The sequence below is a fragment of the Roseateles sp. T103 genome, assembly GCF_057219915.1.
Genome location: NZ_JBXVVS010000001.1, coordinates 397,094 through 621,100 on the forward strand (window position 1 = coordinate 397,094; position 224,007 = coordinate 621,100).

The window sequence follows — 224,007 nt, forward strand, 5'->3', positions numbered from 1 at the left end:
TCTGGGGCGAGGCGTCACTGGTGAAGCCCCTGCGCGAGCTGATCGGCGGCGAGGCCGCCCGGCTGCCGCGCTTCATGCGCCAGATGAGCGAGAACGCGCTGCGCAGCCGGCCGCCGCTGAACTGGCTGGGCGCGGTCGAAGGCGAGCGCGTCGACGGCGAGGAGGGCGTCGACCTGAAGCTGCACGGCACGGCGATCTTCGTCGACTCGGCACGCATACTCGCGCTGGCCAAGGGCGTCGCGACGACCAACACGCGCGAGCGTTTCGAGCAGGTCGGCCGTGCGCTCGAGCTTGCTCCCGCCGAAAGCGAAGGCTGGATCGGTGCCTTCGAGTTCCTGCAGATGCTGCGCCTGCGCGTGCAGATGGAAGAGGATGCAGGAGGCAGTGCCGCCGCGCGCAGCGAGCGACCCAACTGGATCGCGCTGGCGCGGCTCAACGACATCGACCGCCGCGTGCTCAAGGAGAGCTTCCGCGTCGCACGCCGCCTGCAGCAGCGCCTTGAACTGGACTGGTTGAGATGAGTTGGCTTGACTCGCTCAAGCGTGTCTTCGGCGGCGCGGCGTCCGAGGAGCCGCGCCGCTGGGTGGTGCTGGACGTGGAGACCAGCGGCCTGGACCTGGAGCGCGACCGGCTGCTGGCCATCGCCGCGCTGGCGGTGGACATGGCTGCGACACCGCCGCGCATCCTGCTCGGCGACAGCTTCGAGATCCTGCTGCGTCAGGACGAGCAGGGGCTGGAGCTCAACGAGGACACCCGCTTCAACATCCTGCTGCACGGCATCGGCCTCGGGGCGCAGCGCGGCGGCGTGGAGCCGGTGCTGGCGCTGCAGGCCTTCGAGCAATGGGTGGGCGACGCGCCGCTGATCGCCTTTCACGCCGCCTTCGACGAGGGGATGATCCAGCGCGAGATGGCCCGGCTGCTCGGCCGGCGGCTGAAGAACCCGTGGCTGGATCTGGAGCCGGTGGCTGCGCTGACGCATCCGCAGGCCGGCTGCCGCTCGCTGGACGACTGGATGGCGCACTTCGACATCCGCTGCGCGCAGCGCCACCAGGCTGCTGCCGACACCATGGCCACCGCCGAGCTGCTGCTGCGCCTGTGGCCGGCGCTGCAGGCCCGGCGCGAGACGCGCTTTGCCGAGCTGCGCCGCATGGCCGCGCAGCGCAAGTGGCTGCAGGCCTGAAGCCCGGGGCCTCAGGCGAGGAAGTCCTCCAGCGCAGCGGCCAGTGCCTCGGGCTGGTCGTGGTGCAGCATATGGCCGGCGTTCTCCAGCGTCACGCGCTGCAGGCGGGGCACCACGGCCAGGCGCGACTCGAAGTCCTCGCGCGTGTAGCTGCCCTTCCACCAGGCCTGCATATCGGTCTGCCGGCCTTCCACCCACAGCGTGGGCGCCTGGATCGCTGCCCAGCAGGCCACGACCTCGGCGCGGCGGTACAGCACCGGGTTGACGCGCTTGTGCGCCGGGTCGCCCAGGATCTGCCACTGGCGGCTGCCGTCGGCGCCCTCGACCTCGCGCGACCACATCGGCGCCAGCCAGGCCGCCTTGTCGGCGCTGAGCCGCGGATTGGTCTTCATCAGTCGCTGGGCCACCGCGTCCAGGCTGGCATAGGGCTTGAGCTGCTGCGGCGTCTTCAGCTCGTCCAGCCACTCGCGCAAGCGCTTGGGCGCCTTCTCCGGATGGCTGTCGGGCAGGCCGAAGCCCTCCAGATTGATCAGGCGGCGGATGCGCTCGGGCCGTGCGCTGGCGTAGTTCATCACCACATTGCCGCCCATGCTGTGGCCCAGCAGGTCCACCGGCGCGCCCGGGCTCACCGCGTCGAGCAGCGCGTCGAGGTCGCCCAGGTAATCGTGGAACCAGTAGGCATCGGCGCCGCTGCTGTCGCTCAGGCCGAAGCCGCGCCAGTCCATCGCCAGTACCGCGCGCTCCTCGCGCAGCGCATCGACGACGAACTGGAACGAGGCGCCCACGTCCATCCAGCCGTGCAGCATCACCAGCAGCGGGCGCTCGGGCGTGACGTGCGCGGCATCGCCCCAGCTCAGCACATGGTGGCGCAGCCCGCGCAGAGTCAGGAAGCGGCTGCGATGCGGCTTGCGCGGGATGTAGCTGGGCGCGATTTCATGGGTGCTCATGCCCGTCACTGTAGTGCTGACGCCGCAGTCCCGCTGTTGCCCCGGTGACAGGTCTTGCCACATGGCGGGCAGAATGCATGCATGAGGACTGCCAACTATTCCCTGCGCCCGGCCGAGCCGCGCGATGTGCCGGCGATCGCCGGCCTGATCGCCGAGCTGGCCGAATTCGAGAACCTCAGCCACATGCTGGACGTCACGCCGGAGAAGCTGCATCCGCATCTCTTCGGCCCCAAGCCGGTCGTCGAGGCCCTGGTCGGCGAGTGCGCCGGTCCCGAAGGCCCCGAGCTCGTCGCCTTCGCGCTGTTCTTCACCAACTTCTCCACCTTCCTGTGCAAGCCCGGCCTGTACCTGGAAGACCTCTATGTGCGGCCTGCGCACCGGCGCAGCGGCCTGGGCAAGCAACTGCTCAGCCGCCTGGCAGAGATGGCGGTCGAGCGCGGCTGCGGCCGCTTCGAATGGACCGTGCTCGACTGGAACGAGGACGCGATCCGCTTCTACGAGAACATGGGCGCCAGCGTGCTGCCCGAATGGCGCATCTGCCGGCTCACCGGCGATGCGCTGGCACGCTACAAGGCCTGAGCCTTCAGAGCAGCTGCAGCAGCAACTCTGGCGGTCGCGCGATCAGCGCGCGACCCTTGTGCACGACGACGGGCCGCTGCAGCAGCACCGGATGGTCGGCGATGGCCTGCAGCAGCTCTTGGTCGCTCAGGGCCGGGTCGGCCAGGCCCAGCTCGCGGTAGGCATCCTCGCCGCTGCGCAGCATCTCGCGCACCGGCAGGCCCAGCAGGCCTTGCAGCTGCTGCAGCTGCGCCAGGCTGGGCGGGGTCTTCAGGTACTCGATCACCTCGGGCTGCAGGCCTTGCGCTTGCTGCAGCAGGGCCAGGGCCTCGCGCGACTTGGAGCAGCGCGGGTTGTGGAAGATCAGAAGGTCAGCGTCGTAAGCCTGTGTCATCCGCGCAGTGTAGGCTGGGGTAAGCCATAGCTCCGGAGGGGGAAGCGCTGGCTACCCTGTCGGGCTTCGGCTTCCCGCCGTCGCAACCCAGGGCCACAACAACGAGGCAAGCCGAGGAGCTTGGGACAGATCGATGGACAAGACCAGGAACAGGACCGGCCGAGCACCGTCGGTCGGTGCGCAGCCTGACCGTTATGCGCAGATCCATGCGGCCTTCCGCTGGCAGGTGCCGGCGGACTTCAATATCGCCGAGGCCTGCTGCGGCCGCTGGGCGCGCGAGACGCCCGACGCGATCGCGATCCACTTCGAGAACGATGGCGGCTGCCGTGCCCACTACAGCTACGGCCAGCTGCAGCGTGCCGCCAACCGGCTGGCCAATGTGCTGCAACGCCAGGGCGTGCGGCGCGGCGACCGCGTAGCCATCGTCGTGCCGCAACGTTTCGAGACCGCGGTGGCCCATGTGGCGATCCACCAGCTCGGCGCGGTGGCAATGCCGCTGTCGATGCTCTTCGGCCCGGAGGCGCTGGAGTACCGACTGCAGGACAGTGCCGCGGTGCTGGCCATCGTCGAGGCCGGGGGCCTGGATGCGATGCGCAGCGTGCGCGCCAGCTGTCCGGCGCTGCGCACGCTGATCGTCGTCGGCGGCCAGGCGCAGCAGCAGGATGGCGAACTGGAGTGGATGGCTGCGCTGCAGGCCGAGGACGCGCGTTTCACGCCGGTGGGCACGCGCGCCGACGACCCGGCGGTGCTGATCTACACCAGCGGCACCACCGGTGCGCCCAAAGGGGCGCTGATTCCGCAGCGCGCGCTGATCGGCAATCTCAGCGGCTTCGTTGCCAGCCAGAACTGGTTCGGCTTCGACCCCTTCGACGCCAGCCGCAAGAGCGAGGCCGTGCTGTGGAGCCCGGCCGACTGGGCCTGGACCGGCGGGCTGATGGACGCACTGCTGCCCACGCTGTACTTCGGCCGGCCCATCGTCGCCTACCAGGGACGCTTCGGTCCCGAGAAGGCCTTCGAGCTGATGCAGAGCTATGGCGTCACGCACACCTTCCTCTTCCCGACCGCGCTGAAGGCGATGATGAAGGCGGTGCCGCATCCCCGCCAGCGCTATCCGCAGCTGAAGCTGCAGGCCATCATGAGCGCCGGCGAGTCGGTGGGCGACGCGGTGTTCGCCTACTGCGAGAAGGAGCTGGGCATCGTCGTCAACGAGATGTTCGGCCAGACCGAGATCAACTACGTGGTCGGCAACTGCAGCCGGCTGTGGCCGGCACGGCCGGGCAGCATGGGCCGCGGTTATCCGGGCCACCGCGTGGCGGTGATCGACGACGAGGGCAGGCTCTGCCCGCCCGGCGTGGCCGGCGATGTGGCGGTGCACCGGCGCGACGTGCACGGCGAGCTCGACCCGGTGTTCTTCCTTGGCTACTGGGGCCGCGAGGACGCGACGCGCGCCAAGTTCACCGGCGACCCGCTGGACAGCTGGTGCCGCACCGGGGACATGGCGATCCAGGACGCCGATGGCTACCTCTGGTACCAGGGCCGCAGCGACGATGTCTTCAAGGCCGCCGGCTACCGCATCGGCCCCGGCGAGATCGAGAACTGCCTGGTCAAGCACGAGGCGGTGGCCAATGCGGCGGCGGTACCCAAGCCCGACGCCGAGCGCGGCGCGGTGGTCAAGGCCTATGTGGTGCTGGCGCCGGGATTCAGCGGCTCGAACGCGCTGATCGAGCAGTTGCAGGCCCATGTCAAGGGCCAGCTCGCGCCCTACGAGTACCCCAAGGAGATCGAGTTCATCGATGCCCTGCCGATGACCACTACTGGCAAGGTGCAGCGCCGCGTGCTGCGCCTGCAGGAAGAGGAGCGGGCGCGGCAGCGCGCCTGACGGCAGTCCGGCCGATCAGGCCGGCCGCGCCACCCGCACGCTGAGCCGTGCATCCGCCGGCGCTAGCAGCCGCGCTGCGTCGGGCCAGGGCTCCTGGCCGGTGAGCGTGGTGCACTGGCCGCCGGGCATGCCGGGTGCCGCATCGGGGTCGCGGTCCAGCGGGTCGGGCTGCAGCCCCAGGCCCACCAGGCGCTGGCTCGACGGTTCGCGCCATTCCAGTTCCCACTGTGGCTGCGCGCTGCAGATCCGCACGCCTTCCACCTGCGGGAACAGCCAGCGCAGGTACCAGGGCAGCAGCTCGGCGCGCAGCGTGCGCGACACATTGACGATGCGGCGCACCGTCGCCATGTCGAGCTGCTCGGGCTGCGTCGTCAGCTGCAGGTGGCCGCGCAGTTCGGCGCTGCCTTTGGGCAGGTTGCTGGCCAGGTCGGCGCCCTTGGCTTCAGCCTCGGGCAGCACCGGCAGCTCGAAACGTCCCTTGGCGTTGCGCGGCACGTTCAGCGTGCGCTCCTCGCTGAGCACCGCCAGCCGCGGTTCGTGTGCCGAGGTCTTGCCAGTCTCCTTGCCGCGCAGCTCGAAATCGATGCGCACCAGCCCCTGGCCATGCTGCTGCAGGCCGGCCAGCAGCTTGTTGATGCGCGCATAGGGCAGGATGGCCGGGTCCTTCACCAGCGCAACGCTCACCTCGCCCAACTGGGCCACGCTGGCCGCGGCGGCAGGTGCTTGCGGCGCGGTGGCAAAGGCGGCGCCGGCCATCAGTAGCGTGGCGCAGGCGGCCAGGGTTCTGTTGCCAGTCATCGTGAGTCCTCCTTCCGGGTCGCCAGGGTTGGCGTAGTGGTTTCTTTCGCATCAGCGCCGGCATTTGCCGCGTGCTTCTGCCGCCAGCCAGAAGGGCAGGCTCAGCAGGCCCATGCCGCTGCCGGCGAATTCGCCCTTCAGACAGTCGCCGTCGGCTGCCTGCGCCATCTGCTGACTCAGTCGCTGTTGTGCATTGAGCCGGCCGGGATCGTCGCTGGCCATGGCGGCGCGCTCGGACAGCAGCGGCTCGCGCGTGGCCATGCGCACCGCCCGCCGCGTGGCTTCGCTGTCGAGCAGGGAGGGCTGCGTCGGCGGTGCCGGGTCCGGCGTGCTGGCCGCCTGGGCTGCGGAAAGCGCGGACCTCGCAGGGGCGGCCGGCTCGCTCGTCGTGATCGCTGCGGCCGCTGCCGTCGCCGGCGCGGCCTGTTCGGCTGGCGCGACGGCCGAGCGGGGCGCCAAGGCCGGCCTGCTGGTCTGCAAGGGCGGGCCTGCCGTGTGGCTGGCCCGCGGCGGCAGCAGGATCAGCACGCCCGCCTGAGCCTGTGCAGTCTGCGCGGGCGGGTGCTGGCGCAGTCCGGCCAGCAGGCCCAGCAGCGCCAGGCCATGGAGCAGGGTGGCCAGCAGCAGGCTGCCCGCTTGAATCGGTCGACGCTGCAGGTCCATGCGCACGGCCTCAGGTGTCCCGCTCGTCCTCGGGGCCTGGCTGGTAGGCCAGCAGCTCGCCGGGTTGGCAGTCCAGCGCCGCGCAGATCGCCGCCAGCGTCTCGAAGCGCACGCCGCGCACCTTGCCGGACTTCAGCAGCGACAGATTGGCCTCGGTGATGCCGATCCTCTCAGCCAGCTCGCGCGACCGCATCTTGCGTCGCGCCAGCATCAGGTCCAAGGTGACGACGATGGGCATCAGACAAATTCCGCGTTTTCTTCGGCCATGCGCACTGCCTCGGCCATCACCGTGGCCACGGCCAGCAGCATCAGGCCCAGCAGCAGGGCCAGCAGGTCCTGCAAGCCCAGACCGAAGTGCAGCATGCGCTGGCCCGGCGGGTTGCCCAGCGTGAGCGCCAGCACCGCCAGCGTCTTGGACAGCGGCAGTGCCGGTGCCAGCGCGGTCAGGGCCAGCGCGGCGCGGCGCAGATGGGTGATGCTCTGCGCGCACCAGATGTCGCCCCGCGCATAGCGGCCGAACAGGGCCCAGACCTGATGCAATGCCAGGCCGAGCAGCAGCGCGGGCGCCAGGCTGGCCAGCAGCCCGAGCAGCCGGGCCTGAGCGTCCAGTCGCAGCGGCGACGTCTCGGCAATGCCCCAGTGGCGGTGCACCACGTCGGCCACCAGCTCGGGCTGGCCCCACATCAGCAGCGGGGCAGTGATGCACAGCGCCATGCCGAGCAGGCACAAGGCGCGCACCCAGCGTGCGAGTGTGCGCACGCGCTGCAGGCTGGTCCGAGGAAGCGGTGTGGGGCTCATGGCGGTTTTTTTGTCTTATCAACAAAGATTATCGTAAAACAATAAGTCAATTGAGGCAACCCGCGTCGCGCTGCGATGCCGCGTCACAGCAAGGCCCTGCGGCGTCCGAGCCCGGGCTGAAGTGCCGATACAGTCGGGGCCGGGGACAGGACCAGGGTGAGCTGCCGCAGGACAGCGCGGCGCGACCGGCGAGGACGACAGACACGATGCACAGTGACCTGCAAGCGGAGAACCTGGCGCTGCGACGCCAGCTCGATACCCTGCTGCGCGAGGCGCGCGCCAACGAGGAGAAGATGCTGCGCTTCGAGCAGCTCGAGCACCGCCTGATCGGCGCGCGCTCGGTGGCCGAGCTGCTGCGTCTGCTGCTGGGCGAGTACAAGCTGGCTTTCGGCATCGAGGCGGTCACGCTGACCCTGCTGGACCCCGAGCATGAGGTGCGCCGCATCCTCGAGGCCGAGCTGCGCGACAGCTCGCCGCAGCTGCTGGAGGGCCTGCACCTCAGCCAGACCTCTTATGCGCTGCAGCTGCTGTACGGCGACACGCCCCAGCCTTGGCTGGGTGCCTACGCCGAGGGCCCGCATGCGGCGCTGTTCGGCGGCCAAGGCCGCGGCCTGGCCTCGGTGGCCCTGCTGCCGCTGACGCGTCATGGCGAGCTGATCGGCAGCCTGCACTTCGGCAGCATGCGCCGCGATCGCTACGACAGCGATGCCGGCACACGCTTCCTCGAGCGCCTGGCCGGTATCGTCGCCGTCTGCCTGGAAAGCGCGCTGAACCAGGAGCGCCTCAAGCTCGCGGGCCTGACCGACGTGCTCACAGGCGTGCACAACCGGCGTTATTTCGAGCATCGCTGCGCGGTGGAGATCAGCCAGGCGCGGCGCTACCGCCATCCGCTGGCCTGCATGTTCCTGGACATCGATCGCTTCAAGCAGATCAACGACCGCTTCGGCCACCAGACCGGCGACGAGGTGCTGCGTACCGTGGGCGAGGCGATCAGCAGCCAGCTGCGTGCCGGCGACACCATCGCGCGCTACGGTGGCGAGGAGTTCGTCGTGCTGCTGCCGCGGGCGCCAGGCTTCTTCGCGCGCGAGGTGGCTGAGCGCATCCGCGCCAGCATCGCCGAGCGACGCCTGCTGGCTGGTGGCGAGGATGCCGGCGTCACGATCTCCATCGGCCTGGCCATGCTGGGCGACGCGCCGGCAGGGCGGGCGGCGCCGGAGCTGGCCGAGCAGCTGGTCGCCGCGGCCGACAAGGCGCTCTATGCGGCCAAGCACGGCGGCCGCAACCAGGTGGTTTGCGACGCACCCGATGCGCCGGCTTGGGCGCAGCGCGAAACCGAGACGCGCTTCTGAGCTGCACGACAGGCCGCTGGCGGCGAGAATCGTGGTCGCCGTCATCGCAGCAGGAGCCGTCCTCGTGAACGCCAGACAACAGCCCGATCCGCGCAAGAGCCACTGGGAACAGGTCTACCAGACCAAGGCGGCCGATTCGGTCAGCTGGTTCCAGGCCCATGCCGAGCAGTCGCTGGCGCTGATCCGCGGCATCGCCGCGGGCCGTCAGGGCCTGCAGCTGATCGACGTCGGCGCCGGCGCGTCCACGCTGGTGGACGATCTGCTCGCTGCGCCTGAAGGCTTCGGCCTGTCAGTGCTGGACATCTCGCGCACCGCGCTGGAGCTGGCGGCCGCACGCTTGGACAAGGCCGCCGGCCGCGTCGAATGGATCGAGGGCGACATCACGCAAGTGGCGCTGCCCGAGCGCCGCTGGGACATCTGGCACGACCGCGCGGTGTTCCATTTCCTCACCGAGGCGGCGCAGCGCGCGGCCTATGTCGAACGCGTGCGCCGCGCGGTGCGGCCGGGCGGCCATGTGATCGTCGCCGCCTTCGCGCCGGACGGTCCGGAGCAGTGCAGCGGACTGCCGGTGATGCGCTATGCGCCGGGCGAGCTGCATGCGCAGTTCGGCGGCCGGTTCGAACTGATCGAGCACCTGAGCGAATCGCACCGCACGCCGTCAGGGGCGATCCAGCACTTCGTCTACTGCCACTGCCTGCTGCACTGAGTCAGGACCGAGCCGAGCCGGGACCGGGACGGTCACGGCCTTCGCCAGGCACGAACAGTCCTCAGGACTGTCCGTGTCCGGGCTCAGTCCTCAGGACTGTCTGTGCCCGGGCTCAGCCCTGCCAGCTGCGCACCGCGCCGGTGTCCACGTGGACGAAGCCGTCCCTGGGGTAGTAGCCCACGCCGCCGGCGCGCAGCGACAGCGCGGCCAGGCGCAGCGCCGCCAGCGGCACGCCGGGCAGGCGGATGTCCATGGCGCGGCCCTGCATGTGCAGGCTGTTCTTCGCCACGCCGCCCGAACGGCTGCTGCGGAGATTGGCATTCGTGACCGGGCTGCGGTAGGCCGAGATCACCTCGAAGGCGCCGCGGCCGGTCAGCTGCGCACCGACGCGTGCGCGCAGCGCGTGCAGCAGATCGAAGAGCTGCGGGTCCATGCGGCCGACCTCGCCGCTGTAGTGATCGCGCAGGAAATGGTTGAGCCGCTCCATCGCGACCGTGTCGAACTCGTTGCCCGCGGCATAGACGAGCTCGATGCGCTCGCCGGTATGCGTGTGCACGAAGGCCAGCGAACGCTCGACGTTTCCCGAGGCCGCCGTGGCGTCAGGTTTGATCGAGGCCTGCGCCGGCCGCACCCCAGTGGCGCCGACCACGCCGGCTACCGCCGTCAGCTCCAGGCTGCGGCGCAGAAAACCGCGGCGGCAGTGGCTGCCAGTGTGCCTGGTCAGGGCGCCGGGATCGTCGTGCTTGCGGTCGTTCATGCGGGTACTGCTGGCAGGAAGACGTCGGGGGAGAAGCTCAGCGTGCGCGCTGTTGCTGCAGCAGCGCCTCGTCAAGCCGGCGGTCATGACCGTAGAGGTCCGGGTAGAAGTGTAGCCGGCCCTGCTTGACCAGTGCGGTGCCATAGGCGATCAGCACCGGGATGGGCTCGGCCAGCTTCAAGACCTGCATGCGGCCGCTGTCCATTGCCGCCTGCACGCGCGCCTCGGTCCATTCGGGCATGTTCTTCAGCACGAACATCGCCAGGCGCAGCGGCTGCTCCACGCGTATGCAGCCATGGCTGAAATCGCGCCGGCTGCGCGAGAACAGCGTCACCGCCGGCGTGTGGTGCAGATAGATGTTGTCGCGGTTGGGAAAGACGAACTTGATGCCGCCCAGCGCATTCTTCGCGCCAGGGCGCTGGCGGATGCGCGCGCGGCCGGCCAGCACCTCGGCCAGCGCTTCGGCCGAAACCTCGGTGGAGATGCGGCCGTCGGCGCGGACGAACTCCATCTCCTCGCGCGTCAGGTAGCCCGGGTCGCGGCGCAGCGTCGGCACGGTCTCCTTGCGCGCGATCGACGGCGGCACGTTCCAGAACGGACTGAACTCGATGAAGCGCATCGCCTCGTCGAACACCGGCGTCTGCGTGTCCATGGCCTTGCCGACGATGACCTTCATCGTCTCGCGCACGACGATGCTGCCGTTCCTGTCCTGTTCGTAGGCGCGCAACGTGAACTCGGGGATGTTGATCGTCACCATGCGAGGCGCCTGCATCAGCGGCGTCCAGCGCAGCCGCTCCAGGTTCAGCTCCACCTGGCGGGCGCGCTGGGCTGGTGTGACCTCCAGCGCTGCGACGGTGGCGCGACCGATCACGCCATCAGCCTCCAGGCCATGGCGCTGCTGAAAGCGCGTCAGCGCGGCGACGAGCTCGCCGTCATAGCGTGTGGGCGGCGCTGCCTGCGCGGCCAGGTCGCCCATCGCCTGCAGGCGCTGCGCCAGCTGCTGAACGCCGGCCCAGTCCTGCCCTGGCTCCAGCTTGGCTGGCGCGCGCGACTTGGGCGAACGGGGCAGCGGCGGCAGCGGCTGCTCCCAGCCGGGCGCATGCTCGCCGAGCGCGCGCAACTGGGCCAGCGCGCTGCGCAGCTGCTCATAGAGCGGCAGCTGCGGCGCAGCCGCGCGCACCGCGTCGGGCAGGCGCTGCGCCGCCAGCGCCTCGCGCAGCCGTGCAGCGGCGTCGAAGGCTGGCTCGCCGCGATGCGCGGGTGGTTCGAAGTCCTGGCCCAGGCGGCGCGGGTCCACGCGGCCCTGGTGCAGCTCGCGCAGATAGCGCTGCAGCGCACCGTCCAGCGCGGCGGCCAGCGCCGGGCCATGGGTGGGCTGCTGCTCGGCCAGGTGCAGCGCCTGCTGCAGCGTGGCCAGGCCGTAGTCCTGCGGCTCCAGGCCATGGCTGGCCGCTTCCGCCAGCAGGCTCAGGGCTTGCCGGGCCTGGGCGCTGGGGCGGCCATCGGCGTTCAGCCAGGCGCTGCTGGCGGGTGGCGCCGCGCTGCGGGCCTTGGAGGCGAGCAAGAGCTGAAGCGGCAGTCCGAGCGCGGCGCGTCGTGTCCAGGGTGCGAAAGGCATGCTGCATTGTCGGCGCCACGCAGGCAGGGCTGCAGCGCTTGCTGCACACTTGCGCCCGAAATGCGCCCTGGGCGCTGCTGCACATTGGAATAAGGAGTCCACTCGAATGATTGAAGAGAAGACCAAGCTGGGCCGCTCGGCGCTGAGCGTGAGCCGCATCTGCCTGGGCACGATGACCTTCGGCGAGCAGGTGGACGAGGCGACCAGCCATGCCATCCTCGACCACGCGGTGGCGCGCGGCGTCGACTTCATCGACACCGCCGAGATGTACCCGGTGCCGGCACGCGCCGAGACCTATTCGCTGACCGAGCAGATCATCGGTCGCTGGCTGGCCGCGCGGCCCGGCATGCGCGAGAAGATCGTGCTGGCCACCAAGGTGGCCGGCCCGGCGCGTGGCTACAACTGGATCCGCGACGGCAGCGCCGATCTGCGCGCGGCCGACATCGTCAAGGCCTGCGAGGACAGCCTGGCGCGCCTGCAGACCGAGGTGATCGACCTCTACCAGATCCACTGGCCCAACCGCGCGGTGCCGATGTTCGGCGGCGTCTACTTCGACCCGACCAAGGAGGCCGCCGGCATCGCGACGATCCATGAACAGCTCGAGGCGATGCAGCAGCTGGTGAAGGCCGGCAAGGTGCGTCATATCGGCGTGTCCAACGAGACACCCTATGGCGTCGGTGAGTTCGTGCGCCTGGCCGAGCAGCATGGCCTGCCGCGCATCGTCTCGGTGCAGAACCCGTATTCGCTGGTCAACCGCGTGGTGGACAACGGCCTGGACGAATCGCTGCACCGCCATGGCGTCAGCCTGCTGGCCTATTCGCCGCTGGGCTTCGGCACGCTGACCGGCAAGTACGACGAGCGCGGCCTGGACGATCCCGCCAAGCCCGGCCGCATGGCGATCTTCGACAGCATGAAGAAGCAGCGCTGGGGTCGCCCGGCCACGCTGCAAGCGGCCCGGCGCTACAACGCGCTGGCACTCGAGCATGGCCTGACGCCGACGCGCATGGCCCTGGCCTGGTGCTACACGCGCTGGGTGACCGCCTCCACCATCATCGGCGTGACCAGCCTCGCGCAGCTCGACGAGAACATCGACGCCTGGGGCACGACGTTCGCGCCCGAGCTGCTCGCCGAGATCGACAAGATCCGCTGGGAGATCCGCGACCCGGGGCAGTGAAGCGCGGCGCAGGTGGGACGACGGCGCTGTCACGCCACCGTCATCGGCCGATAACGAAAGAGTGAACTAATTCACGGCGGCAGTCATCGCGTTGGGTCGGGATTTACCCGGCCGGCGCGGCCTGGTCTTGCCGCTCGCCCACTTCACTTGCACTTACGTTCGGAGCCCGCCGTGAATTTCGTCAAGCTCTGCGCCCGCCTTGCCGCGGTCGCTGCCATCGTCGCCCCCAGCCTTGCTGTCGCCGGTCCGCTGGTCGACAAGCCTATCGTCATCGCCCATCGTGGAGCGAGTGGCTACCTGCCCGAGTCCACGATGGCCTCGTACAAGCTGGCAGTGGGCATGGGCGCTGACTTCATCGAGCCGGACCTGTTCATGACTGCCGATGGCAAGCTGGTTGCGCGTCATGACCGCAACCTGAAGAACACCACCAGCGCTACGGTCGACACCAATATCGATGGCTTGAGCCTGGCGCAGGTTCTTGCCCTGAAAGCCACGTCGCGCGGTGACGAGGTCGGCACGGCCGGCTACTCCAGGGTCGGCAATGGCTACTACGGCAGCAGCGACAGCTTCGCCATCGCCACCTTCGGCGATGTGCTGGACTACGCCTACAGCCTTTACCTGGCTGATGGCACCATCGTTGGCGTCTATCCGGAAATCAAGACGATTACCGGCAACAGTGCCTACAACCTGGCCATGGCCGCGGCCATGCTCTCGCAGCTGCGCGACCCCAAGTACCAGGGCTTCTTCAATGGTGACCACAACAACGTCTTTCTGCAGTCCTTCGACGAGACGGTGGTGCGCTACCTGAGCGACAGCGCCAACAATGTGGACGACCTTCCGGTGGCCTACCTGATCACCAACTGCCAGACCGCCGGCGCCAATGCGGCCGCGATCAAGCAGATCGCCGACGGCGTGGGCACCAGCATCGCCAACATGACGCAGCAGTGCGTGGATCAACTGCATGCCGCCGGCCTGCTGGTGCATGCCTACACGCTGACCACCGATACGCTGATGGCCTCTTCAGGCAAGAGCTACGAAACCATCCTCGGCTGGGGCGTCGACGGCATCTTCAGCAACTACCCGGACCTGGCCCGTGCCGCCGTCGATGCGATGTACCCGGTGCCGGAGCCGGCCAGCCTCGCGCTGGTCGCGCTGGGGCTGGCTGGGGTCGGCGTCTCGACCCGCCGCCGCGGACGCTGAGCGACCAGGGGCCGGGCGCGCTGAGCGAAAATCCCGGCCATGTCCAAGAAGAGCAAAGAGGGCGCCGGCGCGCATGTCAGCGAGACGCCGGCCACGCAGTTCCTGCGCCGCCACAAGATCGGCTTCACCGAGCATGTCTACGACTACGTGGACCATGGCGGCACTGCCGAGAGCTCGCGCCAGCTGGGCGTGCCCGAGCATGAGGTGGTCAAGACCCTGGTGATGCAGGACGAGAAGGCCCAGCCACTGATCGTGCTGATGCATGGCGACTGCCAGGTGAGCACCAAGGAGCTGGCGCGGCAGATCCCCTGCAAGAAGGTCGAGCCCTGCAAGCCCGAGGTGGCGCAGCGGCACAGCGGCTATCTGGTCGGCGGCACCAGCCCCTTCGGCACGCGCAAGGCCATGCCGGTGTATGTGGAGGCGAGCATCCTCGATCTGCAGCGCATCTGCATCAACGGCGGCCGGCGCGGCTATCTGGTCGGCATCGCGCCGTCGGTGCTGACCGAGCTGCTGCAGGCCAGGCCGGTGCATTGCGCGCTGGGCAGTAGTGGCGGCGGCAGCGCCGGCGGGGCGGCGGCCGAGGCCGGTGCAGAATAGTGCCCCATGCAAAACACCCCGCTTTTCCCAATGCTGGCTGCCGTGGCCGGCTATCTGATCGGCTCGCTGTCCTTCGCGGTCATCATCAGCAAGATGATGGGTCTGTCCGACCCGCGCAGTTATGGCTCGGGCAATCCCGGCGCCACCAATGTGCTGCGCTCGGGCAACAAGAAGGCCGCCATCCTCACGCTGGTGTTCGATGCGCTGAAGGGCTATCTGCCGGTGCTGGCCGTCGTGCTGTGGGGCGCGCCGCTGGGCCTGGGCGAGGGCACGGCGTCGCTGGTGGGTCTGGGCGCCTTCCTCGGCCATCTGTGGCCGGTGTTCTTCAAGTTCGAAGGCGGCAAGGGCGTGGCCACCGCGGCTGGCGTGCTGCTGGCGCTGAACCCGCTGCTCGGCGCCGCGACGCTGGCCACCTGGCTGATCGTCGCCTACTTCACGCGTTACTCTTCGCTGGCGGCCATCGTCGCGGCGGTGTTCGCACCCTTCTACCAGATGCTGATCTGGGGCGGCGGGCCGATCACGCTGGCGGCCGGCCTGATGGGCCTGCTGCTGATCTGGCGCCACGAGGCCAATATCCGCAAGCTGCTCGCCGGCACCGAGAGCAAGATCGGCCAGAAGTCCGGCGCCGCCGCCGGAGCGACGCCGCCCGCGGGCAGCAGCAAGAAGCATCCGCATGGCGTGGGCCCCAAGCAGCCCGGCCACTCGCACCACCATTCCAAACCCAAAGGCAAGAACAGCAAATGACGACCACCAGTTCCATCCAGCGCTTCGACGTCGGCGCACGCATGTCCGAGATGGCCGTGCACAACGGCACGGTCTATCTGGCTGGACAGATCGCCGAGGACGGCAGCCAGGACATCAAGGGCCAGACCCGCCAGGTGCTCGCCGCCATCGACACGCTGCTGGCCCGCGCCGGCAGTGACAAGAGCAAGATCCTGCGCGCGCAGATCTTCATCAAGGACCTGGCCGACTTCGCCGCGATGAACGAAGTCTGGGAAGCCTGGGTCGTGCCCGGCCACACGCCGCCGCGCGCCACCGTCAAGGCCGACCTGGCCAAGCCGGAGTGGAAGATCGAGATCGTCGTCACGGCGGCGGTCTGATCCTCTGAGCCCGCACACAGCAGCTGAAAGGCTGCTGTGGCTGGCTGGCCGAGCCGTCGAGGCTTGACTGGGCTCAAGCCCGCGTCAGCGCCGGCCTCCTAGACTGCCCGCTCACTCACAGGGAGCGGGAGTTGCCCATGTCGATCGAGCTGTTCCGTCAGGGACACCATCTGTGCCTGATGTTCAGCGACCTGCACGACGCCGAGGGCGGCGAGGCGGTGCAGAGCAACCAGTTCCTCATCGTGCACGGCGGCTCGGGGGCCATCCTCGATCCGGGCGGCAACCTGGCCTACAACGAGCTATACCTGGGCCTGAGCCAGCATCTGGCGCCGCACAAGCTCGCGGCCATCCTGGCCTCGCATGCGGACCCGGACATCATCGCCTCGCTGGACCGCTGGATGACCACCACCAGCGACGCCAAGGTCTACATCTCCAGAGTCTGGGAACGCTTCGTTCCGCACTTCTGCAAGCCCGGCAAGACCGTGGGCCGCATCGTCGGCTTGCCCGATGCCGGCGCGCGCCTGCGCCTGGGCGAGGGCGGCGACGCCTTCGAGCTCTGGGCGCTGCCGGCGCACTTCATGCACGCCGAAGGCAATTTCCAGTTCTACGACCCGGTGTCGAAGATCCTCTTCTCTGGCGACCTCGGCGCCTCGCTGGGCGTGGGCCTGGACCCGGCCAGGCCGGTGACGTGGCTGCGCGAGCACCTGCCGCGCATGGAAGCCTTCCATCGCCGCTACATGGTCAGCAACAAGGTGCTGCGCCTGTGGGCGGCGATGGTGCGCGAGCTGGACATCGCGATGATCGTGCCGCAGCACGGCGCGCCGATGGCCGGCGAGGCGGTGAAGGAATTCATAGCCTGGGTCGAGGGCCTGGCCTGCGGCATCGACCTGATGGGGCCGACGGACTATCGCGTACCTGCCTGAGCCGCCCGGCGCGGCTGGCTAAGATGGCGCCGCCATGAAGCCATCGCTGCTCGCTCGCAAGGATCTCTGGGTGCTGCTCGCCCTGGTGGCGGGCTTCTATGCGCTGACGAAATGGGCCGGCGGTCGCCAGGCCGAGGATCAGGCCGAGCAGCTGCGCGCGCTGGCGCGGCCCGGCGACATCCTGATGATCTCGTCGGAGACCTGCGTGTTCTGCAAGCGCGCCCATGCCTGGCTGACCGAGCAGCAGGTGCCCTTCCGCGAATGCCTGGTCGAGCGCGACGGGGCCTGCATGGCCGAGTACCAGGCGCGCGGCGCCGGCGGCACGCCGACCTTCGTCGTGCGCAACCACACCGTGCTGGGCTTCGACCGCCCGCGCATCGTCGAGATCCTGCGCGGGCGCTGAAGCGATTGCTTAGCGAAGGCGGCTCACTCGAGCTCGATCTTCGCGCGGCGGATCACCTCGCCCCAGCGCTTGATCTCGCTGGCCAGCAGCGCCTGCGCTTCGGCCGGCGTGCTGGCCTGGTAGCGCATGCCGGCCTTCTCCAGCTTGGCCTGCACGGCCCGCGAGGCCAGCGCCTCGCGGATCGCGCGGTTCAGCCGCTCGACGACCGGGCCGGGCGTGCCGGCCGGCACCGCGATGGCGTTCCATGACGCGACCTTGTAGTTGGCCACGCCGGCCTGCTGCGCGGTGGGCACATCGGGCAGCGCGGCATTGCGGCGCTCGGCGCTGACCGCCAGCGCGCGCACCGTGCCGGCGCTGGTCTGGCCCAGCATCGGGCCGACGATCTCGGTGGCCATGTCGACTTCGCCGGCGATCAGCGCGGTCAGCAGCGCGGGCGAGTTCTTGTAGGGCACGACCAGCAGGTCCACGCCGGCCTCGGTCTCGAAGAGCTTGGCGGCCAGATGCTGCGTGCTGCCCACTGCGATCGTGCCTATGGTCAGCTTGCCCGGATTGGCCTTGGCCGCATCGAGCAACTGCTTCAGGTTCGCGTAGCGCGACTTGGCCGAGGTGAACACGCCGAGGTCGAAGAAGCCCAGCGTCGATACCGGCTGCAGGTCCTTGAGCGTGTCGTAGGGCAGCTTCTTGAACAGGTTCACGCTGACCGCATTGCCGTTGCTGAGCAGCAGCAGCGTGTGGCCGTCGGGCTTGGCGCTGGCCACCGCCTGCGTGGCGACGATGCTGCCGGCGCTGGGCTTGTTCTCCACCACCACCGGCTGGCCCAGGGTCTTGGCCATAGACTCGGCCACCGCGCGCGCGGTGACGTCGGCGATGCCGCCAGGTCCGAAGGGCACGACCAGCGAGATCGCGCGCTCGGGATAGGTGGGCTGCGCCTGCAGTCCAGTGGTGCCGAGGGACAGCAGGGCGAGGGTGGCCAGGGTGCGGCACAGGTGGCGCATCAGCATCAATGAAGCTCCTTGTCGGGGTGCACTCAGTCCGGCCGGACCTTGCCGGCTCGCACGACTTCGGCCCAGCGCGGGATCTCGCGCGCGATCAGTTCGCCGAAGGCCTTGGGCGTGGTCGGCATCGGGATCGCGCCTTCGGCGGCCAGCTGCTGCGCCACGCTGGGGTCCTGCAGCGCCGCATTGATCGCGGCATTCAGCCGCGCGACCACCGCCGGCGGCGTGCCGGCCGGCGCGACGAAGCCGTACCACTGGTCGGCCTCGAAGCCGGGGTAGCCGCTCTCCGCCACGGTGGGCACCTGCGGCAGCGCCGGGATGCGCTGCGCACTGGAGACCGCCAGCGCGCGCAGCCGTCCCGAGCGGATATGCGGCAGCACCGCCGGCGCGCCGGTGAAGGTGGCGTCCACCTGCCCGCCGAGCAGGTCGTTCACCGAGGGGGCGGTGCCGCGGTAGGGGATGTGCAGCATGAAGCTTTGCGTGCGCAGCTTCAGGTACTCGAAGCTGATGTGCGCGGCGCTGCCATTGCCGCCCGACGAATAGCTCAAGGTGCCGGGCTTGGCGCGCGCCTGCGCGATGAAGTCCTTCAGCGTCCGGTAGGGCGCGTTGGCATGGACCACCAGCACGTTGGGGACGCGGGCCACGCAGGCCACCGGCACGAAGCTCTTCAACGGGTCGTAGCCCAGTCGAGGGTAGAGCGCCGGGTTCACCGCCAGCGTGCCGATGTGGCCCATCAGCAGCGTGCTGCCGTCAGGCTCGGCCTTGGCTGCCTCGGCCGCGCCCAGCGAGCCGCCGGCGCCGGGCTTGTTGTCGACGAGCAGGCTCAGGCCCAGGCCTTGTGCGAGCCGGTTGCCGACGGCACGCGCCAGGATGTCGGTGGAGCCGCCGGGCGTGAAGGGCACGATCACGCGCAGCGTCTTGCCGGCCGGCTGCGCCAGCGCGTTCGCGCCAGCGGCGGCGCCCAGCGCGGCCACCAGCAGCGCGGGGATAGGCAAGGCGACCAAGCGCCGTCGGCCGAGGCACAGCGGGGTCAAGCGTGTCTCCTTGCGCCGCAGGCGGTGCTTGTGAGCAAGGCCACCGGGCCGGTCCAGGTGGAAGGGCGCGTCGCGGCCATGCCGCGGCGCCACGGAGTGGGCCGCCGTCGCTTCACAGTCCCAGCTGCGCAGGATCGCCGCGGCCCAACCGCACGATCTCGGGCTCGTCACCCGTCATGTCGACCACGGTGGTCGGCTGCATGGGGCAGGCGCCGGCATCGATGATCAGCTGCAGCAGCTTGTCGAAGCGCGCCTCGATCTCATGGGCGTCGTTGAGCGGTTCGCTCTCGCCGGGTGGGATCAGCGTGGTGGCCAGCAGCGGCTGGCCGAAGATGGCGAGCAGCTCCTGCGTGACCTTGTGGTCGGGCACGCGCAGGCCTATGGTACGGCGCGACGGGTGCGACAAGCGACGCGGCACTTCCTTGGTCGCCTCGAGGATGAAGGTGAAGGGTCCCGGCGTGGCGTGCTTGAGCAGGCGGTACTGGCGGTTGTCCACGCGCGCGTAACTGGCGAGTTCGCTGAGGTCGCGGCACAGCAGCGTGAGGTGGTGCTTGTCGTCGACGCCGCGGATGCGGCGCAGGCTCTCCGCCGCGGCCTTGTCGTCCAGGTGGCAGACCAGCGCGTAGCTGGAATCGGTCGGGATCGCGCCGATGCCACCCTGGTGCAGGATCTGCGCCGCCTGGCGCAGGAAGCGGGCCTGCGGGTTGTCGGGGTGGACTTCAAAAGTCTGGGCCATGGCGGCATTGTGCCGCCGGCCGCTACGCCGCAGGTCCCGACTTCAGGTGTCGGCGCGGACGACGCGGTCGCGGCCGCTCTTCTTGGCTTCGTATAGCGCGAGATCGGCATCGGCGATCAGCCGCTTGGCCACCGCCGCAGTGCCCTGGGCCGCCGACACGCCCACGCTGATGGTCACCGGCTGCAGCCCGGTGTCCGGCGTGAAGGCCTCGCGCACCGCCAGGCGCGCCTTCTCGGCCACGGTGGCCATCTGCGCGAGCTCGGTGTCGGGGGCGATGATGACGAACTCCTCGCCGCCCCAGCGGCAGACCATGTCGCTGGCGCGCCCGGCGCTGGCCAGCGCCGCGGCGACGCGGCACAGCACATGGTCGCCGACATCGTGGCCGTGCAGGTCGTTGACTGCCTTGAAGTGGTCCACGTCAATCATCGCCAGCCCGACCGACTGACCCTGGCGCTGCGCGCGTGCCAGCTCGGCCTCCAGATAGGCCATGCCGTGGCGCCGGTTCGGCAGGCCGGTCAGCGGGTCCCTGGAGGCGAGGCTGCGCAGTCTTTCCTCGAGCTGCTTGCGCTCGGTGATGTCCTGCACCATGCCCACCGCCCGCGTGGGCCGGCCGTCGGCGTCGCGGTCGCAGACGCGTCCGATGTCGTGCACCCAGCGATACACGCCGTTGCGGTTGCGCAGCCGGTACTCGGCCTCGAAGCGCACCAGACGGTCGTCTAGGTGCTCCTGCAGCAGCGCGACGACGCGCGGCGAATCGTCGGGATGGATGTTGTCGCGCCAGGTTGCTAGCACCGGTGCCATCTCGTCGGGGCCGTAGCCCAGCATGCGCTTGAGCTGCGGGCTGAAGAAGAGCTCGCCGCTGGCGATGTTCCAGTCCCACAGGCCGTCGGCCGCCTCGTTCAGCGCGAACCACAGCTGCTGCTCGCGCGAGCGCAGCTCGCCTTCCAGCGCCAGGCGCCGGCTGATGTCGCGGGCGACGGAGAGGAAGTACTCGCGGCCGTCCGCATGCAGCACCGAGGTGTTGACCTCGACGGCCACCTCATGGCCCGCTGCGTGGCGGTGTCGGCCGACGAAGGTGAAGCAGGGCGTGGCAGCGCGTATCGCCTCGGCGATGTCCGACCACTGCGGCAGGCCGGTGACGTCCTTCTGCAGGCTCAGCACGCTGTGGTTCAGCACATCGTCAGGCGCCAGTCCCAGCATTTCCCAAGCTGGCCGGTTGCCCCAGAGGATGCTGGAGTCGGCCGGGTCGATCAGGTACACCGCATCGGCCATGGCCTCGAACAGGGCGGTGGTGGAGGGCAGCGCAGTCGTCAGGCTCATTCGATCATCTTAGCCAGGGCGATCTGCCGGGTGCGTCCCGCCGGTGACCCACCGCGCCCGGCAGGGCGCGGGCCGCCGGTTTCAGTCGGCCATGGTGTCCAGCGCCACCGGCGAGGCCGCTCGCTGCGGCTGCGCGCGGCGCACGTTCAGCCACGCAGCGGTGGCGCCGCAGGCCGAGACCACCGCCATGCCCACCCAGGCCCAGCCGTCGGGCAGATGGTCGAAGGCCAGCCAGCCTATCGCCGCTGCCACGCCGATCTGCGCGTACATGAAGGGCATCAATGTGCCGGTGGGGGCCAGGCCCAGGGCCAGGATCAGCAGCAGGTGGCCTACGGTGCCCAGCGCGCCTATGGCCAGCATCAGGCCCAGCTGGCCGGCGGGGGCACTGCCCAGCGTGGCGGCCAGGTCGATCGGCGCGAAAGCCAGGATGACGCTCAACGCCACTGCGCCGGTCAGGCCGGTGTAGAAGTGCGTCGTGTAAGGGCTCTCAAGCGCGGACAGTTTGGCGGTGAGGATCTGGAAGCTGGCGTAGGTCAGCGCGCCGGCGAGCGGGAACACCACTGCCCAGCCGAACAGCCCGCTGCCGGGGCGGATCACAATCAGCGCGCCGGCAAAGCCGCCGATCACCAGCGCCCAGCGCAGGCGCGAGACCGGCTCGTGCAGCAACAGCGCAGCGAGCAGTGTCACCAGCACCGGCGTGAGCATATTGATCGCGGTGAACTCGGCCACCGGCATGTACTGCACGCCATAGAAGCTCATCGCGCTGGTGGCCAGCAGCAGCAGGCCGCGTACCGCCTGGAAGCGCGGATGTGCGGCGGCGAAGGGGCTGGCGTTGCCGCGCTTGAGCGCCGCCACACCCAGCCAGACCGCCATCACGACGGCCTGAAAACCGTAGCGCACCCAGAGGATCAGCAGCACCGGCAACAGGCCGCCGAGGTGGCGGGTGATGCTGTCCATGCTGGCGAAGCAGCTGGCAGCCAGCACGATCAGCGCGATGCCCAGCGCGGCGTGCTGCTGGCGTGCGCCTGCCGCGCTCATGCCGAGGCCAGCGCGGCGGGGCGATGGATGCGCGCCGTCAGCGCTTCCCACACCGGCGTCAGCTTGCCGGGCAGCTGCGGCAGCGTGCCCAGGTCGGTGTGGCTTTCCTCGGGGCTGTGGAAGTCGGAGCCGCGCGAGGCCAGCAGGCCGAACTCCAGTGCGGTGTCGGCGTATTTCACCGCCTCGGCGGCGCTGTGGCTGCCGGTCACCACCTCGATGCCACGGCCGCCATGGCCGATGAACTCGGTGATCAGCGCGTATTCCTCGGTGGGCGTGAAGCCGTAGCGGGCCGGATGGGCGATCACCGCCAAGCCGCCGGCCTCGCGTATCCAGCGCAGCGCATCGCCAAGCGCCGCCCAGCGGTGCGGCACATAGCCCGGCTTGCCCTCGGCCAGATAGCGGCGGAACACCTCGGAGACATCGCTGCAGTGGCCGGCCTCGACAAGAAAGCGCGCGAAATGCGTGCGTGAGATCAGCTCGGGGTTGCCCACATAGCGCAGCGCGCCTTCGAAGGCGCCCTTGATGCCGACCTTGGCCAGCTCGGCGGCCATGTCGCGGGCGCGCTCCTCGCGGCCGCCGCGCGTGGCGCGCAGGCCGGCGATCAGCGTCTCGTTGCGATGGTCGAAGCCCAGGCCGACGATGTGCACCACGCGGCCGGCGAAGGTGACCGAGATCTCCACGCCGGTCAGGTAGCTCAGCCCCTGGGCCAGCGCGGCGTCCAGCGCCTGCTGCTGGCCGGCGACCTCGTCATGGTCGGTCAGCGCCCAGAGCTCGACACCCTGGGCCCTGGCCCGCGCCGCCAGCGCCGCTGGCGTCAGCGTGCCGTCGGACACGGTGGAGTGGCAATGCAGGTCGGCGTTGGTGCAGATGCTCAGCGGATTCACACGGCCATTCTAGGAGCCTGGCCAAGACCCCATCGGGCCATGCACTCAGAGATGGAAGGCCTGCACCGTCGTGTCCATATCGGCGGCCTGACTGCGCAGTGAGGCTGCCGACGCAGCCGCCTGCTCGACCAGCGCCGCGTTCTGCTGCGTGGCGGCGTCGATGTCGCGCACCGCTCGGCCCAGCTCCTGGGTCTGTGCTGCCTGGGTCTGCGCCTGCGCGTTGATGCTGCGGATCACTTCGCCGACTGTCTGCACCGTGCTCACGATGCGCTGCATCGAGGCGCCTGCCTGCTCGGCAAGGGTGGTGCCGGATTCGACGCGCTCCACCGATTGCTGGATCAGCCCCTTGATCTCGCGAGCCGCGCCGGCGCTGCGCTGTGCCAGCGCGCGCACTTCCGAAGCCACCACCGCGAAGCCGCGTCCGGCGTCGCCAGCCCGCGCCGCCTCGACGGCCGCGTTTAGCGCCAGGATGTTGGTCTGGAAGGCGATGCCGTCGATCAGCGAGCTGATCTCGCTGATTCGCTGCGAAGAGGCATGGATGTCGCCCATGGTGCCGACGACGCGGGCGACCACATCGCCGCCCTCGCTGGCCACGCTGCTGGCCTGCCCGGCCAGCTTGGCGGCCTGCTCTACCGCCTGTGTGCCCGCGTGCACGGCCTGCTCAAGCAAGGCCACGCTGGAGGCCGTCTGCTGCAGCTGCGCGGCAGCCTGCTCGGTACGGCCGGCCAGGTCGTCGTTGCCGCTGGCGATCTCCTGGGCCGCGGCGCGGATACTGCCGGCGCCGTGGTGAATGTCGGTGACCAGCGCCCGCAGGCGCTGCTGCATATGGCTCATTGCCACGAGCACACGGCCGAGTTCGTCGTTGGTGCCAGCTGGCACCGCCGTGCTGAGGTCGCCGTCGGCAATGCGCTCGGCGGCTTCGACCAGCTGCTGCACCGGCAAGAGCAGCTGACGCATCGCTCGATGCATCAGCCAGCCCAGCGCGGCGAGCAACAGCGGGATGCTCACGAGCAGCAGGTTGCGCGTGCCGGCCGCTGCTGCCGCGCGTCGCGCCAGCTCTTCCTGCAGCAACTGCAGCACCTGGGTCGTCAAGTTGGACTGCAGCGTGGCCGCTGCCGCCAGCGTCTTGGACAGCTGCTCCAGCGGGTAGTTCACGTCTATCGCTGCGGCCTGCATCGTGCTGTCCACCATGCGCCGCTGCTCGATGGCCTGCTTGATCATTGGCGCGAGCTGCTCGGCCAGCTCGCCCCCAAGGCGCTCGGCGGCCTGCATGTGCTGCAGCATCGGGGTGGCATGCTCGCGGTAGCGGGTCAGCGAAGCCGACAGCGCGGCGGTGTCGTCCACCGCTGCGGCCCGCACCAGGCTGCCCAGTCCGGACAGCGCATCGGCGACGCGCGGAGCGGCCTGCAGCCCGGCGATGATCGCGAAGTAGCTGCCTGCCTCCGGATCGAGCAGCAGGCCGGTGTCGCTGTTGATCTCATTGATGGCATGGAAGGCCTGCTCGGCGATTTCCTGATGCTGCGCGAGCAGGCGCGGCACATCCAGTCCGTCTTTTGAAAGGCTGTCGACGAGCGCGGCATAGCGCTTGACCACGCTGTCCAGCGCCTCCAGATGACGTCCGTCATGCTTGGCGTCCAGACGGCTTCGCAGGATGTCGACCGCCTCGCGCACTGACTGCTGCTGCTGCGCCAGCTCGGCACGCGCATCTGGACGGGTGGAGAGCGCCTCGGCAGCGGTCTCGCGGTGCTGCTGCAGCCGTCGCAGCAGCTGTTGCCATCCTTCGTTGAGCGGCAGGCCGCGTAGCTCCGCCTGCACGGTTTCGTACTGTTGCATGCTGTGGTGCACCAGCAGGGAGCCTGGCAAAAGGCTCAGCAGCAGGGCAATCAGGGTGACGAGGCGAAGCCTCGCCTTGAGGCTTATGGCCTTGGCGGTAGGCATGGTGGTACTGCTCCTGGATCTCAGTGAGGATTGGCGGCGGTCGGCATTGCCCCGACCATGGCCGGCGCTACCGCGTTCTGGCGCCTGTCGATAAAGAAGCGGCTTGCGCCGCCCAGGCCCTTGGCGACGCGCTTGGGTTCGGCCAGCGCGGCCGAGATCTGGTGCGCGCCACTGAACTGCCCGGCGCGCACGCAGAGTACGCCGGCGCTGATCGTCGGCAGCGGCGTGAACAGCGCCTGGTTCTGCCGGTTCAGCGTGACATAGCCGCCGGCCTGCACATGCTCCGGGCTGAAGAAGCTGCGCACGCCGGCATCGAAGGCCTCGCAGACCGACTGCAGGCGCTGCTGCCAGTCGGACGAGCCGAGCACCATGATGAAGTCGTCGCCGCCGATATGGCCGACGAAGTCCAGCTCGGCATCGGCGGCCTGGCTGAGGATCTGTGCGGTCAGGCTGATGACCTGGTCGCCGCGGTGGTAGCCGTAGAGGTCGTTGAAGGGCTTGAAGTTATCGATGTCCCAGGTGGCGACGACGAAGTCGCGCTCCTCGCCGACCAGTGCGTCCAGGTGGCTGTCGATCGGCACATTGCCGGGCAGCTGGGTCAGCGGGTTGGCATAGCGCGCGCAGCAGACCTGCAGGTCGGAGACCGCCTTCAGCAGGTCCGAGGTGCGGCCCGAGCCGTAGTAGCGGCCGTCGCGGGTGACGATGAAGCCGTCCACCATCAGGCGGTCGTCGAGGTTGGAGATGGCCTCGCTCATCTCGCGCAGGCTGGTGGCGACGTCGAAGACCAGCGGGTTCGCATCCATCAGCTCCACGCAGCTGCGTTTGGCCTGGATCTCGCGGAAGAAGCGCTCGCTGCTGCGCTTGAGTACCTGCAGTGAGCGCAGGATGCCCACCGGGCGCTGCTCCTCGTCGAGCACCGGCATCGAGAACAGCAGCTCATCGGAGGTGAACATCTCCACCACTTTCTGGCACCGTACCGCGGCGGTGACGGTCGGCCCGCGGCGCGCCAGCTGCTCGGCCGTAGTGATGGCCTGCGGCGGCATGAAGGGCAGCATCGAGCGGCGTTGCTGGCGCTCGGCGCCGAGCAGGGCCAGCGTCTCGGCGCGCAGCTGCGGCCGCGGCGTGGCGCTGGGGCGGGCGATCAGATAGCCCTGGCAGAAGGGCACGCCCAGGCGGCGCAGCACGGCCAGGTCGGCGGGCTGCTCCAGCCCTTCGGCCACCACCTTGCAGCCGCTGCTCGCGGCCATCTCGAGGATGGAGCGCACGAACTGCTGCTTCAGCGGCTCCTGCGCGACGCCGTCGATGAAGTGGCGGTCGATCTTGACGAAGTCGGGGCGGATCTCCATCCAGCGCTTCAGGCCGGCGAAGCCTTCGCCGAGGTCGTCCAGCGCGACGACGAAGCCGTGGCTGCGCAGCGCGTCCAGCACGCGACCCAGGCGGGCGTATTCGAGGATGGGCCGCGTCTCGGTGATCTCGAAGACGATGCGCGACGGCGACATGCCGATCTCCGCCAGCTCGGCGACGAAGCCGGGCACGCGCGCCTCGGCGGCGAGCACGGTGTCCACGGTGACGTTGAGGAAGACCTGTCCTGGCAGGCCCAGCTCGCGAAAGCGGCGCAGCGCGCGGCGCAGCACCATGCGCTCCAATTCGATCAAGCGGCCGGCGTGAGCGGCGGTCTCGAACAGCACCAGCGGCGAATGCAGCGGCGAGTCCGCCGGTCCGCGCGTCAGTGCCTCATAGCCCAGCAGCGAGGCACGGTCGATATCGACCAGCGGCTGAAAGTGGATGTCGATCTGATGCTCGGCGATCAGGACATCGAGTTGCGCGAACAGGCGCGCAGCACTGGCAGGCGGGTTAGGCGACATGGCCGGCATTGTTGAAACTGCCGGTGTCAGTACCGTGACAAGGGGACAAGCCGCCGCGTGTGGCGGTACGCTAATCGCGCGCAACGTGAACGATGCCACGAATCGGTGGCGCACCCCGTCGCTATGCCGGCAGTGTGCACGCCGTGCTTGACGGTTTTGTGTCCGGAACGTGACGGACTTTCAGCCTGGTGTGGCCGCGGCCTCCACCACCATCTGCACCCGCTGCTGGCCCTGGTACTCGTCCAAGCTCAGCCGGTAGGCCAGCGTGGCGCTGTCGGGCAGCGGCTCGATGCGACCGAACCAGATCGCGTCGCGCTGCAGGCCGCCGGGCGTCTTCAGGCGCAGCTTCAGGTGGCGCTCGCCGACGATGCGCTGCGACAGCACCTGCACCTGGTCGCAGAACAGCGGCGCCTCGAAGGCCTGGCCCCATACCTGCGCCTCAAGTTCGGCGACGGTGGCGGGGTTGAAGGCCTCGGGCGGCAGCGGGCCATCGGTGCGCAGCGTGCGTGTCAGCGTCGCTTCGTCCAGCCATTCGCGCGCGACCTGCTCGAAGGCCGCGGCGAAGCGGGCAAAGCCCTGCTCCTCCAGCGTCGCGCCCGCGGCCATCGCGTGGCCGCCGAACTTCTTCAGCAGCTCGGGGTGGCGCTTGGAGACCAGATCCAGCGCGTCGCGCAGATGGAAGCCGGTGATCGAGCGGCCCGAGCCCTTGAGCAGGCCGTCGGCGCCGCGCGCAAAGACGAAGGTGGGGCGGTGCAGGCGGTCCTTGATGCGCCCGGCGACGATGCCGACCACGCCCTCGTGGAACTCGGGCTCGAACAGCGCCAGCGCCGGCGGCGCAGCCTCGTCGGGTGGGATCAGCTCATCGAGCCGCAGCTCGGCCTGCTCGCGCATGCCAGCCTCGATCTCGCGGCGCTCGCGGTTGATCGCGTCGAGCTGCCTGGCGAGCTCCAGCGCGCGCGCGCTGTCGTCGGTCGTCAGGCACTCGATGCCCAGCGTCATGTCGGACAGGCGCCCGGCGGCGTTGATGCGCGGGCCGAGCGCGAAGCCGAGGTCGAAGGCGGTGGCGCGCGACGCATCGCGACCCGCCGCCGCGAATAGCGCCGCAATGCCCGGCTGCATGCGGCCGGCACGCATGCGGCGCAAGCCCTGCGCGACCAGGCGGCGGTTGTTGGCGTCGAGCTTGACGACGTCGGCCACGGTGCCCAGCGCGACCAGATCGAGCAAGGCGTCGAGCCGTGGTTGATTGCTCGAGTCGAAGGCGCCGCGCCGGCGCAGCTCGCCACGCAGCGCCAGCAGCACGTAAAAGGCCACGCCGACACCGGCGAGGTTCTTGCTGGCGAACTCGCAGCCCGGCTGGTTGGGATTCACCAGCGCAGCGGCTTCGGGCAGCTCTATGCGCTCATCGATCAGCGCCGGCAGGTGGTGGTCGGTGACCAGCACCGGCAGGCCCAAGGTCTTGGCATGCGCGACGCCGGCCAGGCTGGCGATGCCGTTGTCCACCGTCACCAGCAGGTCCGGCCTTTTGGGCAGCGCGAGATCGACGATCGCGGGCGTGAGGCCATAGCCGTGCACCGCGCGGTCGGGCACCACATAGTCGACGCTGCCAGGTCTTGCCCCCAGCAGGCGCAGGCCGCGCAGCATCACCGCACAAGCGGTGGCGCCGTCGCAGTCGTAGTCGGCGACGATGCAGATGCGCCGGCCCTGCTGCAGCATGTCGGCCAGCAGCGTGGCGGCCTGGTCTATGCCCTTGAGCCCCTCGGGCGGCAACAGCCGTGCCAGGCCGTCGTCCAGCTCTTCCGGTGCGCGCACGCCACGCGCGGCGAACAGGCGCGCCAGCAGCGGCGGGATGCCCGCCTGCTCCAGCGCCCAGACGGCGCGCGGCGGCGCGTCGCGTTGGACGAGCGCGGGGCTGCTCATTTGCCGGCCCTCCTGTCGCGACGGGACATCCTCCCCGAGGGAGGGCGAGCGCACCCTTCGGGCGGCCGTGCGTGCGCGCTCATAGCGCCTCCAGCACTGCAAGAACGTCGGCGCGCGGCGCGGCGAAGCGCTGCCACAGCCGGCTGAAGGTGCTGCCAGGGCCGGCAGGCGCGAAGTGCTGTGCGCGGCGCTCGCCGGCCAACGTCAGGCTGACCGGCTCGCCGGCGCGCTGCCGTTCGAGCAGGGACTTGATGGGGCCGGCGTCCAGTGCCTGCCAGGCTTCGCGCCAGGCCGCCCAGTCGCCGGCGAGCAGGGGCTCGCGCAGGCGCGCGTCGAGCTGAGGCACGACGTCGCGGCGGCGCGGCCGGGCACGGCCGCAGCCGGAGATCCATACCGAGTTCAGCTCGTGCGCGCCACGGGCCTCGCGTGCGGCGTTCAGCGGCTCGCGGTGCAGCAGCATCTGCATCTCGTTCTGCAGCCGGCGCAGCAGGCGCGGCTCGGGCATCCAGGGGTCGACGTTGCGGTTGATGACGCGCTCCAGGCTCGCGCTGGGCAGGCCGGCTAGCGAATCATGCGCGACATACCAGCGGGTCGGCGCTGCCCAGGCAGTGCGCCAGCCTTCGTCGGCGGGGAAGAGCGGCGCCAGCGCGGCGAAAAATGCGCGCGATTCGGCCTCATCCAGCGCCAGCAGCTCCGGGTGCAGCGCAGTGACCTGGTCGCTGGTGACGCTGAGGTGCAGCGGCGTCAGCAGCGCCCAGGCCAGGCCGTCGGTGGCGATGCCATCGTCCTCGGCCTGCGCGGCGGCGAAGGCTTGTTCGCCCTCGTCCCATCCCCAGGCCTGGGCCAGCGCCAGCTCGTGTGGTGTCAGCGCGCTGAACTCGTCGCCGCCCAGGCTCTGCAGCGATTGCAGGCGCCCCAGCAGCTGGGCCAGATGCGGCAGGTTCAGGGTCTGTAGCGCAGGCGCGCAGGCCTCGTCCAGCGCGCTGGCATAGGGGATCAGCAGATGCATGGCGCGATTATCGATGCCGGCCCTGTCACGCGCTGGACGGCACTGTCACGAAAGCTTCACCGCCGCTTCATAGAATGCGCCGATGCACAGGGAGAAACGTGGCCAGGCCACTGCGTCGCAAGCTGACGCGCTGCCGGTGGCGCTGCTCAATCGCGAGCAGGCCATCCTCGAGTTCAACCGCCGCGTGCTGGCCCAGGCCCAGCGCGAGGACGTGCCGCTGCTGGAGCGGCTGCGCTACATCTGCATCGTCTCGTCCAATCTGGACGAGTTCTTCGAGGTGCGCTTCGCCGACATGCTGGACGCCGTGCGCGATGCCGGCGGCACGGTGACGCGCCGCGATATCGACCGCGTCGGCCGCGCCGCGCACGAGCTGATCGACCAGCAGTACGCGATCTTCAACGAGCAGGTGATGCCGGTGCTGCGCGAGCAGGCCATCGTCATCCTCAACCACGCCGACCGCAACGAGGCGCAGCGCCGCTGGGTGCAGCGCTTCTTCGAACGCGAGGTGCGGCCGCTGCTGGTGCCGGTGGGCCTGGACCCGGCGCACCCTTTTCCGCAGGTGGCCAACAAGTCGCTGCACTTCATCGTGCGCCTGGCCGGCAAGGACGCCTTCGGTCGCGACAACCACATCGCCATCGTCAAGGTCCCCCGTGTGCTGCCGCGGGTGATCAAGCTGCCTGCGGCCATCAGCGAGTGCCGCCAGGCCTTCGTGCTGCTGACCAGTGTGGTGCGCGCACATCTGGAAGACCTGTTTCCCGGCCGGCAGGTCGAGGCCTTCTCGCAGTTCCGCGTCACGCGCGACTCCGACCTCGAGGTGGACGAGGAGGAGATCGCCAACCTGCGCCATGCGCTGCGCACCGGCCTGACGACGCGTCACTTCGGCCGCGCGGTGCGGCTGGAGGTGGTCAACACCTGCCCGCAGGAGCTGTCGGACTTCCTGCTCGAGCAGTTCGAGCTGCCCGAGGCGGCGCTGTACCGTGTCAACGGCCCGGTGAACCTGGTGCGCCTGAACGAGCTGATCGACCAGACCGAGGCCGATCAGCTGCGCTTCGCGCCCTACGAGCCGGCCTGGCCGCAGCGCCGCCTGCCGCGCGGCAAGAACATCTTCGAGTGCCTGGCAAAGCGGGATGTGCTGCTGCACCATCCCTTCGAGAGCTTCGAGCCGGTGGTGGAGTTGCTGCGCCAGGCGGTGCACGACCCCGAGGTGCTGGCGATCAAGCAGACCATCTACCGCACCGGCAGCAAGTCCGAGCTGATGGACCTGCTGATCGAGGCGGCGCGCCGCGGCAAGGAGGTGATGGTCGTCGTCGAGCTGAAGGCGCGCTTCGACGAGGAGGCCAACATCAACTGGGCGGAGCGGCTGGAAGCCGTCGGCGCGCAGGTGGTCTACGGCATCGTCGGTCTGAAGACCCATGCCAAGCTGCTGCTGGTGACGCGGCGCGAGGACGGCAAGCTCAAGCGTTATGCGCACCTGTCGACCGGCAACTACAACCCCAAGACCGCGCGGCTCTACACCGATCTGGGCTATCTGACCGCCGACGCCGACATCACCGCCGACGTGGATACGGTGTTCCGCCAGCTTGCTTCGCTGTCCAGGACCAAGCCGCCGCGGCGCCTGCTGCTGGCACCGTTCAATCTGCATGCGCGCATGCTCGAGCTGCTCGCGCTGGTGACCAGGGCCGCCCGCGAGGGTTATGCCGCGCGCGTGGTGGTGAAGATCAATGCGCTGACCGATGTCGAGCTGATCGAAGGCCTGATCGCCGCGGGGCGGGCCGGTGCCAAGATCGACCTCATCGTGCGCGGCGCCTGCATGCTGCCGCCGGGGCTGCCCGAGGCGACCGACAACATCCAGGTGCGCTCGGTGGTCGGGCGCTTCCTCGAGCATTCGCGCGTCAGCTACTTCCGCTGGGGCGATGGCGACGACCAGGAGGCCTTGTACCTGTCCAGCGCCGACTGGATGAGCCGCAATATGTTCCGCCGCATCGAGGTGGCTTGGCCGGTGCTCGACGCCAGGCTGCGCCAGCGCGTCATCGACGAGGCGCTGCAGCCTTATCTGCACGACAGCCGGGACGCCTGGCAGCTGGGGCCGGATGGACGCTCGCAGCGCGTCAGCAGCAGCGGCATCAGCGCGCAGCAGGCGCTGATGCGCCGCTTCTCGCCGGGCGCCTCCGCCGAAGGCTCAGGCGACTGAGAGCTCCAGCGTCAGCACGCCGCTGCGCGCCCAGTCCTGCACTTCCTGCTCCAGCAGGTAGAGCGCGCGCGGCTGCTGTGCGGCCCAGCTGCGTGACACCTGAAGGCGCACGCGCTGGCGGCCGCCGGTGAGCGTGAAGGCCTGCGCGCGCACATCGCTGCGCGCGTGGCAGGCCAGCACCGCCAAGCGCAGGCTGACGAGCTGGGCTAGGAACTCGGCGTCGTCGAAGCGCTGCTCCAGCTTGCGCAGGCCGCCGCGCTGGCCCAGCGCCAGATCGGCCAGTCGGCGTAGCTGGCTCTGCGAGAAGCCGGCCGCGTCCACGTGGCCGAGCAGGTAGGCGCTGTGGCGGTGATGGTCGTGGTGCGAGACCATCATGCCGATCTCGTGCAGCGCGGCAGCCCAGGCCAGCTCGCGCTGCAGCTCGCGCGCGGCCTTGGGCACCAGCTGGCGATGCAGTGCGCCAGCCAGCCGCGTCACGCGCTGTGCCTGCATCAGGTCCACCGCGAAACGCTGCTGCAGGGCACGGACCGAGTGGTCGCGCATGTCGCCGACGCCGGCGTGGCGCTGGGCGTCCAGGCGCTCGGCCAGATCGAAGATCACGCCCTGGCGCAGCGCGCCCTTGGCCGGGAACAGCGCGGCGATGTCGAAGTGGGTGAGCAGCGTGTAAAGAATGCAAAGCCCGCCGGCGACGACGGCGCGGCGCTCAGGCTTGAGTCCGGGCAGGCTCAGCTTGTCCACATGGCCGGCGGCCAGGCATTGCTCGATGCACCAGCGCAGGCCGGCCAGCGTGATGCGGCCGTCGGTGATGTTGTTGGCGGCGAGCAACTGCGAGACCGCGCCGACCGTACCGGACGAGCCCAGCGCCTCCTGCCAGCGCGAGCGCTCGAAGAGCTGCAGCGCCTCCTCCAGCTCGGCGCCGGCGGCGATCTGCGCGGCGCGGAAACCCTCGGCGGTGAGTCGGCCGTCGCCGAAGAAGCGCATCGACAGGCCGACGCTGCCGACCTGGAAGGACTCGGCCTGCTGCGGCTGGCGACCTTGGCCGAGGATCATCTCGGTGGAGCGCCCGCCGATGTCGATCACCAGGCGCGGCTGCTCCGAAGGCTGCAGACGCGCCACGCCGGCGTAGATCAGGCGCGCTTCCTCGCGGCCCGAGATCACCTCGATCGGGAAGCCCAGCACGGCTTCAGCCCGGCGCAGGAAGGCGTCGCGGTTGCGCGCCTCGCGCAGCGTCTGCGTGGCCACGGCGCGCACGCGCTCCGCCCCCATGCCCTTCAGATGGGCAGCGAAGCGGCTCAGGCAGGCCAAACCGCGCTGCGTGGCTTCTTCGGTGAGCATGCCCTGCGCGTCGAGGCCGCCGCCCAGGCGCACGGTCTCCTTGATGTAGTCCAGGCGCTTGTAGTCGCCACGATAGAGGCGGGCGATCTCGAGGCGGAAGCTGTTGGAACCCAGGTCGATGGCAGCAAGCGGCATGGCAGTCGAGGCGGAATGCATGGGCGAATTGTCGACGCAATGAAACCCCGGGCCCTGCCGGTCTGTTGCATGCGTGCCTAGAATCGGCGCGCCGTTGTAGGGGTGTGCGCAGCGTGCCTGCGCACCTCAGCGGATCGACATCATCGAGGAGACACCATGCAGATCGAACAAGAGGTGAACAGCCTGGCGCCCGGCCGCGACCTGAACCGTCGCGACTTCGTGCGCACCGCCGTGGGCAGCGGCTTCGCGGCCGCGGTGCTGCCGGTCACCGCGTCGACGATCAACACCGACGCCAAGGGTCTGGAGGTCGGCGAGGTGACCATCCCGGTGGGCGACTTCAAGATGCCCGCCTATCGCGCCAAGCCGGCGGGCGGCAAGGACCTGCCCATCGTGCTGGTGATCAGCGAGATCTTCGGCGTGCACGAGTACATCGCCGATGTCGCCAAGCGCTTCGCGAAGCAGGGCTATCTGGCGATCGCGCCCGAGCTCTTCGTGCGCCAGGGCGACGCCGGCAGCTATGGCGAGATCACCAAGCTGATGGCCGAGGTGATCTCCAAGGTGCCGGACGAGCAGGTGATGGCCGATCTCGATGCCACGGTGGCCTGGGCGCGCCAGGACGGCGGCGACCATGGGCGGCTGGGCATCACCGGCTTCTGCTGGGGCGGCCGCCAGACCTGGATGTACACCGCGCACAACCCGGCGGTGAAGGCGGGGGTGGCCTGGTATGGCCGCCTGGTCGGCAACGCAACGCCGCTGCAGCCGCGGCATCCGGTGGACATCGCCGGTCGACTCAACGGCCCGGTGCTGGGCCTCTATGGCGGCCAGGACACCGGCATTCCGCTTGACACGGTTGATAAGATGAAAGCGGCTCTCAGCCAGGGATCGCCTGCCGCCAAGCGCAGTCAGTTCCACATCTACCCCGAGGCACCGCATGCCTTCCATGCCGATTACCGCCCGAGCTTCCGCAAGGAGGCCGCGGAGGATGGCTGGAAACGCTGCCTGGCCTGGTTCAAGGCGAACGGGGTGGCCTGACGCGCAGCGGCAGTCTCTGGGTGAGCAGCGAACCGCGCCGTTTTGGCGCGGTTCGTGCTTTTTGGGATTGTCATGACGCTTCTGTACATCGTGCTCGTCACCTTCGCGGGCGGGCTGCTGTCGGTGCTGGCTGCGGCCAGCCTCACCGTCGCGCTGCTGGGCCGGGTGGTCAAGCATCTGGTCAGTCTGTCCACCGGCGTGCTGCTGGGCACGGCGCTGCTGGTGGTGCTGCCGGAGGCCTTCGAAGGTGGTGCGGCCAGTGCCGACAAGCTCTTCATGACCCTGCTGGGCGGGCTGCTGTTCTTCTTCCTGCTGGAGAAGGCCGAGCTCTACCGCCACACGCATCACCACGAGGGTGACGGTCACCACCATCACCACCACTTCGATACCGAGCAGGCCGGACGCGGCGGCCTGTCGGTGCTGGTGGGCGACAGCATCCACAATTTCTGCGACGGCGTCATCATTGCCGCGGCATTCCTGGCCGATACGCAGCTGGGCTTCATGACGGCGGCGGCCATCATCGCCCACGAGATCCCGCAGGAGATCGGCGACTACATCGTGCTGCTCAATGCCGGCTTCTCGCGGGCCCGGGCCCTGTTCTACAACGCGCTGTCGGGTCTGGCCGCGGTGCTGGGCGGGGTGCTCGGCTATTACATCGTCGGGCCCTGGGAGGGGCTGTTCCCCTATCTGCTCGTCGTGGCGGCAAGCAGCTTCGTCTATGTGGCGGTGGCCGATCTGATTCCGCAGCTGCAGCGGCGCCTGCCGCTGCGCGAGACGGCGGCCCAGCTGCTGTGGCTGGCTGTGGGGCTGGGTTTCGTGGTGCTGGTGGTGCTGGGCGGCCACGCGCATTGAATGGGGTCACCCCTAAGCGCTGCGCGCGGGCTCACCCCAAAGGACAAGGGCCAGGTCTTGCCTGGCCCTTGTCGCTTCCGTACCTGTGCTGCTGTCAGCGCACGACGAGCACGGGGATGCTGCTGTGTGTCAGCAGCTTCTGTGTCTCGCTGCCCAGCAGCAGCGCCTGCACGCCGCGGCGGCCGTGCGAGGCCATGATGACCAGGTCGGCCTGCTTGTCCTTGGCGTGATCGATGATCGCTTCCCAGGGATGCAGGGCCTCGACGCTATGCGCTTCGCAAGGCACGCCTGCGGCCTGTGCGGCGCCGGTCACGATCTTCAGCCTGGCGCTGGCGATGCGCTCCTGCGCATCGAAGAACTCCTGCGGCGGCGTCGGCTGCATCTCGGAAACGGCACTGTAGGGGAATGGCTCCTTCACGCTGATCGCGAACAGCTGCGCGCCGTGCAGCTTGGCCATTTCGATGGCCGTCGCGACGGCCTTGCTGGTGATGTCGGAACCATCGGTCGGGATGACGATGCGCTTGAACATGTCGGCTCTCCTCGGTAGTCCGCCCTGTGCAGGGCGGTGGCGCCAATCTTGCCCGGCCTGAGCAGGTCGGTCTTGCGCAATGTCAAGTCTTGGCAAGCGGGCGGCGCGGGTCGCCCGACCACTCGCTCCACGAGCCCGGGTAGAGCGCGCCGAAGCCCAGCCCGGCATGCGCCATGGCGAGCAGGTTGTGGCAGGCGGTGACACCGGAGCCGCACTGATGGACCACCGCGTCGGCCTCGTAGGGCGCGAGCAGCACGCTGAACTCGGCGCGCAATTGTTCGGTCGGCTTGAAGCGGCCGTCGGCGGCCAGATTGCGCTTGAAGTTGCGGTTGCTCGCGCCGGGGATGTGGCCAGCCTGCGCATCCAGCGGCTCGACCTCGCCACGGAAGCGTTCCTCGGCACGCGCATCGATCAGTCGCACGCGGCCCAGTTCGGCGAGCAGCGCGTCGGCATCCACGGTGCGCGTCAGAGGCTCGGCGGGCTGGAACGCGCTGGCCGCCGGTGCCTGCGGCAGGTCAGCGGTGAGCGCGCCACCCGTCGCATGCCAGGCGGGCAGGCCGCCGTCGAGCACCGCGACAGCCGCATGGCCCAGCCAGCGCAGCATCCACCAGGCGCGCGCGGCGAACATGCCGCCCTGGGCGTCGTAGCAGACCACCTGGGTATGCGGCGTCAGGCCCAGCGCCGCCATGCGCGAGGCGAAGGCGCTGCGCTCAGGCAGCGGATGGCGGCCGCGGAATACGCCGTCGGCACCGGTCTTGGCGCCGCAGAGGTCGCGATCCAGATGCAGGTAGTGCGCGCCGGGCAGGTGCGCTTGGGCATAGGCGCGTTCGCCGGCACTGGTATCGGCGAGATCGAAGCCGATGTCGAGCAGCAGCAGCGGTGATTGCTCGTTGAGCAGTGCGCGCAGCTGTTCGGTGCTGATCAGGGTCTGGTAGTTGGTGCTCATGACTCAGTGACGGAGTGTTGGCTGTCCTTGGGAGTGCTGCGGCTGCGCAGCAGCGTGGCGGCAAGGCCGGCGCCGACGATCAGCACGATGCCGGCCAGCGAGATTGCATCGATGCGGTCCGCGAAGATCAGCACACCATACAGCGCCGAGAACGCGATGCCCAGGTATTGCAGGCTGGCGTTCACCAGCGGTGAGCCGCGGCCATAGGCGCGCGTCATCATCAGCTGCGCGACGGTGGCCAGCACGCCGACGGCCAGCAGCAGCGCCGCGCCGTAGAGCGTGTGGACATGCCAGCTGCCGGCGGCGGTGTTCAGCGCCGCACCGGCCAGCGCACCGCCCAGCGAGAAGTAGAAGACGATGCGGTATTCGGGCTCACCGGCACGGCCCAAGGCGGTGACCTGCAGATAGGCCATCGCCGCCAGCATGCCGGAAACCAGACCCGCCAGCCCGTACCAGAGCTGCTGCTGTTCCATCGTCGGTCGCAGCACCAGCGCGACGCCTATGAAGCCCAGCAGCACCGCGGCGACCAGGCGCGAGTCGACGCCGCGACCGCCCAGCAGCACCGCGCCGCCGATGAGGAACATCGCCATCCAGATCGAGGACATATAGTTCAGTGTCATCGCCGTGGCCAGCGGCAGGCCGGCGATGGCATAGAACCACAGCGACAGCGCCATCACCCCGGCGACGCTGCGCCAAAAGTGCATGGCGGGCACTCGGGTCTTCAGCGTCAGGCCTTGCCAGCGTGCCAGCGCCGCCATCATCGCCACGCCGATCAGGCCACGGTACATGACGATCTCGCCGGTGCTGTAGAAGCTCGACGCCAGCTTGATGCACACGCCCATGGTGGCGAACAGGAAGCTGGCGAGGACCATCAGGAGCGGCGCGGACATGGGCGCGATTGTCGCGGCTTCCTGGAAGAACGCTCCGCGGGCCGGAGCCTCGCGGGGCGTTGTGCGCATCTGCTGGACGATGCTGGGCCGCAGCCTTTCGCCGGCCTAAGGGCCAGGCACATGGGATGTGCCCGGCGCCCTGCCTCAGCCCTTGTAGTTCATGACGCGGCGATACCACTCATGGAAGTGCTGCATGCCGTCTTCCATCGGGCTCTGGTAAGGGCCGACCTCGTTGTCGCCGCGCTGCATCAGCGCCTTGCGACCGGCGTCCATGCGCTCGGCGATTTCGTCGTCCTCGATGCAGGTCTCCATGTAGGCGGCCCGCTGCGCCTCGACGAACTCGCGCTCGAAGGCGGCGATCTCCTCCGGGTAGTAGAACTCCACCATATTGAGCGTCTTGTTCACGCTGATCGGGTACAGCGTCGAGACGGTCAGCACATGCGGATACCACTCGACCATGATGTGCGGGTAGTAGGTCAGCCAGATTGCGCCGCGCTCGGGCTTCTTGCCGTCGCGGTACTTCAGCAGCGCGTCATGCCAGCGCTGGTAGACCGAGGAGCCCGGACGGCCGAAGGCCGTGGACACGCCGACCGTCTGGACCGAGTAGTTCTCCTTGAACTCCCACTTCAGGTCGTCGCAGGTGACGAAGTGGCCCAGCCCCGGGTGGAAGGGGCCGACGTGGTAGTCCTCCAGATAGACCTCGATGAAGGTCTTCCAGTTGTAGTTGCACTCGTGCAGCTCGACATGGTCCAGTGTGTAGCCACTGAAGTCGAGCTGCGCGCGCGGCCCCATGCCTGCCAGATCGGCTTCGATGTCGCGGCCGTTGTCCTCGAAGAGCAGGCCGTTCCACTCGCGCAACTTGTAGTTGTTGAGATTCAGGCAGGGATCCTCGGCGAAGTGCGGCGCGCCGATCAGCTTGCCTTCCAGGCCGTAGGTCCAGCGATGCAGCGGGCAGACGATGCTGCTCTTGGTATTGCCGCGACCGCGCAGCATCACCGCCTGGCGATGGCGGCAGACATTGGAAATCAGCTCGACGCCCTTGGGCGTGCGCACCAGGGCTCGGCCTTCGCCTTCCTGTGGCAGGGCGTAGTAGTCGCCGACCTCGGGCACTGCCAGTGCATGCCCGAGGTAGCGAGGCCCAGGTTGGAAGATCAGTTCCTGTTCCTTGCGGAACAGGGCCTCGTCGAAATAGGAAGTGACGGGCAGCTGCGTCGTGCTGCGCTCAAGAGCCGAGAGAGTGATGCTCAGGTCGGACATGATCCAAGAGGTTCTCCAAGAAACCAATGTCAACCCCCCGGCGGCCGTCCCTGTGGATGCGATGCCTCATTGCGGAGCCGGGTTTGTGTCAAAAAGCCCGGTCCGGACCGACGTCCGCGACCAGGCTCCCCTGCGCGCCGCCCAGTGTTGATGCGGACCGACGCGAGGGCGGGATTCTACCTGCGCCACAGTGCCGAGCTGGGTGTCGGCGTAAATCCTTGCAGCCGGCTTGCCTGTGGTGCAGGTCCGACAGCGGCTGCTCCCCCTGAGAGGGGAGGGCTGAAGGGAGCCCACTACAATCCCTTTTTCGATTTCTCGCGATGACCAAGTCCACCACCAGCGCCAAGGCTGCGGCCCACAAAGAGGCCGTTTCAACCAGTTACGAGCATGCGCTCGAGGAACTGGAGCGTCTGGTAGCGTCCATGGAGGCAGGGCAACTGCCGCTTGACCAACTGCTGGCCAGCTACAAGCGCGGCGCCGATCTGCTCGGTTACTGCCGTGAGCGCCTGCAGGCCGTCGAACAACAGGTCAAGCTGCTCGAAGGGGGAGAGCTCAAAGAATGGGGAGACGCTTGAGTCATGGATGCGGGAATTTTTGAACAGTGGGTGCTGCGCTCGCAGCGCAGCGTCGAAGCTGCTCTTGAAGCCTGGGTGCCCGCGTCGGCGCCAGCCGGACTCGGCGACGCCATGCGTTATGCGGTGCTGGACGGTGGCAAACGCCTGCGTCCGCTATTGGTGCTGGCTGCTTGCGAAGCCGTTCACGGTCAGGCCGAGGCGGCGATGCGCGCGGCCTGCGCGGTGGAGCTGATTCACGCCTACTCGCTGGTGCACGACGACATGCCGTGCATGGACGACGACGTGTTGCGCCGTGGCAAGCCCACGGTCCACGTGGCTTTCGGCGAGGCGCAGGCGATGCTCGCCGGCGATGCGATGCAGGCGCTGGCCTTCGAGGTGTTGACGCCTGACAGCGGTGTCGAGCCGGCCTTGCAGGCCCGGCTGTGCGCGCTGCTGGCCCGCGCTGCCGGCCATGCCGGCATGGCGGGGGGGCAGGCCATTGATCTGGCCAGTGTCGGCACGCAGCTTGACGAGCAGTCGCTGCGCGACATGCACAGGCGCAAGACCGGCGTGCTGCTGCAGGCCAGCGTGCTGATGGGCGCGGCCTGTGGCGATACGTCGCCTGCCGCCTGGCAATCGCTGACCGAGTACGGCGCAGCCATCGGCCTTGCCTTTCAGGTGGTGGACGACATCCTCGACGTCACACAGGACTCTGCCGTGCTCGGCAAGACCGCCGGCAAGGACCAGGAAGCGAACAAGCCGACCTATGTCAGCGTGTTGGGTCTCGAAGCGGCCAAGACCTATGCCTGCCGCCTGCGCGACGAGGCCCATCAGGCTTTGCGTGCCTCAGGCCTGGCTAACACCGCGTGGTTGAGCCTGCTGGCCGACAAAGTGGTCGAGCGTGAGAACTGAGCCAGGAGTTGTGCCAGGAACGACGATGAGCTACGCCCTGCTGGAAACGATCAACAGCCCCGCCGACCTTCGCCGCCTGCCGCGCGGCGACCTGCCGCGCCTGGCCGACGAGCTGCGTCGCTATGTGCTGGACAGTGTGGCCAAGGTGGGCAACGGCCACCTGGGTTCCAACCTGGGAACGGTGGAGCTCACCGTGGCCCTGCACTATGTGTTCAACACGCCGGAAGACCGGCTGGTCTGGGATGTGGGGCATCAGACCTACCCCCACAAGGTCCTGACCGGACGGCGTGAGCAGATGGGCACGCTGCGCCAGCTGGGCGGCATCAGCGGTTTCCCGCGCCGCGACGAGAGCGTTTACGACACCTTCGGCACCGGGCATTCGAGCACCTCGATCTCGGCCGCGCACGGCATGGCCATGGCGGCGAAACTCAAGGGCGAGAGCCGCAAGGCAGTCGCCATCATCGGCGACGGCGCGATGACGGCGGGCATGGCCTTCGAGGCGCTGAACAATGCGGGCGTCCCGCATGGCGGCCTGATGGGCGACATGCTGGTGATCCTCAACGACAACGACATGTCGATCAGCCCGCCGGTGGGTGCGCTGAACAAGTACCTGGCGCGGCTGATGAGCGGCAGCTTCTATGCCGCTGCGCGAGAGGGCGCCAAGACGGTGCTGAAGAACACGCCCTTGTACGAGTTCGCACGCCGGTTCGAGGAGCACACCAAGGGCATGGTCGTGCCCGGCACCATCTTCGAGGAATTCGGCTTCAACTACGTGGGCCCGATCGATGGCCACGACCTCGATGCGCTGATCCCGACGCTGGAGAACCTGCGCGACAAGAAGGGGCCGCAGTTCCTGCATGTGGTCACCAAGAAGGGCGCCGGCTACAAGCTTGCCGAAGCCGACCCGGTGAAGTACCACGCCGCGTCGGGCAAGTTCGATCCGGCGGTGGGCTTCGTCAAGCCGGCTGCGCCGCCCAAGACCACCTTCACCCAGGTCTTCGGCGAGTGGCTCTGCGACATGGCCGAGCAGGACCAGCGCCTGGTCGGCATCACGCCGGCGATGCGCGAGGGCTCGGGCATGGTCGAGTTCCACAAGCGCTTCCCGGCGCGCTACTACGACGTGGGCATCGCCGAACAGCATTCGGTGACTTTCGCCGCCGGCCTGGCCTGCGAGGGGCTCAAACCGGTGGTGGCGATCTACTCCACCTTCCTGCAGCGCGCCTACGACCAGCTGGTGCATGACGTTGCCTTGCAGAACCTGCCGGTCGTCTTTGCGCTGGACCGTGCCGGTCTGGTCGGCGCCGACGGGGCCACGCATGCCGGCAACTACGACATTGCCTACACGCGCTGCATCCCCGGCATGGCGGTGCTGACGCCGGCGGACGAGAACGAGTGCCGGCAGGCCCTGTTCACCGCCTTCCAGCACGATGGTCCTGTGACGGTGCGCTACCCGCGCGGGGCCGGCATTGGTGCCGAGGTCAAGAAGGAAATGCAGGCGCTGCCCTGGGGCAAGGGCGAAATCCGCCGCAATGCCTCGCGCACGGCTTCGCGGCCTGGTGACGCGCCGCGCATCGCGATCCTGGCCTTCGGCACGCTGCTGTACCCGGCGCTCAAGGCCGCCGAGGCTGTGGACGCGACGGTGGCCAACATGCGCTTTGCCAAGCCGCTGGACGAGGAACTGGTGCTGGAGCTGGCGCGCAGCCATGACGCGCTGGTGACCGTCGAGGACGGCTGCCTGATGGGTGGTGCGGGCAGTGCCGTGCTCGAGTGCCTGCATGCCGCCGGACTTGCCGTGCCTGTGCTGCAGCTGGGCCTGCCCGACGAGTTCGTCGAGCATGGCGATCCGGTCAAGCTGATGTCGCTGTGCGGTTTGGATGCCGCCGGTATCGAGCAGAGCATCCTCAAGCGTTTCGGCGCGCGCCCCGCGCTGCTGCGCAACGCCGCAAATAGCTGAGGCCGGTCAGGCCAGCGCAGCCCGCAAGCGCTGCTGCACTGCCTGGGCTTCGTCGTGCAGGGCCAGTTGCATCGCCTCGGTCAGCCAGTGCCGGGTCCGCAGTTGCGGCCTGGCGAGCCAGACCTCATAGGGCACTGAGACTGCAAAGCGCCGCAGCATCAGCCCGGGTCCTGCACAGGCCAGCGCGGTCAGTGGATTGACGATGGCCACCCCAAGCCCGGCGCGCACCATCTCGCAGAGCGCCGCTGCGCTGTGCGTCTGGATGCGCAGCAGGCGCAGCACGCCATGTTCGGCGAAGAGTGCGTCCAGTTGCTGCCGATAGGGATCGGTGCTGGCCAGGCTCAGGAAGGACTGGCCCGCGAAGTCGCTGGGTTCCAGAGCGGCCTTGGCCACCAGCGGATGCGTGGCAGGCAGCACGCAGACCTCGTCGGCACTCATCAGGCGCTGCAACTCGAGGCCCGCCGCCGGCAGCCCCTGCTCGGTCAGACCGAGGTCAAAGCGCTGCGACTGCAGCCATTCGTCCAGCAGCGGCGGCTCCTGGGGCGTGATGTTGAGCCGCGCCTCCGGGTGCGTCTGCTGGAGCCGGGCACAGGCCGCGGGCAGCAGCGCATGACTCAGCGCGGGCAGGCAGAGCAGTTCCAGGCTGCCGGCGTCGTCGCGGGCCAGTTCCTGGGCGCGTGCATTGACGCGCTCCAGCCCCTGGTAGGCGCGCTGCACTTCGTCGAACAGGGCCAGTGCACGCTGCGTCGGGCGCAGCCGGCCGCCGAGCCGCTCGAACAAGGCGTAGCCCAGCACTTGCTCAATGCGCGCCAGCTCGCGACTGAGTGTCGGCTGCGAGGTGTGCAAGGCGCTCGCTGCGGCGGTGACGCCGCCGGCTGTCATCAGCGCGCGGAAGATCTCGACCTGACGGTGGTTCAGCATGCCTGAACCATATCAAAAGTGAATCAGTCGGCAAAGACAAAGCATTTGATTGAATGGCCTGCCTCGGCGATGCTCCTTGCCACTGCTCTCAATCCAGGCTGAGCCTGCCCGCACCATGCTTCGTCCTCTCAACGCCTCCCTGCTCTGGTCATTGGCCGAGCGCTTCGGCACGCCGCTGTGGGTCTACGACGCCCAGCTGATCCGCGAGCGCATCGCCGCGCTCAAGGCCTTCGACACCATCCGCTTCGCGCAGAAGGCCTGTTCCAACACGCACATCCTGCGCCTGATGCGCGAGCAGGGTGTCAAGGTCGATGCGGTGTCGCGCGGCGAAGTGCTCCGCGCGCTGGCTGCCGGCTACACGGCAGGCGGCGTCGACTCCGAGATCGTCTTCACCGCCGATCTGCTCGATCGCGACACGCTTGCGACCGTGGTCGAGCATGGCGTGCCGGTCAATGCCGGCTCGATCGACATGCTGCGCCAGCTCGGCGCTGCGTCTCCCGGTCACAAGGTCTGGCTGCGCATCAACCCGGGCTTCGGCCATGGCCACAGCAACAAGACCAATACCGGCGGCGAGCACAGCAAGCACGGCATCTGGCACAGCGAGCTGGAGGCCGCGCTGGCGGTGGTGCGTGAGCAGGGCCTGAAACTGATCGGCCTGCACATGCATATCGGCTCGGGCGTGGACTACGGCCATCTTGCTGAGGTCTGCGGTGCGATGGTCGAGCTGGTGCGCCGCACTCAGGCGGCCGGTCACGATCTGCATGCGATTTCCGCTGGCGGCGGCCTGTCAATTCCCTATCGCGAGGGCGATGCGGTGATCGATACCGCACACTACTTCGGTCTCTGGGATGCGGCGCGAAAGCAGGCCGAAGCCGTGGTCGGCCACGCGCTGGGTCTGGAGATCGAGCCGGGCCGCTATCTGGTCGCGGAGTCCGGTCTGCTGCTCGCCGAGGTGCGCGCCACCAAGGACGCCGGCGCCAACCACTTCGTGCTCGTCGATGCCGGCTTCAATGAGCTGATGCGCCCGGCCATGTATGGCAGTTTCCATGCGATGAGCCTGCTGGCGCGCGACGGCGTGCAGCGCGCGGCGCGGCCGTCCGTGGTTGCCGGGCCGCTGTGCGAGTCAGGCGACGTCTTCACCCAGGAGGATGGCGGCGTGGTGGCCCCGCGCCTGCTGCCGGCGGCACAGGTCGGCGACCTGCTGGTGATCCATGACACCGGTGCTTATGGGGCGTCGATGTCCAGCAACTACAACACCCGCCCGCTGATCGCCGAGGTGCTGATCGACGGCGACGATGCCGCCGCAGCACGCCTGATTCGACGTCGCCAGACGGTCGATGAGTTGCTGGCGTTGGAGGTCTAAGTTATTGCTATCGCACAAATTTTTCGTAATAGCTTGAATTAATAGGGTGGCTCAATGAGGGCGATTTGATTAATCAAACCAATGAGTTCCAGGGCGACCATATGATTCGGTCCATTCCTTAACCCGCAACCACAACGGAACTCACCATGTCCCTGATCAATACCCAAGTCCAACCGTTCAAGGCCCAGGCTTTCCACAACGGCAAGTTCGTTGAAGTCACCGAGAAGAACCTGCACGGCAAGTGGTCCGTGCTGATCTTCATGCCGGCGGCGTTCACCTTCAACTGCCCGACCGAGATCGAAGACGCGGCGGACAACTACGCCGAGTTCCAGAAGGCTGGCGCCGAGGTCTACATCGTCACCACCGACACGCACTTCTCGCACAAGGTGTGGCACGAGACCTCGCCGGCCGTCGGCAAGGCCAAGTTCCCGCTGGTTGGCGACCCCACCCACGCGCTGACCCGCGCTTTCGGCGTGCACATCGAGGAAGAAGGTCTGGCGCTGCGCGGCACCTTCGTGATCAACCCTGAGGGCGTGATCAAGACCGCTGAAGTGCACGACAACGCGATCGCCCGCGACGTCAAGGAAACCGTGCGCAAGCTCAAGGCTGCTCAGTACGTCGCCAACAACCCTGGCCAGGTCTGCCCGGCCAAGTGGAACGAAGGCGCCAAGACGCTGACCCCGTCGCTGGACCTGGTCGGCAAGATCTAAATGCCTCACCCCCGGAGCGCCTGCGGCGCTCCTTCCCCGCACGGGGCGATCCCGAGTGGGCCGGTCCAGCCGGTTCCCCGGGCTCTGCTCGGTCAAGTCCGAGCCACCCTGAAAGCGTCCGCCTGATCCCGCGGGTGCTTTCAGAGTGGCCCGCCCTGCCACGTCTGAAAGGAACCCTGCCATGTTGGACGACACCCTCAAGGCCCAGCTCAAGGCCTACCTGGAGCGCGTGACGCTGCCCTTCGAGATCGAGGCCTCGCTGAGCGACTCCGAGAGCTCCCGCGAGATGCAGCAGCTGCTGCAAGACATCGCCTCGATGTCCGACAAGATCACGCTCAAGCTCGATGGCCAGGATGCGCGCCGGCCGTCCTTCAGCCTGAAGCGCATCGGTTCCGAGCAGAGCCTGCGCTTTGCCGGCCTGCCGCTGGGCCACGAGTTCACCTCGCTGGTGCTGGCGCTGCTGTGGACCGGCGGCCACCCGCCCAAGGTCGAGCAGGAGGTGATCGACCAGATCAAGGCGCTCGATGGCGACTACGCCTTCGAGGTCTACATGTCCCTGTCCTGCCACAACTGCCCGGACGTGGTGCAGGCGCTGTCGCTGATGGCGGTGCTCAACCCCCGCGTGAAGACCGTGGTCATCGAGGGCGGTACCTTCCAGGACGAGGTTAATGCCCGCGAGATCATGGCCGTGCCCAGCGTCTATCTGAACGGCCAGGTCTTCGGTTCCGGTCGCATGTCGGTCGAGGAGATCGTCGCCAAGCTCGACACTGGCTCCGCCGCTCGTGAAGCGGCCAAGCTTTCGGCCAAGGATGCCTACGATGTGCTGATCGTCGGTGGCGGCCCGGCTGGCGCTGCGGCAGCGGTCTACGCGGCTCGCAAGGGCATCCGCACCGGCGTGGCGGCCGAGCGCTTCGGCGGTCAGGTCAACGACACGCTGGCGATCGAGAACTACATCTCGGTGCTGGAGACCGATGGCCCCAAGTTCGCTGCCGCACTGGAGGCGCACACCCGTGCCTATGACGTGGACATCATGAACCTACAGCGCGCCGAGAAGCTGATCCCCGCGGCGACGCCCGGCGGCCTGATCGAGGTGCAGATGGCCAACGGCGGCGTGCTCAAGAGCAAGACGGTGATCCTGGCCACTGGCGCGCGCTGGCGCAATGTCAATGTGCCCGGCGAGCAGGAGTACAAGAACAAGGGCGTGGCCTACTGCCCGCACTGCGACGGTCCGCTCTTCAAGGGCAAGCGCGTGGCGGTGATCGGCGGCGGCAATTCCGGTGTCGAGGCCGCGATCGACCTGGCCGGCATCGTCTCGCATGTGACGCTGCTGGAGTTCGGCGACGCGCTACGCGCCGACGCCGTGCTGGTGAAGAAGCTGGAGAGCCTGCCCAACGTGACCATCATCACGCAGGCGCAGACCACCGAATTCACCGGCGCCGAGGGCAAGCTGAACGGCCTGAACTACACCGATCGCGCCAGCGGCGAGGCCAAGCGCATCGAGCTCGAAGGCGTGTTCGTGCAGATCGGCCTGGTGCCCAACACCGAATGGCTCAAGGGCACGGTCGAGCTGAGCAAGTTCGGCGAGATCATCGTCGACGCCAAGGGCCACACCTCGGTGCCGGGCGTTTTCGCCGCCGGCGATGCGACGACGGTGCCCTACAAGCAGATCGTCATCGCCGCGGGCGAGGGCGCGAAGGCGGCGCTGTCGGCCTTCGACCATCTGATCCGCAGCTGATCGATCGCTGCGCGCTGGAGAGGCGGCCTGGGGGCGCGAGCCCTCAGGCCGATTGTCCTTGTGCGCTGTTGCGCCGTGACTGCCAAAGCCCCTCGGCGCTGTAGAGCAGCAGTGCCAGCCAGATCAGCGCAAAGCCGGCGACGCGCGAGCCACTAAAGGGCTCGTGATACAGCCAGATGCCCAGCATGAACTGCAGCGTCGGCGCGATGTACTGCAGCAGTCCCAATGTCGTCAGCGGAATCCGCCGCGCGCCGGCCGCGAACAGCAGCAGAGGCAAGGCCGTCAGCGGCCCGGCGAACATCAGCAAGGCCATGCCCGCCATGCTGGCTTGGGCGAAAGAGCTGCTGCCTTGCACACCCCACCACATCAGCGCTGCACCGGCCAGCGGCGCGAGCAGCACCGTCTCCAGCGCCAGGCCTTCCAGTGCGCCCAGCGGCGCGATCTTGCGCATCAGCCCGTAGAAGCCGAAGCTCAGTGCAAGCGTCAGTGCTACCCAGGGCAGCTTGCCGCCGAGCACGGTCAGCCACAGCACACCAGCGCCGGCCAGTGCCACGGCCGCCCACTGAACCGGCCGTGGGCGCTCGCGCAGGAAGGCGAAGCCCAGTGCCACGTTGACCAGCGGATTGATGAAGTAGCCCAGGCTGGCATCCAGCACATGGTCGTGCTGCACCGCCCAGACATAGACCAGCCAGTTGCCCGACAGCAGCAGCGAGGAGACGGCGAAGGCGCCCAGCACGCGCGGCTGGCGCAACACCTCGCTCAGCCAGGCCCAGCGGCGCAGCAGCGCGAGCAGTCCGACGACGAAGACCATGGACCACAGCGTGCGATGCGCCACCACCTCCAGCGCAGGCACCTGCGTGACCTGCTTGAAGTAGAGCGGGAAGAGGCCCCAGGCCGCGTAGGCGAGGGCGGCGCTGAGCACGCCTTTGCTTTGTTCTGAGTTCATTGCTGCGGCAGGTGGCGGGCTCGATTGTCGGGCCCGGTGCGGCCCGCCTTTTGGAGAGTTCAGTCCAGGCCGGCGTCCTGCCAAGCCTCTTTGCCCCCATGCTGCCACGCATACATTGCACGGAGCTGGCGCCACTCGGGGTCCGGCGGGCAGGCAATGAGCAGCGGCTCTCCGCTGGCCGGGTGGCTCAGGCGGATGTCCAACGCGTGCAGCCACAGCCGCGTCAAACCCAGATGCGCAGCCACAGCGCGGTTGAGCGGTCCCTTGCCGTAGGTGGCGTCCCCGATGATCGGATGCGCGATGTGCTTCAGATGGCGGCGGATCTGGTGGCGGCGCCCGGTCTCGGGCCGGGCTTCGAGCAAGGCGAAGCGGCTCGTCGCGTAGCGAGGGTCGGTCTGCAGCGGCCACTCCGTCCGGGCCAGGCAGCGCCATGCGGTACGCGCCGGCAGCAGCGTCTGGCCGGCTGAGGCGCGCTCGGGGTCGCGCGCCAGCGCATGGTCGATCAGGCCCTCGGGCTCGGCCGGCCAGCCGCGCACCAAAGCCAGGTAGCGCTTGGCAATCGTGCCGGTCTCGAAGGCCTGGCCCAGTCGCGATGCGGCCTCGGCATGCAGCGCGAAGAGCAGCACACCCGACGTGCCCTTGTCGAGGCGGTGCACCGGCCATACCGGCTGGCCGAGCTGATCGCGCAGCAACTGCAGCGCGAAGCGTTCCTCGTGGGCATCGAGCGCGCTGCGATGCACCAGCAGGCCTGCGGGCTTGGCAATGGCGACAAGGTGCTCGTCGTGATGAAGGATCTTCAGCATCCCGTGAACAAGTGGTGTTTCAGGCGTGGCAGCCCCACAAAGAGGGAATGACGTTGCGCTTTGTCCACCGAAACAATGCTGTCATGCGTTGAGCCCAATATCTCAATCGCTGCTGTACTTGGAGTCGGGGTGCCATATGCCTGAAATCGTGACTGTCGGACGTCGATCGCCGCTGGCTGCGGTGCTGGGTTGGATCATGAGCCTGCTGGGCCGCGAGCCGCGCAACTGGCCGCCGCGCCAGACACGCCTGGGCTGATCCGCTGCCGCAACGAAGCGCTGGCCGCCCGCGCTCTAGCGCAGCTCGCCGTCCACGTAATACCAGACCCCTGCCTCGCGCACGAAACGGCTGGTCTCGTGCAGCCGGTGCGCCCGCCCGCCAAGCTTGCTGCGGGCCACGAATTCCACCGTCGCATGGTCGGCATCTTGTGACAGATGCCGCCGCACTTCCAGCCCCAACCACTTCAGTCCCGGCTCGTTCGGCGGCAGCTCGGCAGGCCGCGTGCTGGCATGCCAGGTGGCCAGCAGATAGCTGAGCTCGTCGCGCACATAGGCGCTGTAGCGCGAGCGCATCAGCGCCTCGGCCGTGGGCGCGGCCAGCGTGCCATCGGCGGTGAAGCGGCGATGCAGTGCGCCGCAGCAGGCGGCATAGGTGCTGCCGCTGCCGCAGGGGCAGGGCGTTTTGTCTTCGTTCATGCCCAGATGATGCCAGTCCCTAAAATGCGGCAATGAGTCCGCATGCTCCCCAAGACGATTTGTTTGCCGCCCCCGCCAGCGGACTGCTGAAGAACCTCAACCCCGAGCAACTCGCCGCCGTCACCGCGCCGGCCGAGCCCGCGCTGATCCTGGCCGGCGCCGGCTCGGGCAAGACCCGCGTGCTGACCACGCGCATCGCCTGGCTGCTGCAGACGGGCCAGGCCTCGCCGGGCGCGATCATGGCGGTGACCTTCACCAACAAGGCGGCCAAGGAGATGCTCACGCGCCTGTCCACGATGCTGCCGGTGAATGTGCGCGGCATGTGGATCGGCACCTTCCACGGACTGTGCAACCGCTTCCTGCGCGCGCACTGGAAGCTGGCTGGCCTGCCGCAGGGCTTCCAGATCCTCGACGCGAGCGACACCGTCTCGGCGATCAAGCGTGTCATCAAGGCGATGAAGCTGGACGAGGAGCGCTTCGTGCCCAAGCAGGTCGGCTGGTTCATCGCCGGCGCCAAGGAAGACGGTCTGCGCCCCAAGGACATCGAGCAGCGCGACGCGCAGACCAAGACCCTGGTGGACATCTACCAGGCCTACGAGGACCAGTGCCAGCGCGAAGGCGTGGTGGACTTCGCCGAGCTGATGCTGCGCTCGTTTGAACTGATGCGCGACAACGCCGCGGTGCGCGAGCATTACCAGCGCCGCTTCCAGCATCTGCTGGTCGACGAGTTCCAGGACACCAACAAGCTGCAGTACGCGTGGCTGAAGATGTTCGCGCCACCGGGGGGCGGGCAGAGCGTCTTCGCTGTGGGCGATGACGACCAGAGCATCTATGCCTTTCGCGGCGCGCGCGTCGGCAATATGGCCGATTTCGAGCGCGAGTACCGTGTGAAGAACGTCGTCAAGCTGGAGCAGAACTACCGCAGCTTCGGCAACATCCTCGACACCGCCAACGAGCTGATCAGCCGCAACAGCCGCCGCCTGGGCAAGAACCTGCGCACCGAGGCCGGCCCCGGCGAGCCGGTGCGCGTGCACGAGGCGGCCAGCGACTTCGCCGAGGCACAGTGGCTGATCGAGGAAGCCCAGGCCCTGCATCGCCAGGGTATGCCGCGCCAGGAGATCGCGGTGCTCTACCGCAGCAATGCGCAGTCGCGGGTGATCGAATCGGCGCTGTTCAACGCCGGCATCCCGTACCGCGTCTACGGCGGCCTGCGCTTCTTCGAGCGTGCCGAGGTGAAGCACGCGCTGGCCTATCTGCGCCTGATCGAGAACGCCAACGACGACACCAGCTTCCTGCGCGTGGTGAACTTCCCCACGCGCGGAATCGGCGCACGCACCATCGAGCAATTGCAGGACGCCGCGCGCGCCAGCGGCCGCAGCCTCTACCAGAGCGTGGGCGCGGTGGCCGGCAAGGGCGGCGCCAACCTGGCTGCCTTCGTCAGCCTGATCGAGTCGATGCGCAACCTGACTGTGGGCCTGACGCTGCGCGAGATCATCGAGCAGATGCTCGAGACATCGGGCCTGGCCGACTTCTATCGCACCGAGAAGGAAGGCGCCGAGCGGCTGGAGAACCTGGACGAACTCGTGAACGCCGCCGAGGCCTTCGTCACGCAGGAGGGCTTCGGCAAGGATGCCGTCGCGCTGCCGGTGGACGAGCTCGCGCCGGGCGCGATCGCCGAAGGCCTGCCCAACGCGGTGGCCGCCGCCGCGGCGGCGACACCCGATGCCGAGACCGGCGAGATCATGTCGCCGCTGGCCGCCTTCCTGACCCACGCCTCGCTGGAGGCCGGCGACAACCAGGCCCAGGCCGGCCAGGATGCGATCCAGCTGATGACGGTGCATTCGGCCAAGGGCCTGGAGTTCGATGCGGTCTTCATCACCGGTCTGGAAGAGGGTCTGTTCCCGCACGAGAACTCGCTGTCCGACGCCGACGGCCTGGAGGAAGAGCGCCGGCTGATGTACGTGGCGATCACGCGCGCGCGCCAGCGGCTTTACCTGAGCTTCTGCCAGACGCGCATGCTGCATGGCCAGACCCGCTACAACGTGAAGAGCCGCTTCTTCGACGAGCTGCCCGAGGCCTGCCTGAAGTGGCTGACGCCGCGCAACCAGGGCTTCGGCTCCGGCTTCGCGAAGGACTATCAGAGTGCGTGGGAGCGCGGCTCGGGCCTGAAGTCCATGGTCGGCGCCGGCCGCGTGGAGCCCCGCCGTGCCGCCTGGGTGGAGCCGCCCGTGCCGGCCTCGATGAAGAAGACCGAGGACCAGGAACACGGTGGCCTCAAGGTCGGCAAGGGCGTGTTCCACAACAAGTTCGGCGAAGGCGTGCTGGTGACGCTGGAAGGCTCCGGCGCCGATGCTCGCGCCCAGGTCAACTTCGGCCGCCACGGCATGAAGTGGCTGGCGCTGAGTGTGGCGAAGCTGACGCCGATTGATTGATCGGGCTGGGGCTGGCGCTTTAGGCGATCGAGCGTGGCACTGCGGCCCGGGCAGCCGCCGGGTTCAGGTGCGGAGGTCGGCCCTGCGGGCCGACTGCCTTGCGCTGCTCGCCGCGCCGGGCTGGCGCCGAACTCCCGCCGCTCGCTCACGCTCGCTCTGGTCAGACAGGCGGCGCCAAGTCAGCTGTTGAAGCGCGCTGCGCGCGCGCCCGGCGCGGCTGCGCTGCTCAGCTCCGCACATTCACCCGGCGGCTGCCCGGGCCGCAGTGCCCGGTACGCTGAGCGATAGCACGAACTCGTGGCGTTCCACCAAAGTGTCCTGGCGGTGGCTCGGCCCGCTGTCGGGCGATTTCTGCGCGGCCGAGAGCGCAGCGTCCCGGGCTGGCGCGCGCAGCGCGCCTCAATATCTGACTGGGCGCGGTTGTCCGAGCGCAGTGAGCGAAGCGAACATAGCGAGTTCTGCGCCCCAGCCCGGGACGCGAGCACCGAGGGGAGCCGGCCCGCAGGGCTGGCCCGCGCAGCATGAGCCCGGCAGCGGGCTGAGCCGCCTCCACGCTCCTAACTCGGCAAGCGCGCGGCAGAGTCCTCGGCTGCGAGATGCAGAGACCGCGCGATCGACTTACTTCAAGCCGCCACTCAAGAACTGCTGCAGCCGCTGACTCTGCGGCCGCACCAGCACCTCGCGCGGATTGCCTTCTTCCTCGACACGGCCCTGGTGCAGGAACATCGTGTGGCTGGAGACCTCGCGGGCGAAGCCCATCTCGTGGGTGACGACGATCATCGTGCGGCCTTCGGCGGCGAGGTCGCGCATCACCTTCAGCACCTCGCCGACCAGCTCGGGGTCCAGCGCTGAGGTCGGTTCGTCGAACAGCATCACCTCGGGCTCAACCGCCAAGGCGCGGGCTATCGCCACGCGCTGCTGCTCGCCGCCGCTGAGCTGGGCGGGATAGACGCTCTTGCGGTGCGAGACGCCCACGCGCGCCAGCAGCGCCTCGGCCTTCTCGATGGCTTCGGCCTTAGGCACGCCCAGCACGTGCACCGGCGCCTCGATGACGTTCTCCAGCACGGTACGGTGGCCCCAGAGGTTGAAGTTCTGGAACACCATCGCCAGCCGCGCACGCCAGTGCTGCAGCTGTTTTGCATCGGCGGCCTTGAGGCTGCCGTCGCGGTCGCGCACCAGCTTCAGCTCCTCGCCGGCCAGCGTGAGCCGGCCTTCCCAGGGCTGCTCCAGCAGGTTCAGGCAGCGCAGGAAGGTGCTCTTGCCGGAACCGGAGGAGCCGATCAGCGTGATCACGTCGCCCTTGTTGGCCGACAGCGAGACGCCCTTGAGCACCTCGCGCTCACCATAGCGCTTGTGCAGGTTCTCGACGGAGAGGCTGGCAGTAGTCATTGTCTTTTCTGTTCAGTCACCCAGCAGCTTGCCGGTGCGCAGGGCCTCGGTGCCGGCGACCTTCGCCACCTTCATGCCGGCATGGGCATAACGGACGAAGTCGCGGGCGAAGAAGAGGCCGTCCACCGGGCTCTTCAGCTCGGTGACGGCATTGCTGATCGGGTCGATCACATGGGCCAGCACTTCACCGGCCGCCACCGTTTCGCCCACCTGACGCAGGAAGGTCAGCACGCCGGGCACCGGCGTGGCCACCGGCATGCAGCCGGCCAGCGGACGCGCATCGCCCACCGCGGCGGGCAGCGGCGGCGGCTCGCCTTCAATGAAGCCACGGAAGTGCAGGAACTCGAGGATGCGGCGCGCGTCGGCCTCGGCCATCGCATGCTCCACATCGGCCTGGCCGCGCAGCTCCACCGTTACCGACAGGCAGGCCTGCGGGATCGGGAAGCGCTCGCCGAAGCGAGCCTTGAGCTTCCACCAGGGCTGCGAGCAGGCCTCGTCGAAGGGCTGGTCGCCGGAGACCTGGGCCAGCAGCGTGACGCGCGCGCCCAGATAGGCGGCCAGCGGCTCGCACTCGGGCCAGCAGGGCGTCTCGGTGTAGAGGTGCATCAGGGCCTGCGCATCGCAGTGCAGGTCCAGCACGATGTCGGCATCGACCGAGAGGCTCAGCAGCGTGCGGCGCAGCGACTGCAGCTCGGTCTCGGCCGGTGCAGCGGCGGCAGCCTCGCGCAGCGCACGGCGGATGAGGCGCACGTTCTCGTCGGCATTGGCGCCCAGCTGCGGCGCGATGACCTCGGCCACCTTGGCGGCCAGGTCGGGATAGTGGCGGTTGAAGTTCTCGCCGCTGCAGCTCTCGAAGCGGCCCAGGTGGTAGTGCAGCAGATGCTGCGACAGGCCCACAGGGTTGGCCATGGGCACGAGCACGATCTCGCCGCGGATGCGGCCCTCGGTCTCCAGCGCGTCCAGGCGCTTGCGCAGATGGTGGGCCACCAGCATGCCGGGCAGCTCATCGGCATGCAGCGAGGCCTGGATGTAGCACTTGGGCCCGCTGCCCGGCGCGCCGTAGTGCAGCGAGACCAGCTCGCGCTGCGTGCCCGGCGCGGGCGAGATCAGCAGGTGTTTGCGTTGTTCAGCCATGGGAGGAATAGGTCGTCGACAGCAGGGCGCTTCAGCGCGGCATCATCGGCTTGAGCCAGCGCTTCTCGGCCTGGTGGAACAGGCCCACCAGCACCAGCGTCAGCAGGAAGTAGAAGACCGCCGCGGTGATGAAGGCCTCGAAGGGCATGTAGTAGGTGGAGTTGACCTGGCGCGCCGCGCCGGTGATGTCCAGCAGCGTCACGATGCTGGCCAGCGCGGTGCCGTGCAGCATGAAGATCGCCTCGTTGCCGTAGGCGGGCAGGGCGCGGCGCAGCGCGCCGGGCAGCACGATGCGGCGCAGCATCACCCAGCGGCTCATGCCCAGCGCCTTGGCGGCCTCGATCTCGCCGGCGGGCAGCGCCTTGATCGCGCCGGCGATGATCTCCACCGTGTAGGCGCAGGTGTTGAGCACGAAGGTCAGGCAGGCGCAGAACCAGGCCGAGCTCAGCCAGGGCCACAAGATGCTCTCGCGTACCCACTCGAACTGCGCGGCGCCGTAGTAGATCAGGAACAGCTGCACCAGCATCGGCGTGCCGCGGAACACATAGGTGTAGAACCAGATCGGAGCGGAGATCCAGCGCGAGGGCAGGCTGCGCAGCACCGCCAGCGGGATGGCCAGCGCCAGACCGCAGCCCAGCGAGATGATCAGCAGCTTCAGCGTGGTCCAGCTGCCCTCGAGGTAGAGCGGCAGGTTCTCGACGATGGTCTCGAAATTCATCTCAGAGCGCTCCCTGGCGCACGCCGACAGCCAGGCGCTTGCCCAGCCAGTCGAAGAACAGCTCCGACAGCGTGGTGAAGACCAGGTAGATCACCGCCACCGCCAGGTAGAAGGAGAAGGGCTCCTTGGTCGTGCCGGCGGCCTGCGAGCCGCGCGTCATCAGGTCGTGCAAGCCAATCACCGAGACGATGGCCGTGCTCTTGATCAACACCAGCCAGTTGTTCGACAGGCCCGGCAGCGCATGGCGGAACATCTGCGGGAAGGTGATGCGCCAGGCCACCTGCCAGGGCGACATGCCGAAGGCCAGGCCCGCCTCGCGCTGCCCCGGCGGCACGGCCAGGAAGGCGCCGCGGAAGGCCTCGGTCAGGTAGGCGCCGAAAATGAAGCCGATGGTCAGCACGCCTGCCAGGTAGGGGTCGATGTCGATGTAGTCCTCATGCCCCAGCGCCAGCGCGATCTCGTTCACCGCCACCTGGCCGCCGTAGAAGATCAAGAGCATCAGCACCAGATCGGGCACGCCGCGGATCAGCGTGGTGTAGACATAAGCGATGCCCTGGGCCCAGCGCCAGCGCGACAGCTTGGCCATGGCCCCGGCAAGGCCCAGCATCATGGCCAGCGCCAGAGACGACAGCGCCACGCTCAGCGTGACCGCCGCGCCCTCCAGCAAGCTGGGTAGAAAACCGTGCAGAAACATGAATGATCCGTCCGCCGCACCTCGCTGCTACAGCGAGCACCGGGCGCAGCCGGTGCGAGCCATCCAGCGGCGTCCGGGGATCCGGCTCCGCCGGGCCCTCGGACGCGCCCCCTCGAGGGGGCCGGCGCAGCCGGTAGGGGGGGAGCCTTACTTAGGCGAAATGTCGTAGGTGAAGTACTTGTCGTTGAGCTTCTTGAAGGTGCCGTTGGCCTTCAGCGCATCGATCGCGTCGTTGAACTTCTTGCCCAGCGCCTTCTCGTCGGCCTTGCGCATGCCCACGCCGGAGCCGACGCCGAAGTACTTGACGTCGTTGTAGCTCGGGCCGACGAAGGCGAAGCCCTTGCCGGCATCGGTCTTGATGAAGCCCATGTCGATCGCGACCATGTCGGCCACGGTGGTGTCGATGCGACCGCTCTTCAGGTCGAGGAAGACCTGGTCCTGCGTCGCATAACGCACGATCTCGGCGCCCTTGAAGACCTCGGCGGCGAACTTCTCATGGATGGTGGCGCGCTGCACGCCGATCTTCTTGCCCTTCAGGCCGGCCGGCGAGATCTCCAGCTTGCTGTCGGCCTTGGCGGCGAAGCGGGCCGGCGTGTTGTAGTAAGGCTTGGAGAAGGCGATGGCCTTCTTGCGCTCGTCGGTGATCGACATCGACGCGATGATGGCGTCGATCTTGCGCGCCTGCAGCGCGGGGATCAGGCCGTCGAAGTCCTGCTGCACCAGCGTGCACTCAGCCTTCATCTCCGCGCACAAGGCCAGTGCATAGTCGATCTCGAAGCCCTTGAGCTTGCCGTCGGCACCGACCTCGGAGAAGGGGGGATAGGCGCCTTCGACGCCGATGCGGATCTTCTTCCACTCGGGGGCCTGGGCGTGGGCGGCGACAGCGGTGAGGCTGCCCAGGGCCACGGCGGCCAGGGCGATCAGGTGACGACGGAGTTGCATGCGTGTGCTCCTTGATGAAGACGGTTGTGGTTGGCGATCTTGCAATGCCGGCATCGCTGCGGCATCAGGGTTTGAGCGATTGCAAAAAGCTGGCCAGCTCCGCCACGGTGGCCTGCGGATCTTCTTCCTGCGGCACATGGCCCAGTTCGTCGAACACCACCAGCCGGCTGCCCGGGATGGCCTGGGCGAACTGCTGGCCGACGGCCGGCGGGATGAGGCGGTCGCGACCGCCCCAGAGGATCAGCGTGGGCTGGCGCAGCGAGGCCAGACGATCCGCATAGTAGCCGGGGCGGCGCTGCTCGAAACGGCGCAGCAGCGCGGCTCGGTTGCCTTCGCGCAAGGTCAGCTCGAAGTAGCGGTCCACCACGCCGGGCTTGATGCGTGCTGGGTTGCCGTAGACATTGGCGACACTGCTTTCGATCACGCGGCGCGGCAAGATGCCCTCGACCAGCAGGCGCAGGCCCGGCAGTTGCGCGATACGGAAACCCAGCGGCACCGATTCGGACTGGAAGGCCAGTCCGCCGGCATCGACCAGCACCAGCGCCGCCACCTTCTCCGGGTGCAGTGCGGCCAGCTCCCAGGCGATCTGCCCGCCCAGCGAGTTGCCGCCCAGCACCACCGGCGGTAGCTTCCAGCGCTCCAGCAGCGCCAGCACGAAGGCGATATAGGCCTCGTCGCTGTAGTCGCCGGTGGCGCTCGGGCCGGTCAGCCCGAAGCCCGGCAGGTCGAAGCTGATCACGCGGCGCTGGCCCTTCAGCGCGTTCACCCAGCCTTCCCAGGTATGCAGGCTGGCCGAGGTGCCGTGGATCAGCACGATGGGCTGGGGATCGTGGCGCGGGCCTTCGTCGCGGTAGTGCACCAGCTGTCCACCGATCTCGGCGAAGTCCGACGGCGGCGGCGCCCAGCGCGCCACCAGGCTTTCCAGCGGACGCTCCGGCGCGCGCATCGCCGCCAGCATCAGCGCCAGCGCGGCGATCAGCAGGCCGGCCAGCCGCAGCAGCCAGCCCAACAGACCGATAGCCTCGTCCGAGGCGGAGGCGCTGGTGCGGCGGCGCGACAGCATCATGGCTTGGCGCGATGGGCCTCGCTGGCCGGGCGCTCGATCTGGCTGGAAGGCGCCATGCCCGCGTCCAGCGCCTCGCGCTGGTCGAAGACGAAGCAGCTGCCGTGGTAGTGCGCGCCACCGGCCTGTTCGAAGTACTTGAGGATGCCGCCCTCAAGCTGGTAGACCGGCCCGTCCAGCCCCTGCTGCTGCAGGTAGATCGCAGCCTTCTCGCAGCGGATGCCGCCCGTGCAGAAGCTCACCACCGTCTTGCCGCGCAGCTCGTCCAGATGCTGCTGCACCGCGGCGGGGAACTCGCTGAACTTGGCGATGCGCCAGTCGATTGCGCCGTCGAAGGTGCCGTAGTCCACCTCGAAGGCATTGCGCGTGTCCAGCGTCACCACCGGCCGGCCCTCGTCGTCATGGCCCTGGTCCAGCCAGCGTGCCAGTGTGGTGGGCAGCACCGCCGGCGCGCGCTCGGCGCGGTCCGGCCGGATCGCCGGGTGGTTCATGCGGATGATCTCCGGCTTCACCTTGACGAGCAGCTTCTTGAATGGCACGGCCGCCGACCAGCTTTCCTTGGGCTCCAGCGCCGCGAAGCGCGGGTCCGCGCGCAGCGTGGCCACCCAGGCACGCACGGCTTCGGGCGGGCCGGCCAGAAAGAGGTTGATGCCTTCCTCGGCGATCAGCACCGTGCCCTTGAGCTGCAGCTCCAGCGCGCGCGCATGCAGGCACTCGCGCAGGCGCTCGCCGTCGGCGATGCCGACGAACAGATAGGCCGAGATATTGAGGATGGGCTGTAGGGCGTCCATGGCGGGAAGGCGCGGATTGTAGGTGCGGCCCGCCCGTCGGCCGCGGGCGCGGGGCGCGGCAGGGCGCTCAGCGAGCCGCGGCCGGCGTCGGTCGGGTCGGCACCGGTGCAGCGCAGAGCTCGACGCGGCCGGGGTTGTAGACGAACCAGCCGCCGCGCTGGCGCCGCGCCTCCTGCAGTGCGGCGAAGGTCGGGCTGTCGCTCTTCAGCAGCTGCAGCGCCGGCCGCTCGGCTTCGGGCATGTCGGCCAGCAGTCGCACCCGCTGGATGCCCAGCCGCTGCTCGGCCTTGTCGTAGAAGCCCATACTGCCGCCGCCGCGCGGCAGGCTGGACAGATGCTCGATGCCCTTGACCACGCGCCCGACGGTGGTGATGTTCAGGTCCAGCGTGCGCGGCGCATGGCCGATCACCGCATACAGCGAGCTGCCGTTGCTGGAATCCGCCTCGTTGCCGCGGCCGGCGCCGACCATGCCGTAGCAATGCGCCAGCCAGGCGCGGCCACTCTTCGGGTCGGCAGCGACGGGGAAACCGTCCAGATAGCCGTTCAGTGGCGCCCAGCCGTCGGTTTCCTTCAGGGGTGTCAGCGGCAGGCCAGCCAGCGGGATGGAAAACTCCGCCGGCAGCTTGGCTTGCGCCGGCTCCGGCAGCGGCCGGCGCTTCTCCGGCGCATCGCCGCCCGGGTCTCCCCATTGCGTGACGAAACCGTCCTGCACGCGCAGCACGGACAGGCCATCGAAATAGCCGCCGCGCACCAGGGCACGGATGTTGGCGACATGCCGGGGCGCGAAGCGCGGCGCCAGCAGGATCAGCACCTGACCCTGCGGCAGGTCCATCTGCAGCGTGTTCTCGGGGTCCAGCGCCTGCCAGTCGCTCGCGGGGGACTGGGCGAGGATCTCGGCGGCGCTGCGTGGTGGCTTTGGCGGGTCGGCGGGCTTGGCAGCATCGCCCTGGGCGTTGGCGCCGCCGGCGGCGATGAGCATCGTCGAGCCCAGCAGCAGCGCTGCCAGGGCGGTCTTGGGTCTTGAGGTCTTGCGCATGGCTGACGAGCATAGTGGGCGCCTCGCTGTCGGTTGGACAGCGCTAACCCGTGGTCGGCCGCTCCCTACAATCGCCCCCATGTCTTTTGTCCACCTGCGCACCCATACCGAGTTCTCTGTCGTCGACGGCACCTTGCGGATCGACGATGCTGCGGCGGCAGCGGCCAAGGACCAGCAGGTGGCGCTGGCGCTGACCGATCTGGCCAACCTGTTCGGCGGCGTCAAGTTCTACAACGCCTGCCGCAAAAAGGGCGTCAAGCCCATCCTCGGCGCCGACTGCTGGATCGAGCCCGAGAGCGCCGACCGCCAGCCCACGCGCGTGCTGCTGCTGGTGCAGAACAGCCAGGGCTATCTGAACATCAGCGAGCTGCTGTCGCGCGCCTGGATACAGAACGTGCATCGCACCCAGGCCTGCCTGAAGCTGGAGTGGATGGAGGAGCTCAGCGAAGGGCTGATCTGCCTGTCGGGCGCGCAGTTCGGCGCCATCGGCCAGGCCTTGATCGCCGGCGACAAGGCGCGTGCCAGGGATTGGGCGCAGCGCCTTGCCGCGATCTACCCGAACCGCTTCTATATCGAGCTGCAGCGCGCCGGACTGCCGGGCCAGGAGGCGCTGGTGCGCGCCAGCGTGCCGCTGGCCGCCGAGCTGCAGCTGCCGGTGGTGGCCACGCATCCGATCCAGTTCCTTGGCGAGGAAGATTTCGACGCCCACGAGGCGCGCGTTTGCATCGCCGAGGGCGAGACGCTGGCCAACCCCAAGCGCGTCAAGCGCTTCCTGCCGGGGCAATACTTCAAGACCCAAGCCGAGATGGAGGCGCTGTTCGCCGACATCCCCAGCGCAATCGCCAACACGGTGGAGATCGCCAGGCGCTGCAGCCTGACGCTGGTGCTGGGCAAGCCGCAGCTGCCGGACTTCCCGACGCCCATCCAGGACGACGGCACGCCGATGCCTATGGAGCAGTACTTCCGCCAGCTGTCCTTCGAGGGCCTGGAGCAGCGGCTGGCACTGCTCTATCCCGACCCGGCCAAGCGCGATGCCGAGCGGCCGCGCTATGTGGAGCGGCTGGAGTTCGAGCTGGGCACCATCATCAAGATGGGCTTCCCGGGCTACTTCCTGATCGTGTCCGACTTCATCCGCTGGGCCAAGGCCAATGGCTGCCCGGTGGGGCCGGGCCGGGGCTCGGGTGCGGGCTCGCTGGTGGCCTATGTGCTGTCGATCACCGACCTGGACCCGCTGCAGTACAACCTGCTGTTCGAGCGCTTCCTGAACCCCGAGCGGGTCTCGATGCCCGACTTCGACGTTGACTTCTGCCAGGGCAACCGCGATCGCGTCATCGAGTACGTGAAGGACAAATACGGTCGTCCGGCGGTGAGCCAGATCGCCACCTTCGGCACGATGGCCGCGAAGGCGGCGCTGCGCGACATCGGCCGGGTGCTGGGCATGGGCTACGGCCATGTGGACTCGATCGCCAAGCTGATCCCCGCGCCGCCGGGCAAGACCGTCACGCTGGCCAAGCTGCCGCCGGACTTCGATCCGGACAAGGCCAAGATGATCTACGCGCGCCACGAGGCGCCCGAGCTGGAGGAACGCGAGAAGCAGGAAGAGGAAGTCGCCGAGCTGCTGAAGCTGGCCGCGCGCGTCGAGGGCATGGTGCGCAATATCGGCATGCATGCCGGCGGCGTGCTGATCGCGCCCGGCAAGATCACCGACTTCTGCCCGATGTACCAGCAGCCGGGCTCGACCAGCGCGGTGAGCCAGTACGACAAGGACGACGTCGAGGCGATCGGCCTGGTGAAGTTCGACTTCCTGGGCCTGGCCACGCTGACCATCCTGGAACTGGCCAAGGACTTCATCGTGCGGCGCTTCCCGCAGCACAAGGATTTCGCCTTCGAGACCATTCCTCTCGACGACAAGAAGGTCTACAAGCTCTTCTCCGACGGCCTGACCGAGGCGGTGTTCCAGTTCGAATCGACCGGGATGCAGAAGATGCTGCGCGAGGCCAAGCCTTCGCGGCTGGAAGACCTGATCGCGCTGAACGCGCTGTACCGCCCGGGCCCGATGGACCTGATCCCGACCTTCGTCGCGCGCAAGCACGGCCGCGAGGAGGTCGAGTACCCGCACCCGCTGACCGAGCCGGTGCTGGCCGAGACCTACGGCATCATGGTCTACCAGGAGCAGGTGATGCAGACCGCCCAGGTGCTGGGTGGCTACAGCCTCGGCGGCGCCGACATGCTGCGCCGGGCCATGGGCAAGAAGAAGCCCGAGGAGATGGCGCAGCACCGCCTGCTGTTCCGCAAGGGCGCGGCCGAGAAGGGCATCGACGAGGCCAAGGCCGACGAAGTCTTCGACCTGATGGAGAAGTTCGCTGGCTACGGCTTCAACAAGTCGCACGCCGCCGCCTACTCGCTGCTGGCCTATCACACCGCCTGGCTGAAGGTGCATTTCACGGCCGAGTTCTTCGCCGCGAACATGACCATCGAAATGGACGACACCGACAAGCTCAAGGTGTTGCTCAATGATGCGAAGGTCTTCGGCATCGAGTTCCAGCCGCCCTGCGTGAACCGGGGCGTCTATCGTTTCGAGCCGCTGGGCGACAAGCTGATCAACTACGGTCTCGGTGCGGTCAAGGGCACCGGGCGCGGCGCGATCGAGGCCATCGTCGCGGCGCGCGAGGAAGGCGGGCCCTTCAAGAGCTTCTTCGACTTCTGCGCCCGCGTGGACCGCAAGGCGGTGAACAAGCGCGTCGTCGAGGCGCTGATCAAGGCCGGCGCCTTCGACAGCCTGCAGCCCGACCGCGCGCGGCTGCTGGCCAGCGTGGCGCTGGGCTACACCTATGCGGAGAACCTGGTGCAGAACGCTGACCAGGGCGGGCTGTTCGACTTCGACGACACGCATGGCTCGTCGATGGCCGAGCCCGAGCTGGAGGAGGCCAGGCCCTGGAGCGTGAAGGAGCAGCTGGGCTTCGAGAAGACCGCGATCGGCTTCTATCTGTCCGGCCACCTGTTCGACCAGAGCGGCGATGAAGTGCGCCGCATGGTCAGGCGCCGCATCGTCGACCTGCAGGACAGCCGCGAGCCGGTGCTGGTGGCGGGCATCGTCGGCGACATGCGCATCATCAACGGCCAGCGCGGCCGCGTCGGCATCTTCAAGCTCGACGACAAGACCGATGCGATCGAGGCGGTGGCCAACGAGGAACTGCTCAACAGTGCCAAGGACATCCTCGCCGAAGACGAGCTGATCATCTGCTCGGGCAAGGTGCAGAACGACCGCTTCTCCGGTGGGCTGCGCATGAATGTGCAGCAGGTCTGGGACCTGGCCGGCGCGCGGGCGCGCTTCGGCAAGTTCCTGCTTCTCAAGGCCAACGGCGTGGCGCCGCCGGTCGCCGAGGTGGTCAAGACCTGGCCCCCGCGCACCGTCGAGATGGAGCAGGGCCGGCTGACCCAGGGGCTGACCTTGCGCCTGGCGATCGAGCGCGAGGGCGCCTCGGCCGAGCTGGACCTGGGCGATGCCGCCAAGTTCTGGCCTTGCGACGAGGCGCTGGCGCGCCTGGCCCCGGCCAAGGGCGAGGCGCCGCAGATCGTCTACGAGTGAGGGCGAGGAACTGGCGCAACACCCGCCTGTTCCGGGGCCCCAATCCGGCTGCCAGGGCTTAAGCTGGCGCCCATGAGTCTGTCGACGCCTTCCACCGGCCTGATCCTCACCGGCGGCGGCGCGCGTGCCGCCTATCAGGTGGGCGTGCTCGCCGCGCTGGCGCAGCTGCGTCGCGACGCCGGCATTGCCGAGGGCAATCCATTTCCGATCATCGCGGGCACCTCGGCCGGCGCGATCAATGCGGCGACGCTGGCCTGCCTGGCCGACGAGTTCGACTCGGCGGTCGATGGCCTGATGCACATCTGGCAGAACATCCATGTCGACCAGGTCTACCGGGCCGACTCGCTGGGCGTGATCCGCACCGGCGCGCGCTGGATGACGATGATGAGCGTGGGCTGGGCGCTCGCGCGCTGGACGCGCACCCGTCCGCGCAGCCTGCTGGACAACGCGCCGTTGGGCGAGCTGCTGCGCCGCTGGGTGCGGCTGGAGCGGCTGGACAAGATGCTCGACCAGGGCCATCTGCATGCGCTGGCGATCAGCGGCTCCAGCTACACCTCGGGACAGCATGTCACCTTCTACCAGACCAACAAGCCGGTCGAGCCCTGGATGCGCTCGCAGCGCGTGGCCTCGCGGGCGCGCATGAGCATCGAGCACCTGCTGGCCTCGTCGGCGATCCCCTTCATCTTCCCGGCCGAGCAGCTGGAGATCGACGGCCAGCTCGAATGGTTCGGCGATGGCTCGATGCGCCAGAGCGCCCCGATCTCGCCGGCCGTGCACCTGGGCGCCGAGCGCGTGCTGGTGATCGGCGCGGGCCGCATGCACGAGCCGCCCGGCCACCGGCATGTGGCGACCAACGGCCACCCGAGCATGGCGCAGATCGCTGGCCATGCGCTGTCGAACATCTTCCTCGACGCGCTGGCGGTGGATGTCGAGCGCCTTCAACGCATCAACCACACGCTGTCGCTGCTGCCCGAGGAAGCCAAGCGCGGCACCGCGCTGCGGCCGGTGGACGTGCTGGTGATCGCACCGAGCCGGCGCCTGGACGACCTCGCCGCCGAACACCAGGGCAGCCTGCCGCCGACCATGCGCGGCCTGCTGCGCAGCGTCGGCGTGCAGGGCGAGGGCAAGGGCGCCAGCGGCTCGGCGCTGACCAGCTATCTGCTCTTCGAACCCTCGTTCACCGGCGAGCTGATCATGCTGGGCATGGCTGACACGCTGGCGCGCCGCAGCGAAGTGCAGCGCTTCTTCGGCTGGCCGGCGCAGGCGCCGAGCATCGATCCGGCAGCGATGCGCCGGCGCAGCGCCGGCTTTGCCAGTGCCGCGGCGGCGCCAGCCCAGCCCTGACTCGTCCGCGGGCCGCGGTGGCGGCGGCTTGACCGCCAGGACCCGTGTGAATACATTACTGACCGGTCAGTCAGTACAGTTCGATGCGCCGCAATCCACCATCCCTGCAAGAGGCCGGCGACGCCATGGCGTCGCCGGTGCGCCGCCGTCGCAAGGAGGCCAGGCCGCAGGAGCTGCTCGCTGCCGCGCTGGAGCTTTTCGTCGAGAAGGGCTTTGCCGCGACGCGCTCCGAGGAGGTGGCAGCACGGGCCGGCGTGTCCAAGGGCACGATGTACCTGTACTACCCCAGCAAGGAAGAACTTTTCAAGGCGGTGGTGCGCGAGAACCTGGCCGCACATATCGCCGAGGGCGTTGAGGCCGCCGCCCAGCACCAGGGCAGCATGCGCGAACTGCTCGAGGCCTTCATGCACGAGTGGTGGGAGCGCATCAGCACCGGCCCGGCCGGCGGTATCAGCAAGATCATGATGGCCGAGGCGCGCAATTTTCCCGACCTCGCGACCTTCTATGTCGACGAGGTCATCACGCCGACCCATCAACTGGTCGGCACGTTGCTGGAGCGCGGCATTGCGACGGGCGAGTTCCGTCCGGTGCCGATCGCGGAGACGGTGCAGATCCTGATCAGCCCGCTGCTCCAGCTGGTGATGTTCCAGCAGGCCTTTGGCGGCTGTCCGCAGCACTGCCCGGCGATGGATCCGCAGGTGCTGCTGAGCGCGCAGCTGGAACTGACGCTGCATGGGCTGCTGGCCGAGCCGGCGCGTCAGGCAGCGCAAATCAAGAAGCGAAATCCGAGGCATTGATCAATGAAGCTCCCGCGCAAGAAATGGTGGATGGCAGCCTTGCTGCTACTTGTCGCGGTGGCAGCCTTGCTGGTGATGCGGCGTGCCAAGGCGCCCACGCCGGCGCCGGTGGTCACGACAGCAGCGGCGCCCGTGCTGGAGCTCGGTCCGCTGGACCTGGTGCAGGCGCAGATGCTGCACTTCGAACAGGTCATCGAGGTGTCCGGCGGCCTGCGTGCGGTGGACAGCGCGGTGCTCAAGGCCAAGGTCGCGGGCGAGCTGAAAAGCCTGACGCCGCGTGAAGGCGACAGCGTGCGCGCCGGCCAGCCGATCGGCGAGATCGACAACACCGAGCTGCTCTGGCGCTTGCGCCAGGCCGAGCAGACTGCGGCCGCTGCCAAGGCGCAGCTGGAGATCGCGCGGCGTGCGCTGGAGAACAACCGCGCCCTGGTCGGCCAGGGCTTCATTTCGGCCACCGCGCTGGAGGCCGCGCAGTCCAACGACGCGGCGGCGCAGGCCAATTGGCAGGCCGCGCAGGCGGCGGTGGAGCTGGCGCGCAAGGCACTGGCCGATGCGAAGCTGATCGCGCCGATCAGCGGGCAGGTCTCGCAGCGCCTGGCGCAGCCGGGCGAGCGCCTGCCGGTGGACGGGCGCGTCGTCGAGATCGTCGACCTGAGCCGGCTGGAGCTGGAGGCGGCGGTGCCCGCCGAGCGTGCGCTGGACCTGAAGCCCGGCGCCAAGGCGCAGCTGCAGGTGGAAGGGCGCGAGGTGACGGCGACGCTGGCGCGCATCAGTCCGGCCGCGCAGAGCGGCTCGCGCGCGCTGCCGCTGTATCTGCGCCTCGATGACACGCGCGGTCTGCGCCACGGCATGTTCGCGCGCGGCACGCTGGCCGTGGCCTCGCGCGACGCGCTGCTGCTGCCCCAGCATGCGCTGCGCATCGACAGGGCCAGGCCCTATGTGCTGGCCGTCAAGGACGGCCAAGTGCGGGCGCTGACCGTGCAGACCGGCGCCAGCGGCGAGGCGCTGATCGACGGCCGCCGCCAGCCCGCGGTGGAGATCCTCGCGGGTCTGGCGGCTGGCGAGCTGGTGCTCAGCGGCGCCGCCGGCGCGGTGGGCGAGGGTGCCAAGGTGCGCATCGCGTCGTCTGTCGCGGCGCCCGCGTCAGCGCCGTCCCCGGCTGCGGCCGCCTCGCGCTGAGACCAGGGCTGCACCATGTGGTTCACCCGCGTCTCGATCCAGAACCCGGTCATGGCCGTGATGGTCATGCTGGCTTTCGTCGTGCTGGGCGCCTTCAGCTACCAGCGCCTGCCGGTCGACCAGTTCCCCAATATCGACTTCCCCACCGTGGTCGTGCAGATGGACTATCCGGGCGCCTCGCCCGAGATTGTCGAGGCCGAGGTGACCAAGAAGGTCGAGCAGGCCGTCAATACGGTGGCCGGCATCAACTCGCTGTACTCGCGCTCCTACGAGGGCAGCTCGGTGGTGATCATCGAGTTCAACCTGGAGATGGACGGGCGCAAGGCCGCCGAGGACGTGCGCGAGAAGGTCGCTGCGATCCGGCCCAATCTGCGCGACGAGGTCAAGGAGCCGCGCATCACGCGCTTCGACCCGGCCAGCATGCCGGTGCTCAACATCGCGCTGCTGTCCACCGACGGCAAGACCAGCACGCAGGAGCTGACCACCTGGGGCACGCAGGTGCTGCAGAAGCGCCTGGAGAACGTGCGCGGCGTCGGCTCGGTGTCGGTGGTGGGCGGCCTGCAGCGCCAGGTGCAGATCCAGCTGCGCCCCGAGGCGATGGAGGCGCTGGGCATCACGATGGACCAGGTTCTCGCCGCGGTGAAGAGCGAGAACCAGGAGCTGCCCATGGGCACGCTGCACTCGGCGCAGCAGGAGCGCGTGGTGCAGATCAACGCGCGGCTCAAGCGCCCCGAGGATTTCCGCGACATCGTCGTTGCGCGCAAGAACAACGCGCCGGTGCGGCTCTGGCAGGTCGCCGACGTGGTCGACGGTCCGCAGGAGGTGGAGAGCCTGGCGCTCTACAACGGCCAGCGCACCGTGCTGCTGTCGATCCAGAAGAGCCAGGGCGAGAACACCATCGCTGTGGTCGACGGCCTGCAGGCGGCGCTGAAGGATGCGCAGGCCCTGCTGCCGCCGGGCGTGAAGACCGAGGTCAACCGCGACGCCTCGCGCGCGATCCGCGTCTCGGTCGCCAATGTGCGCCAGACACTGATCGAGGGCGCGGTGCTGACCGTGCTGATCGTCTTCCTGTTCCTGAACAGCTGGCGCTCCACCGTGATCACCGGGCTGACGCTGCCGATTGCATTGATCGGCACCTTCCTGTTCATGTACGTGTTCGGCTTCACGATCAACATGATCACGCTGATGGCGCTGAGCCTGTGCGTGGGCCTGCTGATCGACGACGCCATCGTCGTGCGCGAGAACATCGTGCGCCATGTGCAGATGGGCGCCAGCCCGCGCCAGGCGGCGCTGGACGGCACCGAGGAGATCGGCCTGGCGGTGCTGGCCACGACCTTCTCGATCGTCGCGGTGTTCCTGCCGATCGGCTTCATGGGCGGCATCGTCGGCAAGTTCTTCCACGAATTCGGCATCACCATCGTCGCGGCGGTGCTGATCTCGATGTTCGTTTCCTTCACGCTGGATCCGATGCTGTCCAGCGTCTGGCACGACCCGCAGGCGCACGGCGTGCATCGCGGACCTCCGGTCACCCTCTACGACAAGACCCTGGGTCGCGTGACGCTGGCCTTCGACCGCCTGACCGAGTGGCTGTCCGATCTTTACCAGCGTGTGCTGCGCTGGTCGCTGGCGCACAAGGGCGCGACGCTGGCGATCGCCGGCTCGACGCTGCTGGCCAGCTGCGGGCTGCTGGGGGCGATCGGCAAGGAGTTCGTGCCCAAGGCCGACCTGTCGGAAACGCAGATCAACTTCTACACGCCGGTGGGCTCCTCGCTGGAGGTGACCGAGGCGCGCGCTCGCCAGATCGACGCGGCGCTGCGCGAGCTGCCCGAGGTGGCCTACACGGTGACGACGATCAACAGCGGCTACGCGGCCGGCAAGATCTACGGCACGATCTATGTGCGCCTGACCGACCGCAAGCTGCGCCAGCGCAGCGTCAATGACCTGGTGATGCCGCTGCGCGAGCGGCTCTCGCGCATCCCTGGCGTCACCGTCACCAACATCGGCCAGACCGATCTGGGCGGCGGCAAGAGCCTGCAGTTTTCCATCCAGGGGCCGGACCTGAAGCAGCTGGAGCGCCTGTCCAAGTCGGTACTGGCCGAGCTGGAGAAGGTCCCGGGCCTGGTGGATCTGGACAGCACGCTCAAGCCCGACAAGCCCACGGTGGCGATCGAGGTCAAGCGCGATGCCGCGGCTGACGCGGGCCTGAACGTCAACGCGCTGGCCGGCACGCTGCGCACGATGCTGGCCGGCACCACGGTGGGCAACTGGCGTGCGCCCGATGGCGAGAACTACGATGTGCTGGTCCGACTGGCGCCCCAGGGCCGCGACAGCATCGAGGACCTGCGCCGCCTGCCGATCAACGTCGCTCCGGCCGCGGACGGCACGCCGCGCGTGGTGCGGCTGTCGCAGGTGGCGGACATCCAGCCTTCCAGCGGCCCCAACCAGATCAACCGCCGCGACCTCAACCGCGAGGTGCAGATCGACGGCAATGCGCTGGGCCGCAGCGCGGGCGAGGTCTCGGCCGACATCAAGGCCGTGCTGGACCGCACGCCTTTCCCGCCGGGCTACCGCTACAGCTTCGGTGGCTCGACCAAGAACATGACCGAGTCCTTCCAGTACGCGGTGGGTGCGCTGGCGCTGGCGGTGATCTTCATCTACATGATCCTGGCCAGCCAGTTCAAGAGCTTCCTGCAGCCGCTGGCGCTGATGAGCTCGCTGCCGCTGACGATGATCGGCGTCGTCTTGGCGCTGCTGGCCTTCCGCTCGACGCTGAACATGTTCTCCATCATCGGCATCGTGATGTTGATGGGCCTGGTGACCAAGAACGCGATCCTGCTGGTGGACTTCGCGATCCGCGCCCGCGAAGGCGAGCATGGTCATGGCGTCGACAACGAGCCGATGGACCGCGAGACCGCGCTGCTGCGCGCCGCCCATGTGCGGCTGCGGCCTATCCTGATGACGACGCTGGCGATGGTCTTCGGCATGGTGCCGCTGGCCTTTGCGGTGAGCGAGGGCTCGGAGCAGCGCGCGCCCATGGGCCAAGCGGTGATCGGCGGCGTGATCACCTCCTCGCTGCTGACGCTGGTGGTGGTGCCGGTGATCTATTGCTATCTGGACGACCTGTCGGCCTGGTTCAAGCGCAAGCTGGGGCCACGGGAGCCGGCGGCGGCGAAATAGAATCTGTCGCGATGATGGCGCCGGCATAGGCCTCGGGCGCCGGGTGAACTGAGGAAGACGTGATGAACATCGAAAAAGCCCGCTTCAACATGATCGAACAGCAGATCCGCCCCTGGGACGTGCTCGATCCCGAGGTGCTGGCCCTGCTGTCCGTGGTCAAGCGCGAGGACTTCGTGCCCGAGGCCTACCGTTCGCTGGCCTTCGTCGACACCGAGATTCCGCTGGGCCAGGGTCGCCACATGCTGCCGCCGCGGGTCGAGGCGCGTCTGGTGCAGGAGCTGAAGGTGCAGCGCAACGAGAAGGTGCTGGAGATCGGTACCGGTGCCGGCTACATCGGCGCGCTGCTGGGCCACCGCGCACAGCGCGTCGTCACGCTGGAGGCCGACCATGAGCAGGCGCGCGTCGCGACCGAGAACCTGCGTCGCGCCGGCGTGAGCAACGTCACCGTGCGCGAGGCTGACGGTTCGCGCGGTCTGCCGGCCGAAGCGCCCTTCGACGTGATCCTGCTGTCCGGCTCGGTGGCCGAGGTGCCGCAGGCCTTGCTGGAGCAGCTCAAGGTCGGCGGCCGGCTGCTGGCCGTTGTCGGCGACGAGCCGGCGATGCAGGCCACGCTGTTCACGCGCGGCGGCGAACGCGAGTTCCGCTCGACCGTGCTGTTCGAGACGGTGCTGCCGCGTCTGGCCGGCTTCGACGCCCCGTCGCGTTTCGTCTTCTGAGCGGACCCAGCCCGCCGATGCCCGTACAGCTGAGCTGTAGCGACCTGCTGGCCTTGTGCCGGGCCGAGGCCTCGGCATCGGCGCAGCCCCTGCTGCTGCTGGACGTGCGCCAGCCCTGGGAGGCCGCGCTGGCAAGCATCCGGCTCGATGGCATCGAGACCCGGCTGATTCCCATGGCCGAGCTGGTGGAGCGGCTCGGCGAGCTGGACCCGGCGCAGCCTGTCGTCGCCTACTGCCATCATGGCGTGCGAAGTCTGCAGGTCGTCGCATTCCTGGAGCGTCAGGGCTTCGAGTCGGTCTATAACCTCGCCGGCGGCATCGATGCCTGGTCGCGCGAGGTCGACGCCTCGGTGCCCAGATACTGAGCCCTTGCCGATGCCCGCAGCATTTGCCGAACCCGACAACCACCAATGAACAGCAGCGAGGAAACCCCCATGTCTGTAGCCCACCACCAGCCCCTGCGCCGCGTGTCGCGCCTGTCCCTGGCCCTGGCCGTCTTCTTCGCTGCGGCCGGTGCTGCGCAGGCACAGAGCCTGCAGGAGCTCTACGAGGCGGCGCGCGCCTACGACGCCAGCTACCTGGCGGCGCGCGCGCAGGCCGATTCGGCGGTCTACAAGGCCGAACAGGCCAATGCGCTGGCCCGTCCGAGCCTGGGTCTGGGCGTGACCGGCACCAAGAACGAGGTCGATACGCCGGCCGCACGCGTCGACGGACGTACCGTGCAGACCGGCCTTACCGCCAAGTACGCGCTCTTCAATCGCAGCAACAGCGTGACGATCGATCAGGCGCAGCGTGGCCTGAATGTCGCGCAGGCCGACCTGGAGAGCGCGGAGCAGGACCTGATCGTGCGCGTGGCCCAGGCCTACTTCGATGTGCTGGCCGCTCAGGATGTGCTGGCCACGACCAAGGCCAACAAGACCGCGATCGCCGAGCAGCTGGCGTCGGCCAAGCGCAACTTCGAGGTTGGTACCGCGACCATCACCGACACCCGTGAAGCGCAGGCGCGCTTCGACCGTGCGGTGGCGCAGGAGATCGCTGCCGACAACGACCTGCGCGTCAAGCGTGTCGCGCTGGATCAGATCGTCGGCCGTGTCGGCGTGTCGCCCAAGCCGCTGGCCATGCCGGTGGCTTTGCCGGCCGTGGCGCCGGCGACCGTGGACCCCTGGGTCAGCATGGCCGATGAGCAGCACCCGCTGGTGCGCAAGGCACGGCTGGGTCTCGACGTCGCGCGACTCGAGATCGAGAAGGCCAAGGCCGGCCATCTGCCCACGGTGGACCTGACCGGCACGCTCGCGTCCATCAATGCTCGTGGCGCGTCTTCGGGCTACCAGCCCGGCACGACCAACAGCGCCAGCGTGGGCGTTGCGCTGACCCTGCCGCTGTACGCAGGGGGTGCAGTGACCAACCGTGTCAAGGAAACCGTCTCGCTGGAAGAAAAGGCGCGCAACGATCTGGAGTTCGCGCGCCGCAGCGTGACCGAGGCCACGCGTCGCGCCTTCTTCGGCGTGCAGTCGGGCCAGGCCCAGGTGAAGGCACTGGAGGCTGCCGAGGCCTCGAGCAAGCTCGCGCTGGAGGCCACCCAGCTGGGCTACAAGGTCGGCGTGCGCGTCAACCTCGACGTGCTCAATGCGCAGACCCAGCTCTACTCGACGCAGAGCGATCTGGCCAAGGCGCGCTACGACGTGCTGCTGACCGGCCTGAAGCTGCGCCAGGCCAGCGGCCAGCTCAAGCCCGAGGACGTGGCTGCGGTCAACCAGCTGCTTGCCAAGTAAGCGCCGGGGGCGCAAGCCCCAGCGCCAGGACGCCGGCCGCGCGCGAGCGCCGCCGGCGTTGTGCTTTGTGGCGGCTGTTCTGGGTCGCCATCCTGCAGGGTCGACGGGTCGGCGGCAGAATCCGTCCCCATGCTCTACCTGCTTTCCCCCGCGAAGTCGCTCGACTACGAGACCCCGCTGTCGCCAGCCGTGCTACCGCTGGCCACCGAGCCACAGTTTGTCGAGCAGTCGGCCGCGCTGATCGAGACGCTGAAGGCCAAGACGGCCGCCGAGATCGCCGAGCTGATGGACTTGTCGCCCGCCCTGGCCGAGCTCAATGTGCAGCGCTACCAGGCCTGGCAACCGCGCTTCACCGAGGCCAACAGCCGGCCGGCGGTGCTGGCCTTCAACGGCGATGTCTACGAGGGCCTGGACGCGAAATCGCTCAGCCCGAAGCAGCTGCAATGGGCGCAGCAGCATGTCGCCATCCTTTCCGGCCTTTACGGCGTGCTGCGGCCGCTGGACCGCATGCAGCCCTACAGGCTGGAGATGGGCACGCGCCTGGCCACGGCGCATGGCGCCAATCTCTACGCTTTCTGGGGCGACCGGCTCGCCGAGCACCTCAACCAGCGGGCCGCGGCGCAGCAGGTGCCGGTGATCGTGAACCTGGCGTCGCAGGAGTACTTCAAGGCTGCCGACCGCAAGGCCTTGCAGCCGCGAGTGATCGAGTGCCAGTTCGAGGACTGGAAGAACGGCAACTACAAGATCATCAGCTTCTTCGCCAAGCGTGCGCGGGGGCTGATGGCACGCTATTGCATCGAGCAGCGCATCGACACGCCGGCCGGGCTGCAGGGCTTCAATGTCGAGGGCTACGCCTATCAGCCGGAGCTGTCCACGCCAGAGCTGCTGCTGTTCCGCCGTCGCCTCGACTGAAGGCAGAATCTTCGGCATGAGCACTGCACAGCGCATCACGCCGGAGCTGCGGCACTGGATTCTCGAGCAGGACAAGGCCGGCATCGCGCCCGAGCAGGTGCTGCAGGCCATGCGTGCCAGCGGCTGGGATGAAGAGGTGGCGCGGCGTGCGCTGGCGCAGACGTTCGAGGGCGTGCTGCTTGACCGCGGGGCAGGCCCGGATGTGCCGCAGGCCGAGCCGGCGCTGCCCGAGCCGGATCTGGCCAGCCAGCCAGCGGCGGTGTGGGCCGGCGATCGCGAGGTGCGCCTGCTGCTGACGATGAAGCAGCCGCGCATCGTGCTCTTCGGTGGCCTGCTGGCCGAGGAAGAATGCGATGCACTGCGCCAATCTGCGGCGAGTCGGCTTGCGCGTTCCGAGACTGTCTCTGCAGCCAGCGACGGCAGCGAGGTCAATGCGGCCCGCACCAGCCAGGGCATGTTCTTCGACCGTGGCGAGAGCGAGCTGTGCGCGCGTATCGAGACGCGCATCGCGCACCTGCTGAACTGGCCCGTGGACCATGGTGAGGGCTTGCAGGTGCTGCGCTATGGCGTGGGCGCCGAGTACCTGCCGCACTATGACTACTTCGATCCAGGGCACGCCAGCACAGCAGCGATCCTGGAGCGCGGCGGGCAGCGCGTCGCGACGCTGGTGATCTACCTGAATACCCCGCAGCGTGGTGGCGGCACCGTCTTTCCGGATGTGGGTCTGGAGGTGGCGCCGATCAAGGGCAACGCAGTCTTCTTCAGCTATGCGCAGCCGCTGCCGAGCAGCCTCACCCTGCATGGCGGCTCGCCGGTGCTGGAGGGCGAGAAGTGGGTGGCGACCAAGTGGCTGCGCCAGGGCGTTTTCGCCTGAGCCGGTACGCCGGCACAGGGAAGGGTGCGTCTTAGAATGCCGCTGGCGCGGGTGACGCGCTCCCACTCCCCTCGAACATGACGACCACGACCAAGACGCTTGCCCTGTTCCTCGGCGCGCTGTTTGCAGGCCACGTTGCCGCGCAGACGCCGGTCACGCCCGCTCCTACGCCGCAGCCGGTGCCGCCGGCGGTGGTCGGCACGCCCCTGCCAGCGCCTGCTCAGGCCGAGACCAAGAAGGCACCCGCGAAGAAGAAGGTGGCCAAGAAGTCGGCCGCCAAGAAGAAGCAGTTGGCCAAGAAGGGCAAGAAGGCGGGCAAGCTCGCCGGCAAGTCCGGCGCAGCCAAGGTCCAGAGCAAGCGCGCCGCACGCACGCTGCACTGAGGGCGCCCGGCTCGCCGCGGCCATTGCCGGCCAGGGCCATTCAGGCAAAAGAAAAGGCACCCGAGGGTGCCTTTCTTGTTGCTGCAGTGCCTGGGTTCAGACGCGCTTGCGGTACTCGTGCGTGCGGGTGTCGATTTCGATCTTGTCGCCGTTCTCGACGAACAGCGGCACGGCGATCTCGAAGCCGGTGCCCTTCAGGCGGGCGGGCTTCATGACCTTGCCCGAGGTGTCGCCCTTGACGGCCGGCTCGGTTTCGATCTCGCGCACCACGCTGGTGGGCATTTCCACCGAGATGGCCTTGCCGTCGTAGAAGGTCACTTCCACCGGCATGCCGTCTTCCAGGTAGGAGATGGCGTCGCCCATGTTCTCGGCCTCGACCTCGTACTGGTTGTACTCGGTGTCCATGAACACATACATCGGGTCGGCGAAGTAGGAGTAGGTGCACTCCTTCTTGTCCAGGATGATCTGGTCCATCTTGTCGTCGGCCTTGAAGACGACTTCGGCACCTGCGCCATTGAGCAGGTTCTTCATCTTCATGCGCACGGTGGCGGCGCCGCGGCCGCCGCGGCTGTATTCGGTCTTCAGCACGACCATGGGGTCCTTGCCCTGCATGATCACGTTGCCGGCGCGGATTTCTTGAGCGATCTTCATAGGTGTTCCGTCTGAGTAGCGGGAGTGCGGTATCGGTTGGCTGAGCCGGGTGCTGCGATGGGCTTGGCTCGCCCTCGTTCGCGGTCTCCCTGCGGCCTGCGCGCCCGAAATCCCTGTTGACTTCGCCTTGGCGCGGCAAAGCCCGAGATTTTAGCGGGATTCGGTGACGAACCCCAGCAGCTGCGTCGCCAGATCGGGCTGCGCGGCCAGCTTGCGGCTCCAGTCTCGAGCCAGGGCTTGCTGCTGCTCAAGGGCCGGCAAGCCTTGACTGCCCCATGGCACCAGCCCGTTCCAGGCGCGCCAGAGCTGCCGCAAGCCCGCGGCGAGCCCCGGGTCTGCGTCGTGCAGCCAGAGGTCGAGAAAGGCTTCCAGCTTGGGGCCGTGGGCGCCGTCGTGCTGCGGATAGAGCTGCCACAGCAGCGGCCTGGCGGCCCACTGCGCACGCACGAATGAGTCTTCGCCGCGCACCAGATTCAGCTCGCAGGACCAGAGCAGGCGGTCGTAGTCCGTCTGGCTGAGATAGGGCAGGGCCTGCCAGCGCAGGCCGGCCGGAACGTCAAGACCCGCCAGTTCGCGCTGGGCTGGGCCGGGGCAGACGAGCAGCAGCGTTGCTGCGTCCGCCGCCAGACGGCGCAGCAACTGCTGCAGTCCGGGATTGGCATAGCAGAACAGGCTCACCAGGCGCTCGCCCGGTCGGCGCACGATGCCCTGGGCGTGCAGCCAGGCCTGGGCATCGAAGGACTCGCGCTCAGCCAGCAGGCCGGGCTCGCGCAGCAGCCCGCCGGTACGCGGCGTGAAACCGGGGTAGAAGAAGCGCTTGTCCAGCCCGCGGCCCGGGCCGCTGAACTGCGGCGAGGCCAGGCCGTGGCTGCGCTCCACATAGGATTCGGCGCTGAGGTATTCGAGGTTGATCCAGCGCGGCGCGGGCTGGCGCTGTGCCATGCGCGCGACAAAGGGCTCGGGCAGCTCGCAGCCGAAGGTCTCGATGACGACGTCGCCGACTTCTTGGGCCGCGAGGCTGGCGTCCCAGGGCAGCACCTCGATGCCTGCCGGTAAGCCACCGGGAGACATCCAGGCCAGTGCCGATGCATCGTCGACGAAGAGGCGCACCCGCTGGCCGCGCGCCGCCAGATCGCGCGCCAGCCGCCAGCTGACGCCGATGTCGCCGTAGTTGTCGATGACCCGGCAGAACAGATCCCAGCGCAGACTCTTCATGGCGCGCGATTATCCCGGCGCGCGGTGCTGGCTCGCGCGGGCTCGCGGCACAATCGCGGCCCATGCAGGAGACTGATCCGACCACGCCCGATCCGCAGCGCGATGCCGCCCAGCTGGGCGAGCAGGTGCAGGCGGAGTGGGCTGCCGAGCGCGCCGCCTCCGAAGCTGCGGAAGCGCTGCGCGTGGCCGCGGTCGAGAAGGCCGCGGCGGAACGCCGCGAGGCGCTGCTGGCCGAGGTGGCGGCGCTGCCCGGCCTGCCGGGCGTGTACCGCTACTTCGATGCGCAGGACCAGGTGCTCTATGTCGGCAAGGCGAAGAGCCTGAAGAAGCGCGTCTCTAGCTATTTCCAGAAGGACCATGGCGGCACGCGCATCGGCATGATGGTGGCGCGCATCGCGCGGCTGGAGACCACGGTGGTGCGCACCGAGGCCGAGGCCCTGCTGCTCGAGAACAACCTGATCAAGGCGCTGAACCCGCGCTTCAACATCCTGTTCAGGGACGACAAGAGCTATCCCTACCTGCGCATCTCCTCGCACGCCTGGCCGCGCATGAGCTACTACCGCGGCGCGGTGGACAAGCGGCACCGCTACTTCGGGCCGTTCCCGAGCGCCTGGGCGGTGAAGGAGTCGATCCAGCTGCTGCAGAAGGTCTTTCGCCTGCGCACCTGCGAAGACACGGTGTTCAACAACCGCAGCCGGCCCTGCCTGCTGTTCCAGATCCGTCGCTGCTCCGGGCCTTGTGTGCCCGAGGGCCAGACCGAGGACTACGCGCGCGACGTGCGCAATGCCGAGCGCTTCCTGCTCGGCGAGACCGACGAGGTGATGGCCGGGCTGCAGGCGCAGATGATGGCCTATGCCGAGGCCTACCAGTACGAGCTGGCCGCCGAGGTGCGAAACCAGATCCAGTCGCTGGCCAAGGTGCTGCAGCAGCAGGCGGTTGACGAGAACAGCGCCACCGGCCGCGACCGCGACGTGGACATCCTCGCCGTCAAGGTGCAGGGCGGCCGTGCCTGCGTGAACCTGGCCATGGTGCGCGGCGGCCGCCACCTGGGCGATCGCGCCTATTTCCCCAAGCATGTCGAGGACGCCACCGCGGTGCAGCTGCTCGACGACGAGGAGGGCGAAGGCGCCGATGCGCAGGCGCCGCGCGCCAGTGCCGAGCGCCAGGTGCTGGAAGCCTTCATGGCCCAGCACTATCTGGATGCGCAGGTACCGGGGCTGATCGTCGTCAGCGATGCGGTCGACGACGGACTGGCCGACGCGCTGTCGGCGCAGGCCGGCTCAAAAGTCACGGTGCAGGCGCAGCCGCGCGGCCAGCGGCGCATCTGGCAGGAGATGTGCGTCAAAGGCGCCGAGCTGGCGCTGGCTCGTTTGCTCTCAGAGGAAGGTTCGCAGCAGGCGCGCACGCGGGCGCTGGTCGAGGCGCTGGACCTCAGCGTGGCCGAGCTGGACAAATTTCGTATCGAGTGTTTCGACATCAGCCATACCGCCGGCGAAGCGACGATGGCATCCTGCGTGGTGTTCGAGAATCACCAGATGCAGAGCAGCCAGTACCGCCGCTACAACATCGACGGCATCACCGGCGGCGACGACTACGCCGCGATGCGCCAGGTGCTGACGCGGCGCTACAGCAAGCTGGCCGAGGCGGCGCAGCAGGGCACGGGGCGTCTGCCCGATCTGGTGCTGGTCGACGGCGGCCGGGGCCAGGTCGCTATGGCGCGCGAGGTTTTCGAGGAGCTGGGCCTGGACCTGGGGCTGATCGTCGGCGTCGAGAAGGGCGAGGGGCGCAAGGTCGGCCTCGAAGAGCTGGTCTTTGCCGACGGACGAGAAAAGGTCTATCTGGGCCGCGATTCGGCGGCGCTGATGCTGGTGGCGCAGATCCGCGACGAGGCGCACCGCTTCGCGATCACCGGCATGCGCGCCAAGCGTGCCTCGGCGCGCACCGGCGGCTCGCGCCTGGAGGACGTGCCGGGCGTGGGGCCGAAGAAGCGTGCGCAGCTGCTGCAGCGCTTCGGCGGCGTGCGCGGCGTGGCAGCGGCCAGCGTGGACGAGCTCTGCAGCGTCAAGGGCATCTCACGCGAGCTGGCCGAGGAGATCTACCGCGTGCTGCGCTGAGCGCAGAGCACGCGAGCTGGCCGAAGAGATCTACCGTGCGCTGCACTGAGGGCAGGGCGAAGGAGTTTGGCGATGAAATCAAGCGTGCAGTGCATCGACGATCAATCTAGCGATGGCCGGCGCGCGCCGGCGTGGCGTTATGCCGCGGCCTGGCTTAGCTTGGGCTTGCTGGCCGGTCTGTCGGGCTGCTCGCTGACGGGCGGGCCGTCGGCGCCCGAGGCGTCTAGCAGCCGGTCGGCGTCATCCGAGCGCGGCAGCACGCCGACGCCGGCGCCCAAGCCGGCCGATGGTGGCAAGCAGGCAGCGGCGGCACCGCTGGCGCCGCCCAAGCCGGCGCGCAGCCTCGATCACCTGCGCCGCCAGGCGGCCGAGCGCCTGGTGGCGGCCAATCCCGACGGCACCTATATGGGCACGCCGCCGGACGTGCTGCTGGCCATCCCGGTGCTGGAGATCGAGCTCAGCGCCAACGGCAGCATCAAGCGCATCGAGGTGCTGCGCAAGCCGCGCCAGGCGCTGGACACGGTGGACATCGCGATCGCCGCGGTGCGCCGTGCGGCGCCCTTTGGCGATGTCTCTGCGCTGCCGCGGCCCTGGAAGTTCACCGAGACTTTCCTGTTCAACGACCAGCGCCAGTTCAAGCCGCGCACACTGGACACGTGAGGCGCGCGGAATTGGGCACAATGCCCGCATGTTCTTCACGCTGCCAACACTGTTCACCTGGGCGCGCATCGTCGCGATCCCGCTGATCGTCGGGGTTTTCCATCTGGGTATCGCCCAAGAACACCGCAACCTTATTGCGACGGTGTTGTTCGTGGCGGTGGCGCTGACCGACTGGCTGGACGGCTACCTGGCGCGCAAGCTCAACCAGACCTCGTCCTTCGGCGCCTTCCTGGACCCGGTGGCGGACAAGTTCCTGGTTTGCGCATCGCTGCTGATCCTGCTCGAACTGGGCCGCGTCAATGCAATGGTGGCATTGGTCATCATCGGCCGCGAGATCGCGATCTCGGCGCTGCGCGAGTGGATGGCGCAGATTGGCGCCTCGCGCAGCGTGGCCGTGCACATGGTCGGCAAGCTGAAGACCACGGTGCAGATGGTGGCCATCCCCTTCCTGCTCTTCGACGGACTGCTGTTTGGCCTGATACCCACGCGCACCTGGGGCACTTGGCTGATCTACGCGGCCGTCGTGTTGACGATCTGGTCGATGGTCTACTACCTGCAGAAGGCCATTCCGGAGATCCGAGCGCGCGCGCGCTGAGGTCCGCGGCCCGTGCCGTTCGGCGGGGCTTGTGTCGCGGCCGCAGCGTGGGCTGTATGCAAGGCTGCGTGATGCATTGCTCAGGCTTCCCATCAGCCAGGGCCGCATTGGGAGAATTCCGGCCCCTGATAGGGTGTGGAATCCATCTAGAATCCGCTTCCCGCAGCGCGTGCGTGTGCAAGAAAGCGCCAGGCTGGTCGAGCGTCGCCGCGGGAGCGCGTTCCGGGGCGAATGTCAGTGCCATTGCCCACGCGGCGTCCCTATCCACATCAGGGGGTTATCTGTGAACAAGTCTGAACTGATCGAGCACATCGCCAAGCAGGCAGATATTTCCAAGGCGGCCGCTGGTCGTGCGCTTGATGCGCTGGTTGGTGGCGTCAAGACGACGCTGAAGAAGAACGGCACCGTGTCCCTGGTGGGCTTTGGCACCTTCAGCGTGACCAAGCGCGCTGCTCGCAGCGGCCGCAATCCACGCACTGGTGCGACGATCAAGATCAAGTCGGCCAAGGTGCCGAAGTTCAAGCCTGGCAAGGCTTTGAAGGATGCAGTCAACTGATCTGACTGCACCCATCCCGGTCATACCGGGTGCTTAGCTCAGTTGGTAGAGCGGCGCCCTTACAAGGCGTAGGTCAGCGGTTCGAGCCCGTTAGCACCCACCATTTCCAGGCCGCGCAGCGAGGACGGGCGTCCGGCGGCCGTTGGCTACAATCAGCCCGATGCAAAGGCGAACCGTGGTTCGCCTTTGTCGTGTCTGCGCTAAACGCCGGCGCCTTGCCCCGCCAGTCGGGGCCGAGTCGCCGGGCCGAGGTCCATAGTCCATGTTTGAATTCGTTCGCACGCACAACCGACTGTTCCAGTTCCTGCTGCTGATCCTCATCCTGCCGGCCTTTGTGCTCGTCGGCGTCGAGGGCTACAGCAGTTTCATGGCCGAGGGCAGATCCAGTGTCGCGGTGGTTGACGGGGTGAAAATCACTCAGTCCGAGTGGGATGCGGTGCAGCGCCAGCAGGTGGAGCGCATGCGTGCGCAGATGCCCAATATCGACGCCAAGCTTTTCGATACGCCGGAGTTCAAGCGCGAATCGCTGGATCAGTTGGTGCGCGAGCGGGTGATGCAGGCGGCAGCGCTGAAGCAGCGTTTGCAAATCAGTGACGAGCGACTGAAGACGGTGTTCAGCACTGACCCGCAGTTCGCTTTCCTGCGCAATCCGGACGGCTCGGTGAACAAGAACCTGCTTGTCGCCCAGGGCATGAGTTCCGAGATGTTCGCCCAGCGCCTGCGGCAAGACCTGACCCTGCGGCAGGTGATGGCGGGCGTGGGCGACAGCGCCCTGGCCGGCAAAGCAGAGGCGGAACTCGCCTTCGATGCCTACCTGCAGCGGCGCGAGGTCCAGTTGCAGCGCTTTGATGCCAGCGACTTCATGGCCAAGGTCAACCCCAGCGAGGCTGAGGTCGAGGCCTTCTACAAGGATCCGGCCAATGCGGCGCGCTTCCAGTTGCCCGAGAGTGCCGAGATCGAGTATCTGGTGCTCGACGCCAGTGTGCTGCAAGGCGAGATCAAGCTCTCCGAGGAAGAGCTGCGCAAGTACTACAGCGAAAACGCCTCGCGCTACACAGTGGCCGAGGAACGTCGTGCCAGCCACATCCTGATCAAGGCTGACAAGGCCGCGCCACAGGCAGAGCGTGACAAGGCCAAGGCACGGGCAGATGAGCTGCTGACTCAGCTGCGCAAGAACCCCGCCGCCTTTGCCGAGCTCGCGCGCAAGAATTCGCAGGACGAAGGCTCGGCTGCGAGCGGCGGTGATCTCGACTATTTCGGCCGCGGTGCAATGGTCAAGCCTTTCGAGGATGCGACCTTCGCCCTGAAGAGCGGCGAGATCAGCAACGTGGTCGAGTCGGACTTCGGTTTCCACATCATCCAGCTGACCGGCTTGCGCGGCGGAGAGACCAAGTCTTTCGAAAGCCTGCGCGCCCAGATCGAGCAGGAAGTCCGCAAGCAGCTTGCCCAGAAGCGCTTCGCCGAACTGGCGGAGCAGTTCGGCAACACGGTCTATGAGCAGTCGGACAGCCTCAAGCCCGCCGCCGATCTGGCCAAGCTGAAGATCCAGACCGCGACTGTGCTGCGCCAGCCTCAGCCGGGAGCCAGCGGCCCGCTGGCATCGGCCAAGCTGCTCGATGCGGTGTTCGGCGACGATGCAGTACGTAACAAGCGCAACACCGAGGCTGTCGAGACCGGCCCCAGCCAGCTGGCCGCGGCACGTGTCGTCAAGCACAGCCCGGCGCGCGTGCCTCCGTTCGCCGATGTTCAGGTGCAGGTGCGTGCGCAGCTGATGCAGAAGCTGGCCAGCGAGCTGGCGGTGAAGGCCGGCAAGGAGCGTCTGGAAGAGCTGCGCCGCAGCGGCGCTGCGGAAGGACTGGCTGCACCGGTGCTGGTGTCGCGTGCTGCGCCAGCCAATCTGCCGCGCCAGGTGCTGAGCGCGGCGCTGTCCGCCGACGCGAGCAAGCTGCCTGCCTATGTGGGCGCCGAAGCAGGGGCGGGCAGCTATGTGCTTGTGCGCATCAACAAAGTGATGCCGCGGGATCCTGCCCTGCTCGATGACAAGCGCGCTACGCAGCAGTACGCTCAGGCATGGTCCGGCGCCGAAGCTCAGGCCTATTACGCAGCGCTGAAGTCCCGCTTCAAGGTCACCGTCAACGCGATCGCTGCAGGCACCGGCACTCCCGCGCCTTGATTGCGAGCATCTTGCGTGATTCCGTGCGGCGACTACTAGTCAGTGCGGCTGAAATCGGTCTATAATTTGCGGCTCTACGGTGGCTATAGCTCAGTTGGTAGAGTCCCAGATTGTGATTCTGGTTGTCGTGGGTTCGAGTCCCATTAGCCACCCCAAGAAATGAAGCACGAAGGCCCGGATGCGCAAGCATCCGGGCCTTCTGCATTGTGGCCTCGCCGCGCCGCCACCGGGCGTGCGGCGAGGCTTGGCGATCAGCCGTAGCGGTAGAAGCCCTGGCCGCTCTTGCGGCCCAGGCGGCCGGCGGCGACCATTTCCTTCAGCAGCGGTGCAGGGCGGTACTTCGGGTCGTTGAAGCCCTCGTAGAAAACGTTCATCACCGCCAGCATCGTGTCCAGGCCGATCATGTCGGCCAGCGCCAAGGGACCGATCGGATGGTTGCAGCCCAGCTTCATGCCGGTGTCGATGTCTTCGGCGGTGGCCAGGCCTTCCTGCAGCACGAAGATCGCCTCGTTGATCATCGGGCAGAGGATGCGGTTGACCACGAAGCCGGGGCTGTTCTTCACCGTGATCGGCGTCTTGCCGACCTTGTGCGCGAACTCGACGGCCAGCGCATGCGTGGCGTCCGAGGTCTGCAGGCCGCGGATCAGCTCCAGCAGCTGCATCAGCGGCACCGGGTTGAAGAAGTGCATGCCGACAAAGCGCTCGGGGCGGTTCACCACCGCGGCCAGCTGCGTGATCGAGATCGATGAGGTGTTGGTGGCGATCACCGTCTCGGGTGCGACCAGCGCGTCGATCTGGCGCAGGATGCGCAGCTTGAGCTCGAGGTTCTCGGTGGCGGCCTCGATGACCAGCTGCGTGCCCTTCAGGTCCTCATAGCTCGTCGAGCCCTTGACGCGCGCCAGCGCGGCGTCGCGGTCGGCGGCGCTGAGCTTTTCCTTCTTGACCAGGCGGTCCAGGCTGCCGCTGAGCGTGGCGATGCCGCGCTGCACGGCGGCATCGTTGATGTCGATCATCGTGACCTGCAGGCCGGCGACGGCGCAGACCTGCGCGATGCCGTTGCCCATGGTGCCGGCGCCGATCACGCCGATGTGCTGGATGTTGTTGCTCGTGCTCATTTGTTTGCTGTCCTCGTTCAGATTCAGACGCGTTCGAAGATCGCGGCGATGCCCTGGCCGCCGCCGATGCACATCGTGACCAGCGCATAGCGGCCCTGGATGCGCTGCAGCTCGCAGATCGCCTTGGTGGTGATGATCGCGCCGGTGGCGCCGACCGGGTGGCCCAGCGAGATGCCCGAGCCGTTGGGGTTGACCTTCTCGGGGTCGAAGCCCAGCAGCTTGCTCACCGCGCAGGCCTGGGCAGCGAAGGCTTCGTTGGACTCGATCACGTCCAGGTCGCCGACCTTCAAGCCGGCGCGCTGCAGCGCGATCTTGCTGGCCGGCACCGGGCCCAGGCCCATCAGCTTGGGGTCCAGGCCGGCATGGCCGTGGCTGACCAGGCGGGCCAGCGGCTTCAGGCCCTGGGCCTTGACGGCCTCGCCGGTGGCCAGCACCACGGCGGCGGCGCCGTCGTTCAGGCCGGAGGCATTGCCGGCGGTGACGCTGCCGCCGTCCTTGAAGGCCGGCTTCATCTTGGCCAGCTGCTCCATCGTGACTTCGCCACGCACATGTTCGTCGGTGTCGAACAGCACCGTGCCCTTGCGGCTGGCGATCTCCACCGGGACGATCTGCTCCTTGAAGCGGCCCTCGGCGATGGCGCGTGCGGCGCGCTGCTGGCTGACGATGGCCAGCGCGTCCTGCATCTCGCGCGTGATGCCTTCTTGCGCAGCGACGTTCTCGGCCGTCACGCCCATGTGGATCTTGTGGAAGGGGTCGTGCAGGATGGTCAGCATGTAGTCCTGCAGCTGCGTGTCGCCCATGCGCGCGCCCCAGCGGGCAGCAGGCATCAGGTAGGCGCCGCGGCTCATGCTCTCGGCGCCGGCGCCGATGGCGATCTCGGCATCGCCGGCCTTCAGCGCCTGCGCGGCCATCAGGATGGCCTGCAGGCCCGAGCCGCAGAGGCGGTTGACGTTGAAGGCCGGCGCTTCCTGCGGCATACCGGCATCCATCGCGGCCACGCGCGAGAGATAGGCATCGCGCGGCTCGGTGGGGATGACGTTGCCCATCACCAGATGGCCGATACGGCCGGCGTCGGCGCCGCTGCGCTTGATCGCTTCGCGCACCGCGACGGTGGCCAGACGGCTCAGCGGCTGGTCCTTCAGCGTGCCGCCGAAACTGCCGATGGCGGTGCGCGCCGCAGCGACGACGAAGATTTCCGGGGTGGACATGGTGAGTGCTCCTGAGGATGACGATGCGTTGAAAGCGAAACAGCCGCGGCCGCGCCGGGTGCCGGCGCGCGATCCGCGGACTGCGTGTGGAGGGCGGCCTGTGTCGGGCCGCGGGGGGCTGGTCGGTGCTGTGGGTGCAGTCCTGCCTACATGCTACGACGGTACTGGCCGCCCACCTCGAACAGCGCGCTGGTGATCTGGCCCAGCGAGCAGACGCGCACCGCGTCCATCAGCACCGCGAACACGTTCTGGTTGGCGATCACCGCTTCCTGCAGGCGCTTGAGCTGCACCGGCGCCTCGGCCGCGTGGCGGGCGTGGAACTCGGCCAGTCGCGTCAGCTGGCTCTGCTTCTCGTCCTCGGTGGAGCGGGCCAGTTCGATGTGTTCCGGCACCGGGTCGCCCTTGGGATTGCGGAAGGTGTTGACGCCAATGATGGGGTACTCGCCGGTGTGCTTGAGCATTTCGTAGTGCATGCTCTCTTCCTGGATCTTGCTGCGCTGGTAGCCGGTCTCCATCGCACCGAGCACGCCGCCGCGCTCGGCGATCTTCTCGAACTCGGCCAGCACCGCTTCCTCGACCAGCTCGGTCAGCTCGTCGATGATGAAGGCGCCCTGGCTGGGGTTCTCGTTCTTCGCCAGGCCCCACTCGCGGTTGATGATCAGCTGGATCGCCATCGCACGGCGCACGCTGTCCTCGGTCGGCGTGGTGATCGCCTCGTCGAAGGCATTGGTGTGCAGGCTGTTGCAGTTGTCGTAGATCGCGATCAGCGCCTGCAGCGTGGTGCGGATGTCGTTGAACTGGATCTCCTGCGCATGCAGCGAGCGGCCCGAGGTCTGGATGTGGTACTTCAGCTTCTGGCTACGTTCATTGGCGCCATAGCGGTCGCGCATCGCCACCGCCCAGATGCGCCGCGCAACGCGGCCCAGCACGGTGTACTCCGGGTCCATGCCGTTGCTGAAGAAGAAGCTCAGGTTGGGCGCGAAGTCGTCGATGTGCATGCCGCGTGCCAGATAGGCTTCCACATAGGTGAAGCCGTTGGACAGCGTCAGCGCCAGCTGCGAGATCGGGTTCGCGCCGGCCTCGGCGATGTGATAGCCGGAGATCGACACCGAGTAGAAGTTGCGCACGTTGTGGTGCACGAAGTACTCGGCGATGTCGCCCATCACCTTCAGCGAGAACTCGGTGGAGAAGATGCAGGTGTTCTGGCCCTGGTCTTCCTTCAGGATGTCGGCCTGCACCGTGCCGCGCACATTGGCCAGCACCCAGTCCTTGATCTTCGCGGCCTCGTCCTGCGTGGGCTCGCGGCCGTTGTCGGCGCGGAACTTGGCGAGGTTCTGGTCGATGGCGGTGTTCATGAACATCGCCAGGATGGACGGCGCCGGGCCGTTGATCGTCATCGACACGCTGGTGCTCGGGTTGCACAGGTCGAAGCCGTCGTACAGCACCTTCATATCGTCCAGCGTCGCGATGCTGACGCCGGAGTTGCCGATCTTGCCGTAGATGTCCGGGCGCGAGGCCGGGTCGGCGCCATAGAGCGTCACCGAGTCGAAGGCGGTCGACAGGCGCTTGGCCGGCATGCCTTCGCTGACCAGCTTGAAGCGGCGGTTGGTGCGGAAGGCATCGCCTTCGCCAGCGAACATGCGCGTCGGGTCCTCGCCCTCGCGCTTGAAGGCGAACACGCCGGCGGTGAAGGGGAAGGAACCCGGCACGTTCTCCAGCATCAGCCACTTCAGCAGCTCGCCATGGTCCTCGTAGCGCGGCAGCACGACCTTGCGGATCTTGTTGCCCGACAGCGTGGTCTGGACGAGGTTGGTGCGGATCTCCTTGTCGCGGATCTTCACCACGTACTCGTCGCCCGCATAGGCCTTGACCATGTCGGGCCACTGCTTGAGCAGCTGGCGCGCGTCGGCATCGAGCTTCGCGTCGCGCACCTGGGCCTGCTCGGCCAGCGCATCGCGGGCGCGGTGCTTGTCGGGGCAGGCCTCGTGCAGCATGCGCGAGGCGGCATTGAGCTGCTGGATCTCGCGCGCCAGCGTGGCCTGGCGCTGCGCGCGGGCCTTGTAGCCGCGCACGGTGTCGGCGATGTCGGCCAGGTAGCGCACGCGCGCCGGCGGCACGATGGGCGTCTGCTGCGTGCTGTGGCGGGTGCTCACCAGGGGCAGGCGGCCCTCGTGCACCTTCAGACCTAGCTCGGCCAGGCGGCCCTTGAGCGCCTGGTACAGCGCGGTGACGCCGTCGTCGTTGAAGCGGCTGGCCATGGTGCCGAACACCGGCATCTCCTCGGGCTTCTTGCCGAAGGCCTCGCGGTTGCGCTGCACCTGCTTGGCCACGTCGCGCAGCGCGTCGGCGGCGCCCTTGCGGTCGAACTTGTTGATCGCGACGAACTCGGCGAAGTCCAGCATGTCGATCTTCTCGAGCTGGCTGGCCGCGCCGAACTCCGGCGTCATCACATACATCGGCACGTCGACCATCGGCACGATGGCCGCGTCGCCCTGGCCTATGCCCGAGGTCTCGACGATCACCAGGTCGAAGCCGGCCACCTTGGCTGCGGCGATCACGTCGGGCAGCGCTGCGCTGACCTCGCTGCCGGTGTCGCGGGTGGCCAGCGAACGGACATAGACGCGCGAGCCCTGGCTCCACGGCCCGGTGGCATTCATGCGGATGCGGTCGCCCAGCAGCGCGCCGCCGCTCTTGCGCCGCGAGGGGTCGATGCTGATCACCGCGATGCGCAGCTGGTCGTCCTGGTCGAGGCGGAAGCGGCGGATCAGCTCGTCGGTGAGGCTGCTCTTGCCGGCACCGCCGGTGCCGGTGATGCCCAGCACCGGAATGGTCTTGCAGGCCGCGGCCTGCTCGCGCAGCTGCGCCACCAGCGCAGCGTCGGCCTTGCCGTTCTCCAGTGCGGTGATCAGCTGGGCCAGCGCACGCCAGGCCTTGTCTTCATGGCCCTGGATGGCGTCCAGCGTGGTCGGCGCATGGACCGAGAGGTCCTTGTCGCAGCGCATCACCATCTCGCCGATCATGCCCTGCAGGCCCATCATCTGGCCGTCCTCGGGGCTGTAGATGCGCGCCACGCCGTAGGCCTGCAGCTCGCGGATCTCGGCCGGCACGATCACGCCGCCGCCGCCGCCGAAGACCTGGATGTGCTCGCCGCCGCGCGCCTTCAGCAGGTCGACCATGTACTTGAAGAACTCGACATGGCCGCCCTGATAGGAGCTGATCGCGATGCCCTGGGCGTCTTCCTGCAGCGCGGCGGTGACGATCTCGTCCACCGAGCGGTTGTGGCCCAGGTGGATCACCTCGGCGCCCATGCTCTGCAGGATGCGCCGCATGATGTTGATCGCCGCGTCGTGGCCGTCGAACAGGCTCGCGGCGGTGACGAAGCGCACCTTCTGGGTCGGGCGGTACTGGGCAAGTGCCTTGTATTCGGCGGACAGGTCGGTCATGGCAGAGGTCTCCTTGCTGTCACTTTAGAAAAGCGCACGGTAGCGCGCCATGACCTCGGCTGCCAGCGCTATGGCGTTTTATGCCAACTTGGACGCGATAATCTGCCGGTGAAAGCGCAGAGATCCACTGCAGAAGGTCCGGTCGAGAAAGACACGGTCTCGGTGTATTTTGCCAATGCCGCGGTGTCGCGGCTGTCGCCGTTGCAGCGGGAGCGGGTGTTGCGTGCGGCCGGCATTCCTCCCGCCTGGCTGGCGGCCTCGCATGCCCGCGTGCCGGCGCCGGCCTTTTCCGCCTTGTGGCTGGCGGTGGCGCGTGAGCTGGACGACGAGTTCTTCGGTCTGGACGTCCGCGCGATGAAGGTCGGCAGCTTCGCGTTGGTCTGTCAGGCGGTGATCTCCTGCGGGACGCTGGACCGCGCGCTGCGGCGCATGCTGCGGGGGTTTGCCCTATTCCTGGACCAGATTCGGGCCGAGCTGCGTGTCGATGGCCAGGTGGCCGAGCTGCGCCTGCACAACCGCATCGCCGACGCACAGGCACGGCTGTTTGCCGATGAGACCCTGTTGATCCTGATCCACGGCCTGATGTGCTGGCTGGCCGGCCGGCGCATCACGCTGGATGAAGTCTCGCTCGCCCATCCGCGGCCGGCGCATGCCGACGAGTACACCCGCATGTTCTCGCGGCATCTGCGCTTCGATGCCGAGCACAGCGGTGTGCGCTTCGATGCGGATGTGCTGGGCTTGCCGGTGGTGCAGGGGGCCGCGACGCTGCAGCAGTTTCTGCGCAGTGCGCCGCAGTCGGTGTTTCTCAAGTTCAAGAACGAGGACAGCTGGACAGTGCGCGTGCGACGCCGTCTGCGCGAGGAGTTGGAGCGCGGTGCGGGCGCGCTGCACTGGCCCGTGTTCGAGGAGTTGGCTGCACAGCTGGGGATCTCGCCGACCACGCTGCGGCGCCGCCTGGAAGCAGAAGGGGCGAGCTACCAGGGCATCAAGGACAGGTTGCGAAGCGACTGGGCGATCGATCGCCTGGGGCAGGGCAAGGTCACGCTGGATGAGCTAGCGGTTCAGCTCGGCTTTCATGACGCCAGCACCTTTCATCGTGCCTTCCGGCGCTGGACCGGCTTGCAGCCCGGCGAGTACCGGCGACGCCTCATCGCTGCCTCCCAGGGCGGACGCTGAGCGCTTGCTGTCGTTCTGACGCAGCGAGAATCGTCTCCCATGAGCCAGAGTCATCAGGCCGGACCGCACCGGGCTTCTTCCGCCGACGGGGGCAGACAGGCCGGGCTCCGCCGCCTGCTCTGGCTGCTGCTGGCGCTGCTTGTGGCTACGGCCCTGTGGCGGTGGCTGCCGTTCGACGACGGCATCAACAAGGCGCTGGCATTGACCGCCTTCATCGGGCTGCTCTGGCTGAGCGAGGCCTTGCCACTCGCAGTTACAGCGTTGCTGGTGCCGGTCGCTGCGCTGCTGCTCGAGCTGCCTGGGCTGACACCCGCACGGCTTACCCAGCCCTTCGTCGATCCGGTCGTGCTGCTGTTCCTGGGTGGCTTCGCATTGGCCGGGGCTCTGCGCGCGCAGCAGTTGGACCGCATGATGGCGCTGAAGCTGGTCAGCATGGCGCGCGGTCGGTTTGGTCTTGCGGTGCTGCTGCTTTTTGCCGCCACGGCCTTGCTGTCGATGGGCATCAGCAATACCGCCACTGCAGCGCTGATGCTGCCGCTGGCCCAGGGCATGCTGGCCGCCGATGCGGGCGAACCGCGCCCTGTCTCCACGCGAGCCTTCGTGCTGCTGGGGGTGGCCTACTCGGCGAGCCTGGGCGGCATGGGCACGCTGGTCGGCTCGCCGCCGAATGCCATCGCCGCGCGGGCGGCGGGTCTGGATTTTGCGGGCTGGCTGGCTGTGGGCCTGCCGCTGACGCTGATCCTGCTTCCCCTGATGGTGCTCACGTTGTGGCTGGTGCTGCGTCCGCGCCTGGACATGTCGTGCGGTCTCGCCGCCGAGCAGCTGCCGTGGACCAGAGAGCGTTGGCTGACGCTGGCGGTGTTCGGGCTCGCTGCCCTGGGCTGGGTGTTCGGTGCAGACCCGCTGCGGCAGCTCGGCGTGCCCTATCCGGACACGGCCGTCGCGCTGGGGGCCGGGGCGTTGCTCCTGCTGCTGCGCCTGCTGTCCTGGCGACAGCTGGTGCAGCACACCGACTGGGGCGTGCTGCTGCTGTTCGGCGGCGGTCTGGCGCTGGGCGAGGTGCTTGGCGCCTCCGGCGCTGCCCTGACGCTGGGCCGGGGCTTGGCTTCATTGATCGAGCAGCGCGACACCTGGATTGTCTTCCTGGCGATTGCGCTGTTCATGGTCTTGCTGAGCGAGTTCGCCAGCAACACCGCGGCAACGGCGCTGTTGGTTCCGGTCTTTGCAGCGCTCGCCCCTGAGCTGGGCCTGCCGCGGGAAACCCTGATCGTGCTGGTGGCCTTGTCTGCGTCCTGCGGCTTTGCCTTGCCGGTGGCGACACCGCCGAATGCGCTGGTCTATGGCTGCCGGCAGTTCCCCTTGCGCACCATGCTCGGCGCCGGCCTTAGCCTGGACCTGGTCTGCGTCCTGGTGCTCACAGGGTGGTGCCTGCTCACGCTCGCTTGAGCCCAGGCGACCCGGTGGCCGCGAGGATTGCCGGCCCGGGGCCGCTGCAGTAGCGACTTGTTGCTTTCCCCTAGCCGCGCCCGAGCGATTTCCCCCAATTGGGGGATAAGATGACGAAAACTGTGTAAAGCTGGCATTTCAGCGCGGGAACCCCCGGTCTGTGTAGTTGCTCGAAGTATTGAAACTGATACATTTGATTCAGGCTCACTCGCCCGACACGACGACCATGTATTCGACCGATGCATCCAGCGCCGCAGCAGACCAGGACACCCTCGTCTTCGCTGACGAGCCGCAGCCGCTGCCTGCATCGTCCGGTGCGCCGCAGCCGGCACTGGAGCCCTGGACGGTGCTGGTGGTCGACGACGATGCCGACGTTCACCAGGCCACCGAGCTGGCGCTGCGCGGGCTGCAGATCGAAGAGCGGCCACTGCATCTGATCCATGCCTACTCGGCAGCGCAGGCGCGCGAGCTGATCGCCGGCAACGATGGCATCGCCGTGATGCTGCTCGATGTAGTCATGGAGGTGGAGGACGCCGGCCTTCGCCTGGTCGACTACGTTCGCAAGGAGCTCAAGCGCAGCGCCGTGCGCATCATCCTGCGTACCGGCCAGCCGGGCTACGCGCCCGAGCTCGACACGGTGCGCAGCTATGACATCAACGACTACAAGACCAAGTCCGAGCTGACGCGGGTGCGGCTCTACACCAGCCTGACGGCGGCGGTTCGCGCCTACCGGCAGATGCGCTCGCACGAAGACATGCGGCTCGGTCTCGAGATGGTGGTGAAGTCGAGCACTGAGCTGAACAAGCTGCGTGGCATCCAGCTGTTCGCCCAGGGTGTCGTCGGTCAGCTGTGCGCCTTGTTGCGCATCGAGCCTCAGGGGCTGATCTGCGCCCAAACCGATCCCGGCATCAACGCTGCCGGCGCACGAGTGATCGCGGCCGCGGGGCGCTTCCAGCATCTGCAGCAGCGCCGCCTTCCCGAACTCGGTCTTCCCGAGGTTCAAGAGGCGCTGCAGCGCTGCCTGAACGAGCGGCGCAGCCAGTTCGGCCGCGGGCTCGCGCTGTACTTTCCGGCCGACAGCGGCCGCGGCCTGGCGGCCTATGTGGACGTGCATCACGAGCTCGACGAGATGGATCGCCATTTGCTCGAGGTGTTCTGTGCTGCCACGGGCGTGGGCTTCGAGAACGTGCTGCTCTACGGCCGCCTGGTGGATCAGGCCTATGTCGACCCGCTGCTGCGCATTCCCAACCTGAACCGGCTGATCGAGCTGCTCGGCGATGAGCAACTCGATCGTCAACACAGCACGCTGGCGCTGGTGGACATCGACGACTTTGCGGCGATCAACGACGCGCTGGGGCATGAGTTCGGTGACGCCGTGCTGCGCGCGGTGGCCGATCGGTTGGCGGTGCATCTGCCCGACAGCAGCCTGGCTCGCATGGGGGCGGATGTCTTCGGCGTGCTCGGCCCCAGCAGCCAGGTCGATGCCGAACGGCTGCGCCGCGTCTTTGCCGAAGTCTTCTCGGTGCAGGGGCAACAGCTGCGCATCAGTGCCAGCATCGGTCTGCTGGATCTCTCCAGCGCTTGCCAGCGTGGTCGGGCCGGACCGGAGTTGCTCAAGGACGCGCATGTCGCCCTCAAGCAGGCCAAGCATCACCAGCGCGGCACCGCCATCCGTTTCTCCGAGGCCATGGGCCAGGAGGCGCGCGAGCGCATGCAGCTGCTCGCCGGGCTGCGTCAGGCCTTCGATGCCGACCATCTGTTCCTCGTCTACCAGCCGAAGATGCGCTTGCAGGACGGCAGTGTCAGCGGCGTGGAGGCGCTGCTGCGCTGGCGTCAGGCGGACGGGAAGTTCGTCCCACCGGACCGCTTCATCCCGCTGGCCGAGCAGGCAGGCCTGATGGTGGCGATGGGCACATTCGTGCTGCGCGCCGCCTGCCAGCAGCTCGCCCGGCTGCGAGCGGCCGGCCATGACGATCTGTGCATGGCGATCAATGTCTCGCAGGCGCAGCTGCGCGAGCCCGGCTTCGTCGCCGTGCTGCGGCAGGCGATACGCGATGCCGATGTGCCGCCGGAGAAGGTCGAGCTGGAGATCACCGAGTCGATGGCGGCCGACGATCTGGAGTTGATCGACCGGCTGCTCGCCGAGATCGTGTCGCTGGGTGTGCGCATCGCGATCGACGACTTTGGGACCGGGTTCTCGTCGCTGAGTGTGCTGCGCCGTTTGCAGGCCCAGCGCCTGAAGATCGACCGCAGCTTCGTCGGGGAAATGGCGCAGGACGACAGCATCGCGCGCACGGTGGTTGGGCTCGGCCATGGCCTGGGCATGCGCATCACCGCCGAGGGTGTGGAGACCGAGGCGCAGGCCGATGCGCTCAAGGCCCTGGGCTGCGAGGAGGCGCAAGGCTGGCTGTTCGCCAAGCCGCTGGATGCCGAGGCCCTGCTGACCTGGTTGAATGCTCGCCGCTAATCCATTCGCGGCAGGCTGAAGTAGAAGCTTGCGCCTTCGCCGGGCCGTCCGGCTGCCCAGACTTTGCCGCCATGGCGCTCGATGATGCGCCGCACGATGGTCAGGCCGATGCCGCTGCCTGCATAGCCGCGCCCGTGCAGCCGCTTGAAAGGCTGGAAGAGCTCGCCGGCGCGCTCGGGCGGGAAGCCCGGCCCGTTGTCACGAACCTCGACGACGATCTGCTCTGGGTCGTCGTCGCGGTGCACAAGCACGCGAGGTTCGCCGCGGGCCCCGGCGAACTTCAGCGCGTTGCCGATCAGGTTGACGAAGACCTGGTGCATCAAGGGGGCGTCCACTTTGGCGCGCGGCAGAGGCTCGGTCTGCACGCAGGCCACCGCGCTCTCGCCTTCGCTGAGGGCGAGGGTCTTCAGTGCCTCGGCAAGCACTTCGTCGAGCGCTGTCTCGGCCAGTGCCAGATCGGCTTGCGTGACGCGAGCCAGCTGCAGCAGTTGTGATACCAAGGTGCCGAGCCGCTGCGCCTCGTCGCGGATCAGGCGCAGGTGTTTCTCGACCTTGGCCTCGTCCCTGGCTTGCAGCGCATGCAGCGTGAGATCGGTCAGCCCGGCCAGACCGCCCAGCGGCCCGCGCAGGTCATGCGAGACCATGCGATTGAAGGACTCCAGTCCGTCAACCAGCTGTTCCAGCTCGGCCGTGCGATGCCGCACGCGCTGCTCCAGTGACTCGTTGAGACGCCGTAGCTCTGTTTCGGCCTCGCGCCGCCGTGCCAGCTCCCCCTCGAGTTCAAGGCGCAGCCTGCCCATGCCGGCCATCAGCAGACCCATGCCCACGCAAGCCATGCCGAGCGCCGACCAGCCGCGCAGGCGAACGAGATCGAGCTCCAGCAGCATCACGCCGACACCCAGAACCAGCACGGGGTTGACGAGCAGGGCCGCCACGGCGATCGGATAGGCGCGCCCGGAAACCGCCTGCAGCCTTCCGGTGCACAGCAGGGCCAGATAGGCGAAGAGCAGGCCCGACGCCAGAGGCGCGGCCATCGGGCCCGCGCCAGCAAGAGCCAGCCCTTCCCGCAAAGCGAACCAGCTGAGCATGCCGAGCGCGAAGTGCAGCAGCGGCCGTCGCGGGGGCCTGCCGACGAAGACTTGCAGACCAACCAGCAGCGCCGCCAAGGTCGCCGCAGCCAGCACTGCGGCAATGAAGGCCCATGCCGCACCACCAATGCCAAGCGCCGAGACCAGCGCGCGCAGTGCAGCCATCGCCATGGCTGCGGTGATCCACAGCAGGCCCCAGCGGGGACGCAGTCGCTGGGCGACGAAGAAACCCAGCGTCAGCAGCACGAGCAGACAGCCGGACGCGAAGCCCATGCCCGCCGATGGTTCGGCGAAGACGTGTTCCATCAACTACTCCTAACGGAAGAAGTCGGGGGCATGTTAGCCCGTGCCTTGTGCAGCAGGCGTGGGGAAACCATGAGAGTGGGTCGCCAAGCGATGGCTCCGCATCCGGGATCCGGGTGCTGCGGCTGTGAAGGGTGCAAGCCGGGCCATACCCCGTGACAATGGCGGCATGACCAGTCCTGCGACGACCGACGAGCCCACCGAGGCCTTGCCTCGTGGTGCCGTGCTCTGCTTGTCGCTGGCTGCCTTCTGCAGCGGTGTGTCGCTGCGCGTCAACGACGCGCTGCTGCCCTTGCTGTCCAGCGAGTTCGGCGTGACGCTGGGCGAGGCGGCGCATGTGGTGGCACTGTTCTCGATCGCCTACGGCCTGGCCCAGCTGGGTTTCGGGCCGGCCGGCGACCGCTACGGCAAGTACCGTGTCATCGCTTGGGCCTGTGTGGGCAGCGCGCTGGCCTCGGCGCTGTGCGCGCTGGCTCCTGGGTTCGACAGCCTGCGTGCGGCGCGGCTGCTCGCCGGCATAGGCGCGGCAGCGGTGATCCCGCTCGCCATGGCCTGGATCGGCGACGTGGTGGCCTACGAGCGGCGCCAGCCGGTGCTGGCGCGCTTCCTGATCGGGCAGATCCTCGGGCTTTCGGCCGGCGTCAGCTTGGGCGGCATCGCGGCCGACCACTTCAGCTGGCGCATGCCCTATGTGCTGCTGGCCGGCCTGTTCCTGGCCATCGCGCTGGCGCTGTTCGCGATGAATACCAGCTTGCCTGCAAGGGCGCGTCTGCAGCGGCGCAGCCAGGGCTCGGCGCTGGCCAGCGTGGTGAACGACTTCGCCCATGTGCTGAGCCTGCCCTGGGCCCGTATCGTGCTGCTGGTCGTGTTCATCGAGGGGGCGCTGCTCTATGGCTCCTTCGTCTTCGTCGCCTCGCATCTGCATGATCGATTCAGCCTGTCGCTGTCCGCGGCAGGTGGCGTGGTCATGCTGTTCGGCGCTGGAGGCTTCGTCTTCGCGCTGGCCTCGCCGCTGTTCGTCAAGGCGCTGGGCGAGGTCGGCCTGGTGCGCTGGGGCGGCGGCGCGATGACGCTGGCCCTGGCTGCGGTGGCGCTGGCGCCGCACTGGGCCTGGGCGCTGCCTGCCAGCCTGCTGCTGGGCCTGGGCTTCTACATGATGCACAACACCTTGCAGCTCAATGCCACGCAGATGGCACCCGAGCGGCGCGGCGCGGCGGTGGCGGCCTTCGCGAGCAGCTTCTTCCTTGGCCAGTCGGCCGGCGTGAGCCTGGCCGGCTGGCTGGTGGGCCAGCTCGGCATCGCTGCGGTGATGAGCGGCAGCGCGCTGGGGCTCTTGATGCTGGCGCTGGCTTTTGCCGGCCTGCGGATGACCGCGCGGCCCCGGGGCTGAGACAGGCGGCTCAGTCAGCGCCGCGGGCGGCGGCTCTCTCGGTGCCCGGCGGCGGATGCAGCAGCAGCGCGGCCAGCGCCAGCGCCGCGAAGCCCGCGCCGGCGATGAAGGTGGCTGGCGCGCCGAAGCGGTCCCAGGCCAGTCCGGCGATCACGCTGGAGGCAAGCATGGCCACGCCGCTGAGCAGGTTGAAGAAGCCGTAGGCGGTGCCGCGCAGGTCCTCCGGCGCGGTGTCGGCCACCATGGCGGCGAACAGGCCTTGCGTGATGCCCATGTGCACGCCCCACAGCGCCACGCCCAGACCGAGCATGACCCAGTCGCCGGCTCGGGCCAGCACCAGGTCTGACGCGATCAGCACCGCCAGGCCCAGGGCCAGCAGCCGCGCGTGGCTGACGCGGTCGGACAGCGCGCCGAAGGGGTAGGCGCTGGCCGAATAGACCAGATTCATCGCCACCATCACCAGCGGCACCCAGGCCGGCGAGACGCCCAGCTCGGCGGCGCGCAGCACCAGAAAGGCCTCGCTGAAACGCGCCAGTGTGAACACCGCGCCTATGCCCACCACCCACCAGTAAGCCGGGCCCAGCCGCTCAAGCGCCTCGCGGCGGATCGGGTTGACGGCGCCGCGCGGCCGCTTGCGCTCGGGTTCGCGCACGCCGAAGACGAGCAGGGCCACCGCCAGCAGCCCCGGCACGACGGCGACCCAGAACACCGCGCGAAAGTCGTTGGCCCACAGCAGCATCAGTCCGGTGGCCAGCAGCGGGCCGAGGAAAGCGCCCACGGTGTCCAGCGACTGGCGCAGGCCGAAGGCCGCGCCGCGAATGGCTGGCGGCGCCAGGTCGGCGAGCAGCGCGTCTCGCGGCGCGCCGCGCAGGCCCTTGCCGACGCGATCGACAAAGCGTGCCGCCACCACCACGCCGGCCGAGCCGGCCAGCGCGAAGAAGGGCTTGCTGACGGCGCCCATCGCGTAGCCCAGCACCGCCAGGCCTTTGCGGCGCCCCAGGTAGTCGCTGAGCGCGCCGGAAAACACCTTGGCGACCAACGCGGTGGACTCCGCAATGCCTTCGATGATGCCCACCGCGAGCACGCTGATGCCCAGCGAGCCGACTAGGAACAGCGGCAGCAGGCTATGGATCATCTCCGACGAGACGTCCATCAGCAGGCTGACGAAGCCCAGCACCCAGACGCCTGCGGGCATGGGTGGTCGGTGACCCGCGGGGCGTCGCGCATCCATGGCGGCATTGTCACTGCGCCGGCGCGGGCGATGCACGCGCTGGCGATGATCTTTGTCAAGCGAAGTGGCTGCGGCTGGGTTAGCCTGCAAGGCCTCCGCAACCCCTACCGGGAGTCCCGATGTTTCCTGAATACCGCGACCTGATCACGCAGCTGAAGACCAGCGATCACCACTTCACGCGCCTGTTCGACAAGCACAACCACCTCGACCAGGAGATCAAGAACATGGAGGCGCATATCTCGCCCGGCACGCACGAGCAGATCGAGACGCTGAAGAAGCAGAAGCTCGCGCTGAAGGACGAGCTCTACCAGATCCTGAAGAAGGCCGACGCCGCACGCGGCTGATCGCCCACGCACAGAGGCCTCAGCCCTCGGGCCGCGTCAGCGACCAGGCGCCATTGCCGTGTTGGCGGGCGTGGCCCAGCTCGTCCAGGCGCAACAGGTGCGCCAGCAGCGACCGCCGCGCCGCGGGGTGGCGTTCGGCCGGCACGTCGTCATAGACCCGCAGCACCAGCCGCTCGAGCGTTGCCGGCTCGGCATCGGCGAGTTCGGCCAAGGCATTGCGCACCTTGGCCTCGCGCTGCAGGCGATGGCGGATCAGCGCATTGAGCAGCCGGGCCGGCTCGGGAATCAGGAACCCATGGCCCGGCGCGATGGTGTCGAAGTCGGCATCCGGCGCGCTGGCTTGCGCGAGCAGCAGTTCCAGCGAGCGCAGATAGGCGCTCATGCTGCCGTCCGGCGGCGAGATCACCACCGTCGAACCTTGCATCACATGGTCGCCGCTGAACAGCAGGCGCTGCTGGCGGTGCACGAAGCACAGATGGTTGGAGGCATGGCCTGGCGTGTGGATCACGCGCAGGCTCAGGGCCGGGCCGAAGTCCAGCAGCTCGCCGCCTTGCAGCACGATGTCGGGCTGAAAGCTCGGATCCTGGCGGGCCAGCGCATCGCCGTCGCCATCGGGCCGGCGGCCATAGAGCCTGGCCCCGGTGCGCGCTGCAAGCGGCGCAGCGGCCGGCGAGTGATCAATGTGCGTGTGCGTGGCGAGAATCGCGACCAGACGGCCGGGCAGCGCATCGAGCAGGGCCTGCAGATGCGCGTGGGCCACCGGCCCGCCGTCGGTCAGGCCCGGCTCGTAGGGGCCGGGGTCGATCAGCACCCAGTCGTCCGTGCCGGGGCCGCCGGCCTCGCCGCAGCGCAGTAGGTAGCTGTTGGTGCCAGGACCGGTCATGTAGTGGCCGTTGTTCGCGGTGACACGCAGCACGCCCGGCGCGAGCTCCACCGGCTGTTCGGCACGGATCACTGAAAACGCGATGCCGCGGCCCAGCGGATCGACGCGGCCGATTTCGGCGTAGGCCGGGTGACGGGGATGCACCGGCGCCAGCTCGCCGCCGGCGTCGCGCGCCAGCCGCGGCTGGATGGGCTCGATGCGGCCCAGCCGCGCTGCCCAGGCGAGCGCCGCTGCGACGCTGTCGTGTGCCGCCAGCTCGGCCATCACCGCGCGGGCCGGCCCGCCGACCTTGAATCCCTTCTCCTTGATCCGCCGCGGCAGCTCGGCGGGCTGGAGCCAGCAATGCTCGACGATCTCCACGCCATCGACATCGACCTGTTGGTCCGCGGGAGCCTGGGCGAGCAGGAAGCGGGTGTCGAAGCGCTTGGGCATGCCAACCGGCGTGATCCAGTGGCCGATGGGCCGCAAGCGGTCGGCAGCCAGGCGCCAGCCCAGCTTATGCATCAGTTCGCCCAGCCGCGCCGCCGCGGCTGTGGGACCGAGCGCGCGCGCCTGCCGGCGCCAGTCGGCCAGCCGCTGCTGGGCCGTGGCGCCCAGCGGCGTGCCCTGGCCGTCGACGCCCAGCAGCAGCCCGGCTTCTTCCAGCGTCTCGCGCAGGGCCGCGACCAGGTAGTCGAGGCCGCCGGCAGCCAGCCCCAGCATGGCACTGGCCGAGCTGTCGTCATGACCCTCGCACAAGGCGTGCAGTTCGCGGTCGCTGGCGTCGAGCAGGCCGCCGGGGAAAACCCAGGTGTCGCTGTTCTGGTCGCCACGCTCGGCACGGCGCACCATCAGCACCTCCGGGCCGGTGGCGCCATCGCGCAGCAGCACCAGCGTGGCGGAGGGGCGGGGCGGTCGTTCGCTGGGGGCTCCGGCGGGGCTGGAAGACATCGGGCTAGGGTCTTGAAGCGGGGAATGGCGCATTGTCCATGGCCGGCAACCTGTGGTTGTGCCTGATCCCGGCGGGCGCTGCGCAGTGCTTTAATGCGCCCGCAGGCGAGCCCATGACGTGGCGCGCCGAGGAGACAGTGCCCATGACTTACCGGATTAGCGTGTGAACGACAACGAGACCACCCTCACCGCTGGCGTCGATGAACCGAATCGGCCGGTCGGCCGCCACCGCGCCCGCGCCGGCGCCGCGGTGCTGCCGCGCATCGAGGCGGCGCGCGGCGCCTCCCTCGTCAACCTGACCGTCGATGCCCTGCGCAAGGCGGTGCTGGCCGCGGCGGGGCCCGGCGTCTTCCTCGGTTCGGAGGAGCAATTGATCGAAGCCCTGGGCGTGAGCCGGCCGACGTTCAGGCAGGCCACCAAGCTGCTGCTTCATGAGAACCTGCTGGTGATCAAGCGCGGCATGGGCGGTGGCTTTTTCACGCAAACGCCTTCGGGCGAAGCGGTGTCGCGCATGGCCGCGATCTATCTGAATGCCCAGGGCACGACGCTGCTGCAGATCCACGATGCGCTCGTGCCGCTGATGGCCGAGGCGGCGGTGCTGGTGTCACGCAATCCGGATGCCGCGGTTCGCGGACATCTCTACGATGAGCTGCTGCGGCTGCAGGCTGCGGCCTGCCCGGACGGCGGCAGCGCGATCCGCGATCTGCTGAAGTTCGTGCGCCTGCTCGGCGAGCAGTGCGGCAACGCGGCAGTGGCGCTGATGATGACGGTGCTGCGCGACCTGCTGCGCGACGCTGGACATGGCGACGTCGCCATCAGCCCCGAGCGCGCGCGCGTGCTCGGCGATTTCCAGCGTGCCCTGGCCGAGGCAGTCCGCGATGCCGACACGCAGCGCGTCTTCGACGTGGCGATTCGCTACGGCGGCGAGATCCGCTCCTGGATTCCGGCCGATCCTGTGGCCGGGTTCTGAAGCGCGCTCAACCGGTGTTGCGCAGTCCGGCGGCGATGCCGTTGATCGACAGGTGGATGCCGCGCTGCACACGCTCCATGCTCGGGTCGGCCTCGCGCTTGGCGGCCGGCACTGCGCGGTAGCGGCGCATCAGCTCGACCTGCAGATGGTTCAGCGGGTCGATGTAGGGGAAGCGGTGCTCGATCGAGCGCGCCAGCGACGGGTTGGCCGCCAGCCTTTGCTTCTCGCCGGTGATCAGCGTCAGCATGGCCTGGGTGCGCTCGTACTCGGCCTTCACCGCGGCGAAGATCTTTCTGCCCAGGCGCTTGTCCTCGACCAGCGCGACATAGCGCTCGGCGATGCCGATGTCTGTCTTGGCCAGCACCATGTCCAGATTGGACAAGAGCGTGCGGAAGAACGGCCACTGCTTGTGCATGCGTTTGAGCAGGGCCAGCCTGGCGGTGCGCTGCGCGGCATCCTTGCCGAGGAAGGCCTCGACGCCTGAGCCGAAGCCGCACCAGCCCGGCAGGGCGATGCGCGATTGGCCCCAACTGAAGCCCCAGGGGATGGCGCGCAGGTCCTCGATGGCACGCGTGGCCTTGCGCGAGGCCGGGCGCGAGCCGATGTTGAGCTCGGCAATCTCGCGGATCGGCGTCGCGGCGAAGAAGTAGTCGGCAAAGCCCGGCGTGCCATAGACCAGGCCGCGGTAGGCGGCGAAGCTCGCATCCGACAGCGCTTGCGCGGCGTCGAGGAAGGCCTTGGGTGCGCTCTTGGTCGGATGCAGCAGCGTGGCTTCCAGTGTTGCGGCGACCAGGGTCTCGAGATTGCGCCGCCCGATCTCCGGATGGGCGTACTTGGAGGCGATCACCTCGCCTTGCTCGGTCAGGCGGATCTGTCCGTTCACCGTGCCCGGCGGCTGCGCCAGGATGGCCTGGTAGCTGGGGCCGCCGCCGCGGCCCACGGTGCCACCGCGGCCATGGAAGAGCCGCAGGCCGATACCGTGGTCGCGTCTGAGTTCGTCGAAGAGCTCGACCAGCGCGATCTCGGCCCGGTAGAGCTCCCATGAACTGGTGAACACGCCGCCGTCCTTGTTGGAGTCGGAGTAGCCCAGCATGATGTCCTGCTCGGCGCCGCTGCGCTGCACCAGCGCGGCGATGCCCGGCAGCGCGTAGAACTCGCGCATGATGGCTGGCGCCTCACGCAGGTCGGCGATGGTTTCGAATAGCGGCACGACGATCAGGTCGCTCGTCGCCTGCGCGTCCAGCGTGCCGCGCACCAGGCCGACTTCCTTGAGAAGCAGCAGCACCTCGAGCAAGTCCGACACCGTCTCGGTGTGCGAGATGATGTAGTGGCGCAGCGCCTCGCGGCCGAAGCGCCGCAGCGCTTCCTGCGCGGCCTCGAAGACGGCCAGTTCGCCCGTCGTCTGCTCGCTGTAGGCGGCGCCATGCACGCGCAGCGGGCGCGCGTCCTGCAGCAGGCGCAGCAGCAGCTCGCGTTTGACGCTCTCGTCCAGCGCTGCATAGTCGGGCTCGACGCGTGCCACGCGCAGCAGCTCGGTCACCACGGCCTCGTGCTGGTCCGAGCTCTGGCGCAGGTCCAGCGTCGCGAGATGGAAGCCGAAGACCTGCAGCGCACGCATCAGCGGCTTGAGTCGCGGCGCAATCAGCGCCTGCGCATGGTGGCTCTTCAGCGAGGCCTCGATGATGCGCAGGTCGGCGAGCAGTTCATCGGGGCTCGCGTACGGGTCCTGCGGCGCCACCGCGTGGCGCAGGGCCTCGGTGCCGGTCAGCTTGTGCAGCGTGGCGGCCAGGCGCGCATAGATGCCGGTGAGCGCGCGTCGATAGGGCTCGTCCATGCGGTGCTCGTTGCGGTCCGGGCTGCGCTCGGCTAGGGCCTGCATCGCCGGCGTCACCTGGGCCAGGCGCGCCGAGATCGACAGCTCGGCGCCGAGTTCGTGGATCTCGGTCAGGTAGTGGCGCAGCGCCACCTCGCTCTGGCGTGCCAGCGCATGCCGCAGCGTGGCGGCGGTGACGTTGGGGTTGCCGTCGCGGTCGCCGCCTATCCAGTGGCCCATGCGCAGGAAGCTGGCGAACTCGTGGCCGGGCAGGGCTTCTTCCAGATCGCCGTAGATGCGCGGGATCTGGCGCAGGAAGGTGGCGTGGTAGTAGGACAGCGCGTTCTCGATCTCGTCGGCCACGCTCAGCTTGCTATAGCGCAGCATGCGCGTCTGCCAGAGCTGGGTGATGCGCGCGCGCAGCAGCGCCTCGTTGTCGCGCAGCTCGCGCTCGGTGTGCAGGCTGTCGCGCTGCTCGACCAGGCCAGCGATGGCACGCTCGGCGTCAAGGATGCTCTTGCGTTGCACCTCGGTGGGATGGGCGGTGAGCACCGGCGAGATGAAGCCGTGCTGCAAGGTCTTGGCGATCTCCACGGGCCTGACACCGGCCTCGTGCAGGCGCTCCAGGCAATAGGCGAGCGAGCCGGCCTGCAGGCTGCCGGCGCGCTCGTGGACCTCGCGGCGGCGCACATGGTGGCGGTCTTCGGCGATATTGGCCAGGTGCGAGAAATAGCTGAAGGCGCGGATCACACTGACGGCCTGCTCGCCCGAGAGGCTCTTGAGCAGCTTGTCGAAACTCTTGCCCGCCTGCGCATCGCGTTTGAGCCGGTAGGCCACCGAGAGCTTGCGCACCCGCTCCACCAGCTCGTAGACCTCGCGGCCTTCCTGCTCGCGGATCACCTCGCCGAGCAGGCGGCCGAGCAGGCGGATGTCGGCGACCAGCGGGGCGTTCTTGTCGGCATTGCGCGCCTTGCCAGCTGGCGTCTTGCTGGCGGAGGTCTGGCGCGGAGCGGAGGCGGCGGGTCTGGACGGCATGGCGGCAAATCGTCAGAGGGTTTGTAACGAAGTTACTTGCTGGAGACTGTATCAGTTTCTTGGTGGCGCGAGCCCTGCGCTAGCATGCGCGCATGAATGAATCGAACGCAAAACGCGCGCTGGTCATCGCCACACGCGAGAGCCCGCTGGCCCTGTGGCAGGCCGAGCATGTGAAGGCCCTGCTGGAGCAGCGGGGCATGGTGGTCGAGCTGCTGGGCATGACGACCAAGGGCGACCAGATCCTCGACCGCAGCCTGTCCAAGGTGGGCGGCAAGGGGCTGTTCGTCAAGGAACTGGAGACCGCGCTGGAAGAGGGCCGCGCCCAGCTGGCGGTGCATTCGCTCAAGGATGTGCCGATGGACCTGCCGCCGGGCTTCGTGCTGACGGCAATCATGGAGCGCGAGGATCCGCGCGATGCCTTCGTGTCCAACAAGTACGCCAGCCTGGCCGAGCTGCCCCAGGGCGCGGTGGTAGGCACCTCGAGCCTTCGCCGCGTCGTGCAGCTCAAGGCCCGGCGGCCGGACCTGCGCATCGAGCCGCTGCGCGGCAATCTGGGTACGCGGCTGCGCAAGCTGGACGAAGGCGGCTACGACGCCGTCGTGCTGGCGGCCGCCGGCCTGAAGCGCCTCGGCCTGGAGCAGCGCATCCGCGCCTGCTTTGCCGTCGACGAGATGATTCCCTGTGCCGGCCAGGGAGCCTTGGGTCTAGAGGTGCGCGGCGATGCCATCGAGTTGCAGGCCGCCTTGCAGACACTGCGCCATCAGCCGACCTGGCTGGCGACACTGGCTGAGCGTGCGGTCTCGCGTGCGCTGGGTGGCAGTTGCAGCGTTCCCTTGGCCGCGCATGCGCGCTGGGTGAGCGAGCAGTTGCAGCTCGAAGTCGCCCTGGGGCATGCCTCGCAGGATGGCGCGCCGCTGCTGCGAGCCGAGCTCTCTGCGCCGGTGCAAGACGATGCCCAGGCCGAGGCGCTGGGCACGCGCGCGGCCGAAGCGCTGCGCGAGCAGGGCGCCTCGGCTTATCTGGCGGCGCATTGAGCGATGGCAGCCCCGATGCGGCTGCTGCTGACCCGGCCGCGGCAGCAGGCCGGCGATTGGGCGGCACGGTTGCAGGCACTCGGTGTGTCGGTCGCAACGCTGCCTTTGCTGGAGATCGCACCGCCCGACGATCCGCTGCAGGCGCAGCAGGCCTGGGCCGAGCTGCCACAGGCGGCTCTGGCCATGTTCGTCAGTCCCAACGCGGTCGAGCAGTTTTTTGCGCAGCGGCCCACCGGGGCGGCTTGGCCCGCGCAGACGCTGGCGGCCACTGTTGGGCCCGGCAGCGCGGCGGCCTTGCTGAAGGCTGGCGTGCCTGCGGCGCAGATCGTGCAGCCTGCTGTCGATGCGCCGAGCCTGGATTCCGAGCATCTCTGGCCGCAGCTGCAGGACCTGGCCTGGCGGGGGCGGCTTGCACTAATCTTGCGCGGCGAGGGCGGGCGCGACTGGCTGGGCCAGAAGCTGCGCGAGGCCGGCGCCGAGTTGCGCTATCGCAGCGTCTATCGCCGCCGCTGCGCGCAGTTGGATCGCCAGGAGGGTGCACTGCTGGCTGCTGCGCTGGCTGCGCCTGCCCTCCATGTCTGGCTGTTCAGCAGCGCTGAGGCGCTGGACTGCCTGCGCGACCGTCTGGCGCAGGGCGCGGACTGGTCCGCCAGCCGCTGCATTGCCACGCATGAACGCATTGCCGAGCGCGCTCGCTCTCTCGGTTTTGGCCATGTGGTTTTGGCGCGACCGCAGCCGGAGGCGGTGGCTGCAGCCCTGCAGGCTCTGGTGGACCGGCCCCTACAATGACCGCGATCGTGAGCGACCCAGTCAACTCCCCCACCGAAGTCCCCGTCGCATCGGCGCCGCAGCCGGCCTCGCCGGCGCAGGGCCAGGCCGATAGCGCAGCCAGCAAGCCGCTGCCCTGGCAGTCCGTGCTGGCGGCTGGGTTGGGTGCCATGAGCCTGGTCGCGCTGGTGCTGGCATGGCAGGGGCAGTCCAAGCTGCGCGAGATCGAGCGCGAACTGGTGCGTCGCCAGGAGAGCAGCCAGGATGACGCGGCCGAAGCGCGGCGTCAGGCCAAGGAGGCTCAGGAGCTCAGCCGTGACAGCGCGGCCAAAATCGCGCTGCTGGAGGCGCGTCTCGCCGAAGTGGCGCTGCAGCGCGCGCAACTGGAGGAGCTGATCCAGTCGATGTCGCGCTCGCGGGACGAGAACGTGATCGGCGACATCGAGGCATCAATCCGCGTGGCCATGCAGCAGACCAGCATCACCGGCAGTGCCGAGCCCCTGGTGGCGACACTGCGTCAGGCCGACGAGCGCCTGCTGCGCTACAAGCAGCCTCGCCTGGACGGCGTGCGCCGCGCAGTCGCCCGCGACCTCGACCGGGTCAAGGCCATCCAGGTCGCCGATGTGTCGACGCTGACGATCAAGATCGACGAAGTCGCGCGTCTTCTGGACGAGCTGCCGCTGCTTGCCGTGGCAGACCAGAGCGATGCGGCGCAGCTCGCCAAACAGCGGCGGAGCGACAAGGCCGCGCCTGCGGCCAGCGTGGCAGCGTCCCGCAGCAGCGGCACGGACTGGTGGTCGCGTGCTGGGCACCAGTGGGAAGAGACGCTGGCGGGTGTCTGGGCCGAGGCCAAGAGTCTGTTGCGGGTGACGCGCATCGATCATCCCGAGGCGATGTTGCTCGCGCCTGATCAGTCCTTCTTCCTGCGCGAGAACATGAAGCTGCGCCTGCTCAACGCCAGACTGGCGTTGCTGAGCCGGCAGTTCGATACTGCGCAGACCGATCTGCGCGAAACCCTGGCCATGCTCGACCGCTACTTCGACAGCCGCTCGCGCAAGGTGGTGCTGGCTAGCGAGCTGCTGCGTCAGGTTGCCGGACAGGCGCGGCAGGTCAATGTGCCACGGCCTGACGACACGCTGGCAGCGCTGGCGGCAGTCGGCGCCGGACGCTGAAGGTTCGGGGCGGCCGCCATGCGCACCATCATCTGGCTCGTGTTGCTCTTCGCCGTCGCGGTCGTGGCGGCGCTGACCCTGGGCAGCAATGACGGGCTGGTCAGCCTCTATTGGAATGGCTGGCGCGTCGATGTTTCGCTCAACCTCTTCCTGCTTGCGCTGGCGGCAAGTTGCTTCGCCTTGGTCACGATCATCCAGACGCTGAACTCGCTGACCAGCCTGCCTCAGCGCGCGCGCGAATGGCGCATCGCTCAGCGAGAGCGTCATGCGCAGGCAGCATTGCGCGAAGCACTGGGCGACTTCTTCGCAGGACGTTTCGGCCGTGCTCAGAAGGCGGCTCAGAAGGCGCTGGTCATTCAGTCTCAGACCCCGGAGCTCGAGGGCGATGCTGGCTTCTGTGCGCTGGCGCATCTGCTCGTGGCTCAGAGTGCGCATCGCCTGCAGGACAAGCGCCGCCGCGACGAGGCGCTTGGGGCGGCGCTGCAGCTCAGCACGGCAAGCGCCTCGGCACGCACCGTGGAGGAGGGCGTGCGGCTGATGGCAGCCGAGTGGGCATTGGATGACCGCGATGCCGACCGTGCGCTGAACCTGCTGGCCGAACTCGGGCCTGGCGTGGGGCGTCGCACGCAGGCACTGCGGCTTCGACTGCAGGCCTCTCGTCTTGCGCGCCAACCGATGGAAGCCCTGCGAACGGCGAGGTTGCTGGCGAAGCATCAGGGTTTTTCCAAGCTCGCCGCGCAGGGGCTCTTGCGTTCATTGGCCATCGAGGCGCTGGAGGCCGCTCGCGACGTTGACCAGCTGCGTTCGGTCTGGCAGCAGTTGGACAGCGCAGACCGGCGCGACGTCTTCGTGGCGGCCCGGGCTGCCCGCTGCGCTGCGTTGATGGGGGCTCCCGAGGATGGCCGGGGCTGGCTGCGGCCATTCTGGGAACAGATTGCAGACATGGCGCCCGACGAGCGGCAGGAGCTTGCCGAGGCGCTGGTGGCAGCGATGCCGGGGCTTGGCCCCGAATGGCTGCAACGGCTCGAGGCTGCGGCACAGCGCCTGCCCCGCGACAAGCACATCGCCTATGTCATGGGTCATGCGCTTGCTGAACGACAGCTCTGGGGCAAGGCCCGCCTGATGCTCGAGCAGTCCTGCAGTGAGCGCGCGCTGGGCGCGGCGGCGCGGCGGCGCTGCTGGCTGGTGCTGGCACAGATGGCCGGACGCGATGGCGACTCGGAGCGTCGCGCGCGCTGCTTCGAGGAGGCTGCCCAGCTTGGCTGATTGGCTGACATTGCGCCGTCGAGACTTGCCGGCGCCCTTAAAACACTGCTATACTGCGAGGCTTACGCGGCTGTAGCTCAGTTGGATAGAGTACTTGGCTACGAACCAAGGGGTCGTGGGTTCGAATCCTGCCAGCCGCGCCAGAATTTCGGTTCTAGACAAACGCCTCGAAGAGTACTTTTCGAGGCGTTTTTCTTTGCCGAAGCCGTTCGGTTATCGGGAATGTAGTTTGGTCGTTAGTGGTGCGAACTGCGCGTGCTGCAGCCTTCTCTTAGGCGGCAGTCTCGCCCTTGTGGCATCCAATTCATGCTAGACTAGCAGTCTCGCGCGGCTGTAGCTCAGTTGGATAGAGTACTTGGCTACGAACCAAGGGGTCGTGGGTTCGAATCCTGCCAGCCGCGCCACCTTTCACAAGAGCCTGTGATTACTCACAGGCTCTTTCTCTTTGCGCCTCAGGATGCGTCCAGCGCTGCGATCTGCTCGGCACTCAGGCCAAGCTCCGCCAGCACTTCTCGTGTCTGCGCGCCGGGTGAAGGGCCCGGCTGGGGCTGCCGTGCCGGCGTGCGCGAGAAGCGTGGCGCCGGTGCCGGTTGGCGCTTGCCATCTACCTCGATGAAATTGCCGCGCGCCTGCTGATGCGGGTGGGCTGCCGCCTCGTCGAAGCTCAGCACCGGTGCAGCGCAGACGTCCGTGCCTTCGAGCAGTGCCGCCCATTCATCGCGGGTCTTGGTCTTCATCGTCGCGGCGACGCGCTCGCGCAGCGCAGGCCAGGCGCTCATGTCGTACTGCTGGCGCGGATCGACGTCGGCAAGCCCCAGACGCTGCAGCATCTCGCGGTAGAAGGCCGGTTCGATCGCACCCAGCGTGAAGTAGCGGCCGTCCGCGCATTCGAAGCTGTCGTAGAAGGGCGAGCTGTGCAGGAAGAAGTTGTAGGCCGGCTTGTCCATCCACTGGCCTTCGCCGCGCAGCGAATGGATCAGGGCGGTGAGCATGCCCACGCCGTCGATCATCGCGGCGTCTATCACCTGGCCCTTGCCCGAGCGTTGCGCCTCCAGCATCGCGCAGACGATGCCGAAGCTGAGGAACATCGCGCCGCCGGCCATATCGCCGATCAGCGTGGCCGGCAGGCTGGGGGCGACGCCCGCGCGCGTGCTGATCGACATCGCGCCGGTGAGCGCCACGTAGTTGATGTCGTGCCCGGCGGCCTGCGACAGCGGTCCGGTCTGGCCCCAGCCGGTGACACGGCCGTAGACCAGGCGTGGGTTGCGCTCGAGCATGGCATCCGGTCCGAGTCCCAGGCGCTCCATCACGCCTGGGCGGTAGCCCTCGATCAGCGCGTCGGCGCCGGCGATCAGGTCCTGCACCGCCTGCAGCGACTGCGGGTTCTTCAGGTCCAGGCAGATGGAGCGCTTGCCGCGGTTCATCGCGCCGCCGGCGCCCAGCGTGCGCAGCGCGGCGGGCCGCTCGACCACGATGACGTCGGCACCCATGTCGGCCAGCAGCATGCCGCAGAACGGCCCCGGGCCGATGCCGGCCATCTCGACCACGCGCAGTCCGGCCAGCGGGCCGGTTGACTGACTCTTCACATGCGTCTCCTTCTCTCGTTCTCGTTGGGTGAGGGGAAATTTGGACAGCGAGACAATACACGCATGAGCAAGGCATTCACCAAGGAAAGCGACACCGACGACGATGACGATGTGGCGCTGCCGGCATTACCGCAGGGCACGCGAAACTACATCACGCCCGAGGGCTATGCCCGCCTGCGTGCCGAGTTCATGGAGTTGCTTGATGTGGAGCGACCGAAGATCGTCGAGACAGTCTCGTGGGCGGCGAAGAATGGCGACCGTTCGGAGAACGGTGACTATCTCTATGGAAAGAAGCGCCTGCGCGAGATCGATCGCCGGCTGCGCTTCCTGACCAAGCGCCTGGACATCGCCGAGGTGGCCGACCCCAGCATGCATCACGGCAACGAGCAGATCTTTTTTGGTGCCACCGTCACCTATGCCAATAGCAAAGGCGAGGAGCGCACCATCACCATCAAGGGCATCGACGAGGCTGACAGCCTCAGAGGCGAGGTGAGCTGGATCTCGCCGATCGCCCGAGCCTTGCTGAAGGCGCGCGAGGGCGATGAGGTGCAGCTGCTGACGCCCGGTGGTATGGAAAAGCTCGAGATTCTCGAGGTGCGCTACCCGGCACCGCGCGTCAGCTGAGCCGCATGGCGACGCCGAGATGCTTCAGGCGCTGCGCTTGAGGCGCCAGACACGCAGCACGGTGGGGCTGCGCTTGAGGGTGCGCAGCACATCGGCGAGGTGCAGGCGGTCGCGCACCGCCAGCAGCAGGCTCAGCTCCGCAGTCTCGCGCTGGCCAGCCTCGTCCGTCATCGCGATATGGGTGATGTCGGCTTCGGCACTGCTCACCGCGGCTGCCACCTGAGCGAGCACGCCCTTGTCATTCTTCAGCAGCACCCCGACGCCAGCCTCGAACGGGCGGGTCAGCTCCTCGGCCCAGGACACGGCGATCCAGTGCTCGCTGTCGCGCTGCTGCAGGCGGCGGCCGACCTGGCATTCGGCGGTGTGCACGATCAGGCCTTCGCCTCGGCCCAGATAGCCCCTGATCTCGTCCCCGGGGATTGGTCTGCAGCAACTGGCCAGGCGCACCGAGGCGCCTTCGCTGCCATCCAATGTGACCTGCCCCTGTGCGGGCGCATCGTCGGCGGCGAAACGACCCATGCTGAGCATGACCGCATCGGGTCGCTGGCCCTGCTCTGCAAGCAGGCGCGCCAGCTTCTTGGCCACGATGGAGGCGATCTTGCGGCCCAGGCCGACCTCGATCAGCAGTTCGTCGACATGGCGGTTGCCTGCCCAGCGCGACAGCTGCTGCCAGAGCTGGGCAGCAGCCTCGTCCTCATCGTCCAGGCTTGGCAGGGCCAAGCCTTCGGCGCGCAAGGCCTGGGCGAGCATCTTCTCGCCAAGCTCCCGCGACTCTTCCTGCTCGAGGTTCTTCAGGAAGTGGCGAATCTTCGAGCGCGCCCTGCCGGTGCGCACGAAGCTGAGCCACGCGGGGTTGGGACGGGCGCCGCTGGTGGTGACCACTTCCACCACATCACCGCTGCGCAGTTCAGTGCGCAGCGGCACTGCCTCGCCGTTGATCTTGGCTGCCACGCAGTGGTCGCCAATATCCGAGTGGATCGCATAGGCGAAGTCCACCGGCGTTGCGCCGCGAGGCAGCGCCATGATCTTGGACTTGGGCGTGAACACGTAGACCGCATCGGGGAAGAGGTCGATCTTGACGTGCTCGAGGAACTCGTTGGCGTCGCGCGTCTCGTCCTGAATGTCGATCAGCGATTGCAGCCAGCGTGCACCGAGCTGCTGGGCCTGCGACGAGTCGGCCGAGCCCTTGTACATCCAGTGCGCAGCCACACCCTTCTCGGCTACCGCGTGCATCAGCTCGGTACGGATCTGGAACTCCACCGGCGTGCCCAGCGGGCTGACTAGCGTGGTGTGCAGCGACTGGTAGCCGTTGGGCTTAGGGATGGCGATGTAGTCCTTGAAGCGGCCTGGCTGCGGTTTGTACAGCTGGTGCAGCACGCCCAGTGCGAGGTAGCAGTCAGACAGCTCCTGCACGACGATGCGAAAGCCGAAGATGTCGCTGACCTGGGCGAAGCTCAGATGCTTGTCGCGCATCTTCTTGTAAATGGAATAGAGCGTTTTCTCGCGTCCCTGGATCTCGACCTTCAGACTGGCCTTGTCGAAAGCCTGGCGCACGTCGCGCTCAATGCGCGACACCAGGTCGCGCCGATTGCCGCGAGCTTTGGTCACCGCCTTGGCGAGCGCCGCGTGGCGCCAAGGACTGATGTGCTGGAAGGACAGCTCCTGCAGCTCGCGGTAGATCTGGTTCAGGCCCAAGCGGTGGGCGATCGGCGCGTAAATGTCCAGCGTCTCACGGGCGATGCGTCGACGCTTCTCCGGCGCCATCGACTGCATCGTGCGCATATTGTGCAGACGGTCGGCCAGCTTGATCAGGATGACGCGCACGTCGCGCGCCATGGCCAGCAGCATCTTGCGGAAGCTCTCGGCCTGCGACTCTTCGCGGGTCGAGAACTGCAGCTTGTCCAGCTTGGTCAGGCCGTCAACCAATTCCGCGGTCGGCGCCTCGAAGCGCTCGATCAGCTCGGTCTTGGTGATGCCGCAGTCCTCCATCGCGTCATGCATCAGCGCAGCCATGATGGCTTGGACGTCCAGGCGCCAATCGGCGCAGATGCCGGCGACCGCGATGGGGTGCGTGATATAGGGCTCGCCGCTGGCGCGGAACTGTCCCAGGTGGGCTTCGTCGGCGAACTTGTAGGCCTCGCGGATGCGCTTGATGTCGGCCTTGGGCAGGTAGGCCAGCTTGTGCAGCAGGGCGTCGAAGGAAGCAGCTTCTGCCAGGGTCGGCTCGGGCGCGGACTTGTGCAGGCCCGGCATCAAGGCGGCGGGCAGCGAGGCGGCGAAGGAGCGGAGACCCATGAGGCGAAGTTATCACAGCGGCGACCAAGAAGTCGCCGGTCACAGCGCTATGACTGCGTTCGAAAAAAACAAAAGGCGCCCTTGGGCGCCTTGGATCAGCTGTGGTGCTTGCCCGTGCCTCAGACCGGCACGCGACGCAGCATTTCCACGCCGACTTCGCCGGCAGCGATCTCACGCAGCGCAGTCACGCCGGGCTTGTTCTTGCTCTCGATCTTGGGCGTGTGGCCCTGGCTCAGCATGCGGGCACGGTAGGTGGCAGCGAGCACCAACTGGAAGCGGTTCGGGATCTTGGTCAGGCAGTCTTCGACGGTGATGCGGGCCATGGCGGTATCCAGTTCTGGGTTCAGGGGAGATCAAGGGCGCGGAACACGGCAGAGCGGTTCCGGCGCTGCGACGCGTATTTTAGCCGCTGTGCGTGGACGATGGCCTTGAGGTCGAAAAGTGCGGTCTCGAACACCGCGTTGACCACCACATAGTCGAACTGCTGGGCCTGCGCCACCTCGACGCGGGCATTGGCCATGCGGCGCGCGATCACCTCCGGCGCGGTGTCGCCGCGACGGCGCAGGCGCTGCTCCAGCTCCTCCCAGGAGGGCGGCAGGATGAAGATCAGCACCGCATAGGGAAAGATCTGCTTGATCTGCAGCGCGCCCTGAAAGTCGATCTCCAGCACTACGTCCTCGCCGGCGGCCATACGCGCTTCGATCGCGGCGCGCGAGGTGCCGTAGAGATTGCCATGTACTTCGGCCCATTCGAAGAACTCGCCGCGCTCGGCCATGGCGCGGAACTCGTCGGCACCGATGAACCAGTACTCGCGGCCGTGTTGCTCCTGGCCGCGCGGCGCGCGCGAGGTGTGCGAGACCGAGACGGCGAGCTTGGAATCCAGCTCGAGCAGCGCCTTCACGAGGCTGGACTTGCCGGCGCCGCTGGGCGCCGAGACGACGAAGAGATTGCCTGGGTATTCCATGGGGTGGCTTATTCGATGTTCTGGACCTGCTCGCGCATCTGCTCAATGGCGACCTTCATCTCCACCGAGACATTGGTCAGCTCCAGCGCAGCAGACTTGGATCCCAGCGTATTGGCCTCGCGGTGCAGTTCCTGGATCAAGAAGTCCAGGCGCTTGCCGAGCTCGCCACCCTTCTTGAGCAGGCGGCCGATCTCGTCGAGGTGGGCGCGCAGCCGCGCCAGCTCCTCGGCGACGTCGATGCGGATGGCGAAGGAGGCCGCCTCGTTGAGCGCACGCTCGCGGATCTGCTCCTCGCTGAGGCTCTGCGTGGCGCCGGCGGCGCTCAGCGCTTCCTGCCAGCGCTCCAGGAAGCGCTGCTGCTGCTTCTGCACGACGGCGGGCACCAGCGGTTCGGCCTGGCTGGCCAGGGCCTGCAGATGCTTCACGCGTTCCTGCAGCACAGCCACCAGCTTGGCGCCTTCGCGCTCGCGCGCCTCGAGCAGGGCGTTGACGCAGCGGCGCGCGGCGTCCAGCGTCACCTCGTCCAGGCGCTCGGCGGCGCCGCCGCTCTTGCACCACTGCATGACCTCATGCACCGAGAGGGCTTTAGCCTCGGGCAGCCAGCCGCGCACGGTGCTTTCCAGCTGCGCGAGCCGGTTCAGCTGCTCAGGCTGCGGTTGCGGCCAGGCACTGTCGGATTCGCGCTGGGTATTGATGCGCAGCTCGACCTTGCCGCGCTTGACTTGGCCCGCGACCAGCTCGCGCAGCGCCGGTTCCAGCCCGCGCAGCTCCTCCGGCATGCGGAAGGACAGATCCAGGAAGCGCCCGTTGACCGAGCGGATTTCCACCGTGACAGCCGTCTTCGTGGCAGGGCCGCTATCGGCCTGGGGCAGGGCTTGCGAGCTCGCGCTTGCATAACCCGTCATGCTGTAGACTGGCATTTCGCATCCGGTAGAGCAATCAAAACGCGATTATGTCAAAGCCCAAACCAGCGCCTTTGCCTGCAGGGACGGTCGTTGGGGGCTACCAGATCATCAAGAAGCTCGCCGCCGGCGGCTTCGGCGTCGTCTATCTGGCCGAGGATCCTGAGCACCACCTGGTCGCGCTGAAGGAATACCTGCCTTCCTCGCTGGCCGAGCGCTCGCCCGGCGAACTGACCCCCCGCGTCAAACCAGAGAAGCAGCCGCTGTACCGCCTCGGCCTGCGCAGCTTCTTCGAGGAAGGCCGCTCGCTGGCGCAGATCTCGCACCCCAGCGTCGTCTCGGTGCTGAACTTCCTGCGCGAGAACGAAACCGTCTACATGGTGATGAACTACCTGCAGGGCGACACGCTGCAGGACTTCATCGTCACCGCGCGTGATCTCAAGCGAGACAAGGTGTTCCGCGAGTCCACCATCCGCAGCCTGTTCGACGAGATCCTCAAGGGCCTGCGCATCGTGCACCAGCACAAGATGCTGCACCTGGACATCAAGCCGGCCAACATCTTCATCACCAACGACAACAAGGCGGTGCTGCTGGACTTCGGCGCGGCGCGCGAGGTGCTGAGCAAGGAAGGCAACTTCATCCGCCCGATGTACACGCCGGGCTTCGCCGCGCCGGAGATGTACCGCCGCGACGGCTCGCTGGGTCCTTGGACCGACATCTACGCGATCGGCGCCTGCATCTACGCCTGCATGCAGGGCTACCCGCCCAACGATGCACCGCAGCGGCTGGAGAAGGATCGGCTGGCGCTGAGCCTGTCCCGGCTGCGCAATGTCTATTCGGACAACCTCATCGAGGTCACCGAGTGGTGCATGTCGCTGGATCCGCTCTCGCGCCCGCAGAGCGTCTTCGCGCTGCAGAAGGAACTCGCGCGTGAGACCGAGCGCCGCTACACGAAGCTGAGCTTCGCCGAGCGCTTGAAACTTCAGCTCGAGAACCTGAAGTCAGGGGCGAAGGCGTGAAATTCGGCGTCTACCAGGTCAGCCGACGCGGCGGCCGGGAGAAGAACGAAGACCGCATGGGCTACTGCTACACCCGGGAGTCCGGGCTGTTCGCGGTGGCCGACGGCATGGGCGGCCATCCCGAGGGCGAGACTGCCGCGCAGATCACCTTGCAGACAATGGCGGCGCTATTCCAGCGCGAGGCGCGGCCGCGGCTGGCCGATCCGGCACAGTTTCTCAACGATGGCGTGCTCATCGCGCACCAGCAATTGCTGCGCTACGGGGCCGAGAAGAGCCTGGGCGACACGCCGCGCACGACGGTGGTGGCCTGTGTCGTGCAGGATGGCCAGGCTTGGTGGATGCATTGCGGCGACTCGCGCCTGTATCTGCTGCGCGGCGGCGCGCTGCTGGCGCGTACGCGTGACCATTCCTACAGCGAACTGCAGGAGGCGCTGGGGCGCTCCGGCGGACTGGGCGAGCGCTTCAACCGCAACGTGCTGTTCACCTGCCTGGGCAGCCCCGGCCGGCCGATGATCGACCAGAGCGGCCCCTTGACGCTGCAGCGCGGCGACCGGCTGATGCTCTGTTCCGACGGGCTGTGGGGCAATGTCAGCGACCCGCGCATCGTCGAGCTGCTCGCCTCGCGAGGCATCAGCGAGGCGGTGCCCGACCTCGTCGAGCTGGCGCTGCGCCACGGCGGCGAGCGCTGCGACAACGTCACCGCGCTGGCCGTCGAGTGGGAAGGCGAGCACGAGCCCGAGCAGGAAGCTGCGCCGCAGGATCTGAATGACAGCGGATTTGCCTCGACAATCCAGGGCGGCGCCGGCGAGCAGGAGCTGCGCCAGGGCCAGGAGCTGGGCGACGAGGAAATCGATCGCTCGGTGCGCGAGATCCAGGAAGCCATCCGCCAGGCGCGCGCAACGCGCAAGTCCTGAGCGAGCAACGAGACCCACACAGGACAAGACATGAGCCAGACCATGCAGCGCGCCGACGGCCGCGCGCCCGATCAGCTGCGCCCGGTGCGCCTGACCCGCCAGTACACCCGCCACGCCGAAGGTTCGGTGCTGGTCGAGTTCGGCGATACCAAGGTGCTGTGCACCGCCTCGGTCGAAGAGCGCGTGCCGCCGCACAAGCGCGGCTCCGGCGAGGGTTGGGTCACGGCCGAGTACGGCATGCTGCCGCGCGCCACTCACACCCGTGGCGACCGCGAGGCCGCCCGCGGCAAGCAGAGCGGACGCACGCAGGAGATCCAGCGCCTGATCGGCCGCTCGCTGCGCTGCGTGTTTGACCTCAAGGCGCTGGGCGAGCGCACCATCACGCTGGACTGCGACGTGCTGCAGGCTGACGGCGGCACGCGCACTGCAGCGATCACCGGCGCCTATGTGGCCGCGCACGACGCGGTGAGCTGGCTGTTGGCCGAGGGCAAGATCGCCTTCAGCCCGATCCGCGAGGCGGTGGCTGCGATCTCGGTGGGCATCCATGACGGCGTGCCGCTGCTGGACCTGGCCTATGTCGAGGACTCGGCCTGCGATACCGACATGAATGTGGTGATGACCGCGTCCGGCGGCTTCGTCGAGCTGCAGGGCACGGCCGAGGGTGCGGCCTTCTCGCGCGCCGAGATGAATGCGCTGCTGGATCTGGCCGACAAGGGCATCCGCGAGCTGCTCGCCGCGCAGGCCAAGGCGCTGGGGCTGTGACGATGTCGCTGCGCCTGGTGCTCGCCTCCAACAACGCCAAGAAGCTCGTCGAGTTGCAGGCGCTGTTCGCGCCGTTGGGCGTCGAGCTGGTGACCCAGGGCAGTCTCGGCATTTCGGAAGCCGAGGAGCCGCATGCGAGCTTCGTCGAGAACGCGCTGGCCAAGGCGCGCCACGCCGCGGCGGCCAGCGGCCTGCCGGCGCTGGCCGACGACTCGGGGCTGGCGGTCGAGGCGCTGGGCGGTGCGCCGGGTGTGCTGTCGGCGCGTTATGCCACGCTGTTTGGCCGGCCCAAGAGCGATGCCGAGAACAACGCCGTGCTGCTCGAGAAGCTGGCCGGCCAGGCCGACCGGCGCGCGCGCTTCGTCTGCGCGCTGGTTGCAGTGCGCTCGGCTGAGGACCCCGAGCCGCTGGTCGCGATGGGGCGCTGGCAGGGCGAAATCATCGATGAGCTCAAAGGCGAGGGTGGCTTCGGCTACGACCCGCTGATGTTCATCCCCGCGCTGGGCCAGACGGTGGCCGAGCTCGCTGCCGAGCAGAAGAACCGCTTGAGCCACCGTGCGCTGGCCTCGGCCGATCTGCTGCGGCAGATGCGCGAGGTCTGGCATCTCGACCCTGGCCATGGCTGAAAGCATCGTCCGGCTGATGCGGCCGGGCGCGCTGCATCTGGCCGCGCTGCCGCCGCTGTCGCTCTATGTGCACCTGCCCTGGTGCCTGCGCAAATGCCCTTACTGCGACTTCAACTCGCACGAGTGGCGTGAGGGCAAGGCGCTGCCCGCCGAGACCGCGCGCCAGTACCTGGCCGCGCTGCGTGCCGATCTGGAGGCGGCGCTGCCGCTGATCTGGGGGCGCTCCATCGTCAGCATCTTCATCGGTGGCGGCACGCCCAGCCTGTTCGCGCCGGAGCAGATCGCGGAGCTGTTGTCCGATCTGCGCGCGCGGCTGCGCCTGGAGCCGGGCTGTGAGATCACGCTGGAAGCGAACCCGGGCACCTTCGAGCGCGAGCGTTTCCGCGGCTTCCGCGACGCGGGCGTGACGCGGCTGTCGGTCGGCGTGCAGAGCTTCGACGATGCCAAGCTCGTTGCGCTGGGCCGCGTGCACAGCAGTGCGCAGGCGCGCGAGGCGCTGGCCGAGGCGGCGGGCTGCTTCGAGACCTTCAATATTGACCTAATGTATGCGCTGCCGGGGCAGACGCTGGCCGAGCTGGCCGTCGAGCTGGATACCGCGCTGTCCTATGCGCCGCCGCATCTGTCGGTCTATCACCTGACGATCGAGCCGAACACGCGCTTCGCGACGCGCCCGCCCGAGCATCTGCCCGATGCCGACCTGGCCAGCGAGATGCTGGACTTGATCACCGCACGCACCGGCGGCGCAGGCATGGAGCGCTATGAGGTTTCGGCCTATGCACGGCCCGGACACCGCTGCGCGCACAACCTCAACTACTGGCAGTTCGGCGATTACCTCGGCATCGGCGCCGGTGCGCACAGCAAGCTTTCCTTCGCACACCGCATCCTGCGGCAGGTGCGCTGGCGCGAACCTGCCGCCTATATGGCCAAGGCGATGGAGGGGCAGGCGGTGTCCAACGAGCACGAGGTGGCCGCCAGCGAACTGCCCTTCGAGTTCATGCTCAATGCGCTGCGTCTGCGCGAAGGTGTGCCGCTGGCCAGCTTTGCCGAGCGCACCGGCTTGAGCATGGCGGCGATCGCCAAAGGGCTGGAGACGGGGCGCGCCAAAGGCCTGCTGGTGGCCGATGCCTCTCGCATCCAGGCCACGCCTCTGGGCTTCGATTTCCTCAGCGACCTGCAGGAACTCTTCCTGGCCGGCTGAGGCTGCGCGATCAGACGCGGTTCAGCGAGGCCCCGGCGGTCTTGCGCAGACGGTCGATCAGGTGCGGCGCGATCTGGTTGAGCGGCAGCACCTCGTCGGCCGCGCCGGCAGCAATCGCCTCGCGCGGCATGCCGAAGACCACGCAACTGGCCTCGTCCTGCACATAGTTGTAGGCGCCGGCGTCCTTCATCGCCTTCATCGCCTTGGCGCCGTCGCCGCCCATGCCGGTGAGCATGATGCCCAGCGCATTGGGGCCGACCACGCGAGCGGCCGAGTTGAACAGCACCTCGACCGAGGGCTTGTGGCGGTTCACCGGCTCGCCGTCCTGCACGCGGGCAATGTAGTTGGCGCCCGAGCGCTCCACGCTGAGGTGGAAGCCGCCCGGCGCGATATAGCCGTGGCCGGGCAGGATACGCTCGCCGTCCTGCGCTTCCTTGACGCGGATCTTGCACAGACCGTCCAGGCGCGCGGCATAGCTGCGCGTGAAGCCGGGCGGCATGTGCTGCGTGATCACCACGGCCGGGCAGTCGGCTGGCAGATTGACCAACACGTCCTTGGTGGCCTCGGTGCCGCCGGTGGAGGCGCCGATGAAGATGATCTTCTCGGTCGAGAGCCGGCCCAGGCTGGCCACCGGTGCTGCCGCCGGCTTGGCCGCCGGCGCCGCGCCAGGGGCGGGCGGATGCGAGGGCCCGGGGGCCAGGCGGCGGATATGCGCCTTGCTGGCGATGCGGATCTTGTCGGTGATGTCCTGGGCCAGCGCGCGGATGCCGTCGGCCACACCGATCTTGGGCTTGGCGACGAAGTCGATCGCGCCGAGCTCCAGCGCCTTGAGCGTGACTTCGGCGCCGCGCTCGGTCAGCGTGGACACCATCACCACCGGCATCGGGCGCAGACGCATCAGGCGCGAGAGGAAGTCCAGCCCGTCCATCTTGGGCATCTCGACGTCCAGCGTGATGACGTCGGGGTTCAGGTTGCGGATCATTTCGCGGGCCATCAGCGGGTCGCTGGCGGCGCCTATGCACTGCATGTCCGTCTGGCGATTGATGATCTCGGTGAGGATGGAGCGCACCAGCGCCGAATCGTCCACCACCACCACCTTGGTCTTGGCCATTTGCTTGTAACTCCTGTGTCGGCGCGACCGTAGGTCCGTGCCTGTCCTAGAACAGGTCGATGGAGCCGCCGCTGGAAACCACCGGCTGCGCCTTCTGTGCCGCTGCGCGGTCTTGTTGAATCAGTGCGTCGGTATTGGTCGGCGCCAGGCGCTTGACCATTGCCTTGCCGCTGTGCGGCAGGAAACAGACCTTGCGCGGATAGACGTCCATCACGTCCTTGGACACGACGGGAATACGCTCGGTCTTCAAGTAGTCCAGAACGAAATTGGTGTTGCGTTCCCCGACATTGATCGTATTCATGCCCGAGATCACTGCGCCGCCGCCGAAGATCTTGGCTTCCATGCGGCTCTTGGAGGCGCCGCGCTTCATCATCTCGTTGATCAGCAACTCCATCGCATAGGACCCGTAGCGACCGGAGTCGCCGGTGCCCTCGGGCAGCATGAAATGGTTCATGCCGCCGATCTGCGCGGAGCGATCCCACAGGCAGGCGGCAATGCAGGAGCCCAGCGTCGTCATGACGAGGATGTCCTCGGTGTCGACAAAGTACTCGCCGGGCAGGATCTTGACGGCCGCGTTCTTGAAGTGCGCGTCGTAGAAGAAGAAGGAGGCCTCACCGGGCTTGCGCGCCTGCGCCTTCAACTGGGCGACGCGCGCCGCGCCGGCGCTGCTGGAGAGCGCTGCGCCTGCGGTGCCGGTGTTGGGGGCTGTGCTCATGGATGGTGCTGCTCGCTCGATGTCGAAGGGCTCTGGCTGGGTCTGCGTCAGACGCGTTCGTAGATGGTCTTGCCGCGAAGGCGGAAGAGATCGCGCGACTCGGTGAAGTTCTCGGAATGCCCCACGAACAACAGGCCGTGCGGCCGCATGACTCGGTGGATGCGTTCCAGCACCTTGCGCTGCGTCGGCGCATCGAAGTAGATCATCACGTTGCGGCAGAACACCATGTGGAAGGGCTCGCCCAGCGACCATTGCTGGTCCATCAGGTTCAGCGTGCGGAACTCGATCCAGCGCTGCAACTCGGGCTTGACGCGGATGCGGCCGGAGTTGGCGCCGGTGCCACGCATGAAGAACTGCTTCAGGCGCTGCGGCGAGAGCCCGCGGGCATCGGCGTTGTACACGCCGCGTCGCGCGGTGTTAAGCACATTGGTGTCGATGTCGCTGGCCACGATCTGGACCGAAGCCGAGGCGCCCAAGGCCTCGGACACCGTCATCGCGATGGAGTAGGGCTCCTCGCCGGTGGACGCAGCACAGCACCAGATGCGAACAGGCTTGCCGACGAAGGGCTTCAGATCTTCGGCAAGCGAATGGAAGTGATGCTCCTCGCGGAAGAACGAGGTCAGATTGGTGGTCAGGCAGTTGACGAACTCCTGCCACTCCTGCTCAGCCTGGCTGCCGGTAGTCGAGTCCAGCCAGTTCAGATAGTCGGCGAAGCTGCGATGCCCAGTCTCCCGCAGGCGCCGCGACAGGCGGCTGTAGACCATGGCGTGCTTGCCGTCGTGGAGACTGATGCCAGCATGGCGATAGATCAGTTGGCGCACCCTGTCGAAGTCCGCGCGGCTGAAGCTGAACTCGTGGTCGATGGCCTCGGTCGGTGTGGAGGGCGTGAGCGCAGCGGGCATGGTACTTCGGGTGAGTCTGAGGGCGGGTGTCCCCGAGCCTAGGGCAGAGCCATGGCTGATTCTTGCATCGCTTTGCAGTTTCGGTGGCGGCTAAGCGTCATGTTTGTGTGAAATGGGAGGCGAAGCTCATGCAAATTTGCGGAATTTCCCGACTTGCCCCCCTGCTAGACTGCCGGCCAATTGCCCCACCCACCTTGAACGACCACAGCACATCCTCTGCGCTGATCGACGCCCGTGCGCTTCAGCTTGACCAGGCCCTGCAACTGCTGCAACAGGCCGGGGCACTGCTGCCTGGCGCACAGCCTTACAGCCAGGAGTGGCTGCAGGGCATGATCGATGCGCTGTGCGATCTGTCCAGCAAGGATGCGCTGACCGGCTTGCTGAACCGCCGCAGCTTCGAGATGGCGTTGGCGCGCGAGGTAGACCGCGTGGCGCGTTCGGGCGAGCCTGCCTTGTTGCTGGTGCTGGACATCGATCACTTCAAGTCGGTCAACGACACCCATGGCCATGCGGCCGGTGATGTGGTCATCCAGGCTGTCGGCAGGGCCATCGCGCAGACCGTCCGTCCAATGGACACGGCGGCCCGTGTCGGTGGCGAGGAGTTCGCCATCATCATGCCGAATTGCCCGAGCAGCTTCGGTCTGACCGTGGCAGAGCGTGTGCGCGAGACGGTGGCTGCGTTGATCATCGAGGTTCCGAACGGCAATGCCTTGAAGGTCACGGTCAGCCTGGGCGGTGCATTCGCTCCGCAGTGGGTGCGCTCATCGCCGCTGCTGTGGATGGAGCGTGCTGATAGGCAGCTCTATCGTGCCAAGGCTGAGGGTCGTAATCGGACCTGCCTGGAACCGCATGTGGACTCGCTGGTGAGCGCCGAGGAAAAAGGCATGTTGTTTGCTGTAACGCAACAGGACATCGAATGAGTAGCACCCCGTCTACCGCTGCAGGCGCCGGCGCCAAGTCTCGCAGCGGCGCCCGCACGCTCGCCGTTACCAGCGGCAAGGGCGGCGTGGGCAAGACCTTCGTTACCGCCAATTTGGCCGCAGCGCTGGCGGCACAAGGTCAACGCGTGCTGGTGCTCGATGCCGACCTGGGCTTGGCCAATCTTGACGTGGTGCTGAACCTGCACCCCAAGCTGACACTGCACGATGTGTTCACCGAGAAGGCCACGTTGGACCAGGCCATCCTGCCGGCGCCCGGCGGCTTCTCGGTACTGCTGGCTGGCTCCGGCATGGTCGAGTATTCGCGCCTGACGCCGGAAGTGCGCGACAAGCTGCTCAATATCGTCGAGGCGATCAAGCCGCGCTTCGACTGGGTCCTGCTCGATACCGGCGCGGGCATTTCCGATGTGGTGCTGTTCGCCATCTCGCTGGCGATCGACGTGCTGGTGGTGGCTACGCCCGAGCCGACCTCGCTGACCGACGCCTACGCGACGATCAAGGTGCTGGCCACGCAGCAGGAGCGTCGCCATGTTGGGCTGCTGATCAATCAGGCCAACCGGCCCGGCGAGGGCAAGTTGATCTGTGGGCAGTTGCAGCAGGTGCTGCAGCGCTTCGTCGGCGCCAGCCCGGGCCAGAGTTTCAAGCTCGAGCTGCTCGGCGAGGTGCGCAATGACAACACCGTGCGCCAGGCTGTGCTCAAGCGCCAGCTGCTCATCGAGCAGTACCCGGGTTGCGAGGCCGCGCAGGGCGTCAAGGCTCTGGCCGCGCGGCTGCTGGCCGGCGGCGGTGTATGAGCGAGCAGTCCCGTAGCGCCTTCGAGTGGATCGGGGGCGAGGACGCGGTGCGCGCGCTGGTCGATCGTTTCTACGATCTGATGGATCTGGAACCGAGCTATGCGCGGTTGCGCGCGATCCACCCGACCGACCTGAGCGCTTCGCGCGACAAGCTGTTCTGGTTCCTGTGTGGCTGGCTGGGCGGGCCGGACTATTTCCAGCAACGCTTCGGCCATCCGCGCCTGCGTGCCAGGCACCTGCCCTTCGCGATCGGCATCGCCGAGCGCGACCAGTGGATGAACTGCATGCGCCAGGCGATGCAGGAGTGCGAGCTCGACCCGGCGCTGCGCGAGCGGCTCGATGCTGCCTTCATGAACACCGCAGACTGGATGCGCAACACGCCGGCTTGAACGGCGTCTGTCCCGGCGCGCCGGCTTGAACGGCCAGTGCCCTACAGCAGCACCATCAGTGCGCCACTGCCGCCATCGCAGGCGCGCGCCTGCACGAAGGCCAGTACCTCGTTCTTCTGCACCAGCCAACGCCGTACCCGCGACTTCAGCACCGGCTCTCGCCCCGGCGAGCCATTGCCCTTGCCGTGAACGACGCGTACGCAGCGCATGCCGCGCTTGGCGCTGTCCTGGATGAAGTGGCTCAGCGCCTCGCGGGCCTGGTCGCGGCGCATGCCGTGCAGGTCGATCTGCGCCTGCAGCGCCCAATGACCACGACGCAGCTTTCTTACCGCCTCAGGGCTGATCTCTGGGCGGCGGTAGCTCAGCGTCTCGTCTGTTTCCAGCAGCGACTCGACATCGAAATCGTCGGATAGCGCCTGCAGCAGCACCTCGCGCTCGTCGGCTTCGCGCTGGCGCGGCTCCGGCTCGGGGCGCTGCGGCTCCAGCAGCACGCGCTGCGTCTCCTTTAGCGGCGTGACCGGACCGATACTGAGCTCGAACAGGCGCCGTTCGCGCTCGAGCAGCCGGGCCTGGGCGGCGGCGCGTTCGGCGCGCTCCTGCTCGAGACGCCGCCGCAGTTCCAGCTCGCGCTGCAGCGTCTTCAGCTCCTGCAGACTGTGCAGCACAGGCGGCTTGGCGGGCGGTGCACTCACATCAGCCCCCGCTCGGCCATCGAGGCCACCTCGCAGGAGCCGACGATGAAATGGTCGAGCACGCGCATGTCCACCAGGGCCAGCGCGTTCTTCAGCGCTTGGGTCAGCAATTCGTCCGCGCGCGAGGGCTCTGCTACGCCGGAGGGGTGGTTGTGTGCCAGGATCACCGCCGCCGCGCCCAGGTCCAGGCCGCGCTTGACGACCTCGCGCGGGTAGACGCTGGTCTGCGTCAGCGTGCCGCGAAACAGCTCCTCCATCGCGATCAGCCGGTGCTGCGCGTCGAGAAAGAGCACCGCAAAGACTTCATGGTCCAGCCCGCCGAGCTTCAGGCGCAGGAACTGGCGCACCGCCTCCGGCGACTCGAACACCGGGGCTGCGGCGAGCTGCTGCAACAGCGAGCGCCGCGCGATCTCCAGCACCGCGGCAATCTCGGCACGCTTGGCCGGGCCAATGCCCCTGACGCGCCCGAGCGTGCCGATGTCGGCCTGTAGCAGACCGCTCCAGCCGCCGAACTCGTCCAGCAGCGACTGCGCCAGTTGCAGCACCGGCTTGTCGCGCGTGCCGGTGCGCAGCAGCAGCGCGAGCAGCTCGGCATCGACCAGGGCCTGCGGCCCCAGCGCGAGCAGCTTCTCGCGCGGGCGTGCCTGAGGCGGGAGTTGGGCGAGCGGCATCGGGCAGGAATCAGGGGAAATCCGGGGGCTCAGGGTGGCCGGCCCTAGAATCCCGCCAGTCTATCGAACCTGGAAAAGCCGTGAATCTGATCCAACCAGGCTCCTTCCTTACCCTGCACTACCGCCTGTCGGCGGCGGACGGGAGCGAGCTGATCAATACCTTCGACGACAAGCCGGCGACTCTGTCGCTGGGTACCGGTGAGCTGGCACCGGCGATCGAGTCGCGGCTGCTCGGCCTGGCTGAGGGTGCGCACACACGCTTCGAGCTGGCGCCCGGCGAGGCTTTCGGCGAGCGCAACCCCGAGCTGCTGCAGCGCGTCAAGCTGGCGCTGTTGCATGAACTGGGCGATCCGGACGAGCAGTACAGCGTCGGCGATGTGGTGCAGTTCCCCACGCCGGACGGGCAGGGCAGCTATGCAGGCCTGGTTCGCGAGGTCGGCGAGGACTGGTTGCTGTTCGACTTCAACCATCCGCTGGCCGGTCAGCCGGTGAGCTTCGAAGTGCAAGTGATCGGGGTGCTTTGATGGGCGCAGTGCCAGGGCATGCAGTGGACGAGATCTTGCTGGCGGAGCCGCGCGGCTTCTGCGCTGGCGTGGACCGGGCAATTGAGATCGTCGAGCGCGCGCTGAAGAAGTTCGGCGCGCCGATCTATGTGCGTCACGAGATCGTGCACAACACCTATGTGGTCAACGACCTGAAGTCGCGCGGTGCGATCTTCATCGAGGATCTGGCTGAGGTGCCTGCCGGCGCGACGCTGGTGTTCAGCGCCCACGGCGTGAGCCAGGCGGTGCGGCGCGAGGCGGCCCAGCGAGGCTTCAATGTCTTCGACGCCACCTGCCCGCTGGTGACCAAGGTGCATGTGGAGGTGGCCAAGCTGCACAAGGAAGGTTACGAATTCATCATGATCGGCCACAAGGGGCACCCCGAGGTCGAGGGCACGATGGGCCAGCTCTCCGACGGCATCTATCTCGTCGAGGACGCGGCCGACGTGGCGCATGTGCGGCTCAAGGACGAGAGCCGCGTCGCGGTGGTGACGCAGACCACGCTCAGCGTCGACGATGCGGCCGAGATCCTTGCCGCGGTGAAGCAGCGCTTCCCGCAGGTGCGCGAGCCCAAGAAGCAGGACATCTGCTATGCCACGCAGAACCGCCAGGACGCGGTAAAGGTGCTGGCGCCGCAGGTGGACGTGGTGATCGTCGTCGGCAGCCCGACCAGCTCGAACAGCAACCGGCTGCGCGAACTGGCCGAGCGCCTGGGGACTGCGGCTTACATGGTCGACGCGGCTGACGATCTCAGGGCGGAGTGGCTGGATGGTCGCTCGCGCGTGGGCCTGACTGCGGGTGCCTCGGCCCCCGACGTGCTGGTACAGGCGGTGATCGCTCGGCTGCGCGAGTTCGGCGCGACCTCGGTGCGCAGCCTTCCCGGCGTGGAGGAGCATGTGCACTTCCCGCTGCCGCTGGGCCTGGGCGACAAGTCCATGGCCGAGGTTGCCGCGTCCCGATCCTGAGACGGCGCATGCTTTCTCTGCCATGAGAGCGGCGCCCGACAGCGGCGCCGCTTCGCTTTCATAGAATCTGCGATCCCACAAGGACAAGCACAAATGCTAGACATCACCCTGCTGCGCAAAGACCTGGATGGCGTCGTCGCCCGGCTGAGCACGCGCAAGAATCCGCAACCCTTCCTGGACGTCGAGCGCTTCAAGACGCTGGAGAGCGAGCGCAAGCAGCTGCAGGTTCGCACCGAGGAGCTGCAGGCCAAGCGCAACAGCCTGTCCAAGCAGATCGGCATGCTCAAGGGTCGCGCCGCCAAGGGCGAGGACACCGCCACCGAAGTGAACAGCCTGATGGCCGAGGTGGCCGCCATCGCCGACGAGATGAGCTCGGGCGGGACCCGGCTCGACGCGCTGCAGGGCGAGATGTCGGACATGCTGCTGGGCGTGCCCAATCTACCGCAGGCCGAGGTGCCGGTGGGCGTGGACGAGACCGGCAATGTGGAAGTGCGCCGCTGGGGCACGCCCAGGAGCTTCGACTTCCCCGTCAAGGACCATGTCGATCTGGGCACGCCGCTGGGCCTGGACTTCGAGACGGGGGCCAAGCTCAGTGGCTCGCGTTTCAGCCTGATGCGCGGCCCCATCGCGCGCCTGCATCGCGCGCTTGCCCAGTTCATGCTGGACATGCACACCACGCGCCACGGCTATACAGAGTGCTACACGCCCTACATCGTGCAGGGAAAGGCCATGCAGGGTACCGGCCAGCTGCCCAAGTTCGAGCAGGACCTGTTCCATGTCAGCTCGGGCGCGGCGGAAGCGGCCAGCAGCAAGTGGTACATGATTCCGACCTCCGAGGTCACGCTGACCAATACGGTGGCCGACACCATGCTGGCGGCCGACGAGCTGCCGATCAAGCTGACCGCGCACAGCCCCTGTTTTCGCTCGGAAGCGGGGTCGGCCGGCCGCGACACGCGCGGCCTGATCCGCCAGCATCAGTTCGACAAGGTCGAGATGGTGCAGATCGTCGCGCCCGAGCAAAGCAATGCGGCGCTGGAAGAAATGACCGCGCATGCCGAGGCGGTGCTGCAGGCCCTGGGCCTGCCTTACCGCACGGTGCTGCTGTGTAGCGGCGACATGGGCTTCGGCTCGACCAAGACCTATGACCTCGAGGTCTGGGTGCCGGCGCAGAACACCTACCGCGAGATCAGCTCCTGCTCGAATATGGGCGACTTCCAGGCGCGTCGCATGCAGGCGCGCTTCAAGAACGCCCAGGGCAAGACGGAACTGGTGCACACACTGAACGGCTCGGGCCTGGCGGTTGGTCGCACCTTGGTGGCGGTGCTGGAGAACTGCCAGAACGCCGACGGCAGCATCACCGTGCCGGAAGTGTTGCGTCCTTACATGGGTGGCGTGGAAGTTCTGCGCGCCTGAGTGTCGGAGGAGGAGAAAACTCCGCTATACTTGCGGGCTCACTCGCAACGCAACCACGCGAGCACCAATTCAGGAGAGGTGGCAGAGTGGTTGAATGTACCTGACTCGAAATCAGGCGTACGTGAATAACGTACCGAGGGTTCGAATCCCTCCCTCTCCGCCAAGTAGTACGACAAAAAGCCGCTTCCAGCGGCTTTTTTCTTTTCTACTCGCCACAGGACGCTTGGCGGCCGGGGCTGGCGCTGAGACCGCCCGCTTGATTCGCTCGCCTTGTTTGGCCAGCGCCGCAAGGCCTGGGTCAAGCATGCGCCACAGCATTGCCTGCGCTGCGGCTCTGCAGTACAAAATGCACACATACGGGTTAACCCGTTGCCGACTGTTTGCATCACGGCTGAATATTCGGGCATAGTAATATACGGATCTGCGCATTGCGTGAGCCTGGTGGCGGCGCAGTTTCGGACGGTGGCAGAGCGCTCCGCGATTGCGGGTCGGATCTGTCTCTGTGGTCGGCGCAACGCGGCACGGCGAGACGTGGAAGGAGACTCTGTGAGTTCAGACATCAAACCCTCGGGCAGGCTGATCAAGGCGCCCGAATCGTTCCTGGATCAGGCGGGCATCCGTCAGGTATTTGCCGAAGCCAAGGATGGCCGGCGCAACTTCATACGCAGCGCCTTTGCGGCCGCTGGCGCAGCTGTCGCCGCGCCGGCCGTTCTGGCGAGTGCCAATCCGGTGCCGCCCGAGGGCGGGGATCCCAACATCCTCGAGCTGCCCGAGCACACCAAGGGGTTGGGCATGCCTGTGGTCACGGATGGCTACGGCAAGCCTTCGAAGTTCGAGGCCAATGTGCAGCGGCGCCAGAGCCCGGGTCTGACGCAGACCACCCAGGCTTCGGTTTCGTTTGCGCCGCTGCAGTCGCTGTTCGGCATCGTCACGCCCAGCGGCCTGCATTTCGAGCGCCATCACCAGGGATGGTGGGACATCGATCCCTCCAAGCACCGCCTGATGATCAATGGGTCTGACGCCACGATGCTGAAGAAGCAGCTGGTGCTGACCATGGATGAGCTGATGCGACTGCCCTCGGTGTCGCGCTTCCACTTCATCGAGTGCGGCGCCAACACCGGCATGGAGTGGGGCAACGTGGCCGTGCCCACCGTGCAGTACACGCACGGCATGATCAGCTGCAGCGAGTTCACCGGCGTGCCCTTGCGCATCCTGCTGGACATGGCTGGGGTTGACTACAAGCGCGCCCGCTTCGTGCTGGCCGAGGGTGCCGACGGGTCGTCTATGACCCGCACCATCCCGATGGAGATGGTCGAGAACGGCGAGGTGCTGGTGGCCTATGGCCAGAACGGCGAAATGCTGCGCCCGGAGCAGGGCTACCCGCTGCGTCTCGTCGTGCCAGGTGTTCAAGGTGTGTCCTGGGTCAAGTACCTGCGCCGCATCGAGGTCGGTGACAAGCCTTATGCCACCAAGGACGAGGCGATTCACTACATCGACCTGATGCCCAGCGGACTGCATCGCCAGTACACCAGCATTCAGGAATGCAAGAGCGTGGTGACCACGCCGTCGGGCGGTCAGGTGCTGCTCGACAAGGGCTTCTACAACATCAGCGGCCTGGCATGGTCTGGTCGTGGCGCGATCAAGCGCGTGGATGTCTCGGTGGACGGCGGACGTAACTGGCGCACGGCTCGCCTCGAGGGCAAGCCGATGAGCAAGTGCCTGACGCGCTTCAACATCGACTGGGTGTGGGACGGCAAGCCCGCCATCATCCAGAGCCGCGCGATGGACGACACCGGCTATGTCCAGCCGACCTATGCGCAGTTGCGCAAGGTGCGCGGCACGCGCTCGATCTACCACAACAACGCGATCCAGTCCTGGCTGGTGCAAGAAGACGGTGAGGTGAAGAATGTCCAGCTCTCCTAAGCAAGCTCTCCTGCGCCTTGGCCTGGCCGTGGCGCTCGTGGCCTCGGCTGGCGCGGCGCTGGCACAGTCCAAGCAGTACCCTGGCATCGGCCGCGAGGCGACCAAGAAGGAAGTTGCCGCCTGGGACATCGATGTACGTCCGGACTTCAAGGGACTGCCCAAGGGTGCCGGCTCGGTGGCGCTGGGTCAGGATGTCTGGGAAGGCAAGTGCGCGCACTGCCATGGCATCTTCGGCGAAAGCGGCGAGGTGTTTTCGCCGCTCGTGGGCGGCACCACGGCGGAGGACATCAAGACCGGTCGCGTGGCTCGCCTCACTGACAGCTCCTATCCTGGCCGCACTACCTTGATGAAGGTGCCAACAGTCTCCACGCTGTTCGACTACATCAACCGGGCCATGCCCTGGAATGCGCCCAAGTCCCTGAAAGTTGACGAGGTCTATGGCGTGACGGCCTTCCTGCTGAATCTGGGTGGCATCGTGCCGGAGAACTTCGTGCTCTCCGACAAGAACATCGCCGAGGTGCAGCAGCGCATGCCCAATCGCAATGGCATGACACTGGATCACACGATGTGGCCCGGCAAAGGCTTGACGACTGCCAAGGCGGCTGACACACGCAACGTGGCCTGCATGAGCAATTGCGCGACGGGCGGCGAGATCAGTTCGTTCCTGCCGGAGCATGCGCGCAACGCACACGGCAATCTGGCCGAGCAAGTGCGCCCGGTCGGTGCGGGCCAAGGTGTGGACACGACCAAGCCCTCGGGCACGCCGGTCAACCGTGGTGCCGTGCAGTCCAAGCCTGCTGAGGCTGCCAAGCCGAATGCTGGGGCTTTGCTCAACAAGTACAGTTGCACGGCCTGTCACGCTGCGGATGCCAAGATGGTCGGTCCCTCCTTCAAGGAAATCGCCAAGAAGTACGCCGACCGTGCCGACGCGCTGGCCTATCTCAGTGGCAAGATCCGCGCCGGCGGCGTGGGTGTCTGGGGGCAGATCCCGATGCCGCCTCAGTCGCTGAGCGAGGCGGATGCGGAGGTGATTGCGCAATGGTTGAAGAACGGGGCGCAGCGCTGATATCACAGACTGCGGGCTCTTTCATCTACGGGGTGTCACGTATGGTATGCGAGCATCCTTTTATTAGCATGGAGTGAACAAGGAGACTTTCCATGATCGCAAATCGTCGACAAGTAATGAAGCAGAGCGCCACTGTGGCCTCGCTGCTGGTCGCTTCGGGTGTGCTGGGGCCCTTGGCTCACGCCGCTGGTGCTGCTGCAGGCAAGGGCGCGTTCGAAGCCAAGACCATGGCTGACCTGGTCAAGGCGCTGGGCTATGGCGCTCCCACCGAAAGCAAGGACGTCACGATCACCGCGCCCGACATCGCCGAGAACGGCGCTGTGGTTCCGCTGGGTGCCGCCACCTCGCTGGCTGGCGTGAAGCAGGTGATGCTGCTGGTCGAGAAGAACCCGGCCGTGCTGGCTGCGCTGTTCAACGTCACACCTGAAGTCGAAGCGAATTTCTCGACTCGTGTGAAGATGGGCCAGTCGTCGAATGTCTTCGCCGTGGCGGTGACCAACGACAACAAGGTTCTGTTCGCGCAGAAGGAAGTCAAGGTCACGCTGGGTGGCTGCGGCGGCTGATCAGGCGCCAGCCTCATTCAAACCTTAGCAACACAGATTTAGGCAGCGTCGCAGTCGACGCGCCAAAAGGAGATCACCATGGCAGATCCGATGCGCATCCGCGCACAAGCTTCCGGCGACAAGGCCACCGTGCGCGTGTTGATGGCTCACGAAATGGAAAGCGGTCAGCGCAAGGACTCGGCAGGCAAGACCATTCCTGCCTGGTTCATCAGCGAAGTGAGCGCCTCTCTGAACGGCAAGGTCGTGATGACTGCCGAGTGGGGCCCGTCCGTCTCGAAGAACCCGTTCCTGCAGTTCGCGATCAAGGGCGCCAAGGCTGGCGACAAGGTTCAGGTCACCTGGACGGACAACAAGGGCGACAAGCGTACCGACGAAGCCACGGTTTCCTGAGGAACCGTGCACAATCAGCCGGCCCGCATGCGGGCCGGTCTTCGTTTGGGGCCGCCGGCCGACAGAATAAACCTACTCAACGAGCTGACGAAGAAGGAGACAGGGCATGAGACTTACCAAGGTGTTGATGCTGCTCGGTGCAGCGCTGCCGCTTGCGGCAGCGCAGGCGCAGAAGAGCGCCGCTGATGGCATTGCCGAGTACCGTGCTCTGCTGGCTGACGGCAACCCTGCCGAGCTCTTTGAGGCCAAGGGCGAAGATCTCTGGAAGAAAAAGCGTGGACCCAAGAACGCTTCGCTGGAGGCCTGCGACCTGGGCAAAGGGCCGGGTGTCGTCAAAGGCGCCTGGGTTGAACTGCCGCGCTTCTTCAAGGATACGCAGCGCGTGCAGGACCTGGAGTCCCGCCTGCTGACCTGCATGAGCACCTTGCAGGGCCTGGATGCGGATGCCATTGCCAAGACCCCCTTCGGTCGCGGCGAGCAGGCCAATATGGAAGCGCTGGCTGCCTGGATCTCGGCCGAGTCGCGTGGCAGCAAGATGAATCTGCCGCAGGCGCATGCCGAGGAGCGTCGCTTCTATGAACTGGGCAAGCGCGCCTTCTTCTTCCGCGGCGGCCCGATGGACTTCTCCTGTGCCTCTTGCCACGCCGAGGACGGCAAGCGCATCCGCCTGCAGGATCTGCCCAACCTGACCAAGAACCCGGGTGACGGCATCGGCTTTGCGGCCTGGCCGGCCTACCGAGTCTCCAGCGGCGAGATGTGGAGCATGCAGCGCCGTCTCAACGACTGCTTCCGCCAGCAGCGCTTTCCGTATCCGGGCTTTGCGTCGGACGTGACGATCGCGCTGGGTGTCTATATGGGCGTCAATGCGAAGGGCGCGGAGTCGATCGCGCCGGCCATCAAGCGCTGAACGAGGGGACCTGCACATGAAGACCAAGACCAAGTTTGTTCTGGCCGCCGTAGCAGCCTCCACGTTGGGCCTGGCAGGCTGTGCGATCGCGCCCAGTGCTGCCGAGCTCGATGCCCAGGCCATGGCGATGATCAAGGCCTCCTTCCGCGAGCAAGGCATCGCGAAGATGGACCGCATCGAGCAGGACCTGGGTCAGCAGGCCTGCTCGAGCGACAAGCAACCGAGCGACGCCGTTGCCAAGAAGATCGAGGCAGAGTCCTTGGCCTCCATCAAGTGGCCCAGCGATGGCAAGTACATCGGCGACTGGCGTGAAGGCGAGAAGCTGGCGCAGAACGGTCGTGGCATGACCTGGACCGACCGCTCCACGGCGCCCAGCGCCAATGGCGGCAACTGCTACAACTGCCACCAGATCAGCAAGGAGGAGATCTCCTTCGGCACCATCGGCCCGAGCCTGTACAACTACGGCAAGATGCGCGGAGTCAGCAAGGTCGATGACCCGGCGAGCATGCCGATCATCCAGTACACCTGGGGCAAGCTGTGGAACTCGAAGGCCTACAGCGCCTGCTCCAACATGCCCCGTTTCGGCCATGCCGGACTGCTGGACGAGAACCAGATCCGCCACATCATGGCGCTGTTGCTGGACCCCAAGTCGCCCGTCAACCAGTAAGGCAGCGAACCTCAGGGATCGCGTGAAAGCCCGCTTCGGCGGGCTTTGTTTGAAGTTAAACATAAGCGAGCACTTATCATGAATCTGAGCAAGCGTGAGTTTCTGCAGGTGATGTCCGCGGCTTCGGTGGCCGGCATGGGTTTGGGGCGCTACGCCGATGCCGATGCGGCTACGGCCGAGCAGGGGCTGTATGACGTGCCGCGCTTCGGCCAGGTGTCTTTCCTGCACATGACCGACTGCCATGCGCAGCTCAAGCCGATCTATTTCCGCGAGCCCAATGTCAATCTCGGCATTGCCGGCATGAGCGGCAACACGCCGCACGTGGTCGGCGAGAAGCTGCTCAAGTCCATCGGCGTGCGCCCAGGCACCGCGCAGGCGCATGCCTTCACCTACCTGGACTTCGAGCGCGCTGCACGCCGCTATGGCCGTGTCGGTGGCTTTGCGCACCTGTCCACCTTGGTCAAGCGCATGAAGGCCAGCCGTCCCGGCGCGCTGCTGCTTGATGGCGGCGACACCTGGCAGGGCTCGGCCACCTCGCTGTGGACCAATGCGCAGGACATGGTCGACGCCTGCAAGCTGCTCGGCGTGGATGTGATGACCGGCCACTGGGAATTCACCTACGGCATGGAGCGCGTCAAGGAGATCCTCGAGAAGGACTTCAAGGGCAAGCTGGACTTCGTCGCGCAGAACGTCAAGACCAACGACTTCGGCGATCAGGTCTTCAACCCCTATGTGATTCGCGAGATCAACGGCGTGAAGTGCGCCATCATCGGTCAGGCCTTCCCCTACACGCCGATTGCGAATCCGCGCTACATGGTTGCCGACTGGGCTTTCGGCATCCAGGACGAGAACATGCAGGCCATGGTCGACGAGGCGCGCGGCAAGGGCGCCAAGGTCGTCGTGGTGATCTCGCACAACGGCATGGACGTGGACCTGAAGATGGCCTCGCGTGTGCGCGGTATCGACGCCATCATGGGCGGCCACACCCACGACGGCGTGCCGGTGCCAGTGATCGTCAAGAACGCCGGTGGCCAGACCATCGTCACCAACGCCGGCAGCAACGGCAAGTTCCTCGGCGTGCTCGATTTCGAGGTCAAGGACGGCCGCGTCAGCGACTTCCGCTACAAGCTGCTGCCGGTGTTCTCCAACATGCTCAAGGCGGACCCGGAGATGGACGCGTTGATCAACAAGATCCGCGCGCCCTACGAGTCCAAGCTCAGCGAGAAACTCGCCGTCACCGACGGTCTGCTGTACCGCCGGGGCAACTTCAATGGCAGCTGGGACCAGTTGATCGTCGACGCTCTGATCGAGGTGCAAGGCGCCGACATCGCCTTCTCGCCGGGCTTCCGTTGGGGAACCAGCCTGCTGCCCGGCGACGTCATCACGCGCGAGCTGATGATGGATCAGGTGGCGACCACCTACTCGTACGCCACCGTCACCGAGATGTCCGGCTCGATGATCAAGACCGTGCTCGAGGACGTCTGCGACAACCTCTTCAATCCCGATCCCTACTACCAGCAGGGTGGCGACATGGTGCGCGTCGGCGGCCTGACCTACGCCTGCGAACCCGGCGCGACGATGGGCAACCGTATCCAGGACATGCGCCTGCATGGCAAGCTGATCGAGGCGAGCAAGACCTACAAGGTGGCCGGCTGGGCACCGGTGGCCGAGGAGGCTGCCCACGCACCGGGCACCAAGATGGTTTGGGACGTGGTCGAGACCTGGCTCAAGTCCAAGGGGCGCGTCACGACACGCAAGATCAATACGCCGCGTCTGATCGGCGTTAGCGGCAACCCCGGCATCGCACCCTGAGCCCATGTGCCCCGGCTTTTCCTTGCTCTAAGCAAGGGTAAGTCCGGGGTCCGCGCTCTTGTCGACCGGGGGGATGGCCCCTACCATCGCTCAACAGTTAAGAAATATTGATATCAATTCTTGACAAGCAAATGAGCGGTGCAAAGCAGGATCACAGCAACACCGGCCCCACGGCCGGTGTTGCCGCTGCCACGTCGGGAATGGGCGACATCGCCGAGATGCGTCGTCATGCGGCCGAAGCGACCGCGCTGCTCAAGGCGCTGGGCAACGAGGATCGGCTGCTGATTCTGTGCACGCTCAGCCAGGGCGAGATGACGGTCGGCGATCTCGAGGAGCGCACTCAGATCCATCAGCCCACCCTGTCGCAGCAACTCACGGTGCTTCGCGCTCAGGGCATGGTGTGCTGCCGGCGCGAAGGGCGCCACGCCTATTACGCGGTCTGCAGCCCGGCCGCGCTGGCCACCATCGAGACGCTCTACCAGCTGTTCTGCGCCCGCAGCGGCAGCTGTCCGGCCCCCATCAGCGCAGTGCCGCGTCGAGGCAAGCCGCCCAAATGAGGCGCTGAGCCCCATGCCCTGGCCGTGAGGTCTGGGGATTCAACGAGCCGCACGCACCGACAAAGCGGCCGTCTACAACACCAGGAGACAACGATGAAACGACTCACTGCAGTCGCAATGGCTGCACTCGCCCTGCCGTTTGCTGCTCAGGCGACCAACGGCATGCTGTTGGAGGGCTATGGTCCCGAGGGCAGCGGCATGGGTGGCGCGGCCACGGCCTTTGACAATGGTGTGGCGGCTGCCGCCAACAATCCGGCCACGCTGGGGTTGATGGCGAACGCCGCACGCCTGGACGTGGCCATCGGTCACCTCGGGCCACGCGTTAGCTCCTCGGCCGGACCTATGGTGGCCGATTCGGGTGGCCGTGCCTATGCGATGCCCGCGTTCGGCTATGCGCGTCGCGATGGCAGCCTGAGCTATGGCGTGGCCGTGTTTGCCCAGGGCGGCATGGGCACCGAGTACGCGGCAGACACCTTCCTGGCCATGGGCTCGGGCAAGGAAGTTCGCTCCGAGCTGGGTGTCGGTCGGATGATCCTGCCGCTGGCCTGGCAGGCCAGCAATGACCTGCTGATCGGCGGATCGCTCGATCTCGTCTGGGCCACGCTGGACATGCGCATGGCCGCGAGTGGAGCCCAACTCGGCCAGATGGTGACAGCTGCCAGCGGCAACCTCGCGATGGCGCTTCCGGCCCTGGGCGGCGCACCCTGGGCGCGCGTGGACTTCAGCGACGGCAGCAGCTTCTCCGGTGAAGCCTGGTCGCTGGGCTGGGCGGCCAAGCTGGGGCTGGTCTACAAGCTCACGCCGACGCTCAATGTCGGCGCCAGCTGGCACAGCAAGACCTCGCTGCGCGACATGAAGAGCGGTCACAACGCCGCTTCGCTCAGCGCCTTCGGCGGTTTCAGCGACAGCGGGCGCATCACCATCGAGGACTTCCAGATGCCGCAGCAGCTTGCCGTGGGTCTGGCATGGCAGGCGACTCCGACGCTGCTGCTCGCTGCTGATGTCAAGCGCATTGCCTGGTCGGACGTGATGGCCTCGTTCAAGATGCGTTACGACAGCATCGGCATGGGCGGCAGCGTGAGCTTTGCGCTGCCGCAGGCCTGGCGCGACCAGACTGTCACCGCGCTCGGCGTGGCATGGAAGGCGACGCCCGCACTGACCCTGCGTGCCGGCTACAACCAAGCCTCCAACCCCATCCCCGACGCCTATGTGAACCCGCTGTTCCCGGCCACCGAGACCAAGCACTACAGCGCCGGCTTCAGCTACGCCATGTCGGACAAAGCCGGGATCAGCGCATCGCTGACCAAGGCGCCGACCAACACCGTGCAGGCAGGCTCGGGCGTGGTCATCAGTCACAGCCAGCTCAATGCGCAGCTGATGTACAGCCAGCGCTTCTGAGACCGGCTGCTGCAGCAAATTTTTTTGATTCCGAATAGCAGGAGATTCTCATGAACGGAATATTCAAGTTCTTGGCCCGTGGCCTGACGGTAGCGCTGCTGGGTGCCGCGCTGACCGGCTGCGGAACGATCGCGACGATGGGCAAGCTGGAGGAGGGGGCCGCTGGCGAAGCCGGGCGCATGTGGGATCGCTGGGTCGACAGTGGTGGTGACATCGCCGTGGCCACGACCTGGGAGCGCAAGGTCAAGGCGGGCGTGACGCTGGATCAGATCGAGCAGGCGCTGGCCAGCGTGGCCACCGAGATGAACATCCGTCCGGTCGGCGAGCTGCCCCTGTCCAAGGAGCTCGAGGCGCGCAGCGGCAAGCCCGAGCGCTTGCTCAAGGTCTACAACTACTGCAACCCGCAGACCGCGCGCAAGATGGTGAACTTCTCGCCGCACATGTCGGCCTATCTGCCCTGCCGCATCTCCATCGTCGAGCAGGACGATGGCCTGTGGATGTACACGCTCAACATGGACATGATGATCAAGATGGGCCGCAAGCTTCCGCCTGACTTGAAGGCTGATGCGATGAAGGTGCGCGACGCAATCTGGATGATGATGGAGAAGGGCTCGACAGGCGATTTCTGATGGCGCAAGGGCTGCGTGCCCGCTAGAAAGCAGAGCAGGCCCCCCAGGGGCCTGTTCCTTTGGAGGGCAGCGCTCAGGGCTTCAGGTAGACGAAGCCTTCCCTGGCCTGCAGCCTGGCGACCTCGGCCACACCCGAGGGCACGATCTTGGCTTCCATGACCACCCGGTCGGCCGGGATCTTGCGCGAGACCAGGGTGTTGTTGCAGACGCGGAACTCGACGCCGCGGCCAGCCAGTTCGCCGATCGCCCCGGCAAAGCCAGTGCCGGCGGCGTTCTCAGCGCCGTCGAGCAGGAAGTCTATGCCTGGGCCGTGGGTGACGACCACGATCTTGGCCTTGGCGTCGGCATTGAGGTGGTTGCGGATGTTGCCGATCGCCCGTGAGGCCTGCTGTACGCCTTCGCTGAGGTGATAGACGCTCTTGATGCTCTCATCGCCCGCAGCCTGGCTAATCGACGCTGCGGCGAGAAGAGTGCCCATCAGCGTGAGCAAGTGAATTCGTCGGTTGATTGACATATGTCTTCCTCAATTGGTGAAGTCGATATAAATTAGCTCGTGCGCATACTAGGATTTAACGAGATATCCAGGCGCCTTCCATACGGGCTTCTGCCTAGTCGATCATGTCACTCGATTCCCTCATCGAATCCCTGGGGCAGGCCAAGGCCCTGGGCCTGGGCGGGCTGTTGATCGGCTTCATGTTCGGCTTCTTCGCCCAACGCTCACGCTTCTGTCTGCGCTCGGCAACGATTGAATTCTCGCGGCGCATGCATGGCGGCAAGCTCACCGTCTGGCTGTTTGCCTTTGCCACGGCCCTGTTGGCGACGCAGTTGCTCATCGCCACCGGCATGCTCGATGTGAGCAGTGCGCGACAGCTGGCCTCGCGCGGCAGCCTGTCGGGCGCAGCGATCGGCGGAGCGCTGTTCGGCGTGGGCATGATTCTGGCGCGGGGCTGCTCCAGCCGTCTGCTGGTGCTGGCGGCGCAGGGCAATTTGCGCTCGGTGCTCTCCGGCCTGGTATTCGCAGTCACCGCACAGGCCGCCTGGACGGGTGTGCTGTCGCCTTGGCGCGAGCAGGTCTCGTCCTGGTGGACGGTTGAGGGCGGCGCGGCGCGCGATCTGATCGCCCTCACCGGACTTGGGCGCACAGGCGCGCTGATCTTCGGCGCGATCTGGCTGATTGCCGCGGTGCGCTGGGCTCGGCATCAGCGCGTGCCGGTGTGGGGCTGGCTGGGTGCCATCATGGTTGGCCTGAGCATCAGTGCTGCCTGGTGGTTCACCGGCACGGTGGCCGCCGCCGGTCTGGAGGCAGAGGCTGTCCCCGTTCAGGCGCTGAGCTTCACTGGGCCTTCGGCCGAGGTGCTGGTGCGGGTGCTGTTCGCGCCCGACAAGGCGCCGACCTTCGATCTTGGCCTGGTGCCGGGCGTGTTCCTCGGTTCCTTCGTCGCTGCGGCGCTGTTCCGCGAGTTGAAGCTCGAGGGTTTTGCCGGCGGCGCGAGCATGCGGCGCTACCTGGTCGGCGCGGTGCTGATGGGCTTTGGCGGCATGCTCGCTGGTGGCTGTGCCGTAGGCGCCGGGCTGTCGGGCGCAGCGGTGTTCACGGTGACGTCCTGGGTCACGCTGTCGGCGATGTGGGCGGCCGCGGCCTTGACGGATTGGCTTGTCGACCAGCGCGGCGAGCACAAGAGCGAGGCGCATGCCACGGCCGATCAGCCGGTGCCGACCAACTTCAGCACACGATCCTTCACACGATGAGCATGAACACGATGACTTTGCGCTGTCCTCGGGCGCGTGCGCGTGGGTTTGGGCTGCGCTGGCTGGCTGCGCTGGCCCTGGCCGCGCTGATGGGCCCGCCGGCGCTGGCGCAGAAGGTTCAGGCCGTGCAGGTCGCGCCGCAGACCTGGATGGTGCAGGGTGAGTCGGCGCTGGGCTCCTCGGCGAACCGCAATTTCATCTCCAATGCCGCGTTCATCGTCACCGACGATGGGGTGGTGGTGATCGACGCGCTCGGCTCGCCCGCGCTGGCTGACGAGCTGATGGCGGAGATCCGGCGCATCACGCCCAAGCCGATCAAGCACCTAGTCATCACCCACTACCATGCGGACCACATCTACGGTCTGCAACAGTTCCGTCAGGCCGGGGTGCAGCTGATCGGACAAAAGGACGGTCAGCTCTACCTGCATTCGGAGACCGCTGCGCTGCGCCTGAAGGCCAGCCGCGAGGAGATGTTCCCCTGGATCGACGAGAAGACCGAGCTGGTGCCGGCCGATCGTTGGATCAGCGGCCCCACCACCTTGCGTCTGGGTGGGCTCGACTTCGTGCTGCAACCGGCCGGCCCGGCTCATACGCCCGAGGATCTGGTGGTCTATGTGCCCCAGCTGAAGGTGCTGGTGGCCGGGGATCTGGTTTTCCGCGGCCGCGTGCCCTTTGTCGGTCAGGCCGACAGCGGCAGCTGGATCGCCGCGCTGGAGCGGCTGCTGGCCTTCGATACCCGCGTGGTCATCCCTGGCCATGGCCCGGTGTCCACTACGGCGCGCGAGGATCTTCAGCTCACCCGCGATTACCTGGCCTATCTGCGCCAGACCATGGGCGAAGCAGCGCGCAACCTCGAGCCTTTCGAGGAGGCCTATGCGAAGACCGATTGGTCGCGCTTTGCCAGGCTGCCGCTGTTCGGCGTGGCCAACCGGATCAACGCCTACAACACCTATCTGCTGATGGAACAAGCAGCGAAATGACGGACAGAATCAGACGCGGGCTGCTGGCCTGTGCCGCACTCGCACCGCTGGCCCCTGCATTGGCGGCGGAGCCTCTGGGGCGCGGTGCGCTGGTGCAATGGCCCAAGGGCGTGACGCTGATCGATGGCGCTCGCTGGCAGCCCGAGGCGGGTCAGGCGGTGGTGGTGGTGTTCTGGTCGCTGCATTGCGGCTTCTGCGAGCGCCACAATGAACACGTCGAGAAACTCCATCGCGCCGCTGCCGGCAAGCCCTTGCGCGTGATCGGCGTGCTGGCCGAGTCGGACCGCGAGGCTGCGCGTCGGCGCATGGCTCAGCGCGGCTGGACCTTCCCGCTCACCGTCGATCGCGAGCCTCTGGCTGCAGCGCTGGCAGTGCGGCGCAGCGTGCCCTTTACCGTCACCATCGATCGCCAGGGGCGGCTGCGCGAGCGCATTCCTGGTGAGATGTTCGAGGCCGATGTGCTGGAGCTGCTCAAGCTGGTCAGCGCCGGCTGAGTCCGACTCTGGCGGCTCCGTCCTAATAGCTGGCGCATCGGCTGGCTTATCGCGGGTTCGGCCGTCGCCATGCCTGCGTAGCATCGCTTCATAGTGCGCCCGGGTCGGGTCTTATAGAAGTACGAAAGACAAGAGACATGCTCGACAACTTCCGCATCTCGCAGCGCTTCATCGCGATCATGGTGATGTTCTGGACCGCCTTCGGCCTGATGGCCGGGCTGGCGCTGTGGGGATTGTTCAACAGCGCGTCCAGCCTGGACGTGGTGGCTAGCGAGCGCATGCAGCGCGTCACCCAGCTCAACCGGTATTTGCAGAACAACCTGTCCAACCGTGCCGAGGTGCTGCTGGCGTTCCAGCATGCGCCGAGCAGTCCCTTGGCGGCGATCCATGACCATGCGCTGGACATGCATTTGCAGGCGATTGACAAGCGCCGGGCCGAGAACGGCGAGATATGGAAGCGTCTGCGCGAGGATGCAAGCATCGACGCGAAAGGCCGGGAACTGGTGGATGAGGCGGAACGTCGTCGTCAGCTTTGGGCGGCCAAGCTGGAGCAGGCGACACAGGCCGTGCGCCGCGGCGACTTCTCCGAACAGGTCATGGCCGCTTTTCTGAAGGCTGGCCGCGAGGAGGGGCAGGCACTGTTCGACACCCTGGGGCAAGCCCGTCAACATGAGGAAACCCAGGCCAAGGAGGCTGCGGCTGCCGCACAGAGCCGCGCGCGCAAGCTGCTGAGCCTGTTCGTCGGCCTTGCGCTGCTGGTTGGCGTTCCGGCGACCTGGATGTTCATCGCCTTGCTGATGCGCATCCGTTCCGGCTTTGCCAAGGCCGATGCGCTGTCCAGCGCGATTGCGCAGGGTGACCTGACCCAGTCGGTGCAGGCCGATGGTCGCGACGAGATCGGTCATCTGCTCGCCCAGATGGGTCTGATGCGCGATCGCCTGATGGGCTTGATCCGCGAGGTGCGCAGCGCCGCCGACGGCGTGCAGACCGCGGCCGACGAGGTGGCGGCCGGCAATATGGATTTGTCCAGCCGTACCGAGCAGACGGCCAGCCAGCTGCAGCGCACCGCCAGCACGACCGACGAACTCAGCGCCACAGTGCGGCAGAACGCCGACAACGCGCAGCAGGCCAACCAGCTGGCCCAGGGCGCCAGCGAGGTGGCCAGCCGTGGGGGTGCGGTGGTCGGCGACGTGGTTGCGACGATGCGCGGCATCAGCGATAGCAGCCGCAGAATCGCCGACATCATCGGCGTGATCGATGGCATCGCCTTCCAGACCAACATCCTCGCGCTGAACGCCGCGGTCGAGGCGGCTCGCGCGGGCGAGCAGGGCCGCGGCTTCGCGGTGGTAGCCGGCGAGGTGCGCAGCCTGGCGCAGCGCAGTGCCGAGGCGGCACGCGAGATCAAGACCCTGATCGGTGCCAGCGTCGAGCATGTGGAGCAGGGCAGTGCGCTGGTCGACCGTGCCGGCGCGACCATGCAGGACGTGGTGAATGCGATCCGCCGCGTCAGCGATATCGTCGGCGAGATCAGCGTGGCCAGCCGCGAGCAGAGCCAGGGCGTGGCTGAGGTCGGTGGTGCGATCACGCAGATGGACCAGAGCACGCAGCAGAACGCCGCGCTGGTCGAGCAGAGCGCCGCGGCAGCCGCCAGCCTGCGCGAGCAGGCCAATCAGCTCGTCGCCGCGGTATCGGGCTTCAAGCTGCCCTGATTGCCCGGGTGCAGCGCGAGATCCTCACTCGCGCTCCAGCTCCAGATAGGTCCGGCTGGCGTTGCCCGGCATCAGCTCCGCCGCATTGAGCAGGTGCATGAAGGGCCTGGCGTCGAAGCTGCGCACCGCCGGGCTGACGTCCTGCCCGTCGTCGACGGCCTTCTTCATGTGCGCGCGCAGCGCGAGCAGATAGGCCTGGGTGTCGGCCTTGGCGGTGGCCAGGTCGGTGGGTTCGCCATGGCCGGGTACCAGCACGCGGGGCTTGAGCTCCTCGATCACGGCGAAGCTGTCCAGCCAGCGCTTGGTGTTGCTGACCGGCAGCACGCCCAGCATGCGCTGCGTGTAGACCACGTCGCCGCTGAACAGCACGCCGCTCTGCGGCAGCCAGACGATCATGTCGCCGGGCGTATGGGCGCCGCCGCGATGCTTGAGCTCGATGCGGACAGTGCCGAGCTGCAGGCTCGCGTTCTCGTCCTTGATCCAGCGCGTCGGCAGCGTCGGCACCGTGCCGTCGACCTTGGCGCCGAGCACCGCGCGCAAGCCCTGCAGATGGTCGTTGCCGCGAGCTTGCATATCGGCCTGGCCGTTGGCATGCGCGATCAGTTCGGCGCCCTGCGCCTTGAAGAAGCCGTTGCCGAGCCAGCGGTGATCCTGTCCGCCGGTGTTGATGACCCACTTGATGCGCGTCGCACCCACCTTGGCCGCTGCCGCTGCGATGGCCTGCGCCGACTGGTAGCTCGCGCCGCTGTCGATGAGCAGCGCGCCCTCGGGCGTCAGCACCAGGCCGATGTTCGCGTTCAGCCCCTCGTTCTGTGCCGTGCGGGCGCCCATCTCGCCGACGAAGGCATAGACGCCAGCGGCCACCGGCTTGAATTGGACATCTACGGCCAGCGCCGGGGCAGCGAGCGACAGGCCCAGGACGAGGCAGGCTGCAGTGGATTTGGTCATGGCGGTTTCAGTGACGGAGTCGGGTGGGGTGGAACGAGCCAGCGCCTCAAGGCGCGGGCGGGTGTGCGAGCAGGGCTTGGTCGTGCTGCTGCAGATGCGCTTCGGCATGCTCCAGCACGAAGTAACGAAAAGCTTCCGCGGCCGGCGAGAGCAGCTTGCTCTGCATGCGCACCAGGTTCCAGGTGCGCATCACCGGTGTGTGCTCAACGTCCAGCAGCTTCAGCGCGCCGGCGCGCAGCTCCAGACCCAGCGTGTGCAGTGACAGAAAGGCCACGCCCATGCCGGCGATGACGGCCTGCTTGATGGTCTCATTGCTGGGCATCTCCATCGCGATGCGTGGCGAGAGGTGATGCTCTCGAAAGAAGGCGTCCATGGCGTTGCGCGTCCCTGAGCCGGCTTCACGTGCGATGAAGCGCTGATTCACCAGAGCCTCCAGCGGCACATGGTCCAGCGCGGCCAGCGGGTGCGTGGGCGCGACGACGAAGACCTGCGGGTGCGCGGCGAAGGGCTCGGCCCTTGTCGCCAGCTCCTTGGGCGGGCGGCCCATCACCGCGAGGTCCACCTCGCCGGACTGCAGCAGCGCCACCAGCTGCTCGCGGTTCTGGCAGACCGAGAGCCTGACCTCGATGCCGGGATGTTCGTCGTGGAAGCGCGCCAGCAGCTGCGGCACGAAGTACTTGGCCGTGCTGACCAGTCCCACCGAGAGCAATCCGCTTTCGGCGCCCTTGAAGCGCGCCATCGCGTCGTCGGCCTCCTTCAGCGTGGCCAGCAGCCGGCGCGCATAGACGAGGAAGTACTCGCCCGAGGTGGTCAGCGTGACCTGGCGGCCACGGCGCTCGAACAGCGGCAGGCCGAGCTGCGATTCCAGCTCCTTGACCTGCATGGTCACTGCGGGCGGCGTCAGGTGCAGGGCCTCTGCCGCGCGCGCGAAGCTGAGCTCGCGCGCCACTTCGGTGAAGACGCGTAGCTGGCGGAAGGTGATGTTCAGCATTCAGCAATTCATGAATTGAAGACCAAGAATAACTGAATTCTCTTTATTTAAGTCGCGACTTAAATTCTGCCCATCGCGTCGCAGGACGCATACAGCAAGGCAGGAGCCGCGGATGAACAAGCCAGTCGAAGAAGGTGTGATCACCGACGCCAAGAAGCGTTACAGCGCTGGGGTGCTGAAGTACCGCCAGATGGGCTACTGGGATGCCGACTACATCCCTAAGGACACGGACACCCTGTGCCTGTTCCGCATCACGCCTCAAGAGGGCGTCGATCCGATCGAGGCCGCCGCCGCCGTGGCGGGCGAGTCCAGCACCGCCACGTGGACCGTGGTGTGGACCGACCGGCTGAGTGCCTGCGACAGCTATCGCGCCAAGGCCTACAAGGTCGAGCCGGTGCCAGGCCAGCCCGGCCAGTACTTCGCCTGGGTGGCCTACGACATCATCCTCTTCGAAGAGGGCTCAGTCGCCAACATCACCGCCAGCCTGATCGGCAACGTTTTCTCGTTCAAGCCGCTGAAGGCCGCGCGTCTGGAGGACATCCGCATTCCGGTGGCGCTGGTCAAGACCTTCAAGGGCCCGCCCACCGGCCTGGTCGTCGAGCGCGAGCGCCTGGACAAGTTCGGCCGCCCGCTGCTGGGCGCGACGACCAAGCCCAAGCTGGGCCTGTCCGGCCGCAACTACGGCCGCGTGATCTATGAAGGCCTGAAGGGCGGCCTGGACTTCATGAAGGACGACGAGAACATCAACTCGCAGCCCTTCATGCACTGGCGCGACCGCTTCCTTTACGTGATGGACGGCGTCAACAAGGCCAGCGCCGCCACCGGCGAGGTCAAGGGCAGCTACCTGAACGTGACCGGCGCGACGATGGAAGACATGTACGAGCGCGCCGAGTTCGCCAAGGACCTCGGCAGCGTGATCGTGATGGTCGACCTGATCGTCGGCTGGACCGCGATCCAGAGCATGGCCAACTGGTGCCGCAAGAACGACATGATTCTGCACATGCACCGCGCCGGCCACGGCACCTACACGCGGCAGAAGAACCATGGCGTGAGCTTCCGCGTCATTGCCAAGTGGCTGCGCCTGGCTGGTGTCGACCACCTGCACACCGGTACGGCCGTGGGCAAGCTCGAAGGCGACCCGATGACGGTGCAGGGCTACTACAACGTCTGCCGCGACAGCGTCACCCGGACCGACCTGCCGCGCGGCCTGTTCTTCGACCAGGACTGGGCGGACCTGAAGAAGGTCATGCCGGTGGCGTCCGGCGGCATCCATGCCGGCCAGATGCACCAGCTGATCGATCTGTTCGGCGACGACGTGGTGCTGCAGTTCGGCGGCGGCACCATCGGCCACCCGGCCGGCATCCAGGCCGGCGCCGTGGCCAACCGCGTGGCGCTGGAGTGCATGGTGAAGGCGCGCAACGAAGGTCGCGACATCAAGAACGAAGGCCCGCAGATCCTCAAGGACGCCGCCAAGTTCTGCACGCCGCTGAAGCAGGCGCTGGATACCTGGGGCGAGATCAGCTTCAACTACGCGTCCACCGATACCAGCGATTACGCGACCACGCCGTCCGTCGCCTGAGTCAGCCACCGAGGAGATCAACACCATGATGACCAACCCCACCGGCCGCGTCACGCAGGGCCAGTTCAGCTTCCTGCCCGACCTGAGCGATGCCGAGATCGGCCTGCAGATCGAGTACGGCCTCAAGAAGGGCTATGCCTGGAGCGTCGAGTACACCGACGACGCCCATCCGCGCAACACCTACTGGGAAATGTTCGGCATGCCCATGTTCGACCTGCAGGACGCCGCCGGCGTGCTGATGGAAATGAACAACTGCCGCAAGACCTTCCCGAATCACTACATCCGCCTGATGGCCTTCGACTCCACGCGCGGCGTCGAAAGCATCGCGATGAGCTTCATCGTCAACCGTCCGGCCCAGGAGCCCGGCTTCGGCCTGGTGCGCCAGGAAGTCAACGGCCGCACCATGCGCTACACGATCACGGGCTATGCAGCGCAGCAGCCCGAAGGCCAGCGCTACTGAGCCAAAGCGGGAACAGGCTATGAACGCGCCGCTCTACGCCATCCCCGGCAGCACCGCCATGGCCGCCGTCCCTGGCACCGCGCCAGCCACCACGCCGGCTGCTGACGCGCCGGTGGCGCGCACGGTGGCCGAAGTGCTGGCGCAAAGCCAGGTCGAGGATGTGCTGGCCGAGCTGGACCGCGACCTCGTCGGCCTGGCGCCGGTGAAGCAGCGCATCCGCGATATCGCCGCGCTGCTGGTGATCGACAAGCTGCGTGCGCTGCATGGCCTGTCGGCCAGCGCGCCCTCGCTGCACATGAGCTTCACCGGCAACCCAGGCACCGGCAAGACCACGGTGGCGATGCGCATGGCCGAGATCCTGCATCGGCTGGGCTATGTGCGCAAAGGCCATTTGGTCGCGGTGACGCGCGACGATCTGGTGGGTCAGTACATCGGCCACACCGCGCCCAAGACCAAGGAAGTGCTGAAAAAGGCCATGGGCGGCGTGCTCTTCATCGACGAGGCCTACTACCTCTACCGGCCCGAGAACGAGCGCGACTACGGCCAGGAGGCGATCGAGATCCTGCTGCAGGTGATGGAGAACCAGCGCGACGACCTGGTGGTGATCCTCGCTGGCTACAAGGACCGCATGGACACCTTCTTCCAGTCCAACCCTGGCATGAGCTCGCGCATCGCGCACCACCTGGACTTCCCCGACTACGCTACCGGCGAACTGCTGCAGATCGCCGACAAGATGGTCGAAGGCATGCACTACCGCTTCGGCCCCGGTGCGCGCGAAGCCTTCGACGACTACCTGCAGCTGCGCATCGCGCAGCCGCATTTCGCCAATGCGCGCAGCGTGCGCAACGCGCTGGACCGCGCGCGTCTGCGCCAGGCCAGCCGGCTCTATGCCGACCGCAACCGCGTGCTCGATGCCGACGAGCTCAGCACCATCAGCGCCGACGACATCCGCGCCAGTCGCCTTTTCGTGGCGAATCCCGACAAGTAGGAAAACAAAGAGAACACCATGAGCAGCACCCTCAAGGCACTGATCTTCGACGTGGACGGCACGCTGGCCGACACTGAAAGCGCGCACCGCGTGGCCTTCAACCAGGCCTTTGCCGAAGTGGGGCTGGACTGGTACTGGGACGAGGCGCTGTACAAGAAGCTGCTCGAGGTCTCCGGCGGCAAGGAGCGCATCGCCCACTACTGGCAGCAGCTGCGCGGGGGCGTGGTCGCGATCAACGGCGGCGCGTTGGCCGACACGGTGCAGAACATCCACGAGATCAAGACTGCCGCCTACGAGCGCCGCGTGCAGCAGGGCGCTGTGCAGCTGCGGCCGGGCGTGCTGGCGCTGATCGAGGCGGCGCGTGCCGCCGGCCTGCGTCTGGCCATCGCCACCACCACCTCGCCGGTCAACATCGCCGCGCTGCTCGCGCGCGCGATCGGGCCGGACTGGCGTCTGCACTTCGACGTGATCGAGGACGCCTCGACCGCGCCGCTGAAGAAGCCGCATCCGCAGGTCTATCGCCAGACGCTGCAGCGCCTGGGCCTGCGCGCCGACGAGTGCCTGGCCTTCGAGGATTCGCACAACGGCCTGCGTGCCGCGCTCGCCGCCGAGCTGGCCACCATCGTCACGCCGAACGCCTTCACCGACGACCACGACTTCGGCGGCGCCACCCAAGTGCTGCCCGACCTGCAGGGCCTGAGCGTCGCGCAGCTGCGCGACTGGCATGCCGCCGCCACCGCCGCTGCACGTCCTGCCAAGCGGCGCGAGGCCGCGCTGCAGGGCTGAGCGCGGACCGCGTCGACACCGAATCCGAGACTACCGATGAGCACGACCATGGCCCAGCAGCCGCACCGCCTCACCCTCACGCAGTACCTGATCCAGCAGCGCCGCAAGCACCCGGGCGCCAGCGGCAATTTCAACGCGCTGATCCTCGACGTCGCGCTGGCCTGCAAGACCATTGCACGCGCGGTGGCCTTCGGCGAACTCGGCGGCGCGCAGGCCTGCGGCGTCGAGGTCCCCGCCGGCGGCGAGCAGATCAATGTGCAGGGCGAGACGCAGAAGCCGCTGGACGTGATCAGCAACGAGGTCTTCACCCGGCTCAACGACTGGGGCGGCCAGTGCGCCGGCCTGGCCTCCGAGGAGATGGAGCTGCCCTACCAGATCCCCAAGGGCAACAAGCGCGGCAAGTACCTGCTGGTCTTCGACCCGCTGGACGGTTCCAGCAATATCGATGTCAACGTCTCGGTGGGCAGCATCTTCAGCGTGCTGCGCGCGCCCGACGAGGTGCTGGCCAGCGGCCGCGACGTGGTCGAGAGCGACTTCCTGCAGCCCGGCACCCAGCAGGTGGCCGCCGGCTACGCGCTCTACGGCCCGACCACGATGCTGGTGCTCACCGTGGGCGCCGGCGTCGTCGGCTTCACGCTGGACCCCAACCTCGGCGAGTTCATGCTGACGCATGCCGACATGCGCATCCCCGAGCAGACGCAGGAGTTCGCGATCAACGCGTCGAACAGCCGCTTCTGGGAACCGCCGATCAAGCGTTATGTGGACGAGTGCCTGGCCGGCAAGACCGGGCCGCGCGGCAAGGATTTCAATATGCGCTGGATCGCGTCGATGGTGGCCGAGGCGCACCGCATCCTGATGCGCGGCGGCGTGTTCATGTACCCGCGCGACATGAAGGACCCGGCCAAGCCGGGCCGGCTGCGCCTGCTCTACGAGGCCAACCCGATCGGTTTCATCATCGAGCAGGCCGGCGGCCGCGCCAGCACCGGGCGCCAGCCGGTGCTGGGCGTGCAGCCCAGCTCGCTGCACCAGCGCATCGGCCTGGTCTTCGGCTCCAAGTGCGAAGTCGAGCGCATCGAGCGCTACCACACCGAGCCGATGGCGCCTGCACCTGCCATCGCCTTGTTTGCCGAGCGCAGCCTGTTCCGCGCCTGAGGCCCGCTGCAGCGCCGCCACGAGTTCCTAGCATCCGAAGAGGCATCCGCCATGTCTGAACGCCATCCCATCATCGCCATCACCGGATCGTCCGGCGCCGGCACCACCTCGGTGACGCGCACCTTCGAGAACATCTTCCGCCGCGAGCAGGTCAAGGCCGCCATCATCGAAGGCGACAGCTTCCACCGCTACGACCGCCTGGAGATGAAGAAGCGCCAGGCCGAGGCCGAGAAGGCCGGCAACAAGAACTTCAGCCATTTCGGCCCGGAGAACAATCTCTTCGCTGAGCTCGAGCAGCTGTTCCGCAGCTATGCCGAGACCGGCACCGGCCAGCGTCGCAAGTATCTGCATGACCACGAGGAGGCGGCGCCCTACAAGCAGGACCCCGGCACCTTCACACCCTGGGAGCCGGTGCCCGCCGACACCGATCTGCTCTTCTACGAAGGCCTGCATGGCGCGGTGGTGACGCCCGAGGTCGACATTGCGCGCTATCCGGACCTGCTGATCGGCGTGGTGCCGGTGATCAATCTGGAGTGGATCCAGAAGCTGTGGCGCGACAAGAGCAAGCGCGGCTACTCGACCGAGGCAGTGACCGACACCATCCTGCGTCGCATGCCGGACTATGTGCACTACATCTGTCCGCAGTTCGCGCACACGCATGTGAACTTTCAGCGCGTGCCCATGGTGGACACCTCCAACCCCTTCATCTCGCGCGACATCCCGGCGCCGGACGAGAGCATGGTGGTGATCCGCTTCGCCAAGCCCAAGGGCATCGACTTCCAGTACCTGCTCAACATGATCCACGACTCCTTCATGTCGCGCGCCAACACCATCGTTGTGCCTGGCGGCAAGATGGAGCTGGCGATGCAGCTGATCTTCACGCCCTTCATCTGGCGCATGATGGAACGGCGCCAGCGCGCGCTGGGCACGCTGTGAGGAGCGAGGCGATGAGCATCGGCGGCACGGCGGCGACGACCCAGGACCAAGCCAATGCGCTGCGCGCGCTGGCCATGGATGCGGTGCAGGCCGCCAACTCCGGCCATCCCGGCGCGCCTATGGGCATGGCCGAAATGGCGGTGGCGCTATGGGGCCGGCACCTCAGGCACAACCCGGCCAATCCGCAGTGGCCGGACCGCGACCGCTTCGTGCTGTCCAACGGCCATGCCTCGATGCTGCTCTATGCGCTGCTGCACCTGAGCGGCTACGAGCTGCCGCTGGACGAGCTGAAGAAGTTCCGCCAGATGCATAGCAAGACGCCGGGCCACCCCGAGCACGGCATGACGCCTGGTGTGGAGACCACCACCGGCCCGCTGGGCCAGGGCCTGGCCAATGCGGTGGGCTTTGCGCTGGCCGAAAAGCTGCTCGCCGACGAGTTCAATCGCCCCGGCCACAGCATCGTTGACCACCACAGCTATGTCTTCCTCGGTGACGGCTGCCTGATGGAAGGCATCAGCCACGAAGCCTGCTCGCTGGCCGGCACGCTGCAGCTCAACAAGCTGATCGCGCTCTACGACGACAACGGCATCTCGATCGACGGCCCGGTGCAGGGCTGGTTCGGCGACGACACGCCGGCGCGCTTCGCCGCCTATGGCTGGAACGTGATCGGCCCCGTTGACGGCCACGATGCCGAGGCCGTCAGCCGCGCCATCGCCCAGGCGCGCGACTCGGCCGACAAGCCCAGCCTGATCGTCTGCCGCACCACGATCGGCAAGGGCTCGCCGCATCGCGCCGGCAGTGCCAAGGTGCATGGCGAACCGCTGGGCGCCGACGAGATCGCTCGTACCCGCGAGGCGATCGGCTGGCCGCATGCGCCGTTCGAGATTCCCGAGGCGGTGCGCAGCGCCTGGGATGCGCGCGGCCGCGGCATGACGCAGGAAGCCGCCTGGCAGGCGTGCTTTGCCGCCTACCGTGCGGCGCATCCGCAGCTGGCGGCCGAGTTCGAGCGCCGCGTCGCCGGTCGCCTGCCCGAAGGCTTTGCCGAGCTGGCGCAGCGCACGCTGGCCGAATTCGGCGCGCGCAGCGACGCGGTGGCCTCGCGCAAGGCCTCGCAGCAGGCGCTGGCTGCGCTGGCACCGCAAATCCCCGAGATGCTGGGCGGCAGTGCCGATCTGACCGGCTCCAACCTGACCGACTTCCCCGGCTGCGGCGCAGTGCGTGCCGGCCAGGCAGGCGGACGGCACATCAACTACGGCGTGCGCGAGTTCGGCATGGCCGCGCTGATGAACGGCCTGGCGCTGCATGGCGGTTTCATCCCCTACGGCGGCACTTTCCTGACCTTCAGCGACTACAGCCGCAATGCGCTGCGCATGGCGGCGCTGATGAGGCAGCGCGTCGTGCATGTGTTCACGCACGACTCCATTGGCCTGGGCGAGGACGGGCCGACACACCAGCCGGTCGAGCATGCGGCCAGCCTGCGCCTGATTCCAAATCTCGACGTGTGGCGTCCCTGCGATGCGGCCGAGACCGCAGCGGCCTGGATCCATGCGCTGAACGAGACGACGCGGCCGAGCTGCCTGCTGCTGTCGCGCCAGAACCTGCCGGCACAGCCGCGCGATGCGGCGCAGCTGGCCGCGATTGCACGCGGCGGCTATGTGCTCAGCGACCGTGCGGATGCGCGTGCGGTGCTGATTGCGACCGGCTCCGAAGTGCAGCTCGCGATGGCGGCGCAGGCAGAGCTCGACGCCGCCGGCTTGCCGGTGCGCGTGGTCTCGCTGCCCAGCAGCACGGTCTTCGATCGGCAGGAGCGCAGCTACCGCGACGCGGTACTCGGCCGCGGCCTGCCGCGCATCGGCGTGGAGGCGGGCGTGACGCGCTGGTGGGGCCAGTACGGCTGCGCCGCAGCGCTGGGCGTGGACAGCTTCGGCGAGTCGGCACCGGCCCCGGCCTTGTTCGCACACTTCGGCCTGACCGCGGCAAACCTGGCCGCGCTGGTGCAGCGCACGCTGGCCGGGGAGGGTGCCTGATCATGGCGGCCAGCTCTAGCAAGGCGGCTTACGAGCTGATCAGCTTCGATCTCGACGGCACGCTGGTCGATACCGCGTCCGAGATCGCCGAAGCGGCGAACCTGGCACTCGAAGCGCATGGCATCGCGCGGCGCCCGCTGGCCGAGATCACCGAGCTGATCGGCGCCGGTACGCGCGAGTTGATGCTGAAGCTGCTGGCCCGTGTGTTCTTCGAGCAGCCGCAGCATGCCGAACGCGTCAAGGTCGACGCGGTGCTCGCCAGCCTGGACCGCTTCTACGCCGAGACCACCGGCAGCTCGGCGACGCTGTACCCCGGCTGCCTGCAGGCGCTGCAACAGCTGCGCGCCGCCGGGCTGAAGCTGGCCTGCGTCACCAACAAGGAGCTGCGCCATGCGCAGCGCGTGCTCGAGGTGACTCAGCTCGAAGGCTTCTTCGACATGCTGGTGGGCGGCGACTCGCTGGAGCACAAGAAGCCGCACGCCAGCGTGCTGCGCCAGGTTGCGCGCGAGCTGGGCGTCTGCACCACGCGCACCGCGCATATCGGCGACTCGCGCATCGACGTCGAGGCGGCGCGCAATGCCGGCGTCAGCGCCTGGGCCGTGCCCTATGGCTACAACGCCGGCCAGCCGATCGAGAGCGCCGCACCGCAGCGCATCTTTGCCGATCTGGCGCAGATGGCCGGGCATGTGCTCGAAGCCCAGCGCTGAACGGGTCTGCCAAATCCTTGCGCCGTCGGCGTCTCCGGCAGGACTTCTCTTCCTCTTCTACCCTTTTGCATCAAGGAGGCCCCATGGCCCTGGTATCGCTGCGACAAGTCCTCGATCACGCCGCCGAGCACGGCTATGGCGTGCCCGCCTTCAACGTCAACAATATGGAGCAGGTGCAGTCCATCATGGAGGCCGCGCAGGCAACGCGTTCGCCAGTGATCCTGCAGGCCTCGGCAGGGGCGCGCAAGTATGCCGGCGAGCCCTATCTGCGCCATCTGGTGCTGGCCGCGATCGAAGCCCATCCCGACGTGCCGGTGGTGTTGCACCAGGACCATGGCGCTTCGCCGGCGGTGTGCATGCAGGCGATCCGCTCGGGCTTTTCCAGCGTGATGATGGACGGCTCGCTGCAGGAGGACGCCAAGACGCCGGCCAGTTATGACTACAACGTCGCGGTGACGCGCAAGGTCTGCGAGCTGGCGCATGCGGTGGGCGTGTCGGTGGAGGGCGAACTCGGCTGCCTGGGCTCGCTGGAGACCGGCGAGGCGGGCGAGGAAGACGGCGTCGGCGCCGCCGGCACGCTGAGCCACGACATGTTGCTGACCGACCCGCTCGAGGCGCGCGAGTTCGTCTCCGCCACCGGCGTCGATGCGCTGGCGATCGCGATCGGCACGAGTCATGGTGCGTACAAGTTCAGCCGCCAGCCCACCGGCGACATCCTCGCCATAGCCCGCATCGCCGAGATTCACGCGGCGATTCCGAACACGCACCTGGTGATGCACGGCTCGTCCAGCGTGCCGCAGGAGTGGCTGGCCATCATCCGCCGCTTCGGCGGCGACATCCGCGAGACCTACGGCGTGCCGGTGGAGGAGATCCAGCGCGGCATCAAGAGCGGGGTGCGCAAGATCAACATCGACACCGACATCCGCCTGGCGATGTATGGCGCGATGCGCCAACTGATGGCCGAGCAGCCGTCCGAGTTCGACCCGCGCAAGGCCTTCGCCGCCGCGCGCGAGGCGGCCAAGGGCATCGTGCGCCAGCGCTTCGAGGCCTTCGGCTGCGCCGGCCAGGCCGAGCGCATCAAGCCGGTGTCGCTGGAGGCGATGGTGCAGCGCTACCGCTGAAGTCCGCAGCTGAGGCTCAGTAGTTGCACGAGGTCAGGGGATTTAATATCTGAATATCATCGCGTACGAATGTTTGCAATGACGCTGAACAAGCAACAGGAGACACGACGATGAAGCGAAATACCGCCCTGACGCTATGGGCTGCTCTGGGCCTTGGCTCGATGCTCGCCAGCCTGCCGGCGCACGCCAGCCTGGCTCTGGCGCAAAAGAACGCCTGCATGGCCTGCCATGCGGTGGACAAGAAGCTGGTTGGCCCGTCCTACCAGGACATCTCCAAGAAGTACGCGGGCCAGGCCGATGCCGAGGCCAAGCTTGCCGACAGCATCCGCAAGGGTGGCTCTGGCAAATGGGGCCCGGTGCCCATGCCTGCGCAGCCCGCCCTCAGCGAGGCTGACGCCAAGACTCTGGCTGCCTGGGTGCTGGGCGGCGCGAAGTGATGCCAAGGCACCTCGCGGGGGCGAGGTGTTGCTTGACGTTTCTTTCTACAGCGGAGCTGCTGTAGTTCATGTGCCTCGCGGGGGCGAGGCACTGACGTAACATGCTTCTCGGCGGGCCTTGTTTCGGGCTCGCAGGGGAAGGCAATGCGTTTACAGCTGCTCACACTCTTCGCGCTGCTCAGCACCTCGGTGGCCTGGGGTCAGTCGGGTGCTCAGATCTACCGCGATGCCGATCTGGCGCTGGGACAGCGCCTGATCGCAGAGCATCGCTGCAGCGAGTGTCATGTGCGCCGCGTCGGTGGCGATGGCTCTGCCATCTATCGGCCTATGGGACGCATCAACACGGCTGGCCTGCTGCGCGGCATGGTCGAGCAGTGCAATACCGAGCTGAACCTCGGCCTCTTTCCCGAGGAAGTGACCGCGGTTGCTGCCGTGCTCAATCGCGACCACTACCGCCATAAATAAGCGGGCCCGGTAGGCGGTTTGAGGCTCCTTATATCGGCAACAACGAATAGAATCGGCCCATGCTCAACTGGCATTCTTGATCATGGAAGAAGAGCGCAGCACAGAAGACCGTGTCTTCGATTCCGTCGCCGAACTGTTCTCGCTGCTGTCGACGCCGATCCGACTGAAGATCATCAGCGCCGTCTGCCAGCGCGAGAAGAACGTGTCCGAGCTCCTCAGCGAGATCGACACGACGCAGCCGAACATGTCGCAGCACCTGGCCACGCTGTATCGCAGCGGCGTGCTGCACAAGCGCCGCGAAGGCACGCAGATCTACTATCGCCTGCAAAGCGAGCGCGTTGCCGCGCTGTGCCGGGCGGTGTGTACCCAGGTCGCGATCGAAATGGATCCGGACAGCAAGGTGGAAGCCAAGGAACGGCTGATGCCGGTGACGCTGCGCTGATCGCGCAGCCGGGGCATTGCAGTCAGGGCCACGGAGATGACGCGCCGCGTCGGCGGCGCCGGTTCAGACCAGGCCCTGCTTGCTCGCCAGCACCGCAGCTTCGGCGCGGCTGGAGACATTGAGCTTCTTGTAGATGGACTTGATGTGGTCGTTCACGGTGAACCACTTGATGCCCATCAGGTTCGCGATCTCCTTGATCGTGAAGCCCTTGCTGAGGTAGGTCAGCACCTCGTTTTCCCGCGGCGTCAGCCGCTCCCACTCCGGTGGCGGATCCAGCACCACCGGCCGCGAATGCGCGTGACCGGTGGCCGAGAAGGAGCCGAAGCCGGAATTCAGGCTCATCGGCCCGCTGTCGCCAGTGGAACCGGGGCGGAAGTGGGACAGCAGTCGACGCGCGATCGCGGGTGACAGCGGCGGCTGACCGCGCACGATGCGCTGCAGCTCTTCAACCAGCACCTCGAAGCGGTCTTCCTTCAGCAGGTAGCCATCGGCGCCGCACTGCAGCGCGGGAAAGAGGTGGTCGTCGTCCGAGTAGAGCGTGGTGACCACCTTCACCGCCGGCGAGCCTGCCAACTCGGCGAGGAACTCCATGCCGTTGCCGTCGGGCAGTTCGAGATCGACGAGGATCAGCTTGAAGCCCTGCTCATGGCCCTCCTGGGCCAGGCGAGCCACCTGACGGCGCGCGCCTTCCAGATCGCCGGCCTCGACGATGTCCATCGGATCGCTGAAGCTCTCGCGCACCACGCGGCACAGAAAGCTGCGGGCGACGGGGTTGTCTTCGATGATCAGTACTTTGACGGCCATGGCATGCGGCTCCGGATGGCTTCATCCTAGCGCACTAGCTCGGCCGTGCGTGCCCCGCGAAAGCAGGGCAGCGTTGCGATTTGTTCCCGCCGCCTGCGTGACGCGTCAGCCAAGGGTCAGGTGTTGAGTACGACCTTGCCGACGACCTGCCGGCTGGCCATGCGGGCGAAAGCCTGGGGCAACTGCTGCATAGGCAGCACGCAGTCCAGCACCGGCTTGATGCGACCCTGGGCATACCAGCTGGCCAGCTCCATCATCATCGCGGCATTGCGCTGCGGCTCGCGCTTGGCAAATTCGCCCCAGAAGACGCCCACCAGTGACGCGCCTTTGAGCAGGGCCAGATTCAGCGGCAGCGCCGGGATGGCGCCCTGGGCAAAGCCGATCACCAGGTAGCGGCCACGCCACGCGATGGAACGGAACACCGGCTCGGCCAGATCGCCGCCGACCGGGTCCACCACCACGTCCGGGCCCTTGCCATCGGTCAGCGCCTTGATCTGCTCGCGCAGATCGCCTTGCGCGTAGTTGATCGTCGCGTCGGCGCCGATCTCCAGACAGCGCTTGGCCTTGTCCTCGGAGGAGACGGCGGCAATGACGCGCGCGCCGACCGCCTTGGCGATCTGGATCGCCGCCGTACCCACGCCGCCGGCGGCGCCGAGCACCAGCACGGTCTCGCCCGGTTGCAGTGCGGCTCGGTCGATCAGTGCATGGTGGCTGGTCGCGTAGGTGCAGATGAAGGCCGCGGCGTCTTCGAAGGGGAAGCCCGGGGGCAGTGGCATCGCGAGTGCCGCCGGGATGCAGGCGTGGCTGCCGAAGCCGCCGGTGCCGGCGAAGGCGGCGACCGCCATGCCGGGCTTGAAGCCCTTGACGCCTTCGCCGACCGCATCGATCACGCCGGCGAATTCAGTGCCGGGGACGAAAGGTGTCGGCGGCTTCATCTGGTACTTGCCCTGGACGATGAGCAGGTCGGGGAAGTTCAGGCTGGCGGCCTTGATGGCCACGCGGATCTGGCCCGGGCCGGGTTCGGGTGTGGGCAGTTCCTTCCACACCAGGGCTTCGACGCCGACGGGGTTCTCGCACAACCAGGCTTGCATGTTCTTCGCTCCTCGTTCTTGGGGACTCGCTTGATGATAGGCAAGCAGGGCTTGTGCCGGGGTCGCCGAGGTGACGCGCTGCCTACAATCCGCTGCATGCGCATCCTGATCGCGAATGACGACGGCTACCTGGCGCCCGGGCTGCATGCCCTGGTGCAGGCCTGCCAGGGCCTGGGGCAGATCGACGTGATCGCTCCGGAGCAGAACGCCAGCGGCACCTCCAACGCCTTGACGCTGAACCGGCCGCTGTCGGTGTTCACTGCAGCGAACGGCTTCCGCTACATCAATGGCACGCCCTCGGACTGCGTGCATGTGGCGCTGACCGGGCTGCTGGACTACCGGCCCGACCTGGTGCTCTCGGGCATCAACAACGGCGCCAATATGGGCGACGACACGCTGTATTCGGGCACCGTCGCGGCGGCGACCGAAGGCTTCCTGTTCGGCATCCCATCGATTGCCTTCTCGCAGGTGGAGAAGGGCTGGGGCCATCTCGAGGCGGCGGCACGCACCGCGCGCGCCATCGTCGAGCAGGTCATCGCCGGGGGCCTGGACAAGCCTTTCCTGTTGAATGTGAACATGCCCAACCGTGCCGACGTGGCCGAGCTGCCGCGGCGCATCACCCGGCTGGGTCGGCGTCATGCCAGTGAGCCGGTGATTCGCCAGACCAATCCGCGCGGCGAGCCGATCTACTGGATTGGTCCGGCTGGCGATGCGCGCGAGGCCGGCGAGGGCACCGACTTCCATGCCACTGCCAACGGACAGGTGTCGATCACGCCGCTGCAAGTGGACCTGACCGACCACGCGACGCTGCCGGCCTGGCGCTCGCGGCTGGGCGCGAACGCATGAGCGACGACGCGCCCAAGCCGCGCCGTTTCCCGCTGCCGCTGGAGCGCGTGGCTTCGCGCGGCAGTGCTGCCCAGGCGCAGCGCGAGCTGCTGATGCCGCAGCGCCATTTGCGGCAGGCCACTGTCGATGCGGCGCGCCAGGTCGCCCCCAGCGGCCTGGGGTTGGATTCGTCCGGCGTGCGCCAGCGCATGGTGCAGCGCCTGCGGCGCGAGGGTTTGAGCGACGAGCGTGTACTGCAGGCCCTGGCCGAAGTGCCGCGCCATGAGTTCGTCGATACCGCACTGGCCATCCAGGCCTATGAGGACACCAGCCTGCCGATTGGGCACGGCCAGACGATCTCCAAGCCCTCGGTGGTTGGCCGGATGATCGAGTTGCTGCTGGCCGGCGCTGCTGCGCAGCAGGGGCATCTGGGGCGAGTGCTGGAGATCGGCACCGGCTGCGGCTACCAGGCCGCCGTGCTGGCGCGGCTGGCCCGGCATGTCACCAGCATCGAGCGGCTCAAGCCGCTGCATGACAAGGCGCACCGTCATCTCGGCGCTCAGCGCATTGCCCAGGTGCGGCTGATCTATGGCGACGGCCGCCTGGGTCACAAGCCGGGCGGCCCCTATGAATCCATCATTGCCGCCGCCGGCGGCGAGGACCTGCCGCAGGCCTGGCTCGAGCAACTGGCACCGGGCGGCCGGCTTGTCGCGCCGATGCAGGCGCCGGGCGGACGGGGTCAGGTGCTGGTGGTCGTCGATCATGTCGTCGACAGCGGGCTCAGCCGCTTCATGCGCAGCCACCATGAGGCGGTGCTCTTCGTACCTCTAAAATCCGGCGTCATGTGAGGGTCGTGGCGCTGCGCCGCGATCCCCGAACGACTGGATCGATCAGGCATGCAAGCGAACACCCAGAGAACCACGGCCTCCCTGTTGACCTCGATTGCGCTCGCTGCGGCGCTTGCCGGCTGTGCCTTGCCCAAGCATCGCGCGCCGGTCGAGGATCGCAGCGTCGGCGCGCCGGTCAAGACCGCGCCTGCTGCCACGCCGGCCCCTGCCGCAGCCGAGGTCAAGCCCCCGGCACCGGGTGCCGAAAACGAGGGCAAGCCGGGCTATTACACGGTCAAGCCGGGCGACACGCTGATCCGTATCGCTCTGGAGAGTGGTCAGAACTGGCGGGACATCGCTCGCTGGAACAACGTCGAGAATCCCAACCGTATCGAGGTGGGGCAGGTGTTGCGCGTGGCGCCGCCTGCTGTCGAAACTGCCAGCGTGAGCACCAAGCCGGTCGCGAGTGCGAAGGTGGAGAGCCGTCCGCTGGATGGCAAGCCGACCGCTGCGGCCGGCCCCGCGGCCGCTCCAGTGGTCTCCGCCGCGCCGGCGACTGCCGCGCCGGCGGCGGCGGCCGTCAGCGACGAAGACGTGGCCTGGACCTGGCCGGCTGCCGGCAGCGTCATCGCCGGCTTCGACGAGCAACGCAACAAGGGGCTGGCCATCAGCGGCAAGGCCGGCGATCCGGTCTATGCGGCAGCGGACGGCCGCGTCGCCTATGCGGGTTCGGGCTTGCGTGGCTTCGGCAACCTGGTCATCATCAAGCACAACGCCACGTACTTGACGGCTTACGCGCACAACCAGACGCTGCTGGTAAAGGAAGACCAGGTGGTGCGCAAGGGCCAGAAGATTGCCGAAATGGGTTCCAGCGACGCGGATCAGGTCAAGCTGCACTTCGAAGTGCGCAAGCAGGGCAAGCCGATAGACCCGGCTCGTCTGCTGCCGGCCCGCTGATCGCTGCAGGAGGGGTGGAGGTGAGTGTCGATGAAGCGCGCTGCACCCCACCCGGAGCGTCGAGCCGTCCTCGCCGCAGCGCTCCTCGCCCATGCTGAGCAGGCAGCCGCCGCGCCTGATGCGCCCGGGCCCGGCGAGCCGCCGGCCGACGACGAGGCGCTGGAGTCGCTGCGCCGGGCGGGCTGGCTGGCTGACATCGAGGCCGGCAATGCGCTGCAGGCCTACTTGCGAGACATTCGCCGCACTCCGCTGCTGACGCCCGAGCAGGAGTACGAGACCGCGGTGCGTGCGCGCGCCGGCGACTTCCCAGCGCGACAGGCCATGATCCAGCACAACCTGCGTCTGGTCGTCAGCATCGCGAAGAACTATCTCGGACGCGGCCTGCCCATGGGCGACCTGATCGAGGAGGGCAACCTCGGGCTGATGCATGCGATCGGCAAGTTCGAGCCGGAGCGCGGTTTTCGTTTCTCCACCTACGCGAGTTGGTGGATACGCCAGGGCATCGAGCGCGCGCTGATGCACCAGGCTCGGCTGGTGCGGTTGCCGGTGCACATCGTGCGCGAACTCAATCAGGTGCTCAAGACGCGGCGCGCGCTGGAGGCCCTGCACCGCCAGAACGGCGGTGCCGCGGTGAAGGCTGAGGAGATCGCCGCTGCCACGGGCCTGCCGCTGGCCCACGTGGTCGAGCTGCTGGCCTATGCGGAATTGCCGAGCTCGCTGGACACGCCGGTGGATCGCGACAGCGAGGGCGGCGAGGCGATGGTCGATCTGGTCGCCGACGAGCAGGCCGCCGATCCGGCCGGGCAGCGGCTGAATCATGAGATCGAGAGCCTGCTGGAGCAGGGCCTGGCCGCGCTGAGCGAGCGCGAACGCGAGGTGCTGTCCGGGCGCTATGGCCTCTCGGACCGCGAGCCCGAGACGCTGGATGTGCTGGCGGTGCGCCTGGGTCTGACGCGCGAGCGCATCCGCCAGATCCAGATCGAGGCGCTGGCCAAGCTCAAGCGCGCGATGCAGCGACGAGGCGTCAGCCGCGATTCGCTGTTCTGAGCGTTGGCCGCAGGGCGCGGATAATTCCGCCCCATGACGCAACAGAACGAATGGCTCAAGGTCGAGTCGCTTGACCTGGAGGCCCAGGGCGTGGCCCACAACGCCGAAGGCAAGGTGGTCTTCATCGAAGGGGCGCTGCCCGGAGAAGAGGTGCAGGTCACCGTCGGCCGCAAGAAGAACAACTGGGAGCAGGGCACGCTGGTGGCGATGCGCCGCGAGAGCTCGCAGCGCGTGACACCGGGCTGCCCGCACTTCGGCCTGCATGCCGGTGCCTGCGGCGGCTGCAAGATGCAGCACCTGCATCCGGCCGCGCAGGTGGCGGTAAAGCAGCGCGTGCTGGAGGACAACCTCTGGCACCTGGGCAAGGTCAAGGCCGAGCGCCTGCTGCGCCCGATCGAAGGGCCGACCTGGGGCTACCGCTATCGCGCACGCTTTTCGGTGCGCTATGTGCCGAAGAAGGGCCATGTGCTGATCGGCTTCCACGAGCGCAAGAGCCGCTACGTGGCCGATATGGAAGTCTGCAAGGTCGTGCCCCGGGTGGTCAGCGATCTGCTGCTGCCGCTGCGCGAGCTGATTGGCAGCATGGCCGAGCGCGATCGCCTGCCGCAGATCGAGCTGGCGATGGGCGACAATGGTGCGGCCACCGTCATTGCGCTGGTGCTGCGCCATCTGAACCCGCTGCCCGAGGGCGACAAGGCCAAGCTGCGCGAGTTCGCTACCAACCATGCTGGCGTGCAATGGTGGCTGCAGCCCAAGGGGCCGGACACCGTGCGGCTGCTCGACGAAGGCGGCCCGGAACTGGCCTACGCGCTGCCAGAGTTCGGTATCACCATGCCCTTCAAGCCGACTGACTTCACGCAGGTGAACCCGAACATCAACACCGTGCTGGTGGGCCGCGCCCTGCGCCTGTTGCAGGTGCAGCGCGACGAGCGTGTGATCGATTGGTTCTGCGGCCTGGGCAACTTCACGCTGCCGCTGGCGACGCAGGCGCGCGAGGTGCTGGGCATCGAGGGCAGCGAGGCCCTGGTGCAGCGCTCGCGCGAGAACGCGCAGCGCAATGGTCTGGCGCACAAGGCCAGCTTCGTGGCGCGCAATCTCTTCGAGATGACGCCGGCGCTGCTGGCCGCTGATGGCGTGGCGGAAAAATGGCTGGTCGATCCGCCGCGGGAGGGCGCCTTCGCGCTGGCCAAGGCGATCGCGGACATCGCACAGGACCCGAGCCTGGCGCCTGGCTGGACGCCGCCCCGGCGCATCGTCTACGTGTCCTGCAATCCGGCCACGCTGGCGCGCGACGCCGGCCTGCTGGTCAACCTGGCTGGCTACCGTTGTACGGCCGCGAGCGCGGTGAACATGTTCCCGCATACCGCACACGTCGAAAGCATCGCAGTCTTCGAGCGCTGATCCAAGTGCAGAAACAGCAAGGGCCCCAATGGGGCCCTTGTTTCATGTTGCGGCGCAGCTCGCACCTCATCGCGCGGAGCGCGCGGATCCGGCTCTGCCGGGCCGCCGCGCTCGCCCCCTTGAGGGGGCCGGCGCAGCCGGTAGGGGGTGGGAGATCAGTCCCGCTCCCCGCCAAATATGCCCAGCAGCGACAGCAGGCTCTGGAAGACGTTGTAGACATCCAGATAGATCGCCAGCGTGGCCGACACGTAGTTGGTCTCGCCACCGTCGATCACGCGCTTGATGTCATAGAGCATGAAGGCCGAGAACACGACCATGGCAAGCACCATCAGCGTCAGCATCAAGGCGCTGGACTGCAGGAAGATGTTCACCAAGCCCGCCACCAGGATGATGATCGCGCCGACGAAGAGGAACTTGCCCATGCTGGACAGGTCGCGCTTGATCACGCTGGCCAACGTGGCCATCGCGAAGAAGATCGCGGCCGTGCCACCGAAGGCCGTCATGATCAGGCTGCTGCCGTTGCGGAAACCCAGGATCTGCGCCAGCAGGCGGGACAGCATTAGGCCCATGAAGAAGGTGAAGGCCAGCAGCGCATAGATGCCGATGCTGGAGTTCTTGTTCTTCTCGATGACGAACATCAGGCCGAAGGCGCCGACAAAGAATAGGATGGTGCTCAGGCCAAAGCCCATCTTGGCCATGATGCCGGTGGACACGCCGACCCAGGCGCCGAGCACGGTGGGCACCATGGACAGGGCCAGCAGCCAGTAGGTGTTGCGCAGCACGCGCTGACGGTCGGCCGCCAGGCTGGTGCCATAAGCGCCACCGTATTGAGTTTGCAGGCTTTCGTTCATAGATCCTCCAATGAGTTGCCGACGCTGCCGCTGGCTTCAGTCCGGCATGCGTCAGCTGTGCATTCTAGGGGGCATCCGACGACGCTGCCGGTGCGCTGGCATAGGGCCTGACCCGCATGAGGGGCGTGCGCTTGGCGAGCCATTGCAGCCGGGTACGGGGCTAAAGTGGGGCCTTTTCACCGCGGGGCAAGACCATGAAGAGCAAACCCTATCTGACTCTGGACGACGCCAGGCGCATTGCCGCTGCGGCTGAGGCCGAGGCAATCGCCAACAACTGGGCGGTGAGCATCGCCATCGTCGATGACGGCGGGCATCTGCTGTGGCTGCAGCGCCTCGACGGCGCGCCGGCGATTTCGGCACAGATCGCCCCGGCCAAGGCCAACACGGCGGCGCTGGGCCGCCGCGAGTCCAAGGTCTACGAGGACGTGATCAACCAGGGCCGCGTGTCCTTCCTGAGTGCGCCCGGGCTGCAAGGCCTGCTCGAGGGTGGGGTGCCGGTGATGGCCGATGGTCACTGCATCGGTGCCGTGGGTGTCAGCGGCGTGAAATCCAGTGAAGACGCGCAGATCGCGCGTGCCGGCATCGCCGCGCTGGGCTGAGCGCGGGCGAGATGCGCACCGGCGGGCTGCGACTGCCCGCCTCGGGGGGGGCGGATGTGGGCTGGAATGCCTCGGTAATTACCCTGGTGGGTTATACTTCGCAGGTTTACCTACAACCCCCCGCCTCCCAGCGAAACCCCTACCGTTTCCCTCACCGGACTCAGGCTCACATTGCGCGCGCCCACAGGCGCGCGCGGCGTCGAAAAGGAGCAGAGCTGGGCGCGCGCACAATAACGGAGTTACCCGTGCTGCCCGAGCTGCTTTCCTCCTCCCCGGCGATCCTCGCACTGGCAGACGGCACGGTCTTCAAAGCCACCTCGATCGGCGCTGCCGGTCATACCGTCGGCGAAGTGGTGTTCAACACCTCGCTGACCGGTTACCAGGAAATCCTCACCGACCCGAGCTATTGCCGGCAGATCGTCACGCTGACGTATCCGCATATCGGCAACTACGGCGTCAATGACGAGGACGTCGAGGCCAAGAAGATCCATGCCGCCGGCCTGATCATCAAGGACCTGCCCCTCCTCGAATCGAATTTCCGCAAGACGCGCAGCCTGAGCCAGTACCTGAAGGACGAGGGCACGGTCGCGATCGCGGACATCGACACGCGCCGCCTGACGCGCATCCTGCGCACGACAGGTGCGCAGAACGGTTGCATCCTGGCGCTGGCCGCTGGCGAGACGATCACCGATGCCCACATCGCTGATGCGGTGGCCAAGGCCAAGGCCGCGCCGAGCATGGCCGGGCAGGACCTGGCCAAGGTGGTGAGCCGCACGCAGCGCGAGGTCTGGACCCAGACCGAATGGGTGCTGGGCACAAGCTACGGCGAGCAGACGGCGCCGAAGTACCACGTCGTCGCCTACGACTTCGGCGTGAAGCACAACATCCTGCGCATGCTCGCTTCGCGCGGCTGCAAGATCACAGTGGTGCCGGCGCAGACGCCGGCCAGCGAGGTGCTGGCCTTGCAGCCCGACGGTGTGTTCCTGTCCAACGGCCCCGGCGACCCGGAGCCCTGCGACTACGCGATCAAGGCCGCCGCCGAGCTGATCGAGACTGGCATCCCGACCTTCGGCATCTGCCTGGGTCACCAGATCATGGCGCTGGCCTCGGGTGCCAAGACCTTCAAGATGAAGTTCGGCCACCACGGCGCCAACCACCCGGTGAAGGACCTGGACAACGGCCGCGTCTCGATCACCAGCCAGAACCACGGCTTCGCGGTCGATGCCAAGAGCCTGCCGGCCAATCTGCGCGCCACGCATGTGAGCCTGTTCGACGGCACGCTGCAGGGCCTGGCCCGCACCGACAAGCCGGCCTTCTGCTTCCAGGGCCACCCGGAAGCCAGCCCCGGCCCGCACGATATTTCCTATCTGTTCGACCGCTTCATCGGTCTGATGGCTAAGGCCTGATGGAGTAAAGACGACATGCCCAAGCGTTCCGACATCAAGAGCATCCTCATCATCGGCGCCGGCCCGATCATCATCGGTCAGGCCTGCGAGTTCGACTATTCCGGCGCCCAGGCCTGCAAGGCACTGCGCGAAGAGGGCTACAAGGTCATCCTGGTCAACAGCAATCCGGCGACCATCATGACCGACCCGGATACGGCCGATGTGACCTACATCGAGCCCATCACCTGGCAGGTGGTCGAGAAGATCATCGCCAAGGAGCGCCCGGATGCGATCCTGCCGACCATGGGCGGCCAGACCGCGCTGAACTGCGCACTGGACCTGCACAAGCACGGCGTGCTGGAGAAGTACAAGGTCGAGATGATCGGTGCCAACGAGCATGCGATCGAGAAGGCCGAGGACCGCCTGAAGTTCAAGGACGCGATGACCAAGATCGGCCTGGACTCGGCCAAGTCGGGCATCGCGCATACGCTGGAAGAGGCCTGGGCCGTGCAGAAGCGCATCCAGGCCGAGATCGGCGGCACCGGCTTCCCGATGGTCATCCGCCCCAGCTTCACGCTGGGCGGCACCGGCGGCGGCATCGCCTACAACCCGGAAGAATTCGAAGAGATCTGCAAGCGCGGTCTGGACCTGTCGCCGACCAACGAGCTGCTGATCGAGGAATCGCTGATCGGCTGGAAAGAGTACGAGATGGAAGTCGTGCGTGATCGCGCCGACAACTGCATCATCGTCTGCTCGATCGAGAACCTGGACCCGATGGGCATCCACACCGGCGACTCGATCACTGTCGCTCCTGCGCAGACACTCACCGACAAGGAATACCAGCTGCTGCGCAATGCCTCGATTGCGATCCTGCGCGAGATCGGCGTGGACACCGGCGGCTCCAACGTGCAGTTCTCGATCAATCCGAAGAACGGCCGGATGATCGTCATCGAGATGAATCCGCGCGTCTCCCGTTCCTCGGCACTGGCCTCCAAGGCCACCGGCTTCCCGATCGCGAAGATCGCTGCCAAGCTGGCCGTGGGCTACACGCTGGACGAGCTGAAGAACGACATCACCGGCGGCGTGACGCCGGCATCCTTCGAGCCCTCGATCGACTACGTGGTCACCAAGATTCCGCGCTTCGCCTTCGAGAAGTTCCCGATGGCCGACTCGCACCTGACCACGCAGATGAAGTCGGTAGGCGAGGTGATGGCGATGGGCCGCACCTTCCAGGAATCGTTCCAGAAGGCGCTGCGCGGCCTGGAGACCGGCATCGACGGCCTGTCCGAGCGCAGCAGCGACCGCGAGGAGATCGTGCAGGAGATCGGCGAGCCCGGCCCCGAGCGCATCCTCTTCGTCGGCGACGCCTTCCGCATCGGCATGAGCCTGCAGGAAGTGTTCGAAGAGACCGCGATCGACCCCTGGTTCCTCGCGCAGATCGAGCAGCTGATCAAGATCGAGAAGGCGCTGGCCGGCCGCAAGCTGGAAAGCCTGTCGACCGACGAGCTGCGCCTGCTGAAGAAGAAGGGTTTCTCGGACAAGCGCATTGCCAAGCTGCTGGGCACCAACCAGCACGAGGTGCGCGCCAAGCGCCATGCGCTGAACGTGCGCCCCGTCTACAAGCGCGTGGATACCTGCGCGGCCGAATTCGCCACGCAGACCGCCTACATGTACTCCACCTATGACGAGGAGTGCGAGGCCGAGCCGACGAGCAAGAAGAAGATCATGGTGCTGGGCGGCGGTCCGAACCGCATCGGCCAGGGCATCGAGTTCGACTACTGCTGCGTGCACGCCGCGCTGGCGATGCGCGAAGACGGCTACGAGACCATCATGGTCAACTGCAACCCCGAGACGGTCTCGACCGACTACGACACCAGCGACCGCCTGTACTTCGAGCCGGTGACGCTGGAGGACGTGCTCGAGATCGTCGACAAGGAAAAGCCCGTTGGCGTGATCGTGCAGTACGGCGGCCAGACGCCGCTGAAGCTGGCGCTGGACCTGGAGCGTGCAGGCGTGCCCATCATCGGCACCACGCCTGACAGCATCGACATCGCCGAGGACCGCGAGCGCTTCCAGAAGCTGCTGCACGAGCTGGGCCTGCGCCAGCCGCCCAACCGCACCGCGCGCACCGAAGAGTCCGCCGTGCAGCTGGCCAACGAGATCGGCTATCCGCTGGTGGTGCGTCCCAGCTATGTGCTGGGCGGCCGCGCGATGGAGATCGTGCACGGCGACAAGGACCTGGAGCGCTATATGCGCGAAGCGGTGCGCGTCTCCGACAAGTCGCCGGTGCTGCTGGACCGCTTCCTGGAGGATGCGGTCGAGGTGGACGTGGACTGCATCTCCGACGGCACCGACGTGATGATCGGCGGCATCATGGAGCACATCGAGGCGGCCGGCATCCACTCCGGCGACTCGGCCTGCTCGCTGCCGCCCTACACGCTGGCGGCCGACCTGCAGGACGAGCTGCGCCGCCAGACCGCGGCGATGGCCCGCGCGCTGAAGGTCATCGGCCTGATGAACGTGCAGTTCGCGATCCAGGGCGACGTCACCAAGGGCCTCGCGGCCTGCACGGTCTATGTGCTCGAAGTGAATCCGCGTGCCTCGCGCACCGTGCCCTACGTCAGCAAGGCCACTGGCCAGCAGCTGGCCAAGGTGGCCGCGCGCTGCATGGCCGGCGTCAAGCTCAAGGACCAGAAGGACCGCAATGGCCGTGTGCCGCACGAGGTGGTGCCGCCGTACTTCAGCGTCAAGGAAGCGGTGTTCCCCTTCAACAAGTTCCCTGGCGTCGACCCGATCTTGTCGCCTGAGATGCGCTCCACCGGCGAGGTGATGGGCGCGGGTCGGACCTTCGGCGAGGCGATGCTGAAGAGCCAGCTCGGCGCTGGCTCGCGCCTGCCGCGCTCGGGCAACGTGCTGATCACGGTGAAGAACAGCGACAAGGCCCGCGCCGTCGCCGTCGCCCGCGATCTGCATGCGCTGGGCTTCGGCGTCGTCGCGACCAAGGGCACGGCCGCGGCCATCGCCGAGGCCGGCGTGCCGGTGACCGTGGTCAACAAGGTCAAGGACGGCCGTCCGCACATCGTCGACATGATCAAGGGCGGCGAGATCCAGCTGGTCTTCACCACCGTGGACGAGACGCGCACGGCGATTGCCGACAGCCGCCATATCCGCCAGGCGGCACTGGCCAACCGGGTGACCTACTACACCACGATGGCTGGCTGCGAGGCAGCGGTGGAGGGCATGAAGCACCAGGAGGGCCTGCTGGTGCAATCCCTGCAAGAGCTGCACGCCGAACTCGCTTAAACTCCGCTCCCACAAGATTCCGCCGCAGCAGCCCGGGGCGCTTCCCGGGCCGCAGCGGCGGATTCGTTTTGTCCATCAAGGTTTAGTGTTATGGCCACGATTCCATTGACCGTCCGCGGCGCCGAGAAGCTGAAGGCGGAACTGCATCAACTCAAATCGGTTGAGCGCCACGCCGTGATCCAGGCCATTGCCGAGGCGCGCGCGCAGGGCGACCTGTCCGAGAACGCCGAGTATGAGGCCGCCAAGGACAAGCAGGGCTTCATCGAAGGCCGCATCCTCGAGATCGAGGGCAAGCTCGCCGCGGCGCAGATCATCGACCCCTCGACCGTGGATGCCGGCGGCAAGGTGGTGTTCGGCTCCACCGTGGACCTTGAGGAAGAGGCCAGTGGCGCCGAGGTGACCTACCAGATCGTTGGCGACGACGAGGCTGACCTGAAGCTGGGCCTGATCTCGATCAGCTCGCCGATCGCCCGTGCTTTGATCGGCAAGGAAGCCGGCGATGTGGCCGAGGTGCAGGCGCCCGGCGGCGTGAAGCGTTACGAAGTGCTAGAAGTCCGTTACGTCTGACAGCGATGCGGCTGGCTCGAGCACGCGGCTTGCTGGCCGGCCTGTGGGCCGGCCAGTTGCTTTGCGTCGCCGCAATGGCAGCGCCGAATGCCTTCGCGACGCTGGAGCGTGCGCAGGCTGGCGCCTATGTCGGCCGGCTGTTCTCGATGGATGCAACGCTGAGCCTGGCGCTCGGCCTGCTGCTGGCGATGATGGCGAGGCGCCTGCAGCGTGATGCCACCCCGGATGGACGAGCCGCGCCGGTGATGACGGCCGAGTTGCTGCTGCCGCTCCTGGCACTGTTCTGCACCGTGGCCGGCTACTACGCGCTGCAGCCCATGATGGAGGCGGCGCGGGCCGGGCAGGGCGCCTTGAGTTTCGGCGCCTTGCACGGCATCTCGATGCTGTTCTTTGCCGCCAAGACCCTGGCGGTTCTTGTCCTGGCCTGGCGAACGGCGCGAGCCTAAGCGGCCGCGCCAAGCTGCCGCTTCACCTCAGTCGGCGACTCTTTTCTTTACGCTGCTCTTGCGCTGCTTGGCACGCTTGATCTCACCGCCCTGGGTGACCCGCTGGTTGCCGAAGACTTGCACCTTCTTGATCGTCGGCCGGCTGTTGCCGTTCTTGGAGAACTTGACGATCTTGACTGTCTTGGGGCCGGGCATCGCATCTTCGCGCTCGGCCTTGGTCTTGGGCGGCATCGGTCGCCACAGCACCAGCAGCTTGCCGATGTGCTGGATCGGTGCGGCGTTCAGTTCCTCTGCCAGTTGCGCGAGGATGGCCTCGCGATTGGCGCGGTCGTCGGACATCACGCGGATCTTGATCAGACCGTGGGCGTTCAGTGCGGCATCGGTTTCCTTGACGACGGCAGGGGTGAGACCGTCGGCACCGATCATCACCACCGGGTTGAGGTGATGGGCATCGGCGCGCTTGTCCTTGCGCTGGGCAGGGGTGAGTTGGATCGCTGGCATGCCCGTATTATCCGTGCAACATCATGAAGACGCAGACAAAGAGCAAGAAGGTCAACAAGGCTTGGCTTCACGACCATGTCACCGACACCTATGTGAAGCTGGCGCAGAAGGAGGGCTTTCGCTCCCGTGCGGCCTACAAGCTCAAGGAAATCGACGAGGAGCTCAAGCTGATCCGCCCCGGCCAGGTGGTGGTGGATCTGGGCGCCGCCCCTGGCGCCTGGAGCCAGTATCTGCGCCGCAAATTCGCCCCTAAGGAGGCCGGCGCTGGCGGCGCGGCGGTGGGCGAGCTCAACGGTGTGATCATCGCTCTGGACCTGCTGGAGTTCGAGCCCGTCGAGGGCGTGCACTTCATCCAGGGCGACTTCCGCGAGGAGGCGGTGCTCAAGCAACTGGAAGAGGCGCTGGCCGGCCGACCGGTGGACGTGGTGGTCTCGGATATGGCGCCCAATCTGTCGGGCATTGCGTCGACCGACGCGGCGCGCATCGAGCACCTGATCGAGCTCGCGGTTGATTTTTCTCGCACGCACCTCAAGCCCGACGGTGCGCTGGTGGCCAAGGTCTTCCATGGCGCCGGCTACAACGAGTTGGTCGAGCTGTTCCGCCAGAACTTCAAGAAGGTCAAGCCGATCAAGCCCAAGGCTTCGCGCGACCGTTCGGCAGAGACCTTTCTGGTCGGCATCGGCCTCAAGGCTTGATCAGGGGCAAGCCGTGCGCACGCCCGCGCAAAGACGCTGGCGTCATGCTCGGTTTTTCCTATCGTTGACTACGGGAATGTCAATCGGGGTCGAGCACTTGACTGCAATAGAATCGGCGCCATATGCCGTGCATCGACCGCGAACTCGCGGCGTGTTGAATTGGATGAAGGAGTCGCGGTGAACAATCAGTGGTTCTCTAAGGTAGCTGTTTGGATGGTGATCGCCCTGGTGCTGTTCACCGTGTTCAAACAGTTTGATCGCGGCTCGGCCCAGGGCAACCAGATCGGCTATTCGGACTTCCTGGAGGAGGTGCGGTCCAACCGGATCAAGCAGGTCACGCTGCAGGAGGGCAATGGCGGTACCGAGATCATTGCGATCACGACTGACGACCGTCGCCTGCGCAGCACCGCCACCTATCTGGACCGCGGACTCGTCGGCGACCTGATCAACAACGGCGTCAAGTTCGACGTCAAGCCCCGCGAGGAGCCCTCGCTGCTGATGAGCATCCTGGTCAGCTGGGGCCCGATGCTGCTGCTGATCGGCGTGTGGGTGTACTTCATGCGCCAGATGCAGGGCGGCGGCAAGGGGGGCGCGTTCAGCTTCGGCAAGAGCAAGGCGCGCATGCTCGATGAAAGCAACAACACCACCACCTTCGCCGACGTCGCGGGTTGCGACGAGGCCAAGGAAGAGGTGAAAGAACTCGTCGACTTCCTGAAGGATCCGCAAAAGTTCCAGAAGCTCGGCGGCCGCATTCCGCGCGGCGTGCTGCTGGTCGGCCCTCCGGGTACCGGTAAGACGCTGCTGGCCAAGGCCATTGCCGGAGAGGCGAAGGTGCCTTTCTTCTCGATCTCCGGCTCGGACTTCGTCGAGATGTTTGTCGGCGTCGGCGCGGCGCGCGTGCGCGACATGTTCGAGCAGGCCAAGAAGAGTGCGCCCTGCATCATCTTCGTCGACGAGATCGACGCCGTCGGCCGCCATCGCGGTGCCGGCCTGGGCGGCGGCAACGACGAGCGCGAGCAGACCCTGAACCAGATGTTGGTCGAGATGGACGGCTTCGAGACCAATCTCGGCGTCATCGTGATGGCCGCGACCAACCGTCCGGACATCCTCGACCCCGCGCTGCTGCGCCCGGGCCGTTTCGACCGCCAGGTCTACGTGACCCTGCCCGATGTGCGTGGTCGCGAGCAGATCCTCAATGTGCACATGCGTAAGGTGCCGGTCGGCCAGGACATCAAGGCCGACATCCTGGCGCGCGGCACACCGGGCTTCTCCGGCGCCGATCTGGCCAATCTGGTCAACGAAGCTGCGTTGTTCGCCGCCCGTCGCAATGCGCGCGTGGTGGAGATGGTCGACTTCGAGAAGGCCAAGGACAAAATCATGATGGGCCCCGAGCGCAAGTCCATGGTCATGCCCGAGGAGGAGCGCAAGAACACTGCCTATCACGAGGCCGGCCATGCTCTCGTGGCGCGTCTGATGCCCAAGACCGATCCCGTGCACAAGGTCACGGTGATCCCGCGCGGCCGTGCCCTGGGCGTGACGATGCAGCTGCCCGAGGGCGATCGCTACAGCATGGACAAGGAGCGCATGCTCTCCACGATCTCGGTGCTGTTCGGCGGACGGATTGCCGAAGAGGTGTTCATGCACCAGATGACCACCGGCGCCTCCAATGACTTCGAGCGCGCCACGCAGATCGCTCGCGACATGGTCACGCGCTATGGCATGACCGACGAACTCGGCCCGATGGTCTATGCGGAGAACGAGGGCGAAGTCTTCCTTGGCCGCTCGGTGACCAAGACGACGAACATGTCTGAAGAGACCATGCGCAAGGTCGATCAGCAGATCCGCAAGATCATCGACGAGCAGTACGGCATTGCCCGCAAGCTGATCGAGGACAACCAGGACAAGATGCACGCCATGGCGCAGGCCCTGCTGGACTGGGAGACCATCGACACCGAGCAGATCGACGACATCATGGCGGGCCGTCCGCCGCGTCCGCCCAAGGACTGGACGCCACCTGCAGGCGGCCGCTCCGATGGCACACCGCCGGCTGTCGGCACTGGTGAAGCACCGGCAGCTGCCTGAGCGGCGAAGATCGGCGACAACGGGGCTTCGTGCCCCGTTTCTCATTTCTGCAGCGAGACGCGTGCTTTCTCAACGATGTTCTGGCAAACCTCCCGATTCCGCATCGACCTGAACCGCCCCCGCGTGATGGGCATCGTCAATGTGACGCCGGACTCCTTCTCGGACGGTGGTCTGCATGGCGACGCCCGCGGCGCGATCGCCCACTGTGAGCAGTTGCTCGCACAGGGCGTGGACATCCTCGACATCGGCGGTGAATCCAGTCGACCAGGTGCCCCGGTACTGGCAGCCGACGAGGAATGGGCGCGCATCGAGGTGGTGCTGCGCGCCGCCCTGGGCATGGGTGTGCCGGTGTCGGTCGATACCTGCAAGCCTGAGGTGATGCAGCGCGCGCTCGACCTCGGGGCGGACATCATCAACGACATCAAGGCGCTGCAGTGGTCTGGCGCCGTCGAGGTTCTTGCCGCGCATGTGCAGGCCGGCGTTTGCCTGATGCACATGCGCGGCGAGCCGGCGACGATGCAAAGCTTGGTCGACTATGGCGACGTCGTCGCCGAGGTCGGCAAGTTCCTGCATGGACGCGTGGTCGCGTTGCGCCAGGCGGGCATTGCCGCCGAGCGCATCACGCTGGATCCTGGCTACGGTTTTGCGAAGACGCCCGAGCAGAACTTCGAGCTGCTGCGCCGTCAGGCCGAGTTGCTCGGCCTCGGCTGCCCCTTGCTGGTCGGCTGGTCTCGCAAGTCGTCGCTGGGCGTGCTGACCGGTCGCCCGGTGGATGAGCGGCTGGCGGCCAGCCTTGCCGCGGCGCTGCTGGCCGTGAGCCACGGTGCCCGGGTGCTGCGCGTGCACGATGTGGCTGCGACGGTGGACGCGCTGAAGGTGTGGCAGGCGGGCGGCGGTGCGCTGGCTTCGATGGCGGACAATGCAGGCACAGACTGATTCAGGAGGATGCTCGCAATGAGCCGCATGTACTTTGGAACCGATGGCATTCGCGGTACGGTTGGCCAGTCGCCGATCACGCCGGACTTCATGCTGCGCCTGGGCCACGCCGTGGGCACCGTGCTGCGCAAGGAGATGGCCAGACCCAGCGTGCTGATTGGCAAGGACACGCGGATTTCGGGCTATATGCTGGAGTCCTCTCTGGAAGCGGGATTTGCCTCCGCTGGCGTGGACGTGCTGCTGACCGGCCCGTTGCCCACGCCGGGTGTGGCCTACCTGACGCGTGCGCTGCGCCAGCAACTGGGCGTGGTGATCAGCGCCTCTCACAACCCCTTCGCCGACAACGGCATCAAGTTCTTCTCCGCCAAGGGCGAGAAGCTGCCAGATTCCTGGGAAATCGCCGTCGAGCAGGCGTTGCAGCAGGCGCCGGCCTGGGTCGATTCGGCCAGCCTGGGCCGGGCCAAGCGACTGCAAGATGCCCGCGGGCGCTATATCGAGTTCTGCAAGAACAGTTTCGGCTCCGACCTCACGCTGCGCGGCCTAAAGATCGTCGTCGATGCGGCCAACGGCGCGGCCTACCATGTGGCGCCCGACGTGCTGCATGAGCTCGGCGCCGAGGTGGTGCCCATCGGCTGCAGTCCAGATGGCTTCAATATCAACGAGGGCTGCGGTGCGACCGCGCCGGCGGCCCTGGTCGAGGCAGTGCGCAAGCATGGCGCTGATTACGGCGTGGCGCTGGATGGCGACGCCGACCGGTTGCAGATGGTTGATGCCAATGGCCGGCTCTACAACGGCGACGAGCTGCTCTATGTGATGGTGGCTGACCGCTTGGCGCAGGGGCAGCGCGTGGTGGGCGCCGTGGGCACACTGATGACCAATATGGCCGTCGAGATGGCGCTTCGCTCCCGCGATGTGGACTTCGTCCGCGCCAAGGTCGGCGACCGCTATGTGCTGGAGGAGCTGGCTGCACGCGGCTGGCAACTCGGTGGCGAAGGATCCGGCCATCTGCTGGCGCTGGACAAGCACACCACCGGCGATGGTCTGGTCAGCGCCTTGCTGGTGCTGCAGGCGGTTGTCCGCACCGGCAAACGACTGGCCGATCTGCTGGACGGCGTGAGCCTGTACCCGCAGACCCTGATCAATGTGCGCCTGCAACCCGGCCAGGACTGGAAGAGCAACTCCCGGTTGGCTCAAGAGCAGGCCGACGTCACGGCCGAACTGGGCAAGCAGGGGCGGGTGCTGATCCGTGCCTCGGGCACCGAGCCCTTGTTGCGGGTGATGGTCGAGGCGGCTGACGCTGAACTGGCCCAGCGCTGTGCCGAGCGGCTCGCGGATGCTGTGCGGGCTTGACTCGCCTGGCCGACGCCGGCAATGTGACAGCATTGCGATCGTCATGTGACAACGCCAATGCCGAAGCATTTCCCACGTCTGCGACGCCTGCCCACTCCCTTGGTGGCTTGGGGTTGTCATGCCTCTGTCACAGAGGGTTCATACGATGCCGGACATCGATCAACCACGGACTCGCAGAGGGCCATATGAACTTCACTCGATTCGGCAAGGGTCTCGTCCTGGCGACGGCGTTCGGCATCGCCCCGCTGGCGATGGCGCAGGATGTCACCGGTGCAGGCGCAACCTTCCCGGCACCGATCTATGCCAAGTGGGCGGACGCCTACAACAAGGCGACTGGCGCGCGCATCAACTACCAGTCGGTCGGCTCCGGCGCCGGCATCCGCCAGATCAAGGCCAAGACGGTTGACTTTGGTGCATCCGACATGCCGCTCAAGGATGAAGACCTTGCGAAGGACGGCATGCTGCAGTTCCCCACCGTGATCGGTGGTGTGGTGCCTGTTGTCAACATCAAGGGCATCGCTCCGGGGCAAATCAAGCTGACTGGTCCGCTGCTCGCCGATATCTATCTGGGCAAGATCACCAAGTGGAACGATCCGGCGCTGACGGCACTGAACCCCGGCGTGCCGCTGCCGGATGCGCAGATCGCCGTGGTGCGTCGCGCCGACGGCTCCGGCACGACCTTCATCTTCACCAACTACCTCTCCAAGGTGAGCGAGGAGTGGAAGAGCAAGGTCGGCGAGGGCACGGCAGTGAACTGGCCGACCGGCGCGGGCGGCAAGGGCAATGAGGGTGTGGCTGCATTCGTGCAGCGTCTGCCCGGCTCGATCGGCTACGTCGAGTACGCCTATGTCAAGCAGAACAAGATGACCTATACGCAGATGCGCAACAAGGATGGCGCTTTCGTGCATCCGAGCGACGACGCTTTCAAGGCTGCTGCAGCAGGTGCCGACTGGTCGAAGACCTTCTACCAGATCACCACCGAACAGCCGGGCAAGGCTGCTTGGCCGCTGACCAACCCCACGTACATTCTGATGTACAAGACGCAGGACAAGGCAGCGAATGCGGCGAATGCTCTCAAGTTCTTTGACTGGGCCTTCGCTAACGGCGACAAGATGGCAGACGAACTGGACTACGTGCCGCTGCCTGACAGCGTCAAGAATCTGGTCCGCAAGCAGTGGACTGAGCAGATGAAGGACAGTGCAGGCAAGCCCATCAGCTTCAAGTGAAGCTGAGCGCGGCCTGATCTGCAGCCCGGCCCCTCGTAGGAGGTGCCGGGCTTTGTGCAAGTAGGAGGCCGTTCGGCATGCCCATATCTAGCCAAGAAGACAAAGACAGCGGAGACCCCATGGCCGCGATACTTCCCGCCACAACTGCCATCGATGCCGAGAGCGCAACCGAGCGGCGTTCCCTGCCCGACAGCCCGCCGCCGCAGCGTCGACGCGTTGCTCCCTGGGCCGACACAGTTTTTGCGTTGCTGACGCATGGCGCGGCTTGGCTGACCTTGCTGCTGCTGATTGGCATCATCGCCTCGCTGGTGCTGGGCGCAGCGCCGGCGATTCAAGAGTTCGGGCTGGGCTTCTTGACTTCTACCGAGTGGGATCCAGTACAGGAGAAGTTCGGCGGCCTGGTGATGATCTACGGCACGCTGGCCAGTTCCTTCATCGCCCTGCTGATCGCTGTGCCGGTGAGCTTTGGCATTGCACTGTTCCTGACCGAGTTGTCGCCGAGCTGGCTGCGCCGCCCGCTGGGCATCGCCATCGAGCTGCTGGCCGCAGTGCCTTCCATCGTCTATGGCATGTGGGGCCTGCTGGTTTTCGGCCCGCTGTTGGCCACCTATGTGCAGCAGCCTTTGCAGCAGGTATTCACCGGCGTGCCGGTACTGGGTGCGCTGGTCTCGGGGCCGCCAGTGGGCATCGGCATCCTCTCCGCCGGCATCATCCTGGCGATCATGATCATCCCCTTCATCGCCTCGGTCATGCGCGATGTGTTCGAGGTCACGCCGCCGATGCTCAAGGAGTCGGCCTATGGCCTGGGCTCGACCACCTGGGAGGTGGTCTGGAAGGTGGTGCTGCCGTACACCAAGACCGGCGTGGTCGGCGGCATCATGCTGGGCCTGGGCCGCGCACTGGGTGAGACCATGGCGGTGACCTTCGTGATCGGCAATATGAACCAGCTGGATTCGCTTTCACTGTTCGAAGCCGCCAACAGCATCACCTCGGCGCTGGCCAACGAGTTTGCTGAAGCCAGCGAAGGCCTGCACCAGGCCTCGCTGATCTATCTGGGTCTGGTGCTCTTCTTCATCACCTTCGTCGTGCTGGCGCTGTCCAAGGTGTTGTTGTCGCGCCTGAAGAAGAATGAGGGAGCCCGCTCATGAGGCAGAACATCGATGCCGGCCGTCTGGCCATGCACCGCAAGCGCAAGCTCGTCAACCAGATCGCCCTTGCCCTGTCGCTGGCTGCCATGGCTTTCGGGCTGTTCTGGCTGGCGTGGATCCTGTTTGAGACCATCCGTTTGGGCATTGGCGGCCTCAGCATGGCCACCTTCACCGAGATGACGCCGCCGCCGCAGGCTGAGACCGGCGGCCTTGCCAACGCGATCTTCGGCTCGCTGATGATGGTGGGCCTTGCAACGCTGCTCGGCACGCCGATCGGCGTGCTCGCCGGCATCTATCTGGCCGAATACGGCCAGCGGACCTGGCTGGGCAGCACCGTGCGCTTCATCAACGACATCCTGCTGTCGGCGCCTTCCATCGTCATTGGCCTGTTCATCTATGCCGTCGTGGTGGCGCGCTTCAAGAGCTTTTCCGGCTGGGCCGGCGTGCTGGCGCTGGCACTGATCGTCATTCCGGTGGTGATCCGCACCACCGAGAACATGCTCAGCCTGATCCCGAACGCGCTTCGCGAGGCCGCCTACGCGCTGGGCACGCCGAAGTGGAAGGTGATCAGCTCCGTGACGCTCAAGGCGGCCCGGGCCGGTGTCGTCACCGGTGTGCTGCTGGCGCTGGCACGCGTGTCCGGCGAGACCGCACCGCTGCTGTTCACCGCGCTGTCCAATCAGTTCTGGACCAGCAATCTGGGCGAGCCGATGGCCAGCCTGCCGGTGACCATCTTCAAGTTCGCGATGAGTCCCTACGAGAACTGGCAGAAGCTCGCCTGGGCCGGCGTGTTCATCATCACCATCGGCGTGCTGGCCCTGAACATCCTTGCGCGCGTGCTCTTCCGCAACAAGCACTAACCGAACATCCGAGGTCAATCCGAGATGGACGCCAAAGTCGATACCCCCGTGAACGAGAAGACCAAGATCTCGATCCGCAACCTGAACTTTTATTACGGCAATTTCCATGCGTTGAAGAACATCAACCTGGACATTCCGGAGAAGAAGGTCACCGCCTTTATCGGTCCCTCGGGCTGCGGCAAGTCCACGCTGCTGCGCACGCTCAATCGCATGTTCGAGCTCTACCCCGAGCAGCGCGCCGAGGGCCAGATCCTGCTGGATGGCGAGGACATCCTCAGCTCGCGCGAGGACGTGTCGCTGGTCCGTGCCAAGGTCGGCATGGTGTTCCAGAAGCCAACGCCCTTCCCGATGTCGATCTACGACAACATCGCCTTCGGGGTGCGCCTGTTCGAAAAGCTGCCACGCGTCGAGATGGATGAGCGCGTCGAGTGGGCCCTCAAGAAGGCGGCGCTGTGGAACGAGGTGAAGGACAAGCTGGGACAGAGCGGATCCGGCCTCTCAGGCGGGCAGCAGCAGCGCCTGTGCATCGCCCGCGGCATCGCGATCAAGCCCGAGGTGCTGCTGCTCGATGAGCCCTGCTCGGCACTGGACCCGATCTCCACCGGCAAGATCGAAGAACTGATCGACGAGCTCAAGAGTGACTACACGGTGGCCATCGTCACGCACAACATGCAGCAGGCGGCACGCAGCTCGGACTACACCGCCTACATGTACCTGGGCGACCTGATCGAGTTCGGCCCCACGGCCGAGCTGTTCATGAAGCCCAAGCGCAAGGACACGGAAGACTACATCACGGGCCGGTTTGGCTGAGGCAGGACAGAGGACAGTCCCTGCGGCCTGTCCGATGCCTGCCGAAGGACGGCGCGCGTGCCGCGCGCGACGGCCGGGGCAAGGTGGCGGGTAAGACGACGATAGTGAGGAATGCGAGATGAGCGACAAACATCTTTCCACCCAGTTCGACACCGAGCTGAATGTGATCTCCACCCGTGTGCTGGAGATGGGCGGCATCGTCGAGTCGCAGGTGGCTCAGGCGGTGGACGCGCTGGTCAAGTTCAGCGGCGAGCAGGCGACAGCCGTGCTGCAGACCGAAGAGCGCGTCAATGCGATGGAGGTGGAGATCGACCGCGAGCTGCACAGCATCATCGCGCGTCGCCAGCCGACGGCGCGTGACCTGCGCCTGCTGATCTCCATCTCCAAGACGATCGCCAATCTCGAGCGTGTCGGCGACGAGGCCGCACGCATCGCGCGCACGGTGCAGCGCCTGATCAACGAGGGCGTGTCCAGCCGACTGCGCCTGCCGATGACCGACCTGTCATTCGAGGCGGAACTGGCCGTGGCCCAGCTGCGCAAGGCGCTGGACGCCTTCGCGCGTCTGGATGTGGAGAGCGCGCTGGCCGTCCTCAAGCAGGACGACAAGATCGACCAGGAATTCGACGGCCTGATGCGCAAGCTGATCACTTACATGATGGAAGACCCGCGCATGATCACCGCGTCTATCGATCTGGTCTTCGTGGCCAAGGCGATCGAGCGCGTCGGCGACCACGCGAAGAATCTCGCCGAAGCGATCATCTATGTGGTCAAGGGTCAGGACGTGCGCCACAGCACGCCCGAGGCCATCGAAACCATGGTGCGCTGAACGGAGCGAGAAGACCTATGAGTCGAATCCTGGTGGTCGAGGACGAGTCGGCGATCGCCGAGCTCATCTCCATCAATCTCCGTCACGCTGGCTATGAGGTGACCATCGCCGGCAGTGCCGACCAGGCCCAGTACGAGGTGGACCGCGTGCTGCCCGATCTGGTGGTGCTGGACTGGATGCTGCCGGGGCAGTCGGGCCTGGCACTGGCGCGGCAGTGGCGCGGTCAGCCGCGTACCAAGGAACTGCCCATCATCATGCTGACGGCCCGCGCCGAGGAGTCTGACAAGGTTTCGGGCCTGGACTCCGGTGCCGACGACTACCTGACCAAACCCTTCTCGACCAGCGAGCTGCTGGCGCGCATCCGCGCCGTGCTGCGCCGCAAGGCGCCGGAAGCGCTGGACACGGCGGTCGAGATTGGCGGGCTGGTGCTCGATCCCGGCACCCGGCGTGTCAGCCGAGGCAGCATCGAGCTGAAGCTGGGGCCAACCGAGTTCCGCCTGCTGCATTTCCTGATGACGCATCCGGAGCGCGTGCACAGCCGTGCCCAGTTGCTGGATCGCGTCTGGGGTGACCATGTGTTCATCGAGGAGCGCACGGTGGACGTGCACGTCAAGCGCCTGCGCGAGGCGCTCGAGAAGGCACAGTGCGCGCGCATGATAGAGACGGTGCGTGGTGCGGGCTATCGCCTGACTGCCAGCATCGGGGCCCTCGCCGAGTGACTTTTGCGGTAGGTCCGTCTTGAACTGGATCGGCTTTCGCATCTTTGTCGCGCTGCTGGTCATCGGGCTGGGAACGCTCTTGGCTCTGTGGCTGCAGCAGGTGCTGGATCGGCCGGCTCTGGGTGTGCTGATCGGCGTGGCGGCGGCCTCCAGTGTCTTGCTGCTGCTGGACTCGGTGCGCGGCCACCGGCTGTTGCGCTGGCTGCGCGGCAGTCAGGATGAGCCGGCGCCGCGCGACACCGGCTTGTGGGGCGAGCTGGGTTATCGCGTCGAGCGAGCCTTGCGCCTGCGTGAGCAGGCCCTGGCGCGAGAGCGCCTGCAACTGCAGCAATTCCTTTCGGCCATCGAAGCCTCGCCCAATGGTGTGCTGATGCTCGATGCGCAGGAGCAGATCCAGTGGTGCAATCGCGTCGCCGCCGACCATTTCGGCCTCGATCCGCAGCGCGACCTGCAGCAACGCATCACCAATCTTGTCCGCTCGCCGGCCTTCGTCGATTACCTGCATCGCGGCGACTACGAGCAACCGCTGGTGATGGCCAACGCGCGCGGGCCGGGGGCGCTGGCCACCATTGTGCGCAGCTATGGCGAAGGTCTGCGCCTGGTGCTCAGCCAGGATGTCACTGAGCGCGAGCGCGCCGAGAGAATGCGCCGCGATTTCGTGGCCAACGTCTCGCACGAGATCCGCACACCACTGACCGTGCTGACCGGATTCATCGAGACGATGAGCAGTCTGCCGCTGACCGAATCCGAGCGCAGGCGCGTGCTGGCCCTGATGGACCAGCAGACCAGTCGCATGCTCAGCCTCGTCGGCGATCTGCTGACCTTGGCCCAGTTGGAGGGCAGCCCGCGCCCCGCAGCCGATCGCTGGCTGGCGCTCGATGCGCTGCTGGCGCGCGCGGGTGCGGACGCGCAAGCCTTGTCCGGTGGACGCCATCGCTTCAGCCTGCCGGCCCCCTGCGGTATCGAGCTTGCCGGCGTGGAGTCCGAACTGCTCAGCGCTGTCGGCAATCTACTCAGCAACGCGGTGCGCTATACGCCGGAGGGCAGCGATATCGCGCTGGAGTGGCGGCGTCAGGCTGACGGCAGCGGCGTGATTGCGGTACGCGACAGCGGGCCGGGCATCGCGAGGGAGCACCTGCCGCGGCTGTCCGAGCGCTTCTATCGTGTCGATGGAAGCCGATCCCGCGAGACGGGGGGCACCGGCCTTGGCCTGTCCATCGTCAAGCATGTGTTGCAGCGCCACGGCGGCGAACTGCAGGTGGACAGCGAAGTGGGCAAGGGCAGCGAGTTCCGCCTCGTGCTGCCTGCGGTACGGGTACGCGGCGGTGAAGAGGCGCTCGGCATGGAGGCGGCTCAGCCTTCGGTAGGCGCGGCGCTGCAGCGCTAATGGCCGCCTGCCTCAGTTCGGCTGCGCGCGTTGCAGCAGCAGGTAGTGCTGCTGACGATCGGTGGGGCGACGCACGGTGCCGACCAGATGCCAGCCGGTTGGAGCGATGAGCTTGGCGTTCTGCTCAGCCTGCAGCAAGGCATGTCCGCAGGGCGTCTGGTCCAAGGCATGCACCGCATCGATCCGCCAGCCGCCCTGAAACTCCAGTGCGGCGAGCAGCGGCAATGATTGCCGAGGCGCTGCGAGGCAGTCGAACTGTGGCGGCAGCTGGCTGCGCAGTTGCGCGACAAGCGGGGTGTTGCTTCGCGCGTAGTCCAGCACCGGCAGCCAAAGGGTCATCGTCAGCAGCCAGGCCAGCGACACGCCGCCGGCAGGCAGCACCAGGCTCTTCCACAGCGCATGCTGGTGGCGGGCCGTACGCCAGCGCACGAGCCACAGCCACGCCAGCGTGCCTGCCAGTGCGAAGGCGAGCGCCAGCGGCTGGAAGTGTGGCTCGTAGCCGAGCGCCAGCTTGCGCACATTGGCCAGCGGCGCTGTCGGCCATCCGACGTGCATCGACGCGTAGTAGACCCAGATGAACAGAGCGGCCAGGCTGAAAAAGAAGACCGAGAACCAGTCCATGGCCGCTGCGACGCCGCGCCTGAGCGTCGGCAGCGCAAAGCTGGCAAGCACGGCCAGTGAGGGCAGGCCGAGCAAGAGCGCACGGTCCGATGCGTTCATCAATGCGCTGGTCACCAGGGGGACCAGCACACCCAGCAAGGGCACACTGACGTGCCGATGGGCCCAATGCCGACGCCAGCGCCACAGCGTCCACAAGGCCAGTGGCCATGCCGGCCAGCAGAACCAGGCCAGCAACTGCAGCATGCGCAGCGGCTCGTCCACATGTGCGCCGACCGCCACGCGCCAGTCCCAGGCCTTGAAGACCCAGGCAAAGGCGAGTCCGAGCGTGGCCGCCACCATCAGCCAGGGGATCAGCCTGCGCACCTGAGCGTAGCTGGAGCGCCAGCAGAGTAGGGCGCCGACCAACCCCAACGCCAGTGCCACTGCAGGCGCCCCCGCTGCCGAAAGCATCGGCAGCGCGGCGAGCACGGCGACGCGCGCTCGGCCGCTACGGAACGGCGCAGCAGCAAGTCCGTAGCCAAACAGCGCCATGGCCAGCAGCTGCATCAGTTCCGGCGTGGTCTCGTGTCCCAGCTGCAACAACCCAAGGCAGGCCATCAGCGCCAGCAAGGCGCCGTCTGCCAGTGCACGCGCGTAGTCGATCGCTGGTGCCTCGCCACCGAAGGCGAACGGCACCGGCTGGGCCGCTTCGGTGCGCGCCAGATGGAAACTGCTGTACCAGACCAGCACCAGCACGGCCGCGAGCGCCAGACCGAAGGGCAGCCGAGCTGCCAGGGCGGGATCGAGGAAGGGCAGTGCCTTGATTGCCAGTGCACCGACCCAGTAGGAGAGCAGGCCGCCCTCAGCCGGAATGCCGGCGATTGCTGGCTGCCACCAGGGGGCATGGCCTTGCGCGATGCTGGCCATGAAACCGAAGGCCGTGAGGTCGGCATTGCGCCAGGGATCGCGACCGAACAGACCAGGCAGCACATAGGCCGCGCAGAACAGCAGCAGCGCCAGACGGGGCAGGCGCTGCGCGTGGCGTTCCGAAACGAGGGCTGGGCTGGGCAGGTTCACGCAGTTGTTGGGTATACGGTCACAACCTTTGATCGGCAGGGCACCGATCATGCCGCAGCTCCGGCATGTGGTTCGCTGCCAGCACCAAAGAAAAAGGCAGCCGAGGCTGCCTTCCTATGTGCGCTGCGCGGCTTACTTCTTGATGCCGACGCGGGCGAACTTGGTGCGGAACTTCTCGACGCGGCCGCCCAGGTTGTCCACGCTCTTTTGCGTGCCGGTGTAGAACGGGTGCGACTCGCTGGTGGTTTCCAGCTTCACCAGCGGCATTTCCTTGCCGTCGATGGTGATGCTTTCCTTGGTCTGGACGGTCGAGCGCGTCACGAACTGGAAGCCGTTGGACTGGTCCACGAAGACGACTTCGCGGTAGTTGGGGTGAATGCCTTCTTTCATGGGAGACCTCTCGCCACTTCTCGCTGTGATGTGCCGGGAGCCACGTTGCACCATGCAGACGCACTTTCCGACAGCGGAAAAACGCAAATTATAGCCTGAACTTTGTTGGCGGCCCCGGGCGCAGCCGGGGCCGAACTGCCGCATTCGTCGCGGCAGCGAGGATGAAGCCCTGCCGGACTCAACCGCCTCGACGCATCATGTCGAAGAAGTCGAGGTTGTTCTTGGTGGACTTCATCTTGTCGAGCACGAACTCCATCGCCTCGATCTCGTCCATGTTGTAGAGCAGCTTGCGCAGGATCCAGCTCTTTTGCAGGATCTCCGGCTTGAGCAGCAGTTCTTCGCGGCGCGTGCCCGACTTGTTGATGAGGATCGACGGGTAGACGCGCTTCTCGGCCATGCGGCGATCCAGGTGGATCTCGCAGTTGCCGGTGCCCTTGAACTCCTCGTAGATCACCTCGTCCATGCGGCTGCCGGTGTCGATCAGCGCAGTGCCGATGATGGTCAGCGAGCCGCCTTCCTCGATGTTGCGCGCCGCGCCGAAGAAGCGCTTGGGGCGCTGCAAGGCGTTGGCGTCCACGCCGCCGGTCAGCACCTTGCCGGAGGAGGGCAACACATTGTTGTAGGCGCGGGCCAGGCGGGTGATCGAGTCCAGCAGGATGATCACGTCCTTCTTCAGCTCGACCAGGCGCTTGGCGCGCTCGATGACCATCTCGGCCACCTGCACGTGGCGGGCGGCGGGCTCGTCGAAGGTCGAGCTGATCACTTCGCCGCGCACCGTGCGGACCATCTCGGTCACTTCCTCGGGGCGCTCGTCGACGAGCAGCACGATCAGGTGCGAGTCAGGATGATTGGCGACCAGCGCATGCGCGATGCTCTTCATCATCTCGGTCTTGCCGGTCTTGGGCTGCGCGACGATCAGTGCCCGCTGGCCTTTGCCGATAGGCGCGATCAGATCGATGATCCGCCCGGTGATGTTCTCTTCACCCTTGAAGTTGTCGCGCTCGAGCTTGAACTGCTCTTTCGGGAAGAGCGGCGTCAAGTTCTCGAACATGATCTTGTGCTTGTTCTCCTCGGGCGTGAGGCCGTTGACGCGGTCCACCTTCACGAGGGCGAAATAGCGCTCGCCGTCCTTGGGCACGCGCACCTCGCCTTCGATCAGGTCGCCGGTGTGGAGATTGAAGCGGCGGATCTGACTGGGGCTCAGATAAATGTCGTCGGTCGAGGCCATGTAGCTGGCTTCGATCGAGCGCAGGAAGCCGAAGCCGTCCGGCAGCACTTCGAGCACGCCGTCGCCAAAGACCTGTTCGCCGGCCTTGGCACGCTTCTTCATGATCGCGAACATCAGCTCCTGCTTGCGCAGACGTGCGACGTTGTCGATCTCCAGCTCTTCGCCCATCTTGATCAGGGCCGAGACGTGAAGCGCTTTCAGTTCGGAGAGATGCATGGGTGTTCTACCCTGAGATTCGTCAGTGGCCCTGCCAAGGGCCGCGGACCGGTACTTCGGCTGCGACAAGCACTGATCGCTCAGCGCTCAGGCTCGGGCAACAGTTGTGCGCGGCGAGAGCGAGGCGAGAGAAAAGCGGGAGCTTGGGCGCCGAGTCCACGCGCAATGGCCTCGGAGGAGGCCCGGCGTGGTGGCAAGCTGGCTGTTGCGGATCGAGGGGTTCGTTGGAGCTATTCGAACGAACCGCAACAGCTGCTGATGGGAATTATAGGTTAGCGTCCAGGAAGGCCGTCAACTGGGCCTTGGACAAGGCGCCGACTTTGGTCGCCGAGAGCTGACCGCCCTTGAACAGCATCAATGTCGGGATGCCACGGATACCGAATTTGGCCGGCACTTCGCGGTTCTCGTCGACGTTCATCTTGGCAATCTGCACACGACCGGCGTAGTCCTTGGACACCTCGTCCAGGATGGGCGCGATCATCTTGCAGGGGCCGCACCATTCGGCCCAGTAGTCCACCAGGACAGGCTTGTCGGCCTGAATGACGTCGGCGTCGAAAGACGCGTCGGAGATGTGTTTGATCAGTTCGCTGCTCATGGATGAGATCCTAGGAGGGGCCGGCCAATAGACAAAAATGGGGCACGGCGACAAGGCAGAATGATTCTGACACAAAGCTTGCCGACGCGATGTCGCCGCCGAGGCACTGCCGACGCCATGGCCACGCTGTCGCCGACCTGATGCAACCTGACAGTCCATCTTGACGATCAAACAGCCCGTTCCCCTCGACAACTCTCACCGGGTCGCCGAGCTCTGGCCGAGCCTGGCGCGACGCATTGCCGCCTGGCTCGACGAGCAGGGCATACAGCCCCGGGACGCCATCGTGCTGCTGCCATTCGCGCAGCACCTGGCACCGGCACGCCGCGCATGGATGCAGCTGGGCCGCTGGCTGCCGCGCATCGAGACTACGCACAGCCTGGCCGCTGCGCTGGGGCCGAGTGCCTTGCCCCAGCCGCTGCAGATCAGCTTCGATGCTGCGGTCGATGCGCTGAGCGCACGCAGCCTGCTGCAGGGGCAGAGCTGGGCGCGGCAGTTGCAAGCCGAGGACGCTCGCGCCTACGAGCTCGCGTTGGCTCGCCTGGTCGAGGCAGCGCACGCGTATGCACGAGCGGCCGCGCAGCGGGCGCCGGCGACGCGCCCGAGCTTCTGGGACGAGGCCCGCGCCGGCCTGCATCAGCAGGGCGGTCCCGGTGGGCTGGAGCGGGCGCTGGCCCTGGTGGCGCTGGAATGGGCCGCTTCCGACCCGCGCTCGCCCGCCACCGATGCGCTGTTTGCGCTGCGGCCCAGTGCCTGGGTCGCGCTGCAGTGCGGCGGCCCCGACCCGCTTGCTGACGCGCTGCTGGGCGAGGCTCAAGCGCAGGGCAGGCCGGTGCTGCAGCTCAATGCCGATCTGCTGATCGAAGAGGCCTTGACTGGCGCCGGCTTGCCTGGCCGGGTAGAGACCGATGTCTGCGAGGACTTCGAAACGCTCGCGCAGCGCAGTGCCGCTGCGGTGCTGCAGCATTTGCAGCAGGGGCGCACGCCGGTGGCCCTGATCGCGCAGGACCGCGTGCTGATCCGCCGGGTACGCGCACTGCTGGAACGCCAGTCGGTGTCCATCGCCGATGAGACCGGATGGATGCTGGCCACGCTGCCGCAGGCCACACAGTTGCTGGCACTGCTGCGTGCTGCAAGGCGCGAGGCCACGCTGGACGACTGGCTGGCCGCGCTGAAGAGCGCCCTGGCGGCGGATCTGCTCGACCGCCATGGCAGCAGCGCCTTGAGCGCGCTGGAGCTGCGCTGCCGGGCCAAGGGCTGGGCGCGTCCCCAGGCCCTGCAGCCCGAGCGGCTCGCGCCTGCCAGCGCGCGTCTGTGGGCCGCGGCGCAGGGGGCACTGACCCCGCTGCTGGCCGGCGCTGCATCGCGCAGTTTGCTGGAGTGGCTGGACGCCCTGGGTGAGAGCCTGCGTCGGCTGGGCGCCTATGCGCGGCTGGACGAGGACGATGCCGGCGGCCAGCTGCTCGACGCTTTGTGGCTGCGTCGCTCGCCCTGGCCGGGCTCGGCGCACGAGGCGGTGCTGCAGCAGTCACGTCTGGATCTGTCCGGCTTCATCGCCTGGGTCGAGGCCACGCTGGAGGCCGCGCAATACGCGCCGCCTGTCGCCGGCCCGGTGGCGGTTGTGATCACACCGCTGGCCCGTGCGATGCTGCGCCCCTTCGGCGCGGTGGTGCTGCCCGGTGCCGACGCGCAGACCCTCGGGCCGGTGCCCGCGGGGCCGACGCTGATCCCGGAAACGCTGGCCGAGCGCCTGGGCATGCCCACGCTGGTGGCCAAGCGCGAGGCGCAGGCCAGCTGCTTCGCCCAGCTGCTGCGCACGCCGGCGCTGACGCTGTTGCGCTGCCACAGCCGCGGCGAGGGGCCGCTGCCGCCCAGCCCTCTGCTCGAGCGCCTGGCGCTGGCGCTGCGCGCGGCCGGGCTGCCGGGATTGCCGGCCTGGCAGGACGAACGGCCGCGCAGCGCCATCACGCCACAGCGCTCGGCGCGCGCCGAGGCGCGCAGCCCCGGCCGGCTGCCGGCCCAGCTCAGCGCCAGCGCGCTGGACTCGCTGCGGCAGTGTCCGTACCAGTTCTTCGGCCGTGTGTTGTTGGGCCTGCGCGAGCAGGGCGAACTGGAGGCGCCGGCTGACAAGCGCGATTACGGCACCTGGCTGCATGCGGTGCTGCACCAGTTCCACGAGAGTCGCATCTCATCGCCCGGCGACGACGAGGCGCTGCTGCAGCTTGCGGCGCGCGAACAGATGCAGGCGCTGGACCTGAGCGAAGCCGAGTTCCTGCCCTATTCGGCCAGCTTCGCTCGCTTCGTGCCGCGCTACCTGGACTGGCTGCGTGCATACGAGGCCGGCGGTGCGAGTTACCAGGCCGGCGAGCTCGAGCGCGCGCTGCAGCCTTTCGCTTCACTGGGTCAACCGCTGGCGCCACTGCAGCTGCGCGGTCGTGTGGACCGTGTCGACCGTGCGGCCGACGGCGCGCAGCTGCTGATCGACTACAAGACCGGTGGCGTCGCGGCACTCAAGGCCAAGGTGGCCGAGCCGCTGGAGGACACGCAGCTGCCGGTCTATGCGCTGCTGATGGGGGCCGAGGCGGGCGATGCGTCGCAGCAGGCCTGCTATCTGGCGCTGGACGAAGCCAAGGGCCTCGCCACCATCGAGCATCCGCAGGTGGCCGACACCGCTGCGGTGTTGATCGAAGGCCTGGCCGACGATCTGCAGGCCATCCATGACGGCGCAGCCATGCCGGCACTGGGCGAGGGCTCGGTCTGCGACTGGTGCGAGATGCGCGGCCTGTGCCGGCGCGACGACTGGACGGGGGCGGCGCCATGAGCCTCTTGCCTGCCACCGCCGCCTATACCGTCGACGGCCGCCTGGTCGCGCGCGAGCATTTCTACCGTCTGGCCTGCGATCCGCGGCGCAGCGTCGTCGTCGAGGCCTGCGCCGGCGCCGGCAAGACCTGGATGCTGGTCTCGCGCATCCTGCGTGCGCTGCTCGACGGCGCGCAGCCGCAGGAGATCGTCGCAATCACCTTCACCCGCAAGGCCGCCGGCGAGATGCGCGAGCGTCTGGGCCAGTGGCTGCAGCAGTACGCCGGCTGCAGCACGGCCGAGCGCGTCGAGGCGCTGGTGCAACGGGGCATGGACCCGGCTGAAGCCGAAGCCGCCGCGCCGCTGCTAGCCGGTATGCAAAAACAGCTGCTGCAGCAGGGGCGCCCGGTGGAGATTCGCACCTTCCACGCCTGGTTCTCGCAGCTGTTGCGCGCCGCGCCGCTGGAGCTGCTGCAGGCCCAGGGCCTCGCTCCCGAGCTGCAGCTGGTCGAGGACGAGGCTGACCTGATGCCTGAGCTCTGGCAGCGCTTCCATACGGCTGTGCTGGCCGACGAGGCGCTGCGGGCGGCCTATCACGAGCTGGTGCGCACGCGCGGCCGCGCGAGCGTACAGCGCTGGCTGGAGGCCGCGTTCGACAAGCGCGTCGAGCTGCGCCTGGCGCAGCAGGCCGGCACGCTGCTGGACAGCGTGCCCGGTGCGGCCAGCGTCTCGCCGCGTTATGCCGGCATGGCCGATCCGATCGAAGCCTTCGCCGCGCTGCGCCCCGGCCTGCAGGTGCTGGCGGGCCAGCTCGGCGGCGCGAAGAACGCCACGCCGCGCAAAGCCGGCGCGGCGATCGAGCAGGCGCTGAGCGATCTGGCCGATCCGCGCGCGGCCTTCGACGCGGTGTTCAAGGCGCTATTCACCGCCGAGGCCACGCCGCGCAAGAACCTGGGCGAGAGCCCCGCGCTCAGCGCGATGCTCGCCGAGCTGGAGTTGCTGGCCCGTGCGCTGGCCCAGCACGAGGCAGCCCAGCTGCACCGGCTGATGTGCGGCCTGGCGCTGACGCTGATCGAGGCCTACGAGCAACTCAAGCGCAGTCGCGGCCTGGTGGACATGAACGATCTGGAGCGCGGCGCGCTGGCGCTGTTGGGCGATGCCGAGCTCGCCGGCTGGGTGCAGCAGCGTCTGGACGCGCAGGTGCGCCACCTGCTGATCGACGAGTTCCAGGACACCAGCCCGCTGCAGTGGCATGCGCTCTATGCCTGGCTGTCCAGCTATGCCGGTGCCGGCGGCGGCGCCAGCGGTCAGCAGCCGCCGACGGTGTTCATCGTGGGCGACCCCAAGCAGAGCATCTACCGCTTCCGGCGCGCCGAGCCGCGGGTGTTCGCGGCCGCGGCCGACTTCGTGCGCCAGGGCCTGGGGGGCGCGCTGCTGGCCTGCGACCACACGCGCCGCAATGCGCCGCCGGTGCTGGGCCTGGTCAACGCAGTGTTCGCACAGGCAAGTGCCGCAGGCGAGTACAGCGGCTTTCGCGCCCACAGCACCGAAAGCGACGGCGAGGCCGATGCGCTGCTCGGTGTGTTCCGCCTCGACGACTCGGTTGCGAGCCCGCCGCCGGCGGATGAGCCCGCCGCGGCGGCAGAAGCGACGGCGGAGCAGGGCGAGCTCGTCTGGCGTCCCAGCCTCAGCGTGCCGCGTCACGAGCCCGAGCTGCAGCGCCGCGCCGCCGAGGCGCAGCGCATCGCGGCCAGCATTGCTGCGATGCTGGCCGAGGGTCAGGTCTTGCCGGGCGAGGTCTTCGTGCTGGCACGCAAGCGCGAGCCGCTGCGCGTGCTGGCGCAGATGCTCAAGGGGCTGGGCATCCCGCATGCGGCGCCTGAGGACACGCCGCTGCTGGACTCGCCCGACGTGCGCGACCTGATCGCGCTGCTGGACGTGCTGGCCTCGCCGGGGCACAACCTGTCGCTGGCCCATGCGCTGCGCAGCCCGCTGTTCGGTGCCGACGAAGCTGACCTGCTGCTGCTGGCCGAGGCCTCCGGCGCGGTGCGCTGGCTGGGCTGCGCGCAGCCGGGCGAGGAGGGCATGAGCCCGCAGAGCTGGTGGGCCGCGCTGATGCAGCTGGACGTGGCGCGCCTGAGCCCGGCCTTGGCGCGCGCGCGCCGCTTGCTGACGCAGTGGCAAGACCTGGCACGCTGGCGCAGCCCGCACGATGTGCTCGATGCCGTGGTCGCCGACGGCGAGCTGCTGCCGCGGCTGGCCGCGGCCGTGCCGCCTAGCGAGCGACGCACGCGGCTGCATGCGATCGATGCGCTGCTGGCGCTGGCGCTGGACCTGGATGGCGGGCGCCACTCGGGCCTCTACAGTTTCGTGCGCGCGCTGAAGACCCGCGCGCTCAAGCTCGCCTGGCCCACGCTGCCCGACGCGGTGCAGCTGCTCACCGTGCATGGCGCCAAGGGACTGGAGGCGCGCGTGGTCTTCGTGATGGATTGCGAGGCCTCACCGGCGCGTGCCGAGACCAGCAGCCTGGCGGTGGCCTGGGAGGTGCAGGACGCCGCGCCGCGCACCGTGGCCTTCCTGGCCTCGGAGAGCCGGCCGCCGCCTTCGCTGCAGCTGCTGCTCGACGAGGAGCGCGAGCAGCGCCGCCGCGAGGAGCTCAACGCGCTCTATGTGGCACTGACGCGGGCGCGTTCGCGCCTGGTCTTCAGCCGCACGCCGCCGGCACGCAAGAGCAGCGCTGCCACCACCTCGGTGAGCTGGTGGAGCCGCTTGCAGCCGCTGTCGCAAGCATTGGCTGTGCCGGCCGAGGCACCGTCTTTCGTCGCGTCGGACGAGTTCGCACTGCCGCTATTGCCGGCAGCGCCGCAGCCTGCCGAGACCGGGGCCGAGATCGGCCGCGCGCCCGAGCTGGTGGACGAAAGCGCCGCGCTGGGCGAGGCGCTGCACCGCGTGCTGGAGTGGGCCAGCGGGCCCAGGCCGCAGCCGCGGGCGCAGCTGCTTGCCGCGGCGGCGCAGATGTACGGCCTGGACGCGGCCCGCAGCGAACGCCTGGCGCGTAGCGCTCAGGCCATCCTCGACAGTGCCGAGTGCGCGCGCTTCTTTGCTGCCGAGGCGCTGCTGTGGGCCGGCAACGAGGTGGTGGTCAGCTGGCGCGGGCAGGACCTGCGCATCGACCGGCTGGTCTGTCTGCGGGGCGAGGCTTCCGCTCCGGTGTGGTGGGTGCTGGACTACAAGCTCAATCCGGCGCCGCAGCAGCAGCCCGAGTATCTGCAGCAGCTGCTGCGCTATCGCGAGGCGGTGCGTGAGCTGCAGCCTGGCGAGCCGGTGCGCACGGCCTTCATCAACGGCCAGGGCCGGCTGATCGACTGCACCGAGATCGTCGAGCAGCTCGCGAATGGTTCGGGAGCCTGACGCGGCAGGCTACAATGCGCAGCTTCAGTCGGGGCGTAGCGCAGCCTGGTAGCGCATCTGCTTTGGGAGCAGAGGGTCGCGAGTTCGAATCCCGCCGCCCCGACCACTAAAAAGCGAAACCCGCGGAGCCCGCCGGCCCCGCGGGTTTTTCGTTGGGCCGGCACAAGCCAGCTGCAGTGCCTCAGGCCACAAGCCATGGCGCGCCTCCTTGTGGCCACCTGAACCACAGATCCGACGATGGCAATACAACAACTCAGCGAAGAGCAGATTCGCACATGGAGCCGCGAGCAGAAAGACCGCTGGTGGCTTGAGAAGGTCTACCGCGGCGACATGGCGCAGCTGACGCTTCGCTCCGGCCTGACCGGCTTCCTTCTTGGCGGCATCCTCTCCGCCACCGGGCTGTACATCGCGGCCAAGACCGGCATCACCGTCGGCGTCGGCCTGACCGCAGTGATCCTGGCCTTTGCGCTGTTCCGCACACTTGCGCGCCTGGGGCTGAGTAGCGACTTCACCATTCTCGAGAACAACTGCGGCCAGTCCATCGCCACGGCAGCCGGCTATGTGGTCGCGCCGCTGACCAGCTCGCTCGCGGCCTACATGCTGATCACCGGGGTCGTCATTCCCTGGTGGCAGATGATGATCTGGATGGCTGTGATCGCCATCCTCGGCGTGCTGGTGGCCTTCCCGATGAAGCGCCGCTTCATCAACGAGGAGCAGCTGCCTTTCCCCGAAGGACGCGCCAGCGGCGTGGTGCTGGACTCGCTTTACGACGGCAAGGCGGGCGAGGGCATGTTCAAGGCGCGGCTGCTGGGGCTGACGGCGCTGGGCGCCGGCCTCTATCAGGCCATCATCAGCGATGGCTGGATGAAGCTGATCCAGTTCAAGCTGCTGCGCATGAACGAGTGGCTGGGCATGAAGTCGCCCTGGGTGTTCCATGAGCGGCTGGATACCTACTACTACCAGTGGGCAGCGAAGGCGCAGTTGGCAGCGCCCTCGATCCTCGGCACTGATTTCCGAGTGCTCGGTCTGCGCCTGACGCTGGACATGGCGATGCTGGGTGTCGGGGGCTTGATGGGCATCGCGGTGGCAAGTAGCTGCCTGCTGGGCAGCTTCATCAACTTCGGCGTGCTGGCGCCGCTGATGATCCAGGCTGGCGATATCGCGCCGCGCCTCAGCCCCAGCGGCGCGCCAGTGCCGCTGTCGCGTGCCGAAATCGTCAACCAGTGGTCGCTGTGGTGGGCGGTGACGATGATGGTCGTCGGCTCGCTGGTCAGCCTGATGGCCAAGCCCAAGCTGCTGACCGGAGCCTTCAAGGGCCTGTTCGGCAAGCGCGACGCGGCACGCAGCAGGGGCAGCGACGTGCTGGCGCATATCGAGGTGCCGTTGTGGGTGTCCTGGGTCGGCGTGCCGGTGTTCAGCCTGCTGGGCGCCTGGATCACGCATCTGTTCTTCGGCGTGCCGGTGCTGCTGGCGCTGGTCTCGCTGCCGCTGATCTTCGTGCTGACCATCATCTGCACCAATGCGATGGCGCTGACCTCATGGACGCCGGTGGGCGCGCTGTCCAAGATCACGCAGTTCACGATGGGCGCGATCGACCGCAGCAACCCGGCCAGCAATCTGCTGCCCGCGGGCATGACCGCTGAGATCGCGTCCAACGCGGCCAACCTGCTTTCCGACATCAAGCCCGGCTACATGCTGGGTGGCAAGCCGCGCCACCAGGTGTGGGGCCATGTGATCGGCATCTTTGCCGGCGTGCTGGCCTGCGTGCCGCTGTACTTCCTGCTCTTCCTGCCGGCCGATGCCAGTGGCGTGCGCAGCACCGCGACCATCGTCTCCGAGCAGTTCGCGATGCCCAGCGCGCTGCAGTGGAAGGGCGTGGCCGAACTGATCGCTAAGGGCGTCAAGGACCTGCCGGCCTCGGCCGTCGTGTCGATGATCGTCGCGGCGATCGCCGCGGCGGCGATCGAGCTGCTGCGCATCGTCACCAAGGGCCGCTTCCCGCTGTCTGCCGTGGCCATCGGACTGGGCGTGGTGCTGCCGCCGGAGGCGGTGCTGGCGATGTTCGCCGGTGCGCTGCTGTTCTGGCTGATGGGCCTGCGCAACAAGCAGCCCGGCAGCCGCGGCCACCGCATCTGGGTCGAGGGCTGCGAGCCGATCTGCGCCGGCCTGATCTCCGGCGCCGCGCTGATGGGCATAGGCAATGCGGTGCTCAATGCCGTCTTCTGACTGAAGCTCAGAGCCCAGGGGCTGCATGGCAGAATGCAGCCCCGGCGTGCCGACCGTAGCTCAACCGGATAGAGCACCCGCCTTCTAAGCGGGCGGTTGGGGGTTCGATTCCCTCCGGTCGGGCCAGCATCGCCGGCCGACGCCCTTCAGCTCACTTGCGCTCGTACTGCGTCTTGCCGAACAGCACTTCGCGCGCCTTGTCGTCCATCGTCGGTTTGCGCAGCTGCGTCAGCACCTCCACGCCACGCTGCACCGCCGGGCGCGCCGCGATCTCGTCGAACCAGCCTTTCAGGTGCGGGTAGTCGCTGAGCTCGACGCCCTGGTTCTTCCACGGCCGGATCCACGGGAACACCGCGATGTCGGCGATCGAGTACGCGTCGCCGCCGATGTACTTGCTCGCGGCGAGCCGCTTGTTGAGCACGCCATAGAGGCGCTTGGCCTCGTTGGTGTAGCGGTCGATCGCGTACTGGATCTTCTCCGGCGCATAGATGCGGAAGTGGTGTGCCTGGCCCAGCATCGGGCCGACGCCGCCCATCTGGAACATCAGCCACTGCAGCACCTCGTACTTGCCGCGCACATCGGTCGGCAGCAGGCGACCGGTCTTGGCGGCCAGGTACAGCAGGATCGCGCCCGACTCGAACAGGGAAATCGGCTGCCCGTCCGGTCCGTCGGGATCGACGATGGCCGGGATCTTGTTGTTCGGGCTGATGGCGAGGAAGTGCGGCTCGAACTGAGCGCCTGCGCCGATGTCCACGGGGATCACCCGATAGGGCAGGCCGCACTCTTCCAACATGATGTGTACCTTATGTCCGTTGGGTGTGGCCCACGAATATGCTTCTATCATTGGCTGCCCTCCGCAAGTACTGAGTGACGCGATCCGACCGTGGCTAGTCTGCGGCAAATTCTCCTCGCAGATGGTAATTAAGCAAGTCAAAGGCTGGTTCCAGGCACGTGCCAATGCAGCGCGCTGGCGCGGCATCTCCGATTGGGCGGAGTCGCGTGGCGCGCTGTTTCGCCAGGCGCGCGATGGGCGCGGCTTCCAGATCGAGCAGGCCAAGGCCACGCCGGGCGCACTGCGCATCGAGTGGGGGCCCTCGCAGCGCATCTATATCGAAGGCACTGAGCTGCGCATGCGCTGCGAGGCCGGGCTCAATCCCGATCTGCAGCTGATGGTCATCGCTCGTGGCTTGATGGAACGGCTCGAGAAGGACGTCTTCGAAGCCTATACGGACACCTTGCGCACCCGCGTCGATACCGACACGCCCGAGGAGATGCGCTGGCTGGTGATGTTTCCCAAGGCCCGGCCGCCGGCCTCGCGGCGCGTGCGCGAGTGCTTTGGCGCGCTGGGGGTGAATCGCGAGCTGGCCGCGGCCTGGGTCGACGGACCGTTGTCCGATGCGCTGACGCTGGCCAGTCAGGACCTGCTGCCGCCCGAGCGCGCCTTCGTGATGATGAGCATGCGCGGCAACGTCTACCTGCGCTGCAGCATGATCTCGCCCGAATTGGGCGAGATTCAGGCGCTGGTGAAGCTGCTGGAGACCGCCTGCCGCGAGGCCCAGCGTGTCAGCGCCCGGCTGGGTGATGCCGGCCCTTGGCCGACGACAACCTCGGTGGCCTGGCAGAGCTCGGCGCCGGACGAAGCTCAGCGTCAGCCCTGAGCCCCGGCCGGTCTGGCGCTGGTCCTCAGGCGCGCAAGGCGAACTGCCAGGCCAACTCGGCCAGCGGACGTGCGCCGGCGCCGGCCTCGCGGGCACGGGCGCTGGACGCGGTGCCTGCCTCCACGCGCTTGGCAATGCCCTGCAGGATCGCGGCGATGCGGAACAGGTTGTAGGCCAGGTAGAAGTTCCAGTCGCGCATCACCGCATCGACGTCGCTGCGGCCGGTGCGTTCGCAGTAGCGCTTCACATAGCTCAGCTCGTCGGGGATGCCCAGCGCGGCCAGATCCAGCCCGCCGACGCCACGCGCCGCGGCGCCGCCCGGCACGATGTGCCAGGACATGCAGTGGTAGCTGAAGTCGGCCAGCGGATGGCCCAGCGTCGAGAGCTCCCAGTCCAGCACCGCCAGCACGCGCGGCTCGGTGGGGTGGAACACCAGGTTGTCCAGCCGGTAGTCACCGTGGACGATGGAGACCTCGGCCTCATCGCGCGCCGAGGCCGGGATGTGCGACGGCAGCCACTCGATCAGCTTGTCCATCGCCTCGATAGGCTGGGTGATCGAAGCCTGGTACTGCTTGCTCCAGCGGCCGATCTGGCGCTCGAAGTAGTTGCCGGGCTTGCCGTAGTCGGCCAAGCCCACGGCCCTGTGGTCCACGCTGTGCAACGCGGCGATGACGCGGTTCATCTCGTCGTAGATCGCAGCGCGCTGGGCCTTGTCCATGCCGGGCAGCGACTGGTCCCAGAGCACGCGGCCCTCGATGAACTCCATCACGTAGAAGGCTCGGCCAATCACCGACTCGTCCTCGCACAGCGCCAGCATGCGCGGCACCGGCACGGCCGAACCCTCCAGTGCACGCATCACGGTGAATTCGCGCTCGATGGCATGGGCCGAGGGCAGCAGCTTGGCCACCGGGCCAGGCTTGCTGCGCATCACATAGCTGCGCGAGGGGGTGATCAGCTTGTAGGTCGGGTTCGATTGCCCGCCCTTGAACTGCTCGATGCTCAGCGGGCCGGCAAAGCCGGGTACCGCCGCTTGCAGCCAAGCGCTCAGCGCCGGGATGTCCAGTGCTTGCGCGACGGGGCGGGTGCCGGTGTAGGCGTCGTCCATGGGTCTCCTCTCAGTGTTCGGTGAAGGATCTCCCGGGACGCGTGCCATGCGCCGCGGGGATCGTCAGCGGCCAGCGATGGCCATCAGCTTGTCTTTGCTCAGCACGACGAGCCGTGTCGGCTCCACGCGCACCGCGCCTTCGCGCTCGAAGCCCTTGAGCTCCTGGTTGACGCGCTGGCGGGAAGCGCCGAGCAGCTGCGCCAGATCCTCCTGCGCGAGTTGCAGGCCGATGCGCGTCTCCTCGCCCTGCTGCACGCCATAGGCGCGCGCCAGCACGAGGATCTGCTTGGCCAGGCGCGCCGCCAGCGGCCGCGTGTTCAGGTCCTCGACGGCATCGAACATCAGCCGCAGCCGGCGGCAGTTCAGGCGCAGCAGCGCGTCGTAGAGCTCGTTGTGCCTTTGCAGCAGGTCGCGGAAGTCGGGCTTGCGCACCGACAGCAGCGTGGTCTCGCCATGGGCGGTCGCATCGTGGGTGCGCGGCAGGCCGTCGAACAGCGCGATGTCGCCGAACCAGGTGCCCGGCTCCACATAGGTCAGCGTCACCTGCTTGCCGGTGAGCGACACGGTGCTGACACGCACTGCCCCCTTGGCTACGCCAACCCAATCCTCGGCCGGCTCGCCGCGGCAGGACAGCAAGGCGCCGTCCTTCAGGCGCCGCACCGTGGCACGCGAAAGAATGTCGCTGCGCAGTGGCGCGGACAGTTTGGAGAACCACGAACCAGACTCGATATTGCTGCGTTCGGAAATTGTAAGAACCGGGCTATTCATGCTGAGTCGCTGACGTGACAGCCGCGGAGCGGCGCTAAGGAGCGTGCATTTTCAACGAGTCCGCGTTCTGGGTGCGAGGCTATCGTGCAGGCTGCCGCAAAGCGTGCACATTTGCAGCCGGTCAGCAGCGTTTCAATGTGTAACGCCATGCTAGAGTCGCCGGCAACTTATCAGCAGCAGGCGCAGTACCTTCTCGACCGACGTGTCCCGCCAGACCGTTCCCCATGCCGTGAACCCGCGGCCGCCGCGGCTGCGGTCGCTTGCCGTACTGGCTGCGGCGTTGCTCGGCGTGCAGGCCGTCCAGGCCGTGGGCCTGGGGCGTCTGCAGACCCTGTCCTCGCTCGGGCAGCCCTTGCATCTGCTGTTCCCGCTGACGCTGGGCAGTGGTGAATCGTTGTCGCCGGACTGCGTCATTGCCGAGGTCCTCGCTGGTGAGGCGCGCCTGCCGCCCGGCACGGTGCGCATCGAGCTCGAGGGCGGCTCGCAGCAGAGCGTGCGCGCGCTGCGCCTGCGGTCCACACAACAGATCAGCGAACCCATCGTCACGGTGAACCTGCAGCTGGGTTGCCCGGCCCGTTTGGTGCGCCAGTACACCGCCTTCATCGATCCGGTCGATAGTGATGTACCGGCTGCCGTGGTGCCGGCGCCGCAGGCGGAACTGGTGCGCCAGTTCTCGCCGCAGCTGCAGGCAGCGCTGGCCACGTCCGATGCGCGGCCTGCCGAGTTGCTGGCAGCGCAGCCACCGGGTTCCCCTGAAGCGATGCGCTTGCCTGCCGCAGAGCCATCGCGCACGGCGGGCAAGGTGACACCAGCGCGCAGCGCCTCGGCGGTCGAAGCGAGCCGCGATGGGCTCGAAAGCCGGGACGCGGCTGCTTCTGCGCCAGCGGCCGTTGCGCCGTTGCGGTCTGCGGCCAAGCCCGGCGAAGCGATCAAGCCGGCCGAGAAGGCTGCGCCGAAGAGCCCCGACCGCAGCGCTGCTCGGAGCAGCGACAAGAGTGCTGAACGGTCCGCCGCGCGCAAGGCGGACGAGGGCTTGTCGCCTGCCGCTGCACCGATGCCTGCGGCTACACCGCGATTGCGTCTGGAGCCAGCCGAGGCCTTGAGCGATACCGCGTCGGCCAGCGGGGCAACTGCCGCGGCCAGTGCCGCCAGCGCAGCGGACATGCCGGCCAGTGCGGTGGCGCTGCCGGAGAGTGAGGCCGAGCGACTGGTCCGGCTCGAGCAAGGGCTCAAGCTGCTGCAGCTTGAGCAGCGCGAGGCCGAGGGCCAACTCGTCGCGCTGCGTCGTCAGCTGGAGCAGGCGCGCACCGAGCGCTATCTGAACCCGCTGGTGTACGGACTGGCTGCAGCGGTGCTGCTGCTGCTGCTGGGCCTGCTGGTGTTGCTGTGGCGCAGCCGCCAACAGGAACGACTCAGGCACGCATCGCAGTGGTGGGGCGAAGCCGGTGAAGGCGCGGCGCCGAACGCCGGGCCCGCCGAAGCCGAGGTAGAAGCCGAGAGCCAGCCGCCAAAGCCGGCATCCGAACTGCCGCCCGCTCAGCCGCGGGCGGTCGAACCAGCGGCGGCGCTGCCAGGGCTGCAGGTCGAGTATCGCCAGGAGCACGCTGCCGCGGTGCCAACGCTCGAGTTGTCGCAAGCGCTATCGGCAGAGCTGCTCGCCGCGGCGCAGCCGCCTCACTACGAGCCGACCGGACCGGCACCACTGGATGAGGCATCGGTCGAGTCCGCGCCGCCACCATCGCCGGAGCCGGTGCTGGAGCCGGTCAGCTTTCAGTTCATCGAGAGTGCGCCAGCGCCGGCCGGGGCACGGCCTGCGCTGGTCCGGATCAAGGTCGAGGATCTTGTCGATCTCGAGCAGCAGGCCGAGTTCTTCTGCGTGCTGGGGCAGGACGAAGCCGCGATCGAATTGCTCGATCGGCACATCCACGACGATGCGCGCGATGTCGCACTGCCCTACCTGAAGCTGTTGCGCATCTATCAGCGCCGCGACAGACGCTACGAGTTCGAGACACTGGCGCGAGAGTTCGCCGAGCACTTCGGTCGCCCCATCCCTGCCTGGGACGATGCGCTCGACCGCGGCCTTGGACTGGAGGGCCAGCCTGAGGTGCTCAGGATGGTCCAGCGGCGCTGGGGCGATAGTGCCGCAACGATGTCGTTGCTGCAGGCGCTGCTGGTCGGGCATGCCGAGCACGGCAGCGTGCCGGAGGTGTTGCCTGCCACGGCCTATGACCTGGGCGTGCAGGCGGATCTGCTGCTGCTCTACGGCGTGGCGCGCGACATCTCGGAGCAAGAGGTGCGCGGCGCGGACGTGGACCTCTTTCTCCCGCTGGACAGCGCAGCGAACCCGCCGGCGAGCGCCATGATGGCGACCATGGTCTGGCAGCGCCCCGGCACTGCGCCACTGGCGCCGCCGCGGCCGCTCGAAGTCGACATCTCGCTCGACGAGGCCGAGCCGCCACGTGCGGCGCCGTAGTCGGCGCGCTCGGGCAAGGACTCAGAGCCGCGCCAGCTTGGCCAGTGCCGCCTGCAGCGTCTCGTCCTTCTTCGCGAAGCAGAAGCGGACCACCTTAGCCTTGCTGCCATTTGCGTAGAAGGCCGACAAGGGAATCGCTGCCACGCCCACCTCGCGGGTCAGCCATTGGCAGAAGCCGGCATCGTCCATCGCCGCCAGATCGCTGCCCAGACCCGAGTAGTCCACGCACTGGAAATAGCTGCCCTCGCTGGCCAGCAGCTCGAAGCGCGTGGCGGCCAGGCCGGCGCGGAACAGGTTGCGCTTGCGCTGGTAGAAGGCGGGGAGCTCCAGGTACGGTGCCGCGTCGGCCATATAGGCCGCCAGGCCATGCTGCATCGGCGTGTTCACGGTAAACACATTGAACTGGTGCACCTTGCGGAACTCGGCCGTCAGCGCCGCGGGTGCGGCCACATAGCCGACCTTCCAGCCGGTGACGTGGTAGGTCTTGCCGAAGCTGGAGACGATGAAGGCGCGCGCGGCCAGCGCCGGATAGCGCGCCACGCTCTGGTGCGGCTGGCCGTCGAAGACCATGTGCTCGTAGACCTCGTCGCTGAGCAGCAGGATGTCGGTGCCGTCGAGCAGCTCGGCCAGGCGCTGCATCTCGGCCTCGGTCCACACGGTGGCGCTGGGGTTGTGCGGCGTGTTGACGATGATCGCGCGGGTGCGCGGCGTGATCGCCGCGGCGATGAGCGCGAAGTCGGGGCGGTAGCTGCCAGGCGTCAGCGGCACGCGCACCACGGTGCCGCCGCAGAGCTCGATGTTGGGCGCATAGCTGTCGTAGCAGGGCTCCAGCACGATGACCTCGTCGCCCGGATGCACGATGGCCAGCAGTGCGGTGAAGATGGCCTGTGTCGCGCCAGCGGTGACGGTGATCTCGCTGGCCGCGTCGTAGCGGCCACCGTAGAGCGCGGCGATCTTGGCCGCAATGGCCTCGCGCAGCGCCGGCACGCCGGTCATCGGCGGGTACTGGTTCAGGCCGCCGTGCATCGCCTGGGTGACTGCGTCCACCAGGCGCGGATCGCAGTCGAAGTCGGGGAAGCCCTGGCCGAGGTTCACCGCGCCATGCTGCTGCGCGAGCGCCGACATGGTGGTGAAGATGGTGGTGCCGACATGCGGCAGGCGGCTCCGCAGTGCCGGCGTCTTGACGGTGAGGCGTTTGTTCATAGTTCGTAGTCGCTGGCGTCGCCGGCCAGGGCGCGCTCGAGCAGGTTCTTGTTCAGCCGGCTGGAGAGCAGCTCGGCGAAGCTGTAGACGAAGCTACGCAGATAGGCGCCGCGCTTGAAGGCGACGCGGGCGACGTTCTGGCCGAAGAGATGGCCCAGCGGACGCCAGACCAGGCCTTCGCCCGGCGTGTCCTCGCGCACCGCCATCTCGGCGACGATGCCCACGCCCATGCCCAGCTTCACATAGGTCTTGATGACGTCGGAGTCGATCGCCTCCAGCACCACTTCAGGCGTCAGGCGCCGCGCGGCGAAGGCGCGGTCCACGCGGGCGCGGCCGGTGAAGCTGGGGTGGTAGGAGATCAGCGGATAGGCGGCGAGCTGTTCCAGCGAGACGCGCTCCACCTGCGCCAGCGGATGATCGATAGGGACGACCATCACATGCTGCCACTCGTAGCAGGGCAGGCTGATCAGACCCTCGTGCTCGGCCAGGCTCTCGGTGGCCAGGCCGATGTCGGCGCTCTCGTCGAGCAGCATCTGCGCGACCTGCTCGGGGTTGCCCTGGTGCAGGCTGATCTGCACCTGCGGGAACTGCCGGCGCAGCTTGGCCACCGGCTCGGGCAGCACATAGCGCGCCTGGGTGTGGGTGGCGGCGATCGACAGCGTGCCGCTGTCTTGGCGTGCGTACTCGGCGCCGATGCGCTTGAGGTTGCCGACCTCGCGCATGATGAGCTCGATGGACTTGAGTACCAGCTGGCCCGGCTCGGTGATGTGTCGTAGGCGCTTGCCGTGGCGCGAGAAGATGTCCACGCCCAGCTCTTCCTCGAACTCGAGGATGGCCTTGGAGACGCCCGGCTGCGAGGTGTGCAGCGCCTTGGCGGTCTCGGTGAGGTTCAGGTTGCGGCGCGCCGCCTCCTGGACGAAGCGGAACTGGTGCAGGTTCATGGCGCGCTGGGGGAGGGGGTACTCAGGAAGTCCAGGCTGGCCTGGGCCATGGCGGCGATCACGCGGTCCTGCTCGCCGATCGCCGGGTGCAGCAGCCAGCTGATGGCATCGCCATGGCGCTGGCGCAGCTGCTCGATCAGCGGCGGAATGTCGCGGCGCACATGGCCGCTGGCGCCGAGGAACAGCGGCACGATGTGGATGCGCGTGCAGCCTTGCGCGGCCAGCGCCTCGGCGGCGGCCTCGATGCCCGGCTGCATCAGTTCCAAGAAGGCCAGCTGCAGCGGCATCTGCGGGCGCTGCGCAGCCAGCTGCGCAGCCAGGGTTTCGAAGGGGCGTGCCCAGGCAGGGTCGCGCGCGCCATGGGCAAAAAGCAGAAGGCCGTCCATGTCAGTCCTGCATCTTTCTGGAGTGACCGAGGTGGACACCACGGATCCGGCTCTGCCGGTCCGTCGGTGTAGCCCCCTCGAGGGGGCGCGCGAAGCGCGTACGGGGGGAGCCCATCACCGGTAACGGACCAGCCAGCCGAAGGCGGCCAGCGAGATGCCGAGGTAGATCAGGCTGGGCGTGGCGGCCACGGCCCAGGGCGTCCAGCCTTTGAGCATGCCCAGATGCCCGGCGAGATTGTTGAGCAGCACGAAGCTGATGCCCAGCATGATGCCGCCGAACACCTTCAGGCTGATGCCGCCGTTGCGCGAGTGCAGGTAGGCAAAGGGCAGGGCCAGCGCCACCATCACGAAGCAGGCGAAGGGGTAGAGCGCCTTGCGCCAGAACTGGATGTCGTGCTGCTGGGCCGACTGTTCGTGTGCCGACAGATGGGCGGTGTAGCGGTAGAGCTCGACGGTGGACATGTTCTTGGGCGGGCTGATCGCGGCGTTCAGCACGTCGGTATCGATGCCGCTGTTCCAGGCCAGGTCGTCGAGCGCCTGTTCGACGACCCGCTCGGCGCGCCACTCGGTGCGGCGGGCCTGCTGCAGGCGCCAATGCCCGTCGCCATCGACGCGAGCCCGTGCTGCCTCGGTGCGGGCGCGCAAGGCGCCCTGACTGTCGAACTCGTAGATGCGCACCCGCTCCAGCTCGCCGTCACTGCGTACCGCGCCGACGTTGACCGAGAAGCTGCGCTCGCCGGCGGGCGTGAGCTGACGGTCCTTCAGCCAGACCCCGCGCCCGCTGGCAACAGCGCCGCCGCCTGAGGTGTAGGCGGCACGCTGTGCCTCGACGTGGCGATCGAACTGCGGCGCCACGAAGTCCCCGACCACGAAGGTCGTGATGGCGAAACCCAGCGCCAGCGTGCTGAGCAGCGCCAGCGCGCGACCCGGCCCCAAGCCGCCGGTGCGCAGGATCGTGAACTCGCTGGAGTGCGCCAGGCGCGCCAGAGCGAAGATGCTGCCGATCAGCACGGCGATGGGGAACAGCTCGTAGAAATGCCCCGGCAGCTCGAGCAGGGACAGCCAGGCCGCGGCCGCGGCGCTGCCGCTCTTGCCCCGGCGGCCCAGCGAGTCCAGCGTTTCGACGAAGTCGATGAAGTAGAAGAGCGACAGGAAGGCCAGTGCCACGAAGGCCACGGCACTGAGCACATCCCGGTAGAGCAGCCGGCGCACGGTCTTCATGCCGAGCCTCCCTGGCGCCGAGGCATGCGCAGCCGCGGCAGGCCGATCTGGTTGCCGTTTTCGCGCAACCACATCAGCAGCAGCGCGACCACGAAGCAGCTGCCATGGACAGCCAGCAGCGCGGCCGGCAAGCTGGTGCGGCCGCTGCCCACCCAGGCCTGGGTGAGGTTGATCATGTTGAAGTAGACGACGAAGGCCAGCAGCGCGAACAACAGGTTCCAGTTGCTGGCGCGGCGTGGGTTCGAGGCCGACATGCCGATGCCCAGCAACACCATGTTCACCGCCGCGATTGCCAGGCCCAAGCGCCAGGCGATCTGCGCCTGGTGCAGCGGCTGTGTACTGCGCAGCAGGTCGAGCGTCTCCATGGCCTTGGGCGGCAGGGCATCGACCGAGCGTACCGCCTGGTCATCGATCTGCACCTGGTAGCGGTCGAAGCGAGCCAGCGTCTTGTTGCCCTGGCTGTCCACCTCGTTGCGCTGGCCGTTTTCGAGCAGCAGGTAGCGGTCGTCGTCGATCCACTCGATCCGGCCCCGGGCGGCGCTGGTGACAGACTCGCCCTTGGCGGTCTGGCTGAGGATGAAGACATTGCGGCCGGTGCGGCTGTCCTCGCTGTCGCGGTCGATGAAGAACACACGGCTGCCATCGCGCGAGCTCTGGAACTGGCCAGGCGTCACTCGCGAGAGGTCGGAGCGTTTCTCGTAGCGTTCCTTGATTTGAGCGCTGCTGCGGTTGCCCCAGGGCAGCACGACCAGCACGAGCACGACGATCACCACCAGCACCGGCCAGGCGAAGCGCAGTACCGGCTTGACGAAGCGGCTCAGCCCGACGCCGCTGGCGAACCAGATCTGCATCTCCGACTCGCGGTACATGCGGCCCAGGCTCGCGACCACGGCGATGAACAGGGACAGGCTGAGCATCGTGGGCAGTTGCGCCAGGCTCAGATAGCCCATCAGCAGCACCACGTCCTGCGGCGCGATATTGCCGCCCGCTGCCTGTCCGAGCGTGCGGATCAGCATCATCGTCAGCACGATGGTGAGGATGACCACGAGGGTCACGCCGAAACTGCGCGAGAGCTCAGCTCTTACAGAGGAATCGAATAACATCCGGCCACTTTAATTACCTCCCTCATTATGGACTTTCGTACTCAGACCGCGTCTATCGACGCGTTGGCCGGCGTGAGCGCCGATGCCCTGGTGCTGGTCCTCGCCGGCGATACCCTGCCGGCGGGCCTGGATGCGGCGGTTGCCGCGGCCATCAAGGACGCTATCAAGATCGGCGACTTCGAGCTGAAGGCCGGCAAGACCCTGGTGCTGCAGCGCGTGCCAGGCCTGAAGGCGCCGCGCCTGGTGCTAGCCGCTGCCGGCAAGGCTTCGCTGAAGGCCGGCCGCAATGCGGTGCAGGCGGCGCTGGGTCAGCTGAAGAGCCGCGGTGCGGCGCATGCTGCGGTCTGCTTCGCTGGGTTCGAGACAGTCGGCGAAGGCCTGGTCGAGCAAACTGTGCTGGCGGCGAGCGAAGCTGCCTATGTCTATCGCCACACCAAGCCCAGTGCACCGGCTGCACCGGCCTTGAACAAGCTGACCGTGCTGGCAGGCAAGGACGAGGCCAAGGCGGCGAAGCTCGGTCTGGCGCGTGGCCAGGCTATTGCGGCCGGTGTCGAGCTCGCGCGCGAGGCCGCCAACCGCCCCGGCAACCACGCCACCCCGACCTATCTGGCCGAGCAGGTCAAGGCGCTGGGGCGCAGCCATGGCCTGAAGGTCGAGGTGCTGGACAAGAAGGCGGTCGAGAAGCTGGGCATGGGCTCCTTCCTGGCCGTGGCCCAGGGTTCGGACGAGCCGCTGCGCTTCATCGTTGCCCGTTACGACGGCGCGCCCAAGACTCAGGCGCCGGTGGTGCTGGTCGGCAAGGGCATCACTTTCGACTCGGGCGGCATCTCGCTGAAGCCGGGTGCCGAGATGGACGAGATGAAGTTCGACATGGGCGGCGCAGCCAGCGTGCTGGGCACCTTGCGCGCCGTGGCCGAGCTCAAGCCCAAGGTCAATCTGGTGGGCATCATCGCCGCCTGCGAGAACATGCCCAGCGGCCGTGCGCTCAAGCCCGGCGACGTGGTCAAGTCCATGTCGGGCCAGACCATCGAGATCCTCAATACCGATGCCGAGGGCCGGCTGATCCTTTGCGACGCGCTGACCTATGCCGAGCGCTTCAAGCCTGCCGCGGTGGTGGACATCGCCACGCTGACCGGTGCCTGCGTGATTGCGCTGGGCGGCGTGCGCAGCGGCATGTATGCCAGCGATGACGAGCTGGCGGCTGCGCTGAGTGCTGCTGGTGACGCTGCCCTTGATCCTTGCTGGCGCATGCCGCTGGACGAGGAATACGACGAGGCGCTGAAGAGCAACTTCGCCGACATGGCCAATGTCGGTTCGCGCGCCGGCGGCTCGATCACGGCGGCCAAGTTCCTGCAGCGCTTTGCCGGCAAGTACCGCTGGGGCCATCTGGACATCGCAGGCACGGCTTGGAAGGGTGGCGCGGCCAAGGGAGGTACTGGACGCCCCGTGGGCCTGCTCACCCACTTCGTGCTGAGCCAGGCCAGCTGAGCGACGCGCGTGCGAGCCGTGGGCGGAGCATGAGCGACGTGAGCTTCTACACCGGGGTGGCCGACCGGCTGCCCTTTGTGTGCCGGCTGCTGCGCAAGGCGCAGCAGTCCGGAGCGCAGGTCGCGGTGGTCGGTCCCGAGGCGGCGCTCGATCGGCTCGACCAGGCCTTGTGGACATTCGATCCCACGGAGTTCGTTCCGCATCTGCGTCTGCGTTCGGGCAGCGCAGCGACGCGGCAAAGCGTGCGCACGCCGGTGCTGCTGGTGGACAGCGCTGATCAAGTCGATCATGACCAGGTGCTCTTGAACCTCGGACCGGGGTTGGCGGCGGGCTACGAGCGTTTTGCGCGTGTGCTGGAGGTGGTGTCCACCGACGAGTCACAGGTGCAGGCCGGGCGTGAGCGCTTCAAGGCCTACCGGGCAGCTGGACATGCGGTCACGCATCACGTGCAGGGGGGCTGATGCGCTGCAGCAGCCAGTGCGCGACGGGCGGTCCGGACTTCTGGACGGAGGTCTGAGTCATGCGTGACAACATCCCTGACAAGCGCATCGTTCCGGTGCTGACAGAGGTGATCGACGATGACTGCCTGCCGCAGCACGAGACGAGGGGGCCTGCGCTTGAACCGCACCCGCTCTCAAATGCCGCCGACGAACTGCTGATTGATCTGAGCGACGAGGGCTTGCACCTGCCCACATCGGCCGAGATGCCGCTCGATTCCCCCGATCTTCCTGCGCCGCTGCCGGGCGCGCCGGTCGCGGAGGAAGGGCCGGCGCCCCCCGTGGCTGCAGTACTGGACGATGACTTGCTGAGACAGCTGATCGCTCGCGCGATCGACCGGGCAATTCCGGCGCTGGTCGAACAGCTGCTGCCCGAGTTGCGCCAGCAGCTCCAAGCGTCGCCGCTGGCGCAGCAAAATCAAGATCAGTCGCGCGGCTGAGCTGCCGGCGCGAGCTTCTCTTGTCCCATAGCGGCACGGTGGGTCGGCCTGCGTCGGGCATCGGATCTTCCAGGCTTACCCCGTGGAACTTGAGTGCATTTTTGGGGTAACGTCGGCACGTTTGTTGAACAAACAACAACCCCTTCAATGTCCCGTCTCGGAGGTCATAAATGCAAATGAAGTTGAACGTGTTCGTTGGCGCAGTTGCGCTGGTCATGAGCGGCGCGGCGCTGTCGCAGGAACTGGTCGTGAAGATCGGCCATGTGGGCCCGACGAGCGGCGCTATCGCGCACCTTGGCAAGGACAACGAACTCGGTGCCCGCATGGCCATCGATGAGTTGAACGCCAAGGGGGTGACCATCGGCGGCAAGAAGGCCAAGTTCGAGTTGCTGGCCGAAGACGATGCTGGCGATCCCAAGCAGGGCACTGCCGCTGCACAGAAGCTGGTGGACTCCAAAGTCAATGGCGTGGTCGGTCACCTGAACTCCGGCACGTCCATTCCCGCTTCCAAGGTCTACAGCGACGCCGGCATTCCGCAGATCTCGCCGTCGGCCACCAACCCGAAGTTCACCCGTAATGGCTACAAGACCACCTTCCGCGTGGTTGCCGACGACGTGCATCTGGGTGGCACGCTGGGCCGCNTTGCCGTCGGCCACCAACCCGAAGTTCACCCGTAATGGCTACAAGACCACCTTCCGCGTGGTTGCCGACGACGTGCATCTGGGTGGCACGCTGGGCCGCTATGCAGTCAAGGACCTGAAGGGCAAGAACATCGCCGTCATCGACGACCGCACTGCCTACGGTCAAGGCGTGGCTGATGAGTTCGAGAAGGGTGTCAAGGCTGCTGGCGGCAAGGTGGTTGGCCGCGAATTCACCAACGACAAGGCGACGGATTTCACCGCCATCCTGACCTCCTTGAAGGGCAAGAAGCCTGACGTGGTGTTCTTTGGCGGCATGGACGCCGTCGCAGGACCCATGCTGCGCCAGATGAAGCAGCTGGGCATCACCGCCAAGTTCATGGGTGGCGATGGCATCTGCTCGGGCGAACTGCCCAAGCTGGCCGCTGGCACCATGGCTGACGGTCAGGTGGTCTGCGCCGAGGCTGGTGGCGTCGAGGGTGAATCGAAGAAGTCGATGGATGATTTCAAGGCCAAGTTCAAGGCCAAGAACAACCTGGACGTGCAGATCTACGCGCCATACGTCTATGACGCCGTCAACGTGATGGTGGCTGCCATGGTCAAGGCCGGCTCCGCCGAGCCGGCCAAGTACCTGCCGGTGCTGGCCAAGACCGAAGGCTACAAGGGCGTGACTGGCACGATCGCCTTCGATAGCAAGGGCGACATCAAGAATGGCGCGTTGACGCTGTACACCTACAAGGGCGGCGCCCGCGAGCAGATCGCGGTCGTGCGTTGAGCCTGAGCGACTGATTCCCCGCTCGTTGGGGTGAAGGGCGCCCGCCGCAAGGCGGGCGCCCTTGCTTTTATGTGCTCGGGAGGCCGGCTGATCTGCCAACTCCGTCATGCCCAGCCACTCTGGCTGTCGCCTGCACCGGTGACACCGTCGAACTGCTGTGCATTCCTCACGCCAGGTGTCGACAAGGGTGCGATCTACTGCAGCGCACCACGGGGGGCGGGTGCTGCGCCACTAGAGCATTTTCATGACAGCGGTACGAGTTGGCAGACCTACGGGTTGACCCTCCAAACGGGGGGCTTTCAAGCCCCAGACTGGCGGGCATCATCCTTCACAGCAAGGGATTCGCCCCTGGAGGATCAAGCACTGGCTTGTGCGCCTGCATCTCCCTGGATGACCCCGGTTCTTTCGGGTCAGGAGGGCGTCAAGGTGTGTGCCTGGGCAGTGCAATCGGGGAAAGAGCATGATTCGAGTTTTCAATCACTACCTGCATCGACGGACATTGCTTCAGGTCTTCTTCGACATGGGCCTGATCATCATCGCGCTGTTTGCAGTAGTGCTGAGCCAGGGTGAGCAGGCTGGGCAGGTCATGCCTTTCGCTGCCGCACATGGTCTGTCGCTGGCCGGCTTCATGTTCGTTCTGAATTCCGCGACCGGCTTCTATCAACATGTGCACAACCGTTCGGTGACTGAGTCCTGCGCCCGTGCACTGCTGGCGCTGCTGCTGGCGCTGCCGGTGGCCTATGGGATCTTTGGCTTGCTGCCTGCCGATGCCAGCGAGAGTCGCGAGGTGATGACGCTGGCCGCGATGGCTGCGGTTGCTGCGGTGCTGGTGCATCGTGTCTACGCTGCGCACTCGGTGGCCCAGTTGCGCAACCGCACCAAGATTCTGATCTTCGGTTCTGGCGAAGCCGCTCGCACGGTTGGTGCGACGCTGAAGGCTGCCGACCCGCATGTGCAAATCGTCGGCTACTTTCCCGGGCCGAACGAGAGCGAGTCGCTGGTCAATCCGGCCGAGATCATTTCTTCCGAGGGGAGCCTGACCGAGACCGCACTGAAGCTGGGTGTGGATGAGATCGTCGTGGCCCTGTCTGAGCGACGCGGCGGCAGCATGCCGCTGCGCCAATTGCTCGACTGCAAGATTTATGGCGTGAAGGTCTTCGACATTGCCACGCATTTCGAGAAGACCCTGGCCCAAATCAAGATCAGCCATGTCAATGCTGGCTGGCTGATCTTTGGAGACGGCTTCAACCAGGGCGTGTTGCGTTCGTCGGTGAAGCGCGTCTTCGATGTACTGTTCTCGACGATGATCCTGCTGCTGGCCCTGCCAGTCATGCTGTTGACGGCAATCGCCATCAAGCTCGAGTCGCGCGGTCCTGTCTTCTACCGACAGGAACGGGTCGGCCTCAACGGCAAGGTGTTCGAGGTGATCAAGTTCCGCAGCATGCGGACGGATGCGGAAAAGGATGGACAGCCGCGCTGGGCAACTGTCAACGATGACCGTGTAACCCGCGTGGGGCGTTTCATCCGGCGTGTGCGCATCGATGAGCTGCCGCAGCTGCTCAATGTGCTGCGCGGCGAAATGAGTCTGGTCGGCCCTCGTCCGGAGCGTCAGTTCTTTGTCGACGATCTCACGGCCAAGATCCCCTACTACGCGGTGCGCCACAGTGTGAAGCCGGGCGTGACAGGTTGGGCGCAGGTGCGCTACGAGTACGGCTCCACCGTCGAGGACTCGGTGGAAAAGCTGCAGTACGACCTGTACTACGTCAAGAACCACACGCTGTTTCTTGACCTCCTGATCATGCTGGAGACGGTGGCGGTCGTGCTGACCGGTAAGGGTGCCCGCTGAGGCGTGGAGCATCAGCACACAGGCGTCCTCGCCTCATCGTCCGCGCGGGCTCGGCGTGACGGCCTGCAGCAGGTGCCACCGGGGCGTCTGCGCCTTGGGTGGCCTGTGACCCGCGTGTTTCAATAGGCCATGTTCTTGCACGCCCTGGATCTCAGCCTCTACTCCTACGCTGCGGCGGCTCTGGCGCATGGCGTCTTCCTGGCCGCATTTCTCTGGCGTAACGGATTCTCCGTCGGCAAGGGCGGCAGCGCCGGACGAGCGTTCTTGGCGGCGATGCTGGCTGGTACGGCGTGGTCGCTCGTCGGCCTGGTGGTGCAGTCACTGCCGCGCCTGCCCCTCGCGGAGACCCTGGTCGCCTTGCTCGACCTGCTGCGCTATGGCCTGTTGCTGGCCTTCGTGCTGCTGCTGCTGCGTACCCCAGGACTCTCTGGCTCACAGGAACCGACGCGGCAGCGCCTGATGCTCGTCTCAGGCTTGGCGGTGGCTGCGACCCTTGCTCTGGTTGTGGCCAACGAGCTGATCGGCGGTGTGTCCGGTCTCTGGCTGCGGGCACTGGCCTTCGCGTGGCTCAGTCTCAGCGTCCTTGGCCTTCTGTTGGTCGAGCAATTGCTGCGCAACGTTGACAACGATGCGTTGTGGGGGGCCAAGCCGGTGTGCCTGGGTCTGGGGCTGCTGTTCGTGTTCGACCTGTACGTGTTCTCACAGGCAGCGTTGTTCAGACAGTTCGACGCGGATGCGCTTGGGGTTCGGCCGCTGGTGCACAGCTTCTCGGTGCCGCTGCTGTATCTCGCCAGTCGCAGAAGTGCAGACTGGGTATCCAAGCTGCATGTATCGCGTGCCGTGGTCTTCCATTCGGCAACGATGCTGCTTACCGGGCTCTATCTGCTGCTCGTTTCCGGCGTCGGCTATTACGTGCGCTATACGGGCGGCGACTGGGGCCGCGCGATGCAGATCGCGCTCATCGCGATTGCCTTGCCGAGCCTGCTGCTGGTGCTGCTGTCCGGGTCGATGCGGGCCAAGCTGCGTGTCTACATCAACAAGCACTTCTTCAGCTATCGCTACGACTATCGTGAGGAGTGGCTGCGCTTCACCGCCATGCTGTCGTCGCAGATCTCTCCGCAGGAGCTCGGCATTTCCGTGATTCGCGGTCTTGCCAACCTGGTCGAAAGTCCTGCGGGATGCCTGTGGCTGCGGCGCAATGCAGGCAGTGAATACATCGAATCGGCGCGCTGGAATCTGATCGAGTCCAAGCAGGCCGAGGCAGCCGACGCAGGCTTCGTGCGCTACTTGCTCGATACCGGCTGGATCGTCGACCTCGACGAGTTCCGTCGCTACCCGGGCCGTTACGCCGGTCTGGAACTGCCGCACTGGATGGCGCGCGACGATCGCTACTGGTTGCTCGTTCCCTTGTCGGTATCCGGCGCGCTGATCGGCTTCGTGCTTCTGGGGCGACCGCGTACTGCGCTGGACGTCAACTGGGAGGTGCGCGATCTGCTGCGCACAGCCAGCTCGCAGGCGGCAAGCTACTTGGCGCAAATGCAGGCCACTGAGGCACTGCTCGAGGCGCGCAAGTTTGATGCGTTCAACAAGATGTCGGCCTTTGTCGTTCATGACCTGAAAAACATCGTCACCCAGCTCTCGCTGATGATGAAGAACGCCCGACGCCTGCGTGACAACCCGGAGTTCCAGGAAGACATGCTCGCGACGGTCGAAAACTCGCTGGAGAAGATGCGTCAGCTGATGCTGCAGTTGCGTGAAGGCGGTACGCCTCACGGCGTGCCCCAGGGCGTGGAACTGGTGCCCATCGCCAAACGACTGCAGGCCTCTGCGCAAGGCAAGGGCCGCGGGCTCGAGTTGGACCTGCGTGCAGCAGTCGCAACCCGTGGTCATCAGGAGCGCATTGAGCGCGTGATCGGGCATGTGGTGCAGAACGCCTTTGATGCCACCCCTGAAGATGGGCGGGTCTGGCTGCGTCTGGATCGCGAGGGCAGCAATGCGCTCGTCGAAGTCGGCGATACTGGTTGCGGCATGAGCGAGGAGTTCATCCGCACGCGGCTGTTCAAGCCCTTCCAGACCACCAAGTCGAGCGGCATGGGCATCGGTGCGTTCGAGAGTTTCCAGTATCTGCAGGAGTTAGGGGGGAAGATCAAAGTGAAGAGCGAAGTCGGCCGCGGCACGACAGTGACGATAGAGCTGCCCCTGTTCCACGCCTCCGTTGCATCTGACCTCGACATGCTGAGCACTGCCAAATGAGCGCCAATCGCGTACAGCCCCTGCTGATCGTCGAAGACGACTTGGCTCTGCAGAAACAGCTGAAGTGGTCGCTCGATGGCTTCGAGTCGGTGCTGGCCGACGACGTCGCATCTGCCTTGCTGCAGTTCCGCCGCCATCAGCCCGCTGTGGTGACCATGGATCTGGGCCTGCCACCGGATCAGGATTCGGTCTCGGAGGGTTTCAAGCTGCTCGAGAAGCTGATCGAACTCGACCCGGCTGTGAAGGTCATCGTGCTGACTGGGCAGAACGACCAGAGCAATGCCCTGCGCGCGATTCGGCTGGGGGCCTATGACTTCCTGGCCAAGCCGGTCGATCCCGATGTGCTGCAGCTCACCGTCGAGCGTGCTTTCCGCCTGTATGAGCTGCAGCTCGAGAACCGACGGCTGCAGGCACAGCAGAGTTCGGACACGGTGGGCGGCATCATCACGCGCGACGAGCGCATGCTCAAGCTTTGCCGCACCATCGAGAAGGTCGCCCCTAGCAACGCAACCGTGCTTTTGCTCGGCGAGAGCGGCACCGGCAAAGAGCTGCTCGCCCAGGGGCTGCATGACGCGTCCAAGCGCAAGGGGCGTTTCATCGCCATCAACTGCGCAGCCATACCGGACAACCTGTTGGAGAGCGAGCTCTTCGGCTATGAGAGGGGTGCCTTCACTGGTGCCAACAAGACGACCATCGGCAAGATCGAAACGGCCAATGGCGGCACGCTGATGCTCGACGAGATCGGAGACCTCCCGTTGCCGCTGCAGGCCAAGCTCCTGCGCTTTCTGCAGGAGCGCTCCATCGAGCGTCTGGGCGGGCGGCAGGAGATTCCTGTCGATGTCCGCATCGTCGGCGCCACGCACCAGGATCTGCGACGGCTGATCAGCGAAGGCGCGTTTCGCGAGGATCTCTACTACCGTCTCGCGGAGATCGTCGTCGACATTCCGCCGCTGCGCGAGCGGCAGGGGGATGCCGTGCTGTTGGCGCACTCATTTCTCAAGCGATTTGCAGCGGAACAGCGTAGACCGGCCTTGACCCTGAGTGAGGACGCGGCACGCGCGATCGAGGCTCATCAGTGGCCGGGCAATGTGCGCGAGCTCCAGAACCTGATGAAGCGTGCCTCGATCATGGCGGACGGCGACCGTGTCAGTGCGGAAGACCTGGGTCTGGCCGTGCCTGATCTTGCGCCGGAGGATGCGGAGCTCGCGTCACTGGACTTGCGCACCGTGCGCGAGCGGGCCGAGCGTCAGGCGGTTGTGGCCGCGCTGGCACGCTCCGCTGGCAGCATCGTGCGGGCCGCGGAGATCCTGGGTATCAGCCGCCCGACGCTGTATGACCTGATGAACAAGTTGCAGATCAAGTAGCCCACGGAACATGAGGGAGAAGAACATGATGAGCCAGGTATCGAGCCGCTTCGCGCGTGCTGCGCTGAGTGTGTCGGCTGCCGTCGCGCTGGCAGGCTGTTTCGGCGAGTCGTCGGAGCAGCTCATCGCATCTGCTCGATCGCACATCGAGAAGCAGGACACGAAGGCGGCGATCATCCAGCTGAAGAATGCGCTGCAGAAGGACGCCAAGTCTGCAGAAGCGCGTTACCTGCTCGGCAAGCTGCTGCTGCAGGGCGGTGATGTCGCCGGGGCGAAGATCGAGCTCGACAAGGCAGCGGAACTGGGCTTTGACAAGCAGCTGCTCGCGCCAGAGCAGGCGCGCGTGCTGCTGTTGCAGGGCCAGGCTGCGAAGGTGATCGAGCAGTTCGGTCAGATGCAGTTGGCGGACGCGAAGAAGGATGCCGAGCTCAAGCTCACAGTTGCCAGCGCGTTTGCCTCCAGCGGCAATCTGACGCAGGCGCGCGAACTGGTCGGCCGCGTCATCAGCGCCAGCCCGGATCTGGCCGATGCGCAACTGCTCAATGTGCGTCTGCTGATTGGCGCAGGCCAGCGGGACGAAGCGGGTGCGGCCATCGATCAGCTGTTGGTGAAGCAACCGGATCTGGTCGCTGCCTGGTTGGCCAAGGGCGATGTTCAGCTCTTGCAGGGCAAGGGCGTTGACGCAGCTTCGGCAAGCTATCAAGAGGCCCTCAAGCGCGATGCGAAGAACCTGCCGGCTCTGGGGGCCCTGTTCCGCTTCGCGATGGCCAAGCCCGATCTGGACGAGGCAACTGCGCTGCTCAAACGCATGCAGGCTGTCTCGGAGAACCTGCCGCAGGTGCGCTATTTCGCAGCGAGGCTGGCACTGGCGCGCAAAGACCTTCCGGCTGCGCGCGAGCAGGTCCAGGCCCTGCTGAAACTGGCGCCGAAGTCGCCGCAGGCACTGCATCTCGCCGGTGTGGTTTCGGCACAGCTTGGCGAGCATGCCAAGGCCGAGACCTATCTCAAGCAGGCTCTGCAGTTGCAGCCCAGCTTCATCGATGCGCGCGTTGCGCTGGCGCGCGCCTACGTGCAGAGCGGCGACGCGAAGAAGGCGCTTGCCACAGTGGGCGACCTGCTCGACGCCAAGCCACCCGTGCCGCAGGCGGTGGCCATCGCTGCCGAGGCTCACCTGCTGGAGGGCGACGCCAAGAAGGCCGAGCAGTTGCTGGCGCTGGCCGCGAAGCTCAACCCCAAGGACATGCGCAGCCGAACCGCGCTGGCCTTGACCCATCTGCAGCAGGGCAACGACCAGCTGGGCTTCGAGGAACTGCGCGAACTGTCGAGCCGCGAGGCGACGATCCTGCCTGATATGGCGCTGATCAGCGCGCTGGAGCGCCGCAAGGATTTCGTCGGCGCCCTGAAGGCCATCGACAGCCTCGAACGAAAGACACCCGAGCAGCCCATCGCGCAAGGACTGCGCGGACGCATCGAACTGCTGCGCGGCGACAGGGAAAAGGCGCGGCAGCATTTCGAGGCAGCGCTGAAGCTTGCTCCCGGCTATCTGCCGGCACTGACCGCGCTGGCTGGGCTCGATACCGCCGACAAGCGACCGCAGGAAGCCATCAAGCGCTTCGAGACCGCGCTGCAGAAGGAGCCGCGCAACGTTGCGGTGCACATGGCGCTGGTGAACCTCAAGCAGCAATCCGGCGCCTCGAAGGACGAGCTGCTGGGCTTGGTCAAGGCTGCCGTCAAGCAGAACCCAGAGGCAGTGCCGCCGCGACTCGCTCTGGTCGCAATCCACCTGGACGCCAAGGATGCCAAGAGCGCGTTGTCCGCGGCCCAGGAGGGCGCGGCCGCCATTCCCGACAATGTGGAAATGCTGCTTGCCCTGGCTCAGGCACAGCAGGCATCAGGCGACGCCAATCAGGCGATGACGACGGCTGGCAAGGCAGCGGCGCTTCAGCCGGAGTCGCCCGTGCCGCTGTTGCGCATGGCTGAACTGCAGATGGCGCAGAAGGACGCGAATGCTGCGCTGCAGACGCTGAAAAAGGCTCTGGCATTGAAGCCGGAGAATGCGCAGGTGCAGGGGGCTCTGGTGGCAGTGGCCAGACAGGCTGGGCGTGCGGACGAGGCCCGCAGTGTGCTCGCCGGCCTTCACAAGCAGCTCCCGCGCAATGCCGGCCTCTATGCGCTGGAGGGTGATCTGGAAATGGCTGAGCAGCGTTTCGCCGCGGCGGCCAAGGCCTATCGCAGCGCACTCGATCTGCAGGATGATGCGACGCATGCAATCAAATGGCTGACGGCGCTGCGCCGTGACGGTCGTGGCGACGAGGCGCGTCGACAGGAGGCTCTGTGGGCGGCACGCAACCCCAAGGACGCAGCCTTTGCCTTCTATCAGGGGGACCAGGCACTCGCGTCGAATGACCTGAACCAGGCCTTGGCTCGTTACAAGCAAGTGCTGGAACTGCGTCCGGACAACGCGGTGGCGGCGAACAATGTCGCCTGGATCCTCAACAAGACGGGTAAGCCGGGCGCGATGGACTATGCGCGCAAGGCGAACGCGCAGAGGCCCGATTTCGCGCCCTTCCTGGACACCTTGGCCGAGGTCCTCGCGCGCGAGGGCAAGCTGGAGGAGGCGCTGCAGACTCAGCAGAAGGCGGTCAGCCTGGAGCCTGGTTTCCATCCGCACCGCCTCCATCTGGCTGATCTGCTGCTTCGCGCCGGCAAGAAAGCGGAGGCTGCCGAGCAGCTCAAGCAATTGGCTGCGCTCGGTGACAAGTTCCCGCTCCAGGACGAGGTCAAGCGGCTGCAGGCCAAGCTTTGATGCTGTGACTTGTGGTCGCCGGATGGCTCTGCTAGCCTTGGTCGGTCTGGTTCGCATGGCGAGCGAATCGCGTTGCGGCGGTCTTTGCGTAGGCGAGGTATGACGCACATCCGGCGTTCGAGTTTCAAGAAGAAGTTCCACCTCTGGCTGCGCGGGCTGTTCGCTCACCTGCCTCGTTCGGTACGGTTCGCGCTCTACCGCGCTCTGGTCGACTGCGACCCCGAGCCCGATGCGAGGCTGCTGCTGAAGATCGCCGAAACCCAGGAAGAGTTGGAGGAGTGCTTTCGCATCCTTCACGATGCTTACGTCGCCAGCGGCTTCATGAAGCCGCACCCGGCGGGGCTGCGTGTCACCGAATACCACGCACTGCCGACGACGACGACCCTTTGCGCCAAGTACGACGGACGCGTGGTCGGCACGATTTCGATGATTCGTGAAGGCGTGTTCGGCTTCCCGCTGCAGGCGGTGTTCGATCTCGAACATGTGCGCGCCAAGGGCGGCAACATCGCAGAGATCTCCGCGCTGGCCGTTCATCCCGACTTCCGCAAGACCGGTGGTGCGATCCTGTTCCCGCTGATGAAGTTCATGCACGAGTACTGCACCGAGTACTTCGATACGCGCCACCTCGTCATCGCCGTGAATCCAGACCGCATCGAGATGTACGAGGCTCTGCTGTTCTTCGAGCGCCTGCAGGAGAAGACTGTCGACAACTACGACTTCGCCAACGGCGCGCCTGCCGTGGGTGCGACGTTGGACCTGAAGACGGCGTCGGACGTATTTCGTCAGGGCTACCGGGGCAAGCCGGCACGCAAGAACCTGCACAAGTACTTTTTCCAGACGCGGCTGGAGAACATCAAGGTTCCCAAGCGGCGCTACTTCACGACGAACGACGCCGTCATGACGCCGGCACTGCTCGACCACTTCTTCAATCAGCGCACCCAGGGCTTCGCCTTGCTGGATGATCGCAAGAAGGCACTGCTCTGGTCCATCTACAGCATGCCGGAATACCGACGCATTCTGCCCATGCTCAGTGGTAGCGGGGCTGATTCCGGCGTCGGCTCACATCCTCTGCGCCAGCATCAGCGCCATTCGATACGCTGCCCTGGTCGCATCACGCTGACGACCGACGATGGCGAGCGCAGCTTCGCGCTCCAGGTGATCGAGATCTCGCTCTCCGGCTTTCAGGCCGAGTGCTCGCAGGACCTGCCGATTGGCGCCAGCGGCGATGCCTTGATCGAGCTTGGCAGCCGGGAGTCCGCCCGTGTGCATGCGAAGGTCGTGCGCCATAAGCAGATCGACGGCAGTTTGTTCGCAGGTTTCCGGCTTGACGAGCCCGATCGTGTCTGGCGGCAATGCGTGGCTGCGCTGGAAACGGGGCTGACGGCTTCGGAGCTCAACCAGTGAGCTTGGCTCGCCGCGACTGGCTGGCGGCGGCTGCGCTAGGGCTGTTGCTAGCCCCTGGCAAAGGTGTGGCCGCCGACTATCGCCGGTTGATCGAGCGGAGCCGCCCCTCGGTGCTGCTCGTCGGTACCTATGCCGAGACCGATAGCCCGCGCTTCGGCTTCAGTGGCACCGGTTTCGTTGTCCGTGACGGCAATCTGGCGGTCACCAATGCGCATGTCCTGCCTCCGCCATCGCGTATCGACGGCGTCGACCGCAAGCTGGTCGTCCAGGTGCCTGGCGCGCGCGGCCAATGGAGCATGCGCAGCTGCACGGTCCTCACGCTCGATCGGCCACACGATCTCGCGCTGTTGCGCTTCGACGGACCGGCAGCGCCGGCGCTGCAGCTGGCGCCGCCCGAACTGGTGCGTGAAGGGCTTGAGGTTGCCTTGATCGGCTTCCCGCTCGGCAACGCGCTGGGCTTCGCACCGGTGACGCACCGGGCGATGATCTCGTCCATCGTGCCGATTGCACAGCCGCAGGCGGGGGCGCAGGGACTCAACGAGAGTGCGGTCCGCCGCTTGCGCGAGGGACCGTTCGAGGTGCTGCAACTCGACGGCACCGCCTATCCGGGCAATAGCGGCGGGCCGGTGCTCGATGCCGAGTCCGGCTTGGTGGTCGGCGTGGTCAATATGGTGCTGGTCAAGGGCAGCAAGGAGTCGGCACTCAGCCACCCCAGCGGCATCAGCTATGCGATCCCCAGCCGCCTGCTGGCCCGATTGCTGCCACCCTGAGCGGGCCGAAGCGGTGCGTGCCGATGCATTGGCATGCTTGGCAAAGGGGAGTGCGCAAACGTTTAGCGTTTTCCATCTCCTGCCGATACACTGCGCGTTTCTACAATCGCGGCGCAGCGCCTGTGGCCGTCTTCGTGCCGGATACCGCCGCTAACTGCCCAGTAGACCAATTCCAACCCAGTGTCCACGCCATGAAGCTCGTCCAACCCTTCGCCCGCGCCATTGTCGGCCTCGTCGTCTCGCTGGGCGCGACGTTCGCGCAGGCGCAACAGCCTGCGATCATCTTCGACATGGGCGGCAAGTTCGACAAGTCCTTCAACGAGTCGGCCTACCGCGGCATCGAGCGCTGGAAGCAGGAAACCGGCGGCAAGTACCTCGAGTTCGAGATCAGCAACGAGACTCAGCGGGTGCAGGCCATCCGCCGCATGGCCGAGCGCGGTGCCAATCCGATCATCTCCATCGGCTTTGCCCAGGGCTCTGCGCTGGAGCAAGTGGCCAAGGAGTTTCCCAAGTCCAGGTTCGCCATCATCGACACTGTCGTGAAGCAGCCCAATGTGGCCTCGGTGGTGTTCAAGGAGCATGAGGGCAGTTTCCTTATCGGGGCGCTGGCCGCGATGGCCAGCAAGTCCGGCAAGGTCGGTTTCGTCGGCGGTATGGACATCCCGCTGATCCGCAAATTCCAGTGCGGCTACGAGCAGGGGGCCAAGGCGCAGAACGCGAAGATCGAGGTGCTGGCGAACATGACCGGGACCACGGCCACCGCCTGGAACGACCCGACGCGCGGTGGCGAACTGGCCAAGGCCCAGTTCGCCAAGGGTGTCGACGTGGTCTTCGCTGCGGCTGGCGGCACCGGCACCGGCGTTTATCAGGCCGCCAAGGACGCCGGCAAGCTGGCCATCGGCGTGGACAGCAACCAGAACCATCTGCAGCCGGGCACCATGCTCAGCTCGATGGTCAAGCGTGTCGATGTCGCCGTGTACAACGTGCTCAAGTCCTACAAGCCTGGTCTGTCGGTGCTGGGCTTGAAGGAAGACGGCGTGGATGTGGCGATGGATCAGCACAACGCCAAGCTGATCACTCCACAGATGAAGACACGTCTGGATGCCCTGAAGGCCGACATCGTGGCCGGCAAGATCCGCGTCGCCGACTACATGGCCGACAACGCCTGCAAGTACTGATCGGCCATCGGTCAGCGGTCATCGAGAAAGTGTGGGCATGACAGTCACGCCCGCCGTGCGTCTGCACGGCATCAGCAAGCGCTTCGGTGCGGTGCAGGCCAATCGCGAGGTGAGCTTCGACATCGCGGCCGGCTCGGTGCATGGTCTGGTCGGCGAAAACGGTGCCGGCAAGAGCACCTTGATGGCCATCCTCTATGGCTACTACCAGGCTGACGCCGGCACGATCGAGATTGATGGCCGCCCGGCCCGCATCACTGATTCGCACCAGGCCATCGCGCTGGGTATAGGCATGGTCCATCAGCACTTCATGCTGGTGGACACGCTCAGCGCGCTGGACAACGTGATGCTTGGCGCCGAGCCGGGTTTCATGCTCACGCGGGCCAAGCGCCGCGTGCGCGAGCAACTCGAGGCGCTGATGGCCGAGACCGGCCTGCATGTGCGGCTCGATGCGTTGGTGGCCGACTTGCCGGTGGGCGAGTTGCAGCGCCTGGAGATCCTCAAGGCGCTGTTCCGCGGAGCCCGCGTGCTGATCCTCGACGAGCCGACCGCTGTGCTGACGCCGCAGGAGACGCAGCAACTCTTCGAAACGCTGCGCAAGCTGAAGGCCCGCGGCACGACCCTCATCCTGATCACGCACAAGCTCAAGGAAGTGATGGCGCTGTGCGACCGCGTCACGGTGATGCGCGCCGGCCAGGTGGTGCATGGCTGTGAGATTGCCGAGACCAGCGAGGAAGGGCTGGCCGAAGCGATGGTCGGCCGCAAGGTCAACCTCGGCCGGATCGCAGGTGCTGCAGCCGCGGCGGCAGAGCAGCCGCCGCGCCTGCTGGCCCGCGGTCTGCGTTGGCGCGACGCGCAAGGCGTGACCCGTCTGGCCGATGTGGACCTGAAGCTGAGCGCCGGCGAGATCGTCGGCGTGGCCGGTGTCTCCGGCAATGGCCAGAGCGAACTGCTCGACGTGCTGTCGGGCATGACCGCTCCGGAGGCCGGCACGCTGGAGCTGGGCGGGGCCCGCTTCACCGCCGGACGATGGCTGGACCCGCGCCGCGCGCGCGAGCTGAAGCTGGCCCATGTGCCTGAGGACAGGCAGGCCTGCGGCCTGGTGATGGGCTTTCCCGCGTGGGAGAGCGCCGCGCTGGGCTACCAGGATCAGGCGCAGTACCGTGCCGCGCCGCTGGGCCTGGGGATGCGACAGGCCTGGCTGCGCGATCAGACCGCGCAGATGATGGAACGCTTCGACGTGCGGCCGCGCAATGCGCTGCTGGGCTCGTCCAAGTTCTCCGGCGGCAATCAGCAGAAGCTGATCCTGGCGCGCGAGATCGCGCAGGCGCCGGCAGTGCTGCTGGTCGGCCAGCCGACACGCGGCGTGGACATTGGCGCGATCGAATTCATCCATGGTCAGCTGCGCGCACTGCGCGACGCCGGCTGCGCGGTGCTGCTGGTCAGCAGCGAGCTCGACGAGATCCTCGCCCTGGCCGACCGGGTGCTGGTGATGAACGGAGGCCGTATCACCGGCGAGCTGGGCATCGCCGAATGCGACGAGAAGCGCCTGGGCCTGCTGATGGCCGCCCAGGCCAAAGACGATTCGAGGAGCGTGCGCCCATGAGCCAGCCCTATCAGCTGCCGCGCTGGGTCGAGCTCGGCGTATTGCCGCTGTGGAACCTGTTCATTGCGCTGGCCGTGGCCGGCGCGGTGGTCGCGCTGATCGGGCAGAGCCCGCTGCAGGCGCTGGATGTGCTGGTGCAGGGTGCGCTGGGTAGCGCACGCGGCATCGGCTACACGCTCTATTACGCAACCAGCTTCATCTTCACCGGCCTGGCCGTGGCCGTCGCCTTCCATGGCGGCCTGTTCAATATCGGCGGAGAAGGGCAGGCCACGGTCGGCGGCATCGGCGTCGGCCTGGTGGCCCTGGCGCTGGGCGCCAGCGTGCCGGCGCCACTGCTGTTGCCGCTGCTGGTGCTGTCGGCGGCGTTCGCGGGCATGGCCTGGGCGCTGATCCCGGCCTATCTGCAGGCCTGGCGTGGCAGTCACATCGTCATCACGACGATCATGTTCAACTTCCTCGCCGCGAGCCTGAACGTCTACCTGCTCGTCAACGTGCTGCGCCCCAAGGGCAGCATGGCGGTGGAGAGCGAGGCTTTTGCCGATGCGGCACGCATGCCCAGTGCGCAGTCGCTGGCCGCGGCACTGGGCTGGGAACTGCCGTCCTCGCCGCTGAACCTGAGCTTGCTGCTGGCCCTGCTGGCCTGTGTCTTCGTCTGGTGGTTCCTGTGGAGGAGTCGCGCCGGCTATGCGCTGCGCGCCGTCGGCAGCGCGCCACGCGCGGCCCACTATGCCGGCATCCGCCCGCGCCTGCAGGTGCTGGTGGCGATGGGCCTGTCCGGTGCGCTGGCCGGCCTGGTGGCGGTCAACGAGATCTCCGGCGTGCAGGGCAAGCTGACGCTGGACTTCGTCGCCGGCGCCGGCTTCACCGGCATCGCGGTGGCGCTGATGGGGCGCAACCACCCGGTGGGCATCGTGCTGGCCTCGCTGCTCTTCGGCGTGCTCTACCAGGGCGGCGTCGAGGTGTCCTTCGAAATTCCCGGCTTCAGCCGCGAGATGGTGGTCACCGTGCAAGGTCTGATCGTGCTCTTCGCCGGTGCGATGGCCATGGTCAGCGCGCCGCTGTTCGCGCGCCTGCACCGGTTGCTGTCATCGGCGCGCAAGGAGGAGGCCTTCCATGGATGAGGTCCTGTTCGGCTCGCTGCTCGCCTCCACGCTGCGTGTCACCACGCCGCTGCTGCTGTGCGCGCTGGCCGGCCTGCTGTGTGAACGCTCGGGCGTGATCGACATCGGCCTGGAGGGCAAGATGCTGGCCGCCGCCTTTGCCGCCGCAGCGGCCACCGTGGGCAGCGGCTCGGTGCTGGTGGGCCTGACCACAGCCTTGTTGGTGGCTTGCGCACTGTCGGCGCTGCATGGCTTTGCCTGCGTCACGCATCGCGGCGATCAGGTCGTCACCGGCGTGGCGCTGAACATGGTGGCGGCTGGCCTGACCGTGGTGCTGGGCATCGCCTGGTTCGCGCAAGGCGGCCAGACTCCGC

Annotated in this window: 198 protein-coding genes, 7 tRNA genes and 3 pseudogenes (2 of these 208 only partly in view); 135 read left to right on the forward strand and 73 right to left on the reverse strand. The window is 67.2% G+C overall.

From position 1 onward, the window contains the following. Positions 1–521: the 3' end of a DUF294 nucleotidyltransferase-like domain-containing protein gene (locus tag AC2EBS_RS01685; protein ID WP_484726646.1), read on the forward strand. The gene continues 1,414 nt to the left of window position 1, outside the view; 521 of the gene's 1,935 nt are visible here — the last part of the coding sequence; its start codon lies off the left edge, out of view; its stop codon occupies positions 519–521. After that, positions 518–1,180 carry a 3'-5' exonuclease gene (locus AC2EBS_RS01690; RefSeq protein WP_484726647.1) on the forward strand — a complete coding sequence of 221 codons (663 nt, stop codon included), beginning with the start codon at positions 518–520 and terminating at the stop codon, positions 1,178–1,180. The genes AC2EBS_RS01685 and AC2EBS_RS01690 overlap by 4 nt, the downstream gene beginning before the upstream one ends. An 11-nt stretch (positions 1,181–1,191) precedes the next feature. Here AC2EBS_RS01690 and AC2EBS_RS01695 read toward each other — a convergent pair whose 3' ends face one another. Beyond that, the gene (locus AC2EBS_RS01695; RefSeq protein ID WP_484726648.1) at positions 1,192–2,127 is read right to left on the reverse strand and encodes an alpha/beta fold hydrolase; all 936 of its coding nucleotides are present in this window, start codon (positions 2,125–2,127) and stop codon (positions 1,192–1,194) included. A gap of 81 nt (positions 2,128–2,208) precedes the next feature. On the opposite strand from AC2EBS_RS01695, the gene AC2EBS_RS01700 reads away from it, so the two are divergent. Further along, positions 2,209–2,706 (forward strand): GNAT family N-acetyltransferase, encoded by a 498-nt coding sequence (locus AC2EBS_RS01700; protein WP_484726649.1) that lies wholly within the window; start codon positions 2,209–2,211, stop codon positions 2,704–2,706. Positions 2,707–2,710: 4 nt separating this feature from the next. Here the strand turns inward: AC2EBS_RS01700 and arsC are convergent, their stop codons facing one another. Continuing rightward, entirely contained in the window at positions 2,711–3,079 is a 369-nt protein-coding gene (gene arsC / locus AC2EBS_RS01705; protein ID WP_484726650.1) for an arsenate reductase (glutaredoxin), read from the reverse strand. A 133-nt stretch (positions 3,080–3,212) separates the two neighbouring features. Between arsC and AC2EBS_RS01710 the strand changes: the two genes are divergently transcribed. Continuing rightward, positions 3,213–4,958 carry an acetate--CoA ligase gene (locus tag AC2EBS_RS01710; protein ID WP_484726651.1) on the forward strand — a complete coding sequence of 582 codons (1,746 nt, stop codon included), beginning with the start codon at positions 3,213–3,215 and terminating at the stop codon, positions 4,956–4,958. A gap of 15 nt (positions 4,959–4,973) precedes the next feature. Here AC2EBS_RS01710 and AC2EBS_RS01715 read toward each other — a convergent pair whose 3' ends face one another. From AC2EBS_RS01715 to AC2EBS_RS01730, 4 genes are read right to left on the reverse strand one after another with little or no spacing between them, the layout of a single operon-like run. Then, positions 4,974–5,756, reverse strand: a complete 783-nt coding sequence (locus tag AC2EBS_RS01715; protein WP_484726652.1) for a hypothetical protein — start codon at positions 5,754–5,756, stop codon at positions 4,974–4,976. Positions 5,757–5,807: 51 nt separating this feature from the next. After that, entirely contained in the window at positions 5,808–6,419 is a 612-nt protein-coding gene (locus AC2EBS_RS01720) for a hypothetical protein (protein ID WP_484726653.1), read from the reverse strand. A 10-nt stretch (positions 6,420–6,429) separates the two neighbouring features. Beyond that, entirely contained in the window at positions 6,430–6,657 is a 228-nt protein-coding gene (locus AC2EBS_RS01725; RefSeq protein ID WP_484726654.1) for a helix-turn-helix domain-containing protein, read from the reverse strand. Continuing rightward, positions 6,657–7,217 (reverse strand): DUF2975 domain-containing protein, encoded by a 561-nt coding sequence (locus AC2EBS_RS01730; RefSeq protein ID WP_484726655.1) that lies wholly within the window; start codon positions 7,215–7,217, stop codon positions 6,657–6,659. The genes AC2EBS_RS01725 and AC2EBS_RS01730 overlap by 1 nt, the downstream gene beginning before the upstream one ends. A 206-nt stretch (positions 7,218–7,423) precedes the next feature. Here AC2EBS_RS01730 and AC2EBS_RS01735 point away from each other — a divergent pair, with 206 nt between their 5' ends. After that, entirely contained in the window at positions 7,424–8,566 is a 1,143-nt protein-coding gene (locus AC2EBS_RS01735; RefSeq protein ID WP_484726656.1) for a GGDEF domain-containing protein, read from the forward strand. A gap of 64 nt (positions 8,567–8,630) precedes the next feature. Continuing rightward, positions 8,631–9,272 (forward strand): class I SAM-dependent methyltransferase, encoded by a 642-nt coding sequence (locus tag AC2EBS_RS01740; protein ID WP_484726657.1) that lies wholly within the window; start codon positions 8,631–8,633, stop codon positions 9,270–9,272. Positions 9,273–9,384: 112 nt separating this feature from the next. On the opposite strand, the gene AC2EBS_RS01745 is transcribed toward AC2EBS_RS01740, so the two are convergent. Together AC2EBS_RS01745 and AC2EBS_RS01750 are read right to left on the reverse strand one after the other, a co-directional pair. Beyond that, a complete protein-coding gene (locus tag AC2EBS_RS01745; RefSeq protein WP_484726658.1) occupies positions 9,385–10,029 on the reverse strand; it encodes a peptidoglycan L,D-endopeptidase MepK in 645 nt (214 codons plus the stop codon). 37 nt (positions 10,030–10,066) lie between these two features. Next, entirely contained in the window at positions 10,067–11,647 is a 1,581-nt protein-coding gene (locus AC2EBS_RS01750) for a L,D-transpeptidase family protein (protein WP_484726659.1), read from the reverse strand. A 106-nt stretch (positions 11,648–11,753) separates the two neighbouring features. Here AC2EBS_RS01750 and AC2EBS_RS01755 point away from each other — a divergent pair, with 106 nt between their 5' ends. From AC2EBS_RS01755 to AC2EBS_RS01785, 7 genes are all read left to right on the forward strand, one after another. Next, a complete protein-coding gene (locus AC2EBS_RS01755; protein WP_484726660.1) occupies positions 11,754–12,821 on the forward strand; it encodes an aldo/keto reductase in 1,068 nt (355 codons plus the stop codon). A 171-nt stretch (positions 12,822–12,992) separates the two neighbouring features. Continuing rightward, positions 12,993–14,021: a glycerophosphodiester phosphodiesterase family protein gene (locus AC2EBS_RS01760; protein WP_484726661.1), complete on the forward strand. Its 1,029-nt coding sequence runs from the start codon at positions 12,993–12,995 to the stop codon at positions 14,019–14,021. 39 nt (positions 14,022–14,060) lie between these two features. Then, complete coding sequence (locus AC2EBS_RS01765) at positions 14,061–14,618, forward strand: aminoacyl-tRNA deacylase (protein WP_484726662.1); 558 nt, start codon at positions 14,061–14,063, stop codon at positions 14,616–14,618. Positions 14,619–14,624: 6 nt separating this feature from the next. Beyond that, positions 14,625–15,362: a glycerol-3-phosphate 1-O-acyltransferase PlsY gene (plsY, locus tag AC2EBS_RS01770; protein WP_484726663.1), complete on the forward strand. Its 738-nt coding sequence runs from the start codon at positions 14,625–14,627 to the stop codon at positions 15,360–15,362. Beyond that, the gene (locus tag AC2EBS_RS01775) at positions 15,359–15,718 is read left to right on the forward strand and encodes a RidA family protein (RefSeq protein WP_484726664.1); all 360 of its coding nucleotides are present in this window, start codon (positions 15,359–15,361) and stop codon (positions 15,716–15,718) included. The genes plsY and AC2EBS_RS01775 overlap by 4 nt, the downstream gene beginning before the upstream one ends. A 137-nt stretch (positions 15,719–15,855) precedes the next feature. Beyond that, positions 15,856–16,641 (forward strand): oxygen-binding di-iron domain-containing protein, encoded by a 786-nt coding sequence (locus AC2EBS_RS01780; protein ID WP_484726665.1) that lies wholly within the window; start codon positions 15,856–15,858, stop codon positions 16,639–16,641. A gap of 34 nt (positions 16,642–16,675) precedes the next feature. Next, entirely contained in the window at positions 16,676–17,044 is a 369-nt protein-coding gene (locus AC2EBS_RS01785; RefSeq protein ID WP_484726666.1) for a glutaredoxin family protein, read from the forward strand. A gap of 23 nt (positions 17,045–17,067) precedes the next feature. On the opposite strand, the gene AC2EBS_RS01790 is transcribed toward AC2EBS_RS01785, so the two are convergent. The 10 genes from AC2EBS_RS01790 to AC2EBS_RS01835 all read right to left on the reverse strand — a co-directional run bounded on the left by AC2EBS_RS01790 (position 17,068) and on the right by AC2EBS_RS01835 (position 29,780). After that, the gene (locus AC2EBS_RS01790; protein WP_484726667.1) at positions 17,068–18,045 is read right to left on the reverse strand and encodes a Bug family tripartite tricarboxylate transporter substrate binding protein; all 978 of its coding nucleotides are present in this window, start codon (positions 18,043–18,045) and stop codon (positions 17,068–17,070) included. Positions 18,046–18,071: 26 nt separating this feature from the next. After that, complete coding sequence (locus AC2EBS_RS01795) at positions 18,072–19,073, reverse strand: Bug family tripartite tricarboxylate transporter substrate binding protein (RefSeq protein ID WP_484726668.1); 1,002 nt, start codon at positions 19,071–19,073, stop codon at positions 18,072–18,074. 112 nt (positions 19,074–19,185) lie between these two features. Beyond that, positions 19,186–19,809, reverse strand: coding sequence for an L-threonylcarbamoyladenylate synthase (locus tag AC2EBS_RS01800; protein WP_484726669.1), 624 nt, complete (start codon positions 19,807–19,809; stop codon positions 19,186–19,188). 42 nt (positions 19,810–19,851) lie between these two features. Continuing rightward, positions 19,852–21,129, reverse strand: coding sequence for a sensor domain-containing diguanylate cyclase (locus AC2EBS_RS01805; protein ID WP_484726670.1), 1,278 nt, complete (start codon positions 21,127–21,129; stop codon positions 19,852–19,854). 81 nt (positions 21,130–21,210) lie between these two features. Then, on the reverse strand, positions 21,211–22,167 hold the full coding sequence (locus tag AC2EBS_RS01810) for a DMT family transporter (RefSeq protein WP_484726671.1): 957 nt from the start codon (positions 22,165–22,167) through the stop codon (positions 21,211–21,213). Then, complete coding sequence (locus AC2EBS_RS01815; RefSeq protein WP_484727545.1) at positions 22,164–23,042, reverse strand: 3',5'-nucleoside bisphosphate phosphatase; 879 nt, start codon at positions 23,040–23,042, stop codon at positions 22,164–22,166. The genes AC2EBS_RS01810 and AC2EBS_RS01815 overlap by 4 nt, the downstream gene beginning before the upstream one ends. 54 nt (positions 23,043–23,096) lie before the next feature. Next, on the reverse strand, positions 23,097–24,884 hold the full coding sequence (locus AC2EBS_RS01820) for a methyl-accepting chemotaxis protein (protein ID WP_484726672.1): 1,788 nt from the start codon (positions 24,882–24,884) through the stop codon (positions 23,097–23,099). A gap of 125 nt (positions 24,885–25,009) precedes the next feature. Further along, positions 25,010–26,854 carry a bifunctional diguanylate cyclase/phosphodiesterase gene (locus tag AC2EBS_RS01825; protein ID WP_484726673.1) on the reverse strand — a complete coding sequence of 615 codons (1,845 nt, stop codon included), beginning with the start codon at positions 26,852–26,854 and terminating at the stop codon, positions 25,010–25,012. 180 nt (positions 26,855–27,034) lie between these two features. Beyond that, a complete protein-coding gene (gene recJ / locus AC2EBS_RS01830) occupies positions 27,035–28,771 on the reverse strand; it encodes a single-stranded-DNA-specific exonuclease RecJ (RefSeq protein ID WP_484726674.1) in 1,737 nt (578 codons plus the stop codon). A gap of 79 nt (positions 28,772–28,850) precedes the next feature. Continuing rightward, positions 28,851–29,780 (reverse strand): hypothetical protein, encoded by a 930-nt coding sequence (locus AC2EBS_RS01835; protein ID WP_484726675.1) that lies wholly within the window; start codon positions 29,778–29,780, stop codon positions 28,851–28,853. 82 nt (positions 29,781–29,862) lie between these two features. Between AC2EBS_RS01835 and ppk1 the strand changes: the two genes are divergently transcribed. Next, positions 29,863–31,971: a polyphosphate kinase 1 gene (ppk1, locus tag AC2EBS_RS01840; RefSeq protein ID WP_484726676.1), complete on the forward strand. Its 2,109-nt coding sequence runs from the start codon at positions 29,863–29,865 to the stop codon at positions 31,969–31,971. Here the strand turns inward: ppk1 and ppx are convergent. Beyond that, on the reverse strand, positions 31,960–33,441 hold the full coding sequence (ppx, locus tag AC2EBS_RS01845) for an exopolyphosphatase (protein ID WP_484726677.1): 1,482 nt from the start codon (positions 33,439–33,441) through the stop codon (positions 31,960–31,962). The two genes, ppk1 and ppx, sit on opposite strands and share 12 nt — an antisense overlap. Before the next feature lie 156 nt (positions 33,442–33,597). Here ppx and AC2EBS_RS01850 point away from each other — a divergent pair, with 156 nt between their 5' ends. Both AC2EBS_RS01850 and AC2EBS_RS01855 read left to right on the forward strand, forming a co-directional pair. Beyond that, positions 33,598–34,473, forward strand: coding sequence for a dienelactone hydrolase family protein (locus AC2EBS_RS01850; protein WP_484726678.1), 876 nt, complete (start codon positions 33,598–33,600; stop codon positions 34,471–34,473). Between the two features lie 72 nt (positions 34,474–34,545). Next, positions 34,546–35,325: a ZIP family metal transporter gene (locus AC2EBS_RS01855; RefSeq protein WP_484726679.1), complete on the forward strand. Its 780-nt coding sequence runs from the start codon at positions 34,546–34,548 to the stop codon at positions 35,323–35,325. A gap of 94 nt (positions 35,326–35,419) precedes the next feature. Here AC2EBS_RS01855 and AC2EBS_RS01860 read toward each other — a convergent pair whose 3' ends face one another. From AC2EBS_RS01860 to AC2EBS_RS01875, 4 genes are all read right to left on the reverse strand, one after another. Next, positions 35,420–35,854 (reverse strand): universal stress protein, encoded by a 435-nt coding sequence (locus AC2EBS_RS01860; RefSeq protein ID WP_484726680.1) that lies wholly within the window; start codon positions 35,852–35,854, stop codon positions 35,420–35,422. An 82-nt stretch (positions 35,855–35,936) separates the two neighbouring features. Then, on the reverse strand, positions 35,937–36,800 hold the full coding sequence (locus AC2EBS_RS01865) for a sulfurtransferase (RefSeq protein ID WP_484726681.1): 864 nt from the start codon (positions 36,798–36,800) through the stop codon (positions 35,937–35,939). Further along, positions 36,797–37,690 carry a DMT family transporter gene (locus AC2EBS_RS01870; protein WP_484726682.1) on the reverse strand — a complete coding sequence of 298 codons (894 nt, stop codon included), beginning with the start codon at positions 37,688–37,690 and terminating at the stop codon, positions 36,797–36,799. The genes AC2EBS_RS01865 and AC2EBS_RS01870 overlap by 4 nt, the downstream gene beginning before the upstream one ends. Positions 37,691–37,834: 144 nt before the next feature. Next, on the reverse strand, positions 37,835–38,947 hold the full coding sequence (locus tag AC2EBS_RS01875; RefSeq protein ID WP_484726683.1) for an aromatic ring-hydroxylating oxygenase subunit alpha: 1,113 nt from the start codon (positions 38,945–38,947) through the stop codon (positions 37,835–37,837). 320 nt (positions 38,948–39,267) lie between these two features. On the opposite strand from AC2EBS_RS01875, the gene AC2EBS_RS01880 reads away from it, so the two are divergent. Genes AC2EBS_RS01880 through dxs form a run of 3 tightly spaced genes read left to right on the forward strand, consistent with a single transcriptional unit; the run spans position 39,268 to position 42,367 of the window. Further along, a complete protein-coding gene (locus AC2EBS_RS01880; RefSeq protein WP_484726684.1) occupies positions 39,268–39,522 on the forward strand; it encodes an exodeoxyribonuclease VII small subunit in 255 nt (84 codons plus the stop codon). A gap of 3 nt (positions 39,523–39,525) precedes the next feature. After that, positions 39,526–40,413 carry a polyprenyl synthetase family protein gene (locus tag AC2EBS_RS01885; protein ID WP_484726685.1) on the forward strand — a complete coding sequence of 296 codons (888 nt, stop codon included), beginning with the start codon at positions 39,526–39,528 and terminating at the stop codon, positions 40,411–40,413. 25 nt (positions 40,414–40,438) lie between these two features. Next, positions 40,439–42,367, forward strand: coding sequence for a 1-deoxy-D-xylulose-5-phosphate synthase (gene dxs / locus AC2EBS_RS01890; RefSeq protein WP_484726686.1), 1,929 nt, complete (start codon positions 40,439–40,441; stop codon positions 42,365–42,367). Positions 42,368–42,373: 6 nt separating this feature from the next. Here the strand turns inward: dxs and AC2EBS_RS01895 are convergent, their stop codons facing one another. Then, positions 42,374–43,288 (reverse strand): LysR family transcriptional regulator, encoded by a 915-nt coding sequence (locus AC2EBS_RS01895; protein ID WP_484726687.1) that lies wholly within the window; start codon positions 43,286–43,288, stop codon positions 42,374–42,376. A gap of 115 nt (positions 43,289–43,403) precedes the next feature. Between AC2EBS_RS01895 and lysA the strand changes: the two genes are divergently transcribed. The 3 genes from lysA to ahpF all read left to right on the forward strand — a co-directional run bounded on the left by lysA (position 43,404) and on the right by ahpF (position 47,096). Continuing rightward, positions 43,404–44,651: a diaminopimelate decarboxylase gene (lysA, locus tag AC2EBS_RS01900; RefSeq protein ID WP_484726688.1), complete on the forward strand. Its 1,248-nt coding sequence runs from the start codon at positions 43,404–43,406 to the stop codon at positions 44,649–44,651. Positions 44,652–44,797: 146 nt separating this feature from the next. Beyond that, a complete protein-coding gene (gene ahpC / locus AC2EBS_RS01905; protein ID WP_484726689.1) occupies positions 44,798–45,361 on the forward strand; it encodes an alkyl hydroperoxide reductase subunit C in 564 nt (187 codons plus the stop codon). Between the two features lie 181 nt (positions 45,362–45,542). After that, positions 45,543–47,096: an alkyl hydroperoxide reductase subunit F gene (gene ahpF / locus AC2EBS_RS01910; RefSeq protein ID WP_484726690.1), complete on the forward strand. Its 1,554-nt coding sequence runs from the start codon at positions 45,543–45,545 to the stop codon at positions 47,094–47,096. Positions 47,097–47,139: 43 nt separating this feature from the next. Here ahpF and rarD read toward each other — a convergent pair whose 3' ends face one another. The 3 genes from rarD to AC2EBS_RS01925 form a co-directional block, all read right to left on the reverse strand. Continuing rightward, positions 47,140–48,042 carry an EamA family transporter RarD gene (rarD, locus tag AC2EBS_RS01915; protein WP_484726691.1) on the reverse strand — a complete coding sequence of 301 codons (903 nt, stop codon included), beginning with the start codon at positions 48,040–48,042 and terminating at the stop codon, positions 47,140–47,142. Between the two features lie 59 nt (positions 48,043–48,101). Next, a complete protein-coding gene (locus AC2EBS_RS01920) occupies positions 48,102–48,845 on the reverse strand; it encodes a pseudouridine synthase (RefSeq protein WP_484726692.1) in 744 nt (247 codons plus the stop codon). Between the two features lie 291 nt (positions 48,846–49,136). Next, positions 49,137–49,538, reverse strand: a complete 402-nt coding sequence (locus tag AC2EBS_RS01925) for a YchJ family protein (protein ID WP_484726693.1) — start codon at positions 49,536–49,538, stop codon at positions 49,137–49,139. Between the two features lie 32 nt (positions 49,539–49,570). Here AC2EBS_RS01925 and AC2EBS_RS01930 point away from each other — a divergent pair, with 32 nt between their 5' ends. Continuing rightward, positions 49,571–51,970: a UvrD-helicase domain-containing protein gene (locus AC2EBS_RS01930; RefSeq protein WP_484726694.1), complete on the forward strand. Its 2,400-nt coding sequence runs from the start codon at positions 49,571–49,573 to the stop codon at positions 51,968–51,970. A gap of 618 nt (positions 51,971–52,588) precedes the next feature. Here AC2EBS_RS01930 and AC2EBS_RS01935 read toward each other — a convergent pair. The 8 genes from AC2EBS_RS01935 to AC2EBS_RS01970 all read right to left on the reverse strand — a co-directional run bounded on the left by AC2EBS_RS01935 (position 52,589) and on the right by AC2EBS_RS01970 (position 59,737). Then, a complete protein-coding gene (locus tag AC2EBS_RS01935; protein WP_484726695.1) occupies positions 52,589–53,359 on the reverse strand; it encodes an ABC transporter ATP-binding protein in 771 nt (256 codons plus the stop codon). Positions 53,360–53,371: 12 nt separating this feature from the next. Then, entirely contained in the window at positions 53,372–54,493 is a 1,122-nt protein-coding gene (locus tag AC2EBS_RS01940; protein ID WP_484726696.1) for a succinylglutamate desuccinylase/aspartoacylase family protein, read from the reverse strand. A gap of 31 nt (positions 54,494–54,524) precedes the next feature. After that, positions 54,525–55,211: an ABC transporter permease gene (locus tag AC2EBS_RS01945; protein ID WP_484726697.1), complete on the reverse strand. Its 687-nt coding sequence runs from the start codon at positions 55,209–55,211 to the stop codon at positions 54,525–54,527. A 1-nt stretch (position 55,212) separates the two neighbouring features. Then, positions 55,213–55,905, reverse strand: coding sequence for an ABC transporter permease (locus AC2EBS_RS01950; RefSeq protein ID WP_484726698.1), 693 nt, complete (start codon positions 55,903–55,905; stop codon positions 55,213–55,215). Positions 55,906–56,052: 147 nt separating this feature from the next. Next, positions 56,053–56,847, reverse strand: a complete 795-nt coding sequence (locus AC2EBS_RS01955) for an ABC transporter substrate-binding protein (RefSeq protein WP_484726699.1) — start codon at positions 56,845–56,847, stop codon at positions 56,053–56,055. A 64-nt stretch (positions 56,848–56,911) separates the two neighbouring features. Further along, positions 56,912–57,913, reverse strand: coding sequence for an alpha/beta fold hydrolase (locus AC2EBS_RS01960; protein ID WP_484726700.1), 1,002 nt, complete (start codon positions 57,911–57,913; stop codon positions 56,912–56,914). After that, a complete protein-coding gene (locus AC2EBS_RS01965; protein ID WP_484726701.1) occupies positions 57,910–58,701 on the reverse strand; it encodes a sulfurtransferase in 792 nt (263 codons plus the stop codon). The genes AC2EBS_RS01960 and AC2EBS_RS01965 overlap by 4 nt, the downstream gene beginning before the upstream one ends. Positions 58,702–58,768: 67 nt before the next feature. Continuing rightward, a complete protein-coding gene (locus AC2EBS_RS01970) occupies positions 58,769–59,737 on the reverse strand; it encodes a peptidylprolyl isomerase (protein WP_484726702.1) in 969 nt (322 codons plus the stop codon). A 79-nt stretch (positions 59,738–59,816) separates the two neighbouring features. Between AC2EBS_RS01970 and dnaE the strand changes: the two genes are divergently transcribed. From dnaE to AC2EBS_RS02025, 11 genes are all read left to right on the forward strand, one after another. Then, the gene (gene dnaE, locus AC2EBS_RS01975) at positions 59,817–63,326 is read left to right on the forward strand and encodes a DNA polymerase III subunit alpha (RefSeq protein ID WP_484726703.1); all 3,510 of its coding nucleotides are present in this window, start codon (positions 59,817–59,819) and stop codon (positions 63,324–63,326) included. Positions 63,327–63,398: 72 nt separating this feature from the next. Further along, positions 63,399–64,670, forward strand: a complete 1,272-nt coding sequence (locus AC2EBS_RS01980; protein ID WP_484726704.1) for a patatin-like phospholipase family protein — start codon at positions 63,399–63,401, stop codon at positions 64,668–64,670. 125 nt (positions 64,671–64,795) lie between these two features. After that, positions 64,796–65,467 carry a TetR/AcrR family transcriptional regulator gene (locus tag AC2EBS_RS01985; protein ID WP_484726705.1) on the forward strand — a complete coding sequence of 224 codons (672 nt, stop codon included), beginning with the start codon at positions 64,796–64,798 and terminating at the stop codon, positions 65,465–65,467. A gap of 3 nt (positions 65,468–65,470) precedes the next feature. Then, the gene (locus AC2EBS_RS01990; protein ID WP_484726706.1) at positions 65,471–66,646 is read left to right on the forward strand and encodes an efflux RND transporter periplasmic adaptor subunit; all 1,176 of its coding nucleotides are present in this window, start codon (positions 65,471–65,473) and stop codon (positions 66,644–66,646) included. Between the two features lie 15 nt (positions 66,647–66,661). Continuing rightward, positions 66,662–69,823 carry an efflux RND transporter permease subunit gene (locus tag AC2EBS_RS01995; protein ID WP_484726707.1) on the forward strand — a complete coding sequence of 1,054 codons (3,162 nt, stop codon included), beginning with the start codon at positions 66,662–66,664 and terminating at the stop codon, positions 69,821–69,823. 62 nt (positions 69,824–69,885) lie between these two features. Then, entirely contained in the window at positions 69,886–70,539 is a 654-nt protein-coding gene (locus tag AC2EBS_RS02000) for a protein-L-isoaspartate O-methyltransferase family protein (protein WP_484726708.1), read from the forward strand. A gap of 17 nt (positions 70,540–70,556) precedes the next feature. Then, positions 70,557–70,904: a rhodanese-like domain-containing protein gene (locus AC2EBS_RS02005; protein WP_484726709.1), complete on the forward strand. Its 348-nt coding sequence runs from the start codon at positions 70,557–70,559 to the stop codon at positions 70,902–70,904. Positions 70,905–70,973: 69 nt separating this feature from the next. Continuing rightward, entirely contained in the window at positions 70,974–72,311 is a 1,338-nt protein-coding gene (locus AC2EBS_RS02010; RefSeq protein ID WP_484726710.1) for a TolC family outer membrane protein, read from the forward strand. A gap of 129 nt (positions 72,312–72,440) precedes the next feature. After that, entirely contained in the window at positions 72,441–73,223 is a 783-nt protein-coding gene (yaaA, locus tag AC2EBS_RS02015) for a peroxide stress protein YaaA (RefSeq protein WP_484726711.1), read from the forward strand. Between the two features lie 16 nt (positions 73,224–73,239). Beyond that, positions 73,240–74,097 (forward strand): 2OG-Fe(II) oxygenase, encoded by an 858-nt coding sequence (locus AC2EBS_RS02020; protein ID WP_484726712.1) that lies wholly within the window; start codon positions 73,240–73,242, stop codon positions 74,095–74,097. 77 nt (positions 74,098–74,174) lie between these two features. Further along, positions 74,175–74,480 carry a hypothetical protein gene (locus AC2EBS_RS02025; RefSeq protein ID WP_484726713.1) on the forward strand — a complete coding sequence of 102 codons (306 nt, stop codon included), beginning with the start codon at positions 74,175–74,177 and terminating at the stop codon, positions 74,478–74,480. A 96-nt stretch (positions 74,481–74,576) separates the two neighbouring features. On the opposite strand, the gene efp is transcribed toward AC2EBS_RS02025, so the two are convergent. Both efp and earP read right to left on the reverse strand, forming a co-directional pair. Further along, the gene (efp, locus tag AC2EBS_RS02030; RefSeq protein ID WP_484726714.1) at positions 74,577–75,131 is read right to left on the reverse strand and encodes an elongation factor P; all 555 of its coding nucleotides are present in this window, start codon (positions 75,129–75,131) and stop codon (positions 74,577–74,579) included. Between the two features lie 150 nt (positions 75,132–75,281). Next, a complete protein-coding gene (gene earP / locus AC2EBS_RS02035; protein ID WP_484726715.1) occupies positions 75,282–76,346 on the reverse strand; it encodes an elongation factor P maturation arginine rhamnosyltransferase EarP in 1,065 nt (354 codons plus the stop codon). 62 nt (positions 76,347–76,408) lie between these two features. On the opposite strand from earP, the gene uvrC reads away from it, so the two are divergent. The 7 genes from uvrC to AC2EBS_RS02070 all read left to right on the forward strand — a co-directional run bounded on the left by uvrC (position 76,409) and on the right by AC2EBS_RS02070 (position 82,599). Next, positions 76,409–78,460: an excinuclease ABC subunit UvrC gene (gene uvrC / locus AC2EBS_RS02040; protein ID WP_484726716.1), complete on the forward strand. Its 2,052-nt coding sequence runs from the start codon at positions 76,409–76,411 to the stop codon at positions 78,458–78,460. Positions 78,461–78,532: 72 nt separating this feature from the next. Next, entirely contained in the window at positions 78,533–79,120 is a 588-nt protein-coding gene (locus tag AC2EBS_RS02045) for a hypothetical protein (RefSeq protein WP_484726717.1), read from the forward strand. Positions 79,121–79,148: 28 nt separating this feature from the next. Next, positions 79,149–79,715, forward strand: a complete 567-nt coding sequence (pgsA, locus tag AC2EBS_RS02050) for a CDP-diacylglycerol--glycerol-3-phosphate 3-phosphatidyltransferase (protein ID WP_484726718.1) — start codon at positions 79,149–79,151, stop codon at positions 79,713–79,715. Positions 79,716–79,998: 283 nt separating this feature from the next. Next, complete coding sequence (locus AC2EBS_RS02055; RefSeq protein ID WP_484726719.1) at positions 79,999–80,271, forward strand: HU family DNA-binding protein; 273 nt, start codon at positions 79,999–80,001, stop codon at positions 80,269–80,271. Between the two features lie 27 nt (positions 80,272–80,298). Beyond that, positions 80,299–80,374, forward strand: a tRNA-Val gene (locus AC2EBS_RS02060). A gap of 159 nt (positions 80,375–80,533) precedes the next feature. Continuing rightward, on the forward strand, positions 80,534–82,444 hold the full coding sequence (locus AC2EBS_RS02065) for a peptidylprolyl isomerase (RefSeq protein ID WP_484726720.1): 1,911 nt from the start codon (positions 80,534–80,536) through the stop codon (positions 82,442–82,444). Between the two features lie 79 nt (positions 82,445–82,523). Beyond that, positions 82,524–82,599: transfer RNA gene (locus AC2EBS_RS02070), tRNA-His, on the forward strand. Between the two features lie 96 nt (positions 82,600–82,695). Here the strand turns inward: AC2EBS_RS02070 and AC2EBS_RS02075 are convergent. From AC2EBS_RS02075 to icmF, 3 genes are all read right to left on the reverse strand, one after another. Next, the gene (locus AC2EBS_RS02075) at positions 82,696–83,559 is read right to left on the reverse strand and encodes a 3-hydroxybutyryl-CoA dehydrogenase (RefSeq protein WP_484726721.1); all 864 of its coding nucleotides are present in this window, start codon (positions 83,557–83,559) and stop codon (positions 82,696–82,698) included. A gap of 23 nt (positions 83,560–83,582) precedes the next feature. After that, a complete protein-coding gene (locus tag AC2EBS_RS02080) occupies positions 83,583–84,767 on the reverse strand; it encodes an acetyl-CoA C-acyltransferase family protein (RefSeq protein ID WP_484726722.1) in 1,185 nt (394 codons plus the stop codon). A 146-nt stretch (positions 84,768–84,913) separates the two neighbouring features. Then, positions 84,914–88,210 carry a fused isobutyryl-CoA mutase/GTPase IcmF gene (gene icmF / locus AC2EBS_RS02085; RefSeq protein WP_484726723.1) on the reverse strand — a complete coding sequence of 1,099 codons (3,297 nt, stop codon included), beginning with the start codon at positions 88,208–88,210 and terminating at the stop codon, positions 84,914–84,916. Positions 88,211–88,318: 108 nt separating this feature from the next. Between icmF and AC2EBS_RS02090 the strand changes: the two genes are divergently transcribed. From AC2EBS_RS02090 to AC2EBS_RS02100, 3 genes are all read left to right on the forward strand, one after another. After that, the gene (locus AC2EBS_RS02090) at positions 88,319–89,386 is read left to right on the forward strand and encodes an AraC family transcriptional regulator (RefSeq protein ID WP_484726724.1); all 1,068 of its coding nucleotides are present in this window, start codon (positions 88,319–88,321) and stop codon (positions 89,384–89,386) included. A gap of 39 nt (positions 89,387–89,425) precedes the next feature. Next, a complete protein-coding gene (locus AC2EBS_RS02095; protein WP_484726725.1) occupies positions 89,426–90,832 on the forward strand; it encodes an SLC13 family permease in 1,407 nt (468 codons plus the stop codon). A gap of 226 nt (positions 90,833–91,058) precedes the next feature. Beyond that, positions 91,059–93,299, forward strand: coding sequence for a putative bifunctional diguanylate cyclase/phosphodiesterase (locus tag AC2EBS_RS02100; protein WP_484726726.1), 2,241 nt, complete (start codon positions 91,059–91,061; stop codon positions 93,297–93,299). On the opposite strand, the gene AC2EBS_RS02105 is transcribed toward AC2EBS_RS02100, so the two are convergent. After that, a complete protein-coding gene (locus tag AC2EBS_RS02105) occupies positions 93,296–94,693 on the reverse strand; it encodes a sensor histidine kinase (RefSeq protein ID WP_484726727.1) in 1,398 nt (465 codons plus the stop codon). The two genes, AC2EBS_RS02100 and AC2EBS_RS02105, sit on opposite strands and share 4 nt — an antisense overlap. Positions 94,694–94,859: 166 nt before the next feature. Between AC2EBS_RS02105 and AC2EBS_RS02110 the strand changes: the two genes are divergently transcribed. Further along, entirely contained in the window at positions 94,860–96,080 is a 1,221-nt protein-coding gene (locus AC2EBS_RS02110; RefSeq protein WP_484726728.1) for an MFS transporter, read from the forward strand. Between the two features lie 10 nt (positions 96,081–96,090). Here the strand turns inward: AC2EBS_RS02110 and AC2EBS_RS02115 are convergent, their stop codons facing one another. After that, the gene (locus AC2EBS_RS02115) at positions 96,091–97,311 is read right to left on the reverse strand and encodes an MFS transporter (RefSeq protein ID WP_484726729.1); all 1,221 of its coding nucleotides are present in this window, start codon (positions 97,309–97,311) and stop codon (positions 96,091–96,093) included. 119 nt (positions 97,312–97,430) lie between these two features. Between AC2EBS_RS02115 and AC2EBS_RS02120 the strand changes: the two genes are divergently transcribed. After that, on the forward strand, positions 97,431–97,655 hold the full coding sequence (locus tag AC2EBS_RS02120; RefSeq protein ID WP_484726730.1) for an HP1242/YdcH family protein: 225 nt from the start codon (positions 97,431–97,433) through the stop codon (positions 97,653–97,655). A 19-nt stretch (positions 97,656–97,674) separates the two neighbouring features. Here AC2EBS_RS02120 and AC2EBS_RS02125 read toward each other — a convergent pair whose 3' ends face one another. Then, on the reverse strand, positions 97,675–99,468 hold the full coding sequence (locus tag AC2EBS_RS02125) for an MBL fold metallo-hydrolase (protein WP_484726731.1): 1,794 nt from the start codon (positions 99,466–99,468) through the stop codon (positions 97,675–97,677). A 163-nt stretch (positions 99,469–99,631) separates the two neighbouring features. On the opposite strand from AC2EBS_RS02125, the gene AC2EBS_RS02130 reads away from it, so the two are divergent. Continuing rightward, positions 99,632–100,438 carry a FadR/GntR family transcriptional regulator gene (locus AC2EBS_RS02130; RefSeq protein ID WP_484726732.1) on the forward strand — a complete coding sequence of 269 codons (807 nt, stop codon included), beginning with the start codon at positions 99,632–99,634 and terminating at the stop codon, positions 100,436–100,438. Between the two features lie 7 nt (positions 100,439–100,445). Here the strand turns inward: AC2EBS_RS02130 and ppc are convergent, their stop codons facing one another. Then, positions 100,446–103,286: a phosphoenolpyruvate carboxylase gene (gene ppc, locus AC2EBS_RS02135; protein WP_484726733.1), complete on the reverse strand. Its 2,841-nt coding sequence runs from the start codon at positions 103,284–103,286 to the stop codon at positions 100,446–100,448. A 92-nt stretch (positions 103,287–103,378) separates the two neighbouring features. On the opposite strand from ppc, the gene hemC reads away from it, so the two are divergent. The 6 genes from hemC (at position 103,379) to AC2EBS_RS02165 (ending at position 107,930) form a co-directional block, all read left to right on the forward strand. Then, positions 103,379–104,320 carry a hydroxymethylbilane synthase gene (gene hemC / locus AC2EBS_RS02140; protein WP_484726734.1) on the forward strand — a complete coding sequence of 314 codons (942 nt, stop codon included), beginning with the start codon at positions 103,379–103,381 and terminating at the stop codon, positions 104,318–104,320. A 3-nt stretch (positions 104,321–104,323) separates the two neighbouring features. Further along, the gene (locus tag AC2EBS_RS02145; protein WP_484726735.1) at positions 104,324–105,109 is read left to right on the forward strand and encodes a uroporphyrinogen-III synthase; all 786 of its coding nucleotides are present in this window, start codon (positions 104,324–104,326) and stop codon (positions 105,107–105,109) included. A gap of 8 nt (positions 105,110–105,117) precedes the next feature. Beyond that, positions 105,118–106,260, forward strand: a complete 1,143-nt coding sequence (locus tag AC2EBS_RS02150) for a uroporphyrinogen-III C-methyltransferase (protein WP_484726736.1) — start codon at positions 105,118–105,120, stop codon at positions 106,258–106,260. 18 nt (positions 106,261–106,278) lie between these two features. After that, a complete protein-coding gene (locus AC2EBS_RS02155; RefSeq protein WP_484726737.1) occupies positions 106,279–107,526 on the forward strand; it encodes a heme biosynthesis HemY N-terminal domain-containing protein in 1,248 nt (415 codons plus the stop codon). Positions 107,527–107,592: 66 nt separating this feature from the next. Continuing rightward, positions 107,593–107,669 (forward strand) — tRNA-Arg (locus AC2EBS_RS02160). 184 nt (positions 107,670–107,853) lie between these two features. Beyond that, positions 107,854–107,930 (forward strand) — tRNA-Arg (locus AC2EBS_RS02165). Positions 107,931–107,978: 48 nt separating this feature from the next. Here the strand turns inward: AC2EBS_RS02165 and AC2EBS_RS02170 are convergent. After that, positions 107,979–109,112, reverse strand: a complete 1,134-nt coding sequence (locus AC2EBS_RS02170; RefSeq protein WP_484726738.1) for a CaiB/BaiF CoA transferase family protein — start codon at positions 109,110–109,112, stop codon at positions 107,979–107,981. Positions 109,113–109,175: 63 nt separating this feature from the next. On the opposite strand from AC2EBS_RS02170, the gene greB reads away from it, so the two are divergent. Continuing rightward, entirely contained in the window at positions 109,176–109,736 is a 561-nt protein-coding gene (greB, locus tag AC2EBS_RS02175) for a transcription elongation factor GreB (RefSeq protein ID WP_484726739.1), read from the forward strand. A gap of 24 nt (positions 109,737–109,760) precedes the next feature. Here greB and AC2EBS_RS02180 read toward each other — a convergent pair whose 3' ends face one another. The 4 genes from AC2EBS_RS02180 to AC2EBS_RS02195 all read right to left on the reverse strand — a co-directional run bounded on the left by AC2EBS_RS02180 (position 109,761) and on the right by AC2EBS_RS02195 (position 113,915). Beyond that, on the reverse strand, positions 109,761–112,031 hold the full coding sequence (locus AC2EBS_RS02180; protein WP_484726740.1) for a RelA/SpoT family protein: 2,271 nt from the start codon (positions 112,029–112,031) through the stop codon (positions 109,761–109,763). Positions 112,032–112,150: 119 nt separating this feature from the next. Beyond that, positions 112,151–112,354, reverse strand: coding sequence for a DNA-directed RNA polymerase subunit omega (gene rpoZ, locus AC2EBS_RS02185; protein ID WP_484726741.1), 204 nt, complete (start codon positions 112,352–112,354; stop codon positions 112,151–112,153). 20 nt (positions 112,355–112,374) lie between these two features. Then, positions 112,375–112,995: a guanylate kinase gene (gene gmk, locus AC2EBS_RS02190; protein ID WP_484726742.1), complete on the reverse strand. Its 621-nt coding sequence runs from the start codon at positions 112,993–112,995 to the stop codon at positions 112,375–112,377. A gap of 8 nt (positions 112,996–113,003) precedes the next feature. Then, complete coding sequence (locus AC2EBS_RS02195; protein ID WP_484726743.1) at positions 113,004–113,915, reverse strand: YicC/YloC family endoribonuclease; 912 nt, start codon at positions 113,913–113,915, stop codon at positions 113,004–113,006. Positions 113,916–113,947: 32 nt separating this feature from the next. On the opposite strand from AC2EBS_RS02195, the gene AC2EBS_RS02200 reads away from it, so the two are divergent. From AC2EBS_RS02200 to hemW, 5 genes are read left to right on the forward strand one after another with little or no spacing between them, the layout of a single operon-like run. Beyond that, on the forward strand, positions 113,948–114,916 hold the full coding sequence (locus tag AC2EBS_RS02200) for a serine/threonine protein kinase (RefSeq protein WP_484726744.1): 969 nt from the start codon (positions 113,948–113,950) through the stop codon (positions 114,914–114,916). Beyond that, positions 114,913–115,830: a PP2C family protein-serine/threonine phosphatase gene (locus tag AC2EBS_RS02205; RefSeq protein ID WP_484726745.1), complete on the forward strand. Its 918-nt coding sequence runs from the start codon at positions 114,913–114,915 to the stop codon at positions 115,828–115,830. Before AC2EBS_RS02200 ends, AC2EBS_RS02205 begins: the two co-directional genes overlap by 4 nt. A gap of 30 nt (positions 115,831–115,860) precedes the next feature. Beyond that, positions 115,861–116,592 carry a ribonuclease PH gene (gene rph / locus AC2EBS_RS02210; protein ID WP_484726746.1) on the forward strand — a complete coding sequence of 244 codons (732 nt, stop codon included), beginning with the start codon at positions 115,861–115,863 and terminating at the stop codon, positions 116,590–116,592. 2 nt (positions 116,593–116,594) lie between these two features. Then, on the forward strand, positions 116,595–117,218 hold the full coding sequence (gene rdgB / locus AC2EBS_RS02215) for an RdgB/HAM1 family non-canonical purine NTP pyrophosphatase (protein ID WP_484727546.1): 624 nt from the start codon (positions 116,595–116,597) through the stop codon (positions 117,216–117,218). Beyond that, positions 117,211–118,416 (forward strand): radical SAM family heme chaperone HemW, encoded by a 1,206-nt coding sequence (gene hemW, locus AC2EBS_RS02220; protein ID WP_484726747.1) that lies wholly within the window; start codon positions 117,211–117,213, stop codon positions 118,414–118,416. The genes rdgB and hemW overlap by 8 nt, the downstream gene beginning before the upstream one ends. A gap of 10 nt (positions 118,417–118,426) precedes the next feature. Here hemW and AC2EBS_RS02225 read toward each other — a convergent pair whose 3' ends face one another. Genes AC2EBS_RS02225 through AC2EBS_RS02235 form a run of 3 tightly spaced genes read right to left on the reverse strand, consistent with a single transcriptional unit; the run spans position 118,427 to position 121,144 of the window. Next, the gene (locus tag AC2EBS_RS02225; protein ID WP_484726748.1) at positions 118,427–119,527 is read right to left on the reverse strand and encodes a protein-glutamate methylesterase/protein-glutamine glutaminase; all 1,101 of its coding nucleotides are present in this window, start codon (positions 119,525–119,527) and stop codon (positions 118,427–118,429) included. Between the two features lie 46 nt (positions 119,528–119,573). Then, a complete protein-coding gene (gene cheD / locus AC2EBS_RS02230; protein WP_484726749.1) occupies positions 119,574–120,242 on the reverse strand; it encodes a chemoreceptor glutamine deamidase CheD in 669 nt (222 codons plus the stop codon). A 47-nt stretch (positions 120,243–120,289) separates the two neighbouring features. Further along, on the reverse strand, positions 120,290–121,144 hold the full coding sequence (locus AC2EBS_RS02235) for a CheR family methyltransferase (protein WP_484726750.1): 855 nt from the start codon (positions 121,142–121,144) through the stop codon (positions 120,290–120,292). 194 nt (positions 121,145–121,338) lie between these two features. On the opposite strand from AC2EBS_RS02235, the gene AC2EBS_RS02240 reads away from it, so the two are divergent. From AC2EBS_RS02240 to AC2EBS_RS02250, 3 genes are read left to right on the forward strand one after another with little or no spacing between them, the layout of a single operon-like run. Beyond that, positions 121,339–122,064, forward strand: a complete 726-nt coding sequence (locus AC2EBS_RS02240; RefSeq protein WP_484726751.1) for a GGDEF domain-containing protein — start codon at positions 121,339–121,341, stop codon at positions 122,062–122,064. Continuing rightward, the gene (locus AC2EBS_RS02245) at positions 122,061–122,876 is read left to right on the forward strand and encodes a MinD/ParA family protein (protein ID WP_484726752.1); all 816 of its coding nucleotides are present in this window, start codon (positions 122,061–122,063) and stop codon (positions 122,874–122,876) included. Before AC2EBS_RS02240 ends, AC2EBS_RS02245 begins: the two co-directional genes overlap by 4 nt. After that, positions 122,873–123,265 (forward strand): group II truncated hemoglobin, encoded by a 393-nt coding sequence (locus tag AC2EBS_RS02250; RefSeq protein WP_484726753.1) that lies wholly within the window; start codon positions 122,873–122,875, stop codon positions 123,263–123,265. Before AC2EBS_RS02245 ends, AC2EBS_RS02250 begins: the two co-directional genes overlap by 4 nt. Before the next feature lie 41 nt (positions 123,266–123,306). Here AC2EBS_RS02250 and AC2EBS_RS02255 read toward each other — a convergent pair whose 3' ends face one another. Further along, positions 123,307–123,957, reverse strand: coding sequence for a Smr/MutS family protein (locus tag AC2EBS_RS02255; protein ID WP_484726754.1), 651 nt, complete (start codon positions 123,955–123,957; stop codon positions 123,307–123,309). Then, on the reverse strand, positions 123,954–124,628 hold the full coding sequence (gene radC, locus AC2EBS_RS02260; protein ID WP_484726755.1) for a RadC family protein: 675 nt from the start codon (positions 124,626–124,628) through the stop codon (positions 123,954–123,956). The genes AC2EBS_RS02255 and radC overlap by 4 nt, the downstream gene beginning before the upstream one ends. Before the next feature lie 80 nt (positions 124,629–124,708). On the opposite strand from radC, the gene AC2EBS_RS02265 reads away from it, so the two are divergent. From AC2EBS_RS02265 to AC2EBS_RS02330, 14 genes are all read left to right on the forward strand, one after another. Continuing rightward, positions 124,709–125,152: an FKBP-type peptidyl-prolyl cis-trans isomerase gene (locus AC2EBS_RS02265; protein WP_484726756.1), complete on the forward strand. Its 444-nt coding sequence runs from the start codon at positions 124,709–124,711 to the stop codon at positions 125,150–125,152. Beyond that, positions 125,152–126,135 (forward strand): 4-hydroxy-3-methylbut-2-enyl diphosphate reductase, encoded by a 984-nt coding sequence (gene ispH / locus AC2EBS_RS02270; protein ID WP_484726757.1) that lies wholly within the window; start codon positions 125,152–125,154, stop codon positions 126,133–126,135. The genes AC2EBS_RS02265 and ispH overlap by 1 nt, the downstream gene beginning before the upstream one ends. 93 nt (positions 126,136–126,228) lie before the next feature. Continuing rightward, positions 126,229–127,548, forward strand: coding sequence for a serine--tRNA ligase (serS, locus tag AC2EBS_RS02275; protein ID WP_484726758.1), 1,320 nt, complete (start codon positions 126,229–126,231; stop codon positions 127,546–127,548). Between the two features lie 72 nt (positions 127,549–127,620). Further along, positions 127,621–127,711 (forward strand) — tRNA-Ser (locus AC2EBS_RS02280). A 383-nt stretch (positions 127,712–128,094) separates the two neighbouring features. Next, entirely contained in the window at positions 128,095–129,471 is a 1,377-nt protein-coding gene (gene soxC / locus AC2EBS_RS02285; protein ID WP_484726759.1) for a sulfite dehydrogenase, read from the forward strand. Next, positions 129,455–130,537 (forward strand): c-type cytochrome, encoded by a 1,083-nt coding sequence (locus AC2EBS_RS02290; RefSeq protein ID WP_484726760.1) that lies wholly within the window; start codon positions 129,455–129,457, stop codon positions 130,535–130,537. The genes soxC and AC2EBS_RS02290 overlap by 17 nt, the downstream gene beginning before the upstream one ends. A 92-nt stretch (positions 130,538–130,629) precedes the next feature. After that, positions 130,630–131,100 (forward strand): thiosulfate oxidation carrier protein SoxY, encoded by a 471-nt coding sequence (gene soxY, locus AC2EBS_RS02295; protein WP_484726761.1) that lies wholly within the window; start codon positions 130,630–130,632, stop codon positions 131,098–131,100. 78 nt (positions 131,101–131,178) lie between these two features. Further along, positions 131,179–131,490, forward strand: coding sequence for a thiosulfate oxidation carrier complex protein SoxZ (gene soxZ, locus AC2EBS_RS02300; RefSeq protein WP_484726762.1), 312 nt, complete (start codon positions 131,179–131,181; stop codon positions 131,488–131,490). Between the two features lie 106 nt (positions 131,491–131,596). Further along, entirely contained in the window at positions 131,597–132,397 is an 801-nt protein-coding gene (soxA, locus tag AC2EBS_RS02305) for a sulfur oxidation c-type cytochrome SoxA (protein WP_484726763.1), read from the forward strand. Positions 132,398–132,413: 16 nt separating this feature from the next. Next, positions 132,414–133,064 carry a sulfur oxidation c-type cytochrome SoxX gene (gene soxX / locus AC2EBS_RS02310; protein WP_484726764.1) on the forward strand — a complete coding sequence of 217 codons (651 nt, stop codon included), beginning with the start codon at positions 132,414–132,416 and terminating at the stop codon, positions 133,062–133,064. Between the two features lie 78 nt (positions 133,065–133,142). Next, positions 133,143–134,876: a thiosulfohydrolase SoxB gene (gene soxB / locus AC2EBS_RS02315; protein WP_484726765.1), complete on the forward strand. Its 1,734-nt coding sequence runs from the start codon at positions 133,143–133,145 to the stop codon at positions 134,874–134,876. Positions 134,877–135,076: 200 nt separating this feature from the next. Then, positions 135,077–135,433 (forward strand): metalloregulator ArsR/SmtB family transcription factor, encoded by a 357-nt coding sequence (locus tag AC2EBS_RS02320; protein WP_484726766.1) that lies wholly within the window; start codon positions 135,077–135,079, stop codon positions 135,431–135,433. Between the two features lie 93 nt (positions 135,434–135,526). Beyond that, positions 135,527–136,831, forward strand: a complete 1,305-nt coding sequence (locus AC2EBS_RS02325) for an OmpP1/FadL family transporter (RefSeq protein ID WP_484726767.1) — start codon at positions 135,527–135,529, stop codon at positions 136,829–136,831. Between the two features lie 50 nt (positions 136,832–136,881). Then, positions 136,882–137,460: a DUF302 domain-containing protein gene (locus AC2EBS_RS02330; RefSeq protein WP_484726768.1), complete on the forward strand. Its 579-nt coding sequence runs from the start codon at positions 136,882–136,884 to the stop codon at positions 137,458–137,460. A 73-nt stretch (positions 137,461–137,533) separates the two neighbouring features. Here the strand turns inward: AC2EBS_RS02330 and AC2EBS_RS02335 are convergent, their stop codons facing one another. After that, positions 137,534–137,974 (reverse strand): DsrE family protein, encoded by a 441-nt coding sequence (locus AC2EBS_RS02335; RefSeq protein ID WP_484726769.1) that lies wholly within the window; start codon positions 137,972–137,974, stop codon positions 137,534–137,536. 104 nt (positions 137,975–138,078) lie between these two features. On the opposite strand from AC2EBS_RS02335, the gene AC2EBS_RS02340 reads away from it, so the two are divergent. The 5 genes and pseudogenes from AC2EBS_RS02340 to AC2EBS_RS02360 all read left to right on the forward strand — a co-directional run. After that, positions 138,079–139,209, forward strand: a complete 1,131-nt coding sequence (locus AC2EBS_RS02340) for a YeeE/YedE family protein (RefSeq protein WP_484726770.1) — start codon at positions 138,079–138,081, stop codon at positions 139,207–139,209. 89 nt (positions 139,210–139,298) lie between these two features. Then, positions 139,299–140,189 carry an MBL fold metallo-hydrolase gene (locus tag AC2EBS_RS02345; RefSeq protein WP_484727547.1) on the forward strand — a complete coding sequence of 297 codons (891 nt, stop codon included), beginning with the start codon at positions 139,299–139,301 and terminating at the stop codon, positions 140,187–140,189. Beyond that, on the forward strand, positions 140,186–140,683 hold the full coding sequence (locus tag AC2EBS_RS02350; protein ID WP_484726771.1) for a TlpA family protein disulfide reductase: 498 nt from the start codon (positions 140,186–140,188) through the stop codon (positions 140,681–140,683). Before AC2EBS_RS02345 ends, AC2EBS_RS02350 begins: the two co-directional genes overlap by 4 nt. 137 nt (positions 140,684–140,820) lie before the next feature. Next, positions 140,821–141,387: pseudogene (locus AC2EBS_RS02355) on the forward strand (Tar ligand binding domain-containing protein); the annotation flags it as partial. Between the two features lie 87 nt (positions 141,388–141,474). Beyond that, positions 141,475–142,386, forward strand: a pseudogene (locus tag AC2EBS_RS02360) (methyl-accepting chemotaxis protein); the annotation flags it as partial. Positions 142,387–142,416: 30 nt separating this feature from the next. Here the strand turns inward: AC2EBS_RS02360 and AC2EBS_RS02365 are convergent. Next, positions 142,417–143,340, reverse strand: coding sequence for an MBL fold metallo-hydrolase (locus AC2EBS_RS02365; protein WP_484726772.1), 924 nt, complete (start codon positions 143,338–143,340; stop codon positions 142,417–142,419). 46 nt (positions 143,341–143,386) lie between these two features. Beyond that, a complete protein-coding gene (locus AC2EBS_RS02370) occupies positions 143,387–144,331 on the reverse strand; it encodes a LysR substrate-binding domain-containing protein (RefSeq protein WP_484726773.1) in 945 nt (314 codons plus the stop codon). 112 nt (positions 144,332–144,443) lie between these two features. On the opposite strand from AC2EBS_RS02370, the gene AC2EBS_RS02375 reads away from it, so the two are divergent. The 12 genes from AC2EBS_RS02375 to AC2EBS_RS02430 all read left to right on the forward strand — a co-directional run bounded on the left by AC2EBS_RS02375 (position 144,444) and on the right by AC2EBS_RS02430 (position 155,431). Beyond that, positions 144,444–145,910 (forward strand): form I ribulose bisphosphate carboxylase large subunit, encoded by a 1,467-nt coding sequence (locus AC2EBS_RS02375; RefSeq protein ID WP_484726774.1) that lies wholly within the window; start codon positions 144,444–144,446, stop codon positions 145,908–145,910. A 25-nt stretch (positions 145,911–145,935) separates the two neighbouring features. Further along, positions 145,936–146,370 carry a RuBisCO small subunit-like domain-containing protein gene (locus AC2EBS_RS02380; RefSeq protein WP_484726775.1) on the forward strand — a complete coding sequence of 145 codons (435 nt, stop codon included), beginning with the start codon at positions 145,936–145,938 and terminating at the stop codon, positions 146,368–146,370. A 19-nt stretch (positions 146,371–146,389) separates the two neighbouring features. Further along, complete coding sequence (cbbX, locus tag AC2EBS_RS02385) at positions 146,390–147,358, forward strand: CbbX protein (protein WP_484726776.1); 969 nt, start codon at positions 146,390–146,392, stop codon at positions 147,356–147,358. 18 nt (positions 147,359–147,376) lie between these two features. Further along, complete coding sequence (locus AC2EBS_RS02390) at positions 147,377–148,144, forward strand: HAD-IA family hydrolase (protein ID WP_484726777.1); 768 nt, start codon at positions 147,377–147,379, stop codon at positions 148,142–148,144. Positions 148,145–148,180: 36 nt separating this feature from the next. After that, positions 148,181–149,296 (forward strand): class 1 fructose-bisphosphatase, encoded by a 1,116-nt coding sequence (locus tag AC2EBS_RS02395; protein WP_484726778.1) that lies wholly within the window; start codon positions 148,181–148,183, stop codon positions 149,294–149,296. Positions 149,297–149,347: 51 nt separating this feature from the next. Continuing rightward, complete coding sequence (locus AC2EBS_RS02400) at positions 149,348–150,232, forward strand: phosphoribulokinase (RefSeq protein ID WP_484726779.1); 885 nt, start codon at positions 149,348–149,350, stop codon at positions 150,230–150,232. An 11-nt stretch (positions 150,233–150,243) separates the two neighbouring features. After that, positions 150,244–152,259, forward strand: a complete 2,016-nt coding sequence (gene tkt, locus AC2EBS_RS02405) for a transketolase (RefSeq protein ID WP_484726780.1) — start codon at positions 150,244–150,246, stop codon at positions 152,257–152,259. 2 nt (positions 152,260–152,261) lie between these two features. Continuing rightward, complete coding sequence (locus tag AC2EBS_RS02410) at positions 152,262–152,966, forward strand: HAD-IA family hydrolase (protein WP_484726781.1); 705 nt, start codon at positions 152,262–152,264, stop codon at positions 152,964–152,966. 83 nt (positions 152,967–153,049) lie between these two features. After that, positions 153,050–154,087, forward strand: a complete 1,038-nt coding sequence (fba, locus tag AC2EBS_RS02415) for a class II fructose-bisphosphate aldolase (RefSeq protein WP_484726782.1) — start codon at positions 153,050–153,052, stop codon at positions 154,085–154,087. Positions 154,088–154,248: 161 nt separating this feature from the next. Continuing rightward, positions 154,249–154,524: a c-type cytochrome gene (locus tag AC2EBS_RS02420; RefSeq protein WP_484727548.1), complete on the forward strand. Its 276-nt coding sequence runs from the start codon at positions 154,249–154,251 to the stop codon at positions 154,522–154,524. A 144-nt stretch (positions 154,525–154,668) separates the two neighbouring features. Then, complete coding sequence (locus tag AC2EBS_RS02425) at positions 154,669–154,989, forward strand: hypothetical protein (RefSeq protein WP_484726783.1); 321 nt, start codon at positions 154,669–154,671, stop codon at positions 154,987–154,989. Between the two features lie 82 nt (positions 154,990–155,071). Continuing rightward, positions 155,072–155,431 (forward strand): ArsR/SmtB family transcription factor, encoded by a 360-nt coding sequence (locus AC2EBS_RS02430; protein WP_484726784.1) that lies wholly within the window; start codon positions 155,072–155,074, stop codon positions 155,429–155,431. A gap of 63 nt (positions 155,432–155,494) precedes the next feature. Here AC2EBS_RS02430 and AC2EBS_RS02435 read toward each other — a convergent pair whose 3' ends face one another. Both AC2EBS_RS02435 and AC2EBS_RS02440 read right to left on the reverse strand, forming a co-directional pair. Then, complete coding sequence (locus AC2EBS_RS02435) at positions 155,495–156,235, reverse strand: LuxR C-terminal-related transcriptional regulator (RefSeq protein ID WP_484726785.1); 741 nt, start codon at positions 156,233–156,235, stop codon at positions 155,495–155,497. A 116-nt stretch (positions 156,236–156,351) separates the two neighbouring features. After that, positions 156,352–157,326: an NADPH:quinone oxidoreductase family protein gene (locus AC2EBS_RS02440; RefSeq protein ID WP_484726786.1), complete on the reverse strand. Its 975-nt coding sequence runs from the start codon at positions 157,324–157,326 to the stop codon at positions 156,352–156,354. Between the two features lie 96 nt (positions 157,327–157,422). On the opposite strand from AC2EBS_RS02440, the gene surE reads away from it, so the two are divergent. From surE to rlmD, 5 genes are read left to right on the forward strand one after another with little or no spacing between them, the layout of a single operon-like run. Then, positions 157,423–158,172 carry a 5'/3'-nucleotidase SurE gene (surE, locus tag AC2EBS_RS02445; protein WP_484726787.1) on the forward strand — a complete coding sequence of 250 codons (750 nt, stop codon included), beginning with the start codon at positions 157,423–157,425 and terminating at the stop codon, positions 158,170–158,172. Beyond that, the gene (locus tag AC2EBS_RS02450) at positions 158,169–158,999 is read left to right on the forward strand and encodes a protein-L-isoaspartate(D-aspartate) O-methyltransferase (protein WP_484726788.1); all 831 of its coding nucleotides are present in this window, start codon (positions 158,169–158,171) and stop codon (positions 158,997–158,999) included. Before surE ends, AC2EBS_RS02450 begins: the two co-directional genes overlap by 4 nt. A gap of 48 nt (positions 159,000–159,047) precedes the next feature. Next, positions 159,048–159,935, forward strand: coding sequence for a peptidoglycan DD-metalloendopeptidase family protein (locus AC2EBS_RS02455; protein WP_484726789.1), 888 nt, complete (start codon positions 159,048–159,050; stop codon positions 159,933–159,935). A 30-nt stretch (positions 159,936–159,965) separates the two neighbouring features. After that, entirely contained in the window at positions 159,966–160,982 is a 1,017-nt protein-coding gene (rpoS, locus tag AC2EBS_RS02460) for an RNA polymerase sigma factor RpoS (RefSeq protein WP_484726790.1), read from the forward strand. A gap of 33 nt (positions 160,983–161,015) precedes the next feature. Beyond that, positions 161,016–162,383: a 23S rRNA (uracil(1939)-C(5))-methyltransferase RlmD gene (gene rlmD, locus AC2EBS_RS02465; RefSeq protein ID WP_484726791.1), complete on the forward strand. Its 1,368-nt coding sequence runs from the start codon at positions 161,016–161,018 to the stop codon at positions 162,381–162,383. A 155-nt stretch (positions 162,384–162,538) separates the two neighbouring features. On the opposite strand, the gene AC2EBS_RS02470 is transcribed toward rlmD, so the two are convergent. After that, entirely contained in the window at positions 162,539–163,234 is a 696-nt protein-coding gene (locus AC2EBS_RS02470; RefSeq protein WP_484726792.1) for a Bax inhibitor-1/YccA family protein, read from the reverse strand. Between the two features lie 194 nt (positions 163,235–163,428). Here AC2EBS_RS02470 and AC2EBS_RS02475 point away from each other — a divergent pair, with 194 nt between their 5' ends. The 5 genes from AC2EBS_RS02475 to AC2EBS_RS02495 all read left to right on the forward strand — a co-directional run bounded on the left by AC2EBS_RS02475 (position 163,429) and on the right by AC2EBS_RS02495 (position 169,534). Next, the gene (locus AC2EBS_RS02475; protein ID WP_484726793.1) at positions 163,429–163,833 is read left to right on the forward strand and encodes a GlcG/HbpS family heme-binding protein; all 405 of its coding nucleotides are present in this window, start codon (positions 163,429–163,431) and stop codon (positions 163,831–163,833) included. A 245-nt stretch (positions 163,834–164,078) separates the two neighbouring features. Next, positions 164,079–165,239, forward strand: a complete 1,161-nt coding sequence (gene carA / locus AC2EBS_RS02480) for a glutamine-hydrolyzing carbamoyl-phosphate synthase small subunit (protein ID WP_484726794.1) — start codon at positions 164,079–164,081, stop codon at positions 165,237–165,239. Positions 165,240–165,254: 15 nt separating this feature from the next. After that, on the forward strand, positions 165,255–168,521 hold the full coding sequence (gene carB / locus AC2EBS_RS02485) for a carbamoyl-phosphate synthase large subunit (protein WP_484726795.1): 3,267 nt from the start codon (positions 165,255–165,257) through the stop codon (positions 168,519–168,521). Between the two features lie 90 nt (positions 168,522–168,611). After that, positions 168,612–169,088: a transcription elongation factor GreA gene (greA, locus tag AC2EBS_RS02490; RefSeq protein ID WP_484726796.1), complete on the forward strand. Its 477-nt coding sequence runs from the start codon at positions 168,612–168,614 to the stop codon at positions 169,086–169,088. Positions 169,089–169,093: 5 nt separating this feature from the next. Then, on the forward strand, positions 169,094–169,534 hold the full coding sequence (locus AC2EBS_RS02495) for a DUF4149 domain-containing protein (protein WP_484726797.1): 441 nt from the start codon (positions 169,094–169,096) through the stop codon (positions 169,532–169,534). Positions 169,535–169,561: 27 nt separating this feature from the next. On the opposite strand, the gene AC2EBS_RS02500 is transcribed toward AC2EBS_RS02495, so the two are convergent. After that, positions 169,562–170,035 carry a YhbY family RNA-binding protein gene (locus AC2EBS_RS02500; RefSeq protein WP_484726798.1) on the reverse strand — a complete coding sequence of 158 codons (474 nt, stop codon included), beginning with the start codon at positions 170,033–170,035 and terminating at the stop codon, positions 169,562–169,564. Positions 170,036–170,058: 23 nt separating this feature from the next. On the opposite strand from AC2EBS_RS02500, the gene AC2EBS_RS02505 reads away from it, so the two are divergent. The 11 genes from AC2EBS_RS02505 (at position 170,059) to phoR (ending at position 182,074) form a co-directional block, all read left to right on the forward strand. Further along, positions 170,059–170,730 (forward strand): RlmE family RNA methyltransferase, encoded by a 672-nt coding sequence (locus AC2EBS_RS02505; RefSeq protein WP_484726799.1) that lies wholly within the window; start codon positions 170,059–170,061, stop codon positions 170,728–170,730. A 177-nt stretch (positions 170,731–170,907) separates the two neighbouring features. Continuing rightward, on the forward strand, positions 170,908–172,812 hold the full coding sequence (gene ftsH / locus AC2EBS_RS02510; RefSeq protein ID WP_484726800.1) for an ATP-dependent zinc metalloprotease FtsH: 1,905 nt from the start codon (positions 170,908–170,910) through the stop codon (positions 172,810–172,812). A 75-nt stretch (positions 172,813–172,887) separates the two neighbouring features. Further along, positions 172,888–173,748, forward strand: a complete 861-nt coding sequence (folP, locus tag AC2EBS_RS02515; RefSeq protein ID WP_484726801.1) for a dihydropteroate synthase — start codon at positions 172,888–172,890, stop codon at positions 173,746–173,748. 18 nt (positions 173,749–173,766) lie between these two features. Next, positions 173,767–175,098: a phosphoglucosamine mutase gene (glmM, locus tag AC2EBS_RS02520; RefSeq protein WP_484726802.1), complete on the forward strand. Its 1,332-nt coding sequence runs from the start codon at positions 173,767–173,769 to the stop codon at positions 175,096–175,098. A gap of 185 nt (positions 175,099–175,283) precedes the next feature. Then, complete coding sequence (gene pstS / locus AC2EBS_RS02525; protein ID WP_484727549.1) at positions 175,284–176,324, forward strand: phosphate ABC transporter substrate-binding protein PstS; 1,041 nt, start codon at positions 175,284–175,286, stop codon at positions 176,322–176,324. 119 nt (positions 176,325–176,443) lie between these two features. After that, a complete protein-coding gene (gene pstC / locus AC2EBS_RS02530) occupies positions 176,444–177,472 on the forward strand; it encodes a phosphate ABC transporter permease PstC (RefSeq protein ID WP_484726803.1) in 1,029 nt (342 codons plus the stop codon). Beyond that, positions 177,469–178,332 (forward strand): phosphate ABC transporter permease PstA, encoded by an 864-nt coding sequence (gene pstA / locus AC2EBS_RS02535; protein ID WP_484726804.1) that lies wholly within the window; start codon positions 177,469–177,471, stop codon positions 178,330–178,332. The genes pstC and pstA overlap by 4 nt, the downstream gene beginning before the upstream one ends. A 24-nt stretch (positions 178,333–178,356) precedes the next feature. Beyond that, the gene (gene pstB, locus AC2EBS_RS02540) at positions 178,357–179,142 is read left to right on the forward strand and encodes a phosphate ABC transporter ATP-binding protein PstB (RefSeq protein ID WP_484726805.1); all 786 of its coding nucleotides are present in this window, start codon (positions 178,357–178,359) and stop codon (positions 179,140–179,142) included. 118 nt (positions 179,143–179,260) lie between these two features. Continuing rightward, a complete protein-coding gene (gene phoU, locus AC2EBS_RS02545; protein WP_484726806.1) occupies positions 179,261–179,968 on the forward strand; it encodes a phosphate signaling complex protein PhoU in 708 nt (235 codons plus the stop codon). A 17-nt stretch (positions 179,969–179,985) separates the two neighbouring features. Further along, positions 179,986–180,687: a phosphate regulon transcriptional regulator PhoB gene (phoB, locus tag AC2EBS_RS02550; protein ID WP_484726807.1), complete on the forward strand. Its 702-nt coding sequence runs from the start codon at positions 179,986–179,988 to the stop codon at positions 180,685–180,687. Between the two features lie 19 nt (positions 180,688–180,706). Beyond that, a complete protein-coding gene (phoR, locus tag AC2EBS_RS02555; protein ID WP_484726808.1) occupies positions 180,707–182,074 on the forward strand; it encodes a phosphate regulon sensor histidine kinase PhoR in 1,368 nt (455 codons plus the stop codon). Positions 182,075–182,086: 12 nt separating this feature from the next. On the opposite strand, the gene AC2EBS_RS02560 is transcribed toward phoR, so the two are convergent. From AC2EBS_RS02560 to trxA, 4 genes are all read right to left on the reverse strand, one after another. Beyond that, a complete protein-coding gene (locus AC2EBS_RS02560) occupies positions 182,087–183,751 on the reverse strand; it encodes a hypothetical protein (protein WP_484726809.1) in 1,665 nt (554 codons plus the stop codon). A gap of 132 nt (positions 183,752–183,883) precedes the next feature. Next, positions 183,884–184,141, reverse strand: a complete 258-nt coding sequence (locus AC2EBS_RS02565; protein ID WP_484726810.1) for a type B 50S ribosomal protein L31 — start codon at positions 184,139–184,141, stop codon at positions 183,884–183,886. A gap of 178 nt (positions 184,142–184,319) precedes the next feature. Then, positions 184,320–185,585 (reverse strand): transcription termination factor Rho, encoded by a 1,266-nt coding sequence (rho, locus tag AC2EBS_RS02570; protein ID WP_484726811.1) that lies wholly within the window; start codon positions 185,583–185,585, stop codon positions 184,320–184,322. A gap of 265 nt (positions 185,586–185,850) precedes the next feature. After that, complete coding sequence (gene trxA / locus AC2EBS_RS02575) at positions 185,851–186,180, reverse strand: thioredoxin TrxA (protein WP_484726812.1); 330 nt, start codon at positions 186,178–186,180, stop codon at positions 185,851–185,853. A gap of 160 nt (positions 186,181–186,340) precedes the next feature. Between trxA and AC2EBS_RS02580 the strand changes: the two genes are divergently transcribed. The 5 genes from AC2EBS_RS02580 to AC2EBS_RS02600 all read left to right on the forward strand — a co-directional run bounded on the left by AC2EBS_RS02580 (position 186,341) and on the right by AC2EBS_RS02600 (position 194,739). Continuing rightward, on the forward strand, positions 186,341–188,998 hold the full coding sequence (locus AC2EBS_RS02580) for a PD-(D/E)XK nuclease family protein (RefSeq protein WP_484726813.1): 2,658 nt from the start codon (positions 186,341–186,343) through the stop codon (positions 188,996–188,998). After that, complete coding sequence (locus tag AC2EBS_RS02585) at positions 188,995–192,387, forward strand: UvrD-helicase domain-containing protein (RefSeq protein WP_484726814.1); 3,393 nt, start codon at positions 188,995–188,997, stop codon at positions 192,385–192,387. Before AC2EBS_RS02580 ends, AC2EBS_RS02585 begins: the two co-directional genes overlap by 4 nt. Positions 192,388–192,416: 29 nt before the next feature. Next, a tRNA-Pro gene (locus tag AC2EBS_RS02590) sits at positions 192,417–192,493 on the forward strand. A gap of 131 nt (positions 192,494–192,624) precedes the next feature. Continuing rightward, entirely contained in the window at positions 192,625–194,613 is a 1,989-nt protein-coding gene (locus AC2EBS_RS02595) for an OPT family oligopeptide transporter (RefSeq protein WP_484726815.1), read from the forward strand. A gap of 49 nt (positions 194,614–194,662) precedes the next feature. Then, positions 194,663–194,739, forward strand: a tRNA-Arg gene (locus AC2EBS_RS02600). Positions 194,740–194,764: 25 nt separating this feature from the next. Here AC2EBS_RS02600 and AC2EBS_RS02605 read toward each other — a convergent pair. Then, complete coding sequence (locus AC2EBS_RS02605) at positions 194,765–195,457, reverse strand: glutathione binding-like protein (RefSeq protein WP_484726816.1); 693 nt, start codon at positions 195,455–195,457, stop codon at positions 194,765–194,767. Between the two features lie 70 nt (positions 195,458–195,527). On the opposite strand from AC2EBS_RS02605, the gene AC2EBS_RS02610 reads away from it, so the two are divergent. Then, a complete protein-coding gene (locus AC2EBS_RS02610; protein WP_484726817.1) occupies positions 195,528–196,271 on the forward strand; it encodes a hypothetical protein in 744 nt (247 codons plus the stop codon). A 25-nt stretch (positions 196,272–196,296) separates the two neighbouring features. Here AC2EBS_RS02610 and AC2EBS_RS02615 read toward each other — a convergent pair whose 3' ends face one another. After that, entirely contained in the window at positions 196,297–197,376 is a 1,080-nt protein-coding gene (locus AC2EBS_RS02615) for a phosphotransferase (RefSeq protein ID WP_484726818.1), read from the reverse strand. A 63-nt stretch (positions 197,377–197,439) separates the two neighbouring features. Beyond that, complete coding sequence (locus AC2EBS_RS02620; RefSeq protein ID WP_484726819.1) at positions 197,440–198,144, reverse strand: Crp/Fnr family transcriptional regulator; 705 nt, start codon at positions 198,142–198,144, stop codon at positions 197,440–197,442. Positions 198,145–198,346: 202 nt separating this feature from the next. Here AC2EBS_RS02620 and AC2EBS_RS02625 point away from each other — a divergent pair, with 202 nt between their 5' ends. Then, positions 198,347–200,617, forward strand: coding sequence for a type IV pilus assembly protein FimV (locus AC2EBS_RS02625; RefSeq protein ID WP_484726820.1), 2,271 nt, complete (start codon positions 198,347–198,349; stop codon positions 200,615–200,617). A 21-nt stretch (positions 200,618–200,638) separates the two neighbouring features. On the opposite strand, the gene AC2EBS_RS02630 is transcribed toward AC2EBS_RS02625, so the two are convergent. From AC2EBS_RS02630 to lptF, 5 genes are all read right to left on the reverse strand, one after another. Next, on the reverse strand, positions 200,639–201,820 hold the full coding sequence (locus tag AC2EBS_RS02630; protein ID WP_484726821.1) for a pyridoxal phosphate-dependent aminotransferase: 1,182 nt from the start codon (positions 201,818–201,820) through the stop codon (positions 200,639–200,641). Further along, entirely contained in the window at positions 201,817–202,761 is a 945-nt protein-coding gene (locus tag AC2EBS_RS02635) for a CysB family HTH-type transcriptional regulator (protein WP_484726822.1), read from the reverse strand. Before AC2EBS_RS02635 ends, AC2EBS_RS02630 begins: the two co-directional genes overlap by 4 nt. After that, the gene (locus tag AC2EBS_RS02640; RefSeq protein ID WP_484726823.1) at positions 202,758–203,147 is read right to left on the reverse strand and encodes a sirohydrochlorin chelatase; all 390 of its coding nucleotides are present in this window, start codon (positions 203,145–203,147) and stop codon (positions 202,758–202,760) included. Before AC2EBS_RS02640 ends, AC2EBS_RS02635 begins: the two co-directional genes overlap by 4 nt. Positions 203,148–203,261: 114 nt before the next feature. Beyond that, positions 203,262–204,368, reverse strand: coding sequence for an LPS export ABC transporter permease LptG (gene lptG / locus AC2EBS_RS02645; protein ID WP_484726824.1), 1,107 nt, complete (start codon positions 204,366–204,368; stop codon positions 203,262–203,264). After that, positions 204,365–205,471, reverse strand: coding sequence for an LPS export ABC transporter permease LptF (lptF, locus tag AC2EBS_RS02650; protein WP_484726825.1), 1,107 nt, complete (start codon positions 205,469–205,471; stop codon positions 204,365–204,367). Before lptF ends, lptG begins: the two co-directional genes overlap by 4 nt. 27 nt (positions 205,472–205,498) lie before the next feature. Between lptF and AC2EBS_RS02655 the strand changes: the two genes are divergently transcribed. From AC2EBS_RS02655 to AC2EBS_RS02720, 14 genes and pseudogenes are all read left to right on the forward strand, one after another. Then, positions 205,499–206,959, forward strand: coding sequence for a leucyl aminopeptidase (locus AC2EBS_RS02655; protein WP_484726826.1), 1,461 nt, complete (start codon positions 205,499–205,501; stop codon positions 206,957–206,959). Positions 206,960–206,988: 29 nt separating this feature from the next. Continuing rightward, positions 206,989–207,420, forward strand: coding sequence for a DNA polymerase III subunit chi (locus tag AC2EBS_RS02660; RefSeq protein WP_484726827.1), 432 nt, complete (start codon positions 206,989–206,991; stop codon positions 207,418–207,420). Between the two features lie 59 nt (positions 207,421–207,479). Then, entirely contained in the window at positions 207,480–207,896 is a 417-nt protein-coding gene (locus AC2EBS_RS02665) for a hypothetical protein (RefSeq protein ID WP_484726828.1), read from the forward strand. Between the two features lie 170 nt (positions 207,897–208,066). Next, positions 208,067–209,309, forward strand: a pseudogene (locus AC2EBS_RS02670) (branched-chain amino acid ABC transporter substrate-binding protein). A gap of 520 nt (positions 209,310–209,829) precedes the next feature. Beyond that, positions 209,830–211,155 carry a TIGR03013 family XrtA/PEP-CTERM system glycosyltransferase gene (locus AC2EBS_RS02675; protein WP_484726829.1) on the forward strand — a complete coding sequence of 442 codons (1,326 nt, stop codon included), beginning with the start codon at positions 209,830–209,832 and terminating at the stop codon, positions 211,153–211,155. A 129-nt stretch (positions 211,156–211,284) separates the two neighbouring features. Then, on the forward strand, positions 211,285–213,408 hold the full coding sequence (gene prsK / locus AC2EBS_RS02680) for an XrtA/PEP-CTERM system histidine kinase PrsK (RefSeq protein ID WP_484726830.1): 2,124 nt from the start codon (positions 211,285–211,287) through the stop codon (positions 213,406–213,408). Continuing rightward, a complete protein-coding gene (prsR, locus tag AC2EBS_RS02685; protein ID WP_484726831.1) occupies positions 213,405–214,772 on the forward strand; it encodes a PEP-CTERM-box response regulator transcription factor in 1,368 nt (455 codons plus the stop codon). Before prsK ends, prsR begins: the two co-directional genes overlap by 4 nt. Positions 214,773–214,797: 25 nt before the next feature. After that, positions 214,798–217,578 carry an XrtA/PEP-CTERM system TPR-repeat protein PrsT gene (gene prsT, locus AC2EBS_RS02690; protein WP_484726832.1) on the forward strand — a complete coding sequence of 927 codons (2,781 nt, stop codon included), beginning with the start codon at positions 214,798–214,800 and terminating at the stop codon, positions 217,576–217,578. A gap of 99 nt (positions 217,579–217,677) precedes the next feature. Then, a complete protein-coding gene (locus AC2EBS_RS02695; protein WP_484726833.1) occupies positions 217,678–218,982 on the forward strand; it encodes a PilZ domain-containing protein in 1,305 nt (434 codons plus the stop codon). Further along, entirely contained in the window at positions 218,979–219,752 is a 774-nt protein-coding gene (locus tag AC2EBS_RS02700; RefSeq protein ID WP_484726834.1) for a S1 family peptidase, read from the forward strand. The genes AC2EBS_RS02695 and AC2EBS_RS02700 overlap by 4 nt, the downstream gene beginning before the upstream one ends. 191 nt (positions 219,753–219,943) lie before the next feature. Further along, positions 219,944–220,930, forward strand: a complete 987-nt coding sequence (locus tag AC2EBS_RS02705; RefSeq protein WP_484726835.1) for a BMP family lipoprotein — start codon at positions 219,944–219,946, stop codon at positions 220,928–220,930. 37 nt (positions 220,931–220,967) lie between these two features. After that, complete coding sequence (locus AC2EBS_RS02710; RefSeq protein WP_484726836.1) at positions 220,968–222,533, forward strand: ABC transporter ATP-binding protein; 1,566 nt, start codon at positions 220,968–220,970, stop codon at positions 222,531–222,533. Continuing rightward, positions 222,530–223,654 carry an ABC transporter permease gene (locus tag AC2EBS_RS02715; protein ID WP_484726837.1) on the forward strand — a complete coding sequence of 375 codons (1,125 nt, stop codon included), beginning with the start codon at positions 222,530–222,532 and terminating at the stop codon, positions 223,652–223,654. Before AC2EBS_RS02710 ends, AC2EBS_RS02715 begins: the two co-directional genes overlap by 4 nt. After that, positions 223,647–224,007, forward strand: partial view of an ABC transporter permease gene (locus tag AC2EBS_RS02720; protein ID WP_484726838.1) — the 5' portion only. 614 nt of this gene lie beyond the right edge of the window; only the first 361 of its 975 coding nucleotides appear in the window; the start codon lies at positions 223,647–223,649; the stop codon falls past the right edge of the window. Before AC2EBS_RS02715 ends, AC2EBS_RS02720 begins: the two co-directional genes overlap by 8 nt.

Excerpts from the sequence above, each read along its gene's own strand:
- AC2EBS_RS01715 (WP_484726652.1), bottom strand. The coding sequence starts at position 5,756 with ATGACTGGCAACAGAACCCTGGCCGCCTGCGCCACGCTACTGATGGCC.
- AC2EBS_RS02125 (WP_484726731.1), bottom strand. The coding sequence starts at position 99,468 with ATGTCTTCCAGCCCCGCCGGAGCCCCCAGCGAACGACCGCCCCGCCCC.
- radC (WP_484726755.1), bottom strand. The coding sequence starts at position 124,628 with ATGCCGCTCGCCCAACTCCCGCCTCAGGCACGCCCGCGCGAGAAGCTG.
- AC2EBS_RS01960 (WP_484726700.1), bottom strand. The coding sequence starts at position 57,913 with ATGATGCTGTCGCGCCGCCGCACCAGCGCCTCCGCCTCGGACGAGGCT.
- AC2EBS_RS01870 (WP_484726682.1), bottom strand. The coding sequence starts at position 37,690 with ATGTCCGCGCCGCTCCTGATGGTCCTCGCCAGCTTCCTGTTCGCCACC.
- AC2EBS_RS02565 (WP_484726810.1), bottom strand. The coding sequence starts at position 184,141 with ATGAAAGAAGGCATTCACCCCAACTACCGCGAAGTCGTCTTCGTGGAC.
- AC2EBS_RS02620 (WP_484726819.1), bottom strand. The coding sequence starts at position 198,144 with ATGAATAGCCCGGTTCTTACAATTTCCGAACGCAGCAATATCGAGTCT.
- AC2EBS_RS02380 (WP_484726775.1), top strand. The coding sequence starts at position 145,936 with ATGATGACCAACCCCACCGGCCGCGTCACGCAGGGCCAGTTCAGCTTC.
- ahpF (WP_484726690.1), top strand. The coding sequence starts at position 45,543 with ATGTTGGACGACACCCTCAAGGCCCAGCTCAAGGCCTACCTGGAGCGC.
- phoU (WP_484726806.1), top strand. The coding sequence starts at position 179,261 with ATGAGCGACAAACATCTTTCCACCCAGTTCGACACCGAGCTGAATGTG.
- rarD (WP_484726691.1), bottom strand. The coding sequence starts at position 48,042 with ATGAACTCAGAACAAAGCAAAGGCGTGCTCAGCGCCGCCCTCGCCTAC.
- AC2EBS_RS02610 (WP_484726817.1), top strand. The coding sequence starts at position 195,528 with ATGGTAATTAAGCAAGTCAAAGGCTGGTTCCAGGCACGTGCCAATGCA.
- serS (WP_484726758.1), top strand. The coding sequence starts at position 126,229 with ATGCTAGACATCACCCTGCTGCGCAAAGACCTGGATGGCGTCGTCGCC.
- cbbX (WP_484726776.1), top strand. The coding sequence starts at position 146,390 with ATGAACGCGCCGCTCTACGCCATCCCCGGCAGCACCGCCATGGCCGCC.
- AC2EBS_RS02290 (WP_484726760.1), top strand. The coding sequence starts at position 129,455 with ATGTCCAGCTCTCCTAAGCAAGCTCTCCTGCGCCTTGGCCTGGCCGTG.
- AC2EBS_RS02120 (WP_484726730.1), top strand. The coding sequence starts at position 97,431 with ATGTTTCCTGAATACCGCGACCTGATCACGCAGCTGAAGACCAGCGAT.
- AC2EBS_RS02475 (WP_484726793.1), top strand. The coding sequence starts at position 163,429 with ATGAAGAGCAAACCCTATCTGACTCTGGACGACGCCAGGCGCATTGCC.
- AC2EBS_RS02420 (WP_484727548.1), top strand. The coding sequence starts at position 154,249 with ATGCTCGCCAGCCTGCCGGCGCACGCCAGCCTGGCTCTGGCGCAAAAG.
- AC2EBS_RS01735 (WP_484726656.1), top strand. The coding sequence starts at position 7,424 with ATGCACAGTGACCTGCAAGCGGAGAACCTGGCGCTGCGACGCCAGCTC.
- ispH (WP_484726757.1), top strand. The coding sequence starts at position 125,152 with ATGGGCGCAGTGCCAGGGCATGCAGTGGACGAGATCTTGCTGGCGGAG.
- earP (WP_484726715.1), bottom strand. The coding sequence starts at position 76,346 with ATGAAGAGTCTGCGCTGGGATCTGTTCTGCCGGGTCATCGACAACTAC.
- AC2EBS_RS02715 (WP_484726837.1), top strand. The coding sequence starts at position 222,530 with ATGAGCCAGCCCTATCAGCTGCCGCGCTGGGTCGAGCTCGGCGTATTG.
- dxs (WP_484726686.1), top strand. The coding sequence starts at position 40,439 with ATGAGCTACGCCCTGCTGGAAACGATCAACAGCCCCGCCGACCTTCGC.
- AC2EBS_RS02005 (WP_484726709.1), top strand. The coding sequence starts at position 70,557 with ATGCCCGTACAGCTGAGCTGTAGCGACCTGCTGGCCTTGTGCCGGGCC.
- AC2EBS_RS02595 (WP_484726815.1), top strand. The coding sequence starts at position 192,625 with ATGGCAATACAACAACTCAGCGAAGAGCAGATTCGCACATGGAGCCGC.
- AC2EBS_RS01995 (WP_484726707.1), top strand. The coding sequence starts at position 66,662 with ATGTGGTTCACCCGCGTCTCGATCCAGAACCCGGTCATGGCCGTGATG.
- AC2EBS_RS02195 (WP_484726743.1), bottom strand. The coding sequence starts at position 113,915 with ATGCCAGTCTACAGCATGACGGGTTATGCAAGCGCGAGCTCGCAAGCC.
- AC2EBS_RS01750 (WP_484726659.1), bottom strand. The coding sequence starts at position 11,647 with ATGCCTTTCGCACCCTGGACACGACGCGCCGCGCTCGGACTGCCGCTT.
- AC2EBS_RS02430 (WP_484726784.1), top strand. The coding sequence starts at position 155,072 with ATGGAAGAAGAGCGCAGCACAGAAGACCGTGTCTTCGATTCCGTCGCC.
- AC2EBS_RS02180 (WP_484726740.1), bottom strand. The coding sequence starts at position 112,031 with ATGGGTCTCCGCTCCTTCGCCGCCTCGCTGCCCGCCGCCTTGATGCCG.
- AC2EBS_RS02075 (WP_484726721.1), bottom strand. The coding sequence starts at position 83,559 with ATGAGCACGAGCAACAACATCCAGCACATCGGCGTGATCGGCGCCGGC.
- AC2EBS_RS02630 (WP_484726821.1), bottom strand. The coding sequence starts at position 201,820 with ATGAACAAACGCCTCACCGTCAAGACGCCGGCACTGCGGAGCCGCCTG.
- AC2EBS_RS01885 (WP_484726685.1), top strand. The coding sequence starts at position 39,526 with ATGGATGCGGGAATTTTTGAACAGTGGGTGCTGCGCTCGCAGCGCAGC.
- AC2EBS_RS01945 (WP_484726697.1), bottom strand. The coding sequence starts at position 55,211 with ATGAATTTCGAGACCATCGTCGAGAACCTGCCGCTCTACCTCGAGGGC.
- AC2EBS_RS02665 (WP_484726828.1), top strand. The coding sequence starts at position 207,480 with ATGCGTGACAACATCCCTGACAAGCGCATCGTTCCGGTGCTGACAGAG.
- AC2EBS_RS01855 (WP_484726679.1), top strand. The coding sequence starts at position 34,546 with ATGACGCTTCTGTACATCGTGCTCGTCACCTTCGCGGGCGGGCTGCTG.
- AC2EBS_RS02320 (WP_484726766.1), top strand. The coding sequence starts at position 135,077 with ATGGGCGACATCGCCGAGATGCGTCGTCATGCGGCCGAAGCGACCGCG.
- hemC (WP_484726734.1), top strand. The coding sequence starts at position 103,379 with ATGAATGAATCGAACGCAAAACGCGCGCTGGTCATCGCCACACGCGAG.
- tkt (WP_484726780.1), top strand. The coding sequence starts at position 150,244 with ATGAGCATCGGCGGCACGGCGGCGACGACCCAGGACCAAGCCAATGCG.
- pgsA (WP_484726718.1), top strand. The coding sequence starts at position 79,149 with ATGTTCTTCACGCTGCCAACACTGTTCACCTGGGCGCGCATCGTCGCG.
- AC2EBS_RS01755 (WP_484726660.1), top strand. The coding sequence starts at position 11,754 with ATGATTGAAGAGAAGACCAAGCTGGGCCGCTCGGCGCTGAGCGTGAGC.
- AC2EBS_RS01865 (WP_484726681.1), bottom strand. The coding sequence starts at position 36,800 with ATGAGCACCAACTACCAGACCCTGATCAGCACCGAACAGCTGCGCGCA.
- AC2EBS_RS02110 (WP_484726728.1), top strand. The coding sequence starts at position 94,860 with ATGACCAGTCCTGCGACGACCGACGAGCCCACCGAGGCCTTGCCTCGT.
- AC2EBS_RS02115 (WP_484726729.1), bottom strand. The coding sequence starts at position 97,311 with ATGGATGCGCGACGCCCCGCGGGTCACCGACCACCCATGCCCGCAGGC.
- AC2EBS_RS01825 (WP_484726673.1), bottom strand. The coding sequence starts at position 26,854 with ATGTCGCCTAACCCGCCTGCCAGTGCTGCGCGCCTGTTCGCGCAACTC.
- AC2EBS_RS01745 (WP_484726658.1), bottom strand. The coding sequence starts at position 10,029 with ATGAACGACCGCAAGCACGACGATCCCGGCGCCCTGACCAGGCACACT.
- fba (WP_484726782.1), top strand. The coding sequence starts at position 153,050 with ATGGCCCTGGTATCGCTGCGACAAGTCCTCGATCACGCCGCCGAGCAC.
- AC2EBS_RS02365 (WP_484726772.1), bottom strand. The coding sequence starts at position 143,340 with ATGACCAAATCCACTGCAGCCTGCCTCGTCCTGGGCCTGTCGCTCGCT.
- AC2EBS_RS02345 (WP_484727547.1), top strand. The coding sequence starts at position 139,299 with ATGGGCCCGCCGGCGCTGGCGCAGAAGGTTCAGGCCGTGCAGGTCGCG.
- AC2EBS_RS01690 (WP_484726647.1), top strand. The coding sequence starts at position 518 with ATGAGTTGGCTTGACTCGCTCAAGCGTGTCTTCGGCGGCGCGGCGTCC.
- AC2EBS_RS01810 (WP_484726671.1), bottom strand. The coding sequence starts at position 22,167 with ATGAGCGCGGCAGGCGCACGCCAGCAGCACGCCGCGCTGGGCATCGCG.
- AC2EBS_RS02505 (WP_484726799.1), top strand. The coding sequence starts at position 170,059 with ATGAAGACGCAGACAAAGAGCAAGAAGGTCAACAAGGCTTGGCTTCAC.
- carB (WP_484726795.1), top strand. The coding sequence starts at position 165,255 with ATGCCCAAGCGTTCCGACATCAAGAGCATCCTCATCATCGGCGCCGGC.
- pstA (WP_484726804.1), top strand. The coding sequence starts at position 177,469 with ATGAGGCAGAACATCGATGCCGGCCGTCTGGCCATGCACCGCAAGCGC.
- greA (WP_484726796.1), top strand. The coding sequence starts at position 168,612 with ATGGCCACGATTCCATTGACCGTCCGCGGCGCCGAGAAGCTGAAGGCG.
- arsC (WP_484726650.1), bottom strand. The coding sequence starts at position 3,079 with ATGACACAGGCTTACGACGCTGACCTTCTGATCTTCCACAACCCGCGC.
- AC2EBS_RS02400 (WP_484726779.1), top strand. The coding sequence starts at position 149,348 with ATGTCTGAACGCCATCCCATCATCGCCATCACCGGATCGTCCGGCGCC.
- AC2EBS_RS01940 (WP_484726696.1), bottom strand. The coding sequence starts at position 54,493 with ATGGCTGAACAACGCAAACACCTGCTGATCTCGCCCGCGCCGGGCACG.
- AC2EBS_RS02605 (WP_484726816.1), bottom strand. The coding sequence starts at position 195,457 with ATGATAGAAGCATATTCGTGGGCCACACCCAACGGACATAAGGTACAC.
- AC2EBS_RS02235 (WP_484726750.1), bottom strand. The coding sequence starts at position 121,144 with ATGCCCGCTGCGCTCACGCCCTCCACACCGACCGAGGCCATCGACCAC.
- AC2EBS_RS02335 (WP_484726769.1), bottom strand. The coding sequence starts at position 137,974 with ATGTCAATCAACCGACGAATTCACTTGCTCACGCTGATGGGCACTCTT.
- AC2EBS_RS01895 (WP_484726687.1), bottom strand. The coding sequence starts at position 43,288 with ATGCTGAACCACCGTCAGGTCGAGATCTTCCGCGCGCTGATGACAGCC.
- AC2EBS_RS02375 (WP_484726774.1), top strand. The coding sequence starts at position 144,444 with ATGAACAAGCCAGTCGAAGAAGGTGTGATCACCGACGCCAAGAAGCGT.
- AC2EBS_RS01985 (WP_484726705.1), top strand. The coding sequence starts at position 64,796 with ATGGCGTCGCCGGTGCGCCGCCGTCGCAAGGAGGCCAGGCCGCAGGAG.
- uvrC (WP_484726716.1), top strand. The coding sequence starts at position 76,409 with ATGCAGGAGACTGATCCGACCACGCCCGATCCGCAGCGCGATGCCGCC.
- AC2EBS_RS02450 (WP_484726788.1), top strand. The coding sequence starts at position 158,169 with ATGAGCGACGACGCGCCCAAGCCGCGCCGTTTCCCGCTGCCGCTGGAG.
- soxY (WP_484726761.1), top strand. The coding sequence starts at position 130,630 with ATGATCGCAAATCGTCGACAAGTAATGAAGCAGAGCGCCACTGTGGCC.
- recJ (WP_484726674.1), bottom strand. The coding sequence starts at position 28,771 with ATGAGCAGCCCCGCGCTCGTCCAACGCGACGCGCCGCCGCGCGCCGTC.
- plsY (WP_484726663.1), top strand. The coding sequence starts at position 14,625 with ATGCAAAACACCCCGCTTTTCCCAATGCTGGCTGCCGTGGCCGGCTAT.
- prsK (WP_484726830.1), top strand. The coding sequence starts at position 211,285 with ATGTTCTTGCACGCCCTGGATCTCAGCCTCTACTCCTACGCTGCGGCG.
- AC2EBS_RS01980 (WP_484726704.1), top strand. The coding sequence starts at position 63,399 with ATGAGTCTGTCGACGCCTTCCACCGGCCTGATCCTCACCGGCGGCGGC.
- AC2EBS_RS01920 (WP_484726692.1), bottom strand. The coding sequence starts at position 48,845 with ATGCTGAAGATCCTTCATCACGACGAGCACCTTGTCGCCATTGCCAAG.
- ppx (WP_484726677.1), bottom strand. The coding sequence starts at position 33,441 with ATGCCGCTTGCTGCCATCGACCTGGGTTCCAACAGCTTCCGCCTCGAG.
- AC2EBS_RS01695 (WP_484726648.1), bottom strand. The coding sequence starts at position 2,127 with ATGAGCACCCATGAAATCGCGCCCAGCTACATCCCGCGCAAGCCGCAT.
- AC2EBS_RS02710 (WP_484726836.1), top strand. The coding sequence starts at position 220,968 with ATGACAGTCACGCCCGCCGTGCGTCTGCACGGCATCAGCAAGCGCTTC.
- AC2EBS_RS01955 (WP_484726699.1), bottom strand. The coding sequence starts at position 56,847 with ATGCAACTCCGTCGTCACCTGATCGCCCTGGCCGCCGTGGCCCTGGGC.
- AC2EBS_RS01835 (WP_484726675.1), bottom strand. The coding sequence starts at position 29,780 with ATGCATCTGCTGATCCCCTATGCCAGCGCGCTGGACGAGGCCTGCGCG.
- AC2EBS_RS01800 (WP_484726669.1), bottom strand. The coding sequence starts at position 19,809 with ATGGCCCAGACTTTTGAAGTCCACCCCGACAACCCGCAGGCCCGCTTC.
- folP (WP_484726801.1), top strand. The coding sequence starts at position 172,888 with ATGTTCTGGCAAACCTCCCGATTCCGCATCGACCTGAACCGCCCCCGC.
- AC2EBS_RS02495 (WP_484726797.1), top strand. The coding sequence starts at position 169,094 with ATGCGGCTGGCTCGAGCACGCGGCTTGCTGGCCGGCCTGTGGGCCGGC.
- AC2EBS_RS02045 (WP_484726717.1), top strand. The coding sequence starts at position 78,533 with ATGAAATCAAGCGTGCAGTGCATCGACGATCAATCTAGCGATGGCCGG.
- rpoZ (WP_484726741.1), bottom strand. The coding sequence starts at position 112,354 with ATGGCCCGCATCACCGTCGAAGACTGCCTGACCAAGATCCCGAACCGC.
- AC2EBS_RS02390 (WP_484726777.1), top strand. The coding sequence starts at position 147,377 with ATGAGCAGCACCCTCAAGGCACTGATCTTCGACGTGGACGGCACGCTG.
- prsT (WP_484726832.1), top strand. The coding sequence starts at position 214,798 with ATGATGAGCCAGGTATCGAGCCGCTTCGCGCGTGCTGCGCTGAGTGTG.
- prsR (WP_484726831.1), top strand. The coding sequence starts at position 213,405 with ATGAGCGCCAATCGCGTACAGCCCCTGCTGATCGTCGAAGACGACTTG.
- lptG (WP_484726824.1), bottom strand. The coding sequence starts at position 204,368 with ATGAAGACCGTGCGCCGGCTGCTCTACCGGGATGTGCTCAGTGCCGTG.
- AC2EBS_RS02020 (WP_484726712.1), top strand. The coding sequence starts at position 73,240 with ATGAGCACTGCACAGCGCATCACGCCGGAGCTGCGGCACTGGATTCTC.
- AC2EBS_RS01710 (WP_484726651.1), top strand. The coding sequence starts at position 3,213 with ATGGACAAGACCAGGAACAGGACCGGCCGAGCACCGTCGGTCGGTGCG.
- AC2EBS_RS02225 (WP_484726748.1), bottom strand. The coding sequence starts at position 119,527 with ATGGCCAAGACCAAGGTGGTGGTGGTGGACGATTCGGCGCTGGTGCGC.
- AC2EBS_RS01700 (WP_484726649.1), top strand. The coding sequence starts at position 2,209 with ATGAGGACTGCCAACTATTCCCTGCGCCCGGCCGAGCCGCGCGATGTG.
- AC2EBS_RS01805 (WP_484726670.1), bottom strand. The coding sequence starts at position 21,129 with ATGAGCCTGACGACTGCGCTGCCCTCCACCACCGCCCTGTTCGAGGCC.
- AC2EBS_RS02330 (WP_484726768.1), top strand. The coding sequence starts at position 136,882 with ATGAACGGAATATTCAAGTTCTTGGCCCGTGGCCTGACGGTAGCGCTG.
- AC2EBS_RS01790 (WP_484726667.1), bottom strand. The coding sequence starts at position 18,045 with ATGCTGATGCGCCACCTGTGCCGCACCCTGGCCACCCTCGCCCTGCTG.
- AC2EBS_RS01970 (WP_484726702.1), bottom strand. The coding sequence starts at position 59,737 with ATGCGCAAGACCTCAAGACCCAAGACCGCCCTGGCAGCGCTGCTGCTG.
- AC2EBS_RS02640 (WP_484726823.1), bottom strand. The coding sequence starts at position 203,147 with ATGGACGGCCTTCTGCTTTTTGCCCATGGCGCGCGCGACCCTGCCTGG.
- lysA (WP_484726688.1), top strand. The coding sequence starts at position 43,404 with ATGCTTCGTCCTCTCAACGCCTCCCTGCTCTGGTCATTGGCCGAGCGC.
- rdgB (WP_484727546.1), top strand. The coding sequence starts at position 116,595 with ATGTCGCTGCGCCTGGTGCTCGCCTCCAACAACGCCAAGAAGCTCGTC.
- AC2EBS_RS01935 (WP_484726695.1), bottom strand. The coding sequence starts at position 53,359 with ATGACTACTGCCAGCCTCTCCGTCGAGAACCTGCACAAGCGCTATGGT.
- soxB (WP_484726765.1), top strand. The coding sequence starts at position 133,143 with ATGAATCTGAGCAAGCGTGAGTTTCTGCAGGTGATGTCCGCGGCTTCG.
- hemW (WP_484726747.1), top strand. The coding sequence starts at position 117,211 with ATGGCTGAAAGCATCGTCCGGCTGATGCGGCCGGGCGCGCTGCATCTG.
- AC2EBS_RS02370 (WP_484726773.1), bottom strand. The coding sequence starts at position 144,331 with ATGCTGAACATCACCTTCCGCCAGCTACGCGTCTTCACCGAAGTGGCG.
- cheD (WP_484726749.1), bottom strand. The coding sequence starts at position 120,242 with ATGAGCACAGCCCCCAACACCGGCACCGCAGGCGCAGCGCTCTCCAGC.
- AC2EBS_RS02010 (WP_484726710.1), top strand. The coding sequence starts at position 70,974 with ATGTCTGTAGCCCACCACCAGCCCCTGCGCCGCGTGTCGCGCCTGTCC.
- AC2EBS_RS01850 (WP_484726678.1), top strand. The coding sequence starts at position 33,598 with ATGCAGATCGAACAAGAGGTGAACAGCCTGGCGCCCGGCCGCGACCTG.
- rlmD (WP_484726791.1), top strand. The coding sequence starts at position 161,016 with ATGACGCAACAGAACGAATGGCTCAAGGTCGAGTCGCTTGACCTGGAG.
- AC2EBS_RS01990 (WP_484726706.1), top strand. The coding sequence starts at position 65,471 with ATGAAGCTCCCGCGCAAGAAATGGTGGATGGCAGCCTTGCTGCTACTT.
- AC2EBS_RS01880 (WP_484726684.1), top strand. The coding sequence starts at position 39,268 with ATGACCAAGTCCACCACCAGCGCCAAGGCTGCGGCCCACAAAGAGGCC.
- AC2EBS_RS02660 (WP_484726827.1), top strand. The coding sequence starts at position 206,989 with ATGAGCGACGTGAGCTTCTACACCGGGGTGGCCGACCGGCTGCCCTTT.
- AC2EBS_RS02200 (WP_484726744.1), top strand. The coding sequence starts at position 113,948 with ATGTCAAAGCCCAAACCAGCGCCTTTGCCTGCAGGGACGGTCGTTGGG.
- AC2EBS_RS02155 (WP_484726737.1), top strand. The coding sequence starts at position 106,279 with ATGCGCACCATCATCTGGCTCGTGTTGCTCTTCGCCGTCGCGGTCGTG.
- AC2EBS_RS01925 (WP_484726693.1), bottom strand. The coding sequence starts at position 49,538 with ATGAACGAAGACAAAACGCCCTGCCCCTGCGGCAGCGGCAGCACCTAT.
- efp (WP_484726714.1), bottom strand. The coding sequence starts at position 75,131 with ATGAAGATCGCTCAAGAAATCCGCGCCGGCAACGTGATCATGCAGGGC.
- AC2EBS_RS02100 (WP_484726726.1), top strand. The coding sequence starts at position 91,059 with ATGTATTCGACCGATGCATCCAGCGCCGCAGCAGACCAGGACACCCTC.
- AC2EBS_RS01930 (WP_484726694.1), top strand. The coding sequence starts at position 49,571 with ATGAGTCCGCATGCTCCCCAAGACGATTTGTTTGCCGCCCCCGCCAGC.
- AC2EBS_RS02585 (WP_484726814.1), top strand. The coding sequence starts at position 188,995 with ATGAGCCTCTTGCCTGCCACCGCCGCCTATACCGTCGACGGCCGCCTG.
- rph (WP_484726746.1), top strand. The coding sequence starts at position 115,861 with ATGAGCCAGACCATGCAGCGCGCCGACGGCCGCGCGCCCGATCAGCTG.
- AC2EBS_RS02145 (WP_484726735.1), top strand. The coding sequence starts at position 104,324 with ATGGCAGCCCCGATGCGGCTGCTGCTGACCCGGCCGCGGCAGCAGGCC.
- AC2EBS_RS02065 (WP_484726720.1), top strand. The coding sequence starts at position 80,534 with ATGTTTGAATTCGTTCGCACGCACAACCGACTGTTCCAGTTCCTGCTG.
- AC2EBS_RS01765 (WP_484726662.1), top strand. The coding sequence starts at position 14,061 with ATGTCCAAGAAGAGCAAAGAGGGCGCCGGCGCGCATGTCAGCGAGACG.
- AC2EBS_RS01950 (WP_484726698.1), bottom strand. The coding sequence starts at position 55,905 with ATGTTTCTGCACGGTTTTCTACCCAGCTTGCTGGAGGGCGCGGCGGTC.
- AC2EBS_RS02325 (WP_484726767.1), top strand. The coding sequence starts at position 135,527 with ATGAAACGACTCACTGCAGTCGCAATGGCTGCACTCGCCCTGCCGTTT.
- pstS (WP_484727549.1), top strand. The coding sequence starts at position 175,284 with ATGAACTTCACTCGATTCGGCAAGGGTCTCGTCCTGGCGACGGCGTTC.
- AC2EBS_RS02425 (WP_484726783.1), top strand. The coding sequence starts at position 154,669 with ATGCGTTTACAGCTGCTCACACTCTTCGCGCTGCTCAGCACCTCGGTG.
- AC2EBS_RS02455 (WP_484726789.1), top strand. The coding sequence starts at position 159,048 with ATGCAAGCGAACACCCAGAGAACCACGGCCTCCCTGTTGACCTCGATT.
- AC2EBS_RS02350 (WP_484726771.1), top strand. The coding sequence starts at position 140,186 with ATGACGGACAGAATCAGACGCGGGCTGCTGGCCTGTGCCGCACTCGCA.
- AC2EBS_RS02705 (WP_484726835.1), top strand. The coding sequence starts at position 219,944 with ATGAAGCTCGTCCAACCCTTCGCCCGCGCCATTGTCGGCCTCGTCGTC.
- AC2EBS_RS02695 (WP_484726833.1), top strand. The coding sequence starts at position 217,678 with ATGACGCACATCCGGCGTTCGAGTTTCAAGAAGAAGTTCCACCTCTGG.
- gmk (WP_484726742.1), bottom strand. The coding sequence starts at position 112,995 with ATGGAATACCCAGGCAATCTCTTCGTCGTCTCGGCGCCCAGCGGCGCC.
- greB (WP_484726739.1), top strand. The coding sequence starts at position 109,176 with ATGAGCAAGGCATTCACCAAGGAAAGCGACACCGACGACGATGACGAT.
- AC2EBS_RS01725 (WP_484726654.1), bottom strand. The coding sequence starts at position 6,657 with ATGCCCATCGTCGTCACCTTGGACCTGATGCTGGCGCGACGCAAGATG.
- rho (WP_484726811.1), bottom strand. The coding sequence starts at position 185,585 with ATGCATCTCTCCGAACTGAAAGCGCTTCACGTCTCGGCCCTGATCAAG.
- AC2EBS_RS01785 (WP_484726666.1), top strand. The coding sequence starts at position 16,676 with ATGAAGCCATCGCTGCTCGCTCGCAAGGATCTCTGGGTGCTGCTCGCC.
- AC2EBS_RS01720 (WP_484726653.1), bottom strand. The coding sequence starts at position 6,419 with ATGGACCTGCAGCGTCGACCGATTCAAGCGGGCAGCCTGCTGCTGGCC.
- AC2EBS_RS02440 (WP_484726786.1), bottom strand. The coding sequence starts at position 157,326 with ATGCAAGCCTGGTTGTGCGAGAACCCCGTCGGCGTCGAAGCCCTGGTG.
- soxA (WP_484726763.1), top strand. The coding sequence starts at position 131,597 with ATGAGACTTACCAAGGTGTTGATGCTGCTCGGTGCAGCGCTGCCGCTT.
- AC2EBS_RS02095 (WP_484726725.1), top strand. The coding sequence starts at position 89,426 with ATGAGCCAGAGTCATCAGGCCGGACCGCACCGGGCTTCTTCCGCCGAC.
- AC2EBS_RS02655 (WP_484726826.1), top strand. The coding sequence starts at position 205,499 with ATGGACTTTCGTACTCAGACCGCGTCTATCGACGCGTTGGCCGGCGTG.
- AC2EBS_RS02635 (WP_484726822.1), bottom strand. The coding sequence starts at position 202,761 with ATGAACCTGCACCAGTTCCGCTTCGTCCAGGAGGCGGCGCGCCGCAAC.
- pstC (WP_484726803.1), top strand. The coding sequence starts at position 176,444 with ATGGCCGCGATACTTCCCGCCACAACTGCCATCGATGCCGAGAGCGCA.
- ppc (WP_484726733.1), bottom strand. The coding sequence starts at position 103,286 with ATGCCGTCCAGACCCGCCGCCTCCGCTCCGCGCCAGACCTCCGCCAGC.
- surE (WP_484726787.1), top strand. The coding sequence starts at position 157,423 with ATGCGCATCCTGATCGCGAATGACGACGGCTACCTGGCGCCCGGGCTG.
- AC2EBS_RS02080 (WP_484726722.1), bottom strand. The coding sequence starts at position 84,767 with ATGTCCACCCCGGAAATCTTCGTCGTCGCTGCGGCGCGCACCGCCATC.
- yaaA (WP_484726711.1), top strand. The coding sequence starts at position 72,441 with ATGCTCTACCTGCTTTCCCCCGCGAAGTCGCTCGACTACGAGACCCCG.
- trxA (WP_484726812.1), bottom strand. The coding sequence starts at position 186,180 with ATGAGCAGCGAACTGATCAAACACATCTCCGACGCGTCTTTCGACGCC.
- AC2EBS_RS02615 (WP_484726818.1), bottom strand. The coding sequence starts at position 197,376 with ATGGACGACGCCTACACCGGCACCCGCCCCGTCGCGCAAGCACTGGAC.
- rpoS (WP_484726790.1), top strand. The coding sequence starts at position 159,966 with ATGAAGCGCGCTGCACCCCACCCGGAGCGTCGAGCCGTCCTCGCCGCA.
- AC2EBS_RS02250 (WP_484726753.1), top strand. The coding sequence starts at position 122,873 with ATGAGCGAGCAGTCCCGTAGCGCCTTCGAGTGGATCGGGGGCGAGGAC.
- AC2EBS_RS02245 (WP_484726752.1), top strand. The coding sequence starts at position 122,061 with ATGAGTAGCACCCCGTCTACCGCTGCAGGCGCCGGCGCCAAGTCTCGC.
- lptF (WP_484726825.1), bottom strand. The coding sequence starts at position 205,471 with ATGTTATTCGATTCCTCTGTAAGAGCTGAGCTCTCGCGCAGTTTCGGC.
- soxX (WP_484726764.1), top strand. The coding sequence starts at position 132,414 with ATGAAGACCAAGACCAAGTTTGTTCTGGCCGCCGTAGCAGCCTCCACG.
- AC2EBS_RS02500 (WP_484726798.1), bottom strand. The coding sequence starts at position 170,035 with ATGCCAGCGATCCAACTCACCCCTGCCCAGCGCAAGGACAAGCGCGCC.
- AC2EBS_RS01860 (WP_484726680.1), bottom strand. The coding sequence starts at position 35,854 with ATGTTCAAGCGCATCGTCATCCCGACCGATGGTTCCGACATCACCAGC.
- icmF (WP_484726723.1), bottom strand. The coding sequence starts at position 88,210 with ATGACCGACCTGTCCGCCGAATACAAGGCACTTGCCCAGTACCGCCCG.
- phoB (WP_484726807.1), top strand. The coding sequence starts at position 179,986 with ATGAGTCGAATCCTGGTGGTCGAGGACGAGTCGGCGATCGCCGAGCTC.
- AC2EBS_RS02395 (WP_484726778.1), top strand. The coding sequence starts at position 148,181 with ATGAGCACGACCATGGCCCAGCAGCCGCACCGCCTCACCCTCACGCAG.
- dnaE (WP_484726703.1), top strand. The coding sequence starts at position 59,817 with ATGTCTTTTGTCCACCTGCGCACCCATACCGAGTTCTCTGTCGTCGAC.
- AC2EBS_RS02025 (WP_484726713.1), top strand. The coding sequence starts at position 74,175 with ATGACGACCACGACCAAGACGCTTGCCCTGTTCCTCGGCGCGCTGTTT.
- ahpC (WP_484726689.1), top strand. The coding sequence starts at position 44,798 with ATGTCCCTGATCAATACCCAAGTCCAACCGTTCAAGGCCCAGGCTTTC.
- AC2EBS_RS01965 (WP_484726701.1), bottom strand. The coding sequence starts at position 58,701 with ATGGACGCCCTACAGCCCATCCTCAATATCTCGGCCTATCTGTTCGTC.
- AC2EBS_RS01875 (WP_484726683.1), bottom strand. The coding sequence starts at position 38,947 with ATGTCCGACCTGAGCATCACTCTCTCGGCTCTTGAGCGCAGCACGACG.
- AC2EBS_RS02000 (WP_484726708.1), top strand. The coding sequence starts at position 69,886 with ATGAACATCGAAAAAGCCCGCTTCAACATGATCGAACAGCAGATCCGC.
- AC2EBS_RS02105 (WP_484726727.1), bottom strand. The coding sequence starts at position 94,693 with ATGGAACACGTCTTCGCCGAACCATCGGCGGGCATGGGCTTCGCGTCC.
- AC2EBS_RS02340 (WP_484726770.1), top strand. The coding sequence starts at position 138,079 with ATGTCACTCGATTCCCTCATCGAATCCCTGGGGCAGGCCAAGGCCCTG.
- pstB (WP_484726805.1), top strand. The coding sequence starts at position 178,357 with ATGGACGCCAAAGTCGATACCCCCGTGAACGAGAAGACCAAGATCTCG.
- glmM (WP_484726802.1), top strand. The coding sequence starts at position 173,767 with ATGAGCCGCATGTACTTTGGAACCGATGGCATTCGCGGTACGGTTGGC.
- AC2EBS_RS02410 (WP_484726781.1), top strand. The coding sequence starts at position 152,262 with ATGGCGGCCAGCTCTAGCAAGGCGGCTTACGAGCTGATCAGCTTCGAT.
- AC2EBS_RS01820 (WP_484726672.1), bottom strand. The coding sequence starts at position 24,884 with ATGCAACAGTACGAAACCGTGCAGGCGGAGCTACGCGGCCTGCCGCTC.
- AC2EBS_RS02470 (WP_484726792.1), bottom strand. The coding sequence starts at position 163,234 with ATGAACGAAAGCCTGCAAACTCAATACGGTGGCGCTTATGGCACCAGC.
- AC2EBS_RS01775 (WP_484726664.1), top strand. The coding sequence starts at position 15,359 with ATGACGACCACCAGTTCCATCCAGCGCTTCGACGTCGGCGCACGCATG.
- soxZ (WP_484726762.1), top strand. The coding sequence starts at position 131,179 with ATGGCAGATCCGATGCGCATCCGCGCACAAGCTTCCGGCGACAAGGCC.
- ppk1 (WP_484726676.1), top strand. The coding sequence starts at position 29,863 with ATGCACAGGGAGAAACGTGGCCAGGCCACTGCGTCGCAAGCTGACGCG.
- AC2EBS_RS01730 (WP_484726655.1), bottom strand. The coding sequence starts at position 7,217 with ATGAGCCCCACACCGCTTCCTCGGACCAGCCTGCAGCGCGTGCGCACA.
- AC2EBS_RS01780 (WP_484726665.1), top strand. The coding sequence starts at position 15,856 with ATGTCGATCGAGCTGTTCCGTCAGGGACACCATCTGTGCCTGATGTTC.
- AC2EBS_RS02675 (WP_484726829.1), top strand. The coding sequence starts at position 209,830 with ATGGGCCTGATCATCATCGCGCTGTTTGCAGTAGTGCTGAGCCAGGGT.
- AC2EBS_RS02435 (WP_484726785.1), bottom strand. The coding sequence starts at position 156,235 with ATGGCCGTCAAAGTACTGATCATCGAAGACAACCCCGTCGCCCGCAGC.